This is a genomic window from Qipengyuania sp. SM2512 (genome assembly GCF_054954005.1).
This window is the reverse complement of the sequence record NZ_CM143134.1, coordinates 169,283-395,712: the sequence shown is the minus strand read 5'-3', so window position 1 is coordinate 395,712 and position 226,430 is coordinate 169,283. Positions and strand designations below refer to the sequence as shown.

General features: G+C 65.9%; 213 protein-coding genes, 3 tRNA genes and 1 pseudogene (1 of these 217 cut by a window edge). 123 read left to right on the top strand and 94 right to left on the bottom strand.

Features of this window, described 5'->3' with window-relative positions; all coding sequences use genetic code 11:
• From hisB to pal, 13 genes are all read left to right on the top strand, one after another.
• A protein-coding gene (gene hisB / locus ACQ5J0_RS01965; protein WP_462568851.1) for an imidazoleglycerol-phosphate dehydratase HisB crosses the window boundary here: on the top strand, positions 1–226 show its end. Its footprint begins 368 nt before the window's first position; the window shows 226 of its 594 coding nt (coding positions 369–594); its start codon lies beyond the left edge, outside the window; the stop codon is at positions 224–226.
• A complete protein-coding gene (gene hisH, locus ACQ5J0_RS01960) occupies positions 219–845 on the top strand; it encodes an imidazole glycerol phosphate synthase subunit HisH (RefSeq protein ID WP_462568850.1) in 627 nt (208 codons plus the stop codon). The genes hisB and hisH overlap by 8 nt, the downstream gene beginning before the upstream one ends.
• A 1-nt stretch (position 846) precedes the next feature.
• Positions 847–1,575, top strand: a complete 729-nt coding sequence (gene hisA / locus ACQ5J0_RS01955) for a 1-(5-phosphoribosyl)-5-[(5-phosphoribosylamino)methylideneamino]imidazole-4-carboxamide isomerase (protein ID WP_462568849.1) — start codon at positions 847–849, stop codon at positions 1,573–1,575.
• A 124-nt stretch (positions 1,576–1,699) separates the two neighbouring features.
• The gene (gene hisF, locus ACQ5J0_RS01950) at positions 1,700–2,461 is read left to right on the top strand and encodes an imidazole glycerol phosphate synthase subunit HisF (protein WP_462568848.1); all 762 of its coding nucleotides are present in this window, start codon (positions 1,700–1,702) and stop codon (positions 2,459–2,461) included.
• A 94-nt stretch (positions 2,462–2,555) separates the two neighbouring features.
• A complete protein-coding gene (locus tag ACQ5J0_RS01945) occupies positions 2,556–2,723 on the top strand; it encodes a hypothetical protein (RefSeq protein ID WP_305928864.1) in 168 nt (55 codons plus the stop codon).
• 32 nt (positions 2,724–2,755) lie between these two features.
• Entirely contained in the window at positions 2,756–3,070 is a 315-nt protein-coding gene (locus ACQ5J0_RS01940) for a phosphoribosyl-ATP diphosphatase (protein ID WP_462570157.1), read from the top strand.
• On the top strand, positions 3,070–3,447 hold the full coding sequence (locus ACQ5J0_RS01935; protein WP_462568847.1) for an HIT domain-containing protein: 378 nt from the start codon (positions 3,070–3,072) through the stop codon (positions 3,445–3,447). The genes ACQ5J0_RS01940 and ACQ5J0_RS01935 overlap by 1 nt, the downstream gene beginning before the upstream one ends.
• Positions 3,448–3,545: 98 nt before the next feature.
• Positions 3,546–4,001 carry a YbgC/FadM family acyl-CoA thioesterase gene (locus ACQ5J0_RS01930; protein WP_462568846.1) on the top strand — a complete coding sequence of 152 codons (456 nt, stop codon included), beginning with the start codon at positions 3,546–3,548 and terminating at the stop codon, positions 3,999–4,001.
• The gene (gene tolQ, locus ACQ5J0_RS01925) at positions 3,998–4,693 is read left to right on the top strand and encodes a protein TolQ (protein WP_462568845.1); all 696 of its coding nucleotides are present in this window, start codon (positions 3,998–4,000) and stop codon (positions 4,691–4,693) included. Before ACQ5J0_RS01930 ends, tolQ begins: the two co-directional genes overlap by 4 nt.
• A 1-nt stretch (position 4,694) precedes the next feature.
• A complete protein-coding gene (locus ACQ5J0_RS01920; RefSeq protein WP_462568844.1) occupies positions 4,695–5,138 on the top strand; it encodes an ExbD/TolR family protein in 444 nt (147 codons plus the stop codon).
• Between the two features lie 55 nt (positions 5,139–5,193).
• Positions 5,194–6,045 (top strand): TonB C-terminal domain-containing protein, encoded by an 852-nt coding sequence (locus ACQ5J0_RS01915; protein ID WP_462568843.1) that lies wholly within the window; start codon positions 5,194–5,196, stop codon positions 6,043–6,045.
• On the top strand, positions 6,042–7,430 hold the full coding sequence (tolB, locus tag ACQ5J0_RS01910) for a Tol-Pal system beta propeller repeat protein TolB (protein ID WP_462568841.1): 1,389 nt from the start codon (positions 6,042–6,044) through the stop codon (positions 7,428–7,430). Before ACQ5J0_RS01915 ends, tolB begins: the two co-directional genes overlap by 4 nt.
• Positions 7,431–7,491: 61 nt before the next feature.
• Positions 7,492–8,013, top strand: coding sequence for a peptidoglycan-associated lipoprotein Pal (pal, locus tag ACQ5J0_RS01905; protein ID WP_462568840.1), 522 nt, complete (start codon positions 7,492–7,494; stop codon positions 8,011–8,013).
• A 76-nt stretch (positions 8,014–8,089) separates the two neighbouring features.
• Here pal and ACQ5J0_RS01900 read toward each other — a convergent pair whose 3' ends face one another.
• Positions 8,090–8,233, bottom strand: coding sequence for a hypothetical protein (locus tag ACQ5J0_RS01900; RefSeq protein ID WP_462568839.1), 144 nt, complete (start codon positions 8,231–8,233; stop codon positions 8,090–8,092).
• 160 nt (positions 8,234–8,393) lie between these two features.
• Between ACQ5J0_RS01900 and ACQ5J0_RS01895 the strand changes: the two genes are divergently transcribed.
• Positions 8,394–8,927 (top strand): J domain-containing protein, encoded by a 534-nt coding sequence (locus ACQ5J0_RS01895; RefSeq protein WP_462568838.1) that lies wholly within the window; start codon positions 8,394–8,396, stop codon positions 8,925–8,927.
• A gap of 9 nt (positions 8,928–8,936) precedes the next feature.
• On the opposite strand, the gene ACQ5J0_RS01890 is transcribed toward ACQ5J0_RS01895, so the two are convergent.
• The 5 genes from ACQ5J0_RS01890 to pdeM form a co-directional block, all read right to left on the bottom strand.
• Positions 8,937–9,839, bottom strand: a complete 903-nt coding sequence (locus ACQ5J0_RS01890) for an ATP-grasp domain-containing protein (protein WP_462568837.1) — start codon at positions 9,837–9,839, stop codon at positions 8,937–8,939.
• Positions 9,840–9,853: 14 nt separating this feature from the next.
• Positions 9,854–11,164, bottom strand: coding sequence for a cystathionine gamma-synthase family protein (locus ACQ5J0_RS01885; RefSeq protein ID WP_462568836.1), 1,311 nt, complete (start codon positions 11,162–11,164; stop codon positions 9,854–9,856).
• 171 nt (positions 11,165–11,335) lie between these two features.
• Positions 11,336–12,481 carry a DUF547 domain-containing protein gene (locus tag ACQ5J0_RS01880; protein WP_462568835.1) on the bottom strand — a complete coding sequence of 382 codons (1,146 nt, stop codon included), beginning with the start codon at positions 12,479–12,481 and terminating at the stop codon, positions 11,336–11,338.
• 201 nt (positions 12,482–12,682) lie between these two features.
• Entirely contained in the window at positions 12,683–13,201 is a 519-nt protein-coding gene (gene infC, locus ACQ5J0_RS01875) for a translation initiation factor IF-3 (RefSeq protein WP_067613984.1), read from the bottom strand.
• Positions 13,202–13,337: 136 nt separating this feature from the next.
• Positions 13,338–14,042 (bottom strand): ligase-associated DNA damage response endonuclease PdeM, encoded by a 705-nt coding sequence (gene pdeM / locus ACQ5J0_RS01870; RefSeq protein ID WP_462568834.1) that lies wholly within the window; start codon positions 14,040–14,042, stop codon positions 13,338–13,340.
• A 45-nt stretch (positions 14,043–14,087) separates the two neighbouring features.
• On the opposite strand from pdeM, the gene hemF reads away from it, so the two are divergent.
• Together hemF and ACQ5J0_RS01860 are read left to right on the top strand one after the other, a co-directional pair.
• Positions 14,088–14,945 (top strand): oxygen-dependent coproporphyrinogen oxidase, encoded by an 858-nt coding sequence (gene hemF / locus ACQ5J0_RS01865; RefSeq protein WP_462568833.1) that lies wholly within the window; start codon positions 14,088–14,090, stop codon positions 14,943–14,945.
• 327 nt (positions 14,946–15,272) lie between these two features.
• Entirely contained in the window at positions 15,273–17,357 is a 2,085-nt protein-coding gene (locus tag ACQ5J0_RS01860) for a RelA/SpoT family protein (protein WP_462568832.1), read from the top strand.
• 114 nt (positions 17,358–17,471) lie between these two features.
• Here the strand turns inward: ACQ5J0_RS01860 and ACQ5J0_RS01855 are convergent, their stop codons facing one another.
• Entirely contained in the window at positions 17,472–18,521 is a 1,050-nt protein-coding gene (locus ACQ5J0_RS01855; protein ID WP_462568831.1) for a peptidylprolyl isomerase, read from the bottom strand.
• Positions 18,522–18,669: 148 nt separating this feature from the next.
• On the opposite strand from ACQ5J0_RS01855, the gene ACQ5J0_RS01850 reads away from it, so the two are divergent.
• Positions 18,670–18,760, top strand: a tRNA-Ser gene (locus ACQ5J0_RS01850).
• A 396-nt stretch (positions 18,761–19,156) separates the two neighbouring features.
• Here the strand turns inward: ACQ5J0_RS01850 and ACQ5J0_RS01845 are convergent.
• The 5 genes and pseudogenes from ACQ5J0_RS01845 to ACQ5J0_RS01825 form a co-directional block, all read right to left on the bottom strand.
• Positions 19,157–20,731 (bottom strand): recombinase family protein, encoded by a 1,575-nt coding sequence (locus ACQ5J0_RS01845; RefSeq protein WP_462568830.1) that lies wholly within the window; start codon positions 20,729–20,731, stop codon positions 19,157–19,159.
• Positions 20,728–21,120 carry a DUF2924 domain-containing protein gene (locus ACQ5J0_RS01840; protein ID WP_462568829.1) on the bottom strand — a complete coding sequence of 131 codons (393 nt, stop codon included), beginning with the start codon at positions 21,118–21,120 and terminating at the stop codon, positions 20,728–20,730. The genes ACQ5J0_RS01845 and ACQ5J0_RS01840 overlap by 4 nt, the downstream gene beginning before the upstream one ends.
• The gene (locus tag ACQ5J0_RS01835; RefSeq protein WP_462570156.1) at positions 21,120–21,428 is read right to left on the bottom strand and encodes a DUF3489 domain-containing protein; all 309 of its coding nucleotides are present in this window, start codon (positions 21,426–21,428) and stop codon (positions 21,120–21,122) included. The genes ACQ5J0_RS01840 and ACQ5J0_RS01835 overlap by 1 nt, the downstream gene beginning before the upstream one ends.
• Before the next feature lie 409 nt (positions 21,429–21,837).
• Positions 21,838–22,953, bottom strand: a pseudogene (locus ACQ5J0_RS01830) (ORC-CDC6 family AAA ATPase); the annotation flags it as partial.
• Complete coding sequence (locus ACQ5J0_RS01825; protein ID WP_462568828.1) at positions 22,917–23,606, bottom strand: phosphoribosyltransferase-like protein; 690 nt, start codon at positions 23,604–23,606, stop codon at positions 22,917–22,919. The pseudogene ACQ5J0_RS01830 and the gene ACQ5J0_RS01825, both read right to left, overlap by 37 nt.
• On the opposite strand from ACQ5J0_RS01825, the gene ACQ5J0_RS01820 reads away from it, so the two are divergent.
• On the top strand, positions 23,558–24,082 hold the full coding sequence (locus ACQ5J0_RS01820; RefSeq protein ID WP_462568827.1) for a type II restriction endonuclease: 525 nt from the start codon (positions 23,558–23,560) through the stop codon (positions 24,080–24,082). The two genes, ACQ5J0_RS01825 and ACQ5J0_RS01820, sit on opposite strands and share 49 nt — an antisense overlap.
• Positions 24,083–24,110: 28 nt before the next feature.
• On the opposite strand, the gene ACQ5J0_RS01815 is transcribed toward ACQ5J0_RS01820, so the two are convergent.
• Positions 24,111–24,290 carry a helix-turn-helix domain-containing protein gene (locus tag ACQ5J0_RS01815; RefSeq protein WP_462568826.1) on the bottom strand — a complete coding sequence of 60 codons (180 nt, stop codon included), beginning with the start codon at positions 24,288–24,290 and terminating at the stop codon, positions 24,111–24,113.
• A gap of 169 nt (positions 24,291–24,459) precedes the next feature.
• Between ACQ5J0_RS01815 and ACQ5J0_RS01810 the strand changes: the two genes are divergently transcribed.
• Complete coding sequence (locus ACQ5J0_RS01810; protein ID WP_462568825.1) at positions 24,460–24,699, top strand: hypothetical protein; 240 nt, start codon at positions 24,460–24,462, stop codon at positions 24,697–24,699.
• A gap of 23 nt (positions 24,700–24,722) precedes the next feature.
• Here ACQ5J0_RS01810 and ACQ5J0_RS01805 read toward each other — a convergent pair whose 3' ends face one another.
• Together ACQ5J0_RS01805 and ACQ5J0_RS01800 are read right to left on the bottom strand one after the other, a co-directional pair.
• Entirely contained in the window at positions 24,723–24,965 is a 243-nt protein-coding gene (locus tag ACQ5J0_RS01805) for a hypothetical protein (protein WP_462568824.1), read from the bottom strand.
• A 257-nt stretch (positions 24,966–25,222) separates the two neighbouring features.
• Positions 25,223–26,035, bottom strand: a complete 813-nt coding sequence (locus tag ACQ5J0_RS01800) for a helix-turn-helix domain-containing protein (RefSeq protein WP_462568823.1) — start codon at positions 26,033–26,035, stop codon at positions 25,223–25,225.
• Positions 26,036–26,334: 299 nt separating this feature from the next.
• Here ACQ5J0_RS01800 and ACQ5J0_RS01795 point away from each other — a divergent pair, with 299 nt between their 5' ends.
• The 4 genes from ACQ5J0_RS01795 (at position 26,335) to ACQ5J0_RS01780 (ending at position 31,209) form a co-directional block, all read left to right on the top strand.
• Positions 26,335–26,901 (top strand): Csu type fimbrial protein, encoded by a 567-nt coding sequence (locus ACQ5J0_RS01795; protein WP_462568822.1) that lies wholly within the window; start codon positions 26,335–26,337, stop codon positions 26,899–26,901.
• A gap of 128 nt (positions 26,902–27,029) precedes the next feature.
• Positions 27,030–27,827 (top strand): fimbrial biogenesis chaperone, encoded by a 798-nt coding sequence (locus tag ACQ5J0_RS01790; protein WP_462568821.1) that lies wholly within the window; start codon positions 27,030–27,032, stop codon positions 27,825–27,827.
• A gap of 20 nt (positions 27,828–27,847) precedes the next feature.
• Positions 27,848–30,322 (top strand): fimbria/pilus outer membrane usher protein, encoded by a 2,475-nt coding sequence (locus ACQ5J0_RS01785; protein ID WP_462568820.1) that lies wholly within the window; start codon positions 27,848–27,850, stop codon positions 30,320–30,322.
• A gap of 2 nt (positions 30,323–30,324) precedes the next feature.
• Complete coding sequence (locus ACQ5J0_RS01780) at positions 30,325–31,209, top strand: Csu type fimbrial protein (protein WP_462568819.1); 885 nt, start codon at positions 30,325–30,327, stop codon at positions 31,207–31,209.
• 9 nt (positions 31,210–31,218) lie between these two features.
• Here the strand turns inward: ACQ5J0_RS01780 and ACQ5J0_RS01775 are convergent, their stop codons facing one another.
• From ACQ5J0_RS01775 to dcm, 3 genes are all read right to left on the bottom strand, one after another.
• On the bottom strand, positions 31,219–31,629 hold the full coding sequence (locus tag ACQ5J0_RS01775) for a hypothetical protein (RefSeq protein WP_462568818.1): 411 nt from the start codon (positions 31,627–31,629) through the stop codon (positions 31,219–31,221).
• A 543-nt stretch (positions 31,630–32,172) separates the two neighbouring features.
• Positions 32,173–32,679: a very short patch repair endonuclease gene (locus tag ACQ5J0_RS01770; protein ID WP_462568817.1), complete on the bottom strand. Its 507-nt coding sequence runs from the start codon at positions 32,677–32,679 to the stop codon at positions 32,173–32,175.
• Positions 32,642–33,988, bottom strand: coding sequence for a DNA (cytosine-5-)-methyltransferase (gene dcm / locus ACQ5J0_RS01765; protein WP_462568816.1), 1,347 nt, complete (start codon positions 33,986–33,988; stop codon positions 32,642–32,644). The genes ACQ5J0_RS01770 and dcm overlap by 38 nt, the downstream gene beginning before the upstream one ends.
• Before the next feature lie 108 nt (positions 33,989–34,096).
• Between dcm and ACQ5J0_RS01760 the strand changes: the two genes are divergently transcribed.
• The 5 genes from ACQ5J0_RS01760 to ACQ5J0_RS01740 all read left to right on the top strand — a co-directional run bounded on the left by ACQ5J0_RS01760 (position 34,097) and on the right by ACQ5J0_RS01740 (position 37,714).
• Positions 34,097–34,534: a hypothetical protein gene (locus ACQ5J0_RS01760; protein WP_462568815.1), complete on the top strand. Its 438-nt coding sequence runs from the start codon at positions 34,097–34,099 to the stop codon at positions 34,532–34,534.
• Positions 34,535–34,564: 30 nt separating this feature from the next.
• A complete protein-coding gene (locus tag ACQ5J0_RS01755; protein ID WP_462568814.1) occupies positions 34,565–34,735 on the top strand; it encodes a hypothetical protein in 171 nt (56 codons plus the stop codon).
• Positions 34,736–35,288: 553 nt separating this feature from the next.
• Positions 35,289–36,560 (top strand): hypothetical protein, encoded by a 1,272-nt coding sequence (locus tag ACQ5J0_RS01750; RefSeq protein WP_462568813.1) that lies wholly within the window; start codon positions 35,289–35,291, stop codon positions 36,558–36,560.
• A complete protein-coding gene (locus ACQ5J0_RS01745; protein ID WP_462568812.1) occupies positions 36,560–37,108 on the top strand; it encodes a DUF4142 domain-containing protein in 549 nt (182 codons plus the stop codon). The genes ACQ5J0_RS01750 and ACQ5J0_RS01745 overlap by 1 nt, the downstream gene beginning before the upstream one ends.
• A 15-nt stretch (positions 37,109–37,123) precedes the next feature.
• Positions 37,124–37,714 (top strand): hemerythrin domain-containing protein, encoded by a 591-nt coding sequence (locus ACQ5J0_RS01740; protein ID WP_462568811.1) that lies wholly within the window; start codon positions 37,124–37,126, stop codon positions 37,712–37,714.
• 107 nt (positions 37,715–37,821) lie between these two features.
• Here ACQ5J0_RS01740 and ACQ5J0_RS01735 read toward each other — a convergent pair whose 3' ends face one another.
• Entirely contained in the window at positions 37,822–38,430 is a 609-nt protein-coding gene (locus ACQ5J0_RS01735) for a TetR/AcrR family transcriptional regulator (protein WP_462568810.1), read from the bottom strand.
• A gap of 173 nt (positions 38,431–38,603) precedes the next feature.
• Between ACQ5J0_RS01735 and ACQ5J0_RS01730 the strand changes: the two genes are divergently transcribed.
• Positions 38,604–39,620: an aldo/keto reductase gene (locus tag ACQ5J0_RS01730; RefSeq protein WP_462568809.1), complete on the top strand. Its 1,017-nt coding sequence runs from the start codon at positions 38,604–38,606 to the stop codon at positions 39,618–39,620.
• A gap of 105 nt (positions 39,621–39,725) precedes the next feature.
• Here the strand turns inward: ACQ5J0_RS01730 and ACQ5J0_RS01725 are convergent, their stop codons facing one another.
• The 4 genes from ACQ5J0_RS01725 to ACQ5J0_RS01710 all read right to left on the bottom strand — a co-directional run bounded on the left by ACQ5J0_RS01725 (position 39,726) and on the right by ACQ5J0_RS01710 (position 42,805).
• Positions 39,726–40,049, bottom strand: a complete 324-nt coding sequence (locus ACQ5J0_RS01725; protein WP_462568808.1) for a DUF6481 family protein — start codon at positions 40,047–40,049, stop codon at positions 39,726–39,728.
• A gap of 149 nt (positions 40,050–40,198) precedes the next feature.
• Positions 40,199–40,861, bottom strand: a complete 663-nt coding sequence (locus ACQ5J0_RS01720; protein WP_462568807.1) for a glutathione S-transferase — start codon at positions 40,859–40,861, stop codon at positions 40,199–40,201.
• On the bottom strand, positions 40,858–41,817 hold the full coding sequence (gene trhO, locus ACQ5J0_RS01715) for an oxygen-dependent tRNA uridine(34) hydroxylase TrhO (protein ID WP_462568806.1): 960 nt from the start codon (positions 41,815–41,817) through the stop codon (positions 40,858–40,860). The genes ACQ5J0_RS01720 and trhO overlap by 4 nt, the downstream gene beginning before the upstream one ends.
• A 79-nt stretch (positions 41,818–41,896) precedes the next feature.
• Positions 41,897–42,805: a GGDEF domain-containing protein gene (locus ACQ5J0_RS01710; RefSeq protein WP_462568805.1), complete on the bottom strand. Its 909-nt coding sequence runs from the start codon at positions 42,803–42,805 to the stop codon at positions 41,897–41,899.
• A gap of 327 nt (positions 42,806–43,132) precedes the next feature.
• On the opposite strand from ACQ5J0_RS01710, the gene ACQ5J0_RS01705 reads away from it, so the two are divergent.
• The 8 genes from ACQ5J0_RS01705 to ACQ5J0_RS01670 all read left to right on the top strand — a co-directional run bounded on the left by ACQ5J0_RS01705 (position 43,133) and on the right by ACQ5J0_RS01670 (position 53,789).
• Positions 43,133–45,016 carry an ABC-F family ATP-binding cassette domain-containing protein gene (locus ACQ5J0_RS01705; protein WP_462568804.1) on the top strand — a complete coding sequence of 628 codons (1,884 nt, stop codon included), beginning with the start codon at positions 43,133–43,135 and terminating at the stop codon, positions 45,014–45,016.
• A gap of 298 nt (positions 45,017–45,314) precedes the next feature.
• Positions 45,315–46,301 carry a calcium/sodium antiporter gene (locus ACQ5J0_RS01700; RefSeq protein WP_462568803.1) on the top strand — a complete coding sequence of 329 codons (987 nt, stop codon included), beginning with the start codon at positions 45,315–45,317 and terminating at the stop codon, positions 46,299–46,301.
• Between the two features lie 48 nt (positions 46,302–46,349).
• The gene (locus ACQ5J0_RS01695) at positions 46,350–47,084 is read left to right on the top strand and encodes a carbonic anhydrase (RefSeq protein WP_462568802.1); all 735 of its coding nucleotides are present in this window, start codon (positions 46,350–46,352) and stop codon (positions 47,082–47,084) included.
• A gap of 105 nt (positions 47,085–47,189) precedes the next feature.
• Positions 47,190–47,846, top strand: a complete 657-nt coding sequence (locus tag ACQ5J0_RS01690) for a DUF2490 domain-containing protein (RefSeq protein ID WP_462568801.1) — start codon at positions 47,190–47,192, stop codon at positions 47,844–47,846.
• Between the two features lie 113 nt (positions 47,847–47,959).
• Positions 47,960–48,997 (top strand): efflux RND transporter periplasmic adaptor subunit, encoded by a 1,038-nt coding sequence (locus tag ACQ5J0_RS01685; protein WP_462568800.1) that lies wholly within the window; start codon positions 47,960–47,962, stop codon positions 48,995–48,997.
• Positions 48,987–52,088, top strand: a complete 3,102-nt coding sequence (locus ACQ5J0_RS01680; protein ID WP_462568799.1) for an efflux RND transporter permease subunit — start codon at positions 48,987–48,989, stop codon at positions 52,086–52,088. Before ACQ5J0_RS01685 ends, ACQ5J0_RS01680 begins: the two co-directional genes overlap by 11 nt.
• Positions 52,088–53,467 carry an efflux transporter outer membrane subunit gene (locus ACQ5J0_RS01675; RefSeq protein WP_462568798.1) on the top strand — a complete coding sequence of 460 codons (1,380 nt, stop codon included), beginning with the start codon at positions 52,088–52,090 and terminating at the stop codon, positions 53,465–53,467. The genes ACQ5J0_RS01680 and ACQ5J0_RS01675 overlap by 1 nt, the downstream gene beginning before the upstream one ends.
• 112 nt (positions 53,468–53,579) lie before the next feature.
• Positions 53,580–53,789 carry a hypothetical protein gene (locus ACQ5J0_RS01670; RefSeq protein ID WP_462568797.1) on the top strand — a complete coding sequence of 70 codons (210 nt, stop codon included), beginning with the start codon at positions 53,580–53,582 and terminating at the stop codon, positions 53,787–53,789.
• 14 nt (positions 53,790–53,803) lie between these two features.
• On the opposite strand, the gene ACQ5J0_RS01665 is transcribed toward ACQ5J0_RS01670, so the two are convergent.
• From ACQ5J0_RS01665 to crtY, 8 genes are all read right to left on the bottom strand, one after another.
• On the bottom strand, positions 53,804–54,250 hold the full coding sequence (locus ACQ5J0_RS01665) for a YaiI/YqxD family protein (protein WP_462570155.1): 447 nt from the start codon (positions 54,248–54,250) through the stop codon (positions 53,804–53,806).
• Positions 54,251–54,261: 11 nt separating this feature from the next.
• Positions 54,262–56,100, bottom strand: a complete 1,839-nt coding sequence (locus ACQ5J0_RS01660; RefSeq protein WP_462570154.1) for a DEAD/DEAH box helicase — start codon at positions 56,098–56,100, stop codon at positions 54,262–54,264.
• 280 nt (positions 56,101–56,380) lie between these two features.
• A complete protein-coding gene (locus ACQ5J0_RS01655; RefSeq protein WP_462568796.1) occupies positions 56,381–57,016 on the bottom strand; it encodes a glutathione S-transferase family protein in 636 nt (211 codons plus the stop codon).
• A gap of 83 nt (positions 57,017–57,099) precedes the next feature.
• Positions 57,100–58,965, bottom strand: a complete 1,866-nt coding sequence (locus ACQ5J0_RS01650) for an acetyl/propionyl/methylcrotonyl-CoA carboxylase subunit alpha (RefSeq protein ID WP_462568795.1) — start codon at positions 58,963–58,965, stop codon at positions 57,100–57,102.
• Positions 58,966–59,001: 36 nt separating this feature from the next.
• Positions 59,002–59,988, bottom strand: a complete 987-nt coding sequence (locus ACQ5J0_RS01645) for a phytoene/squalene synthase family protein (RefSeq protein WP_462568794.1) — start codon at positions 59,986–59,988, stop codon at positions 59,002–59,004.
• 49 nt (positions 59,989–60,037) lie between these two features.
• A complete protein-coding gene (locus tag ACQ5J0_RS01640) occupies positions 60,038–60,619 on the bottom strand; it encodes an LOG family protein (protein ID WP_462568793.1) in 582 nt (193 codons plus the stop codon).
• The gene (locus ACQ5J0_RS01635; protein WP_462568792.1) at positions 60,616–62,181 is read right to left on the bottom strand and encodes a phytoene desaturase; all 1,566 of its coding nucleotides are present in this window, start codon (positions 62,179–62,181) and stop codon (positions 60,616–60,618) included. The genes ACQ5J0_RS01640 and ACQ5J0_RS01635 overlap by 4 nt, the downstream gene beginning before the upstream one ends.
• 5 nt (positions 62,182–62,186) lie before the next feature.
• Positions 62,187–63,365, bottom strand: a complete 1,179-nt coding sequence (gene crtY, locus ACQ5J0_RS01630; protein ID WP_462568791.1) for a lycopene beta-cyclase CrtY — start codon at positions 63,363–63,365, stop codon at positions 62,187–62,189.
• Between the two features lie 109 nt (positions 63,366–63,474).
• Between crtY and ACQ5J0_RS01625 the strand changes: the two genes are divergently transcribed.
• Complete coding sequence (locus ACQ5J0_RS01625; protein ID WP_462568790.1) at positions 63,475–64,365, top strand: MipA/OmpV family protein; 891 nt, start codon at positions 63,475–63,477, stop codon at positions 64,363–64,365.
• A gap of 57 nt (positions 64,366–64,422) precedes the next feature.
• Here the strand turns inward: ACQ5J0_RS01625 and ACQ5J0_RS01620 are convergent, their stop codons facing one another.
• A complete protein-coding gene (locus tag ACQ5J0_RS01620) occupies positions 64,423–66,480 on the bottom strand; it encodes a S9 family peptidase (protein WP_462568789.1) in 2,058 nt (685 codons plus the stop codon).
• A gap of 134 nt (positions 66,481–66,614) precedes the next feature.
• On the opposite strand from ACQ5J0_RS01620, the gene ACQ5J0_RS01615 reads away from it, so the two are divergent.
• The gene (locus ACQ5J0_RS01615) at positions 66,615–67,895 is read left to right on the top strand and encodes a metal-dependent hydrolase family protein (protein ID WP_462568788.1); all 1,281 of its coding nucleotides are present in this window, start codon (positions 66,615–66,617) and stop codon (positions 67,893–67,895) included.
• Positions 67,896–68,058: 163 nt separating this feature from the next.
• The gene (locus ACQ5J0_RS01610) at positions 68,059–69,882 is read left to right on the top strand and encodes a DUF885 domain-containing protein (protein WP_462568787.1); all 1,824 of its coding nucleotides are present in this window, start codon (positions 68,059–68,061) and stop codon (positions 69,880–69,882) included.
• A 57-nt stretch (positions 69,883–69,939) separates the two neighbouring features.
• On the opposite strand, the gene ACQ5J0_RS01605 is transcribed toward ACQ5J0_RS01610, so the two are convergent.
• Together ACQ5J0_RS01605 and ACQ5J0_RS01600 are read right to left on the bottom strand one after the other, a co-directional pair.
• Positions 69,940–71,271, bottom strand: coding sequence for a UDP-glucose dehydrogenase family protein (locus ACQ5J0_RS01605; protein ID WP_462568786.1), 1,332 nt, complete (start codon positions 71,269–71,271; stop codon positions 69,940–69,942).
• Positions 71,268–72,074, bottom strand: coding sequence for a metallophosphoesterase family protein (locus ACQ5J0_RS01600; RefSeq protein WP_462568785.1), 807 nt, complete (start codon positions 72,072–72,074; stop codon positions 71,268–71,270). The genes ACQ5J0_RS01605 and ACQ5J0_RS01600 overlap by 4 nt, the downstream gene beginning before the upstream one ends.
• 278 nt (positions 72,075–72,352) lie before the next feature.
• Here ACQ5J0_RS01600 and ACQ5J0_RS01595 point away from each other — a divergent pair, with 278 nt between their 5' ends.
• From ACQ5J0_RS01595 to ACQ5J0_RS01570, 6 genes are all read left to right on the top strand, one after another.
• A complete protein-coding gene (locus ACQ5J0_RS01595; protein ID WP_462568784.1) occupies positions 72,353–73,120 on the top strand; it encodes a TorF family putative porin in 768 nt (255 codons plus the stop codon).
• 268 nt (positions 73,121–73,388) lie between these two features.
• Positions 73,389–74,795 carry a glycosyl transferase family protein gene (locus ACQ5J0_RS01590; RefSeq protein WP_462568783.1) on the top strand — a complete coding sequence of 469 codons (1,407 nt, stop codon included), beginning with the start codon at positions 73,389–73,391 and terminating at the stop codon, positions 74,793–74,795.
• A gap of 260 nt (positions 74,796–75,055) precedes the next feature.
• Positions 75,056–75,931, top strand: coding sequence for a hypothetical protein (locus ACQ5J0_RS01585; protein ID WP_462568782.1), 876 nt, complete (start codon positions 75,056–75,058; stop codon positions 75,929–75,931).
• Between the two features lie 45 nt (positions 75,932–75,976).
• Positions 75,977–76,885: a sulfite exporter TauE/SafE family protein gene (locus ACQ5J0_RS01580; protein WP_462568781.1), complete on the top strand. Its 909-nt coding sequence runs from the start codon at positions 75,977–75,979 to the stop codon at positions 76,883–76,885.
• A complete protein-coding gene (locus ACQ5J0_RS01575) occupies positions 76,882–77,634 on the top strand; it encodes a TIGR02186 family protein (protein WP_462568780.1) in 753 nt (250 codons plus the stop codon). The genes ACQ5J0_RS01580 and ACQ5J0_RS01575 overlap by 4 nt, the downstream gene beginning before the upstream one ends.
• A gap of 105 nt (positions 77,635–77,739) precedes the next feature.
• Entirely contained in the window at positions 77,740–79,794 is a 2,055-nt protein-coding gene (locus ACQ5J0_RS01570) for an ATP-binding protein (protein WP_462568779.1), read from the top strand.
• 31 nt (positions 79,795–79,825) lie between these two features.
• Here the strand turns inward: ACQ5J0_RS01570 and ACQ5J0_RS01565 are convergent, their stop codons facing one another.
• Together ACQ5J0_RS01565 and ACQ5J0_RS01560 are read right to left on the bottom strand one after the other, a co-directional pair.
• Positions 79,826–80,560: a 7-carboxy-7-deazaguanine synthase QueE gene (locus ACQ5J0_RS01565; RefSeq protein ID WP_462568778.1), complete on the bottom strand. Its 735-nt coding sequence runs from the start codon at positions 80,558–80,560 to the stop codon at positions 79,826–79,828.
• Between the two features lie 184 nt (positions 80,561–80,744).
• Complete coding sequence (locus ACQ5J0_RS01560; protein ID WP_462568777.1) at positions 80,745–83,744, bottom strand: valine--tRNA ligase; 3,000 nt, start codon at positions 83,742–83,744, stop codon at positions 80,745–80,747.
• 140 nt (positions 83,745–83,884) lie between these two features.
• Between ACQ5J0_RS01560 and ACQ5J0_RS01555 the strand changes: the two genes are divergently transcribed.
• Genes ACQ5J0_RS01555 through ACQ5J0_RS01540 form a run of 4 tightly spaced genes read left to right on the top strand, consistent with a single transcriptional unit; the run spans position 83,885 to position 87,454 of the window.
• Positions 83,885–84,997: an ABC transporter permease gene (locus ACQ5J0_RS01555; protein ID WP_462568776.1), complete on the top strand. Its 1,113-nt coding sequence runs from the start codon at positions 83,885–83,887 to the stop codon at positions 84,995–84,997.
• Positions 84,997–85,893, top strand: a complete 897-nt coding sequence (locus ACQ5J0_RS01550) for an ABC transporter ATP-binding protein (protein WP_462568775.1) — start codon at positions 84,997–84,999, stop codon at positions 85,891–85,893. The genes ACQ5J0_RS01555 and ACQ5J0_RS01550 overlap by 1 nt, the downstream gene beginning before the upstream one ends.
• A gap of 8 nt (positions 85,894–85,901) precedes the next feature.
• Entirely contained in the window at positions 85,902–86,849 is a 948-nt protein-coding gene (locus tag ACQ5J0_RS01545; protein ID WP_462568774.1) for an MlaD family protein, read from the top strand.
• 8 nt (positions 86,850–86,857) lie between these two features.
• The gene (locus ACQ5J0_RS01540) at positions 86,858–87,454 is read left to right on the top strand and encodes an ABC-type transport auxiliary lipoprotein family protein (RefSeq protein ID WP_462568773.1); all 597 of its coding nucleotides are present in this window, start codon (positions 86,858–86,860) and stop codon (positions 87,452–87,454) included.
• Between the two features lie 147 nt (positions 87,455–87,601).
• On the opposite strand, the gene ACQ5J0_RS01535 is transcribed toward ACQ5J0_RS01540, so the two are convergent.
• The 6 genes from ACQ5J0_RS01535 to crcB are packed head-to-tail and all read right to left on the bottom strand — an operon-like array spanning position 87,602 to position 91,426.
• Positions 87,602–88,297 carry an ATP12 family chaperone protein gene (locus tag ACQ5J0_RS01535; protein WP_462568772.1) on the bottom strand — a complete coding sequence of 232 codons (696 nt, stop codon included), beginning with the start codon at positions 88,295–88,297 and terminating at the stop codon, positions 87,602–87,604.
• On the bottom strand, positions 88,294–88,548 hold the full coding sequence (locus ACQ5J0_RS01530) for a hypothetical protein (RefSeq protein ID WP_462568771.1): 255 nt from the start codon (positions 88,546–88,548) through the stop codon (positions 88,294–88,296). The genes ACQ5J0_RS01535 and ACQ5J0_RS01530 overlap by 4 nt, the downstream gene beginning before the upstream one ends.
• Positions 88,541–89,209 carry an HAD-IA family hydrolase gene (locus tag ACQ5J0_RS01525; RefSeq protein WP_462568769.1) on the bottom strand — a complete coding sequence of 223 codons (669 nt, stop codon included), beginning with the start codon at positions 89,207–89,209 and terminating at the stop codon, positions 88,541–88,543. The genes ACQ5J0_RS01530 and ACQ5J0_RS01525 overlap by 8 nt, the downstream gene beginning before the upstream one ends.
• Entirely contained in the window at positions 89,206–89,805 is a 600-nt protein-coding gene (locus ACQ5J0_RS01520; RefSeq protein ID WP_462568768.1) for an FMN-binding negative transcriptional regulator, read from the bottom strand. The genes ACQ5J0_RS01525 and ACQ5J0_RS01520 overlap by 4 nt, the downstream gene beginning before the upstream one ends.
• The gene (locus ACQ5J0_RS01515) at positions 89,805–91,022 is read right to left on the bottom strand and encodes an RluA family pseudouridine synthase (protein ID WP_462568767.1); all 1,218 of its coding nucleotides are present in this window, start codon (positions 91,020–91,022) and stop codon (positions 89,805–89,807) included. Before ACQ5J0_RS01515 ends, ACQ5J0_RS01520 begins: the two co-directional genes overlap by 1 nt.
• A complete protein-coding gene (gene crcB, locus ACQ5J0_RS01510; protein ID WP_462568766.1) occupies positions 91,019–91,426 on the bottom strand; it encodes a fluoride efflux transporter CrcB in 408 nt (135 codons plus the stop codon). The genes ACQ5J0_RS01515 and crcB overlap by 4 nt, the downstream gene beginning before the upstream one ends.
• 264 nt (positions 91,427–91,690) lie before the next feature.
• Here crcB and rpsU point away from each other — a divergent pair, with 264 nt between their 5' ends.
• From rpsU to ACQ5J0_RS01470, 8 genes are all read left to right on the top strand, one after another.
• The gene (gene rpsU, locus ACQ5J0_RS01505) at positions 91,691–91,891 is read left to right on the top strand and encodes a 30S ribosomal protein S21 (protein ID WP_067611817.1); all 201 of its coding nucleotides are present in this window, start codon (positions 91,691–91,693) and stop codon (positions 91,889–91,891) included.
• Between the two features lie 143 nt (positions 91,892–92,034).
• Positions 92,035–92,676, top strand: coding sequence for an FKBP-type peptidyl-prolyl cis-trans isomerase (locus tag ACQ5J0_RS01500; protein ID WP_462568765.1), 642 nt, complete (start codon positions 92,035–92,037; stop codon positions 92,674–92,676).
• Positions 92,677–92,688: 12 nt separating this feature from the next.
• On the top strand, positions 92,689–92,991 hold the full coding sequence (gene gatC, locus ACQ5J0_RS01495) for an Asp-tRNA(Asn)/Glu-tRNA(Gln) amidotransferase subunit GatC (protein WP_462568764.1): 303 nt from the start codon (positions 92,689–92,691) through the stop codon (positions 92,989–92,991).
• Between the two features lie 106 nt (positions 92,992–93,097).
• The gene (gene gatA / locus ACQ5J0_RS01490) at positions 93,098–94,582 is read left to right on the top strand and encodes an Asp-tRNA(Asn)/Glu-tRNA(Gln) amidotransferase subunit GatA (RefSeq protein ID WP_462568763.1); all 1,485 of its coding nucleotides are present in this window, start codon (positions 93,098–93,100) and stop codon (positions 94,580–94,582) included.
• On the top strand, positions 94,576–94,719 hold the full coding sequence (locus ACQ5J0_RS01485) for a hypothetical protein (RefSeq protein WP_462568762.1): 144 nt from the start codon (positions 94,576–94,578) through the stop codon (positions 94,717–94,719). Before gatA ends, ACQ5J0_RS01485 begins: the two co-directional genes overlap by 7 nt.
• Before the next feature lie 209 nt (positions 94,720–94,928).
• Positions 94,929–96,428 (top strand): Asp-tRNA(Asn)/Glu-tRNA(Gln) amidotransferase subunit GatB, encoded by a 1,500-nt coding sequence (gatB, locus tag ACQ5J0_RS01480; protein ID WP_462568761.1) that lies wholly within the window; start codon positions 94,929–94,931, stop codon positions 96,426–96,428.
• Positions 96,425–97,588: a hypothetical protein gene (locus tag ACQ5J0_RS01475; RefSeq protein WP_462568760.1), complete on the top strand. Its 1,164-nt coding sequence runs from the start codon at positions 96,425–96,427 to the stop codon at positions 97,586–97,588. The genes gatB and ACQ5J0_RS01475 overlap by 4 nt, the downstream gene beginning before the upstream one ends.
• A 129-nt stretch (positions 97,589–97,717) precedes the next feature.
• On the top strand, positions 97,718–99,898 hold the full coding sequence (locus ACQ5J0_RS01470) for a S46 family peptidase (protein ID WP_462568759.1): 2,181 nt from the start codon (positions 97,718–97,720) through the stop codon (positions 99,896–99,898).
• A gap of 80 nt (positions 99,899–99,978) precedes the next feature.
• Here the strand turns inward: ACQ5J0_RS01470 and ACQ5J0_RS01465 are convergent, their stop codons facing one another.
• The 3 genes from ACQ5J0_RS01465 to ACQ5J0_RS01455 form a co-directional block, all read right to left on the bottom strand.
• A complete protein-coding gene (locus ACQ5J0_RS01465) occupies positions 99,979–100,284 on the bottom strand; it encodes a hypothetical protein (protein WP_462568758.1) in 306 nt (101 codons plus the stop codon).
• A 95-nt stretch (positions 100,285–100,379) separates the two neighbouring features.
• The gene (locus tag ACQ5J0_RS01460; protein WP_462568757.1) at positions 100,380–103,319 is read right to left on the bottom strand and encodes a M16 family metallopeptidase; all 2,940 of its coding nucleotides are present in this window, start codon (positions 103,317–103,319) and stop codon (positions 100,380–100,382) included.
• Positions 103,320–103,357: 38 nt separating this feature from the next.
• On the bottom strand, positions 103,358–105,583 hold the full coding sequence (locus ACQ5J0_RS01455) for a penicillin acylase family protein (RefSeq protein ID WP_462568756.1): 2,226 nt from the start codon (positions 105,581–105,583) through the stop codon (positions 103,358–103,360).
• A gap of 214 nt (positions 105,584–105,797) precedes the next feature.
• On the opposite strand from ACQ5J0_RS01455, the gene clpB reads away from it, so the two are divergent.
• From clpB to ACQ5J0_RS01440, 3 genes are all read left to right on the top strand, one after another.
• Positions 105,798–108,377, top strand: a complete 2,580-nt coding sequence (gene clpB / locus ACQ5J0_RS01450; RefSeq protein ID WP_462568755.1) for an ATP-dependent chaperone ClpB — start codon at positions 105,798–105,800, stop codon at positions 108,375–108,377.
• Positions 108,378–108,644: 267 nt separating this feature from the next.
• Complete coding sequence (locus ACQ5J0_RS01445) at positions 108,645–112,202, top strand: TonB-dependent receptor domain-containing protein (RefSeq protein WP_462568754.1); 3,558 nt, start codon at positions 108,645–108,647, stop codon at positions 112,200–112,202.
• Between the two features lie 181 nt (positions 112,203–112,383).
• Positions 112,384–114,309, top strand: coding sequence for an alpha/beta hydrolase family protein (locus ACQ5J0_RS01440; protein WP_462568753.1), 1,926 nt, complete (start codon positions 112,384–112,386; stop codon positions 114,307–114,309).
• A 95-nt stretch (positions 114,310–114,404) separates the two neighbouring features.
• On the opposite strand, the gene ACQ5J0_RS01435 is transcribed toward ACQ5J0_RS01440, so the two are convergent.
• Positions 114,405–114,911 (bottom strand): hypothetical protein, encoded by a 507-nt coding sequence (locus tag ACQ5J0_RS01435; protein WP_462568752.1) that lies wholly within the window; start codon positions 114,909–114,911, stop codon positions 114,405–114,407.
• 319 nt (positions 114,912–115,230) lie between these two features.
• Here ACQ5J0_RS01435 and ACQ5J0_RS01430 point away from each other — a divergent pair, with 319 nt between their 5' ends.
• Positions 115,231–118,185, top strand: a complete 2,955-nt coding sequence (locus ACQ5J0_RS01430; protein ID WP_462568751.1) for a TonB-dependent receptor domain-containing protein — start codon at positions 115,231–115,233, stop codon at positions 118,183–118,185.
• A 162-nt stretch (positions 118,186–118,347) separates the two neighbouring features.
• On the opposite strand, the gene ACQ5J0_RS01425 is transcribed toward ACQ5J0_RS01430, so the two are convergent.
• The 4 genes from ACQ5J0_RS01425 to ACQ5J0_RS01410 are packed head-to-tail and all read right to left on the bottom strand — an operon-like array spanning position 118,348 to position 121,693.
• The gene (locus ACQ5J0_RS01425; RefSeq protein ID WP_462568750.1) at positions 118,348–118,734 is read right to left on the bottom strand and encodes a hypothetical protein; all 387 of its coding nucleotides are present in this window, start codon (positions 118,732–118,734) and stop codon (positions 118,348–118,350) included.
• An 18-nt stretch (positions 118,735–118,752) separates the two neighbouring features.
• A complete protein-coding gene (locus ACQ5J0_RS01420) occupies positions 118,753–119,265 on the bottom strand; it encodes a class I SAM-dependent methyltransferase (RefSeq protein WP_462568749.1) in 513 nt (170 codons plus the stop codon).
• A gap of 2 nt (positions 119,266–119,267) precedes the next feature.
• Complete coding sequence (locus tag ACQ5J0_RS01415) at positions 119,268–120,956, bottom strand: tetratricopeptide repeat protein (protein ID WP_462568748.1); 1,689 nt, start codon at positions 120,954–120,956, stop codon at positions 119,268–119,270.
• Positions 120,953–121,693, bottom strand: a complete 741-nt coding sequence (locus ACQ5J0_RS01410; protein ID WP_462568747.1) for a 2OG-Fe(II) oxygenase — start codon at positions 121,691–121,693, stop codon at positions 120,953–120,955. The genes ACQ5J0_RS01415 and ACQ5J0_RS01410 overlap by 4 nt, the downstream gene beginning before the upstream one ends.
• 141 nt (positions 121,694–121,834) lie before the next feature.
• On the opposite strand from ACQ5J0_RS01410, the gene ACQ5J0_RS01405 reads away from it, so the two are divergent.
• From ACQ5J0_RS01405 to ACQ5J0_RS01390, 4 genes are all read left to right on the top strand, one after another.
• On the top strand, positions 121,835–123,007 hold the full coding sequence (locus tag ACQ5J0_RS01405) for an acetyl-CoA C-acetyltransferase (protein WP_462568746.1): 1,173 nt from the start codon (positions 121,835–121,837) through the stop codon (positions 123,005–123,007).
• A gap of 109 nt (positions 123,008–123,116) precedes the next feature.
• Positions 123,117–123,902 carry an SDR family NAD(P)-dependent oxidoreductase gene (locus ACQ5J0_RS01400; RefSeq protein ID WP_462568745.1) on the top strand — a complete coding sequence of 262 codons (786 nt, stop codon included), beginning with the start codon at positions 123,117–123,119 and terminating at the stop codon, positions 123,900–123,902.
• A 71-nt stretch (positions 123,903–123,973) separates the two neighbouring features.
• On the top strand, positions 123,974–124,846 hold the full coding sequence (locus tag ACQ5J0_RS01395) for a crotonase/enoyl-CoA hydratase family protein (protein ID WP_462568744.1): 873 nt from the start codon (positions 123,974–123,976) through the stop codon (positions 124,844–124,846).
• Positions 124,847–124,898: 52 nt separating this feature from the next.
• Positions 124,899–125,381, top strand: coding sequence for a MarR family winged helix-turn-helix transcriptional regulator (locus tag ACQ5J0_RS01390; protein WP_462568743.1), 483 nt, complete (start codon positions 124,899–124,901; stop codon positions 125,379–125,381).
• 37 nt (positions 125,382–125,418) lie between these two features.
• Here the strand turns inward: ACQ5J0_RS01390 and ACQ5J0_RS01385 are convergent, their stop codons facing one another.
• The 7 genes from ACQ5J0_RS01385 to ACQ5J0_RS01355 all read right to left on the bottom strand — a co-directional run bounded on the left by ACQ5J0_RS01385 (position 125,419) and on the right by ACQ5J0_RS01355 (position 132,876).
• Positions 125,419–126,420 carry a type II secretion system F family protein gene (locus tag ACQ5J0_RS01385; protein ID WP_462568742.1) on the bottom strand — a complete coding sequence of 334 codons (1,002 nt, stop codon included), beginning with the start codon at positions 126,418–126,420 and terminating at the stop codon, positions 125,419–125,421.
• Positions 126,421–126,437: 17 nt separating this feature from the next.
• Positions 126,438–127,409 carry a type II secretion system F family protein gene (locus ACQ5J0_RS01380; RefSeq protein WP_462568741.1) on the bottom strand — a complete coding sequence of 324 codons (972 nt, stop codon included), beginning with the start codon at positions 127,407–127,409 and terminating at the stop codon, positions 126,438–126,440.
• Between the two features lie 53 nt (positions 127,410–127,462).
• Positions 127,463–128,758 carry an AAA family ATPase gene (locus ACQ5J0_RS01375; protein WP_462568740.1) on the bottom strand — a complete coding sequence of 432 codons (1,296 nt, stop codon included), beginning with the start codon at positions 128,756–128,758 and terminating at the stop codon, positions 127,463–127,465.
• A gap of 3 nt (positions 128,759–128,761) precedes the next feature.
• Positions 128,762–129,406, bottom strand: coding sequence for a CpaD family pilus assembly protein (locus ACQ5J0_RS01370; RefSeq protein ID WP_462568739.1), 645 nt, complete (start codon positions 129,404–129,406; stop codon positions 128,762–128,764).
• A 14-nt stretch (positions 129,407–129,420) separates the two neighbouring features.
• The gene (locus ACQ5J0_RS01365) at positions 129,421–130,947 is read right to left on the bottom strand and encodes a type II and III secretion system protein family protein (protein WP_462568738.1); all 1,527 of its coding nucleotides are present in this window, start codon (positions 130,945–130,947) and stop codon (positions 129,421–129,423) included.
• An 89-nt stretch (positions 130,948–131,036) separates the two neighbouring features.
• On the bottom strand, positions 131,037–132,071 hold the full coding sequence (gene cpaB, locus ACQ5J0_RS01360; RefSeq protein WP_462568737.1) for a Flp pilus assembly protein CpaB: 1,035 nt from the start codon (positions 132,069–132,071) through the stop codon (positions 131,037–131,039).
• Between the two features lie 91 nt (positions 132,072–132,162).
• Entirely contained in the window at positions 132,163–132,876 is a 714-nt protein-coding gene (locus ACQ5J0_RS01355; protein WP_462568736.1) for an A24 family peptidase, read from the bottom strand.
• Positions 132,877–132,952: 76 nt separating this feature from the next.
• On the opposite strand from ACQ5J0_RS01355, the gene ACQ5J0_RS01350 reads away from it, so the two are divergent.
• Together ACQ5J0_RS01350 and ACQ5J0_RS01345 are read left to right on the top strand one after the other, a co-directional pair.
• The gene (locus tag ACQ5J0_RS01350; RefSeq protein WP_462570153.1) at positions 132,953–133,951 is read left to right on the top strand and encodes an alpha/beta fold hydrolase; all 999 of its coding nucleotides are present in this window, start codon (positions 132,953–132,955) and stop codon (positions 133,949–133,951) included.
• On the top strand, positions 133,948–135,042 hold the full coding sequence (locus ACQ5J0_RS01345) for an NAD(P)/FAD-dependent oxidoreductase (RefSeq protein WP_462568735.1): 1,095 nt from the start codon (positions 133,948–133,950) through the stop codon (positions 135,040–135,042). The genes ACQ5J0_RS01350 and ACQ5J0_RS01345 overlap by 4 nt, the downstream gene beginning before the upstream one ends.
• A gap of 6 nt (positions 135,043–135,048) precedes the next feature.
• Here the strand turns inward: ACQ5J0_RS01345 and rnhA are convergent, their stop codons facing one another.
• Genes rnhA through ispH form a run of 3 tightly spaced genes read right to left on the bottom strand, consistent with a single transcriptional unit; the run spans position 135,049 to position 137,487 of the window.
• The gene (gene rnhA / locus ACQ5J0_RS01340) at positions 135,049–135,492 is read right to left on the bottom strand and encodes a ribonuclease HI (RefSeq protein ID WP_462568734.1); all 444 of its coding nucleotides are present in this window, start codon (positions 135,490–135,492) and stop codon (positions 135,049–135,051) included.
• Between the two features lie 27 nt (positions 135,493–135,519).
• Complete coding sequence (gene thrB, locus ACQ5J0_RS01335; protein WP_462568733.1) at positions 135,520–136,506, bottom strand: homoserine kinase; 987 nt, start codon at positions 136,504–136,506, stop codon at positions 135,520–135,522.
• Between the two features lie 9 nt (positions 136,507–136,515).
• A complete protein-coding gene (gene ispH, locus ACQ5J0_RS01330; protein WP_462568732.1) occupies positions 136,516–137,487 on the bottom strand; it encodes a 4-hydroxy-3-methylbut-2-enyl diphosphate reductase in 972 nt (323 codons plus the stop codon).
• A gap of 74 nt (positions 137,488–137,561) precedes the next feature.
• On the opposite strand from ispH, the gene ACQ5J0_RS01325 reads away from it, so the two are divergent.
• From ACQ5J0_RS01325 to tatC, 9 genes are all read left to right on the top strand, one after another.
• Positions 137,562–138,212, top strand: coding sequence for a hypothetical protein (locus tag ACQ5J0_RS01325; RefSeq protein ID WP_462568731.1), 651 nt, complete (start codon positions 137,562–137,564; stop codon positions 138,210–138,212).
• Between the two features lie 89 nt (positions 138,213–138,301).
• Positions 138,302–140,050, top strand: a complete 1,749-nt coding sequence (argS, locus tag ACQ5J0_RS01320; RefSeq protein ID WP_462568730.1) for an arginine--tRNA ligase — start codon at positions 138,302–138,304, stop codon at positions 140,048–140,050.
• Positions 140,051–140,061: 11 nt separating this feature from the next.
• On the top strand, positions 140,062–140,754 hold the full coding sequence (locus ACQ5J0_RS01315) for an SPOR domain-containing protein (protein WP_462568729.1): 693 nt from the start codon (positions 140,062–140,064) through the stop codon (positions 140,752–140,754).
• Positions 140,755–140,853: 99 nt separating this feature from the next.
• Positions 140,854–141,873 (top strand): beta-N-acetylhexosaminidase, encoded by a 1,020-nt coding sequence (nagZ, locus tag ACQ5J0_RS01310; RefSeq protein ID WP_462568728.1) that lies wholly within the window; start codon positions 140,854–140,856, stop codon positions 141,871–141,873.
• Positions 141,870–142,697, top strand: coding sequence for a segregation and condensation protein A (locus ACQ5J0_RS01305; RefSeq protein WP_462568727.1), 828 nt, complete (start codon positions 141,870–141,872; stop codon positions 142,695–142,697). Before nagZ ends, ACQ5J0_RS01305 begins: the two co-directional genes overlap by 4 nt.
• Positions 142,698–142,699: 2 nt before the next feature.
• Complete coding sequence (scpB, locus tag ACQ5J0_RS01300) at positions 142,700–143,302, top strand: SMC-Scp complex subunit ScpB (RefSeq protein WP_462568726.1); 603 nt, start codon at positions 142,700–142,702, stop codon at positions 143,300–143,302.
• Between the two features lie 59 nt (positions 143,303–143,361).
• On the top strand, positions 143,362–143,613 hold the full coding sequence (gene tatA / locus ACQ5J0_RS01295) for a twin-arginine translocase TatA/TatE family subunit (RefSeq protein ID WP_462568725.1): 252 nt from the start codon (positions 143,362–143,364) through the stop codon (positions 143,611–143,613).
• Positions 143,614–143,637: 24 nt separating this feature from the next.
• Positions 143,638–144,102, top strand: a complete 465-nt coding sequence (gene tatB / locus ACQ5J0_RS01290; RefSeq protein WP_462568724.1) for a Sec-independent protein translocase protein TatB — start codon at positions 143,638–143,640, stop codon at positions 144,100–144,102.
• Between the two features lie 9 nt (positions 144,103–144,111).
• Positions 144,112–144,879, top strand: a complete 768-nt coding sequence (gene tatC, locus ACQ5J0_RS01285) for a twin-arginine translocase subunit TatC (RefSeq protein ID WP_462570152.1) — start codon at positions 144,112–144,114, stop codon at positions 144,877–144,879.
• A gap of 164 nt (positions 144,880–145,043) precedes the next feature.
• Here tatC and ACQ5J0_RS01280 read toward each other — a convergent pair whose 3' ends face one another.
• The 3 genes from ACQ5J0_RS01280 to ACQ5J0_RS01270 form a co-directional block, all read right to left on the bottom strand.
• Positions 145,044–145,256: a hypothetical protein gene (locus tag ACQ5J0_RS01280; protein ID WP_462568723.1), complete on the bottom strand. Its 213-nt coding sequence runs from the start codon at positions 145,254–145,256 to the stop codon at positions 145,044–145,046.
• A 160-nt stretch (positions 145,257–145,416) separates the two neighbouring features.
• Positions 145,417–145,719 carry a hypothetical protein gene (locus ACQ5J0_RS01275; RefSeq protein ID WP_462568722.1) on the bottom strand — a complete coding sequence of 101 codons (303 nt, stop codon included), beginning with the start codon at positions 145,717–145,719 and terminating at the stop codon, positions 145,417–145,419.
• A 112-nt stretch (positions 145,720–145,831) separates the two neighbouring features.
• Positions 145,832–147,484: an amidohydrolase gene (locus ACQ5J0_RS01270; protein ID WP_462568721.1), complete on the bottom strand. Its 1,653-nt coding sequence runs from the start codon at positions 147,482–147,484 to the stop codon at positions 145,832–145,834.
• Positions 147,485–147,608: 124 nt separating this feature from the next.
• Here ACQ5J0_RS01270 and ACQ5J0_RS01265 point away from each other — a divergent pair, with 124 nt between their 5' ends.
• From ACQ5J0_RS01265 to ACQ5J0_RS01250, 4 genes are all read left to right on the top strand, one after another.
• Positions 147,609–148,850, top strand: a complete 1,242-nt coding sequence (locus ACQ5J0_RS01265) for a threonine ammonia-lyase (RefSeq protein WP_462568720.1) — start codon at positions 147,609–147,611, stop codon at positions 148,848–148,850.
• 177 nt (positions 148,851–149,027) lie between these two features.
• Positions 149,028–149,888: an arginyltransferase gene (locus tag ACQ5J0_RS01260; RefSeq protein ID WP_462568719.1), complete on the top strand. Its 861-nt coding sequence runs from the start codon at positions 149,028–149,030 to the stop codon at positions 149,886–149,888.
• Complete coding sequence (locus ACQ5J0_RS01255; protein WP_462568718.1) at positions 149,836–152,019, top strand: autotransporter assembly complex protein TamA; 2,184 nt, start codon at positions 149,836–149,838, stop codon at positions 152,017–152,019. Before ACQ5J0_RS01260 ends, ACQ5J0_RS01255 begins: the two co-directional genes overlap by 53 nt.
• Entirely contained in the window at positions 152,019–156,257 is a 4,239-nt protein-coding gene (locus tag ACQ5J0_RS01250; protein WP_462568717.1) for a translocation/assembly module TamB domain-containing protein, read from the top strand. Before ACQ5J0_RS01255 ends, ACQ5J0_RS01250 begins: the two co-directional genes overlap by 1 nt.
• Here ACQ5J0_RS01250 and ACQ5J0_RS01245 read toward each other — a convergent pair.
• The 3 genes from ACQ5J0_RS01245 to ACQ5J0_RS01235 form a co-directional block, all read right to left on the bottom strand.
• Positions 156,251–156,862 (bottom strand): fasciclin domain-containing protein, encoded by a 612-nt coding sequence (locus ACQ5J0_RS01245; protein ID WP_462568716.1) that lies wholly within the window; start codon positions 156,860–156,862, stop codon positions 156,251–156,253. The two genes, ACQ5J0_RS01250 and ACQ5J0_RS01245, sit on opposite strands and share 7 nt — an antisense overlap.
• Entirely contained in the window at positions 156,859–157,923 is a 1,065-nt protein-coding gene (locus ACQ5J0_RS01240; protein ID WP_462568715.1) for a hypothetical protein, read from the bottom strand. Before ACQ5J0_RS01240 ends, ACQ5J0_RS01245 begins: the two co-directional genes overlap by 4 nt.
• Positions 157,924–158,020: 97 nt before the next feature.
• On the bottom strand, positions 158,021–158,617 hold the full coding sequence (locus tag ACQ5J0_RS01235; protein WP_462568714.1) for a lysozyme: 597 nt from the start codon (positions 158,615–158,617) through the stop codon (positions 158,021–158,023).
• Positions 158,618–158,971: 354 nt separating this feature from the next.
• On the opposite strand from ACQ5J0_RS01235, the gene ACQ5J0_RS01230 reads away from it, so the two are divergent.
• From ACQ5J0_RS01230 to ACQ5J0_RS01220, 3 genes are read left to right on the top strand one after another with little or no spacing between them, the layout of a single operon-like run.
• Entirely contained in the window at positions 158,972–159,178 is a 207-nt protein-coding gene (locus tag ACQ5J0_RS01230; RefSeq protein ID WP_454598709.1) for a helix-turn-helix transcriptional regulator, read from the top strand.
• A complete protein-coding gene (locus tag ACQ5J0_RS01225) occupies positions 159,175–159,567 on the top strand; it encodes a hypothetical protein (RefSeq protein ID WP_462568713.1) in 393 nt (130 codons plus the stop codon). Before ACQ5J0_RS01230 ends, ACQ5J0_RS01225 begins: the two co-directional genes overlap by 4 nt.
• A 20-nt stretch (positions 159,568–159,587) precedes the next feature.
• Entirely contained in the window at positions 159,588–159,848 is a 261-nt protein-coding gene (locus tag ACQ5J0_RS01220) for a hypothetical protein (protein WP_462568712.1), read from the top strand.
• 81 nt (positions 159,849–159,929) lie between these two features.
• Here the strand turns inward: ACQ5J0_RS01220 and glnA are convergent, their stop codons facing one another.
• From glnA to ACQ5J0_RS01195, 5 genes are all read right to left on the bottom strand, one after another.
• Positions 159,930–161,339 carry a type I glutamate--ammonia ligase gene (gene glnA / locus ACQ5J0_RS01215; RefSeq protein ID WP_462568711.1) on the bottom strand — a complete coding sequence of 470 codons (1,410 nt, stop codon included), beginning with the start codon at positions 161,337–161,339 and terminating at the stop codon, positions 159,930–159,932.
• Between the two features lie 60 nt (positions 161,340–161,399).
• A complete protein-coding gene (locus ACQ5J0_RS01210) occupies positions 161,400–161,738 on the bottom strand; it encodes a P-II family nitrogen regulator (RefSeq protein WP_462568710.1) in 339 nt (112 codons plus the stop codon).
• A 211-nt stretch (positions 161,739–161,949) separates the two neighbouring features.
• Positions 161,950–162,888, bottom strand: a complete 939-nt coding sequence (gene argC / locus ACQ5J0_RS01205; protein WP_462568709.1) for an N-acetyl-gamma-glutamyl-phosphate reductase — start codon at positions 162,886–162,888, stop codon at positions 161,950–161,952.
• Entirely contained in the window at positions 162,878–163,237 is a 360-nt protein-coding gene (locus ACQ5J0_RS01200; protein WP_462568708.1) for a hypothetical protein, read from the bottom strand. The genes argC and ACQ5J0_RS01200 overlap by 11 nt, the downstream gene beginning before the upstream one ends.
• A gap of 111 nt (positions 163,238–163,348) precedes the next feature.
• Positions 163,349–164,737, bottom strand: a complete 1,389-nt coding sequence (locus ACQ5J0_RS01195; protein ID WP_462568707.1) for a leucyl aminopeptidase family protein — start codon at positions 164,735–164,737, stop codon at positions 163,349–163,351.
• A 48-nt stretch (positions 164,738–164,785) separates the two neighbouring features.
• On the opposite strand from ACQ5J0_RS01195, the gene ACQ5J0_RS01190 reads away from it, so the two are divergent.
• Together ACQ5J0_RS01190 and map are read left to right on the top strand one after the other, a co-directional pair.
• Complete coding sequence (locus ACQ5J0_RS01190; protein WP_462568706.1) at positions 164,786–165,607, top strand: DUF4163 domain-containing protein; 822 nt, start codon at positions 164,786–164,788, stop codon at positions 165,605–165,607.
• 66 nt (positions 165,608–165,673) lie between these two features.
• The gene (gene map / locus ACQ5J0_RS01185) at positions 165,674–166,501 is read left to right on the top strand and encodes a type I methionyl aminopeptidase (protein ID WP_462568705.1); all 828 of its coding nucleotides are present in this window, start codon (positions 165,674–165,676) and stop codon (positions 166,499–166,501) included.
• Positions 166,502–166,585: 84 nt separating this feature from the next.
• On the opposite strand, the gene ACQ5J0_RS01180 is transcribed toward map, so the two are convergent.
• Positions 166,586–166,846, bottom strand: a complete 261-nt coding sequence (locus ACQ5J0_RS01180; RefSeq protein ID WP_462568704.1) for a hypothetical protein — start codon at positions 166,844–166,846, stop codon at positions 166,586–166,588.
• Positions 166,847–167,318: 472 nt separating this feature from the next.
• Positions 167,319–168,506 (bottom strand): HD-GYP domain-containing protein, encoded by a 1,188-nt coding sequence (locus tag ACQ5J0_RS01175; protein WP_462568703.1) that lies wholly within the window; start codon positions 168,504–168,506, stop codon positions 167,319–167,321.
• Positions 168,507–168,733: 227 nt separating this feature from the next.
• Between ACQ5J0_RS01175 and ACQ5J0_RS01170 the strand changes: the two genes are divergently transcribed.
• The 3 genes from ACQ5J0_RS01170 (at position 168,734) to ACQ5J0_RS01160 (ending at position 171,391) form a co-directional block, all read left to right on the top strand.
• The gene (locus ACQ5J0_RS01170) at positions 168,734–169,330 is read left to right on the top strand and encodes an SDR family oxidoreductase (protein ID WP_462568702.1); all 597 of its coding nucleotides are present in this window, start codon (positions 168,734–168,736) and stop codon (positions 169,328–169,330) included.
• 325 nt (positions 169,331–169,655) lie between these two features.
• Positions 169,656–170,012 carry a PilZ domain-containing protein gene (locus ACQ5J0_RS01165; RefSeq protein ID WP_462568701.1) on the top strand — a complete coding sequence of 119 codons (357 nt, stop codon included), beginning with the start codon at positions 169,656–169,658 and terminating at the stop codon, positions 170,010–170,012.
• Between the two features lie 125 nt (positions 170,013–170,137).
• The gene (locus ACQ5J0_RS01160; protein WP_462568700.1) at positions 170,138–171,391 is read left to right on the top strand and encodes a potassium/proton antiporter; all 1,254 of its coding nucleotides are present in this window, start codon (positions 170,138–170,140) and stop codon (positions 171,389–171,391) included.
• 24 nt (positions 171,392–171,415) lie between these two features.
• On the opposite strand, the gene ACQ5J0_RS01155 is transcribed toward ACQ5J0_RS01160, so the two are convergent.
• Genes ACQ5J0_RS01155 through ccmA form a run of 4 tightly spaced genes read right to left on the bottom strand, consistent with a single transcriptional unit; the run spans position 171,416 to position 174,631 of the window.
• Positions 171,416–172,075, bottom strand: coding sequence for a potassium channel family protein (locus ACQ5J0_RS01155; RefSeq protein ID WP_462568699.1), 660 nt, complete (start codon positions 172,073–172,075; stop codon positions 171,416–171,418).
• Positions 172,065–173,393 (bottom strand): TrkH family potassium uptake protein, encoded by a 1,329-nt coding sequence (locus tag ACQ5J0_RS01150; RefSeq protein ID WP_462568698.1) that lies wholly within the window; start codon positions 173,391–173,393, stop codon positions 172,065–172,067. The genes ACQ5J0_RS01155 and ACQ5J0_RS01150 overlap by 11 nt, the downstream gene beginning before the upstream one ends.
• A gap of 3 nt (positions 173,394–173,396) precedes the next feature.
• Positions 173,397–174,050 (bottom strand): heme exporter protein CcmB, encoded by a 654-nt coding sequence (locus ACQ5J0_RS01145; RefSeq protein ID WP_462568697.1) that lies wholly within the window; start codon positions 174,048–174,050, stop codon positions 173,397–173,399.
• Positions 174,047–174,631, bottom strand: coding sequence for a heme ABC exporter ATP-binding protein CcmA (ccmA, locus tag ACQ5J0_RS01140; protein ID WP_462568696.1), 585 nt, complete (start codon positions 174,629–174,631; stop codon positions 174,047–174,049). Before ccmA ends, ACQ5J0_RS01145 begins: the two co-directional genes overlap by 4 nt.
• Before the next feature lie 53 nt (positions 174,632–174,684).
• Here ccmA and ACQ5J0_RS01135 point away from each other — a divergent pair, with 53 nt between their 5' ends.
• Positions 174,685–174,975, top strand: coding sequence for a 4a-hydroxytetrahydrobiopterin dehydratase (locus ACQ5J0_RS01135; protein ID WP_462568695.1), 291 nt, complete (start codon positions 174,685–174,687; stop codon positions 174,973–174,975).
• A gap of 21 nt (positions 174,976–174,996) precedes the next feature.
• Here ACQ5J0_RS01135 and ACQ5J0_RS01130 read toward each other — a convergent pair whose 3' ends face one another.
• From ACQ5J0_RS01130 to ACQ5J0_RS01120, 3 genes are all read right to left on the bottom strand, one after another.
• Positions 174,997–175,803 (bottom strand): SDR family oxidoreductase, encoded by an 807-nt coding sequence (locus ACQ5J0_RS01130; protein ID WP_462568694.1) that lies wholly within the window; start codon positions 175,801–175,803, stop codon positions 174,997–174,999.
• 76 nt (positions 175,804–175,879) lie between these two features.
• Positions 175,880–177,925, bottom strand: coding sequence for a S9 family peptidase (locus tag ACQ5J0_RS01125; protein ID WP_462568693.1), 2,046 nt, complete (start codon positions 177,923–177,925; stop codon positions 175,880–175,882).
• Positions 177,926–178,038: 113 nt separating this feature from the next.
• Positions 178,039–178,656 carry a DNA-3-methyladenine glycosylase family protein gene (locus ACQ5J0_RS01120; protein WP_462568692.1) on the bottom strand — a complete coding sequence of 206 codons (618 nt, stop codon included), beginning with the start codon at positions 178,654–178,656 and terminating at the stop codon, positions 178,039–178,041.
• Positions 178,657–178,748: 92 nt separating this feature from the next.
• Between ACQ5J0_RS01120 and ACQ5J0_RS01115 the strand changes: the two genes are divergently transcribed.
• The 28 genes from ACQ5J0_RS01115 to ACQ5J0_RS00980 all read left to right on the top strand — a co-directional run bounded on the left by ACQ5J0_RS01115 (position 178,749) and on the right by ACQ5J0_RS00980 (position 208,843).
• Entirely contained in the window at positions 178,749–179,066 is a 318-nt protein-coding gene (locus tag ACQ5J0_RS01115; RefSeq protein ID WP_462568691.1) for a 2Fe-2S iron-sulfur cluster-binding protein, read from the top strand.
• Between the two features lie 41 nt (positions 179,067–179,107).
• A complete protein-coding gene (locus ACQ5J0_RS01110) occupies positions 179,108–180,133 on the top strand; it encodes a cysteine synthase A (RefSeq protein WP_462568690.1) in 1,026 nt (341 codons plus the stop codon).
• Positions 180,134–180,164: 31 nt separating this feature from the next.
• Positions 180,165–180,533: a hypothetical protein gene (locus tag ACQ5J0_RS01105; RefSeq protein WP_462568689.1), complete on the top strand. Its 369-nt coding sequence runs from the start codon at positions 180,165–180,167 to the stop codon at positions 180,531–180,533.
• 1 nt (position 180,534) lies between these two features.
• On the top strand, positions 180,535–181,272 hold the full coding sequence (locus tag ACQ5J0_RS01100; RefSeq protein WP_462568688.1) for a Gldg family protein: 738 nt from the start codon (positions 180,535–180,537) through the stop codon (positions 181,270–181,272).
• Positions 181,273–181,592: 320 nt separating this feature from the next.
• Entirely contained in the window at positions 181,593–182,120 is a 528-nt protein-coding gene (locus tag ACQ5J0_RS01095; RefSeq protein ID WP_462568687.1) for a division/cell wall cluster transcriptional repressor MraZ, read from the top strand.
• A complete protein-coding gene (gene rsmH, locus ACQ5J0_RS01090; protein WP_462568686.1) occupies positions 182,117–183,049 on the top strand; it encodes a 16S rRNA (cytosine(1402)-N(4))-methyltransferase RsmH in 933 nt (310 codons plus the stop codon). Before ACQ5J0_RS01095 ends, rsmH begins: the two co-directional genes overlap by 4 nt.
• The gene (locus ACQ5J0_RS01085) at positions 183,049–183,612 is read left to right on the top strand and encodes a hypothetical protein (protein ID WP_462568685.1); all 564 of its coding nucleotides are present in this window, start codon (positions 183,049–183,051) and stop codon (positions 183,610–183,612) included. The genes rsmH and ACQ5J0_RS01085 overlap by 1 nt, the downstream gene beginning before the upstream one ends.
• On the top strand, positions 183,609–185,342 hold the full coding sequence (locus ACQ5J0_RS01080; RefSeq protein WP_462568684.1) for a peptidoglycan D,D-transpeptidase FtsI family protein: 1,734 nt from the start codon (positions 183,609–183,611) through the stop codon (positions 185,340–185,342). The genes ACQ5J0_RS01085 and ACQ5J0_RS01080 overlap by 4 nt, the downstream gene beginning before the upstream one ends.
• On the top strand, positions 185,339–186,856 hold the full coding sequence (locus tag ACQ5J0_RS01075) for a UDP-N-acetylmuramoyl-L-alanyl-D-glutamate--2,6-diaminopimelate ligase (protein ID WP_462568683.1): 1,518 nt from the start codon (positions 185,339–185,341) through the stop codon (positions 186,854–186,856). Before ACQ5J0_RS01080 ends, ACQ5J0_RS01075 begins: the two co-directional genes overlap by 4 nt.
• Entirely contained in the window at positions 186,853–188,322 is a 1,470-nt protein-coding gene (locus ACQ5J0_RS01070; protein WP_462568682.1) for a UDP-N-acetylmuramoyl-tripeptide--D-alanyl-D-alanine ligase, read from the top strand. Before ACQ5J0_RS01075 ends, ACQ5J0_RS01070 begins: the two co-directional genes overlap by 4 nt.
• The gene (gene mraY, locus ACQ5J0_RS01065) at positions 188,323–189,393 is read left to right on the top strand and encodes a phospho-N-acetylmuramoyl-pentapeptide-transferase (protein ID WP_462568681.1); all 1,071 of its coding nucleotides are present in this window, start codon (positions 188,323–188,325) and stop codon (positions 189,391–189,393) included.
• Between the two features lie 112 nt (positions 189,394–189,505).
• The gene (gene murD / locus ACQ5J0_RS01060; protein ID WP_462568680.1) at positions 189,506–190,837 is read left to right on the top strand and encodes a UDP-N-acetylmuramoyl-L-alanine--D-glutamate ligase; all 1,332 of its coding nucleotides are present in this window, start codon (positions 189,506–189,508) and stop codon (positions 190,835–190,837) included.
• Positions 190,834–192,099, top strand: a complete 1,266-nt coding sequence (locus ACQ5J0_RS01055; RefSeq protein WP_462568678.1) for an FtsW/RodA/SpoVE family cell cycle protein — start codon at positions 190,834–190,836, stop codon at positions 192,097–192,099. The genes murD and ACQ5J0_RS01055 overlap by 4 nt, the downstream gene beginning before the upstream one ends.
• A complete protein-coding gene (gene murG, locus ACQ5J0_RS01050; RefSeq protein WP_462568677.1) occupies positions 192,096–193,292 on the top strand; it encodes an undecaprenyldiphospho-muramoylpentapeptide beta-N-acetylglucosaminyltransferase in 1,197 nt (398 codons plus the stop codon). Before ACQ5J0_RS01055 ends, murG begins: the two co-directional genes overlap by 4 nt.
• Positions 193,289–194,701 (top strand): UDP-N-acetylmuramate--L-alanine ligase, encoded by a 1,413-nt coding sequence (gene murC, locus ACQ5J0_RS01045; RefSeq protein ID WP_462568676.1) that lies wholly within the window; start codon positions 193,289–193,291, stop codon positions 194,699–194,701. Before murG ends, murC begins: the two co-directional genes overlap by 4 nt.
• An 86-nt stretch (positions 194,702–194,787) precedes the next feature.
• Positions 194,788–195,666: a UDP-N-acetylmuramate dehydrogenase gene (murB, locus tag ACQ5J0_RS01040; RefSeq protein ID WP_462570151.1), complete on the top strand. Its 879-nt coding sequence runs from the start codon at positions 194,788–194,790 to the stop codon at positions 195,664–195,666.
• Positions 195,667–195,793: 127 nt separating this feature from the next.
• The gene (locus ACQ5J0_RS01035; RefSeq protein WP_462568675.1) at positions 195,794–196,786 is read left to right on the top strand and encodes a D-alanine--D-alanine ligase; all 993 of its coding nucleotides are present in this window, start codon (positions 195,794–195,796) and stop codon (positions 196,784–196,786) included.
• Positions 196,779–197,681: a cell division protein FtsQ/DivIB gene (locus ACQ5J0_RS01030; protein WP_462568674.1), complete on the top strand. Its 903-nt coding sequence runs from the start codon at positions 196,779–196,781 to the stop codon at positions 197,679–197,681. Before ACQ5J0_RS01035 ends, ACQ5J0_RS01030 begins: the two co-directional genes overlap by 8 nt.
• Positions 197,681–198,964, top strand: a complete 1,284-nt coding sequence (gene ftsA, locus ACQ5J0_RS01025) for a cell division protein FtsA (protein ID WP_462568673.1) — start codon at positions 197,681–197,683, stop codon at positions 198,962–198,964. The genes ACQ5J0_RS01030 and ftsA overlap by 1 nt, the downstream gene beginning before the upstream one ends.
• Positions 198,965–199,097: 133 nt before the next feature.
• Positions 199,098–200,906 (top strand): cell division protein FtsZ, encoded by a 1,809-nt coding sequence (gene ftsZ, locus ACQ5J0_RS01020; RefSeq protein WP_462568672.1) that lies wholly within the window; start codon positions 199,098–199,100, stop codon positions 200,904–200,906.
• A 137-nt stretch (positions 200,907–201,043) separates the two neighbouring features.
• Positions 201,044–202,741, top strand: a complete 1,698-nt coding sequence (locus ACQ5J0_RS01015) for an SPOR domain-containing protein (RefSeq protein ID WP_462568671.1) — start codon at positions 201,044–201,046, stop codon at positions 202,739–202,741.
• Positions 202,742–202,920: 179 nt separating this feature from the next.
• Entirely contained in the window at positions 202,921–203,370 is a 450-nt protein-coding gene (locus ACQ5J0_RS01010; protein WP_462570150.1) for a type III secretion system chaperone family protein, read from the top strand.
• Positions 203,371–203,507: 137 nt separating this feature from the next.
• Positions 203,508–204,257: a Bax inhibitor-1/YccA family protein gene (locus ACQ5J0_RS01005; protein WP_462568670.1), complete on the top strand. Its 750-nt coding sequence runs from the start codon at positions 203,508–203,510 to the stop codon at positions 204,255–204,257.
• Positions 204,258–204,448: 191 nt separating this feature from the next.
• Positions 204,449–205,414 carry a hypothetical protein gene (locus ACQ5J0_RS01000; protein ID WP_462568669.1) on the top strand — a complete coding sequence of 322 codons (966 nt, stop codon included), beginning with the start codon at positions 204,449–204,451 and terminating at the stop codon, positions 205,412–205,414.
• Positions 205,415–205,516: 102 nt separating this feature from the next.
• Positions 205,517–205,592: transfer RNA gene (locus ACQ5J0_RS00995), tRNA-Ala, on the top strand.
• A gap of 141 nt (positions 205,593–205,733) precedes the next feature.
• Positions 205,734–206,795: a GTPase ObgE gene (obgE, locus tag ACQ5J0_RS00990; RefSeq protein ID WP_462568668.1), complete on the top strand. Its 1,062-nt coding sequence runs from the start codon at positions 205,734–205,736 to the stop codon at positions 206,793–206,795.
• Between the two features lie 24 nt (positions 206,796–206,819).
• Complete coding sequence (gene proB, locus ACQ5J0_RS00985) at positions 206,820–207,938, top strand: glutamate 5-kinase (protein ID WP_462568667.1); 1,119 nt, start codon at positions 206,820–206,822, stop codon at positions 207,936–207,938.
• The gene (locus ACQ5J0_RS00980) at positions 207,935–208,843 is read left to right on the top strand and encodes an NAD-dependent epimerase/dehydratase family protein (RefSeq protein ID WP_462568666.1); all 909 of its coding nucleotides are present in this window, start codon (positions 207,935–207,937) and stop codon (positions 208,841–208,843) included. Before proB ends, ACQ5J0_RS00980 begins: the two co-directional genes overlap by 4 nt.
• Positions 208,844–208,846: 3 nt before the next feature.
• On the opposite strand, the gene ACQ5J0_RS00975 is transcribed toward ACQ5J0_RS00980, so the two are convergent.
• From ACQ5J0_RS00975 to ACQ5J0_RS00930, 10 genes are all read right to left on the bottom strand, one after another.
• Positions 208,847–209,425 (bottom strand): hypothetical protein, encoded by a 579-nt coding sequence (locus tag ACQ5J0_RS00975; RefSeq protein ID WP_462568665.1) that lies wholly within the window; start codon positions 209,423–209,425, stop codon positions 208,847–208,849.
• Positions 209,426–209,469: 44 nt separating this feature from the next.
• A complete protein-coding gene (locus ACQ5J0_RS00970) occupies positions 209,470–210,228 on the bottom strand; it encodes a phosphoadenylyl-sulfate reductase (RefSeq protein ID WP_462568664.1) in 759 nt (252 codons plus the stop codon).
• Positions 210,225–210,704, bottom strand: coding sequence for a DUF934 domain-containing protein (locus ACQ5J0_RS00965; protein WP_462568663.1), 480 nt, complete (start codon positions 210,702–210,704; stop codon positions 210,225–210,227). Before ACQ5J0_RS00965 ends, ACQ5J0_RS00970 begins: the two co-directional genes overlap by 4 nt.
• Entirely contained in the window at positions 210,697–212,346 is a 1,650-nt protein-coding gene (locus tag ACQ5J0_RS00960) for a nitrite/sulfite reductase (RefSeq protein WP_462568662.1), read from the bottom strand. Before ACQ5J0_RS00960 ends, ACQ5J0_RS00965 begins: the two co-directional genes overlap by 8 nt.
• Complete coding sequence (locus tag ACQ5J0_RS00955; protein ID WP_462568661.1) at positions 212,346–212,642, bottom strand: DUF2849 domain-containing protein; 297 nt, start codon at positions 212,640–212,642, stop codon at positions 212,346–212,348. The genes ACQ5J0_RS00960 and ACQ5J0_RS00955 overlap by 1 nt, the downstream gene beginning before the upstream one ends.
• Positions 212,639–213,397, bottom strand: a complete 759-nt coding sequence (gene cobA, locus ACQ5J0_RS00950; RefSeq protein ID WP_462568660.1) for a uroporphyrinogen-III C-methyltransferase — start codon at positions 213,395–213,397, stop codon at positions 212,639–212,641. The genes ACQ5J0_RS00955 and cobA overlap by 4 nt, the downstream gene beginning before the upstream one ends.
• 97 nt (positions 213,398–213,494) lie before the next feature.
• Positions 213,495–214,607, bottom strand: coding sequence for a mechanosensitive ion channel family protein (locus ACQ5J0_RS00945; protein ID WP_462568659.1), 1,113 nt, complete (start codon positions 214,605–214,607; stop codon positions 213,495–213,497).
• Positions 214,604–215,809 carry a cystathionine beta-lyase gene (metC, locus tag ACQ5J0_RS00940; protein ID WP_462568658.1) on the bottom strand — a complete coding sequence of 402 codons (1,206 nt, stop codon included), beginning with the start codon at positions 215,807–215,809 and terminating at the stop codon, positions 214,604–214,606. Before metC ends, ACQ5J0_RS00945 begins: the two co-directional genes overlap by 4 nt.
• Positions 215,806–216,657, bottom strand: coding sequence for a sulfurtransferase (locus tag ACQ5J0_RS00935; RefSeq protein ID WP_462568657.1), 852 nt, complete (start codon positions 216,655–216,657; stop codon positions 215,806–215,808). The genes metC and ACQ5J0_RS00935 overlap by 4 nt, the downstream gene beginning before the upstream one ends.
• A 40-nt stretch (positions 216,658–216,697) precedes the next feature.
• Positions 216,698–217,840 (bottom strand): hypothetical protein, encoded by a 1,143-nt coding sequence (locus tag ACQ5J0_RS00930; RefSeq protein WP_462568656.1) that lies wholly within the window; start codon positions 217,838–217,840, stop codon positions 216,698–216,700.
• A 118-nt stretch (positions 217,841–217,958) separates the two neighbouring features.
• On the opposite strand from ACQ5J0_RS00930, the gene queF reads away from it, so the two are divergent.
• Both queF and ACQ5J0_RS00920 read left to right on the top strand, forming a co-directional pair.
• The gene (gene queF / locus ACQ5J0_RS00925) at positions 217,959–218,417 is read left to right on the top strand and encodes a preQ(1) synthase (RefSeq protein WP_462568655.1); all 459 of its coding nucleotides are present in this window, start codon (positions 217,959–217,961) and stop codon (positions 218,415–218,417) included.
• A complete protein-coding gene (locus ACQ5J0_RS00920; RefSeq protein WP_462568654.1) occupies positions 218,417–219,220 on the top strand; it encodes a DUF1499 domain-containing protein in 804 nt (267 codons plus the stop codon). Before queF ends, ACQ5J0_RS00920 begins: the two co-directional genes overlap by 1 nt.
• Before the next feature lie 24 nt (positions 219,221–219,244).
• On the opposite strand, the gene ACQ5J0_RS00915 is transcribed toward ACQ5J0_RS00920, so the two are convergent.
• From ACQ5J0_RS00915 to ACQ5J0_RS00905, 3 genes are all read right to left on the bottom strand, one after another.
• Positions 219,245–219,320: transfer RNA gene (locus tag ACQ5J0_RS00915), tRNA-Thr, on the bottom strand.
• Between the two features lie 54 nt (positions 219,321–219,374).
• Positions 219,375–220,253: a hypothetical protein gene (locus tag ACQ5J0_RS00910; protein WP_462568653.1), complete on the bottom strand. Its 879-nt coding sequence runs from the start codon at positions 220,251–220,253 to the stop codon at positions 219,375–219,377.
• Positions 220,250–221,575 carry a replication-associated recombination protein A gene (locus tag ACQ5J0_RS00905; RefSeq protein ID WP_462568652.1) on the bottom strand — a complete coding sequence of 442 codons (1,326 nt, stop codon included), beginning with the start codon at positions 221,573–221,575 and terminating at the stop codon, positions 220,250–220,252. Before ACQ5J0_RS00905 ends, ACQ5J0_RS00910 begins: the two co-directional genes overlap by 4 nt.
• A gap of 123 nt (positions 221,576–221,698) precedes the next feature.
• On the opposite strand from ACQ5J0_RS00905, the gene ACQ5J0_RS00900 reads away from it, so the two are divergent.
• Positions 221,699–222,154 (top strand): hypothetical protein, encoded by a 456-nt coding sequence (locus ACQ5J0_RS00900; protein WP_462568651.1) that lies wholly within the window; start codon positions 221,699–221,701, stop codon positions 222,152–222,154.
• 7 nt (positions 222,155–222,161) lie between these two features.
• Here the strand turns inward: ACQ5J0_RS00900 and ACQ5J0_RS00895 are convergent, their stop codons facing one another.
• The gene (locus ACQ5J0_RS00895) at positions 222,162–223,313 is read right to left on the bottom strand and encodes a glycosyltransferase family 4 protein (RefSeq protein ID WP_462568650.1); all 1,152 of its coding nucleotides are present in this window, start codon (positions 223,311–223,313) and stop codon (positions 222,162–222,164) included.
• 203 nt (positions 223,314–223,516) lie between these two features.
• Between ACQ5J0_RS00895 and ACQ5J0_RS00890 the strand changes: the two genes are divergently transcribed.
• Positions 223,517–224,677, top strand: a complete 1,161-nt coding sequence (locus tag ACQ5J0_RS00890; protein WP_462568649.1) for a phosphoserine transaminase — start codon at positions 223,517–223,519, stop codon at positions 224,675–224,677.
• A 98-nt stretch (positions 224,678–224,775) separates the two neighbouring features.
• A complete protein-coding gene (gene serA / locus ACQ5J0_RS00885) occupies positions 224,776–226,359 on the top strand; it encodes a phosphoglycerate dehydrogenase (protein WP_462568648.1) in 1,584 nt (527 codons plus the stop codon).
• Positions 226,360–226,430: the final 71 nt, after the last annotated feature.

Genomic DNA, 226,430 nt, shown 5'->3' with positions numbered 1-226,430 from the left:
GGAAAAGCTGGGCGAGTGGGACACCGAGCTGATCGAGCACTGGTTCCATTCGGTGGCGCAGGCTGCTGGAATCACGCTGCATTGCGAATTGCTCTACGGCCAGAACAACCATCATATCTGCGAAGCGCTGTACAAGGGCTTCGCGCGCGCCATGCGCCAGGCGGTCGAGATCGATCCGCGCAAGCGCGGCGCGGTGCCCAGCACCAAGGGGCAGCTGGGTGGCTGAGATCGTTGCGCTGGTCGATTATGGCGCGGGCAATCTGCATTCGGTCGAAAACGCACTGAAATCCGTTGGGGCGCAGGTGCGGGTGACCGCCGATCCGGACGTGCTGCGCGCCGCGGACCGGATCGTTCTGCCGGGTGTCGGATCGTTCCGATCCTGCGCCGAGGGACTGCGCGCCATCGAAGGTGCGGTCGAGGCGATGACCGAACGGGTGCAGGTTGGCGGGGCGCCCTTCCTGGGCATCTGCGTCGGTATGCAATTGCTCGCGAGCCGCGGTCTCGAACACGGCACAACCGAGGGGCTGGACTGGATTCCCGGCGAAGTCCGGGCGATCGAGCGCAGCGACGACAGCATCAAGATCCCGCATATGGGCTGGAACGATGTCGCTCTGACACCCCACGCCCGCGACCATGATCTGGTCGAGCCGGGCGAAGCCTATTTCCTCCACTCCTACCATTTTCATGCCGACAGCGGCGCCGATGTGGTGGCGATGACCGATCACGGCGGCGGGCTGGTCGCGGCGGTCGGCCGTGAGAACATCCTCGGGGTCCAGTTCCATCCCGAAAAGAGCCAAGCTTATGGCCTGGCACTGCTCGAACGCTTTCTCGAATGGAGACCGTAACGTGATCGTCTTTCCCGCAATCGATCTCAAGGGCGGCGACGTCGTGCGGCTGGCCGAGGGCGATATGGCGCGCGCCACCGTCTATGGCGACGATCCTGCGGCGCAGGCGCTGCTCTTCGCCGAGGCGGGGGCGGAGTATCTCCATGTGGTCGATCTCGACGGCAGTTTCGCGGGGCGCGCGGAAAACCGCGAGGCGGTGGAGCGAATCGTCGAGGCCTTCCCCGGCCATGTCCAGCTTGGCGGCGGCATCCGCGATGCGGCGGCGGTCGCGGGCTGGTTCGAGCTCGGCGTCGCGCGGGTGGTGATGGGCTCGGCGGCGCTCAAGGATCCCGAATTCGTCAAGGCGATGGCGAAGGAGTGGGAGAACGGCATCGTCGTCGCGGTCGACGCGAAGGACGGCATGGTTGCGACCGAGGGCTGGGCAGAGGTCTCCGACGTCCCGGTGCGCGATCTGGCGCGGCGGTTCGAAGATGCGGGTGTCGCCAGTCTGCTGTTCACCGATATCGGTCGCGACGGAATGCTGAAAGGCTGCAACATCGATGCCACCGTCGAACTGGCGCGCAGCGTGGCGATCCCGGTGATCGCCAGCGGCGGGGTCAAGGGGCTCGACGATATTCGGATGCTGGCGATCCACGCCGATGAAGGCATCGAAGGCGTGATCACCGGGCGCGCGCTGTACGAGGGGCGGCTCGATCTCGCGGCGGCGATTCAGATGGCCGAGCGCGCGTGATGCGTCTCCGGTTTCGTCATTGCGAGGAGCCGCAGGCGACGCGGCAATCCAAAGGCGGATCGCTCGACCTACTGGATTGCTTCGCTCCGCTCGCAATGACCAGCCTTGCGCTAAGTTCTCCACGATGACTGTCCGCATCCGCGTCATTCCCTGTCTCGACGTCGCCGATGGCCGCGTGGTCAAGGGCGTCAATTTCGTTAATCTTCGCGATGCCGGCGATCCGGTCGAGCAGGCGCAGGCCTATGACGCTGCCGGTGCCGATGAGCTGTGCTTTCTCGACATCTCCGCCACCCACGAAGGGCGCGGAACTTTGATCGACATCGTCCGCCGAACCGCTGCGGTGTGTTTCATGCCGCTGACCGTGGGCGGCGGGGTGCGCAGCGTCGAGGATGCGCGCGCGTTGCTGCTGGCGGGGGCGGACAAGGTGGCGGTCAATTCCGCCGCGGTCGAACGGCCCGAGCTGGTCGGCGAGATCGCGGCGCGCTTCGGCAGCCAATGCGTCGTCGGCTCGGTCGATGCGCGGCGGACTGGGCCCGGCCGCTGGGAAATCTTCACCCATGGCGGGCGCAAGCCGACCGGGATCGATGCACTCGAACACGCCATGCGGCTGGCCAAGCTGGGGGCGGGCGAATTGCTGGTCACATCGATGGACAGCGACGGCACCAAGCGCGGCTACGATCTCGAGTTGACCCGCACCATCGCCGATGCGGTCGGCGTTCCGGTGGTCGCCAGCGGCGGGGTGGGCACGCTCGATCATCTGGTCGAAGGGGTGCGCGAGGGCCATGCCAGCGCGGTGCTGGCGGCCTCGATCTTCCACTTCGGCGAACATACGATCGCAGAAGCGCACGACGCCTTGCGCGCAGCCGGATTGCCGGCCCGGGGATGATGCAACGCGGCTGAATAGCCACAAACCGGTATCAAAGCGGGACGCTTTGCAAGATTGATCCCCCGGTGCCGCGCCCCGCGACTATGGCTGCGCCATGTCGAGCCAGGCCATCGCGATCGTATCCCAACTGTCGACCCTTCCCGGGGTGCGCGAAACCGCTGCCGCGCTGAGCGAACCGAGCGCTCTGCTGTTGATCGGTATTTCTCTCGGCGGGATCGCGCTGGGCCGGCTGCTCACCCTGGGCCAACCCGCGCAGGATTGACCCGCGACGCGCAGCCTTCCATGACCCGCGCCATGGACACGCTGACCCGCCTCGAAACCACCATCGCGCAGCGCCGTGGTGCCGATCCTTCCTCCAGCTATGTCGCACAATTGCAGACCCGCGGAATGCCGGTGATCGCGCGCAAGCTGGGCGAGGAAGCGGTCGAGACGGTGGTCGCCGCGCTTGTCGGGAATGGGGAGGAACTGGTCGGCGAAGCGGCGGATCTTCTGTTTCACCTGCTGGTGCTGCTGGGCGAAAAGGATATCGCGCTGGCGCAGGTCCTGGCCGAGCTCGACCGCCGCGAAGGCCTGTCGGGACTGGAAGAGAAAGCAAGCAGGAGCGAGTGATGCCGATCGACGCAACCAAACCCTATGACGAGTCCAACATTTTCGCGAAGATCCTCGCCGGCGATATCCCCTCGACCAAGGTCTATGAGGACGAATGGGCCTATGCCTTCGAGGATATCAACCCTCAGGCCGAGATCCACACGCTGGTGATACCCAAAGGCAAATACGTCAGCTGGGACGATTTTTCCGAGCATGCAGGCGCCGAGGAGATCGCCGGCTTCATCCGCGCAGTGGGCAAGGTGGCGCGCGCCAAGGGGCTGGTCGAGCCCGGCTATCGGCTGATGGCCAATGTCGGCGCGCATGGCGGGCAGGAAGTGGCGCATTTCCACGTCCATATCTTCGGCGGCCAGCCGTTGGGGCCGATGATCGCGCGGTGATCGCTCGAAGGACACCGATGGCTTTCATCGGTTACACTGCCCGCTTGGTCGTTTGCGATTGCTAGGCGAATCCCCCCTGCGCTAGAGCGCACGGGACTATGAACCGACCCAACCTTCCCGATGGCACGCTCGATGGCGACCGGCATTTCTATGCCGTGCGCGTCTATTACGAGGACACCGACCTCTCGGGGATCACCTATCACGCCAATTACCTGCGCTGGTTCGAACGCGCGCGCTCGGACCTGCTGCGCCGCCTCGAGATCGACCAGCGCGCGGCGATCGAGGCGGGCGAGGGGGCCTATGCCGTCTCCGAGGTGCTGCTGAAATATCTGCGCCCGGCGAAGCTCGACGACGACGTGCTGATCGAGACCCGCTGCACCCAGATGCGCGCCGCCAGCTGCCGGATGCACCAGCGCGCGTTCCGCGGCGACGAACTGCTCGCCGAGGCCGAACTGCGCGTCGGCTTCGTCGCTCCCGATGGCCGCCCGACGCGCCAGCCCGCCGCCTGGCGCGAGGCCTTCACCCGTTTCATGGAATCACAGGACACCGCATGACCTCGCTATCGATCCTTACCGCCGCGCCGACCGGGCTCGATCCGCTCGAACTGTTCCTTCAGGCCGATATCGTCGTCAAGGCGGTGATGGCGGGGCTGCTGCTCGCCAGCGTCTGGACATGGATGATCATCGTCTCCTTCGCGCTGCGGATGGGCAAACTGAACCGCCAGACCCGCGTCTATGACGAGGAATTCTGGCAGGCCGACAGCTTCGACCGCTTCATGGCCGAGCGCGGCCGCAAGGATCTGCCGCCCGCCCGCGTCGCCAACGCCGGGGTCACCGAATGGCGCCGCTCGACCAAGGACGGGGTCAAGGATCGCGACGGGCTGCGCCAGCGGCTGGCGGGCGCGATGGACAGCCAGGTCGCGGGCGAGGCCGATCTGCTCGCCGAGCGGCTCAACTTCCTCGCCACCGTCGGCTCGGTGGCGCCCTTCGTCGGGCTGTTCGGCACCGTCTGGGGCATCATGAACAGCTTCTTCCAGATCGGCGCGGAAGGTTCCTCCTCGCTGGCGGTGGTCGCACCGGGTATCTCCGAAGCGCTGTTCGCCACCGCAATCGGTCTGTTCGCCGCCATCCCCGCGGTGATCGCCTACAACCGCTACAGCCATGCGGTGAACCGCTACGAGACCAAGCTGCAGCGTTTCGCCGACCGGCTGCACGCCAGCTTCAGCCGCCAGCTGGAAAGCCGCTAGCATGGCGATGTCGCTGGGCTCCGGACGAGGCACTCGCGGGCGCGGTTCGCGCCGCACCCCGATGGCGGAAATCAACGTCACGCCCTTCGTCGATGTGATGCTGGTGCTGTTGATCATCTTCATGGTCACCGCGCCGATGCTCACCGCAGGGGTGCCGGTCGATCTGCCCGAAAGCCGCGCCAACGCGCTCGACAACGAGCCGCAGGCGATCACCATCAGCATCGACGAAGCGGGTAATGTCTTCATCGACGACACGGCCGTGGAAATCGGCGGCTTCGCGCAGGCGCTGGAGGGCATCCCTCGCAGCGACGACGGACCCGACATCACGCTGCGCGCCGATCGCGGGCTCGACTACGGACGCGTCATGGCGGTGATGGGCGAACTCAACCGCGCCGGGCTCAATCGGATATCGCTGGTCACCCAGAGTTCATCGGTGGAGCCATAGCCGGGTGACGATGCAAGCGAGCACATTTCGGCGCGAGGAACGGATCGGCCTCTTGGTGGCCTTTGCCCTGCATGTGCTGCTGGTAGTCGTGCTGCTGGTGCAACCCGACCACACGCCGGTCGTTCGCCCTGCCGAGCGGATGACGGTCAATCTCGCGACCGATGTCGGCATGGAAGCGACCGCGCCCGATCCGGTGTCGGAAAGCCGCGCCGCCGAAGCGCCGACGCTGTCGGATACTCCTGCTCCGCCCGCCGAGGCCGACGCACCGCCAACTCCGGCCGAACCGGTCGCTCGTCCGGTCGAGCGCGTCCAGGCCCCGGCCCCCGCACCCGCAGCGCGTCCGGTTGCGAGGCCGCGTCCGGTGCCTGCCCCCACTCCTGCCCGCGCCCAACCGCGACCGCAGCCGCGCGCGCAACCCGCGCCCGCTCCTGCCCCGGCACGCGCTCAGCCCCGACCTGCCGCGCGCCCGGCGGCGCCCGCGCGGCCGGCAGAGCGCGCTGGCGGTTCGCGGCTCGGCGACAACTTCCTCGAAGGTGCGGGCAGCAGCACAAGCACTACCGAGACCCGCGTCCCTGCCTCGCAGATCGGCGCGAGCACCCAGGCCTCGCTGATCCAGGCGATCATCCGGCAGATTCGGCCGCACTGGAGCGCGCCGCAGGGCGTCGATGCCGAATTGCTGGTGACGCAGCTGTCGTTCCGGCTCAATCCCGATGGTAGCCTCAACGGGCAACCGCGGGTCGTCTCGCAGAGCGGGGAAACTGCTTCGAACCGGCCGCAGAAGGACCTGCACGCCGAGCGCGCTATCCGCGCGGTCCAGCTCGCCGCTCCGTTCGATCTTCCCGACGAATATTACAACGCGTGGCGAACCATTGACGGCGCCCGCTTCGACAGGAATCTGGCACGATGAAATATCTTGGCTTCGCACTCGCTTTCGTCCTCGCAGCCCCGGCGGCCGCGCAACAAACCGATCTGGGTCAACCGATCCCCGAGGGCGGTGAGGTGGAGACGATCGAGCAGGCCGAAAGCGGCCTCAGCTTCACCGTCACCGACGAGAGCGCTTGGGAGGATCTCGGCATTGCGATTCCCGCCTTCGCCACCGATCGCAACGTGCCCACGCCCGCCAACCAGTCGGGCACCGCCGCGCTTGGGCTCGAACTGGCGCGTGTGGTCACCGCGAACCTGCGCAACAACGGCTTGTTCGAACCGACCGGCCCCGATTCGCTGCCGCGTCCGGAATTCGCGCAGATCACCTCCCCGAGCTGGTCCACCTGGTCCAACCGAGGCGCCGAAATGCTCGTCCATGGCTATGTCCGCGGGCGCAGCGACGGGCGGCTGACGGTCGGCTGCTATCTCTACGACATGGCGCTTCAGAGCGAGCTGGTGCGCGAGGGCTGGGTGGTCCCGGCCGCCGACTGGCGCCGCGCCGCGCACAAATGCTCCGACCTGATCTATTCGCGGCTGACGGGCGAGAGCCCATTCTTCGACAGCCGGATCGCCTATATCGCCGAGACCGGCCCCAAGGACAATCGCACCAAGCGTCTGGCGATCATGGACAGCGACGGCGCCAACCATCGGTTCATCACTACCGGCCGCTCGACCGCGCTTACCCCGCGCTATTCGCCCGATTACCGCCAGCTGGTCTATCTCAGCTATGTCGACGGCAACCCGCGGATCTATGTCTACGATATCGGCAGCGGGCAGCAGACGCTGGTGACGCAGAGCGAGAACCCGACCTTCGCTCCGCGCTGGACCCCCGACGGGCGCTCGATCCTCTATTCGATGGCGGTCAACGGCAACACGGACATCTACCGCGTCAGCGCGCAGGGCGGGCAGAGCACGCGGCTGACCGACGCGCCCGGCATCGACATCGGCGGCTCCTACTCGCCCGACGGAACCAAGATCGTGTTCGAGAGCGACCGCTCGGGAAGCCAGCAGATCTACGTGATGAACGCCGACGGGTCGGACCAGCAGCGACTGTCGTTCTTCGGCGGACGTGCCGCCACGCCCGAATGGAGCCCGCGCGGCGACCAGATCGCCTTCACCCACATCACCGGCGATTTCCGCGTCGCGGTGATGAACACCAGTGGCCGCAACCTGCGCTACCTGACCAACAGCTGGCAGGACGAAGCCCCGACCTGGGCACCCAACGGCCGCATCGTTCAGTTCTTCCGCACCGAGCGCAATACGGGCAAGACCGGGTTGTGGCAGGTCGATCTGACCGGCGAGAACGAGCGCCGCCTGCCGACCCCGGTGGACGCCTCGGACCCCGCCTGGGGACCGATCCTGCCTTAGGATCATTGAATTATCGGGTCCACCGAACGGATTTTTACCACTGCTGAAAGGATCGGCTCTTATGAACACCCGTTTCGCCGCCACCGTTCTCGCAGTCAGCACACTCGCCGTGGCTGCCTGTCAGAAGAAACCCCCCGAAGAACTGCCGCCGCCGCCGCAGCAGCAGACGACGGCGCCCACGCCGACCCCTCCGAGCGGCCCCGCCGCGGGTGCGCTGGGTACGCAGTCGCACTTCGCCAACGCAGTGGGTGCGGAAAACACTGTCGTCTACTTCGACACCGATCGGTACAATGTCGACCCCGAGGATACTGCCAAGCTGCAGAACCAGGCGCGCTATTTCAGCCAGTATCCCAATCTGACCTTCACCATCGAGGGCCATACCGACGAACGCGGGACGCGCGACTACAACCTCGCGCTGGGCGAACGGCGCGCGAATGCGGCAAAGAACTATCTGGTGTCGCTGGGCATCCCTGCGAGCCGCATCCGCACCGTTAGCTACGGCAAGGAACGACCGGTGGCGCTCGGCTCGAACCCCGCAGCCTGGGCGCAGAATCGCCGTGCCGCGAGCGTTGTGATCAACTGACCGCAATCGACAATTGGGGCGGGCGCTCTCTTCCGGACGGAAGGGGGCGCCTCGCCTCTCTTGCGGAAACCGAGCGTTAGCGGCTGATGGTTGCGCCGATGGCGAAGGGCGCAGGGCCGCGCGCCTTCACTCCGCTCGGCGGAGATTTGTCGCCGGCGAGCGCGAACAGCGCCATTGCGAAAACGCACAGGGTCGCGGAGAGGGTCAGTTGCTTGCTCATCGGGGTCCTTTTGCAGCCACAATAGCGTGGGTTGATGAACGCTTGGTTGCACTGCAGCATTTCCACCTTCCGCCTTCGCAAGCCTATGCATCCGGCGCCACCGCGACTAGACTGACACCAATGATTGCTCGACCGATGACTTTTACCCAGCTGTCTGACCATGGCTAAAGCGCGCCGTTCCAACGATTGGGGCTTCCCGCGCTGGCGTGGCTATGAGGCCGGCCGCGAGGCCGCGACCATCCGGCTGTGCGATCGCCACGGCTGCGAGGAAGCGGGCGATTGCCCTGCGCCCAAGGCCCCGAACAATCCCGAGCGCTGGTATTTCTGTCAGACCCACGCTGCCGAATACAACCGCAAGTGGGATTATTTCGAGGGCCTCGACAAGGAAGAGAAAGCCGCGCGGACCAAGGCGGAGCAGAGCGAGACCGCGGGCTATGCCGAGGCGCAGCATTACGGCTGGGCGAGCAGCGGCGACGGATCGCGCAGCCCCGACGAGCTGCGCGCGCTAGAAATCCTCGGGCTCGAGGCCGATGCCGATTTCGCGGCGGTCAAGAAGGGCTGGCGCGACAAGGCCAAGCAGGTCCATCCCGACGTCAAGCCGGGCGATGCCGAGGCGGCCGCCGAATTCCAGAAGCTGCAGGTCGCCTATGAGGTGCTCAAAGCGGCCGAGGAACGCCGCGAGTGGCGCGGCTAGAGCGCTTGTCTAGTTCCTGAGCCTGCGGGCGATCGCTGCCGCCAGCCGCTCTCCCAGTTCCAGACCCTGCTCGGGGTAGAGATAGGGTTCGATCAGCTCCGCCTCCATCACCGCCAGCCTGCCGTCGGGCAACCGGACCATGTCGATCCGCGCATAGAGCAAATCGGCAAAGGGCAGCGCATCGACCACCGCCTGCGCGGTCGCGAGATCGCCTGGGGACGGAACGAACACCGCTTCGCTTCCGCCGTAGAGCGACTGGATCCGATAGTCGTCGCCAGCGGGTGTCTTGCGCACGCCATGGCTGAATGCGCCGTCGATAAAGACGAAGGTGAACTCGCCTTCCTCGCGGATCGCGGGGAGGAAAGGCTGGATCATGCAGGGCCGGCCCATCCGCCAGTCGCCCCCTGGCAGCGTCCCGCGTGTAAAGCTGTGCTGGCCCAATCCGCCCGCGCCCACCTGACGCTTGATCACCACCCGGTCGCTGGCGAAATGGTCCATCGCCGCGGCGATTTCTGCGCGGTCCGCGTCATCGAGCCACAAAGTCGGGACGGTCACTGCGCCGCCTGCCTCCAGCTCGCGCAGATAGCGCTTGTCGAGGTTCCAGCGCACCGCCTCGGGCGGGTTGCACACATCGATCCCCTCGGCCGCGAGCGCATCAAGCCTAGCTACGAACTCTTGCGGGTGATCCTGATAATCCCAGGCGGTGCCAAGCAGGACCAGTTCAAGACCGGCGAAAGCCTCCCGCGGCGCCTGCCAGTCGATCTCGACCAGTTCCAGCCCGGCAGCAGCAAAACCGGATCGCAGCGCGGCGACCTCGAGATCATGCTCGAAAGCATCGCCGCGCCGCTCCGCCGACCCGCCAGCGCTGGCGGGCAGCGTCGCGGCGCAGCCGAAAAAGCCGATTCGTGCCATCAGCTCAGTTCAAGTCAAACGTGCTCGAGTGCCTGCTCAAAATCGGCGATCAGGTCGTCGGCATCCTCGATACCGACCGAGATCCGGACGAGGTTGTCCGATATCCCGAGCTCGGCGCGTCGTCCTTCGGCGACCGAGAGATGCGTCATCGAGGCCGGGTGGCTGGCGAGCGTCTCGGTCCCGCCCAGGCTCACCGCGAGCTTGGCGATGGTGAGATTGTCGAGGAAGCGGAAGCATTCCGCTTCGCCGCCCTTGATAAAGACCGAGAAGGTCGATCCTGCGCCCAGGCAGTGACGATCGTAGATGTCCTGCTGGCGGGCATCGTCGATCATGCCGAGATAGCCAAGCCGTTCGACCTTGGGGTGCTTGGACAGATACTCGCAGACCTTGGCGGCGTTCTCGCCGGCGCGCTGCATCCGCAGCTCGACGGTCTCGAGCGAACGCAGCAGCATCCAGGCGGTGTTGGGATCGCAGATCCCGCCCATGGTATTGCGCAGGGACCGCACCGGATCCATCCACTTGCGCGCGCCGGCGATCGAGCCCGCGACGAGATCCGAATGGCCGCCGACATATTTGGTCAGCGAATAGACCACGATATCCGCGCCCTGATCGAGCGGGCGCTGCCACAGCGGGCCGAGGAAGGTGTTGTCGATCGCGATCGGGCAATCGGGGCCGAGCGCGGCGTCGCGCGCATCGCGCACCGCCTCGATATCGACCAGCGCATTGGTCGGATTGCCCGGGCTCTCGAGATAGACCATGCAGACCTTGCCGCCGCTCTCGGCGGCCATCGCCTTGGCCTTGCCCAGCACCGCATCGATCTGCTCTCGGGTCGCGCCGGCAGGGAAATCGACGTACTGCACGCCGAACTTGGCCAGCACCTTGGCGACAAAGCCTTCGCTCGCCGCGTAGAGCGGGCCCGAATGGACGATGACGTCGTTCTGGCTGGCATAGGCGAGCATCAGCACGGTGATCGCGGTCATGCCGCTGGAGAAGCTCAGCGCGTCCTCCGCACCGTCCCAGATGCCCAGCCGGTCCTCGAGGATTTCCTGGTTGGGGCCGTTGAAGCGCGAATAGACCAGCCCGTCGGCGCCGCCGGGGCGCTTGCCGGTGATGCCCTCGAAATGGCGCTTGCCCGCCGCCGCGCTTTCGAAGGCGAAGGTGCTGGTGAGGAAGATCGGCGGCTTGAGGCTGCCCTCGGACAGAACCGGGTCGTAGCCGTGACCCATCATCAGGGTGGAGGGCTTCAAGGGCCGCCCCTGGATCTTGGTGACTTCGGGCTTGGGCGCCTTGCGCGGGGTGGTGGGGTCGATGATGCTGTCGCTCATTGCGGCAGTCCTTCCTGTCGAGTTGCTCCCAGGGAGGCGGGAGCCAGGAGGCGGCCGGGGGCACCCGTTCCTAACCTCCGCAGGAACGCCTCTCCGCCGACGCCGAATCTGGGGCGGAACTATGCCCTTGCGGGGCAGAATTCAACTGGGGAGGCGTGCGGTGCCGATGCGCTATTCGACTTCGCTGCTCGCCGCTTCGGAGGGGGTTTGGCCGGTGGGCAGCAGGATGATCTGGAAATTGCGGCCCTCCTTGCGGAGTTCTTCCATCTTCTGCTCGCGCTCCTGCAGCAGGCGACGGATCGAGCTCGACAGCGCAAGGCCGGTCGGATTGCCAGTCTGCTCGACGTAATTGTAGCTGGGCTCGCGCTCGCCCTTGGCAAGATCGGCGACGTCCGAATTGTACTGGTTGAGTTCGATCGTGTCGTATTTGGCAAGCAATTCCGCCACTTCGTCGTCGGCATAGACCGCGAGATGCGCGTGCAGATCACGGTTCCAGTTCGGGAAGTAGAAGGGAGCGAGCTCTTCGTAGAGAGCCGATACGCGCAGCGAACCGCCGTAGGCTTCGACACCGCGCAGCGAATTCACGAATTCATCGGCGGAATCGTTGAGTTCCTGCGCGACATTCTGTCCGGTGAAAGCCTCGCGGCGGATCGACGGCCCGCCGATATCGCCGCGGAAGAAGCCGTAGAACACCCTGGGGTCCGACCAGTTGGGATAGACGATCCTGGTGCGGATATCGCGCAGGCTCATCGGTACGCCGCGGATGGTGATGAAGGGCGTGGTATCGAGCGGGGTCTTGGCATCGCCGAGCACGATTTCGCCGGGCGAGGAAACCGGATAATTGGCGGCGATCTGCTCGACCATGGCGACATTGTGCAGGTTGAGCCAGAAGGCGAGCTGCTCGTTGCGCGGCAATTGCGCGATATCGATCTCGGTCGCGATCCGCTCGAGATCCGCCCGGTATTCGGTCAGCGGAGTGAAGGCCTCGTCATCGACGAGATCGAACAGGACACGGTTGCCTTCCAGCCGGTAACGCGAATCATGGCCGTAGACCCGCCGGGTTCCGATCGTGGGATCAGGACGGCTGGCACCCTGGCGCGTCGAGCGTCCCATACGCAGGACAAAGAACGACAGCGCATCGTCCCAGAAGCCGTAGTCGAGCTTGGTCGTGCTGGTCGTCTCGCGCGGGACGAACTGGTCGAACCGCTGATCGACGGGTGCCGCGCGGACGGGGGCGGTATCCTGCGCATAGGCGAGGGTCGGGGCAGCAGCAGCCAGAATCGCTGCGAAGCCGGCGGCCTTGATCATGATACGCATCGTGCACCCTTTCATTGGACCGCGCATCGCCCCTCGGGCTGTATTCTTGCGGGTCGCGGCGCTCCCCGCGCCCTTGCTTGCAATGCTACGTCTGCCCTTTAGGCACTGCAATGTTGCCCGCCGATGAAACCGCGGGGTTGGTCGAAGATAGCAGACTATTGGTCCGAATCGGCCGGAGCACGACGCCTCCGGCCGGAGGGATCAGCGCGGCGAGAGGACCATCAGCATCTGGCGGCCTTCGAGACGCGGGAAGGCTTCGACCTTGCCGATTTCCTCGACATCGTCGCGCACGCGGTTGAGCAGATCCATGCCCAATTGCTGGTGCGCCATTTCGCGGCCGCGGAAGCGCAGGGTGATCTTCACCTTGTCGCCGTTCTCGATGAACTTGGTGACGTTGCGCATCTTCACCTCGTAATCATGGGTGTCGATGTTGGGACGCATCTTCACTTCCTTGATGTCCTGGGTCTTCTGCGTCTTGCGCGCGAGGTTCGCCTTTTTCTGCGCCTCGTAGCGATGCTTGCCGACATCGAGGAACTTGCACACCGGCGGGTCCGCATTGGGACTCACTTCGACGAGGTTGAGGCCGATCTCGTTGGCCTGCTCCATCGCTTCGCGGGTGTACATCACGCCAAGGTTCTCGCCTTCGTGATCGATCACGCGGACCTTGGGAACTTGAATGAATGTGTCGTATCGCGGGCCGCTCTTGACCGGCGGCTGCATGGAACGACGTGGTGGACGGGCTATGGGGCTGTCTCCTTGGTGGTTTCGATAATCAAGCCGCGCAAATAAGCATTGTTCCCGCGCGAGGGAAGGGGATTCCGCGCGCCGGCTTCAGATTCGTCAGCCTATGTGGCGACTAGGCAGCCCTGCGCCACAGCGGGAAGGTCGCCAGCCGGTCGGTGGCATGGACCATCGCGTCGATCCGTTCGGCGGGCTGCAGCGCCTCGAGAATGGCGGGATCGGCGGCGTTCATCCCGCCGGTATAGGCGCCGAAGGCGGGCAGGATCATGCGGCCCGATGCGCTTCCGTCGGGCGCCTCGCTGCTGCTGACCACCGCGCAGGGGCGGCGGATGCTGCGCCGCCGGACCGTCAGCTGCAGCCGCGGATGGAAATGGCCCGAGAGCTCGGGGCGGGTCTCTCCCGGCTTCGCACGGTGTCGCAGCACCACGCCGCCGGTCTCGAGCTCCTCGGTCAACGTGCCGCCGCAGCGGGCTTCCATGTGCGGATCGTGATTGCCCGTGATCCAGACCCAGTCGACCGCGCTGGTGAGCGCGTCGAGCATCCCGCAGGCGTGGGGTTCGAGCCGCGTCGAACCGTCCGAGTCGTGGAAATTGTCCCCCAGCGTGATCACCCGGCGCGCGCCCGTCTCGCGGATCGCCAGCGCCACGCGCTCGAGCGTCTCGCGGCTGTCGTAGGGCGGAACCATCTGGCCGTGGCGCGCGAAGAAACTGCCCTTTTCGAGATGCAGGTCGGCGACCAGCAGCGCGCGCTCGCGCGGCCAGTAGAGCGCGCGGCCCTTGGTCAGGAGCCATTCCTGGCCGGCGAACGAAAGGGGAACCATGCCAGGCTATTGCCGCAGCCCCGGGTCGATGGCAAGGCTTTGCGCATGACCGATCACACCGACCAGACCGAGCAGGCCCGCCAGTGGTTCGAGCAATTGCGCGACGCGATCTGCGCCGAATTCGAGGCGATCGAGCGCGAGGCGGGTTCCGACGCCGAATTCGACTACGCTTCGTGGCAGCGCGAGGAGGAGGGCAACGACGATCCCGGCGGCGGTACCCGTGGGTTGATGAAGGGCAAGGTGTTCGAGAAGGTCGGAGTCAACGTCTCGACCGTGCGCGGCAATTTCGCCCCCGAATTCGCCGCGACGATCAACGGCGCGACCGCCGAGGATCCGGGCTTCTGCGCCACCGGGATCAGCCTGGTCGCGCATATGGCCAACCCGCATGTGCCCGCAGTGCATATGAACACCCGGTTCCTGGTCACCGGCAAGTCCTGGTTCGGGGGCGGGGCGGATCTCAACCCGCCGATCCCTTATGCAGAGGACACCGAGGATTTCCACGCCCGCTTCCGCGCCGCCTGCGCCGCGCACAATCCGACCTATTACGAACGCTTCTCCAAATGGGCGGACGATTATTTCTACATCCCGCACCGCCGGGTCCACCGCGGGGTGGGCGGGATCTTCTACGACCATCTCGAATGCCCCGACGGCGCGGCTTTCGAACGCAATTTCGGTTTCACCCGCGATGTCGGCGAGGCCTTTCTCGACATCTTCCCCCGGCTGGTCCGGCGGCGGATGGAGAGCGAGTTTACGCAGGCCGACAAGCTGACCCAGCTCGAATGGCGCGGGCGCTACGCCGAGTTCAATCTGGTCTACGACCGGGGCACGCTGTTCGGGCTCAAGACCGGCGGCAATATCGACGCGATCCTGATGAGCCTGCCGCCCGAGGCGGTCTGGACCTGAGGCAATGCCGGCGAAGGTGGTCCAGCAGCAATCACCACTCAGAGCAAGAATGGGCGCCATGTTTTGCGCAGCGATGCTGCTCGCAATTTAGTAACAATTGATATCAATTGCGGAGCCGGCAATTCTCGTCAATGCCGTGTTGCCCTAAACTTTATTAAACTTTGGCCTGGTTCCCGAGGTGGCGAAGGACGGTTCTGGGTTCTCCAAATGGCTCAATCCCAACCTGAGGTTTCGGATGCGGGGGTTGGGGTGGTTCGGGTCGCCACAAGCGCATAACCAACCTTTGCCATTGCATCCCGGCAGGTTTTAGCCTCATCCCTTGTCACTATGCTGCGCCAATATGAACTAGTCGAACGGGTCAAGGAATACGATCCCGACGCCGACGAGGCGATGCTCAACCGCGCCTATGTCTACACCGTGCAAAAGCACGGCACCCAGATCCGCGCCTCGGGCGATCCCTATTTCAGCCACCCGGTCGAGGTCGCGGGGCTGATGACCGATCTCAAGCTCGATCAGGAAACCATCGCCACCGCGCTGCTCCACGACACGGTCGAGGACACGCTGGCCACCATCGAGGATATCGAGGCCAATTTCGGCCCCGAGGTCGCGCGGCTGGTCGACGGTGTGACCAAGCTCTCGAAGATCGAGCAGATGCCCGAGAACGAGCGCGCCGCGGAGAACCTGCGCAAGTTCCTGCTCGCGATGAGCGAGGATATCCGCGTGCTGCTGGTCAAGCTGGGCGACCGGCTGCACAACATGCGCACGCTGCACTTCATCAAGAAGCCCGAGAAGCGCCAGCGCATCGCGCGCGAAACGATGGATATCTACGCCCCGCTCGCCGAGCGGGTCGGGATGTACGAATATATGCGCGAGATGCAGCTGCTCGCCTTCGAGCAGCTCGAGCCCGAGGCCTATCACACGATCACCAAGCGGCTCTCGCAATTGCGCGAGCAGGACGGCGGCCAGGTCGATGCGATCGCGCTGGCGATGAAGCAGGCGCTGGCCGAGGCCGGGCTGCAGGTCGAGGTCAGCGGGCGCGAGAAGCATCCCTATTCGATCTGGCGCAAGATGGCCGAGCGCCACGTCAGCTTCGAGCAGGTGACCGACATCATGGCGTTCCGCGTCCTCACCGACGACGAAAACGACTGCTACCGCGCGCTGGGCGTCCTGCACCGGACCTGGCAGTTCCTGCCGGGCAAGTTCAAGGACTACCTCTCGACCCCCAAGACCAATGGCTACCGCTCGCTGCACACCTCGCTGATGTACGAGAATTCGATGCGCGTGGAGGTGCAGATCCGCACCCGCGAGATGCATCGGCTCAACGAATTCGGCTTCGCCGCGCATTGGGCCTACAAGCAGGGCAACCGCCCCGACGGGCAGGTGGGCTGGCTGCGCGACCTGATCGAGATCGTCGACGCCAGCCACGATGCCGAGGAACTGCTCGAGCACACCAGGATGGCGATCTACCAGGATCGCATCTTCGCCTTCACCCCCAAGGGCGGGCTGTTCCAGTTGCCCAAGGGCGCGACTCCGGTGGATTTCGCCTTCGCGGTGCACACCGATCTGGGCGCGCAGACCGTCGGCGCCAAGATCAACGGGCGCCACATGCCGCTGCGCACCCCGCTGGCGAACGGCGATGTGGTCGAGATCGTCAAGGGCACCAGCTCCGAGCCGCAGCTGTCCTGGCTGGGCTATGTCGTCACCGGCAAGGCGCGCGCCGCGATCCGCCGCGCGGTGCGCCAGAAGGAGCGCGCCGAAGTCGCCGAGATCGGCCAGAAGCTGTTCGACGAGATCGCCAGCCGGGTGCCCGCGCGGGTCGGCAAGAAGGCTCTCAAGAAGGCGCTCGAGCGGCTCGACATGGAGGAGGACGACGACCTCTATTACGCGATCGGTGCCGTCGAGATCGAGGATCGCGACGTCATGGAGGCGCTGGTCCCGGGCTGTACGGAAGAACTCCCCGAGACGCCGGAATGGGGCAAGCGCCACATCTCGATCCGCGGGCTGACTCCCGGCGTCGCCTACACTTTCGCGGAATGCTGCCATCCGATCCCCGGCGACCGGATCGTCGGGACCCGCAGGTCCGGAGAGAAGGTCGAGGTCCACACCATCGAATGCCACGAACTGGCCAGCGGGATCGATTCCGACTGGCTCGACCTATCGTGGGGCAAGCGCGCGGCGGGCGCAGTGGGACGCCTGCGCGTGACGCTCTACGACCGTCCGGGCACGCTGGCCGAAGCGGCCGGCATCTTCGCGCAGAACCACGCCAATGTCCGCGCGCTCGATCAGGTCCAGAACGATCCGCCCTTCGCCGGTTACGACATCGATCTCGAGGTGCAGGATCTGGTCCACCTCAACCGCATCGTCAGCGCACTGCGCGCCAGCGACGCCGTGGCGCAGGCGGAACGGGTCTGAGCTTGCCACTCGCACAATCTCCCCTCCCCGGTGGGGAGGGGCCGGGGGTGTGGGTTCGGCATCTGCGGCAAGCGCCCCCGCCTCACCATTCAGCCTAACCCTCAAGGAGCAGCCTTACTCGGTCGAGACGCGGCGCACCGGAACGGGAACATTGCAGATATCCGCGCCGCCCGCGGGCACGATGAAGAACGGATCGCGCCGGTTGGCGCGCGCCTCGGCGTAGCGCGCGAAGCTCTCGCTTTCGGTCGAGAGATATTCGAAGCGCGGCTGCTCGGCGGCGGGCAGGTCGCTCGCGACGCGGATCGAGCGGATCGGGACCCGCTGCGCCGGATCCTCGTAAAACCCCAGCGCGCCCGTGCCGCGCGGCAGGCTGGAGAGATGCTCGATCCCCTCGACCACCCGCCCGACCAGCGCAATGTTGCGATCGAGGTGGCGGGGCGCATGGCCGATCACGGTGTAGAGCTCCGCGCCCGAACCGGTGTCTGGCGACATCCCGCGGCCGACCCCGACCATCCCGTAGCAGTGGACGGGCCACGCTTTACCTCCCTTGAGATCGTACCCAAAAGGCCAGCCTTCTACTAAGAGATTAGCTTCCGCATAGGGGTCCGGATTGAGGCTCTTCCGTATGCTCGAACCAAACTCGGCTGTTGATAGGTCACGGACTTCCGGAAACTTTTCCGCAAAATCAGGAAACCTTTCAAGAAAGCGCGGCAGGAGGTCGTCGAATTTCCCGGTCATTGGGAGAGTTGACGCAGTGTAATCGCGGGCACCGATCGCCCGCAGCTCCTCGGGCAGCGCCTTCGCTTCGCCCTCCGTCTCCGGATTGTCGTGGTTCGGATCGCCCCACTGGACGACGTAATTGTCCTGCACCCGGTTCACGCTGATCCCGTCGTACCAGCCCGCGCGCGCCAGAGTGCGGATGTTGGCGATCCAGCCTTGCGAGAACGGCGGCGGCATCAACTGGATCACCACTTCGCGTGCGCTCCCGTCGGCGGCGGGCGCGAGTGTCATCACCAGCAGATCCTCGGGCGCGATGCGGATCCAGTCCCGCGGCGCGGCGGCCGCGACGATCTCGCCCGGAGCGAGCGCGTCCGGCGCCTCCTGCGCGGCGAGCGGAAGGGTGAGCGCGAGGGCGACGAGCGCGGATGCGATGGTCCTGATCATGCCGCGAAGCTGGCACGGAACGCGCGCGCGCACAATCGCGAAGGGGCCGGCGGGGGAGGGCGATCCAGCGCCCCGCCAACCTCGTCGCCAACGCCTTGCGCAAGCCCGACAAGCGGGCTAGAGGCGCGCCTTCCCAAACCGGGTATGCGGAGCGGTGGCCGAGTGGTCGAAGGCGCACGCCTGGAAAGTGTGTATAGGTCAAAAGCCTATCGTGGGTTCGAATCCCACCCGCTCCGCCAACTAGTCCAATAGTTTTGCTCCCGACGCCGATGCGCCTCTCCAGATGGCGCAGAACTGCGGGGTTCGGGCTGCGTAAACCGTGCAGGTTTCCGCATCTTGTCGGAGAACAGGCGGGCCATTTCTCGCCATTTGCAGCCCTGTCTCTGCGAGCTCGAAGCCACACACCCTTTCAACTGGAAAGCCGGTTCACCTGCTAGCGTCTTTTTGGGAAGCCCCTTTCGCACATCCCGATAACGAAAAGCGCACCAAAAACCGCAGAAATCTGGTGTTTTCGATAGCTGCTTCCAAGCCATGACCCGTGAAAAGAGCAGGGATTGAACAGGAGCGCAGCAGGTAGTTAGCAGGTCGCTAGCAGGTGATCAGCAGGACCGTTGCAGGTGCATTGCAGGACCTGCTCATGCCATAGCGAGGAGCTTCCGCTGATCGTCCCATGCAAGCGGCAGCTCGAACGAAAGCAGATCGGAAAGCTTTATACCTGCCGGCTGGCGGCCCTCCAGGATCGCCCGCTGGATATCGGGCGCCAGAAACGCAAGGCCGGACAGCTTTCGGAGATACGGATCCTTGATGCCTCGAGCATGCTCAATCGAAGTCTTGCTATCGGTGACGTCGATGCCGCATTTCTTCAGTTCGGCATGGGCGCGGCGCAGTCCCGCGATCAGGGTCTTGTCGGGTCGTGATCGGAGAGGAGATGCGGACCCTTCGATGCGTGATGTGCGCCCGCCGCGGGTCTGGATCCTCACCGGCGAGGTGATCCGGAGAGTACCATCCGCATTCGCAGAGGACTGCTCCGGCGCATCAACCGACCATTTTTCGTGGGACGGGAGCGACAGAGCAACGACCAGAGTATCGCAGTGCAGTTCTACGCGGACGACGAAAGGAAGCAGATCAGACCAGCCCGCGTTTGGCCGGCTGCTCCAGCATCGCAGCCGCCCCATCAGTATATCCTCGATCCCGGGCGCCGGCACCCGCCGCAACACCCGGACCGCATCGGGATGGGATGCCGGAACCGGGGAGATGTAGTAGAGATAGCGTTTGCCGCCGCGGCCGTGCGCGTGCGTGGCAGCCATCCTGTTGCCGAGTGCATCGTAAAGCAGTCCGGCAAGGGGAGCGGGCGAGGGGACGCGTTCGCGCTTGCCCCGCTCATTGCGTGCCAGAATTTCCTGCACCGCGTCGAACATCTCCTGATCGATGATTGGCGGATGCAGTCCGGGATGGCTGGTGCCCTTGTGCACGATCTGCCCCAGGTAAACGCGGTTCCGCAGCAGGTGTGCAAGATTGCCACGACCGAACGAGGCCCCGCCACGCACCGCGCCGCTGCGGCATTTGATGATTTTCGTGTGGATGCCTTCGCGTTCAAGTTCTGCATGGAGAGCATAAACCGAGCCCAGCTCGAGGTGGCGCTGGAAGATGTGCCGAACGGTAGCTGCCTCCGCCTCGTTGATGATCAGGGTCCGCTCCTTGGGATCGTAGCCCAGCGGCGGATTGCCACCCATCCACATACCCTTTGCCTTCGAGGCGGCGATCTTGTCGCGGATCCGTTCGCCTGTGACCTCACGTTCGAACTGCGCGAATGACAGCAGCACGTTGAGGGTCAGCCTTCCCATCGAGGTGGTGGTATTGAACGCCTGTGTTACCGAGACGAACGAGACACTGTGCCGATCGAACAGCTCGACCATTTGCGCGAAGTCGGAAAGGCTGCGGCTGAGCCGATCGACCTTGTAGACGACCACAATGTCTATCTTCCCGGCTTCCACGTCCGCCAGCAGTGCTTTCAGGCTCGGCCGCTCGATATTGCCTCCCGACCAGCCACCATCGTCATAGCGGGTGCGCACTAGGGTCCATCCCTCGCTCTTCTGCGAGGTGATGTATGCCTCTGAGGCCTCGCGCTGGGCGTCGAGACTGTTGAACTCCTGATCAAGCCCTTCCTCGGAGCTCTTGCGGGTATAGATCGCCGCGCGCAGCCGGGTCATGCTGCTTCTCTCAGACCAAAAAACCTCGGGCCGTTCCAGCGCGTGCCGGTGATAGTCCGTGCCACCTCGGAGAGGCTCTTCCAGCGTTCTCCACGGTATATGAACCCGCCATCCGCAACCTCCACGTCATGACGCACGCCCTTCCACTCGCGGGTGATGACAGTGCCTTCTGAAAGGAGTGTCTCGGGCCCGGCAGCGCCGCCGGTGAGCAGCCTCCGCGTCACCCGGTCGAGGCCCCCTTGCTCAGCGACCTGGATGCGCCAGACCAGAAGCCTGCGCAGCAGGTCTGGGGAGCGGAGCGGGGGAGCAGCGCCGTAGCGCTGCTCCCACTCGCTGCGCAATTCGCGAAGATCCGCTGCTTGAAGCCGTTGAAGCAACTGCGCGTTCATCAGCCTTCCTCCGCTAGGATGCGGTAGACGCGGCCCTTACTGGTCGTCTCCGAGGTTACCAAGCGGCCCAGCCTCTTCTTCACGGTTCCGGCAATGAAGCCGCGCACCGAGTGTGCCTGCCAGCCAGTCGCGGACATCATTTCGTCGATGGTGGCGCCGCGTGAGCGCGTGAGCAGGGCAACCACCGCATCGGACTTCGTTTTCGCTCTGGTCTTCGTTCCCGTGCGCCCGGCAACAGCTGCAGCGGGCTTCGCGTCCGCCTCGGTCACGGGAGGCTTCGTGGGGGTGGTATCCACTTCTTCGGACATGGTCTGTCTCCGTCAGCGCGGCGGATCGCCGCACTGAGACAGGCCCCGCAAGGGCACGTGGCGGCGGGGCGTGCGCGCAGGTCAATCCAGCCCCTGGCGCGAATTCACTCACGCTCCGTTCTGAACTGAAGTCCAGTCCGTTAGGAGTAAAAAACACCTTGCTCGGCGACGGGGCGACGCCGCGGAGCGTGAATAAGGCTAGCAGGACAGCCCCGGCACAACGGACCGCTCTGCGCCCCAACTGTCGCCGTTCGGTGCGCTGAAGCGCGCGAGCCTCCACGAGCCGTGCTTCGAGCGGATCGACCGCAGCCAGAACCGTCAACTGGTTGGAGAAGTCCTCCGGCCATTCGGCGTCGGTCCTCACCGCCCTCGTGGGATTCCGGCCACCGTAGCGCCGGGCCTTGGCGACGGGCTCGATGCCGTCTCCGAACATGGTTTCGAGCAACGCGGTGCCCTGAGCAGCCGGAGGCGCGATGCCAGCGTGCCGGAGGCGGCGCGCAAACACGTCAGCTACGAAGCGTGGGAAAATCCAAGTCTTCCGGTTCTCGCCGCGCTTGAGGAGGAGGTCCAAGTCGACGAACTTGTAGTCACGCTCCTCTTCCAGCTTCGCCTTGGTACCTTGGATGCGGCCGTGGGTCCGCCAAGCGTGCCCACGCGTGCCGATGCGATAGGAGACGGAGGGATCCCGTCGGGCAAGGGCACGGTTTACGACCGCGCGATAGTCAGGCGTCGGGACACCCGCGCTCGCAATGTTGGCGAGTTCCTCGTATTGGTCGATGTGGACGAACACGGGAAGGTCGCGGGCCAGTGCGCCGACTTCTTTCATGAGCGTCACGAGCCGCGAGACGGGTGTGCCCATGTCCGTCTTAGTGTCGCGGATGCCTCCGGCTAGGTCGGCGTCGTTGCGGTGAAGGAAGCGGACGTACGAGTTCAGCCGGAGGCGAATCCTCTGTTCGACATCTGTGAGGGTCACGCATCCCGCGAGAGCCCCTTGGAAGACCTCATCGTCCGCGAGGCGCGCAACCAGCTGGTGTTGGATGTCAGGATGGAGATTTATCGAAGCGCCACCTGGAATTACGTCTCGCCGCGGCTCGAGTTCGCGCACAGACCGCAGCAGGTCAAGGATGATTTGGTAGTTCACGAAGTCGGCGAAGAAAAGCGCGGTCTCCTCTGGATCGCTGGAGATGGCGCGATAGCCGAAATCCATCGCGTTCAAGTGAGCGAGGTTGATCCCGGCGGCGATGAAGCGCCCCCCAGCTCCCGGAACGGGGAACGGTGCGCTGATGTTAGCGTATTCGAGACGCACATCCGACTTCAGCAGCGTCAAAAGCATGCTTTTGCCGCTTCCCTGTACACCTTTCACGACGACGTTCCCGGGAAGAAATAGCGGTTGGGCGTAATCGACGAGGAACGGGCTGAATATGGTAACGAACTCGCTGCTGGTTAGGCGGTCGCCGACGTAGACCTCGAAAAAGGGATTGGTCACGATTAGGCTCTCCTCAGCCTCGGGAACAGCGGATCCCATTGCGGTGTCTGGTCCCAAATGATCGGCAGCGTGTTATTCGGGCAGTTTGAATACAGTGCGATAACAGCGCCGGTACCCTTGTATCCGTGGTGCCTCCGCGACTCCCTGTCTGGCTCCGTCGGACCTAGTCTGTCCGCGACTCTTCGCGTTAGGTCGCGCACCTCGGCGTTCAAATCGCGCTCTCCCACTGCGGGATCAGCCTTGATGAGCATGCCGGGCGAGATCCGCATCGCAGCGTCATACGAGACGTTGGCGTAACTCTGGGCGAGCGCCTCACCGACTTCTTCGCCAGCGGGACAAGCGACCAGCGGGCAGGCGAGGACGCGAAGATCGGGTGAAATCTCTGCGGCGAAGCGGATGACGCTCCGCATCTGCGTGCCGCTCCCAACGAAGTCCTCTAGCAGAACAAGGCGATCAAGACCCTCATTTTCCATGTATTGTCTTACGAGATCCTGCGATCCAAACTTCTTTAGCGAGCGCCAGTCGGGGCGATGAGATTTCCCGATCATCCCATTCACTTTAAGAAACGCGTTGATCCGCATAGAATCGGTTACTGGGCAGAACCAAGTGCGCTGCACGCCCGCGTTGAGCTGCTCCCCGGCGAGTGGATCGGCAATGTCGACCTCGAGCTCGTCTACGAGCCAGCGCAGCACGGGGGGTACAGAACCGCCGCAAGTCACGCGCTGGCTATGCGCTGGGTCACCACGTCGAGGCGCTGCTGGAAACGCACGGCATCACCCACAAGCGCGAGGCTACCACCGAGAAGCGCAATGGCCCTGATTTCCTGTTCCCGGGAGAGGCGCAGTATCACGATCCGGCCTGGTCCGCGGCCGACCTGCTGATGCTGGGGGTAAAGACCAGTTGTAAGGATCGCTGGCGTCAGGTGCTGGCCGAGGCTGACCGGATCCGGTGCAAGCATTTGCTGACGCTGGAGCCCGGGATCTCGCCGACCCAGACGGACGAGATGAGAAAGGAGAACCTCCAGCTGGTCATCCCGCGCCCCCTGCATGGCTCGTACCGTGCCGTACAGCAGGACGGTCTCGTGGACGTGGCCTCGTTTCTGGATCTTGCCGGAAGGCTTGGTGCTGGCAGCGGAAGCGTCCGGCTGGGGCAGGAGAACTTGCTGTAGCTCGGTTCCGGGCTCGCAGCCCGGTCCTTCACTCGTCCGCGAACAGCTCGCGAGGGTGGACTCCGAGCGAGGCGGCGATCCGGCCAACCACGCTGACGGAGGGGTTGCGGCGGCAGCGCTCGATCCCGCCCAGATAGGTCAGATCGATCTCCGCCTCATGCGCGAGCTGCTCCTGGGTGAGCTTTCGCTCGACCCGGAGCTGGCGCAAGCTTTTGGCGAGAAGCTGGCTATGCTGGGCTGGCCGCGTCGCAAGTCGCAATAGTTCAGGGCACTGCGAACTTGCGAACGTGTGCTGCCCTTTGCGTGGAGAGGGCTAGTTGTCCGCGCTAGTCAGTAAGGACGACACGGATCGGAGGACACCGTTGGGAAAGCTGTTCATGTTCGCAGGCACCGGGGGTGCGATGGCCTATTCTGTTGAAGAATCCGGCGCGAACCTGCCGGTCGAGTATCGACCGTGGCGTTTTTGCAGACAGGTGTCGACAGACGGGCCAACATTCAGGACTGGAAGCGACAAGCGAGCCTTGGGAGACGTCGAAGCAAAAGGATTTTCCGTTGTGGTTTTAGTTGTCAGCCTCGAAAAGCGCAGTGAGCGTATGCGAATGGCAGGGCTCGACTGACTGGCGGCTCGACCGGTCGTGCTTCACTCCATCGATGAGCGGTTGAAGACCCAGTCCAGATAAGCAGACAGCCTAACGCCACCCTGCTGCATGCGCGTCTCGGCCGTTGCGAGATGCTCATATTGGTAGGCGTAGCCAAGGTTCGGCATCTCCTCGTCGGCGGTGGGATAGATCGTGACCGAGATGAGGGCGCGTAGTTGATCAGCAGAAAATGGGCCGGAAGCGGACTGTCCGTTCTCATAACGGGGGCGCTGAAAAGCCGACATCTTCGCCGAGCTAAACTTTGCAGTGCAACATAGTTTAGCGGGAAGGCCACTGCCGGATTTGATGTTCCGCAAGCTGCTTGGAATGAGCCCAGCCAATTACAAGTTTCGAGGTTAGCCCTGTGCAAGCCGGAGAGTTGCCAACAACGTGCAGGCGAGGGCCGCCGTTCTTTCACTCTGCTTCAGCAGGGCGCGCACTTCGGGATCGGAGCGAGAGGTGTCGGCGGTGAGCCTGTCTGCTAGAGACGCTGCGTTCCAACCTAACCGATCTCTATCTTGATTTTGACAGCGGCAGGTTCGAGTTCAAGGCGGTCTGCCCATGCAAATTGCAAGATCAAAATCAAATCCGGAGTGGGAAGTTCTTTCAACCTTTCTGCAAGGTCAGTAAAGCGCAACGCCGCAGGCTGGCTGTCAAGGGCTTGCTTCTGAGTAAGTGGCTCGTCACACGATTTACGATTCGAGTTCCCGATTGAAACTCGGCACCCGAAAGCCCCCGATAATCGCCGCAGCGCATCTTGCCGAGGTTTGGTTTTGCCTGTCTCCCACCCCCATACACTGGGACGACTGACACCAGCTTTCTCAGCCAGCTCCGCTCTCGTCCACCCCCGGGCGGTGCGAAGCCGTTCGATCTCGGTTCCGATTTTGACCGTCTGCTGCGCCCCGCTCGCGCCGGGCTCACTCTTTAGACGAGCTCGGCTCACCAGAGAGGTCTCAATGGGGTTGAGGAACTCGCAACCGTAGAGCGGGGCGTTGGCCCACGCGATCCGTGCCGCCAGTCCTTTTGCACCCGGCAACTCCAGTTCGAAATTCTCACCAAAGACGAGGTTCGCTCCCGTTTCGAGGAGAAAGCCACCTGCCGAGAGGTTGAGAAGCACACCTTCGAAGGGGCTGGCGCCTCCGTCTTTGCCAATGGCGTGCAATTTGACGGGATGCCGTAGCCGATCTCGTCTCTGGGCGGCGAAGGTGCTCGGTCTTCGCGCTGAGTGCGGAGGCATTGAAATCCTTCCTTGCTGCTGGTCAGTATTTATCAGAACGCGCTTCGCAGAGTTGTTGCGCTTCGTTAATTTTTCCATCCGCGGCCACCCTCTCTAGACTACCAAGCCTTAACACCGGCTAACCTGCCTTAGCGGCCAAGGCGGGTTCACCCGCGCGAAAACGCCGTTTTGCGTAGTTTGATAGGGCGGTTCCAGTTTTGGCACAGCTTTAAATCGGAAGTTTGCAAGGTCCGTCTAGAAGGGTTAAGAAGCTGTTAAACCGGCCATCAACGAGTCGGGAAGTGCTTAGGGTCGTCAATTCTCTAACGCGCCGGAACGTTCAGAGCCGGGTGTGAGGGGCCTCCTATTAGAAATCTGAACGTAAAAGGATCAAAATCATGAATAAGCTCTTTCTCGCTGCTGCAGCGTCGACTGCCGTACTTTCTTCCGGTGCCTATGCGCAGAGCAGCACCGCGACCGACACGTTCGTCGTCAGCGCCAGCGTTGCACCGACCTGCACGATGGAAAACGTTCAGGACATCAGCATCGGCGCACTGAAGATCAACACCACCGCGGGTACGAACGCGCTGCTGTTCGGCAATGGGTCGGCCAGCCAGACCAGCAATCCGGTTTACCTGAGCTGCAACGAGACCAACTCGATGGCGCTGAGCGCTTCAGGACCGCTGGTGAACCCGCGCGCTCCGACCTCCGAAGAAGCCGCTGACGGTTTCGGTAACGAAGTCGACTTCCGCGTCTATGTGAACAACTATGGTGCGGGCACCGGCAATTCGCGTCGCCGCTTCCACACTGTCAACAACGGCCAGTACAACACTGCTGCTCGTCATGCGATGCACCGCCAGATCAGCTTCGTCGGTTCGGTCGATTACGATGACAACCGTGGCTTCCGTCCGCTCGCCGGCACCTACTCGAGCACCGTCACCGTTGCGGTTTCGATCGCTGCCTAATTTTGGCTAGAAATCGGGCCGACGCGTGATTTGCGCGTCGGCCCTTTTTTATGGAAAATTCAAGGCCGGGTCGGTAATCGATTCCTTCGAGTTTCTGCCGGATCATCGGCATCCCTGGGGAGGGCAAGATGTTTAGCCGTCGCTTTACCACGCTCACGGCACTGGCCGTGTCCACAGCGCTCCTCTCGTTAGCAGTTCCGCAAAACGCCGACGCCGCGCGGGTAAGTCCGATGGTGGCGGAGATTGCGCCATCGGGCACCGGTTCGATGCTGCGCATCGAGGTGACGAACGACGAGGACCGCCAGATACCTTTCGAGCTCAGCATGCATCGCGGCGTCATCTCGGAAACAGGGGAGGTCGCGCTCGAGCCGGCTGACGACCGCTTCGTGGTGTTTCCTCCGCAGATCGTGATCGGCCCCCGCAGCCAGCAGGTCTTCCGAATTCAGTTCCTGCCCGACCCAGATCTCGATTCATCGGAAGTGTATTACGCCTCGGTAAGCCAGCTTCCGGTTGATCTGGAGCCCGGCGACTCGCGCATCCAGATGCTGATGCAATTCAACGTCCTTATAAATGTGGTCCCGCCAGAAACGCGTGCGAATCCGGCGGTCGACTGGGTTCGAGCCGCGGAGCGTGAACAGCCTGTTCCTGAAGGACAGGAGCGACCGGAAGGGGCGGAAGTGATCACGCAAGCCGGCATAGAGGTCCGCATTTCGAATAGCGGAAACCGCTATTTTGGTGCCGGTGAAACCAGCTGGACGATCTCCGGCACCGATCTGGACGGCACGCCGTTCACCGAAACCTTGAGCGACAAGCAAGTTCGTGAAACTACCGGTCTCGGTATCGTTGCTCCCGACAAGGCGCGGATATTCTTCATTCCGCTCGATCGACAGCTCAATGAGGACAGCTTGAAGATCAAGTTCGAGTGATCGCTGCAGGGGGGCGTGCGATGAAGTACGTGAATTACCTGCCGGGGGTGGTTTTGTTGTTGCCCACCGCCGTTGCGGCGGCGCCCGTCGTGCAACAACCAGGAACGCCCGGAGCGGTCGGGCCGATGGTCGAGGAAAGTGTCCCTGCGGGTTCTCCGACGCGGCTTCTCGTTCCCGTCATCCGTAGCGGAAGAGTCTACGGCGACGTACTTGCCGATCTCTATGCGGACGGCCAGATTCGCTATGAGCGTGTCACCCTTCTCGCACGATTGTCGAACCTGTTGTCCGCAGACGGCCAGCGGCAGTTCTCCGCTGCGCTGCCGAACGACGCAATGTTGTCCGGGAGCGATATTGAGCGGGCGGGTGTAACTCTGCGTTACGATCCGTCGCTTCTCGAAATCTACATCGAGGCGATAGATCCGCAAATCGCTGCGCTGCAGACGTTGGGCAGCGCGGTGAGCGAAGAAGCGCTCCCAATAACTCTGGAGCCTAGCCGCACAAGTGCGTATCTGAACGTTATCGGCGACTTCCGGGTCGATGAGGTCAACGAACTCCAGACACCGGGGCTGTTGCTTACCGGAGCGGTGCGTCACCGCGGGGTGGTGCTGGAGTTTGATGGCGGCATCGACTCCGAGATTGCGCCGGGAGGCGGATTCTACCGGCGCTACGCCCGCGTCGTTTACGACGAACCACAACTGAAGCGTCGCTGGACCGCCGGGGACGTGCAGGTCTCGACACTGGGCCTGCTCGGCGGCGTGTTCGTGGGGGGCGTCGGCGTCGAGAAAGGGCGGCGCGTATTTAACGAGTTTGGGCCTCTCACGCAGATTGGCAGTCAGGAGATCCTCCTAGATCGCGATGCGACGGTCGAAGTGCTTGTGGCGGGGCGGCAGGTCGAGACCTTGCAGCTCAGAGCCGGCTCCTACGATCTCACGCAGCTCCGCGCCGAGTATGGCGGTCGCGATGCCCAGTTGTTCATTACGGATGTTACCGGCCGTCGGCAGATAGCCGACTTCGACACTTTTCTTGATCCAGGTTCGCTCGCTCCGGGAGAGACCGAGTACAGTGCCGCTCTGGGTTTCGTTCCGGACGGGTTCGGCAATCAGCCCACCTATACGAGCAGCCCGGCATTCAGTGGGTTTTACCGCCGCGGCATCAGCACTCGATTGACGCTTGGCGGGGCCGTGCAAATCTCGGAAATAGCGCAGGTGGCGGGCGCAGAATTGATCGCTTCGCCGCGCGCGATTCCGGGAAGATTCGATCTCGGGCTGGCGCTGAGTACAGGCCAGGGCTTCGGAATAGCCGGCCGGGCTGGCTATTCGCTACGGTGGGGCGACCCGGACATCGGTCGGCAATTCTCGGTGAACGCCGAATATCGGAACGCCGGCTTCGCGACGCTGATCGACCAGATCAACCTCGGCCGAGCCGAGACATTCACGCTCACGGCGAACTATTCGCAGCGTTTGAGCGAGCGCACCGCGCTGGTGGTCGGTGGAAGCTGGTTCGAACGCGAGGATTTTCGCGCCAATCGGACGGTCTTTGCCGACGTGGTTCACTACACGCGCAACTACCGGCTGACTGCGGGCGTGGAGTATGGACAGGACTTCGTGGGCGAGGGATTTGGCATTCGCGTCGCGATTTCAATTCCGCTTGGAAGATCCACCCGCGCCGACGCTAGCTACAACAGCCGCCGGGACGAATTCCGCGCCCTCGCGTCGCGGAGCTTCGACGACCAGGTGGGATCGTGGGGATACGATGTCGGTATCCGCCAATCCCAAGGCAACTCGAGCGTCGATGCGAGTGGAACCTATGTCGGCAATCGTTTCTTCGCTCGCGGCTTTGCCACTTCGAGCGGACGCGGACTGGACAACATCAGCGATAATCCGAATGCTCGCGTCCAGGTCGGGACCGCGCTGGGGTATGCGGATGGACTGCTTGGCATCGGCAGGCCGATCGTCGACAGTTTCGTAGTCGCGGCGCCGCACGAGGAACTCGAAGGCCGTGAAGCCGTGCTGGGAAGTTCCGTTCAGATCGGGCGACCGGACGCGTTGAGCGGCGATCTCGGTGCTGCTCTGAGCGGAAGGCTGAGTTCGTACAATCGTCAGACGATCATCTACGATCTGGGAGGCGACGGCGCCGGTATCGACATCGGGAGCGGAATCGAGACCGTTCTACCGCCATATCGCAGCGGCTATCGGTTGACGGTCGGCTCCGGTCTAACCGTCACGGCTTTCGGGTTTCTCAACCTGCCATCCGGGCGTGCAGAGCTGGTTGCGGGCACCGTGACGTCGTCCGACGATCCAGAGTTCGAGACCCAGCCCTTCTTTACCAATTCCGCTGGACGCTTCGCAATTATTGGCCTTAAGCCCGGCTACACCTACGAGGTTCGCCTCTTGGACCCCGTTGGGGTATACAGGATCGAAGTGCCGGAGGATTCCGAGGCACTATTTCAGCTTGATGAGATAATGATCGTACCTTCAGGCGGTGAACAGGAGTAAAGATGATGCGCGCATATCGATGCCTGCCCGTGGTTCTCGCTGTCCTTCTTCCCACGACTGCGAACGCTGCCTGCGATCCTAGCTTCGTCGAGGGGTCGAATGTCGTCAATCTGAGGCCTTCGGGATCCTTCGATAACCAGCAACTCATCGAGCCCTTCGGCGTTCGCGTCCGCAACGACGGCGACGAGGTCTGCACGCTGCGCCTGGGCGTCGGTCGGACCCTGACCGCTACCAGCAGCCTCTTCCCGGCCTATTCGCTTACCGGCCCGAATGGCAAGCAGACCGTTAGCGGGATCACCATCCCGTCGGACACGGCCGGTTTCGGACATGAGTTCATCGTACCCGCAAACGGGGAAGTTTCCATTCCCTACGAGGTACGCATGGCCGTGGGATGGGGGGCCGAGGCAGGCATCTATGTCGATGAACTGGTCTACCAGCTATTCGACGCTCAATCCGGAAGCGCGATCGAGAACCAGAAAATCCAACTTGAGCTGGATATTCCGCAGACCGCTCGCATCCGCTTTGCGGGTGCGAGCGGAGCCGACGGGCCTGCGAGAATCGAGATGGGCCCCATTTCGACGACTGCCCCGACGCGTTCGCCTCCGTTCGCGCTACGGGTGCTGAGCACATCGGCTTACAGGATCGATCTCGTCTCGCTGAACAAGGGCGCGCTGCGCCGAACCGGAAGCAGAGATCTGATCCCGTATCGAATGACCATGGGTGGTCAGATGATGAACTTGAGCGGAGCCGCGGACTCTGTCCGCGTGGGCAGTCACACGAGCTCGGTGGGCGATGTTCATCCCGTCACGATAGTGATCAATCCGAATCCGAATTACCATGCAGGAGATTACAGCGATCGCGTGACAGTTACTGTCACAACGATTTAAACGTATTCTTCAAAAGGTCGTGACGGTCAGCACGATCGTGACTGGGCTGGCGAGCGAAGTATGGCGAACGGTAATCGGCCGCATGCCGTATCTGGCTCCCGCGCGGGTCGCGACTTCGGTCCAACCGTGGGGCTGGAGCTGGTTTTGGATTCCGGCGTAACTGAGCGCAATCCGCTCACCGTCTCCCAGCGTGCGATGCGAAGCGACGATGGAATAGCCCTGCTCGGTGTTGCAGGTCTCCAGAACCGTACCGGTAAAGATCCCGTCGCCCTCTGAAGCGAGGAGCGGAGGTGCCGAGATTTCGCAGAATTCCGGGACATAAGCCCTCATCTGGAACGACCCTCGGGCAGCCTCGGCCTGAGCCGACGTGGCGAAGGCAAAGCAAGCCGCCGAAACAGCGAAGGTGGCACAGCGCCTCATCGATCGATCCTTCCGCATTGCCTTTGGTTAGCGGCTAAAGGTTAAAGAAGCCTTGGCATGACCTGGAAGACGAGAGGGCAGGAGGACTGGACAAAGGCTGATGAAGGTAAATGCGTGAAAATTAGCGGCCGCTGCCCTAAAAAAGGAAGAGACTTGCAGTTTTTCCTGGGAACGTGACGTTCCTGCGCTCTAGCGACAATTGTTTTCCCACCGCTTGATTCGGTATATCCGTAATGAATACGAGATTCTCTCAAAAGGGTGGGCATAGGATGGCTCTCGCCTCAACGAGTGCACGGTATGGTCGACTGCCGCCTCGTCGGAAATACGAAAAAAGTTTCCATCGTATTGCCCTTTGTTCATTTTTCCGCATATGATTGGTGGCGGCTTTGGGGCAAAATGAGCATAGAATTCCTCTGGACGGATCCGAGCGCATAGCTGCCGATCTTCCAAAGCCGAACGAACGACCGCTTTCGGGTGATCGCCGCGATGGCCCAAATGGCCGTAGTGGGGCGCAAAGCGGATGTAGCCCTTGCACACTGCGGTCTATTCCATCGACAACTCAACCCGCTGGTCTGCCCCGAAGCTAGAGAACCCGTCCTCACTCCGCAGAAAGCTGTCACAGTTCGCCAGCACCTCATCTAGCGGCAGCCGTTCGCGCCCCTTGAGCGCGCATTCCCAGACCTCGGCGATCCGCCACCCGTCGGTGAGCAGCTGTTCGCGAACCCGAATGTCACGCGCGATATTTCCGGCGATTTTTTCGCGCCAGAACTCCGGCCGCGTCTTTGGCCATTTGAAGAGATGACAATCATGCCCGTGCCAGAAGCAGCCGTTGGCAAAGATCAGCGCGCGGCGACCGGAGAACACCAGATCCGGCTTTCCGGGGATCCCTCGGCCGTGCAGCCGGTAGCGCCAGCCCAGTGCATGGAGGCCCTTGCGCAGGAGCATCTCAGGCCGGGTGTTTGTGCCTCTGATCCCCGCCATCATGCGGCTGCGGACCTCGGGTGATACGACGTCAGGCAAACTTGCGCTGCTCCGCGGGGTTGCGGTCACGCGCCAGCATCTCGGTGAGGCTCGGCTCCATGTATCTGGCTACCGCCTCGACCACCGGCACCGCAACCGAGTTGCCGAACTGGCGATAGGCCTGAGTATCGGAGACCGGAATCTCCCAAGTCCTCTCGCGATACTCGAACCCCATCAGCCGGGCGCACTCGGTCGGGGTGAGACGGCGAGGGCGGGTACCGTTCTGCGCAATAAGGATCTCCGAGCCGTCCTTGTGATACCGCGCGGAAAGGGTGCGGGCGACATCGTCAGGGCCAAACATGCTGTAGCCAAAGCCGTTGCCGGCCTTCTCGTGCTTAGCGCGGTAGTCCTGCAGATACTGCCACAGGCGGGGGGTGAGGGTGTATTTGGCGTCGATCTCGTTGTGCGACTGGAAGATCGAGCCAAGTGTCGGCCACTCCGACTGTTGCGGAACCATCCGGTCGAAGTCATCGAAGCTGAACCCGACATCCTCACGGAAGCCGGCGATGAAGATGCGCTCGCGCTTCTGCGGCACCCAGGGCGCCGAGCTGATGACCCGGAAGTCGATCGTGTATCCAAGGTCCTTCTCCAGCGTGCGTTTGATAACCTGGAAGGTCCGGCCATTGTCGTGGCGCTGCAGGTGCTTCACGTTCTCGAGCAGGAATGCAGCCGGCCGGTGGTGACGAAGGATACTCTCGATCTCGAAAAACAGATTGCCCTGGTGCTCGTCATCGAACCCGTGCTTGCGGCCGAGCGAATTCTTCTTCGAGACTCCGGCGAGCGAGAAGGGTTGGCAGGGGAACCCTGCCAGCAGCACATCGAAGTCAGGGATCTTCGAGGGATCGGCGCCATAGGGGCGGATGTCGCCGGCCATCACGTGATCCTCGCCATCGGCGAAGTTGCGGCGATAGCTCTCCTGCGAGAAGCGATCCCACTCGCTGGTGAAGACGCAGCGACCGCCGATGGCCTCGAACCCGAGCCTCAGACCTCCAATACCGGCAAAGAGATCGATGAATCGAAAGGCCGGTGGATTAGACCGTACCGGCATCCTCGTCGCAGCAATCTGCTCGACACGCTCGCGCACCAGCTTGGGTACCCGGCAATCCGCAGCCAGATAGCGGCGGATCTGCCGCTCGGTTTTCCCGAGCTCGCGTTCGGCTTCCTCGATGCTCAGGCCCGACCGGTGAAACTGGGCTGCGAAGTCACCGGCTACTGCATGCATCGAGAATAATCCTCCTGAGCCGACCACATCCGGGTCGATTTCGGACGGAATGGCGAAAGCCGACCCGCGAGGCAAGTTTGTTCTGCAAATGTTTCCACAGCCGAAGTCGCTCAGCAAGCTGCGCAGCGCACCACAATGGAGGGTTGGCGGTACACAGCTAATAAACAGCTTGCATGGGTTACTTGCTGGTGCCTATAGGATCGGCCGACGGCAACGGAGACAAGCATGACACGCGATGAAATGGAGCGGCTTACCGCCCACACCGAGGTGAAGTCGGAGAAGATCCGCATCCTGTTCAAGGCAGGGGTGGAGCGGGCGGATATCGCGCGCTTCATCGATATCAGCTACCAGCATGTGCAGAACGTTCTGAAGCGCAGCAAGCTGATCGGAAAGGCTGCTGCCAAGCCGTCAGGTTCTGCTGGCAATCAGGTCTACACAGTGTCTGTTGAAGCAGGTGGCAGGATCACCCTGCCGGCGGAGTACGCAGAAAAGCACGGCATCGCCCAAGACGAGGTCTTGATCTGCCGCGAGGAGGTGGGCGGCCTCACCATCATGAGCCGAGAGGCTGCGGCCGAAGTCCTTCGGGAGGTGACAAGACAGCGCATGCCCGGGGAGGCGGCGCTTCTGGAAGCCCTGCTGGCCGATCGGCCAGGACCCACCTGAGGAGAAGAACAATGACGAGTAAGAACACGGGTGGCAGATGAAGCGGAGCCGCGCTCTGGCGTTCTCGATGTGCCGATCGATGTGCCGATTGATCAATGGCCTCCGGAGGGCCTGATCGACGATGATCGGCGGGTCAACATGGCGATGGTGAAGAAGCTCAGGGCAAAGAAAGGCAAGCGGGATTCCGGCGCCGAGGACTGAGGTGCTGCAGCCATCCAGCATGAATGTCGACTGCCGCAAAGTCGCGCATGGGCGCTCGGGCAGGCCGACCCGCTCAATCCGGTGCTCTCGGGTCAGATATTGTCACACCTAGTGGTGCCGTAACTCGACAGTTGAAGCGGACGCCGGGGCTCGGACGGGCTTAACATAACGCCGATTCTCGCATTATGACCATTCTTTCCCCCAGCATCCCCGTTCTCCAGTCGATCTATTGTCAAACGATACGGCCACGGACCTCGTTTCGCGATTTTTGCTAAGCGTTTTGAAACCTCCCTTCCGCTTCTCGCAAATCCTGTAGCAACTCGGGCAGATGGCGTTTCCCGTACCGACCGAGTGCCGGAAAAACCAAACGCCATACTGAGCAGCCGACCGCGATCCCGAGTAGCCGTACCTTCGTCTCGGAAGGTAATAATAACAAATGCTAATCTATTACATTTGTTGCTAGGCTATATTCTCGCAGCTCGGAACAGTTGGGCGCAGTGAGAATTACTTGGGCATCTACACGATGCTGAACCGATCCCCGCAGGAGACACCGATGGCTTTTAATCCGCTCACCGAGAAAGGCATTCCGATCGAGCGCCAGTTTCGAAGCTGGTCGGAGCTGGCGTGCCAGCCCTACGACACCCGCGAGGTCCATCCTTACACAAGATGTCGGGTGATCCTGATGAACGGGATCGAGGTCGAGGCCATTATCAATTCGCACAACGCAGCGCGCCGCATTGCCGATACGGGCGTAAAGCAGATGCTGGCCCTCGTCCGCAAGGCGGAGCAGCAGCAGCAAAAGGCGGTGAATTGGTTGATCCCGGGGAGCGAGAGCACGATCGCAAATACGATCGGTTACGAGCAAGTCGCCGTGGATCTGACTAGCTGGATCGCGCGGCACGAACCCGATCCCTATCTTAACCAGGTCTACGAGTTTGGCGTGCTCGAGGATTACGATCACCTCTATCGCTATGCCAATCTGATGGATCTGATGGGCGAGCGCCGGAAGGCCGAAGAGATCACCGGCGATCTTACCGAAATTCTCCCGGGACGGCCGACCATTTTCCATCATCGCCATCCGCATGACGAACTGCGACGCCCGATGACGGTGGAGGCCAGTTCCTTCCAGTCGATCCTCAACGCGTTGACGGTCGTGTCTGCCGAACAGCAGACGATGAATTTCTACATGAATGCCGGGAACCGCCCGGAGGACCCGATGGCGCGTTCGCTCTATCTCGAGATCGCTATGGTCGAGGAGCAGCACGTCTCGCATTACGAATCGATCCTCGATCCGACGACGCCCGAGCTGCTCAATCTGGCGCTGCACGAGTACAACGAATGCTGGCTCTACTGGTCGTGCATGGTGACCGAGACCGACCCGCGCATCAAGCAGGTCTGGGAGACCCATCTCGCGATGGAGCTGGAGCATCTCCGTCTCGCCTGCGAGATGATGAAGGAGGTCGACGGTATCGATCCGGCGACTGTCTTCCCCGCGCAGGGAATCGAAGCGCCGATGACCTTCGAGCCGAACAAGCAATATGTCCGCGATGTGCTGGCCCGCACGGTCTACAATTCTGCCAGCGACTCGCAGTTCGTGCCCGTCGACCAGCTTCCGGCGGGTCACCGCTTCTTCGACTATCAGGCCACCGTCAACGCGGGCGATGTTCCCAGCGAATCCGTCATCCGGCGGCATCGCGAGGAGTTCGGGGGCGAATACCGTTTCGCAACTGAAGGGACCCATCCGATCGCCTCGCTGCAGGAGAGCGGCACCGCTGAGGGAACCACCTACGCCCAAGTAGTCGAACGCCACACGGAGAACGCATGATGACCAACCGCAAAGAGAAGCATGACGGCCTTCACCGGGCGGTCGACAAGGCCTCCGACGCGCTTGGCGGGATGGTGGGGCGCGCCTCGGCCAATACCGCCGGGTCCACCTCTGCCGGGGCCTTCGTCGAGAATGCCGCCATCGGAGACATGTACGAGATCGCGGCGGGCAAACTGGCGCTTCGTCACGCGCGGTCCGATCTCGTTAAAGCTGCCGCGATGAAGATGATCGACGACCATACGACCAGCACCCATCAGTTGCGTTCGGCCATGCTGATGAACGAGACGAAGGGCGTCCCGCCGTTGCCGGACTCGATCGACGCACGGCGCAAGACGATGCTGGATCACCTGGAGGCCGCGCCCGCCGACAAGTTCGACGTGACCTATCTCGATCAGCAAATCCTGGCGCACAAGGAAACCGTCGATCTGATGACGGGCTTCCGGGATACCGGCGACAACGCCCAACTGCGCTCTTTTGCGGCGGGCACTGCGCCGGTGGTGCAGCGCCATCTGAATCACATGGAGCATCTGAGGTCGGAGCTCGGATAATCCGCTTCGCTTCTCTTGGTTCACATCCAATGGACGGTCGAGAGACCGCCGGAAAGCAGAACAATCATGTCATTTCTCGATCGCATCGCAGCCGCAGTAACCCCCGCCGCCTCCGACGAAGCCCGCGCCAACGCGCGGCGGGACATAGAAGTGCTCGCAATCAAAGAGCCCTGGATCAAAGCCATCGTCGACCAGCACAAGGAAATCGAGGCCGGCTTCGAGGCGGCGCATGCCGCGCCATCGGTCGATGCTGTCGAGCGGCTCTCCACCATTCTCACGGGACACGCGAACGCAGAGGAAGCCGTCCTGTATCCCGACATTGCCGACCAGAGCAGCAAGACCCATGCAGGGATGGCGTATGAAGAACATGCCATGACCAAGATCCAGCTCGCCAAACTAAAGGACCTCCCGCCGGGCACGAAGGAATGGGGCGAGAAGCTAGAGCACATCCGAAGCGCAGTGGCGCAGCACATCTACCAGGAAGAAGGCAGCTGGCTTCCGGACCTCGCAGAGGAAATGTCGGCAGAGCGAAAGGCCCGGCTACTCGAGCGCTACAACGAGGAATACGACCGCTATTGCGGAAACACCGTAAGCATTGCGGGCTGAAGCCGGAGGACAGGGCGTGGTTGGGATGGAACCGCGATTCCGACGGCCATGCTGGTGCCCGGCGAAGCGTTCAGGGGTGGCCTAAACAATTACGGCGACCCTTGGTTTCACTGCGGCCATGCGGCCATGAAACTGTCGACGATGCGCAGCAGCTTGCCGCGACCGGCACCATCCTTGGCCAGAGTCGACATCCCCTGAAGGACTGCAAATGCATGGCCCGCGAGCATCTCGGAATCGGTGTTCGCGGGCATTGTCCCATCCTCAACGTCGCGCTCGATCCGCCTACGCAGGGCGAGCTCTACGTCCCTGCGTATAGTGGCCAGATCCTCGCGGACACCGGCTGCGGCCACCGAGCTGCATACGATTGAACTGGCCAGTAAGCAGCCCGGCGGGGTGGTTTCCCCTGTGTTGCCGATTGCGCCCGCAATCAGCAGCTGGTGCGCGGCCGCCCGCGCCGACGGCGCATCCGAGATCGCCTGAAGAATCGAGCCGGCGCCTCCCAGATACCGATCGACGGCTTCTAGAAACAGGCGGCGCTTGTCGCCGAAAGCGGCATACAGGCTTGGCGGTGTGATCCCCATTGCGCGGGTCAGTTGAGAGATGGACGTGCCCTCGAAACCGTGCCTCCAGAACTGATGCATGGCGGCCTCGAGGGCCGCGTCGCGATCAAAGGAAAGCGGCCGACCGGTTTTGCGAAGGACTGGGGTTGGTTTCATAGCGAACGATATATAATGCTTGACCGCGATCGGCAAGCAGGCCCAATAGGCTTTCATACCGATCACTACGGAACATCACCTTATGTCGCTTACCGATTATCGCTCGCTTGGCCGTTCCGGCCTCGTCGTCAGCCCGCTCGCTTTGGGAACGATGACCTTCGGGGTGGCGCGCGATGGGGATGGAGCGGTCCGCCGCCGAAGCGGTCTTCGATGCCTATGTCGAAGCCGGTGGAAATCTGGTCGACACGGCCGATGTCTATGCGGGCGGCCAAGGCGAGGAGATGCTGGGCGCGATCATCGCCGATCGCGGCATCAGGGATAGCCTGGTCGTCGCCACCAAGTCCGGCTTTTCGGCAGGCAGGGGTCCGCAAGCGGGCGGCAACGGCGCCAAACAGGTAAGGGCCGCGCTGGAAGGCTCGTTGCGCCGCCTCGGTACGGATTATATCGATCTGTACTGGGTTCATGTGTGGGATTCGATCACCCCACCTGAAGAACTGCTGGAAACGATGGGCTCGCTCGTGCGGGCTGGCAAGATCCGCTACTGGGGCGTGTCCAACGCGCCCGCCTGGTATGTTGCCAGGCTCGCCACGCTCGCCGCGGTGCATGGACTGCCCGGACCGGTTGCCCTGCAGTATTTCTATTCGCTGGTCAGCCGCGAGGTCGAGGCCGAACATCTGCCGCTCGCCCGCGACATGGGCATGGGGATGATGCCGTGGAGTCCGCTGGCCTATGGCCTTCTCACCGGCAAATATGACCGCGCGGCCGTGGAGGCTGGCGCCCCCAGATCCGGCGGGCTGCCCAGCGATGCGGGAACCGGCGAAACGCGCGCCGCCGACGACAATCGGCTCGATGGTGCCAATCCTTTTGGGGATAGTCTCTTCACGGACCGCAACTGGCGCATTGTCGATGCGCTTCGCGGCGTGGCCGAGGCGATCGGCGAGACGCCCGCGCGGATCGCGCTGGCCTGGGTGTTGTCGCGCCCAGGGGTCGATACTGCACTCATGGGCGTGAGCCGCGTATCGCAATTGCACGACAACATCGCCGCCACGGACCTTGTCCTGCCGGCGCAGCACCTCGCGGCGCTCGATGCTGCCAGTACTCCCGAGACGGCGATGATTTACGGGTTGTTCACGCCTGAAGGGCGTCAGAACCTCGTCTTCGGCGGAAGTTCGGTCTTGGCCCGGTACTGAAGCCGCATTTCAGCGGATGCTAAGTGGCGCACGCTCCGTTGACCGTGTGATGCCGGGGCTGGCGGGGGTAGGAGCCGACGCGGCCGAGAGCCCGGAGGCCCAGCCTCAGCCCTTGCGCTTCTTGCGCGCGGCGTATTTCGCGTCGCGGGCGGCTTTGCGCTCGGCTTCGGTGGGCTCGGGCTTTTCGCGCTCGGCGCGGGCCGCGTCGCGCTTTTCCTGCTCGATCCGCTGCGCTTCCTCGCGTTCCGCCTTGATCGCTTCGCGCTTGGCTGCAGCCTTGGCGTCGCGCGCCTTCTGGCGCTCTGCACCAGCGGCGAGTTCGGCTTCGTCGGGCTTGGGCGCGGCCTTCAGCTTTTCCAGCGCGCTTTTCTTCGCGCGGGCCGAGGCGGCTGCCCGGTCCTGAAACCCCGGATCCTTGAAACCCTTCATCGAAATTCGCTCCTGAATGCAGATCGTGTGAGTGCAGTTGGTGAAATCGGTCCGCTTGCAGCGCGCATTTTCATGCGCGAAAGTCACCCGCCGGACCGGCCCGCGAGGCCGTTAGGGCATTTCGCGCCGCTTCGCCACTCTTGTGAACATCATGAAGGAGCGGGCGGTTCCCGCAGCCCCGCCTCAAACCACACCGGCGGTTCGCCCGGGACCCATGGCTCGACCCGCAGCATGATCGCGCCGAACAGTTCGGATGCGAGGTGCTCGTCGAGCCAGCGGCGCAAGGCCGCCAGCGGCTGGGTGTCGAACCAGGCACGGTCGACCGCGACGAATTGCCGCACGAAGGGCAGGATCGCGGCATCTACGAACCCGCGCGTGGGGCCCGCCAGCTGGTCTTGCCCGGACAGTCGCGCGTCGAGACGCTCCAGAAACGCCATTCCTTCCGCGCGATGCCCCAGCGCATCGGTCCCGTCGCGCTCGGCGTATTTGTATTGGTCGAGCGAGCGCTTGAAGGATCCGTCGCAAACCGCGATCAGCTCGGCATCCCCGCGCGCCAGCCAGCCCTCGGGGTCGTTTTGCCCCAATGCCCAGCGCATGATGTCGAGGCTTTCCTCGAGCACCGATCCGTCCGGGAGGACCATCACGGGCACCGTCCCCTTGGGCGAGGCTTCGAGCAGGCTCGGGGGCTTGTCGCGCAGCAGCACCTCGCGCAATTCGCAGCGCGTGCCGCTCACCGCCAGCGCCAGCCGGGCGCGCATCGCATAGGGGCAGCGCCGGAAGCTGTAGAGCACGGGGGCGTCCGCGCTTGTCATCGCGGCTTGCTGCCTGTCCCGCGCATACGGGGGCGAGCGGCTGCCGCGAGTGCAGCCTGGCGGCGCCGTTCGCGCAATGCAAGGCGCTGCTCCTCGGTCCGCTCGGCATGGCACGCGGTGCAACTCACCTCCGCCTCGTAGAACGGGGAGGCCTCATCCTTCGCGCTGACCGGGCGGCCGCAGGCGAGGCAGGCGCCGTGGCTGCCGGCCGTCAGCCCGTGGCCGATCGCCACCCGCTGGTCGAACACATAGCATTCGCCCTGCCACAGGCTGTCCCGCTCGGGCACCGCCTCGAGATAGGCAAGGATCCCGCCCTTGAGGTGATAGACCTCGTCGACGCCTTCTTCCTTGAGAAAGGCGGTCGATTTTTCGCACCGGATCCCGCCGGTGCAGAACATCGCCACTCTGGGCTGGCGACCCGAACCGAGCAACTCCTCGCGCTTGCTGCGGAACCAGGCTGGGAACTCGCGAAAGCTTCTGGTTTTTGCATTGATAGCGCCCTCGAAGCTGCCGATCGCCACTTCGTAATCATTGCGCGTGTCGATCACGATGGTGTCGGGGGCGGCGATCAGCGCGTTCCAGTCCTGCGGCGCGACATAGGTGCCCGCCGCGGCGCGGGGATCGATCCCCGGCTGGCCCATGGTGACGATCTCGGGCTTCACCCGCACCTTCATCCGCTCGAAGGGCATGGCGGCGGCGGTAGACAGTTTGACGTCGAGCGCGGCGCAATCGGGCAGGGTCCGGATATGACCGAGCACCTGCGCGATGCTGGCGGGCGCCCCGGCGATGGTGCCGTTGATCCCCTCGCGCGCGAGGAGCAGCGTACCGCGGATCCCGTGCTGGTCGCACAGGCTCTGGAGTGTTGCACGCAGGTCTTCGCAGTTCTCGAACCGGGTGAAGCGGTAGAGCGCAGCCACACTGACAGGCGCGGGAATCTCGGGGGGAGGGCTTTGCATGAGCGGCCCCATAGCGGCAGGTCGACCGCGCGTCAGCAGCGATCCGGAACGGCAGGCGGTCGCGGTAGCGGGACGAAACCTACGACGCGGCCCTTGCAGGCTCGCGGATGCCCCTTTGCGCCTCAAGCGAACTCAGACTGCCGAACTGGACCCGTCCGCGGCCTGCGTGTTTCACCTCGTACATCAGCCGGTCGGCGGAGTGGATGATGGCGGCGGTATCGGGATAGTCGGCGGGGGGGAGGATCAGGCCGCCGGCGCTGGCGGTCAGCTGATAGGACAGCTCGTCGACGGCGCCGAGCATCTTGGCCTGGAAGCCATCGATCCGGTCGCAGCCATCGGCGTAGCGCAGGAAGACGAGGAATTCGTCGCCGCCGATCCGCGCGATGTGATCCTCGCTCAGCAACCGCGCCTTGAGATTGGCGACGAGTTGGCACAGCACCGCGTCGCCAGCGGCGTGACCGTGATCGTCGTTGACCGATTTGAAGTGGTCGAGATCGATGAAGATCAGTGCGGTTGTGCGGCCGTCCTGGCGCGCCTGAGGTAGCTCGCTGCGGAGCATACGGGCGAAGCCGCGCGGGGTGAGCGCCCCGGTCAGGCTGTCGACATTGGCCGCACGCTCGGCCGCGACCAGCCGGCGGCGAACGCCGATCATCCCCTCGCAGAACAGCAGCGCCATGGGTGCCAGCACCGCATCGGACAGCTCGGGCTGGGTCCGCAGCACCCCGATCACCAGACACAGCGCCACCGCGCTACCCAACAGGCGCGCGGTCCTGGGCTCGCCGAGCAGGCCGACGATACCGGCCAGCAGGACCACCGACACCGCAAGCGCGGGCGAGGGTCCGAACAGCGCAATCAAAGTGCAAAAGCCCACGAGCGCAACGAGGATCGCAGTCGTGGCGGCGCGCGACCAATCCCCGTGCGGTGCGCGGCGCGAGCGCCGCGGGGCAGGTGGTGCGCTTCCCCTCATCTCGATCTTCTCGTTGCGCATGAATCCCCCGTGAATTTCCAAGTCCTAGCATCCGCATCGAGTCGCGAATTGGCGATTTGCGACGTCTGGTCGAGGGCGGCGATTGCGCAGGGCGATCGGCAACAGGCGAATTGCGCGCGGCCGATCCTGCGCCTAACGCGCGGCCATGCTCGCCTTCTACAGACGCAACGCCCGATGGCTGGTGGGAGGCCACCGCGGTGGGGCCTGGCATCACCGGCGCGCTGGCTACCGCGGGCCTCGCCTGGGCTGCACGCCGCGTATGCGCGAGACAGGCCGAGCCGCAAGCGTCCGCATGACAAGAGCCCTGGGCATTGCTATCGGGCCGCCATGCTCAATCTGAACGGTATTACGGTCCGCCTCGGCGGCAATGCGATCCTCGACGGCGCCAGCGCGGCGCTGCCGACCGGTGCACGCGTCGGGCTGGTCGGGCGCAACGGCGCGGGCAAGTCCACGCTGATGCGGGTCCTGACCGGCGAGATCGATCCCGATGACGGCGAGATCGAAATGCCCAAGAAGGCGCGGCTGGGCTATCTGGCGCAGGAAGCGCCGGCCGGCGCCGAGACCCCGTTCGAGACCGTGCTCAGCGCCGATCTCGAGCGCACCCGGCTGCTGGCCGAGGCCGAAGGGCTGACCGATGCCGAGCGGCTGGCCGATATCCACGAGCGGCTCAACGCGATCGACGCCCATGCCGCGCCCGCGCGGGTTGCCAAGATCCTCGTCGGGCTGGGCTTCGACGAGGCAATGCAGGCGCGCCCGCTCGACAGTTTCTCGGGCGGCTGGCGGATGCGTGTGGCGCTCGCCGCGTTGCTGTTCTCCGATCCCGACCTGCTGCTGCTCGACGAGCCTTCGAACCATTTGGATCTCGAGGCGACGCTGTGGCTAGAAAGCTTCCTCAAGGCCTATCGCGGCACCATGCTGGTGGTCAGCCACGAGCGCGACCTGCTCAACAATGTCGTCGATCACGTGCTGCATCTCGATCATGGGCAGACCACGCTCTATCAGGGCGGCTACGATGCCTTCGAGCGCCAGCGCTCCGAACGCATGGCGCAGGCCGAGGCAACGCGCGAGAAGCAGATGGCGCAGCGCGCCAAGCTGCAGAGCTTCGTCGATCGCTGGGGTGCCAAGGCGCATACCGCGCGCCAGGCGCAGAGCCGGATGAAGGCGCTGGCGCGGATGGAACCGGTGGCGGCGGCGCTGGAGGATCCCAGCCTTTCGTTCGATTTCCCCAGCCCCAATGAGATGCGCCCGCCGCTGATGGTGCTCGAAGGCGCGGCGGTCGGCTATGTCGAGGGCGAACCGATCCTGCGCGGGCTCGACATGCGGATCGACCCCGACGACCGGATCGCGCTGCTGGGGCGCAATGGCAATGGCAAGACCACGCTGGCGCGGCTGCTCGCCGGGCAGCTCGAGCCGATGGCAGGCGAGGTCATGGCCGGGGGCAAGCTGCGTGTCGGCTATTTCACCCAGTATCAGGTCGAGGAACTCGACGGCAGCGACACGCCGCTGCAGCACATGGCGCGGCTGATGCCCGATGCGCCGCCCAAGATCGTGCGCGCGCAGCTCGGCCGCTTCGGCTTCTCGGGCGAGCGGGCGATGCGCGAGGTCGGCAAGATGTCGGGCGGCGAACGGGCGCGGCTGGCGCTGGCGCTGGTCACCCGCGACGCCCCGCATATGCTGATCCTCGACGAGCCGACCAACCACCTCGATGTCGATGCGCGCGAGGCGCTGGTTCAGGCGCTGGGCGCCTATGAGGGCGCGGTGGTGGTGGTCAGCCACGACCGCCACATGCTCGAACTCACCGCCGACCGGCTGATGCTGGTGGATGGCGGTACCGCGAGCGAGTTCGATGGCAGCCTGGCGGATTACACCGACATGATCCTCGGGCGCGACCCGAAAAAGGCCGGCAAACCCGCCTCCGCGCCGCAGGGAAATCGCAAGGATGCGCGCCGCGCGGCCGCCGAGGCGCGCGAACAGACGCAGGGCCTGCGCAAGACCATCAAGACCGCCGAAGCCGAGATCGCGAAGCTCGAGGCGCGCAAGACCGAGCTCGACCGCGCGATGTTCGACCCCGGCTCGGCCTCGAAACAGGACGCGAATCGCAGCATGACCGAACTGATGAAGCTGCGCGCCGATACCGTCGCCGGGATCGAGGCCGCCGAGGCGCGCTGGATCGCAGCGTCCGAAGCCATGGAAGGCGCCAAGGCCGCCTGACGGTTTGGCCCGTTTCCCTTGGCCGGGGCATCCCGCGGTCTGCGGCGCACCCTCGGCAACCCCACGAACTTGAAATCCGCGTCGCATCTGTGTATCTGGCGGGAGCGGACCGGGCCCCTCTGGCGTGTGCTTCAACAGCGCGCGTGATGTCGGACCGCATCGGACAACCGATGCACGCAAGACCCGGGCTCACATACCCAGACATACGCTGCACCGGCATCCGATCACCTAAGCCTCGACTAAGGAGACTTTCGATGACGGCCCGTGCACAAAGACGGCTCCCCCTTGAGACGCAGCCATGATGGTCACCTCCCTGATGGTGATCGGCGGGCTGGTGCTGCTGGTCGTCGGCGGCGAATTGCTGGTGCGCGGCGCGGTCGCGCTTGCCGAGCGCTTGGGGGTCACCCCGCTGGTAATCGGGCTGGTGATCGTCGGCTTCGGCACCTCGATGCCCGAGCTTGTGACCAGCGTCGAAGCCGCGATGGCGGGTTCGCCGGCGATCGCCTGGGGCAATATCGTCGGCTCAAACATTGCCAACACTCTTCTCATTCTCGGCGCTGCCGCGGTCCTTGCCCCGATTGCGATCCGGCAGGGCGCGGCGCTGCGCGACACCGGTGTGGCGCTGGTCGCGACGCTGGCGCTCGCCGGTATCGCCTGGGCCGGCCTGTCGGGATTTGGGTTGGGGCTGCTGCTGCTCGCGGCGCTGATCGCCTATGTCGCCTATTGCTACCGCGAGGAGCGCACCCAGGCGCCCTCAATCGTGCACAATGCGCCCTACGATCGTTCGCTCGCGCTCGAGATGACCGATCCCACGCTGCACCAGCCTGCCAGTCCCGGATGGCTGCGGCCGGTGCTGCTGACGCTGGCCGGGCTTGTAGTTCTCATCATCGGCGGCCGGCTGCTGGTGACCGGCGCGATCGACCTCGCGCAGATGGCGGGGCTCAGCGAAACCTTGATCGGTCTGACCATCGTGGCGATCGGCACCTCGCTTCCCGAACTCGTCACCTCTGTCATTGCCGCGCGCAAGGGTGAGCCCGAGGTCGCCTTCGGCAATGTGATCGGCTCCAACATCTACAATGTGCTCGGCATCGGCGGGGTGACCATGATGGTCGCACCCGACGCCATTCCCGCCGACCTGTTGCCGTTCGACATTGGCATCATGGCGCTCTCGGCGGTCGCAGTGATGGCGCTGGCGTGGTTCGTCTCGGGCGTGACCCGCATCGCCGGCGTCGCGCTGCTGCTGGGCTACGCCGGCTTCATGGCGATGCTGGTGACCAGCGGATAGCCCCCGTTCCTCGATCCTAGAAGTTTCAGCAAGCCCAAGGAGAACGACATGAATACCAGACGACAGATACTCGGCGGTACCGGTGCGCTTGGAGCGGCGGCGCTGGTCGGTGGCGGATCGAGCCTGGCCGCCGCACCGGCCGGAGGGACGGTGTTGCCACCCGCTCCTCCGGCGAGCGAATTGACCCCGGCGCAGGCGCTCCAGCTGCTGCGCGAAGGCAATGCCTCCTTCCTGCGCGGCGAGCAGCCCAGCGGGATCAGCAATGCCCAGCGGCGGCTCGAGCTGGCGCGTGGGCAGGCACCGTTCGCTGCCTATGTCACCTGTTCCGACAGTCGGGTGCCGCCCGAATTGCTGTTCGGGCGCGGGCTCGGCGAACTGTTCATCATCCGCAACGCTGGCAACACCGTCGATACGGTCGCGCTGGGATCGATCGAATATGCCGTCGCGGTGCTGGAGACGCCGCTGGTGGTGGTGATGGGCCACGAAAGCTGCGGCGCAGTTGCCGCGGCTGCCAAGGTGGTAACCGACAATGCGACCTTCCCGGGCTCGATCGGCCGGATGGTCGAACCGATCATTCCCGCAGTGCTCATGGCGCAGGACGAGCAAGGCGATCTGGTCGACAATTCGGTGCGCGCCAATGTGCGCCGCGTGGTGCGGCAATTGCGCGAGCAGACCGATCCCATCATGCTCGATCCCCAGCGCGACGGGCGGCTCTGGGTTGTCGGCGCTTATTACAAGTTGGACACCGGCGAAGTCGATTTCTTCGATCTGCCAACCACTTGAATGGCGCTTCCGAATCGATCCGGCAGACGCGATCTGCGTCTGCCGGATCGGGCCTGCCAGATCGGGCCATTTGACCGGCCGCGCTTCCGGCTTTAGGCGGATGTCATGAAAATGAAATATATCGGTGGCGCAGGCTTGACGGCTGCTGCGATGGTTGCGGCTGTTCCGGCCCATGCCGCGGACGAGGCGTTCGAATTCTGGCTCAACCCATCGGTTTCGGTCGATCTCGACGACGACACAGGCGTCGAACTGGAGACCGCGCAGCGTTTCCGCAGCGCTGCCGATGGCAGGGTCGATACCTATTTCGCCAGGCTGTGGCTCAACCAGGCACTGTCCGAAGACGTCACGCTGGGCGGCGCGGTCGAACGGCGGATCAACGACGTGGTCAGCGACGAAACCCGTCTGATGCAGCAATTGTCGACCAGGCACGGCCTATTGCGAACCCGGCTGCGGCTGGAGGAGCGTTTCGTCGACGGCACCGGGAGGATGGGCCTACGGCTTCAGCCGCGGCTCGGCGTGGCGATGCGGCTGGACGACCGCTGGGGCTTTTACACCAACGCTGAGCTGTTCTTCACCCTCAAAAGCACTTCAGCCGGGGGCGACGATGGGCTCACCGGGCTGCGGACCCAGATCGGCGTGAGTTATGCTGCCAGCGACAATCTCGCGCTCAGCCTGACCTATCTGCGCCAGCACGATTTCGAGGATGCCGGACCCGACGAGGTCGGGCATGCCCCGCTTGTGGGGATCGAGTATTCCTTCTGACACCTGCCCCAAAGGGCAGGTAATATCCCTTTGTCCTTCGGGTCTTGTTCGATAGACGACCTGTCATGGCGCTACCCCTTGCTCGCATCGCGGCGGTCCTCTCCTGTTTTGCAATGATTGCGTGCTCGGATTCCGAGCCGGAAGCCGAGCGCGAGGCGATTCCCGTCGTCGCGCAGCAGATCCGCATGCTTCCCGAGGTGCTCGAAATCGAGGCGATCGGTTCCGCGCGCGCTGCGACTTCGGCCGAGATCTTCCCCGAAACCGCGGGCCGTGTCACCGCGGTGCTGTTCTCTGCGGGCGACTACATCCGCGAAGGCGCGCCGCTGCTGCGGCTCGATGCGCGAGAGGAACAGCTAGCGGTCGATGCGGCACGGGTACAGGTGCGCGAAGCCGACCAGTTGCTGGGCCGCTACCGCCGGATCGAGGATACCGGAGCGATTTCCGAAAGCCAGATCGAGGCGGGCGAGACCGCGCTCGCTTCGGCCCGGATCGCGCTCGAACAGGCGCAGACCGCGCTGGCCGACCGCGTCGTGCGCGCGCCGTTCTCGGGCCACGTGGGCCTAACCGAGATCGATCGCGGCGACCGGGTGAACGATTCCACTCCTATCACCCAGATCGATCAGCGCGGCACGCTCTATGTCGACTTCCCCGCGCCCGAGGCAGTGTTCAACGCGCTGCGCCCGGGGCAGGTGGTGCAGGTCACTCCCTTTTCCGATCCCACGCGCACCATCGACGCGCGGGTGGTGACCACCGACAATCACATCTCGCAGGACAGCCGCGATTTCATCGTTCGCACCGCGATCCCCAATTCCGACGACCAGTTGCGGCCGGGAATGAGCTTTCGCGTCCTCTTTAGCCGCAATGGCGAAACCCGCGCCGCTGTGCCCGAACAGGCGATCGTCTGGGGCGGTGAGGGTTCGCATCTCTTCGTCGTGCGCGACGGCAAGGCAAGCCGCGTCCCCGTTACCATCACCGCGCGCCGCGAAGGGCTGGTGTTCGTCGATGGACGGGTGAGCGGCAGCGACCGCGTGATCGTTGAAGGGGTTCAGAAAGTCCGCGAGGGGCAGGATATCCGGCTGGTCCAGCCCCGCGGCGCTGCGCCGCAGGAGGTCAGCATTCGTCAGGCCGGGCCGGCAGCGGATGGAGAATAGAACCGATCTTCCGATGCTGGCGGTCAAGCGGCCGCTGCTGATCGGCGTGCTCAACCTGCTGATCGTGATCGCGGGGATCGCCGCGCTCATGGGCGTGGAGGTCCGCGAACTTCCCAATGTCGATCGCCCGATCGTCTCGGTCACCGCGAGCCTGCCCGGCGCAGCGCCGGAAACCATGGATTCCGAAGTGACCAGCCTGCTCGAAGATGCGGTCGCGCGGGTATCGGGCGTGCGCCAGATCAGCGCCTCCAGCGAGGAGAACAACTCGCGGATCCGGGTCGAGTTCAATCCCGGCATCGATCTCGACACCGCTGCATCGGACGTGCGCGAGGCGGTCAGCCGGGTGACCCGCGAACTGCCCGAACGGGTCGAGCAGGTGAATGTGGTCAAGGCCGACCAGGACGCGCAGCCGATCATGACGCTGGCGGTGCTCTCGACCCGCTACGACCAGGCCGAGCTCACCCGCATCGTCGAGAACGACCTGATCCCCGAATTGCTGACCGCCGAGGGTGTCGCGAGCATCGAGGAATTCGGCACGCGGGTTCGCCAGATGCGGGTCTCGGTCGATCCGGCACGGCTCAACCGCTTCGGGCTGACCATTACCGATGTCGCCGATGCGCTCCAGGGCGCGCCTTATGATGTTCCGGTCGGGTCGTTCCGCTCGGACGCGCAGGAGTTGGTGGTCCGCGCCGAGGCGAGCGCGATCAGCCCCGAGCTCATCGAGAACGTAATTGTTTCGGGTAACACCCGCGTGGGCGATGTCGCCCGCGCCGGGTTCGCTCCCGCCAATGCGACCAATTTCGTCCGCCTCGACGGGCAACCGATCATCGGGCTCGGCGTGGTGCGGCAGGCGAGTTCGAACACGATCGAGATTTCGAATTCGATCCGCGACGGGGTCGATCGCATCAACGAGCGCTTCGACGACCTTCGCATTGAAGTCGTCTCCGACGATGCCGAATTCATCCGCATCTCGGTGCGCGAGGTGTTGATCACGCTGGGCTTCACCATCGCAGTGGTGATCGGCACCATGTTGGTGTTCTTCCGCGCGCTGCGTCCGACGATCGTGCCGAGCGCCACAATCCCGGTGGCGCTGGTGGGGGTAGTCGCAGCGATCTGGGCGATGGGTTTTTCGGTCAATCTGCTCACGCTGCTGGCGCTGGTGCTCGCCACCGGGCTGATCGTCGACGATGCTATCGTGGTGCTGGAGAATGCGCAGCGATTGCAGAACAAGGGGCTGGGCCGCCGCGCCGCTGCGGTGGTCGGCACCAGGCAGGTGTTCTTCGCCGTCGTCGCGACCACCGCGGTACTGGTCTCGGTGTTCGTGCCGATCGGCTTCCTGCCATCCGAGGTGGGGAGGCTGTTCCGCGAATTCGGGCTGGTGCTGGCGATCGCGGTAATCATCTCCTCCTTCGTCGCGCTGTCGCTGGTGCCCGCGCTGGCGGCGCGCTTCGATCTGACCAGCGAAAAGCAGGATTCGGGCCGCCTCGCGCAATGGGGCGGCAAGGCGAGCGGCTGGTATTCCGAGCAATTGCGCCGCTGTCTCGATCGCCCGCGTCTGGTCGGGATCGTCTCGGTGGTGCTCGCCGGACTGGCTGGGACACTCTACTTCCAGCTCGACAACGAACTCGTCCCCGACGAGGATCGCGGCGTGATCACCGTCGATGCCACCGGCCCCGACGGTGTGGGGATCGCCTTCATGGATGGCGAACTGGACGAGGTCGAACGGGTCCTGCAACCCTATCTCGACAGCGGCGAGATCGAGAGCACGTTCTCGATCGTCGGACGCTACGATCCCAACCGCGTCCGCGTCACCGCGCAGCTCGCCGGCTGGGACGAACGTGACCGCAGCCAGACGGCGCTGGTCGAGGAGCTGAACCCCCCGCTGCAGGAAATTCCCGGTTCGCGAACTAGTGCCCGCGGACGCGGTACGCTCAGCTTCGGCGGCGGCGGCGAGGGGATCGAGGTCGCGCTGACCGGGGCCGAATATGACGCGATCTTCGAATCGGCGCAGGCGCTCGCCTCGGCGATCGATACGCAGTCGGACATCCTTTCCAACGCCGAGATTTCCTACCAGCCGACTCAGCCGCAGCTCTCGGTGCGGGTCGATCGCCAGCGGGCGTCCGACTTGGGGGTCGCTCTCGACGATATCGCCCAGACCTTGCGCGCGATGGTGGGCGGCGACGATTTGATCGACCTCAACGTCGGCGATCAGGCGGTACCGATCTTCCTCACCGCCCAGGCGGTCGCCGTCACCAACCCCAACGATCTGCGCAATCTCTACGTCCGCGGTTCGGGCAATGCGCTGATCCCCCTCTCGAGCGTGACCGCAATCGAGGAACAGGGAATAGCCGCCGAACTCGACCGAACCGAACAGCGCCGGGCGATCGAAGTCAGCGCCAGTATCGAGGCCGGAACCCCGCTGCGCGACGCGGTGGACGAGATCGAGCGGCTGGCCGCCGACAGCGTCGCGGAGGACATCGATATGCTGCTGCAGGGCGATGCCGAGAGTCTCGAGGAAACCTCCAACGACCTGTTGCTGACTTATCTCTTCGCGCTGGTGATCGTCTTCCTCGTGCTGGTCGCGCAATTCGAGAGCCTGACCAGCGCGCTGGTGGTGCTGATGACCGTGCCCTTCGCGCTGGCGGCGGCGGTGTTCGCGCTGTTCCTCTCGGGCATCTCGCTCAACATCTATTCGCAGATCGGACTGGTGATGCTGATCGGGCTGATGGCCAAGAATGGTATCCTGATGGTCGAGTTCGCCGATCAGCTGCGCCACCAGGGCCGCAGCGTGCGCGAGGCGGCCGAGGAAGCCGCGGCGATTCGCCTGCGCCCGATCGCGATGACGCTGATCTCGACCGTGCTCGGCGCGGTGCCTTTGATCCTGGCGAGCGGGGCGGGCTCCGAAGCGCGCCAGTCGATCGGCTGGGTGATCTTCGGCGGGCTCGGGCTGGCGGGCGTGTTCACGCTGTTCCTGACCCCGGTGATCTATCTGGCGGTGGCGAAATTCGGCAAGCCTCGGACGGTCGACCTGGAGCGGCTGCGCGAAGAGATCGAGGGCGTCGACGAAGACATGACGATGGCGCCCGCGTGATGCGGCTCGCTCCGCTCATAACCTGTGCGGCGCTGCTTGGCGGCTGCGCGACCGTCGCGCCGGATCCGGCCGTGCCGCCGGTGTTCGCGCCCGCGAGCTACGCCACCGACCTGCCGCCTTCCGGGCTGGAGCAGGACTGGTGGCGGGGCTTCAACGACCCATTGCTCGACCGGCTAATCGAGCGCGGTCTCGCCGCCAATCTCGATGTTGAGGCGGCTGCCGGCCGCTTGCGCGCTGCGGAGGCCTTGCTGCGCGCGGAACGTTCGGACCGGCTGCCCTCGCTCGACGGTGCGGGGGATGCCGGAGTGGTGCTGGGCACCGACAATGACGCGCTGATTTCGGGCGGGCTGTTCGGCGTGCTCGATCTCGATCTCAACGGCCGGCTGGCAGCGGAAATCCGCGCCGCGGCGGCGGATTACGCCGAGGCCGACTATCTGGTGGCCGATCAGCGCCGGCTGGTCGCGGCGGCAATCGCCAGCCAGTATCTCGAATACCGCCGCACCGGGGCGCAGCTCGAGCTTGTCGACGAATCCACCGACCTGCAGGAGCAGACGCTGCGGATCGTCACGTTGCGCTTCGAAGCGGGTCTCTCAGCCAATCTCGATGTCCGGCGGGCCGCCGCCGATCTGGCGCAGACGCGGGCGCGGCGCGGTCTGGTGGCGATCGCGCGCGCCAATGCCGCCAACGCGCTGGCGGTGTTGGTGGCCGAGCCGCCGGGCACGTTCGCGCCGCCACCGCCGCGCGGCGAGACGCGGATCCCCGACTACGCCATGGGCCCCGGCGCGGGCACTCCGGCCGATCTGCTGCGCCGCCGGACCGACATCCTCGCCGCCGAGGCGCGTCTGGTCCGCGCCGCCGCCGAGATCGGGATCGAGCGCGCCGATCTGCTGCCTTCGCTGACCATTCCGGGCAGTCTGGCGGTCGGCGACGGCTCGCTGGGCGGGCTGTTCTCGGACTTCCTGCTGACGCTGGGCGCGGCGATCGACCTGCCGCTGTTCGATGGCGGTCGCCGCCGCGCGGAGATCGAGGCGGCGGAAGCGCTCGCCGATGCGCGGATGGCCGAATACCGCGCCGTCTTTCTCGATGCGCTGGGCGAGGTCGAGAATGCGCTGGTCGCGGTCGAGGCCTACCGCCAGCGCAACGAAGCGCTGGTCGAGGCGATCGAGCAGAGCGAAACTGCGCTGTCGCAATCCAACGCGCTCTACCGCGAAGGGCTGGCCTCGCTGTTCGACGTGCTCGATGCCCAGCGCCAGCTGATCGCCAGCCGCCAGTCGCTGATCGACAGCGAGGCGGCGCTGTCGAGCTCCTTCGTGGCGTTCCATGCCGCGGTGGGGTCGGAGGGTTACGGCCGGGATCCGGAGTCGCCCGAAGCGGATTGATTCGACCGACACTCCGCAGTCGTAAACTGTCGAACCCCGACTTCGACCTACACTGTTGAAGATGTCGAACCGGCGATGGACAGGCCGCGCTGGCGCTTGCACAGGCTCCCGCATGGCCATCACCGCAACCATCATGAACAGCGCCACCGGGCGCCCGATCCAGACCATGACCTTCGGGCGGATGCCCAAGCCCTGGGCGAGCTTCAACCTGACCAGCGGCGAGCTGGTCACCGCCGAGCGGATCGATGTCGGCAAGCCCGCGCCGGGCAAGTTCGCGGCGCCGATCGATATCTGGGTGACGCCGAAGAAAACCGACGAATGATCGGCTCCGCTTGATCAGCGCCGGCTCAGCCGGACGAGGACCTGATCCAGCGCCTGAAGGAAGTTCGAGCGGTCGGTCTTGCCGAACGGCGGAGGGCCACCGAGCTGCTCGCCCCCGGCGCGCAGATCCGCCATCAGCGCCCGGGTCGCGATCGCGCCGCCTATCGAATTGGCGGTGAAGGGCTTGCCATTGGGCGCGAGCACCGCCGCCCCCGCTTCGAGACAGCGACCGGCGAGCAGGATGTCCGAGGTCACGACCACGCTGTCGGTGCTCGCGTGCTCGGCGATCCAGTCGTCGGCGGCGTCGAAGCCGTCGCTGACCACGACGCGCTCGACCGAGGGATCCTCGGGGATGCGCAGCCAGGCATTGCTGACCACCGTCACCCCCGCACCATGCCGCTTCGCGACCCGGTAGATCTCGTCCTTCACCGGGCAGGCGTCGGCATCGATCAGGACGCGCAGGCTCACCGAGGTCAGTCCTTATTGCCCTTCGGCTTGATGGTGGCGCCGCCGCTCGTCTTCACCGGACCGCTGGGGCGTGGACCCTTGTTGCCCTTGTAGCCGCCGCCGCCGGGCTTCTTGCCCTTGTAGCCGCCACCGCCGCCGAAGCCACCACCGCCGCCGAAGCCGCCCGCATTGGGCTTCTTGCCGCGGTGATGCGGCTTGGCGGGCTTGGCACCCGCGGTCCGGTGGACGCGCGCGGATTCGCGCGGTGCCTCGGAAGGCTCGATGTTGACGCCGTCCTCCTCGCTGTCGCCATTGGCGGTGCGCAGGATCGATTCGGCGAAGCGCTCGGAAATGGCGCGCGGGACCTGGAAATGGGTCTCGTTGCCGCCGATGCGGATCGCGCCGACTTCGTTGCGGGTGATGTGCCCGCGGCGGCACAGCAGCGGCAGGATCCAGCGCGGATCGGCGTTCTGGCTGCGCCCGATATCCATCTTGAACCACACCGTGTCCGCGAAACCGGGACGATGGCGTTCCTTCTGCGCGGCCGAGCGCGCTTCGGGGGTGTTCTCGATCATTTCCTCGGGCTGCGGCATGGCGGCACGGTGCGCGCGGACCAGCGCGGCGGCGATGTCCTCGGGGGAACGCTCGCTCATCAGCCGCTTCGCCAGCGCGCGATCCTCGTCGTCGAATTCGGTGGGCTCGAGCAGCGCCCCGATCAGCCGTTCGCGGTCCTGCGCGCGGATGCTCTCGGGCGTCGGGGCGTCGATCCACTGCGCGTCGATCTTGGCGCCGCGGAGCATGGATTCGATGCGCTTGCGGCGCGGGTAGGGGACGATAAGCACCGCGGTGCCCTTCTTGCCCGCGCGCCCGGTGCGGCCCGAACGGTGCTGGAGCGTCTCGGCATCGCGCGGGATCTCGACATGGATCACCAGGCTGACGCTGGGCAGATCGATCCCGCGCGAGGCGACATCGGTGGCGACGCAGACCCGTGCGCGGCGGTCGCGCAATGCCTGCATGGCCTGGTTGCGCTCGGATTGCGAATGTTCGCCCGACAGCGCGACCACCCCGAAGCCGCGTTCCTGCAGCGTGGCGTGCAGGCGGCGGACGCTGTCGCGCGTGGCGCAGAACAGGATCGCGGTTTCGGCTTCGTGGTAGCGGAGCAGGTTGATCGTCGCGGCCTCGATTTCGGCGGGCGACACGGTCACCGCCTGGAAGGCGATGTCGCCATGCCCGCGCTTGTCGCCGGCGGTGGCGATGCGCAGCGCGTCCTGCTGGTAGCGCTTGGCCAGCGTGACGATCTGCTGGGGCATGGTCGCCGAGAACAGCAGCGTGCGGCGACCGGCAGGGGTCGCGTCGAGGATTTCCTCGAGGTCCTCGCGGAATCCCATGTCGAGCATCTCGTCGGCCTCGTCGAGCACCGCGGTGTGGAGCTGCGAGAGGTCGAGCGGGCCGCGCTCAAGGTGGTCGCGCAAGCGACCGGGGGTGCCGACGACGATATGCGCGCCGTTGCGCAGCGCGCGGCGTTCCTTGGAGGCGTCCATCCCGCCGACGCAGGTCGCGATCCGCGCCCCGGTCCCGGCGTAGAGCCAGCCGAGTTCGCGGCTGACCTGCAGCGCGAGTTCGCGGGTCGGGGCGATCACCAGCACCAGCGGCAGCTCGGTCGCCTGGTTGAAGCGCTCGAGCAGCTGCGCGGCGAGCGAAATGCCGAAGGCGACGGTCTTGCCCGAACCGGTCTGCGCGGAAACCACCAGATCGCGGCCCGCGGCCTCGGGCGCCAGTACGGCGGCCTGGACTTCGGTGGGTTTTTCATAGCCGCGCTCGGCGAGCGCGGTGGCCAGGATTGGCGGAAGTTCGGAAAAGGTCATGATGCTCACGGGGATGGGCCAGGCCGCGCTGGGCGACAGGCAAGATTGAGGGGTTTTGCGGCGAAGCGCAGAGGCTTCGGCCAGCGCAGCCACTGCCGCACGGTCCATCGCCTTGTTCTGGGGGCGGGCCTATACAGCAAAGGCGCCGCTTTGGCTTCAACTGTTTTTGTCGCCCGGTTGGGGGCAGCCGAGGAAGGGCCGGATCGCACCGATCGGCCGGGAAGGGACACCCAGTCCGACGAGCGGGGCAGGGGTCCGATCCGCGCTTGCCGGGCGGCGCTCAGGCGTCCGCTTTTGCCGCCTGCGCCGCGGCGATCAACTCGTTGTCGATGGCCTTGGCGCGGCTGTAGGCCGGGCGCTCGCGCAGCCGGCCCGCATAGGCTTCGAAGGCGGGGTTGCTCGGCAGCGAGCCGAAGGCCAGTCCCCAGTCGACCTGCGCACCGACATAGACATCTGCCGCGGTGAAGCGCTCGCCGCAGACGTAATCGCGATCCGCCAGCCAGCCCGCCAGCACCTCGACCACCAGCTCGAACTGACCGTAGCCGACCATCGCCTGCTTGTCCGCGGGGGCTTCCCAGCCCATCGAGCGGTTGATGACGGCCTGTTCGAGCGGTCCCGCGGCGAAGAACAGCCAGCGATAATAATCCGCGCGTTCGTCTGCAGTGGGAGCAAGACCGGCCTCGGGGTAGGCCTCGGCCAGATAGGCGCAGATCGCGGCGCATTCGGTGACGCTCCGGCCACCGTGGACGATGGCGGGGACCTTGCCCATTGGGTTGACCGCGAGATATTCGGGGCCCTTCATAGCGTCGCCATAGCCGACCAGGCGCTGCTCATAGGGTGCGCCGGTCTCCTCGAGCATCCAGCGAGCGATCTGCCCGCGCGACATCGGGTTGGTGTAGAAAATCAGTTCGGCCATGCCATCCTCCCGGCGACTCGCAAGGTATGGAACATAGCATGAACTGCGGAGCGGTCCAGCCGCTTCGGATCGCCGGGCGCGGCTTACTCCGCGGGTTCGACCACCACCAGCACGGCATCCACCTGCACCTGTCCGCCCTGGCTGGCGGACAGGGTGGCAACCGTGCCATCGAAGGGCGCGGTCAGCGCGTGCTCCATCTTCATTGCCTCGAGCACCAGCAGCCGGTCGCCCTTCTTCACCGCATCGCCCTCGGCGACATCGACCGCGATAACCTTGCCCGGCATCGGCGCGACGATGGCGCCGTCACCTGCGGCGGCCGCGCCTGAGCCGCGCGTCGCCAGCCCGAATTCATGCGCCTGGCCTTCGTGGAACACCACCACCCGGTCGGCATCGGCGAAACCCGTCAGCGGTTCGAACGGCGCCTGCCCGGCGGGATCGACCACCCGGCTCTCGCCGTCGCGGGTCAGCGCCACCGATAGCCGCGGCGCGCGGTTGAGGCGGAAACCGGCGAGCGGATCGCGATAGGCGCCGGCGGAGAGCAGCACGAGCTCGGCGGCGGCGGCGCGGACCGAGGGGTCGGGCTCGCCATCCGCGATCAGCGCTTCGCCCTTGCGCTCGATGAAACCGGTGTCGAGCCGCGCGGCGGCGAAATCGTCGTCGCCCAGCGCATTGGCGAGGAAGGCGGCGTTGGTGCGGACCGGCCAGATCTCGACCCCGTCGGCCATCGCCAGCAGCGTGTCGATGGCATCGTCGCGGGTCTCGCCCCAGGCGACCAGCTTGGCGACCATCGGGTCGTAGAAGGGCGAGATCGTGTCGCCCTGCTCGACCCCGGTCTCGATCCGGCCCGCGCGGCCCAGATCGAGATGGTCGAGCCGCCCGGTGCTCGGCAGGAAGCCACGGGCAGGGTCCTCGGCATAGAGCCGCGCTTCGATCGCATGGCCCTCGATGGCGAGCTCATCCTGCGCCAGCGGGATCGGTTCGCCGCTCGCCACCAGCAGCTGCCATTCGACGAGATCGACCCCGGTGATCTCTTCGGTGACTGGATGCTCGACCTGCAGCCGCGTGTTCATCTCCATGAAGAAGATGCGGTCGGCGCGCAGGCCTTCGCTGGCATCGGCGATGAATTCGATCGTGCCCGCGCCCTCGTAGTCGACCGCCTTGGCAGCGCGGACCGCGGCGGCGCAGATCGCTTCGCGGGTGTCCTCGTCCATGCCGGGGGCGGGGGCTTCCTCGATCACCTTCTGGTGGCGCCGCTGGAGCGAGCAGTCGCGCTCGAACAGATGGACCACATTTCCGTGGCTGTCGCCGAACACCTGCACCTCGATATGGCGCGGGCTGGTGATCCATTTCTCGAGCAGGACTTCGTCGTTGGAGAAGCTGGCCTTGGCCTCGCGGCGGCAGCTGTCGAGCAGTTCGGCGAAGGCGGCGGGATCGTCGACCTTGCGCATTCCCTTGCCGCCGCCGCCCGCGACCGCCTTGATCAGCACCGGATAGCCGATCGCCTGCGCCTCTTTTGCGAGCCGCTCGACCGACTGGTCCTCGCCCTCGTAGCCGGGCGTCACCGGGACGCCCGCTGCGCGCATCAGCTTTTTGGCGGCATCCTTGAGGCCCATCGCGCTGATGCTGGCGGGCTTGGGGCCGACCCAGATTAGCCCGGCGTCGATCACCGCCTGCGCAAATGCGGCGTTCTCCGACAGGAAGCCGTAGCCCGGGTGGATCGCCTCGGCACCGCTGGCCTTGGCCGCGGCGATGATCGTCTCGCCGCGCAGATAGCTCTCCGCGGCGGGGGAGGGGCCGATATGCACCGCCTCGTCGGCCTGGCGGACATGCAGTGCGTTGGCATCGGCGTCGGAATGGACCGCGACGGTGGCGATCCCCATCTCGCGCGCGGTGCGGATGATGCGGCAGGCGATTTCGCCGCGATTGGCGATGAGGAGCTTGGTGATCATGCCAGCGCGCTAGCCGCCCCATGACCGCGCATCAAGCTACCAGCCCGCGACCGGGCGAAAGTCGTGCCGCGTCCAGGTGATGGGGACACCGGGTCCGGCTGGGCGATTGACCAGCGCCTGGCCGAAGGCGCGGGCGACATGCCACAGCTTCTCGTAGCCCGGCACCACCACCCGGCGGTCCCAGGCCAATTGTCCGCGGTTCAGGACCTTGCGCCCGATCGCGCCGTAGATATTGGCCGCCGCGAGCACCGCCCAGCGCTGGCGGAAGCCGAGCCTCGCCGCGCCCAGCCGCGCCGCCGCCTCGTGGACCTCCATCATCCCGATCAGCCGCGGCATCAGGCTGGCGAGTACGAAGCGGTTGTGCGGCTTGGCGTGCTCGCCGGGGGCGAAATCCTTCTCCGCCAGCCATTCGGCAGGGAGGTAGCAGCGACCCGCTGCGTCATCCTCGACGATATCGCGCGCGATATTGGCGATCTGGAAGGCGAGCCCGAGATCGCAGGCGCGGTCGAGCGTCTCGCCGTCGTCCTCGGGCACGCCCATCAGCCGCGCCATCATGATCCCGACCGCGCCCGCGACATGATAGCAATAGCGCAGCATGTCGCGCTCGTTCTTGGGGGTGAAGCCGCCCGCGTCGAGCGCGAAGCCCGAGATCACGTCGTTCGCCATTTCGGGCGAAAGATTGCACTCGTCCGCCACCAGCCCGAAGCCGTCGAAGGCCGGGTCGGCGGTGGGCTGTTCCTCGAAGGCGCGGCGGGTCAGCACGCGGATCGCCTGGACGCGGTCCTCGGCGCTCTTGGCGTCGCCCTGATCGCCCAGCGGGCCGCCCATGTCCTGATTGTCGGCGATATCGTCGCAGCGGCGGCACCAGGCGTAGAGCAGCCAGGCGCGCTCGCGGGTGCGGCGGTCGAACAGCTTGGAGGCGGCGGCGAAGCTGTGCGAGCCTTCCTCGATCGCGCGGCGCGCCTGCCGCACCAGCGAGGCGCGATTGCGCCCGCCGCCGGCCACTGCGGGGGTGCTGCGCATATAGCTCGATGGAGCGAGAGGGCGTTGTTTGCTCAAAACCTGGCTCTGTCTAAAGATCGGCGGCGGTCATCTGGAAGATCGGCGTGTGCGGCTGATAGCGCTCCATCCTGTCGAGCAGACCGTCCAACGTCTCGTCGGCGATCATGATCCCCTGATGCGCGGGGCGGATGAAACCGACCTCGGCCATGTGGCGGTTGAAGGCGAGCAGGTGGTCGAAGAAGCCGAAGGCGTTGAGCAGCCCGACCGGGTTGTCGTGATAGCCCAGCTGCGCCCAGCTGATCGCTTCCCACAATTCGTCCATTGTCCCCACGCCGCCGGGGATGGTGACGAAGCCGTCCGACAGATCGGTGAAACGCTGCTTGCGCTCGTGCATTCCCGACACCGTGTACAACTCGGTGCAGTCGTGATTGGCGACCTCGGAGCTGGCGAGCGCCTCGGGGATGATCCCGATCACCTCGCCCCCGGCATCGAGCGCGCCCTTGGCGACTGCGCCCATCAGCCCGAGCCGACCGCCGCCATAGACGACGCCGATCCCGCGCAGCGCGAGCCCTTCGCCGACGGCGCGGGCGAGTTCCATATAGCGCGGGTCCTTCGGCGTCGCCGATCCGCAGTAAACGGCAAGTCTCTTCACGCGTGCGTCGCTCCGACCAGATCTTCGATCATCAGCCCGGCGGTCGCCTTGGCGCTGCCGACCACCCCGGGGATGCCCGCGCCCGGATGGGTCCCGGCGCCGACGAGGTAGAAATTGCCGATCACGTCGTCGCGGTTGTGACCGCGGAACCAGGCGCTCTGCGTCAGCAGCGGCTCCAGGCTGAAGGCGCTGCCCAGATGCGCATTGAGATCCTGCGAGAAATCGCGTGGGCTATAATGGAACTTGGTCACGATCCGCTCGTGGATATCGGGAATATCCAGCCGCCGTCCGACCTCGTCGAGCACGCGCTTTTCCAGCAGCGGACCGGTTTCTTCCCAGTCGACCGCCAGCTTGCCGGCATGCGCGACCGGGACCAGCGCGTAGAAGGTGCTTTTACCTTCGGGCGCGACGCTGGGGTCGGTCACGCTGGGGTGGTGGAGATAGACCGAGAAATCGGCGGGCAGCACACCATGCTTGTAGATGTCGTCGACCAGCCCTTTGTAGCGCGGGCCGAACAGGATCATGTGGTGCGGGATGTGGGGGAAGGTCCCCTCGAGCCCGAAATGGACCACGAACAGGCTGGGCGAGAATTTCTTGCGCGCCAGCGTCTTGGCAGAGCTCGCGCCGCGTCCCGAACCGCTCAGCAAATCCTTGTAGCTGTGCATGATGTCGGCGTTGCTGGCGACCGCGTCGAAACGCTGGCGGAAGCCCGATTTGGTTTCGACCTCGGTCGCCACGGTGCCGAGCGTGTGGACCTGGATCACCGGGTCGTCCAGCCGGACGGTTCCTCCGATCCGTTCGAAATGGCGCACCATTCCTGCGATCAGCTGGTTGGTCCCGCCGCGCGCCCACCAGACGCCGCCGTCTTTCTCCAACTTGTGGATCAGCGCGTAGATCGCGCTGGTCTTCATCGGGCTGCCGCCGACCAGCAGCGTGTGGAAGCTGAAGGCCTCGCGCAGCTTCTCGTCCTCGATGAAATGGCTGACCATCGAATAGACGCTGCGCCAGGCCTGCTTGCGCGCCAGCGCGGGCGCGGCCTTGAGCATGGATTTGAAGTCGAGGAAGGGCACATGCCCCAGCTTGACGTAGCCCTCCTCGTAGACCTCGGCGGAATATTTGAGGAAGCGCTGGTAGCCCGCGACATCGGCGGGGTTGATCCGCGCGATCTCGTCGAACAGCTGGTCCTCGTCGTTGGAATAGTCGAACTGCGTCCCGTCGGGCCAGGTCAGCCGGTAGAAGGGCATGACCTTCATCAGATCGACATCCGCGGCCATGTCGTGCCCCGACAGCGCCCACAATTCGCGCAGGCAGTCGGGATCGGTGATCACGGTCGGGCCGGCGTCGAAGGTGAAGCCCTCGCGCTCGAAGACATAGGCGCGGCCGCCGGGCTTGTCGCGCGATTCGATCACCGTGGTGGCGACCCCGGCGGATTGCAGGCGGATGGCCAGCGCCAGCCCCCCGAAGCCCGAGCCGATCACGCAGGCGGTCTTGCCGGTCGCCGAAGTCTCAACCGTAGCGGTATCGGTGGGCGCGGCGGTGATATGGGGAGGTGTCGCGTTCATCGCTGCTATCCTTGGACGAGAGGCCTGCCTTTGCCAAGCAGGGCGGCAATGGCGCGGGGGATGGGGACGGGCGGCTTGCCCGTGAGCGTGCGCAATTGGTCGAGCCGGGTCGAACGCGCGGCGTAGAACCGCTCGATCAGCGGTTCGGGGAGGCGGTAGAAGCGTTCGAAGATCTTGTAGCGAAGCTCGGGCCTGGCGGCGTCGAACAGCATCTTGCCGAGCATGCGGTAGAAGCCGGTCGCGCGCCAGTGATCGCGCGCGCGGCGATCGACGAAGCGCGCGAGTTCGTCGCCCGCAAGATGCGTCTGGCGGGCGATCGCGAGCGCGTTGGCGACCGCGATCGGGGTGGTGTAGCTGGTCAGCGGATGGGTGAAACCGCCGCGCGCTCCGGCCAGCACCACCCCGGGCACAGCCAGACTGTCGCGATAGGCGGCGAAATCGCCCCCCGTGATTACCGGGAGCACGCCGGTTTCCTCTCCCACCGTCTCGCCGGTCCAGCCATGGCTGGCGCAATAGGCCGCGATCCGTTCGGAAAGCACCGCCCGGTCGAGCCGAGGTTCGTCGGCATAATAGGTGTCCTCGACGAAGATGTCCTGCGGCCCCAGCGGCAGGACATAGACGAAGCGATAGGCGCCGTGCTGCTCTACGGTGGCATCCATGATGATCGGGCGCACGACCCCGTGCGGGCTGTCGCAGCGCAGGTGGCGGCCCATGAAGACCTGCCAGCCCCCGGTCAGATGCTCCGAGGGGCCGGCATCGCGGCAGTCGATCACCGTGGCCGCCGCGAGCCGCTCGCCGGTCTCGAGCTCGACGCCATGCTCTGACACGCTCTCGACCCGCGTCCCCGCCATGATGGCCTGCTGCGGCAGCAGACGGCGCAGCGTGCGGTCGAAGTCTGCGCTGGCGAGGGAGCGGTATTCGCCGGCGAGCTGGCGCTGATGCGCGGGAAAGCGGACCATGTTACCCTCGGGCCAGACGGTCTGGGGAAAGGGCTCCATCAGCGCCTCTCCCTCGGGGTTGAGATCGCCGGTGAACCAGCTCCAGCGGTGATTGCCGCCATAGCTTCCGCCTGCCTCGATCAGCGCGATCCGGCGCTCCGGCTGCGCGCGATGGATGGCGAGGGCGATCAGTCCGCCGGCCAGTCCGCCGCCAACCACGGCAATATCGAGGGTTCGCCCGTTCATTGCCGCTTTGCCCTAGGCAGCAACGTGGACTAGGGCAATGCAAAGGAATGCAAGGGAACGTGCGCGCAGCCGGCCCGTTATTGCGTCGAAACGTCATCCGAGGAAAAACATGAAAATATTCGCCGCTGGTCTGATGGCCGCTGGAACCATGCTCGTCGCCGCCCCGCTCGCCGCGCAGGATGCTGCTGCGCCCGGCGTGCGGGCCGCGGCGCCGGACCTACCCGAGGACACCGTGTTCGACGGCGATTACCTGACTGTCGGCATCGGCGTCGGCTATGGCGCGAGCTATTCGGGTTCGGACGATTACCGCACCTTCGTCCTGCCGATCGTGCAGGGTTCGCTGGCCGGGGTCGATATCAGTCCGCGCGCCGCGGGGGTCGCGCTCGATTTCATTCCCGATCCGGACGAGGGCATGTCCTTCTCCTTCGGCCCGGTGATCAAGCTCAACCGCGACCGCGCCGATCTCGATGGCATCAAGGATCCGGTGGTCGAGGCCTACGGCGAACTCGATACCGCGATCGAGGTCGGCCCCAGCGTCGGGGTCAGCTTCCCGCAGGTGCTCAACCCCTTCGACAGCCTCAGCTTCTCGGTGGATGCGGCCTGGGATGTGGCGGGCGCTCACGAGGGCATGTCGGTGAGCCCCTCGATCACCTATTTCACCCCGCTGAGCCGCGGGATCGCGGCAATGCTGTCGCTGAGCACCAAATATATCGACGACGATTACGCCGATTATTATTATTCTGTCCCCGCCGCCAACGCAGCGCTGCCCGCCGCCGATGTCCTGCCCGGCTTCCAGGCCGATAGCGGGTTCGAAAGCGCGGGCGTCAACGTGCTGCTGGCCTACGATCTCAATGGCGATGTCACCGATGGCGGGCTCGCGCTGATCGGGCTGGGCGGCTATTCGCGCATGCTCGGCGACGCCAAGGATTCGCCCTTCACCAGCCTTCGCGGCGAGGCCGACCAGTTCCTCGGAGCGATCGGGATTGGCTACACCTTCTGACCCTGTCGAGCAGCGTCGAACGAAGAAAGGGCGGCTCATCGAGCCGCCCTTTCCGTATCAGTCGCTGGTGGCGGATTCCGTGCCGACCGTTCCCGGTGCCAGGATCGGCCGCGGGGCGGGCAGCTGAGCATCGCGGTCGCCGGTCTTGAGATAGGTCTCGAACCACCGCATCATCCGCAAATTGTAATCGTAGCGCGCCGCCGCCCGGTTGTTGCCATGGCCTTCGCCGGGGTAGAGCACCAGCCGTACCGGGGTCTCGGGTTTGCGCACCTTGATCGACCGGTAAAGCTCGTAGCTCTGCGACGGCGAGACCCGCGTATCCTCGGCCCCGTGCATGATCAGTAGCGGGGTTTCGGCCTTGTCGGTGTGATAGATCGGGCTGACCTCGAGCATCTTCTGCCAATCGTCCCAGGGCCAGGCGAGGCTGTGGACATTGTACATCTCGTAGGGGATGTCGGTGGTGCCGAACTTGCTGATCTGATTGGAGATCCCGACGAACATCACACCCGCAGCGAACTCGTCGCTGAAATAGGTCGAGGCCCAGCCGGTGGCGTAGCCGCCATAGGATCCGCCGGTCACCCCAACCCGGTCGGCATCGGCCACGCCCATCTCGACCAGCGCGCGCTTGGCATCGACCAGATCGGTGAATTCGGGGTCGGTGTAATTGCCTTGATGCTGCTTGGAGAAGACGGTGCCGTAAGCGGTCGAGCCGCGGTAATTGGGCAGGAACACCGCATAGCCCTGGCCCGCCGCGACCTGGCCCGGGCCGCTGTAATTGGTGACCCAGCCATTGGAATCATGCGCTTCGGGGCCGCCATGAACATCGAGGATCAGGGGCGCCCCGCCGGTCGGAGCGCCGCCGACCGGTTCGACCAGAACGCCTTCTACCTGTTGCCCGTCGCGGGCGGTGTAGGTGACGGTGCGCTGCTGGCCCATGTCGATCTGCGAAAGCCACGGGTTATGCGAGGTCCAGCGCTCGAAGGCGCCCTCGTCCCAGACGAACAACTCGCTGGGATGGCTGGGAGAATTGGCCGTCACCGCGATGCGGTTTCCGGCCGCCTCGACCGCGGTCAGGATCAATTCGTCATTATCGTGTTCGACATCGATACTTCCGTCGGCATTGTAGATCCGTAGCGCCGACTGCGCGCCCTTGTGGATCACCGCCGCAAGCCGCCCGTCCGCGAGCCATTCGGCGTCCACCGCCGCCTCGGGCGCGCCCTGGTTGAGCGCGCGATACTCTCCTGTCTCGACATCGACGAAATGCAGCGTCGTCGCGGCGGGATCGTTGATGTCGATCCCGGCGATCAGCGACAGCCGCGAACCGTCGGGCGAGATCTCGACATCGCCGATCTTGCCCGGCGTCTCGACCACCGCGCTGATGCGGCCGGTAGCGAGATCGAGTACGTGGAGGCGCTTGGATGTGTAGCTGTCGTCGACCTGCGGGGTCGGCGCGCTTTCGATGATCCCATAGCGCGCGTCCGGCGCGATCTTGAAATCGCTGACATAACCGGGGATCGCGATCGCTTGCGGCTTGGCATCCGGCGTCGCGCCGATGGCGGCGCGGAACAGGCGATTGAGCCGCGCTTCTTCCTCATAGACGATCGCGTCGAACCCCGCCTCGCTCTGGCTGGTCCGCGCCTTGTCCTCGGCTGCTCCGGCGAGCAGGTGCATATGGCTGCCGTCGGGGCTCCAGGCGTAGCTGCGCACCGCGGCGCCTTCCACTTCGGCGAGCTTGCGCTGCGCGCCGCCATCCACCGGAATGCCCCAGACCGCGCGTTTCTCGTCCTCCCTGGTCCACAGGAAGCTCACCCAGCGGCCATCGGGCGAGAAGGCGATCGAGCCGACGTTCATGTCTTCGGGCAGGAAGTCGCGGACATTGCCCGGCCCGTAGGCCAGCCGGAGCTGCTGGCGGGGTCCGCCGTTTTCCTCGCCTGCGGTGACATCGGGCAGGCTGACCGTGGTGTAGGCGATCCGGCTGCCGTCGGGCCCGACCGCGATCGCGCCAACGCTTTCGAGCCTGGCAACGTCTTCCGGCGTCATCGGGCGCGCCGAGGCAGCGGTGGCGGCGAGCGCGCTGGAGGCGAGCAACAGGGTGGTGAGTGTCCGGCGGGTCATGGCGGGGCGATCCTCTCTCTCGATCGTGGGAATTTGCGGATGCCGCTTTCATAACGAGGCAGGCGCGCTTGGCAAACCGGCGCTTGTGCGCGCGCGCCGGGCAAGGCATCAGTTCGCGCAAAGGGAGAGTTTTCATGCGTTTCACCTATCCGCTGGCGCTGGCCGCCGCACTGCCTGTCGCCTTGGCCGCCACGCCCGCTCTGGCCGACACCACCGTGGTTCACGCCGGCAACGTCATCGCCGACGCCGACAGCCAGCCGATGGGCCCGGCGACGATCACGGTCACCGATGGACGGATCGTGAGCATCGAGTCGGGCTGGAACCCTGCGCCTGCGGGCGCCGAGACGGTGCGGCTCGAGGGCATGACCGTGGTGCCGGGCCTGATCGATCTGCATGTCCATCTGACCGGCGATCCCGGGGGCGATTTCTGGAAGGATTCGGTCGAGCCCGAGGAATGGGGCGTGGTCGTTGGCGCAAAGAACGCCGCGAAGACGCTGCGCGCCGGCTTCACCACGGTGCGCGAGGCGGGGAGCGCACAGCAGAGCGGCTTCTCGCTGCGGCGCGGGACCGAGGAAGGCCTGATCGAGGGACCGCGGATTGTCGCCGCCGGACCGGCGCTGGCCATCGTCGGCGGGCATGGCGACGTCTCGGGCTTTCGGCCCGAGGTCAACGCGGTGCTCACCTCGGGCTACACCTGCACCGGCGCGGTCGAATGCGCCGAGAAGGTCCGCCGCGCGAGCCAGAACGGCGCGGATGTGATCAAGATCACCGCCACGGGCGGGGTGCTGAGCCAGCAGGGCCGCGGGCTCGAGGCGCATTTCTCCGATGCCGAAATGACCAGCATCGCGGATACCGCGCATTCGCTCGGGCTGCAGGTAATGGCGCATGCGCATGGCGCGCGCGGGATCGAGGCGGCGGCGCGTGCCGGCATCGACAGCATCGAGCACGCGACCTATCTCGACGAGGCTGCAGCCGAGGCGATGAAAGCCAATGGCACCGTTCTGGTCCCGACGCTGATGGCGTTCCAGGGCGTGACCGAGCGGCTGGGGCAGGGGATCTATACTCCGGTGGTCGAGGACAAGATCCGCGCGGTCGCCGAAACCGCCAAGGTGTTCATGGGGCGGGCCTATCGCTGGGGCGTCCCGATCGCGTTCGGGACCGATGCCGGCGTGTTCGACCATGGCCGCAACGCCGAGGAATTCGCGCTGATGGTGGCCCAGGGCATGCCGCACCGCGAGGCCTTCGCCAGCGCCACCACCGTCGCGGCGCAGGTGCTGCAGATGGAAGACGAGATCGGACGGCTCGCGCCCGGCTATTCCGCCGACATGATCGCGGTCGCGGGCAATCCGCTCGAGGATGTCACCGTGCTCGAGGATGTCGAGTGGGTGATGGTCCGCGGGCGGATCGCCGAGTAGCCTTCGCAGAATGTGCACCGACGCTGGTCGATTGAAATCGCGTTAGCGGTTTCGTCATTGCGAATTTTGCGCCAGCAAGGCGCGGCAATCCATGGATCGCCGCGTCGCCCAAGTGGGCTCCTCGCAATGACGATTTGAGGACGAATTGAGAGGGGAATCACCAATGCAGACAATCCGCATCGCGCTGCTCGCGAGTGCCGCGCTTTCGCTCGCCGCTTGCGCCACCACCGCGCGCGAGGCCGGTCCGCCCGCCATGGAAGCTGCTTCGGCAACGCAATCGGAACACGACCGGCTGTTCGCGCTGTTCGCCGATGCCGACGAACGCGAATTGAAGCTCAATCCGATCAGCGCGCTGTTTCGCGGCGACATGCGCTACGCCGACCGGATCGGCGACTTCCTTACCGACGAATACAATGACGCGAGCCGCGTCGATGCGCAGAGCAATCTGGAGCAGCTGCGCGCCATCGACCGGTCCGCGCTCGATGAGACCGATCGGCTTGCCTATGATGTGTTCGCCTACAACCAGCAGCAGGCGCTCAAGGGACTGACCGACGAAATCATCGCGGTCACCGAGGTGCGCCCGGTGAACCATTTCTCGGGCTTCCATACCTTCTACCCGACCTTTGCCAGCGGCCAGAGCGCCGCCCCGTTCAAGACGGTCGAGGATTACGAGAACAATCTCAGCCGCCATAAGAACTACATCGAGCTCAACGACCGCGCGATCGCGCTGTTTCGCGACGGGCTCGAGAGCGGCGTGCTCGAAACCAGGCTCACGATCGGCAATGTGATAGAACAGCTCGACACGCAGATCGCGATGCCGCTGGAGGAATCGCCCTTCTGGATGCCGGTGAAGAACTTCCCCGACAGCTTTACGGCTGCCGAGAAAGCCCGGCTGACCGAGGACTATCGCGCCGCGACGCAGGACATCTATGCGGCGCACGAGCGGATGCGCGATTTCCTGCGCGACGAATATCTGCCGCGGGCGCGGACGAGCGTGGGGCTGTCGCAGATGAAGGGCGGCGAGGCGCTCTATCGCCAGCTGATCGAGAGCACGACCACGCTGCCGCTCGAACCCGATTACCTGCACGAGCTGGGGCTGAGCGAAGTCGCGCGGATCAAGACCGGGCTGGAAGAAATCAAGGCCGAGGTCGGCTTCGAGGGCACACTCGACGAATTCTTCGACTACGTCCGCACCGATCCGCAGTTCAAGCCGGAAAGCCGCGAGGCGCTGACGCAGAGCTATTACGACATCGGCAAGCAGGTCGATGCCAAGATCGACGAACTGTTTTCGCTGACCCCTGCGGCGCCGCTCGAAATCCGGCCCTACGAAACCTTCCGCGAAGAATTCTCGGCAGGCGGGTCCTATGAATCGGGTGCGCCCGACGGGTCGCGCCCCGGGGTGTTCTATTTCAACGCCTATGACCTGCCCAGCCGGCTGACGACGGGCAATGTCACGCTCTATCTCCACGAGGGCGCGCCGGGGCATCACTTCCAGATCAGCCTCGCGCAGGAGAACGAGGCGCTGCCCGCCTTCATGCGCTTCGGCGGCACCACCGCCTTCGTCGAGGGCTGGGCGCTCTATGCGGAGACGCTGGGCGAGGAGATGGGCTTCTTCGAGGATCCCTGGAACCGCTACGGCACGCTGCAGGACGAGCAATTGCGCGCGATGCGGCTGGTGGTCGACACCGGGCTGCATTCCAAGGGCTGGACCCGCGAGCAGGCGATCGACTTCATGCTGGCGAACTCGGGCATGACGCGCACCGAAGTGGTGGCCGAGGTCGAGCGCTATATCGCCATCCCGAGCCAGGCGCTGGCCTACAAGGTCGGCGCGCTCAAGATCCAGGAACTGCGCCAGCGCGCCGAGCAGCGGCTGGGCGACGATTTCGACATCAAGGCCTTTCATGCGCAGGTGCTGAACACCGGCGGGCTGCCGCTGCCGGTGCTGGAGGCGAAGATCGACCGCTGGATCGCCGCGGGCGGCGCCTGAGAGGCGCTATTCCGCGGGCGGCCCGCTGGCGGACCAAGCCCCTAGCGGGCCAAACCTCTACTTGGCCGCGGCGGGCGGTTCACCGCGTCCGACGCTGACATAGTCGAAGCCGCGCGCGCGCAAATCGTCGGCGCGATAGATGTTGCGCAGGTCGACCAGCACCGGGGCCCGCGCGATCTCCTTGACCCGGTCGAGATCGAGCGCGCGGAAGGCGTCCCATTCGGTCACGATGGCGATGGCGTCGGCGCCCTCGATCGTGGTGTAGGGATCCTCGCACATGGTCACCTGCGGCATCAGCGGGGCCGCCGCCTCCATGCCTTCGGGATCGTAGGCGAAGACCTCGACCCCGGCGTCGGTGAGCGTCTGCGCCACCGCGATCGCGGGCGAATCGCGCATATCGTCGGTGTTGGGCTTGAATGTCAGCCCGAGCAGCGCGACCTTCTTGCCGCGCGCGGTCTCCTTGCCTCCCAGCGCATCGAGAACCTTGCGCCCCATCGCCCGCTTGCGGCTGTCGTTGGCCTCGACCACGGCGCCGACGATCCGCATCGGACTGTCGTAATCCTCGGCGGTCTTGAGCAGCGCCAGCGTGTCCTTGGGGAAGCACGAGCCGCCATAGCCGGGGCCGGCGTGGAGGAATTTCGAGCCGATGCGGTTGTCCATCCCGATCCCGCGGCTGACATCCTGAACGTCTGCGCCGACCCGTTCGCACAAATCGGCGATCTCGTTGATGAAGGTGATCTTGGTCGCGAGGAAGGCGTTGGCGGCGTATTTGATCAGCTCGCTGGTGCGGCGCCCGGTGAACAGGATCGGCGATTCGTTCAGGAACAGCGGGCGATAGACCTCGCGCATGACCGCGCGGCCGAAATCGTCCTGCGCACCGATTACGATCCGGTCGGGGCGCTTGAAGTCTCCGATCGCCGCGCCCTCGCGCAGGAATTCGGGGTTGGAGACCACGGCGAAACGGTGGGTGGTGCCGCTTTCGGCGAGAATGCGCTCGACCTCGTCGCCGGTGCCGACGGGTACGGTGGATTTGGTCACCACCACCGCGTCGTTCGCCAGGCTGGCGCCGATTTCCTCGGCGACGGCATAGACGAAGGAGAGATCGGCGTGCCCGTCGCCGCGGCGGCTGGGGGTGCCCACCGCGATGAAGATCGCCTCGGCCCCGGCGATGCCTCCGGCCAGATCGGTGGTAAAGCTCAGCCGGCCGGCCTTGACGTTGGCGTCGACCAGTTTCTCCAGGCCGGGTTCGTAGATCGGCATGAGGCCGTCGCAGAGCCGCGCGATCTTCGCTTCGTCCTTGTCGATGCAGACCACCTCGTGGCCGAAATCGGCGAAGCAGGCGCCCGATACCAGCCCGACATAGCCCGAGCCTACCATTGCGATCTTCATGAAATGCCTCCGGTGTGACGAATGGTGATCGTGCCGTCGGTGTCGACAGCCTGGATGTAACGCTGCTGCGTGCCATCGAGCACCAGCGCGGTCAGCACGCCGGTGCGGAAGGCGCCGGTGTCGATCCCGATCCGGTGGCCGCGATGTTCGATATCCTCGAAGATGGTGTGGCCGTGGACGATGACATGGCTGAGCGGATCGGGATGGCGCAGGAAGCGCTCGCGGATCCACAACAGGTCGCCGCGGCTCTGATCGTCGATCGCGCGGGTTGGATCGACGCCTGCGTGGACGAAGACGTAGTCTCCGGCCACGATCATCTCGTCGAGCGACTGGAGGAAAGCGCGGTCGCCTTCCGGAATCAGCCGCGTGAGTTCGCGCTGCAATTCGCCCAGCGTCAGCGCGTCGAGATCCTTGCGCGAGATGCCGTAGCTCATGATGGTCTCGCGGCCGCCATGCTTGAGGAAGTGGCGCAGCACGTCCTTGTCCTCGAAGCTGTCGAGGAACATTTCTTCGTGATTGCCGGCCAGACAGCGCAGCGGGCGCAGGCCCTGCCATTCGCGCGCGGCGGCGATGACGCCCGCGCTGTGGGGGCCGCGGTCGACCAGATCGCCCAGCAGGACCACGGTCGAGCTCGCCTGCGGGGAAGCGCCGTCGTCCTCCTCGATCGCCCGGCGCAGCGCGTCGAACAGATCGAACCGGCCGTGGACATCGCCGACGACGTAATAGCGTTCGCCTTCGGGCACCGCCGAAAGCTTGACCGGCGCCTTGGGCCTGCGGAAGATCTGGCGGAGGGAATTGAGCATGGGCGTTAAGATGGCGCCGAAACCAAGCGCTGCAAGGCGCATAGTCGCGAGCGGGCCGGCGGGCAACCGCGCGATGGCGGGATTGCATCCAGCCTCGGCTTTCGCAGTTGCACAAAAACCACGCTCTCGGTCGTCAATTGGTAATATTCGCTGCGAAACTTGCTTTCATGGCTTCGTTTGTGAAATATGGTTGCGAACACGTAAGAGGAACCCGAACCAAAACACGGGCCCGACGTCGTTTGCAGGTGGGACGAAGCGACAACCATCAGGAGTCTGTCATGCTAACGTCCTCGCGCGGCCTCGCCGCATCGCTCGTCTTGGCGAGTTTTACCCTATCCGCCCCTGCCTTCGCGCAGGTCGTCAACCCCGCCGACGAAGTCGAGGAAGACACCCAGGGGCCGATCACGATCTCGGCCAATGTCGCGATCGCGAGCGAATATCGGTTCCGCGGTGTCGATCTGTCCGGGGGCGAGATCGCCGTCCAGGGCGGGTTCGATCTGGCGACCAATTCGGGCTTCTATGTCGGCGCCTGGGCGTCGTCGCTCGACGAGACCACGGTGGGCTACGGCTCGACCGAGCTGGATATTTACGGCGGCTGGAGCGGCGAGTTCGCCAGCGGCCTTTCCGCCGATGTCGGGGTCATCGGTTACCTCTACCCCGATGCCGGCCCGGGCGATTTCGATTACGTCGAAGTCTATGGCTCGGTAGGCTTCGCCATGGGACCCGCCGAAGCCACCGTCGGCGTCGCTTACGCTCCCGAGCAGGATTCGCTCGGCGGGACGGACAATTTCTACGTCTATACCGATGTGGGAGTGGGCATCCCCGGCACTCCGGTAAGCCTGACCGGGCATGTCGGTTACACCGATGGCTTCCTGACCTACACCACCGACAGCAAGGCTTTCGACTGGTCGATCGGCGCGGAGACGGCGCTCTATGGGCCGCTGTCGATCAGCGCCGCCTATGTCGGCGCCGAAGGCGACATTCCGGCTGGAGCCTATGATTTCGTCGACGACGCAATTGTGGTCACGCTCAGCGCGAGCTTCTGAACCCAGGCACGGTTTCGAGCGGGGGCGGGCTCAAATCCGCCCCCTCATCGTTTCCAGCCCGAATATGGTCCTGGGGCTGCGGCTCTGGGACCCGGCCAATCGGGCAGCCCAAACGGTATCCGGCTTTCCTTCGCGCTTTTGGCTCCGAACCGGAGCAATTTTCTTCGCCGGCAATAGGATTTGCTCCTAGCTCGCCCGCCTTCAATCGTATCCGAAATCGTTGCAAGTAAAGGCTCCTGCCTATACATGAGTCGCGGGGGGATTCGCGATGGGGATACTGCCTCAGCTTGACGCTGCCGAATGGCTTGCGCTGGTCCAGCACGAGCTGTTCCTTTTCGCGACCTTTTTCTTCATCCTCGGTGCGCTGGACGAACTGGTCGTGGATCTCGCCTATGGGTGGCTGCGGCTGCGCGGCAAGGTCGCGACCCCGCTCGTCGATGAAGGGCAATTGCGCGCGCGCCCGCTGTCGGGGATCGCGGCAATCTTCGTCCCGGCGTGGGACGAGGCACGGGTCATCCGCGCGATGCTGACCCACGCCCGCCTGGCCTGGCCGCAGGCCGAGGCGCGCTTCTACATCGGCTGCTATCGCAACGATGCCGCCACCTTGGCCGAAGCCTCGATCGTCGCTCGCGAGGATTCGCGGGTCCGCGTGGTCGTGCACGATCGCGACGGCCCGACCTGCAAGGCAGACTGCCTCAACGCGCTCTATGCGGCGCTGCAGGCGGACGAGTCGCGCAGCGGCGAGCGGGCGCGGATGGTGGTGCTGCACGATGCCGAGGACATGGTCGACCCGGCCGCGCTCGCCGCGCTCGACGCGGCGCTCGACCACGCCGAATTCGTCCAGCTGCCGGTGCTCGCCCTGCCGCAACCCGGATCGCGCTTCGTGGCTGGCCATTACAGCGACGAATTCGCCGAAGCTCACGGCAAGGTGATGGTGGTCCGCAGCGCGCTGGGTGCGGGGATCCCCGGCGCCGGGGTGGGCAGCGCGGTGGAACGCGAGACGCTCGAACGCCTCGCCCAGCTCTCGGGCGGCAACGGCCCCTTCGCGGTGAAGTCGTTGACCGAGGATTACGAATTCGGGCTCAATGTCGGCTCGATCGGCGGGCGCGATCGCTTCCTGCGGCTGCGCACCCGCGAAGGCCGGCTGATCGCGACGCGCGCCTATTTCCCCTCGCGGATCGACACCGCAGTCCGGCAGAAGACGCGCTGGATCCACGGGATCGCGCTGCAGGGCTGGGACCGGCTGGGGTGGAACGGCGGGATCGTGCGGTTGTGGATGAAGCTGCGCGACCGCCGGGGCCCGTTCGCGGCGCTGCTGCTCGCCATGGCCTATCTGCTGCTGCTGTCGACGGGCCTGCTCGGCATCGCGGCGCTGTTCGGGGTGTTGCTGCCGGTCAAGGCCTCGCCGCTGCTGACCGCGATGCTGGTGATCTGCAGCTTCGCCTTCGTCTGGCGGGCGCTGGTCCGCGCCGTCTTCACGACGCGCGAATTCGGCTGGCGCGAGGGGCTGCTGGCGATACTGCGGATCCCGGTGTCGAACGTTATCGCGATTATGGCGGGGCGGCGCGCCATCGCCGCCTATGTCGCGACGCTGCGCGGCGCGGAGGCGCGCTGGGACAAGACCGACCACGACGATCATCCCGCCTCCCTCGCCATGGCCCCCCACACGGCATGATCGTCCGGCCGACCCTCGGGTCCCTGCCGAACTCCCGATCCTTCCGCGGCCAGCCGCTGGCGATCATGCTGGCGGTGGTCGCAATCTGGTTCGGGTTGAGAGCCAGCCTGCTGGCGCCGGTGTCGGAGCCCGGGAAATCGGAGCTTCTCGCGCGGCCCGCGCGGGGGGCGGAAGCGATTGCCAGAGCGGACACGGCCCTGCGGGATGGATCGCCCGCGCCTTGGCGGACCGGGCCAACCGACCTCACGTCGCCGCCGTTTATGCGCCTCGGGGCTGCCGCCGCCGCAGTCCCGCTTCGCGCCTGGTTTGCGGCACCGGCGCCGGGGCCGCCGATCCGCGAGCAGTTGGACAGCGGCTCGGGAATGCCTCCCGTCTTCGGGGCGGCTGAGCCTGAGTTGCCCCGGCAGAGCCACGGACCTGCGCCCGGGCCCGCTACGCTGCAGCGGGTCGGCTTCTCGCTCGCCCCGCCGGCAGCCGAGGCGAGCGGTCGCAAGCGGCTTTCGATCGACGGCTGGCTGTTCCTGCGCGAGGGCAGCGCCGGCGAGGCCGGTGCGGCGCCGCTGGCGCCGACTTATGGCGCAAGCCAGTTCGGCGCCGTTCTGCGCTATGATCTGGGCTCGCGCGCGCACCCCCCGCAGGCCTATCTGCGCGCCACCGGGGCGATCGATTCGCGCGAGGCGGATCTGGCAGCGGGGATCAGCATCCGGCCCGTGGCGGCGCTCCCGCTCCGCGCGCATGGCGAGGTGCGTGCGTCGCGGCTGGGCGACCGGGTCGAACTGCGCCCCTCGGCCTTCGTTACATTCGGCGTGGAACGGGCGCTTCCGCTCGACGCGCGGGTCCGCGGCTATGCGCAGGCGGGCTATGTCGGCGGCAAATTCGCGACCGGTTTCGCCGATGGCAGCCTGGTGGTCGAGCGCGATGCGAAGCGCTTCGAGCGCGGCGCGCTCGCGGTGGGAGGCGGTGCCTGGGGCGGGGCGCAGAAGGGGACCGAGCGGCTCGATGTCGGACCGACCGCAAGCATGGCGCTGCGGGTCGGACAGGGCAGCGTCCGGCTGGCGGCTGACTACCGCTTCCGGGTCGCGGGGGATGCGGAACCGTCCTCGGGAGCGGCGCTGACGCTTTCGACCTCTTTCTGACCCCGGCGGCTATGATCGGCGGGCAGGCTGGGATAGGGCGCGGACATGGACGTCTACCTGCCCATCGCGAACCTGTCCGTGAACGGGCTCTGGATCGTCGCGCTCGGGCTGGTGACCGGCCTGCTCTCGGGTCTGTTCGGCGTCGGCGGCGGGTTCCTGACCACGCCATTGCTGATCTTCTACGGCGTGCCCCCGACGGTGGCCGCCGCCTCAGCCTCGACCCAGGTCACCGGCGCCAGCGTCTCGGGTGTGCTGGCGCATTCCAAGCGCGCCGGGGTGGACTACCGCATGGGCGGGGTGATGGTCGTCGGGGGGATGATCGGCGCAGGAATCGGTTCGTTGCTGTTCCGCTGGCTGCGGGCGATGGGGCAGATCGACGTGGTGATCAGCGCGCTCTACGTTATCCTGCTCGGCTCGATCGGGATGATGATGGCGCGCGAGGCGATCCGGGCGCTGCGCGGCAAGTCCTCCGGTTCGGTCGCGAAACGGCGCCGCCACCATCCGCTGGTCGCCTCGCTGCCGATGCGCTGGCGCTTCTATCGCTCGGGCCTGTACATATCGCCGCTGGCACCGCTGATCCTGGGCATTCTGGTCGGCATCCTGACGATGCTGATGGGTGTGGGCGGCGGCTTCATCCTCGTCCCTGCCATGCTCTATATCCTCGGCATGAGCGCCAATGTCGTGGTCGGCACCAGTCTGTTCAACATTCTCTTCGTCACCATCGCCACCACCATGATGCATTCGCTGACAACCAGAGCGGTCGATATCGTGCTGGTCGGGCTGCTGCTGATCGGTTCGGTCACCGGGGCGCAGATGGGCACGCAGGTTGCCTCCAAGGTAAAGCCGGAAATCCTCCGGCTTATTCTCGCCTCGATCGTGCTCGCGATCGCGCTGCGGATGTTCTTCGGCCTGTTCGTGCAGCCCGACGAAATCTACACGGTCGCGCCGCTGTGAGGGCGCTGCTCCTGCTGCTTTTTGCGCTGATGCTGTCGGGCCAGCGCGATCCGATCCTGGTGCCCGAAGTGTCGCAGCACGAAGTTCAGGTCCGTCAGGGCTTCACCGGCACCGAACTGCTATTGTTCGGGGCGATCATCGATCCTGCGGGGCGAGGGGTAGGCGGCGAATACGACATCGTCGTCGTGCTCAAGGGCCCGCCCGAACCGATCCGGCTGCGCGAGAAGGCGCGTTTCGGGGGCGTCTGGGTCAACGCCGAGAACACCGATTTCCGTTCTGTCCCTTCCTTCTTCGCGGTGGCTTCCTCGCGGCCGATCGACGAAATCGTCGACCAGAAGACCGCCGCAATCTACGAATTCGGGACCGACTATATCCAGCTCTCGCCGACCGGAATCATCGACCCGGCGGAGCAGGCGCGCTTTACCGCCGGGCTGGTCGATCTCAAGACGCGGCAGAACCTCTATCAGGAACTGGTCGGCGGCGTCGAATTGCGCGAGCAGGTGCTCTATCAGGCCCGCATCTCGCTGCCCTCCAACGTCAGCACCGGGATCTACACCGCCGAGACCTTCGCAGTCACCGACGGGCGCGTGATCGCATCGGCCATGGCCGAGGTCGCGGTGCGCAAGGTCGGGTTCGAACGCTTCATCGAGAATTCCGCCAATGAGTGGGGGCTCTATTACGGCCTCGCCGCAGTGCTGCTCTCGATCGGGATGGGCTGGGCCGCAGGGCGTTTCTACGCCATGATCTAGCAGATGTTTCCGGAGCTTGTGCCGGCTGTGCAGCGCGGTCGTTACGACATTTTAACCGTCAGCGCTTAGGCCAATTTATACAACAGCCGAGCCAGCGGAAGCTTCATGACCGATATGTCTCATCACAATTTCCGCACTCCCGACTCCTCCGGCGAGGGCGAGGCGGAACCGCCGCAGCGCAACGCGCTGCGCGACCGGATCCGTCGCGGCGGCGCGGCTCCGGCCGCGCAGGATGCTCGCCCTGTGGCTGCTGCACCGACCGCCTCGGCCGCAGTGCCAGAGCGTGCGCGGTATCAGCCAGAGGCGCCGCGCCCGGCGGCGATCCGGCAGACGGCTCCCCCGCCGGCCACCGCGCAGGACCGGATGCGCGCTCCCGAGCACGAGCTGCGTCGTCCAGCACCGGTGCGTCCGGCCTCCGAGCACGTTCGCGAGACCCCCGCGCATGGCGAGGCCCCCCGGCCGCGGCCCGCGGCGGCGCAGCCCCGGCAAGCAGATCCGAAGGAAGTCGGCCAGGCCGAGCGCCGCGGCGGTGGCAGTGGCGGCGAGGGCGACGGCGTGGACAACGCTGTGCTTCCGATCGGCGAGGTGCTGGAGATCGCCGGGTCGGGATCGCGTATCGTGATCGACCTGAAGCGTCTCAACGAATGCATGCTCGACCAGGACCCGTCGATCGCCATGGCGGGTCAGGTCGGCAGCCAGATCAAGATCCGCGTCGGCGATGGCTGGCTGCTGGCCAATGTCCGCAATCAGAAGCAGGATCGCCACATCAGCGGCTCGGTCGTCGCCAATATCGATTTCCTCGGCGAGGGCGCGGAGGAACGGCTCACCGGCAAGCTGCACGGCTTCAAGCGCGGGGTCACCCGCTATCCGGTGCCCGGGGCGAAGATATTTCCGGCCACCACCCAGGATCTCAGGCAGGTCTACGCCAGCGATGGCCGCAGTTCGGTGTCCATCGGCAGGGTCTACCCGACCAAGGATATTCGCGCCGGGCTCTATATCGATGCGATGCTGGGCAAGCATTTCGCGCTGCTCGGATCGACCGGCACCGGCAAGTCGACCAGCGCCGCGCTGATCCTCCACCGCATCTGCGAGGCGGCGCCCGAGGGTCATATCGTGATGATCGATCCGCATGGCGAATATGCGGCGGCCTTCCGCCACACCGGCGTGATCCTCGACGTGTCGAACCTCCAGATGCCCTATTGGCTGATGAATTTCGAAGAGCATTGCGAAGTGCTTCTGACCAGCGCCGGCAACGAGCGGCAGGTCGATGCCGACATCCTCGCCCGCTGCCTGCTGCATGCCCGCGGCAAGAGCCGGCTCGCCGAGCAGATGGGCAAGATCACGGTGGATTCGCCGATCCCCTACCTGCTGTCCGATCTCTCGACCGCATTGCAGGATGCGATGGGCAGGCTCGACAAGGCGACCAATTCGGCGCCCTATATGCGGATCAAGAACAAGCTGGACGAGATCAAATCCGATCCGCGCTACCAGTTCATGTTCTCGGGCATGCTGGTCGCCGACACCATGGCCGACTTCATCTGCAAGATCTTCCGCATGCCCGGCGGCGGCAAGCCGATCTCGATCATCGACGTCTCGGGTGTGCCCTCCGACATCACCGCTACGGTGGTCGCGGTGCTCAGCCGGCTGGTGTTCGACTTCGCGATCTGGGGCCGCGAGGAGAAGACCCGCCCGGTGCTGCTGGTGTGCGAGGAAGCGCATCGCTACGTTCCCAATGAGAAGAACGCCGACGGATCGAGCGTGGGCCGGGTGCTCAGCCGGATCGCCAAGGAGGGCCGCAAATACGGCATTAGCCTGGGCCTCATCACCCAGCGCCCGTCCGACCTTGCCGAGGGCGTGCTGTCGCAATGCGGCACGATCATCGCGATGCGGCTCAACAACGACCGCGATCAGGCCTTCGTCAAGGCCGCCATGCCCGAGGGCGCGCGCGGCTTTCTCGATGCGATCCCGGCGCTGCGCAACCGCGAATGCATCATTTGCGGCGAGGGCGTCACGATCCCGATCCGGGTGCGCTTCGATACGCTCGAGGAATCCAAGCGTCCCGCCTCGGACGATCCCAGCTTCGTCGAATTGTGGAACAGCAGCGGCGGCGAGGAAGAAGCGGTCCAGCGGGTGGTCCAGCGCTGGCGCTCGCAGGGGTAGGTTCAGGGCAAAGTTTAGGGAAAGTTTAGGCCTAAGTCCCGCGGGTATCGCCGAACAGGTGGATATGCAGACGGTCGCTCATCCGGAAGCCGTGCTCGAGGCATAGCGGTACCAGCCAGCGCTCTCGCTCACGCAGCGTGGCGCTGTCGGTGCCCTCGGGCATCAGGAAGACCCGGGCGGGCGGGATCGCATGGCTGCGGACCAGCGCCGCCGCCTCGGCCACGTCCTCGGGCTCCGCCACCACGAATTTGAACCAGGCGCGCGGGTCGCCGGCATAGGCGTGGAGCCGTTCGGCGATCAACGCGAGTTCGGGCGGATTGCCGCTGTGCGCCAGCTTGGGGCTGACATTGTACTGGTCGATGCGGATATCGAGCCGCGGCGGCGCCGCGGTGGTGCCGTTGGTCTCGATCTCCACCGCCACGTCGGGCAGCAGTTCGAGCAGTTCGGCAAGCGCGCCGGCCTGGAGCAGCGGTTCGCCGCCGGTCACCACCAGCCGCTTCTGCCCGTGCTCCGCAACAAGGCTGGCCACTTTGGCGACGGGCAGGGTGACCTGGTTGGCGCGGCGGTCGTGGGTCTCCCCCGAGCGGTGCGGACGCTCATCTCCCGTGAAATGCCAGGTGTAGGCGGTGTCGCACCAGACGCAGGCGAGGTTGCAGCGCGACAGCCTCAGGAAGGCGACCGGCATGCCCGCGGACGGGCCTTCGCCCTGCAGCGAGGAGAAGATCTCCGGCCCCCCGGTGTCGTCGGTCGCGAGCGTTAGTTTCACACGGCTTTCCAGAAATGTCCCGGGAGGGTGACACAGGGTGACAGGGGTGACACCCTGCGAAAATCACTAACCCATTGTTTCCAAGAGGATAAATTCAGTCAGAGTGACGCATGGCGGGGGGAGCCCGCCTCGCAACCGCCCTATGGCAGGAAAAAGCGCTGTAGGAAAACGCGAAGCGCGGGGGTCAGCCCAGCCGCGCCAGCGCCGCCTCCAGCCGCTCGACCTCGGCGCTGTGATGCGCCAGATCGGCGCGCGCCTTCTCGACCGCCTCGGGCTTGGCGCGTTCGACGAAGCTGGCGTTGCCGAGCCGGCCCGAGAGCGAGCCCGCTTCCTTGCGGCTGACTACCAGCGCCTTCTCCAGCCGCGCCTTCTCGGCCGCGATGTCGATCACGCCTTCGAGCGGGATGACGAAGGCGTCCTCGCCCGCGGCGATCTGCATCGCGGGGCCCGCGGGCGCCTCGGCGAAATGCACCGGGGTCAGCCGCGCGAGCCGCTCGATCGCCGCCGCATTGCCCTCGACCACGGTCTTCGCCAGTGCGCTGGGGGCCGGGCAATAGGCGGCCAGCTTGGCGCCGGGCGGGATGCCGAGCTCGTTCTTGGCCGCGCGCACTGCGCCGGTGAGCGCGATCAGCCAGTCGATCTCGGCTTTGGCCGCGGCATCGACCTCGGCCGCAGGCTCGGGCCAGCGCGCGGTGATTAGCGGGTGATCGGGGCGGTCGCCCTGCTTGCTCCATAGCTCCTCGGTGATGAAGGGCATGAAGGGGTGGAGCATGACGAGGATCTGGTCGAGCGCCCAGCCGGCGACGGCGCGGGTCTCGAGCGCCGCCAAATTCCCCTCCCGCTCGCGGGAGGGGCTAGGGGTGGGCGAGGCCTGTTCGTCTGCATCGGGCCCACCCCCGACCCCTCCCGCAGGCGGGAGGGGGGAAAGGACGGGCTTGATCAGTTCCAGATACCAGTCGCAAAACCGGTCCCAGACGAAGTGGTAGATCGTATTCGCCGCCGCATCGAAGCGCAGCTCGGAGAGCGCGCGGTCGAGCGCGGCCTGCGTCTCCACCACTTCGCCGATGATCCATTTGTTGACCGCCAGCGTGGCCTCGGGCGCGGCGATCTGCGTGCTCGCGCCGATGCCGTTGGCCTGGCAGAAGCGCGTGGCGTTCCACAGCTTGGTCGCGAAATTGCGGTAGCCCTCGACGCGCTTGTCATCCATCTTGATGTCGCGGCCCTGGCTTTCCATCGCCGCCATGAAGAAGCGCAAGGCGTCGGCGCCGTAGCGCTCGATCAGCCCCAGCGGATCGACGACATTGCCCTTGGACTTCGACATCTTCTGTCCGTCGGCGGCGCGCACCAGCCCGTGCAGATAGAGCCGGGGCCAGGGGTTCTGCCCGGTCAGATGCCGCCCCATCATCATCATCCGCGCATCCCAGAAGAACAGGATGTCGAAGCCCGAGATGAGCAGGTCGTTGGGGTAGTGCTTTTTGACCAGCTCGGTCTTGTCCGGCCAGCCGAGCGTCGCGAAGGGCCACAGCGCGCTGGAGAACCAGGTGTCGAGGACGTCGGGGTCCCGGAAGAGATTTATTCGGTGCGGTTCGTCAGGAGATTGAACTTCGTTGAAAACAATGTCTGCCTGCTCTTGCTCCCAAATAACAATCTGACTGGACGCAACGTTCTTGTTGAAAGCTTCACTGTAGAACGCGCTTGCTTGCTCACGTATCTCCTGATCCGATGAGCCGATGAACGGAGTACCGCTTGCTTGCGGTCCACGTGCAGCATCCTTGCCCGTGTACATTGTCATGCCAAGAGGCCCGCCGCCTTCGGGCCGCGGGGTCGGACCATAACACGCCGGAATCCGGTGCCCCCACCACAGCTGGCGGCTGACGCACCAGGGCTGGATGTTCTCCATCCAGTTGAAGAAGGTCTTCTCCCACGACTTGGGGACGATCTCGACCTCGCCGCTCCTGACGGCCGCGATCGGTGCCCTGGCGAGCTCGGCGGCGTCGACATACCATTGGTCGGTCAGCCAGGGCTCGATCACCACGCCGCCGCGGTCGCCGAAGGGGGTGGCGATGGTGCGGGGTTCGGAATCGAGTTCCTCCTCCTCGCCATCCTTGGTCTTGACCACATGCGGGATGAGGAAGCCCTGCTCCTTCATCCGTTCGACCACCAGCTCACGCGCGCCGTTCACGCCGTCGCGCCGGAAGCGGTGCAGGCCGAGGAACTCCTGCGGCACCAGGCCATCCGCGGTCTGGCAGACATCGGCCTCGCCATCGAGCATGTTGAGCATGTCGCCCGCGGCGATCCCGGCGCGCTTGCCGACTTCGAAATCGTTGAAATCGTGGCCCGGGGTGATCTTCACCGCGCCGCTGCCCAGTTCGGGGTCGGCATGTTCGTCGGCGACGATCGGAACGCGGCGGCCGGTGATCGGCAGGACGACATATTTGCCGACCACGCTGGCATAGCGGGTGTCGTCGGGATGCACCGCGACCGCCATATCGGCGAGCATGGTTTCGGGCCGGGTGGTGGCGACGACGATATGATCCGCACCGCTATCGAGCGTGACCCCGTCGGCGAGCGGATAACGGAAGTGCCAGAACTGGCCCTTCACATCCTGCGTCTCGACCTCGAGATCGGAAATCGCGGTCTTGAGCTTGGGGTCCCAATTGACCAGCCGCTTGTCGCGGTAGATCAGCCCGTCCTTGTGCAGATCGACGAAGGTCTTGAGCACGGCTTTCGAGAAATGCTCGTCCATGGTGAACTGCTCTCTGGACCAGTCCATCGAACAGCCCAGCCGGCGCAGCTGGCGGGTGATCTGGCCGCCGCTCTCGTGCTTCCACTCCCACACCTTGGCGATGAAGTCCTCGCGGCTGTAATTGCTGCGCTTGTCCTGCGCCGCCTCGAGCTGGCGCTCGACCACCATCTGGGTGGCGATCCCGGCGTGGTCGGTGCCGACCACCCACAGCGCATCCTTGCCGCGCAGCCGCTCGTAGCGGATCATGATATCCTGCAGCGTATTGTCGAGCGCGTGGCCGATATGCAGACTGCCGGTGACGTTGGGCGGCGGATTGACGATGGTGTAGGCTTGCGCGCCGGGGCGGGCCGGGCGGAACAGCCCGTTCTCCTCCCAGTGGGAATACCAGCGCGCCTCGATATCGGCGGGGTCGAAAGTCGTCGGAAGATCGGTGCTCATCTTCGCGCCTTTGCCAGCGGGCCTGCCCCTAGGCAACAACGGCGGCACCGACTGCCCGCAACAAACCATCCCCGCGAGCAACCTATGCAAGCAGAGTGCGCCTTGTGGCGGGCGCGATTTCAACGCATAGGCACCCGCCTATGAGCAGCGAAGCCGGATTCACGATCTCCGATGAAGGAGAAGGGCGCGGCACGCTGGCGCTGTCGGGTCCCTGGCTGGTGTCTTCGATCGGGGCGATGGAACGCGATCTCGCCCGCATCGAGGGGCCGGTGGCGCGGATCGATCTGAGCGAGGTCAGCGAGATCGACACTGTGGGCGCCTGGGTCGCCTGCGACCTCGCCGAACGGCTCGAGGCCGAAGTGGTCGGCGCCAGCGACCGCGCCACCCGCTTGATGGAAGCGGTCTGCGATCTGGGCGGCGGGACGAAGCTGGCCGCGCCGCGCGATGCGGTGTGGACGCGCATCGCCGCGAGCACCGGCGACAAGGTCTATGGCGCGCGCGCGGGCATCTACGGGGTGCTCGGATTTCTCGGCGCAATCATGTCCGCTTCGGCGACGCTGATCCGTCACCCCAGGCAATTCCGCGGCAAGGCGCTGGTGCGGCAGATGGAACTGGTCGGCGTCGCTGCGCTGCCCATCGTCGGGCTGATGAGCTTCCTGATCGGCATCGTCATCGCCCAGCAGGGCGCGGTGCAGCTGTCGCAATTCGGCGCCGAGACGCTGACGGTCAATCTGGTCGGCCGGATCACCTTACGCGAACTGGGCGTGCTGATGACCGCGATCATGGTGGCGGGCCGCTCGGGCTCGGCCTTCGCCGCGCAGATCGGCACCATGAAGCTGACCGAGGAAGTCGACGCCATGCGCACCATCGGCATCGCGCCGATGGAGGCGCTGGTGATCCCGCGCATTCTGGCGGCCATTCTGATGATGCCGCTGCTGGGCTTCTACGCTTCGGTCATGGCGATCGTCGGCGGCGCGACCATCTCCAATTTCGCGCTCGGCATTCCCTTCTTCAACTTCCTCGAGCGGATCCAGGACGTGGTGCCGATCTACGATCTGTGGGTCGGGCTGATCAAGGCGCCGGTGTTCGGGCTGATCGTCGGGCTGGCGGGCTGCTATCACGGCATGCAGGTCAAGGGCGATTCCGAACAGGTCGGCCTGCGCACCACGCTCGCGGTGGTCTCGGCGATCTTCGCGGTGATCGTGCTCGACGCCTTCTTCGCGGTGTTCTTCACCAAGCTGGGCTGGGCGTGATGGACGAGGACAGCAAGCCGCTCGGGCGCCACGAGCGCTACCGCGGCGAATATCCCGTGGTGGTCAAGGGACTGGTCAACCGCTTCGGCGACAATGTCGTCCACGAGAACCTCGATCTCGAGGTGCGGCGCGGCGAGATTCTCGGCGTGGTCGGCGGCTCGGGGTCGGGCAAATCGGTGCTGATGCGCTCGATCATCGGGTTGCAACCGCCCAGCGAGGGCGAGGTCGAGGTGTTCGGCCGCTCGCTCACCAATGCCGAGCCCGACGAGGTGCTGGGGGTGCGCGACCGCTGGGGCGTGCTGTTCCAGGGCGGGGCGCTGTTCTCGACGCTGACCGTGGGCGAGAATGTCGAGGTGCCGCTCAAGCAGTTCTATCCCGAGCTGTCGGACAAATTGCGCAAGGAAATCGCCAGCTTCAAGGTGCTGCTCTCGGGGCTGCCCGAGGAGGCGGTCAACCAGTACCCGTCGGAGCTGTCGGGGGGCATGCGCAAGCGCGCCGGCCTGGCGCGGGCGCTGGCGCTCGATCCCGAGCTGCTGTTCCTCGACGAGCCGACCGCCGGGCTCGACCCGATCGGCGCCGCGGCCTTCGACCGGCTGACGCTGGAACTGAAGGAGACGCTGGGGCTGACCGTGTTCCTGATCACCCACGATCTCGACACGCTCCACGCGATCTGCGACCGGGTGGCGGTGCTGGCGGACAAGCGGGTGATCGCGGTCGATACCGTGCCCAATCTGATGGCGCTCGATCACGAATGGATTCAGGAATATTTCAACGGCCCGCGCGGACGCGCGGCGCTCAGCGCGCAGGCGCTCGAGGAATTGCGCAAGCACATGGACATGCCCATCGCCGCGCAAACCCTCAAAGCGTTGGACAATGCGCCGGATAGGAAGGCATAGGCAAGGCAATGGAAACGCGGGCCAATCATGTATGGGTAGGGGCGGTGACGCTGCTGCTGCTGGCTGCGCTGGCGCTGGCCATCGTCTGGATCGCGCGGCTGGGCGAGGGCGACCAGGACGAATACGACATCTTCTTCAAGACCTCGGTGGCGGGTCTCGCCACGGGCTCGCAGGTCTCCTTCGCGGGCGTTCCGGTGGGCCAGGTCAGCCAGATCGTGCTGTGGGAAAAGGACCCCGAATTCGTCCGCGTGCGGATCAAGGTCAAGGACGAGGTGCCGATCCTGGTGGGGACCACCGCGACCATCCAGTCCAGCTTCACCGGGGTCTCGACCATCATGCTCGACGGTGCGCGCAGCGGTCAGCCGCCGATCACCTGCGAGACTACCGCCTGCACCGAAGGCGTGCCGATCATTCCCCCCAAGGCGGGCGGCTTCGGCGAGATCCTCGCCAACGCCCCGCTGCTGCTCGAACGGCTGGCGACGCTGACCGAGCGGCTGACCGGGCTGCTTTCGGACGAGAACCAGGGCGAGATCTCGGGCATTCTCGCGAACACCAATGCGATCTCCGCGGATTTCGCCCGTGCGACCCCGCAGATCGAGCGGACGCTGATGGAGCTGCAGGTGACCTTGCGCGAATCCTCCGAGGCGCTCGACCAGTTCGAGCAGGTGACCGCCACCACCGACCGGCTGATCAACCAGGAAGGCGTCGCGATCTCGGAGCAATTGCGCGAGACGCTCGCCTCCGCCAGCGGCGCGGCGGCGGCGCTCGAGCAGACGCTCGGCGAAGCGCGCCCCGTCACCCGCCAACTGACCGAGAGCACGCTGCCCGCCGCCGAAGCCACGCTTCGCGACCTGCGCGCCACCAGCCAGTCGCTGCGCGATATCACCGAGACGATCCAGGATGAGGGCGCCGGCGCCCTGGTGGGTGGGCCGCCCCTGCCCGATTACGAACCGTGAGACACACCATGATCCGTATCCCCAACCGCGCCAAAATCCTTGCTAGCCTGGCGCCGGCGCTCGCGCTGGCGGGATGCGTCAGCTTCGGGCCCGACGCACCGCCCAGCCTGCTCACGCTGACCTCGACCGCCTCGGCCGCCGCCGGCGTGGGCGCGAGCGGCAACGCGGAAACTGCGCTGGTGCTGAGCGAATTCGAAGCGCCCGCGCGGCTCGACGTCACCCGCGTTCCGGTACAGGTCACCGCGAGCGAGATCGCCTATCTCAAGGAAGCGGTATGGGTCGAGCGGCCGGCGCGGCTGTTCCGCCGCCTGCTGGCCGAGACCATCCGTACGCGCAGCGGGCGGGTGGTGATCGACGGCGACGATCCCGGCGTGCTCGCGAATTCGCGGCTGAGCGGCACCTTGCGCGAATTCGGCTACGACGCGGCGACGGGCTCGGTGGTGATCAGCTTCGACGCGGTCCGCAACGGCGAGGGCACTGCGGTGACCACGCGGCGTTTCGAGGCGGTGGTCCCGGGGGTTCCCGCCGAGGCCGGCCCGGTGGGGGTCGCGCTCAACCAGGCGGCGAATGATGTCGCCGGCCAGGTCGCGGAATGGATCGGCTGAGCCGGAGCGTTACGGTTCTGGGTTGACCCTACTTGCCCCTCCCCCTTGAGGGGGAGGCCGGGTGGGGGTGTACCACGGTCGCTATCCGGCACCGCCGTACCCCCACCCCCGGCCCCTCCCCAAGGGGAGGGGAGATATCATCCGACTCTAGCTTTTCGCGGCGCGGGCGAAGTCCAGCGCCGCGAGAAATTGCTTCGTGCGCAGATCGCGCCTCTCCTGCGCCTCCTCGTCCGCGCCCCATTGTTCGATCTGCCAGTCCTCTTCGAGGTTGGCGGCATTCCACAGCGCCTGCGCATCGGCTTCGGGGTCGAGCACCGACAGGCCGACGCAGAGCGAGGCGGCGAGCGAGGTCAGCGTCTCGAGCGCGGCGAACTCGAAGGGCGTGAATGTGCCGAGCCTGTCGCTCAGTGCGGCCAGCGTCTCGGGCCGCTGCGGGCGGTGGATTACCCCGCTCACGCGTTCGAGCACCACGCCTTCGCGCGCCTCGAATCCAGCGACCAGCGGCTCCCACAATTGCTGCTGGCGGCGCCAGAACGGCTCGTCGGGATCGGCGCGGTAGCACAGCGTATCGGTCTCGGCATAGGCGAGCAGATTGGCGCGCACCGGCGCGGGATCTCGCGCCACCATGTCGATCGCGTAATCCGCCAGATCGCGGTGGACGAAGCGCTTCGGATCGAGCGTCTCGCCCTGATCGCGCCACTCGGCGGCCAGCAGTTCGGCGAGCGCTTGCGTCGGCAGCAGCTGCGGCTGACGGCCCTGCGTTTTGATAGCTCGGCCATCGAGCCGGACGGTCCAGCCCCCGGTCTCCTCGGCGATGCCGACTTCGGAATAGAACCGCTTCATTGGTCGCGGCTCTTCCACCGCTTGGCGAGCGTGTGCGGCAGGAAGAAGAAGCCCGCCGCACCGCCGACCAGCAGCGCGAAGCCCAGCAGCGCCGGTCCCTCGATGCGGTTCTCCTGGATCAGCAGGCCGAACATCACCGCGAAGATGCAGGCTAGCCGCACGAGGTGCAGCGCCATGTAGCGCCCCATTGCCGGATCGCGTGCTGGGCCAGAGTCGGGCGCTGGATCGGGGCCGGGTTCGCGTTCATCCATGCGCTGGCTCCCGCAGCAGCGCCTCGAGCGCCTGCATGTCGCTCGCCACCCCGCTTGCGCCGGTGGCGAGCAGTTCGTCGGGCGCGTGATAGCCCCAGTCGACCCCGATCGCGCGCACCCCGGCAGCGCGCGCCATTTCCATGTCGAAGCTGGTGTCGCCTATCATCACCGCCGACCCCGCGGTTACACCGGCTTCGAACAGCGCCGCCTCGAGCATCGCGGGATGCGGCTTTGAAGGGTGGCGGTCGGCAGTCTGGAGCGTGACGAAGAGTTCGGAAATCTCGTGCCCAGCGAGGCAGGAGGTGAGCCCGCGGTCGCTCTTGCCGGTGGCGACGCCCAGCAGCCAACCGGCCGCGTGCAGCCGGTGGAGCAATTCGCGCATGCCCTCGAACAGCGGCTCGCTCAATCGCCCCTCGGTGCGCGCGTCGAAAAAAGCGCTCTTGTAGCCGCTGACGATCGCGGTGCGCTGGGTTTCGCTGGCTTCGGGGGCGAGCCGGACCAGCGCCTGCGGCAGGCTCAGCCCGACGATCCGGCGCACCTGCGCGCGCGGCGGGCAGGGCAGGTCGGCCCCGGCGAAGGCGGTTTCCATCGCCTCGCAGATCGAGGCCTGGCCATCGACCAGCGTCCCGTCGCAATCGAACACCGCGAGCCGCACGCTCATGCGCCGATGGCCTGCATCTGCGCGGCGATCGCGGGCCTTCCGGCTGCGGCCTGGCCCGCGGCGATCCGCGCGCGTTCGGCCAAGCTCTTCTTCTGCGAGAGCTTGAGGGTGGGACGCCACGCCTGCACACCCAGTTCGAAGCCCACGATGGCGCCGAACAGGCCGCGCCAGGTCCCTTCGCTCGATTCGCCGGCCCGCCACGGTTCGCCTTCGATCCGCGCTTCGTGCCGGACGATGGCGGCGTGGAGAAACTCCTCCAGTTCCTCGTCCGTCAGCCGGCGAATGCGCCCTTCCATCTCGAGCGCGACGTAGTCCCAAGTCGGCACCGTATCGCGGTTGTCGTACCAGCGCGGCGAGACATAGGCGTCCGGCCCATTGACCGTGACCAGCGCGGTCGCTCCCTCGAGGTGCCCGCTCAGCGCATTGCCGCGCGCCAGATGGAACCGCACCTGGCCCGTGCCCGTCGAGAGCAGCGGAGTATGCGCCACGCGCGGTCCGTCGGGCGTGGTCAGGAAGACCATGCCGAAGCCGATCTGCTCGATCAGCGTCTCGAGCAGCTGGCGGTCCTCGGAACGGAACAGCGGGTTGGGGTGCATCAGGGCCTGCCCTTCGGCTTGCTCCGCGCCTTGCCCGGTCCTTTTCCCGCGCCTTTGACGGGGCCCTTCGCCGGACCCTTGCTTCCGGGCCCCTTGCTTCCTGGACCCTTGGCCTCGGTGGTGTCGCGGCGTCCGCGGCGTTCGCCGCGGCGGTCCTTGCGGATCGACTTGGCGTGCTGGCGTGCGGCCTGCTTCTTCTCTTCGCGCGATTTGGGCGGGGGTTCGTCGCGCAGCGGCTCGGCATTAGTGAGCGTGAGGTCGAAGCCCATCTGCTCCATCGTCGCGGCGAAATGCTCGGGCAGCTCGGCCACCGCGTCGATCTTGCCGCCGCCGGGCGAGCCGATCACCAGCCGCCGCGCATGGAGGTGCATCTTGCGGCTGATGCTGCCGGTGAGGAAGGCGTCCTGCCCGCCGTATTTGCCGTCGCCGACGATCGGATTGCCCATCGCCGCGCAATGGACGCGCAGCTGGTGGGTGCGCCCGGTGAGCGGTTCGAGTTCGAGCCATGACGCCCGGCGCCCGGCGGTCTCGACGACGCGGTAGCGGGTCTTGGCGATCTGGCCGTTTTCCTCGTCGACATGCATCTTCTCGCCGCCGGTGCCCGGCTGCTTGGCGAGCGGCGCCTCGATCGTGCCCTCGCGGACATCGGGGACGCCGACCACCAGCGCCCAATAGACTTTCCGCGCGCTGCGCCCGGAGAAACGGCGCGAGAAATGCGCCGCGCTGCCCGGGGTGCGCGCGATCAGCAGCACGCCGCTGGTGTCCTTGTCGAGCCGGTGGACCAGCCGCGGGCGCGGGCCGTCGCCTTCGACGAAAGCATCGAGCAGCCCGTCGACATGGCGGGTGGTTTTGGTTCCGCCCTGGGTGGCGAGGCCGGGCGGCTTGTTGAGCACGATCGCGGATTCGTCCTGCATGATGACCATGCTTTCGGCCTGCTCGATGTCCTCGACGCTCAGTTCGGGCTTCTCGCGCGGCTTGCGGGTCTCGCTTTCGCCGCCCGGCGGAACGCGCAATTGCTGTCCGGTTTCGAGCCGGTCGTCGGGCTTGGCCCGCTTGCCGTCGACGCGGATCTGGCCGGTGCGCGCCCAGCGGCTGACGGTGGCGAAGCCGATCTGCGGGAGGTGGCGCTTGAACCAGCGGTCGAGCCGGATCCCGGCATCGTCGGGGCCGACGGTGAACTGGCGGACTTCGAGCTGGGGGGCATCGGGAGTGGTCATGCGACGAGCCTCGTCAAGGTGAGGCCGAAGAACAGGCCGGTGACCCCCAGCGCGATGGAGAGAAAGGCGTAGAGTGCGGCGATGGTGAACTGGCCGCGTTCGACCAGCATCACCAGTTCGAGGCTGAAGGCGCTGAAGGTTGTGAAGCCGCCGAGCAGGCCGACGCCGAGCAGCAGCCGCAATTGATCGCCGCCTTCCCCCGACCGCGCCAGCCAGCCGAACAGCAGCCCGATCAACAGGCTGCCCGCTGCGTTGACCGCCAGCGTCGCCCAGGGGAAGACCGACATGGCGGGCGCGCCGAGCCAGCCGGTCATCGCACGGCCCGCCTGATAGCGGAGCGCGGCACCGAAGGCGCCGCCGATGGCGACGTTGACAGTGGCAGCGAAGGGGGAGAGGGTGGACATGGCTGCTGCCTTAGCCGCGCATGGTGCATGTGAAAAGCCGCAGCGGCGCGTTGGGCGGCGGCTGCCAGGACGGGTCGCAACCGCCGATGCACGGGTGCTTGCATTCCGAGAGGCGCGGGTTTATGTGGCCAGCGTTATTGCCGGTCCGGAACGGATTCGGCGCAGTCGCCGTTGATTCGGCGAGACGGTCTTCCCGACCCGGTTTTCAAGGAGGCATACCCCGCCGCGGCGGGCTCTGGCCCGCTTAGCAAGGTGTTTGAATTTATGCAGATCATGGTTCGCGATAACAATGTCGATCAAGCCTTGCGCGCGCTCAAGAAGAAGCTGCAGCGCGAAGGCGTCTATCGCGAAATGAAGCTGCGTCGCCATTACGAGAAGCCCAGCGAGAAGCGCGCCCGCGAAAAGGCTGCCGCCGTGCGCCGCGCGCGCAAGATGGATCGCAAGCGGATGGAACGCGACGGCTGAAAATGATCCGGTGCGCCAGGCGCCGGACTTGAAGCATTTGCCAAGCTAAGCCATGAGGGCGCGGATCGCTATCCGCGCCCTTTGGCATTCTTGGGGCATTCTTGGCGCATTCCTGTTTTCCTCTCGTTTTTCCGGGACACATCATGACCGAAGTCACCCGCGTACCGTTGCAGCCCATCGCCGAGGGTTCGCTCACCAAGCTGTGGATCGGCATCGTTCTTGCGGTGCTGGCGGCGGCCGCGCTGGCCTGGTACGCCGCGCCCAGGGGTGTCGATGTCGAGACCATGACTGCGGGCAGCGGGCCGACCCCTGCCGCCACCGACGTCGTGTTCGTGCGCTACACGGGCACGCTGGAAGACGGCTCGGTGTTCGACCAGTCGCAGGATATCCCGCTGCCGATCGAGGGCATCTTCCCCGAAGGCAATCCGCTCCCGCTCGACCGCATGGTCCCCGGCTTCGCCGAAGGCGCGCAGCAGATGCAGAAGGGCGGCACCTACCGCATCACGATCCCCGCCAGCCAGGGCTACGGCGCCGAAGGGCGGACCGATCCGCAGGGCAATGTCGTGATCCCGCCCAACGAGGATCTGACCTTCGAGGTCGAACTGGTCGATTTCATGAGCATGGAGGATTTTGAGCGCCGGCTGGCGACGCTGCAGCAGGCGCTGCAGATGGGCGGGCAGATGGGCGGGCCCGGCGGCATGGGGGGCGACCCTTCGGCTCCTCAGGGTCAGGTGGTCCCGCAGGACGGCGCGCAGCCCGCGCCCGCGCCCGCGCCGATCCAGTAAGAGGGCGCACCGATGTCCGTCGATAAAGCTACCGTCACAAAGATCGCCTCGCTCGCGCGCATCCGCATGAGCGATGGCGAACTCGAGCGCATGGCTCCCGAGCTGAGCCAGATCCTCGACTGGGTCGAGCAGCTCGGCGAGGTCGATACCTCCGGGGTCGAGCCGATGACCGCGGTCATCCCCAACAGCCTGCGGCTGCGCGACGATGTCGTCGACGCCGATCCGCTCACCGGCGGCGGGCGGCGCGAGGACATCCTCGCCAATGCCCCGGCGGCCGAACACGGCTTCTTCGGCGTACCCAAGGTGATCGAATGACGATCGCCCGATCGTCATTCGATCGTCCCCGTGCAGGCGGGGATCTCCATCAATCTGGCGGAGCGCCGGTGGCCCGAGGTCCCCGCCTTCGCGGGGACGCACAATCATGACCGACCTGACCCAGCTTGGCATCAAGCCGCTTCGTGACGGAGTGGCCTCCGGCGAATTCACCGCGCGCGAGGTCGCCGAGGCGTTCAATGCCGCGGTCGCCGGCGCCGAGGCGCTCAACGCCTTCATCGTCACTACCCCTGAGCACGCGCTGGGCGCGGCGGACCGGGTCGATTCCGACCGCGCCGCGGGCAAGCCGCTTGGGCCGATGGCGGGCGTGCCGATCGGGATGAAGGACCTGTTCTGCACCCACGGCGTCCAGACCACCGCCGCCAGCCACATCCTCGAAGGCTTCGTGCCGCGCTACGAGAGCACCGTCAGCCAGAAGCTGTGGGATGCGGGCGCGGGCATGCTGGGCAAGCTCAACCTCGACCAGTTCGCGATGGGTTCGTCCAACGAGACCAGCCATTTCGGCAATGTTTCCTCGCCCTGGCGCCGCGAGGGCACCAATGCACCGATGAGCCCGGGCGGCTCCTCGGGCGGCTCCTCCGCCGCGGTCGCGGCGCGGATCGCACCCGCCGCCACCGGGACCGACACCGGCGGTTCGATCCGCCAGCCCGCCGCCTTCACCGGCATCTGCGGCATCAAGCCGACCTATGGCCGCTGCTCGCGCTGGGGTGTGGTCGCCTTCGCCAGCAGCCTCGACCAGGCCGGGCCGATGGCGCGCTCGGTCGAGGATTGCGCGATCATGCTGGGCGCGATGGCGGGGTTCGATCCCAAGGACGCCACCAGCCTCAAGATGGACGTGCCCGACTGGGCCGCCGGGCTCGACGCGGATCTAGCGGGCAAGACCATAGGCATTCCCAAGGAATACCGGATGGAAGGCACCGACGCGGCAATCCTCGAGAGCTGGGAGCGCGGCAAGCAATGGCTGCGCGATGCCGGCGCCAAGATCGTCGACGTCTCGCTGCCGCACACGAAATACGCGCTGCCGGCCTATTACATCATCGCGCCCGCCGAAGCCTCGTCCAACCTCGCGCGCTACGACGGGGTGCGCTACGGCTTGCGCGACCTTCCCGAGGGCGCGGGCCTGCAGGACATGTATGCCGAGACCCGCGAGGCGGGCTTCGGCGACGAGGTCAAGCGGCGCATTCTGATCGGCACCTATGTGCTCAGCGCGGGCTTCTACGACGCCTATTACACGCAGGCGCAGAAGGTCCGCACGCTGGTGGCGCGCGATTTCGAGCAGGCCTTCGCGCAATGCGACCTGATCCTCGCGCCGACCACGCCGACCGCCAGCTTCCCGCTCGGTGACAAGAGCGACGATCCGCTGGCGATGTATCTCAACGACGTCTTCGCGGTCCCCGCCAGCCTCGCCGGCCTGCCTGCGATGAGCGTCCCCGCGATGCAGAATTCCGACGGGTTGCCGCTCGGGCTGCAGCTGGTCGGCAAGCCCTTCGACGAGCAGGGCGTGCTCAATGCCGGTCTCGCGATCGAGCAGCGCGCGGGATTCACCGCGCAGCCGGAGAAGTGGTGGTGCTGAGCTTCGGCCCCATCGAATGGATCGCCTCGATCGCGGTAGCGATCACGATGTTCGTCGTCCCGGTATGGGTCGCGAGCCGCGGCAAGACCGGCGAAGCGCGCTTCGACAAGGACGGCCAGGTAATCGACGATGAGTAACTACCGGATCCAGGGCAGCGGCTTTTCAGCCAAGCCGGAGAAGCGGTGGTGAGTGGCGCATGGGCCAGTGTTCTTGTGCTTGATGCCACAGCATCGCTGAGAATATTTGGCCCTGAACGTCATCCCAGCGAAAGCTGGGATCTCGGGCCATCTGGGCCGACGATATTGAGAGCGATCCCAGCTTTCGCTGGGATGACGGGATTGAGACTATGACCAACTACCGCATCCACGGCGCCACGGGCGAATGGGAGGTCGTGATCGGCCTCGAGGTCCATGCGCAGATCACCTCCAACGCCAAGCTGTTCTCGGGCGCCAGCACCGCTTTCGGGGCCGAGCCCAATACGCAGGTCAGCCTCGTCGATGCAGCGATGCCAGGGATGCTGCCGGTGCCCAATGCCGAATGCGTCCGCCAGGCGGTGCGCACCGGCATGGCGATCGAGGCGCAGATCAACAAATGGAGCCGGTTCGACCGCAAGAACTACTTCTACGCCGATCTGCCGCAGGGCTATCAGATCAGCCAGCTCTACCACCCGATCGTGGGCGAGGGTTCGCTGACGATCGATGCCGACGAGAAGGCGGGTATTCCGCAAGACAAGGTCATCGGCATCGAGCGGATCCATATCGAGCAGGATGCGGGCAAGTTGATGCACGACCAGCATCCCACCATGTCCTATGTCGATCTCAACCGCGTGGGCGTGGCGCTGATGGAGATCGTCAGCCGCCCCGACATGACCTCGCCCGCCGAGGCCGGCGCCTATGTCCGCAAGCTGCGCGCCATCCTGCGCTATGTCGGTTCCTGCGACGGGAACATGGAAGAAGGCTCGATGCGCGCCGACGTCAACGTCTCGGTGCGCAAGGTCGGCGATCCCGAGCTGGGCACAAGAACCGAGACCAAGAACGTCAATTCGGTGCGCTTCGTCATGGCGGTGATCGAGCAGGAAGCGCGCCGCCAGGTTGATCTGATCGAGGATGGCGGCACGGTGGTTCAGGAAACCCGGCTCTACGATCCCGACCGCAACGAGACCCGCTCGATGCGCAGCAAGGAAGACGCGCACGACTATCGCTACTTCCCCGATCCCGACCTGCTGCCGCTGGAGCTGGAGGAGGATTTCCTCGCCGAGTGCCGCGCCAGCCTGCCCGAACTGCCCGACGCCAAGCGCCGCCGCTACACCGAGGTGCTGGGGCTCACCCCCTATAATGCGCGCGAACTGACCGCCGACGTCGAGACCTTCGCGCGCTACGAGACGCTGCTCGCCGAGACCGCGCGGCGCGCCGGCAAGAGCGAGCCCGAGGTCGCCACCCAGGTCGCCAACTGGGCGCTCTCGGTCGCGCCGGGCGTCCTCAAGTCGCTGGGCGAGGAAGCCGATCCCGCGTTTGCCACCGCGCAGGCGCAGGCCGCGATCCTCGAATTGCAGGCCGCAGGGGAAATCAGCGGCGGGCAGGCCAAGGAGATCTACGAGATCGTGCTTCGGACCGGCCGCGAACCCGGCGAGATTGCCGAAACCGAGGGTCTCAAGCAGGTCAGCGATACCGGAGCGATCGAGGCGGCGATCGACGAGATCATTGCGGCGAATGGCGACAAGGTCGAACAATACCGCGGCGGCAAGGACAAGCTGTTCGGCTTCTTCGTCGGCCAGACAATGAAGGCGATGCAGGGCAGGGCCAATCCGGCGGTGGTCAACGACCTGCTCAAGGCCAAGTTGGGGTGAACTGGCGGCAGGCGGTTGCGGGAATTGCCGTTCTCGCGTCCGCCTGCACATCCGTTCCGCCGCCGGGCCCTGCGGTCACGCTCGAAATCGCAGGCGCGCCGCTGAGCGCCGAGGAAACAGGGCAGGCGTTCTTGTACCGGGTGCCCGGACCCGACGATCCCGCGGGCATCGCGGCGCAGACATGGTCGATGCTGGGCCGCGAGGATCGCGCGGCGATGACCGGCGATTCCGAATATCTGCCGCAACCCTGCACTCCCGCACCCGACACGCCCAAAGGCCGTCAAAGCGTCATCGCGGAAATCGCGGCGCAGGCGGCGACGAGCAGGATCGTGATCGTCAACGAAAGCCACACGGTCACCCGTCACCGGGACACCGTGCGGCAGTTGCTCGGCGCGCTGAGGCCGCTTGGCTTTTCGGTCTATGCCGCAGAGACCTTCTCGAACGCCGAGGACGAAGCGGACCCCGTTGCGCAGCATTCCGTTCTTGCCTGGCCGCATCTGCTCGACGGTTACTACAGCCGCGAACCGGTGTTCGGCAGCACCGTCCGCGAGGCCAAGCGGCTTGGCTACCGGCTGGTTGCCTACGAGCAAACGCCGTCGCAGTCCGCACCCGAGGGCGCCGACCGGGCGACGAGTATCGCAGCGCGCGAAACTGCGCAGGCGGCAAATCTCGCTGCGATCCTCGCCGGCATGGCGCCAGAGGAGAAGCTGCTGGTCCATGTCGGCTATTCGCACGCCGCGGAAACCCCTCTCGGGCAGCACGGCGATCTGTGGATGGCCGCGCGGCTCAAGACGGCGACCGGCGTCGATCCGCTTACGGTATCGCAGACCCTGTGTTCGAGCGAAGGCGGGGAGCCGTTCCTGGCCCTCCTTCCGGAGGACCGGCCCGCCGGAATGGTCGATATCGTTCTGTCGCAGCCGGTGACAAGGTTCCGGGACGGTCGTCCCCTATGGCGCCGCGAGGCGGGTGCCATTGCCGTTCCGATCCCGGACGAATTGCGGCGCACTAACCAGCCGCTGATCGTCGAAGCCTTCGTGGCGGGCGAGCCGTTCGACGCCGTGCCGATGGACCGCGTCTATCTCGAGCCCGGCGAAGATATTCCGCTCATGCTTCCCCCCGGAAGCTACCGGTTGCGAGCCGTAGTGCCGGCGACCGGCTGAGATGCGGCGGGAGGGCGGAGCGCTCCCGTCAGTAGGGCTTTTCACAAGTGCTTGAACGCGCTTGCCAAGCGTCCTAGCGCAAGCGCGAGGCGCGCCGGGGAGCGTGCCGGGGAAAGGATCCTTCGTATCATGCTGAAATCCGCTCTGACCGCCACGCTGCTAGCCGGGGTCGCCGCAACCGCCCTGTCGCCGACCGCGCCGCTTGCCGCCAAGGAGGGCATGTTCACGCCCGACCAGTTGCCCGAGATCGCTGCAGATCTGCGCGATACGGGTCTGGAAATCTCGCCCGAGGCGCTGTCCGATCTGACCGGTTTCCCGATGGGCGCGATCGTTTCGCTGGGTGGGTGTTCGGCCAGCTTCGTCTCGCCCGCGGGGCTGGTGGTCACCAACCATCACTGCGCGCGCGGATCGGTGCAGTACAATTCCACCGCCGAGAACAACTATCTCGAGAACGGCTTTCTCGCCAAGGCCAAGCGCGACGAGCTTCAGGCGGCCCCGGGTTCGCGCATCTACGTGACCGTGGCCGAGAGCGACGTCACCGAGCGGATGCGCGCCGGGACCGAGCGGCTCGCGCCCAACGCCCGCTACGACACGATCGAGCAGCGCATGAAGGACATCGTCGCCGAGTGCGAGCAGGATGCCGGCCATCGCTGCCTCGTGGCCAGCTTCTACGGCGGCGACCAGTACAAGCTGATCAAGCGGCTCGAGGTGCGCGACGTCCGGCTGGTCTATGCGCCCGCGGATTCGATCGGCAAATACGGCGGCGACGTCGACAATTGGATGTGGCCGCGCCACACCGGCGATTTCGCCTTCTACCGCGCCTATGTCGCCCCCGACGGTTCGGCGGCGGATTATTCCACCGCCAACGTGCCCTTCGAGCCCGAGCATCACCTCAAGGTCAGCCGCGCGGGTCTCGAGGATGGCGATTTCGTGATGGCGGCGGGTTACCCCGGCTCGACCTCGCGCTACGCCACCCTCACCGAAGTGGAGAACACCTTCGGCTGGCAGTACCCGACCTTCGTGGGCCTGCTCAACGAATGGATCGACACGATCGAGGAGACCGCCCCCGCCGGATCCGATGCGCGGGTGAAATACGAAGCGCGGCTGGCGGGGCTCAACAATTACGAGAAGAACCTGCGCGGCCAGATCGAGGGCGCGCGGCGGGTGGGTCTGGTCGACCGCCGCCGGGCTCGCGAAACCTCGCTGGCGGACTGGATCGGCGCCGACCGCTCGCGCGCCGAATACGCCAGCGCGACGCGCGATCTGCAAGCGCTGAGCGCAGAGGAAGCCGCGGCGACGCGGCAGAACTTCTGGTACAATTACGCCACCAATTCGCAGATGCTGTCGACCGCCGAGCGGCTCTACCGGCTCGCGAAGGAACGCCAGAAGCCCGATGCCGAGCGTGACCCGGGCTTTCAGCAACGCGACATGACCTTCTTCCGCCAGGGCCTCGAGGCGCTCGACCGGCGCTACGACGCCTCGGTGGACAAGGCCGAATGGCTGCTGTTCCTGGACAAATATCTCGATCAGCCCGCCGCCTCGCGGGTGCCGGCGCTCGACCGGGCGCTGGGACTGTCCGGCACCGTCGATCATGCGGCGCTCGAGCGGCGGCTGGACGGCTATTACGCGCAGACCGATCTCGACGAGGCACAGCAGCGGCTGGCGCTGATGGAGGCCACGCCGGCGCAGCTCGAGGCGAGCGGCGATCCCTTCATGCAGCTCGCGGTGGCGCTGTACGATTACGAGCGGCAGCTCGAGACGCAGGGCGAGGAGCGGGCGGGCCGCATGCTGGCGGTGCGACCGACCTATATGGAAGCGATCACCGACTGGCAGCGCTCGCAGGGCGTGACCACCTATCCCGATGCCAACAGCACGCTGCGGGTCACCTATGGCAAGGTGCTGGGCGGGGTGCCGCGCGACGGCATGGCCTATCTGCCCTTCACCACGCTCGAGGGGATCACCGAGAAGGACACCGGCGTGGAGCCGTTCAACGCGCCCGCAAAGCAGCTCGAAGCGATCCGCAAGCGCGATTACGGACCCTATGCGCTCGACGCGATCGGTTCGGTGCCGGTGAACTTCCTCTCCGATCTCGATTCCACCGGCGGCAATTCGGGTTCGGCCACGCTCAATTCGCGCGCCGAGCTGGTCGGGCTGCTGTTCGACGGGACCTTCGAGAGCGTCAATTCGGACTGGGATTTCGACCCGCGCACCACGCGCACGATCCATGTCGACACGCGCTACATGCTGTGGGTGATGGACAAGGTCGATGGCGCCGATGCGCTGATCCGCGAGATGGACATCGTCGAATAGGCGCCTAAAATCAGCGGACATGAAAAAGGGGCGCCGGAGTGATCCTCCGGCGCCCCTTCTATTTTACCGAACTGGCGGGCTTAGCCCTGGCGTTCGCCGGTCAGCGCCATGTCGCCGAAGGCGCCGGCGTTGACCTTGCCGGTCAGCTGGTCGCCGTTGACGTCGGCGGTGCAGTCGAGCGTCATCGGCATGGGAACGGTCATGTCCATCTTCCACTTGAGCGTGTCGCCCTCGATGGTGCCGTCCTTGACGTCCATCGAGCCCATGCCGCCGGCCATCGAGCCGGTGAAGGTCTTGCCATCATCGCCCGGGACCACGGTGAAGGTGCCCTTCTGGTCGCCCATCGGGCTCTTGACTACGGTGTCGTACGTACCGGCTACGGACATATATGCTCTCCTGTCGGGCGGTCCGGCGCTGCGGGCCGCGGTTTGAAACTCAGTGCGACATCGACGTCGCTTACATCGATGTCAATACGAGGACGCTACTCTTCGAGGCTGATGAGTTCGACTTCGAGATCGAGCGCCTCGAGCTGCGGACGAACCACGCTGGCATCGCCGACCACGACATAGACGATGTCGTCCTCGACGAAATTGGCCCGCGCGATCTCGTCGAGCTCGGCGGCGGTGAGATTGCGATAGGTCTCGGCGAGATCCTCGTAGTAATCGTCGTCGCGATTGTAGCGCACGATCGTCACCAGCCCGCTCAGCACGTCGCCGGCGGTTTCGAACTGGCCGGGAAGCTCGCGCATGTTGCTGTTGATGATCCGCTCGAGCTCGTTGGGTTGGACCCCGCGGGTGGCGACGAATTCGTCGATCTCGTGCTGGACCTCGGCGATGGAATCTGCGGTCCGGTCGGCCTGGACCGGCGCGCGCACCCCGTAGAACACGCGGTCGAGCACGGTGCCGACGCCGCCGCCCGCGCCATAGGACCAGCCCTTGGTCTCGCGCAGGTTCATGTTGATCCGCGAGAGGAAGCCGCCGCTCAGCGCTTCGTTGGAGGCGCTGAGCCGGGTGAGGTCGTCGGTCCCGCCGCGCGCGTCGAGCACCAGTCCGCCATAGATCACCGACTGCGGAGAATTGGGCCGGTCGAGCAGGACGATCCGCTGGCGCGGTTCGGGGATCGGGGCATCGTAGCGGCGCTCGGGAGCGGCGCCCGCCGGAGCCCGCCAGTCGCCGAAGCTGGCTTCGAGCAGCCTTGTGGCCTCGGCCAGCGTCGTGTCGCCGACGACATAGATGCGCGCGTTGTCGGGGCGCAGCCAGCGGTCGTGGAAGCCCTGCAGATCGGCCTCGGTGATCGCCTGCAGCCGCTCGGGGGTGCCGAGGCCCGACGAGGGCAGACCGTAGGGATGATCGCCATAGAGCGTGCGCCGCAGCGCCCGGTCGGCGAGCTGGTTGGGCTCCTTGAGCTCGGCGGTGAGCGCGTTGAGCAGTTGCGCGCGGCTGCGCTCGATATCGCCGGTGCGGAAGCCGGGCTGGCGAATGAACTCGGCCAGCAGCTCGAGCGAGGGTGCGAGATTGGGCGAGAGGCCGTCTAGCGAGAAGCTCGTCCAGTCGGCGTCGAAGCCGGCCGAGATATTGGCAGCCAGACGTTCCTGCGCGATGGCGAATTCGGTCGAGTTGAGCCGCTCGGTGCCTTCGTCCATCGCCCGCAGCATCAGCCGCTGGGTGCCCAAATCGGCGCGGGTTTCCGCAGCGCGGCCCGCGTCGAATTCGACCATGACCGACACGGTCGGGACCGCATCGCGGCGGGCGAAATAGACTTCCATCCCGTTGGACAGCGTGGCCCGCTCGATCTCGGGGAAGTCGAGATCGGAGAGCGTGCCGATCTCGGGCAGCGTGGCACGATCGGCCTGCGCGAAGACGGCGAGCGCTTCGAGGTCGCAGAACTCGGACTGGCAGTAATTGGCCTGGGTGAGATCGGCGAGGCTGGCGGGGCCCTCGGGATTGGTCACCGCGCCGCCGCGGTTCTCGCCGCCCTCGGTGCGCTCGCCGGGGTTGAACACGAGGTTGAACACCGGGCGCGAGAGCCAGGTGCGGGCGAGCGCGTGGACCTGCTCGGGGGTGGCTGCGGCCATGGCCGCGAGCTCCTTCTCGACCTGGCCGGGATCGCCCATGTACAATTCGCCCGCGGCCAGCTGCGGCGCCTTGCCGCCGAAGCCGCCGACCGATTCCAGCCCGCGGATCACGCCCGCCATGGTGCTGACCTTGGCGCGTTCGAGCTCGTCGGCGGTGGGGCCGGTAGCGAGAAACTCAGCGATCTGCGCATCGAGCTTGGTGGCGACTTCCGCCGGATCGACGCCGAGCTTCACATCGGCCTGGACGATGAAGACGCCGGCATCCTCGAGCGAATAGTTGAAGCTCGAGACCGAGACCGCCACCGGATCGTCGCGCACCAACGCGTTGTCGAGCCGCGAGCTCGACAGGCCGCCGAGCACCGCCGAGGCGAGATTGAGCGGCACCGCCTCGGGCGCGTTCGAGCCGGGCACGGTCCACATCCGGAAAAGCCGGGTGGTCGAGATGTTGTCGGTGGTGACCTTGGTCTTCTCCGCCGGGAGAGTGGGCACGGTCACTTCGGGGTGTTCAACCTCGGGCCCGGGGGGGATGTCGCCGAACCACTGCTGGACTTTGGCGCGAGCAGTGGCGGTGTCGATGTCGCCCGCCAGCACCAGCACCGCATTGTTGGGTCCGTAGTGGTCGCGGAACCAGTTCTGCACATCCGCCATCGAGGCGGCGTTGAGATCGCCCATCGAGCCGATGGTCGAGTGATGATAGCGATGACCCTTGGGGAAGAGGTTCTCGAAGATCTCGTAACGCAGCAGGCCGAAGGGGCTGTTGTCGCCCTGGCGCTTCTCGTTCTGGACGACGCCGCGCTGGTTATCGAGCTTCTCCTGCGTCACGGCGTCGAGCAGATGCCCCATGCGGTCGCTCTCGAGCATCAGGACGCGGTCGAGCGCGCCGGTGGGCACGGTCTGGAAGTAATTGGTGCGATCGGGGCTGGTGGTGCCGTTGACGTCGGTGCCGCCCATCTGCTGGATATATTCGAACCAGTCCGCCGGTGCGTTCTCGGTGCCGTTGAACATCAGATGCTCGAACAGATGCGCGAAGCCGGTCTTGCCTGCGGGTTCGTGCTTGGAGCCGACATCGTACCACACCGATACGCCGACCAGCGGCGCCTTGCGGTCCTCGTGGACGATCACGGTCAGACCGTTGTCGAGCGTGAATTTGTCGAAGGGGAGGTCCACTTCCGCCACCAGTTCGGACAGCGGCGCGGGCTCGAATTGCTCTGCTGCAGGCGTTGCAGCGGCAGTTGCGGGGCGATCCGCAGCAGTGTTGGCAGAAGCGCTGGCAATCGGTTCGTCATAGGCGGTCGAACAGGCGGCGACGCTCAGCGCGATCAGGCTGGTCGAAAGAATGCGTATCATTGCGAATCCCCTTGGAAGTGCTGCACTGGCGTAAATGCTTATTGGCGGTTGGTCACGGTTTTACGGCTGGCGGCATTGGCGAGCACGTCCTCGCGCCAGAAATGGACCGGTTTCAAGCGGTGCTGGACGAACAGCGGGGCCTGATCGGCGTAGTGCTTGCTTCGGGGCCGCGTGGTCGCCGCGCCGAAGGGCTGGATCGAACGCGAGGAGACGCGCTCACCCTGCGCCCATTCGACCCATTGGATGAAGCTGTCGCCATGGCGGACCGACAGCCGTCCGTCGTCGGCGACATCCCAGCTCGTCGAGGCGCGCAGAGTGTCGGACCCGCCGTCGAGCGGAAGATCGACATCGCCCTGCCGCAGTCTCAGCAGGTCGCCCATCGGCGGATCGATCCGCCCGAAATGCTCCTCGAGATGATCGACCGCTTCGCGCAGTTCCTCGCGCAGATCGGGCTCCGGCTTGTTCTGATACTCGGACGACATGAAGTCGCGGATCACCAGCAGCGCCAGCGAATCCGCCGGTCCGATATTGTCGGCGTTGAAGTCCCAGCCGAGTAGCAGGTTTCGCGCGCGGTCGAGTTCGGCATCGTCCGACAGGTCGATGGCCTCGAGCGCATCCCACAGCCGCGCGACGTAGCCCGAGCGCGCGTAGACGGTATCGTATTTGATCGCCGCGAGCCGGTCGCGGTCGATGCGGTCGCTGGCGCTCATCAGCTCCCAAGCACGGCGCGAGCGATTGGTCTGCTTCATCTCGACACCAAGTTCCGGCGCGAAATCCTCCGGCGAAAGATCGCTACCCGCGCCCGCTGCGGTGAAGGGCGTGTTGTTGGCGTTGTAGAGCCAGCCGCTGGCCGGGTTCACATAGCGCGGCAGGCGTTCGTAGGCGACCGGCCCGGTCCAGATCAGCGAGGGATCGTCGCCGGGGAGGATGCCGCGCCAGTTCACGCCCGGCTTCCGATCGGGCAGCGCGGCGTTGTAGACATAGGCGATGTTGCCTTCCTGATCGCCATAGATGAAATTGGTGCTGGGAATGTCCATCCGCGCCAGAATACTCTCGAACTGCTCCAGATTTTCGGCCTTGTTGAGCCGGTAATAGGCGTCGAGCTGGCCAAGATCGTCGATCCCGCCGTAGCGGATCGCGAAGGCGCCGCTGTCGTTGACGATCACCGGACCGTGGACACTGCGATGGACCGTGCGCCGGATCGGCAGTGTGACCGGGCCGATGCGGACGGGCAGGGTGACGGTTTCTTCTTCCAGCTCGAGCCAGCGGTCGCCCAATTTGTAACGCGTGCCGCTGTCGTCGAGGACGAGCTTGTAGACATCGACCATGTCCGGACGGTTGACCGTGTTGGTCCAGCCCAGATTCTCGTTGTGGCCGAGGAAGGGGAAGGGGCTGCCGGGGAAATTGGCCCCGGCATAGTGCCAGCCCTCGCCGCTTTCGACCACCAGTTCGTACCAGGCCACTCCGCCGCGCCAGGGCTGATGGGCGTTGGAGATCAGCATGGTCGGGCCGCCGGACTTCTCTGGCGCGACGGCAAAGGCGTTGGAGCCCGACAGCGCACCGTCGTCGCCCATCGGAAGGGGGTAGGCGCGGGCGGTCGTTTCGGGTTCGTCGTCTGCGCGGATGACGCGCGCGGGTGGGATCCCGTCGTCGGACGCTTCGGCGTCGGGCGTGATCGCCGGGCCGAATTCGGGCCGCAAAGGCTCGTTCGCCACCAGGGGCTCGATGACGTTGTTGAGCCCGAAGAAGAACGGTTGACGCAGCGCGAACCCTGCCGCGATATCCGTTCCGTCGAGTGGAAACAGGTTCGCCAGCTTGATCTCGCCGGGGTGCTCGCGGGCATATTGGTTGAGCCCGCTGGCGTAGGCTTCGAACAGCGCCCGGGTGTCGGCGGGCAGAGCGGGGTAGTGGCGCTCGGCGGTGTCGCGCGCGCCGAGCAGATGGTAGACGTAATCGACCGCCGCGCCGTCCTGTCCGGCGATCGCGCCATAGCGGCCGACGCTCATCGCGGCGACATCCTGCAGGGTGAAGAAATCATCCTCGGCGTGAGCGATGGCGACGCCATAGGCGACATCGGCATCGGTCTCGCCATAGATATGCGGCACGCCGAACTCGTCGCGGACGATCTCGGCGGTGTATTCGCGCATAGGCGGCGACACGCCGTCGCGCTTGGCCCAGAACGGCTCCCACGTCGCCAGCGCGACAAAGGCGAGCAGCACGACAAGAAGCAGGGCGAAGCCCATGCGCGACAGCCATTTGGTCATGAAATTCCTCTCTTGGCGCAAGGGAGTAGCCGCCTCGCGTCCCGGGACAAGCCCGCAAGCGAAGAAAATTTGCGCAGAGCCCCTGTCTCCGCCGGCGAGTACCCCTATGTTCGGGTAGGACACTGCGAGCAGGTGAAGATATTTGGGAAGCGCGACCTTGTGTTGCGAAATGGCAACACTATATACGCTGGGTCATCCATAGAGGGGCTGTTCTATGAATCTGGAAAAATTCACCGACCGCGCAAAGGGTTTCCTGCAGGCCGCGCAGACCGTCGCGATACGCATGAACCACCAGCGGATTTCGCCCGCTCACCTGCTCAAGGCGATGATCGAGGATTCCGAAGGAATGGCCTCGGGGCTCATCGCGCGCGCCGGCGGCAATCCGCGGATGGTGGAGGACGAGGTCGATGCGGCGCTCGCCAAAATTCCCGCGGTATCGGGCAGCGGCGCGCAGGCGACCCCCGGGCTCGACAATGATGCCGTGCGGGTGCTCGACCAAGCCGAACAGGTCGCCGAGAAATCGGGCGATGCTTATGTCACCGTCGAACGGCTGCTGGTGGCGCTGTCGCTCGCCAGCACCACCTCGGCCGGGCAGGCGCTCAAGGCGGCTAACCTCGATCCCGCCAAGCTCGAGGCGGCGATAACCGAACTGCGCGGCGGGCGCCGGGCCACTTCGGCGAGCGCCGAGGAATCCTACGACGCGATGGAGAAGTACGCCCGCGATCTCACCCAGGCGGCGCGCGACGGCAAGCTCGACCCGGTGATCGGCCGCGACGAGGAAATCCGCCGCACCGTCCAGATCCTCGCTCGGCGGACCAAAAACAACCCCGCGCTGATCGGCGAACCCGGCACCGGCAAGACCGCGATCGCGGAGGGGCTCGCGCTGCGGATCGCCAATGGCGATGTGCCCGACAGCCTCAAGGGGCGCACGCTGATGAGCCTCGACATGGGTTCGCTGATCGCGGGCGCGAAATACCGCGGCGAGTTCGAGGAGCGGCTGAAAGCGGTGCTCGACGAGGTCAAGAACGCCGACGGGCAGATCATCCTCTTCATCGACGAGATGCACACGCTGATCGGAGCGGGCGCGAGCGAGGGCTCGATGGATGCCTCCAACCTGCTCAAGCCCGCGCTCAGCCGCGGCGAGCTGCATTGCATCGGCGCGACCACGCTCGACGAATACCAGAAATACGTCGAGAAGGACCCGGCGCTGCAACGCCGCTTCCAGTCGGTTTATATCGACGAGCCCAGCGTCGAGGACACGATCTCGATTCTGCGCGGCATCAAGGACAAATACGAACTGCACCACGGGGTGCGGATCACCGATGGCGCGATCGTCGCGGCGGCGCAGCTCTCCAACCGCTACATCCAGAACCGCTTCCTGCCCGACAAGGCGATCGACCTGATGGACGAGGCCGCGAGCCGGATCCGCATGGAGGTCGAGAGCAAGCCCGAGGAGATTGAAGGGCTCGACCGGCGGATCATCCAGCTCAAGATCGAGGAGCAGGCGCTTCAGAAGGAAAGCGACCGCGCCTCGAAGGACCGGCTCGAAGCCTTACGCAAGGAGCTCTCGGAGCTCGAGCAGCAATCGAGCGAGCTGACCACCCGCTGGCAGAACGAGCGCGACAAGATCCACGCCGAAAGCCGGCTCAAGGAAGACCTCGACGCCGCGCGGCTGGAGCTGGAACAGGCGCAGCGTGCGGGCGATCTCGCCAAGGCTGGTGAATTGTCCTACGGGCGCATCCCCGCGCTGGAAAAGCAGCTCGAGGAAGCCTCGGGCCACACCGAGAACGCGCTGCTGCGCGAGGAAGTGACCGAGGAAGACATCGCCGGCGTGGTGAGCCGCTGGACCGGGATTCCGGTCGACCGGATGCTCGAGGGCGAGCGCGAGAAGCTGCTCCAGATGGAGGAAATCCTCGGCAAGCGGGTGATCGGCCAGCGCCAGGCGATCGATGCGGTGTCCAAGGCCGTGCGGCGCGCGCGTGCGGGCCTGCAGGATCCCAACCGGCCGCTGGGCAGCTTCCTGTTCCTGGGCCCCACGGGCGTGGGCAAGACCGAGCTGACCAAGGCGCTCGCCACCTTCCTGTTCGACGACGACGACGCGATGGTCCGCATCGACATGAGCGAGTTCATGGAGAAACACGCGGTCGCCAGGTTGATCGGCGCGCCTCCGGGCTATGTCGGCTACGAGGAGGGCGGGGTGCTCACCGAGGCGGTGCGGCGCCGCCCCTATCAGGTGGTGCTGTTCGACGAGGTCGAGAAGGCGCATCCCGACGTCTTCAACGTGCTGCTGCAGGTGCTCGACGACGGGCGGCTCACCGACGGGCAGGGCCGGCGGGTCGATTTTTCCAACACGCTCATTATCCTCACCTCGAATCTGGGCAGCCAATATCTCGCCAATATGACCGACGACCAGCAGGTCGCGGATGTCGAGCCGCAGGTGATGGATGTGGTGCGCGGGCATTTCCGCCCCGAATTCCTCAACCGGCTCGACGAGATCATCCTGTTCCACCGGTTGGGGATGGAGGACATGGCGCCGATCGTCGCGATCCAGATCGGCCGGGTGCAGAAGCTGCTCGCCGACCGCAAGATCGTGCTCGAGCTGACCGACGCCGCGCTGCGCTGGCTGGGGCGGGTGGGCTACGATCCGGTCTATGGCGCAAGGCCGCTGAAACGCGCTGTCCAGCGCTATGTTCAGGACCCGCTGGCGGACCGGATTCTCAAGGGCGAGGTGCCCGACGGCGCGACGGTCCGGATCGACGAGGGAGACGGGGAACTGCGGATGGAGATCGTCTGACGCAACGAACGGATGCTCCCGCAACAAAAAACCAGCTTTTTGTTGCAATGTTACAATCGTGTGATTCCAGTCACAGCTGCGTCAAAACTCGCTTTGGCGCTTTGACAAGGCGTTCAGCTTGGCGCAATTAATGCCCCATCGAAGGGGCTGGAATTCTACACCATCAACATCTCGGAACCTGCCGTTGGGGAAACGGCAGGCTCCAAATGATGGAGTGTTGAGGGATGTGGGGGTCGCCAGACCCAGTTGTCGCGACTGGAGTTCTCAATGACAAAATTGCACCAGAATTCACTCAAGGGCCTGGCGGTATCCGCTTCGGTCCTCGCTCTCGTTTCCGCCGCACCCGCTTGGGCGCAGGCCGCGGATGAAATCGAATGTCCCATCGGCCAGGAAGAGGTGAATGGCGAGTGCGTCATTCAGTCCGACACGCCGGACGGTGTTTCGAGCAACGCACCGGGCGCGGATGATGCTGTCGATGTGACGGATACTGGTGCTACCGGCGCGCAGGCGCCAGGCGCGATCGTCGTGACCGGCTCACGCATCAAGCGCGATACCTACTCCAGCATTTCGCCGCTGCAAGTTATCACCACTGAAGCTTCCAACGAGGCGGGGCTGTTCGACCCCTCCCAGATTCTCCAGCGGTCCGAATCCGCTTCCGGTCAGCAGATCGACGCAACCTTCCAGGGTTTCGTGCTCGACAATGGTCCCGGTTCGCAGACCCTGAACCTGCGCGGGCTGGGTGCGAACCGAACGCTGCTTCTCCTCAATGGCCGTCGCCTCGCGCCGGCTGGTGTTGAAGGCGCTCCGACCAATCCCTCAATCAACCTGTTTCCCGGCTCGCTGGTCGATCGCTACGACCTCCTGCTCGACGGTGCATCCTCTGTCTACGGCTCGGACGCTGTGGCCGGCGTCGGCAACATCATCCTGCGCAAGGACTTCGATGGGCTTGAGCTCTATGCTCGTGGCGAGGTCAATCCGCAGGGCGCTGGTGAAGACTACACGGTCAGCGCAGCTTACGGCGTGAATTTCGACCGCGGCTTTATCGGTATCGGCGCGGAATACGATTATCGCGATACCGTTCGCCTGAATGATCGCGGCTTCTTCCGCGGTTGCGACAAGCACTACGAAGTCGACCAAGACGGCAATATTTACACGGTTGGCAAGTACGACAACGCCCTGGTTCTGGACGCATCTGGCGGGGCGATTTCGGTCTCGGAGAATGAGTGCAAGGTCGATGGGATCTCGGGGCGTATCTTCAACCCGTACAACTTCTCGGGCTCGATCTATTTCCAGCCCGATGGCAACGGCAACTTCCCCGGCTATCCAAACTTCCCTTATGCGGATTCGACCAATGCCTTCGGGGATCCGATCGACAGCAATGGGGACGGTATCCGCGATGTCGACTTCCAGGACGTCAACACCAACGGTGCCAATCGCGATCAGGTGTTCCTGAGCGAGCAAAAGCTCTACAACGTGATGGCATACGGCGAATACACTTTCCCGGGCGCCGGCAACATCACGCCGTTCTTCGAGGCCAATTACAGCCGCGCGGAAATCTTCGCCGACAATACCGGCGTTGCGCAGGTCTTCCCCTATGTGCCGTCCGACAATCAGTTCAATCCGTGCAACATCGATACCAACGCCGATGGCAGCCGGATCAATCCGAACGGGGTCGATTGCCGCCAGATCGATAACGCGATCAACAATTTCCCGGTCTACAACCCTCCCGGTGTTCCGGGTAACCCCCGCGGCAACTATGGCTTCAGTCTGCCCGTCAGCCCGATCATCGCGGTACGCGGAGATCGCAACAACACCGACGTCACGCAGGAACTCTATCGCGGTGTCGTTGGTGTTCGCGGCGACCTTCCCTTCCTTGCTCCCAGTTGGACTTTCGAAGTCTCGGGCGTCTATTCGCGTTCGGAAGGTGTCTCGATCCGTTCCGGTATTCGTGAAGACAAGCTTGCCTTCGCGCTGGGTATCGATCCGACCGCTGACTTCAGCGGAAATGGCATCGCCGATAGCGACACCGATGCCGACGGTGATGGAATCCCGGACAATGCCGGCGATGGTATTGCAGACAACTACGATTCCAATCTCGATCTTTTCGCGGGAGATCCGCAGAATATCGGTGCATGTAACGCTGCCGGTCTTGCCAACCCCGACCTGGCCATGCCGGATCTTCTCCAGGGTTGCGTACCGGTGAACCTTTTTGCGCCGAGCCTTCTGACCGGCGCAATCGGGGATTTTGCCACTCAGGCGGAGCGTGACTACGTCTTCGGCGTCCGTCGTTTCGACACGACCTATGAGCAAATCATCGGCAACGCCTTCATCACCGGCGATCTCTTCACGCTTCCGGCCGGTCCTGTCGGGGCGGTGCTCGGCGTCGAGTTCCGCAAAGACAGCATCGACTCCAAGCCGAATGACGTGGCGGCGAACGGCCTGTTCTTCGGCTTCTTCCGCGACCGCGGTGCGGTCGGCAGCAAGGTCACGAAGGAGGCATTCGCCGAAATCGACATTCCCCTCGAGGCCAACAAGCCTTGGGTTCGCGAACTCAGCCTCAACCTTTCCGGTCGCCTCACCGATGACGAGTTCTACGGCACCAATTACACCTATTCGATTAAGGGTGGCTGGCGGCCGATCGATTCGTTGCTGCTGAAGATGAGCTATGGCACCTCGTTCCGCGCGCCGAACCTGCGTGAGAACTTCCTGCTTGGGCAGTCCGGTTTCCTGACTTTGGCCGATCCCTGTGCGGTCCCGGGCGCCGCATATGAACCGCTGAACGGGGGCTATCAGGCAGATCAGGACACCCGCGACCCCAATGTTATCGCGGCCTGTCAGCGTGAAGGACGCGATCCCTTCACGGTAGGCACGAATGGTGCGAGCACGGTGAATACCACCAGTATCGAGGTCGAGACGGCTGGCAGCTTTGATATCGATCCCGAAACCTCGCGGTCAATAACAGCTGGCTTCGCTTTCGAAGAAACCTTCGGCGAAGGTTTCGACGTGTCACTCGGCGCAAGCTACTTCGACATCAAGGTCAAGGATGCCATCATCGAACTGGGATCCCAGTTCATCATCAATGATTGCTTCACCCGAGATGATGGCCAACGCAGTTCGTTCTGCGATCTCCTGTCTTATGGTGTGACACCGACAAGCCGGGGTCTGATTACGGATGTCCAGCCGACCTTCGTCAACCAGGACCAGGAAAGTGTCCGCGGCATCGACTTCAACGCCTTCCTGGGGAAAGAGCTCAATGTCTTTGGCAAATTCGTCGATTTCGGCCTGACGCTCCGTGCGAACCATCTCGTCGAACGCAGTTCTCTGTTTATCTCTGCTCAGGGCGATCGTGTATTCGAAGACGATACGGGTGAGTTCGGTTTTCCGAAGTGGACCGGTAGCGCCCAGTTCACTGCGGACATCGACAAGTTCCGGTTTACCTGGGCAACCCGGTATACTGGTTCCGTCCAGCAAGACGAAGCAGGTCTCGACGAATTCTCGGACGCGTTCGGCTTTGGTCCCGATGGCGAAGAGACCGGCTTCTTCAGCGATACTTGCCTCGGCAATGGTTCGCCGAGTGGCGTAGTGGCAGGTGACGGTCGCTTCTGCCGCGATATCGGCTTTGCCGACGAACAGTTCCTGCACACCGTTTCGCTGCGTTTCCGCGATGATCGCATGACGATCATCGCGGGCGTGGACAACGTGTTCAACACGGCGCCGCCGCTAGTCGATGGCAATGAAGTGCTTTCCATCGCCAACACCGCGATCGGCAACGGCTATGATTACGACGGCCGCGAGTTCTTTGCTTCGGTTCGTTACGACTTCTGAGGCCGTTCATCCGGCATCGACCATGAAAGGGGCGACTTCATGCTTGCATGGGGTCGCCTTTTTCGCTTCAATTCCCCGAGTTCGGAAATCTTGTGAGAGTCGCATTATGAAACTTTTGAAATCAGCCCTTTTGGCGGCTGCTGCAGGCACTCTTGGCCTTGCATTGCCTTCGGCGCCAATTTTGGCGCAATCCGCCGGTCAACCCTCGATCCCCGTCGAGGTCTGGGCGCTTCGTGACGTCATCAACGCGGTTCAGGTGTCGCCCGATGGCAAGCATGTCCTCGTGCACAAGGTCGAAAGCAAGGAAGGCGACTACCTGCTCGAGATCTACAACACCGATGACATGAGCAAGCCGATCAAGCGGCTGAACGCGGATCCGATGGAAATCATCGGGGTCCAGTGGGTCAGCGACAAGTATCTGTTCGGTACCGCATGGCAACAGAACCGCAGTTCGGTCAAAGGTCCCGAAGAGGGGACCTATGATTACAAGGCCTTTTCCTACAATCTGGAAACCAACAAGTTCAAGGATTTGCCAGGCAATTTCGCGCTGGTGAACCTGCTTCCCAAGGAGCCGGACACGATCCTGATCGGATCTGGCAATGCGGTTGCCGATGGCACCGGTGTCGATCCTTTTGCGGCGTTCCGTCCGCGGTCCTACTATCGTTTCAATCTCAATACCGGTGCTCGCTCGCTTGTGTTGAAGGGGAACGAGAAGTTCCCGACGGCGATTTTCGACAATGACGGCAACCCGCGGTTCACCAGCTCGGTCGAGCCGGGTTCAAACGAGCTCGTCACGTATTATCGCGCGCCCGGCGACGGCTCTTGGAAGGAGTTCGGCGAGCGCTACAGCCAGAACGAGCATGAGAACCTCTATCGCGTGCTGGGCGGTTTCATGGGTCCGGTCGGCTTCAAGGCGGACGATCCCAACATTGCCTACATCATCGACAATCGCGGCGAAGACAAAGCGGCACTGTGGGAGTTCAACGTCTCGACCGGCCAGTTCGGCGAGAAGCTCGCCGGCACCAACGCCGCCGACATCATGGGCATCCAGACCCACTCCATTCCAGGCAAGGATACGCTCGTCGCGGCCCGCTACCCATGGGCGAAGATGGAGAGGGTGTGGTTCGACGACGAGGAAAAGGCGCTCTACGAGGCCCTCGAACAGCAGATTCCCAATGCCCATCAGGTGAGCATTTCCAGCCGCTCGCGCGATGGCAATACGATGATCGTGACCAACCGCGGCCCACGCGATCCAGGCTCCTACTGGCTGGTGAAAGACGGCCGCATGGCCAAGCTCGGTAGCCGCAATCCGCTGCTCAAGCCCGAGCAACTCGCGGACGTCGAGTTCATTCGCTACCCCGCGCGCGACGGCAAGATGATCCCCGCTTACGTGACGAAGCCAAATGGCGAAGGGCCGTTTCCGCTGGTTGTTCTGCCTCACGGCGGTCCTCACGTGAACGAGGTCATCACCTATGACGAATGGGGCCAGCTGCTCGCCAACGCCGGCTACATGGTGCTTCAGCCGCAATACCGCATGTCGGTGGGCTGGGGTCAGGATCACTTCGATTCCGCCTATGGACAGCACGGCCTGGCCATGCAGGACGACAAGGACGACGGGGCGCAATATCTCGTCGACCAGGGTCTCGTCGATCCCGACCGGATGGCGATGTTCGGCTGGTCCTACGGCGGCTATGCCGCCCTGGTTGCCGCTTCGCGCGAGCCGAACCTGTACCAGTGCGTCATTGCCGGCGCGGCGGTGGCCGACCCCGAAAAGGTCTACAAGATGCGCAGCAACGCCTATACGCCCAAGGCGATCGACGAGTGGGCCAAGCGCCGCGGCATGATCGGCATCAATCCGATCAACGAGGTATCCAAGGTCAATGTCCCGGTGCTGATGGTCCATGGCGACGTCGATGCGCGGGTGATGTATTTCAATTTCACGGACTACAAGAAGGCGATGGAGCGGGCGGGCAAGACCGATGCCCAGTACCTAACGCTCGAAGGCGCGGACCACTTCTACAACACGCTCATGTACGAGCATCAGGAGGCGTTCTTCACCAAGATGCTCGACTTCCTCGCCAATGATTGCGGGCCCGGCGGGCTCTAGGGTTCAGAGCTTCTGACAAAGAACCCCCGCAGCCCTTGAGGGTTGCGGGGGTTTTCTTTTTTGGAAGGTTCATTGCGGCAGCACACGGAAGACGCTTATTCGATGCGTCGCCCCTTGACCCCGTTCTGCCCCGCGATGCGGATAAAATACGAACCCAGCGCCGCCTTCTTGAACACCACCGCGTCGCCTTCGCGCGGGTCCCGGAGGCGCATGGGTACATTGCTCATCTGCCACTTGCTCCCCTCGGCGATGGTGATCACATAGGTGTCGCCCTGCAATCGCCGGACATCGGTGATAGTGGATTCAAGCATCGAGCTGTCGTCCTCGTCATCGCTGCTTCCGAAAATGCCTGATTTGGGCATCGTAAAGCCGAACAGGCTTCGGCGGGTCTCGCGCACCTGTTCGCGGTCGACGATGCTCACCTCTCCGCTCTCGGTCGCCGCGACGATCTCTCCCGCAGCCTTGTCAAAGCAGGCGAGGCGTTCGGCTCCCTCGGCGATGCTGCGGCAGGATTTGAGCTGGGCGACATAATCGGCCGAAGGTGTTGAGTCTGCGTCTTGAGCCTGCGCCCCCGCCGGCGACACAGCGACCGCCAGCGCCAACCCCAGTGATGCACCGGGGACCCGTTTCCAGGCTCGGGCACTGCTGCGCCCAGGATTCGCATGGCGGATCGGAATTGAATCTTCGAACATCGGTGGTATCCCTTGCCCTGGCAATTTCCCCGCTATGCGCCGTTTCCCGGGGCTGGTGTCAACTGTAACCGCAATGTCACACCGGTGAAGTTCCGGCGCATGTTGGCACGACTTCCATTGCTGCGGGCGTCCTGATTGCCTTAGACGATTGCCATTCGGACTAGGTTCCGGACTCAAATCTTTTACAAATGGGGGGCGGTGGTCGCTTCCCGTTACAAAGGGGATAGCAATGTCTTATCGCTTCACTAAGGCTTCGCTGCTTACGGGCACGATCATGGCTGGCGCCATGTTCGCGGCTCCGCTGCACGCGCAGACCGCCACCGGCAACACTGACGACGCGACCGATCAGGAGCCTGCGCTGCAGGCTGCACCAGACAACCCCGAAACAGTCGGATTTAGCGAGCCGATCGTCGTTACCGGTTCGCGCATCGCGCGCCGCAACGTTGAGACCGCTGCTCCCGTTGCCGTCGTCGGCGACGAAGAATTCCAGCTTTCGGGTACGGTGAACGTCGAGAACGTCATCAACACCCTTCCGCAGGTTATTCCCGGCACCACGTCTTTCTCGAACAACCCCGGCAACGGCACCGCAACGCTCAACCTGCGCGGTCTCGGTACCAACCGTAACCTCGTGCTGGTTAACGGCCGTCGCTGGATGTTCTTCGATACCGCCCAGGTCGTCGATCTCAACACCATCCCCTCGTTCCTGATCGACTCGGTTGATGTCGTAACCGGCGGTGCTTCGGCCGTTTACGGTTCCGACGCTCTTGCGGGGGTCGTCAACTTCCGGCTTCGCGATGTCGAAGGTGTCGAAATGGGCGGCCAGTACGGCCTGACCGAAGAAGGCGACGGCGAGACCTACGAAATCCACGGCGCGATCGGCACTGCATTCGCCGATGGCCGCGGTAGCGCCACCGTTTTTGCCGAATACTACAATCGCTCATCGGTCTTCCAGGGCGATCGCGGTTTCTCGCGGTTCGCGTTGAGCGATACCGTGTTCGGTCCCCCGCTGACGCAGGGCGGTTCGTCGATCCTTCCTGAAGGTCGCCTCACCTACTTGGGTGACGGCGATACGACTGGCACCGAATTCGATGCCAATGGCCTCGTCGTGTTCGACAGCCCCGGCGACTTCCGTCCGTTCGCCAACGATGCGTACAACTACGCTCCGGTTAACTACCTCCAAGTCCCGCAGGAGCGGTACCTGATGGGTGGCTATGCCGATTACGACATCGGCGGTGGCCACACGTTTTACACCGAAGTCACTTTCGTGAACAACCGCGTGGCGACCGAGCTGGCCGCTACACCGATTGGTCTGAACATTGGCGTTGATCTCGCATCTGTTCAGCAGTTCCTGACACCCACCGATTTCGCCCAGCTACAGCAGCTAGATGCGACCGAAACCGGTGCTGACGCCAACGATGGGATCGTCGATCTCCAGGTTCGTCGCCGTACCATCGAGACCGGTCCGCGTAACTCGCTCGACGAGCGCAATGCATTCCGCGTTCTTGGCGGCGTGCGTGGCCCGATCGGCGACTACCTGCAGTACGATGCGAACTACTTCTACGCTCGCACTCGCAATGCGAACATCCAAGGTGGCAATATCTCGGCTTCCGCCTTTATCGCCGGCCTCGATGGCACCGCAACCCCGATCAATGTGTTCGGTCTGAACACGCTGACGCCCGAAATGGTCGAGCAGATTTCGATCCAGGCGCAGAACGGCGATGTCTCGACGTTGGAAGTGGTGAATGCCACGATCTCCGGCACTCTGGGCGATTTCGCCATCGGCACCGCCGAGCCGATCGGCTTTGCGGTCGGTACCGAATACCGCAAGGTGGCATCGGAATTCCTTCCCGACACCGCGCTGTCCTCGGGCGACGTGATCGGCTTCAACGCCGGTGACGCAACCGAAGGCAGCTACGATGTGAAGGAAGCTTTCGGCGAATTGAACGTTCCGCTCGAATTCGGCTCAGCCCGCCTCGAGCTGAACGGCGCCGCGCGCTATTCGCAGTACTCGCTCGAAACTGTCGGTGACGCCTTCACCTATGCCGGCGGCATTCAGTTCTCGCCGGTACGGGACATCACCTTCCGTGCCCAATATCAGCGTGCTATCCGTGCGCCCAACGTCGCCGAACTCTTCCAGGGTACGGCGATCGGGTTCCCTGCCGCTACCGATCCTTGCGGTACAGCAGCGGCGACTTCGGGGGCTCTGCGAGATCTCTGCGTCGCCAACGGCGTTCCGGTAGGCAACCTCGGCAACTCGACGACGATCCAGCCGGACGCGCAGATCGCAGCGCTCTTTGGCGGCAACCCTAATCTGAGCGAGGAAGTTTCCGACAGCTTCACCGCAGGTGTGGTGCTGCAGCCGGCGTTCGTCCCGGGTCTGACCATCACCGCCGACTATTTCGACATCCAGATCGACAATGCAATCACTACGATCGGTCTTCAGACTGCATTGGATCTGTGTTTCGGCGGCAATGGCCGTGCTCCGTCGGCAAGCATCAACTCTGCCAACTGCGCCAACTTTGTTGGCAAGCGTGATGTGACCGGTGCTTACGATCGTCAGAATGCTCCGGTGCTTGGCGGTGCAAACATCGCCGAACTCGGCGTCTCGGGTGTCGATCTCGAAGTGAACTACACCTCTTCGATCCCCTTTTCGCTCTTCACCGACACCGGCGAACAGCGGGTCAACTTGTCGTTCCTCGGAACCTGGACCGAAAGCTCGTTCTTCGTGCCCGACGTTGCCAATCCCGAGGCCGTTATCGAATGTGCTGGTCAGTTCGGCCTCACCTGCGGAGAACCGACGCCGGAATTCAAGTGGACGAGCCGTGCTTCGTTCATCGACGGTCCGGTGACCACTTCGATCGCCTGGCGCCACATCAGCGCCGTGGGTGACGACGATGATGATACGAACTATGCTGCGGCAAACGGTATCGAGACGATCGAAGCCTACGATCTAATCGATCTCTCGTTCGGTTTCGACATCTACGAGAACTTCAGCATGAACCTCGGTGTGAACAACCTGTTCAACACGCTTCCGGACACTCCGGTGTTCGATGCGAACGGCAACGTGGTCGGTCGTCCGAACTCGCTGCTGCTGGGCGACAACCAGGAGCAGGCCAATACCTATCCGAGCACCTACGACGTGCTTGGTCGCCGTTACTTCGTGTCGGGCACGTTCAAGTTCTAAGAACGCGTCTGCCGCAAGGCGAAAGATTGAAGGGCGGTGGACCTCGGTCCGCCGCCCTTTTTCTATGCTCTTTGTTCATGGGCCGGACGCGCGGTCGGAGTTTGAAGAACGTCCGGTTGGTCGCATGACGGGAAGGCCACCCGCCCGGGCGTTGGCTTCGTCCTAGGAGAAGGTGAGGAAGTTCGCGAAGGCTCTGCCGGAGGGCTCGCACACCTCTTGGGCGGATCGCAGCCGTAGTCCGGATCCGGCGAAGGCGAGGACGAAGCGCTCCTGGTCGTCCGCCGTGGTGCAAGCCCGATCGAGGGCATCGATCCGTGCGAGCTCGTTGCGCGCCATGCGTGCGATGCTTCGCAGGGTCGCCAGCATCGGCTGTATATCCTTCGGTGTGCCCATGAGTAGCGTCCGGCGAACGGCCTCGGAGATTTCCCAGCCTGGCGAGGTCTGGCCGAGGAGCTGCGCCCCCTCCCGGGCTGCATCCGTTGCGATGCCGAGCGCGTCCCGCAGCCCGTTCGGCCCCAGGGTGAGAGCGGTTTCCGCGCGGGCGATCACCCGCGCGTCGTCGAGCGCTCACTGGATCGCCATGGCACGGCGCCGATTGTGCTCGAGGATTGGTCCATCGCAACGATGGACCAGAAGCGCTACCCGGCCGCCGCCCCGCAGCACTCTGGCGGTCTCGGCGGCAGACCTCTCCAGCTCGCTGTATTCCATCCCGAATTGGCTCGTTACCGCGTGAAACCGGTCGTCGGGAAAGGGCAGCGCCTCCATGGCTATTCCCCCGCGCAGCTTGGTGCCGCGCGGCGCGTCGGGAAGCCGCGGCGCCAGATCGACGCCCGTCAGCTTGAGGTCGCGACGCCGCGCGAGCATCCATTTGAGCACCCGGCCGTCGCCCGTGGCGAGGTCGAGCAGCCTCGCGGACCGAGGCATGGTCTGTGCGAACCGGTGCCATGCGGTCTTTTGCGCAGCTTCGAGCGCGGCCGAATGATGCGGCAGGCAGCCCCCCTCCATTGTTGATTTGCCCCCGCGCGCCGCATCCGACCAGAACTCCGCCCAAGGACCGACGTCGGGGCGGTCCGGGCTCATCTCTAGCGCCCCACCCCCGGAACGACATCGAAGGCCAGCGTCATTCGCTCGGCATCGCCGAACGGCGTGGTGCCGTGATAGAGCGTGCTGGGAAACAGCGCGAGGTGGCCCGGTTCGGGCGTGATGGTCGCCAGGGGGGCAAGACCGCATCGCAGATCGGGCGGCGGGCGACCGAGCTCGAGCCAGCCACTCTGTTCCTCGCCCCGTGCATCCTCAGGGACAATCAAATACAGCGCGGAAGAAAGGATGCCTTGCGGGTGGATGTGGGCGGTGTGATAGTCGCCGCCGCCGGTCAGCCGCACCGACCAGGACCCCGCAAGCTGGAGGTTGGCATCGGCATGGCGAAGCAGGGGGTGCTTCCCGTCCAAGGCTGGAAGACCGGCCCGGTAATCCCCGATCGTTGCTAGGATCGCCGCATGCAGTTCCGCCAGAACCGGCTCGGTCCGCTCGAAGAGGATACCCCGCGTCTGCGTCCCTCCGCGCAACGACTGTCCGAGCGGAAGCGGCGAATTCGCGTGCAACTGGCGCAGTTGCGCGACGATGCCGCCGAGCAGGTCCTCGCTTCCCTGCAGCGGCAGGCACTGAACCAGGCCTTCTTGATCATGCAGCCACTCGGCGCGCGGATCGCCGGTCAGCCGCCAGACGACGCCGCGCAGGGCCCAGGCGGCGATGTTCCAAGGGTCGCCTTCCAAGGCCCGTTCCAGCAGCCGCTCCGCTCGTTCGAATTCGCCCCTCCGAATTCGATGACGGGCTTCCTGGATCCAGCGCGGCGGGGTTTGAAGAGCGAGCTTCGCGAAAACCGCTTCGGCACGCTCATCGTCGCCGGCACACCCCGCGTGGGCGGCTTCGAGGAGCGCGAAACCGGGCTGTTGCGGGAAGCGGGCGCGCGCCTTGGCAGCGACCTCCGCAGCCTCGATGGCAAAATCGAGTCCTGCCAGGATCTCGGCATGGGCATAGAGGATCCCGGGGTCTGCTGGTTGGCGGCGGGCCGCCTCGCGGTAGTGGCCGGCGAAATCGCTTTCCCCCGCGGCCAGTTTGAGCTGAGCGAGGAACTTGAGGCCTTCGAGCCAGCCGGGGGCCTGCGCGGTCACTTGCTCCATGATCTGTCTTGCCGCCTGGCTATGCCCGGCGACATCGAGCGCCTGCGCCTTGCCCAGCCAGAGATCGGGTTCGCGCGAATTGAGCGCGAGCGCGGTATCGAAGCGCGCTTCGGCCTCCGCCTCGCCCCGCTCGATCGCCACACGCGCACGGCCATGGAGCCCGCGCGGGTGTCGCGGGTCGAGCGCCAGACAATGGTCGTAGGAGCGCGCGGCATCCGCCATCCGCCGCGCCGCGCGCGCCGCATTGCCGCGTGCGGACCAGTAGCGCGGCAGGGCCTGGGCCGCGTCTTCTATACCCGCGAGCAACTCGCAGGCCTGCTCGTGGCGATCGAGCCTGCCGAGCGCGATGGCGCGGTTGATGGCGAAATCCGGATTGCCGGGATCGAGCGAGCAGGCGCGGGCGAACAGCGTCTCGGCCTGCGCGGCCTCGCCGGCTCGCAGCGCCAGCGAACCGGCTTCGTTGTACAGGTCCGCATGATCCGGCCATTGCGCCAGGCCCTGGCCCAGGATCGCGCGGGCCTGCGCCGGATCGCCGGCGCGTTCGGCCGCGATGGCAAGATCGTGCCATTGCCGCGGCGCCTGCCGGGTCACCGGTCCCGCAACCACCCGGTGATCGCATAGCGCCCGACCGGCGCGAAGGGGGGCACATAGGTCACCGCATGGCTTTGCGGCACGGCGAACAGGTTGAGCGCGTTGAAGCGCGGACGGAACCCCTCGATTATGTCGCCTTCCTCGTCGAGAAAGGCGAGGTAGCCGCCCCAGTCGGGATGCCAGTCCTCGCGTGCGAGATTGAGCACATAGGCCACGCGCCAGCCCTCGGCGACATGGCTGTCGATATGGCGGCCCAGATAATGCTGCGCGGTGTAGAGCGTCGCCTGCCCGTCGGCGCGGACGAGTTCGGGAATGCCGGTCACCTCGCGCGCGAGGTCGAGAAAGTCGGGAGCGTTGAGATATTCGAGCAGCAATTCATAAGGTCCGCCCGGATCCCACCTCTGGTTGAGCGCCTCGATGATCGGGTAATGCGCGTAGCGGAAGCCGTAATCGCCGCGCGCGGTCGCTTCGTGCGCCTGGCGAGCGAGACGGTTGGCCTTCTCGACCCCCGCCGGTGTCGCCAGTTCGGCATTGGCGATCGATTGCGGCGGGGTGTCCGCGGAATCGTCGCCGCGCATCGCCAGGCTCCAGCGGGTCGCCTGGAGGATCGAACGGATTTCGCGCGCGGTTTCCGGGGTCAGCACATCGCGGATCTGCACCCGCGTGCGCTCGGCAAAGCGGCGGGCAAGGGCGGGGCGGTCGAGCCGCGGGTTTATTTCGAAGAGCGCTTTTTCCATGGTGCGCCGCCACTTCTGCCGCGCGAGGCGTCCCTTGGCAAGCTGCGGGACGAGCGCCGCGGTTCAGCGGCTTGACCGCTCCGGCGCGGCACCTTACGCAATCGAAAAACGAGTAGCAAAACAAAACCGGAGAGAGCCGCAATGCCCGAAGCCTATATCGTCGAAGCCGTCCGCACCGCCGGGGGCAAACGGGGAGGCCGGCTTGCGGGCATCCACCCGGTCGATCTCGCCGCGCGATCGCTCGATGCGATCATCGAGCGCAGCGGGATCGATCCCAAGGCCGTCGACGATGTGATCATGGGCTGCGTCAGCCAGGGCGGCGAGCAGGCGATGCAGGTCGGACGTAACGCGGTGCTGGCGACCAAGCATCTGGGCGAGGGCACGCCCGCGGTCACCATCGACCGCCAGTGCGGATCGAGCCAGCAGGCGATCCAGTTCGCCGCGCAGGCGGTGATGAGCGGGACCCAGGATTGCGTGATCGCCGCCGGGGTCGAGAGCATGAGCCGGGTGCCGATGGGCTCGACCGCGATGCTGCACATGAAGGAAGGGCTGGGGCACTACAAATCGGCCGGTCTGGAAGAGAAATACCCCGGCATCCAGTGGTCGCAATTCGCCGGCGCGGAAATGATCGCGCAGAAGCACGGCTTCTCGAAGGACGATCTCGATGAATTCGCGCTGCAGAGCCACCTCAAGGCGAAGCGGGCCACCGAGGCGGGCGCCTTCGAGAACGAGATCGTGCCCATCGCGATCGAGACCGCCGAGGGCGAGGCCTGGCACACTGTCGACGAGGGCATCCGCTTCGATGCGACGCTCGAGGGCATCCAGTCGGTCAAGAAGCTGTCCGAGGACGGCAAGATCACCGCGGCTTCCAGCAGCCAGATCTGCGACGGGTCGAGCGCGGTGCTGGTGGTCTCCGAGCGGATGCTCAAGGAGCACGGGCTCACCCCGCTGGCGCGGATCCGCAACCTCACCGTCACCGCGGGCGATCCGGTGATCATGCTCGAGGAGCCGCTGTTCGCCACCGACCGCGCGCTCGAGCGCGCCGGGATGAAGATCGAGGATATCGATCTCTACGAGGTCAACGAGGCCTTCGCCCCGGTGCCGCTGGCCTGGCTCAAGCACACCGGTGCCGATCCCGAACGGCTCAATATCCATGGCGGCGCGATCGCGCTGGGCCATCCGCTGGGGGCGAGCGGCACCAAGCTGATGGCCACGCTGATCCACGCGCTGCGCCGCAACGGCAAGAAGTTCGGCCTGCAGACGATGTGCGAGGGCGGCGGCGTCGCCAATGTCACCATCGTCGAAATCGTCTAGCTGACATCGCCATCTCGGCGGGAGGCGGGGCCACTGCCGCTCGCAGACAAATCATTGCATTGCGTCCCGGCATGGGCTGGGACGAATTCGAAATATCAGGAGAGATCACATGGAAGTTTCTGCCAATACCCCCGCAGTCGTCACCGGCGGCGCCTCGGGCCTCGGGGCCGCCACCGCCCGCGCCATTGCGGCGAAGGGCGGCAAGGTCGCAATCTTCGACATGAACGAGGAGAAGGGCACCGCGCTCGCCCAGGAACTGGGCGGCGTGTTCTGCAAGGTCAACGTCACCAGCGACGAGGAGGTCGACGCCGGCTTCGCCAAGGCGCGCGAAGCGCATGGCCAGGAGCGGATCCTCGTCAATTGCGCGGGCATCGGCAATGCGATCAAGACCGTCAGCCGCGACAAGCAGTCGGGCGAGATCAAGATCTTCCCGATTTCGGCCTTCGACTTCGTGATCCAGGTCAATCTGATCGGCACGTTCCGCTGCATCGCCAAATCGGCCGCCGGGATGATGACGCTCGAACCGCTGAGCGAAGACGGCGACCGCGGCGCGATCGTCAACACCGCCTCGGTGGCGGCGGAAGACGGCCAGATGGGCCAGGCCGCCTATTCGGCGTCGAAGGGCGGCGTGGTGGGCATGACCCTGCCGATCGCGCGCGATCTGATGCGCGAGGGCATCCGCGTGAACACCATCCTGCCGGGTATCTTCAACACCCCGCTGATGAATGCCGCGCCGCCGCAGGTGAAGGAAGCGCTCGCCGCCAGCGTTCCTTTCCCCAAGCGGCTCGGCAACCCCGAGGAATACGCCAAGCTGGCGATGTGCATGATCGAGACCGGCTATTTCAACGGCGAGGATGTCCGCCTCGACGGCGCGATCCGGATGGCACCGCGTTAGGAACCAGCACAGGGGAAGGGCGGCTCGCGGGCCGCCCTTTTCATTTGGGCCGACGGAACGAGGAGAGAGACATGGCCGACTACACGCAGATCAAGCTCGATATCGCCGATGGCATCGCCACGCTGACGCTGCATCGCCCGGAGAAGATGAACGCCTTCACCCGGGTGATGATGGCCGAGATCATCGCGGCGATCGACGTCACCGATGCCGACGACAGCGTGCGCGCGGTGATCTTTACCGGCGAGGGCGATCGCGCCTTCTGCGCCGGGGCCGATCTGACGCCCGAGGGCGGCGGCCATGTCTTCTCCGACCCCAATCCGGTCGAGGACCTCTCGGACGAGCGCGTGCGCGACGGGGGCGGGCGGTTGGTGCTGCGGCTGTTCAATTCGAAGAAGCCGCTGATCTCGGCCTGCAACGGGGTCGCGGTCGGGGTCGGCGCGACCATGCAGCTGCCGATGGATATTCGCCTCGCTGCAGACGACGCGCGCTTCGGCTTCGTCTTCGCGCGCCGGGGGATCACCCCCGAGGCGGCGTCGAGCTGGTTCCTGCCGCGGCTGGTGGGAATGCAGACCGCGCTCGAATGGTGCATGACCGGGCGGATCTTTTCCGCGCAGGAGGCGCTGGATCGCGGGCTGGTGCGCTCGCTCCACCCGCGCGGCGAATTGCTGGATGCGGCGCGCACGATCGCGCGCGAGATCGCCGACAACACCTCCGCGGTCTCGGTGGCGATGACGCGCGCGATGCTGTGGCGGCTCTCGGCGACCGAGCACCCGATGATGGCGCATAGGATCGACAGCCGCGCGATCTATCGCCTCAGCCGCAGCGAGGATGCCAAGGAAGGCATCGCCAGCTTCCTCGAGAAGCGCCCGCCCGCCTATCCCGATAGGGTCAGCGGCGAGATGCCCGATTTCTACCCCTGGTGGGACGAGCCCGGCTACAAGTAGTTGCGGTTGAAACGGTCTTGCCAAGGCGGGCAGGAGGGTTAGGGTTGCGGCCATGTCGAAATCCCAGCCTGCCCGCCAGCCTTCCCAGCGCCTTGCGGACTTCCTGCCCTATCAGCTCTCGATCGCGTCCAACGCGGTCTCGACCCGCATCGCCGAGCAGTATCGCCGGCGCTTCGCGCTGCGCACCACCGAATGGCGGATCATGGCGGTGCTGGGCGACAGCGGGCCGCTGACCCAGCGCCAGCTGACCCAGCTCACGCTGATGGACAAAGTGCCGGTCAGCCGTGCCTGCAAGGAGCTGGAACAGCGCGGCCTGGCGGAACGCACCCCCAACGAGGCCGACGGCCGCTCGCATCTGCTGCAGCTGACCACCGAAGGGCGCGGGGTCCATGCCGGCATCATGCCGCTGGCCAAGAAGATCGAGGCCGAGCTGTTTTCCGTTCTCGAGGCGAGCGAGCGCGACCAGTTGCGGGACATGTTGGTGCGATTGCGCGAAGCCGCGGGCGACTTCGACGCCGAGAGCCTCGTGGGCTAGAGCCGACAGACTTTCCCCGCGATCATTCGCAGAATGCTCATCCTATCCCGCCCGAGAACGCATCGGAAATCGAACACGCAGCCGGGCCGAGAATGACGATGAACAGCACCGGCAGGATGAACAGGATCAGCGGGATCGTCATGATCGCGGGCAGGCGCGCGGCCTTTTCCTCGGCGCGCATCATGCGCGAGTTGCGGAATTCGGCCGAGAGCACGCGCAGCGCCGAGGCCAGCGGGGTGCCGTATTTCTCGGTCTGCACCATGGTCGTGACCACGCCCTTGATGTCTTCGAGATCGACACGATAGGCGAGATTGTTGAAGGCCTTGCGGCGCTCGTTGAGGAAGGACAGTTCGATCGCGGTGAGCGCGAATTCGTCGCCCAGTTCGGGATAGGCGCGGCCCAGTTCCTTGGCGACGCGGTTGAAGGCGGCATCTACGGTGAGACCTGCTTCGGCGCAGATCACCAGCAGGTCGAGCGCGTCGGGCAGTCCCTTGCGGATCGCATCGGTGCGCTTCTTGGCCTTGTTCTTGAGGTAGATTTCCGGACCCTTGTAGCCCAGACCGACCGCCGCGGTCAGCGCGGCGAGCTTTTTCATGTCGCCCCATTCGGGGAAGCTGTTGAGCAGATAGACGTAGAGGAACACCAGTCCGCCCAGGATCAACGGCACCGCCAGGCGCAGGCCGATGATGAGAACCGCCAGTTCCTTGTTGCGATAGCCGGCGTGGGCGAGCTTTTGCTGGATATCCTCGATCTGGCTCTGCTGCAGCACTTTCATGCTGTCGAGCGTGTCCTTCACCCGGTCGGTGGTGTCGGAATTGCGCACCAGGCTCTGCCGCTTCTTCGCGTTGTTGGTGACGATCCCAGCCTTGAGCTCGTCGCGCCGCTCGTTGAGCGCCTTGACCCGGCGGGCCATCGGGTCCCTGATCGTGACCGCGGTGTAGATCGCGAAAATCACTGCAAAGGCGGCGATCCCGGCGAGGATCGAGCCGACCATGATGACGTCGAAGCCGAGAAGCGTGGGGCCGGCGGGCGAATCCATTGTGCTCTCTCCGTCCCTTAGATTTCGAAGCTGACCATCTGGGCCATGATGAAGACCCCGATACCCATCCAGACCATACCGCCGAGTCCGGCGACGATCAGGCGGTCTTCGGTGAAGAAGCCGCCGATATATTCGGGGTTGATCCACCAGATCATGCCGAACACGATGAAGGGCAGGGCGCCGACGATATAGGCCGAAGCCTTGGATTCCGAGCTCATCGCGCGGATCTTGAGCTTCATCTGCCCGCGTTTGCGCAGCACGTCGGAGAGGTTGGAGAGCGTCTCAGCCAGATTGCCGCCGGTTTCGCGCTGAATGGCGAGCGTAATGCAGAAGAAGTTGAACTCCGGTATTCCAAGCCGATCGGCGGTGACCTGAAGCGCTTCTTCCATGGTGCGGCCGATCTTGATGCGCTCGACGATGGACTTGAACTCCTCGCCAACCGGTCCGGAAACCTCTTGCGCCACGACCGCCAGCGTTTCGGTGACGGGAAGGCCGGAGCGCAGACCGCGCACCAGCAGTTCGATGGCGTCGGGGAATTTGGCGTTGAATTGGTTGGTCCGTTTCTTGACCAGATGGCCCACCACCATATGCGGCAGACCCGCGCCTGCGAACACTCCGACGCAGAGCGCCAGCGGAAGCGCGCCGGTTCGCAAGAACAACAGCACCGTCAACACCAGCGCCAGACCGAGCGAAGTGTAGGCGTATTGCGACAGGCTCCAGCGTTTGCCGGTTCGGTCGAGCCGGATAGCCAGAGCTTCGAGCCGCGAAGTCGAGCCGGCGACGCGCTGAGGCTTGGGCTTGCGCGCGGCGATCGCCTTCTTGAACTGCGATTCGACCTTGGTGTCGGTGCTTTCGGAATGGCGGAAACGGACCTGCTGCAGCCGGCGCTGTCCCGCCTTGGCAGGTGACGGCCCGGAGAGCATGGCATAGCCGAGCACCAGCACCCCGAGGGTGCCGGCGATAACGAGCAGGAACTGGATCGTGCTCATGTTGTCTCTCCGACCATATTCATTCCATCATGTCCGCTTCCGCCCGCCGGGAGTCAGTCTGCGCCTGCTGCCGCCGGGGAATTGGCCCTGGGCTTCTTGGCCAGCAGCGATTTGAGATCGAAGCTGCCGAGCAAGGACTTCTTGCCGAGATCGCTAGCGTCTTCGCCCTGTTCCGCGATCCCGCTGATGATGCGCTCGCCGAGCGATTTGATCGCCGAAGCAGCCTTGCTCTGGACATTCGCTTCGATGAAGGGCTGACCCAGCTTGGCCGCTGTGGCGGCGCCCTTTTGATCGAAGGGGACGGTGAAATCGATCTTGCGCTCGATCGAGGCCTCGAAATCGGATCTGCTGATTTCGGCGGTGCCGGCTTGCACCTTGTTGGCAACCACGATCGGCACTGCGTGGCTGGCATTGGTCTTGAGCCACGAGAGCAACCGGATCGAATCGCGCGCCGAGGCGAGCGTCATCTCGGTCGCCAGCACCACGATGTTCACGTCGTTGAGCAGATGCGGGAAATTGATCAGCATGTTGCGCGGCAGATCGATGACCGTCATCTCGAACGCCTGGCGGAACTCTTCCTCGAGCTGGAGGAAGGCCGCGCCGTCGGTCATCAGCGGCGAATTGATCGGCGCCTCCGCCGACAGGATGGCAAGATTGTCGTGCGCCCGGATCATGGCGCGTTCGATGAACAGACCGTCGATTCGGCTGGGATTGTCGATCGCATCGGTCAGGCCGCGGCCCGGCTCGAGATCCAGCGCCAGCGCCCCCGTCCCGAAATGGATGTCGAGATCGAGCAGGGCGGTGGAGAGGTGCTTGTTCGAGGCGAAATACCAGCTGAGCGAGGTCGCCAGCGTAGAGGCGCCGACACCGCCGCGGGTGCCCACGATCGCGGTGGACACGTGGCTCTTGACCGCTTCGACTTCCCCGGTGCGCGGTGCGCTGAAAACCGTCTGCGCCTGGTTGAGCGAATCGCGCAGCGCGGTCGCCGACAGCGGCTTGAGCAGGTAATCGTGGATTCCGCTTGCGAGCAGATCGCGGTAGAGCCGCACGTCGTTGACCTGGCCGATGGCAATCACGACGGTGCCCGGCTCGCAAACCTCGGCGAGCGAGTTGATGTCGTTGAGCGGATCTCCGCTTTCCGACAGATCGACCAGCAGGATATTGGGGCTGGCGCTGACCGAAAGCGACTGGATGGCGTTGCGCAATCCGCCCTTGTTGCACTTCTCCGGCGCCCAGCCGAGTTCGATGACCACCGGACGCAGCACATCGAGCGCATTCTCGTCGCAGATATAGGCCGCGAAGGGATCGCGATTGTTGCCGGACGTGCCGGATTTCCAAGGTGCATTCATGGCTTATTCCCCTCCGGAATCGACTTGGCCGAGCCCGCCCGCGCCGGTCGGCTCGGCCGCCCGATAGGCGTTGATCGCCTTGGTAGAAGTGGTCACGACGGTTTCGCCGGTGCCAGCCTGACCCGCGATCAGATCTTCCGGATTGGCGATCATGGCCGCGAGGTTCGAATTCACGCCGCAACCAAAGCCCGGAGAGGTGGCGTTGTTGTAATTCGCTTCGGTCTTCACCGACCAGTCCGGGCAGCTCGGAACCGACGCGGTGGAACGGGTGATGACGACACGCGCCTGGCCCGGAGCGACATAGCCCTCGGTAACCGGCGAGCCGTCCGTCACCATCAGGCCGTAGCGCCCGGCGAGCGCGGCAACCGCTTCGCGCGTGGCGAGGGAATTGACCGGGTCGTCGATCGAGATGCGGTCGCCATAGCGCAGGTCCATCGCCTCGAACCAGCCGGCCAGCCGCTGCTGTTCGCTGATCGGCAGCCCCCCCTGCGGGGCAGCGATGTCGAGCGTGTAATTGGCGCGCTCGACGACGGGCTGTTTGACGCTGTAAAGCGAGCGATTATCCGCCATGGTCCCGCAGCCGGCGAGTGCTACGCCAAGCGAAAGGGCGACGGCCCCGGCGAGCTTGCGATTGAAATTGATACGCATGGGTCTTCGTCCCCTCACTTGAAGCTGAAGCCGGGAGCGGCGGCGACGTCGCCGCGTTCCTGGCGGCGCGGAGCCGCGGGCTGGGTGGCGGCCTGCGCATCGGGAGCGCGCAAAACCTGCGGTGCGACCTGAATTGCGTCGGAAACCGTCGGTCCGGGACGGCTCGCACCCGATATGCCGTCGTTCTCGTAATAGCCGAACAGGGTCTGCGCCGTGTTGGGCGACTGATACCCGTCGGTCGGCAATGCGATGCGGCTGCCGTCGATCGGCTTGACCAGATAGGGCGTGACCACGATAACCAGCTCGGTTTCGCCGCGGCGGAAACTGGTGGAGCGGAACAGATTGCCCAGGATCGGCACGTCGCCCAGACCAGGCGCCTTCTCGATCGAATTCTGCGCATTGGTCGAAAGCAGCCCCGCGATCATGAAGCTCTGCCCCGACCCCAGCTCCACCGTCGTTTCCGCGCGCCGGGTGATAAGCGCGGGGACCTGAAAGCCATTGAGATTGACAGCACCTTGCGTAGACAATTCGGAGACTTCCGGGCGGACTCGGATTGAGATTCGTCCATTGGCCAGAACCGTGGGCGTATAGGCTAGGCTGACGCCGTAATTCTTGTATTCGATCGTCGTGGTGCCGAGCCCCTGGGCAAGCGGTATAGGAAACTCGCCGCCAGCAAGGAACTGAGCCGTTTCGCCGGACAGGGCCGTCAGATTGGGCTGCGACAGTGTCGTCACCAGACCTTGCGTTTCCGCTAGGTCGAGCGCGGCCCCGATGTCGAGCCCGAGTAGCTGGCCAGCGAATCCGAGTGTCGATCCGATACCGGCACCGGGAATCGATGACGCTCCAGGTCGCGTTACGCCGACACCTAGCGGGGCTCCCGGAACCAGCACGCTCGGCTGGCTTCCATTTGTAACACCGAACTGGAAGCCTCCGGTGCTGTCGACGGTGGCGAGATTGGCGCCAAGCGTACGAACGAGAGAACGGCTGACCTCGGCAAAGCGCACCTGAAGGTTCACCTGCAGCGGCGTTGCCATCCGCAGCCGGCTAATGACGTTCGATTCTTCGCCCACGAAGGCTTCGACTAGCGTCTGCGCTTCCGCGGCGTCCTCGGGCGCAGCCACGGTGCCGGTCAGCAGGACAGTGTTGGTGCCCATGGTGGCAACCGAGATCTTGGCTTCGGGCATCGCCAGCGCGAGCATCTGGTCGATGCTGCCGATGTTGGAGCCGACGCGGACGTTGGCCGACCAGATGATGTCGCCCGCTGCGTTGCTGGCGTAGATCGTTGTCTCGCCGCCCGCACGCCCGAAGACGTAGAGCTGGCGCTGCGATTTCACCTGGACGTCGGCGATCGTATCGTCGGCGACGAAGATGTCGGTCATGCTGCCGGGGACGTTGATGAGCTCGCCCTTGCCGATCGAGATGACGATGCTTTGCGACGGCTGGGTGGAGCTCTGCGCCGTGGCGACGCTCGCCGGAATGCCGGCCAGCGGCGCGAGCGCCAGGCTGGCGAGCAGCATTTTGGCAGTGAGACGACGTTTCATTGGTTTAAGCCCCCTGATGGCTTCGATTGGGTCGACCGCAGTCCTGTCCAGCTTCACCGGGTTATCCCGTCCTGCGTCTAGCTTGCTGATCATCGCGCTTTTCCGACGGCCACTTCGGACGTTTCCTGCCCGCGGGTCACGCGAACGATCGGCCCCCGCGGAACGGTGCGGGTCTCAGCCGCAGGCCCCGGAGAGCCCGGTCCGGACTGCGAGATATCCATTGTACGATCCGCGGTTTGCGGCGCAGTCTGCGGCGGAACCGAGGAGCGCTGGAAGCGCGATACATCCCCGCCGGTTGCGAACGAGCCACGCGCGTCGTTCGGCCGTGCCATGGCTGCACGCAGCAGCTTCTCTTCTTCTTCGGGCGTGGCATCGTCGGGAATGACGATATCTCCGCGCGCGAGGACCTGCTCGAGTTCGCTCTGGCTGTCCGCCAGCGAGCGCAGAGAAAGGCTGAGCTGGCCGATGGTTTCTGCCACCGCGATCTTTTCGGCGATCTTGGGCGTCACTTCGAGCGTAACGGTGCGCGTTTCTTTGACGACCGTCTTGCCTTCGACAACTTCCTGGGTGGTCGACTGGTCGGTCGCCAGTACGCGAAGGTTACGCAGAATGGTTTCCGAGGCGTTCAGCGGCTGTCCCTGAGTACCACTAACGGTCTGGGTCAGCACGATGTCCACACGGTCGCCCGGGAAGACGAAGCCGGCGACGCCGGTCTTGGCGGATACGGGTACCGTCACGGCGCGCATGCCCGGCCCGAGAGCTGCGGCGAGGAAGCCGCTGTCGCCGGGACTCACGAGCGAGCCTTGCGTCACCGGCTGGCCGGCGGTGATCGGATGGCGCACCACCGTCCCCAGCAACTGGGTCATGTCGGATTCGCCTTCGACAAAATAAGCGTCGGCCACCATTTCGCCCGGCCACAGCTGAAAGCCGATGGCGTCGGCGGTAATGATCGTGCCCACCGGCAATGCACGTTGCGCGACCAGAACCTTGGGACCCTGCGCAACGACCTGAGCCGCTTCGACCTGCGGCGCGGCGGCGCCTGCGAACATGCTCCGGGCGATCAGTGCCGTACCGATCGCAATGATCAGCGCGCCAACCAGCAGAACCAGCTTCTTCCTATCCATGGCTTACAAGGCCCCTTGTTTGTCCGCCTGCAAGACGCGGCGGACGACTATGGTTTCAGGGCATAGAGCCCGATTGGTTAAGATCGCGTTTTCAACCGAAAGCGGCCGTGGGCACGGCGGAGACAAGATCGCGGGTGGCAAGGATCCAGATTCCCCCGGTCGCAATGGCGAGCCCGTAGGGTACCCGGATTTGCTCCTCCTGGCGGCGCAGGACGCGCAGCGAGGCCAATGTCACGGCGACCAGAAGCAGAACCGGCAGCAGCGCGAGCACGAGCGTCGCGACCAGACCTCCGGAGGCGACCTCGGCGAGCGCGGAGGGCAGGCGGAGGCTCGGTCCGCCCAAAACGGCGCTGGCGAAAGCCGCCGCAATCAGCGTGCAACCGATCAGCACTCCGAGATCCCGCCGCGGGGCGGCACCGGCGCTCCCGGAGCGGGCAACCTGCCAAGTCCCCATGACAAGCGTCAGTACCCAGCCGACCAGGACCATGATGACGAGCAGGTCGAGAAAGGCCGCCGGGGGTATCCACAGCGCCAGCGCGGTCAGCAGCTTGACGTCGCCGCCGCCCATCTGTCGCAGCGCGAAGAACAGGCAACATAGAACGAAGGTCAAAGCGGCAATGCCGAGCTGGATCGCGACACCGGGCCACAGTGCCAGTTCGCTCGCCCACCAGAACAGCGGCGCCGCGAGCGCGATGCCTGCATTGAGCCAATTGCCGATGGTCCGGCTGCGCAGATCGGTGACGACCACTACCAGCAGTGCGATTGCCAACCCGGCGAGCAATACGTAGGTGAAAATTGCGTGCATTTCGTCCCTGAGGATCGTCCTTTGGGAGCGTGCTACAGGAACGTGCTTACCAAACGGTAACCATCGGGAGGCGACCATCGCGGCGGACAAACAGCAAGAGGCCGGGGGTTGCGGAGACCTTCGAAACGCGATCAATCGCCGAGAAATCCCGGCTTCAGCGCGCGAATCGCACTGGACGGCCGCAGACGGCCATCCGCTGCGGCGGATCGACTGGCCCGGCGACGCGGCCAGTCCGCGCGGGTCGATCCTGTTCCTGCCGGGCCGCGGCGATGCCTATGAGAAATATCTCGAGACGCTCGAGCAATGGCACCGCGCCGGCTGGCGGGTGACCGCGGCCGACTGGCGCGGTCAGGCCGGGTCCGGCCGGCTCGGGACCGATGAGGTAACCGGCCATATCGCCGATTTCGGCATCTGGGTGGACGATCTGGCGGGGTTCTGGGCCGCATGGAAGGCCGAGACCCCGGGGCCGCACGTCCTTGCGGGGCACTCCATGGGCGGGCATCTCGTGCTTCGTGCGCTGGTTGAGCGGCGGGTCGATCCGGATGCGGCGGTGCTGACCGCGCCGATGCTCGGCATGGCGGGGCCGCCGCTACCGCTGCCGGTGCAGCACTGGGTTGCGAAGCTGATGACCAGGATTGGCGTGCCGACGCGGGCAGCGTGGAAATGGAGCGAGAAGCCCGGCGAGATGCCCGCCTCGCGCCAGTCGCTGCTGACGCATGACGACGAGCGCTATGGCGATGAATTGTGGTGGCGCGAGGCGCGGCCCGAGCTGGTGATGGGGCCGGGCAGCTGGGGCTGGGTCGAGCGCGCCTATGCCTCGCGCCGCGTGCTCGACGCGGCCGGCGCGATGGAGGCGGTGCAGGTCCCGGTGCTGCTCGTCTCGGCCGCGAACGACAGGCTGGTCAGCCACGATGCGGTGGTCCGCGCGGCGGAGCGCCTGCCGCGGGGCGAACTGCTCGCCTTCGGCAAGGCGGCGCGCCACGAGATCCTGCGCGAGGTCGATCCGGTGCGGGATCGCGCGATGGCGGCGATTGCCGATTTCCTCGATCGGGCCGCGCCGCCGCAAACCGCATGAGCACGTTCGATTTCGCCATCGTCGGGGCCGGGATGGCCGGAGCGAGCCTCGCCGCCGAGCTTGCGCCGCACGCCTGGGTTCTGCTGCTCGAGGCGGAGGAGCGGCCGGGCTATCACGCGACCGGCCGGTCCGCCGCGTTCTGGGAGGAATGCTATGGCGGGCCGGAGATCGTGCCGCTGACTCTGGCATCGGGTCCGTATCTGCGCGAGCGCGGGTTCCTGACGCAGCGCGGGGCGCTCTACATCGGGCGCGAGCAGGACAGCGCGCTGCTCCGCGGGTTTCTCGATCGCTTCTCCGGGACGGGGGCGACCATCGAGCTGCTTGATCGCGAGGCCGTGGTGGCAAAGGCGCCCGACCTGCTGGCGGAATGGCAGGCGGCGATATGGGAGCCGGCGTGCTCCGATATCGATGTCGCCGGGCTGCACGCGCATTATCTGGCACTCGGGCGCGAACGCGGAGTGCGGTTGGAAACCCGCGCTCGCCTGACGGCCGCGGCGCAGCACGATGGCGGCTGGGCGCTGCGGACCGAACGCGGCGAGACTTTCGTCGCCGGGACGCTGGTCAACGCGGCCGGAGCCTGGGCGGACGAACTGGCGCGGCTGGCCGGAGCCCGCCCGCTGGGAATTTCCCCGCTGCGGCGCACGGTGATCCAGCTGCGCACCGATCCGGCACCGCCGGCCGATTTGCCGCTGGTGCTGGACATCGCCGGCGGCTTCTATTTCAAGCCCGAGGCGGGAAAGCTCTGGCTCAGCCCCAACGACGAGGTGCCCAGCGCCCCATGCGACGCCGCGCCCGAGGAACTGGACGTGGCCGAAGCGATCGAGCGCCTGTCGCAGGTGGTCGACTGGCGGGTCGAGGCGGTCGAGCACCGCTGGGCTGGCCTGCGCAGCTTCGCGCCCGACCGTTTGCCGGTCTATGGCTTTGATCCGCAGGTCGAAGGGTTTGCATGGTTCGCGGGGCAGGGCGGCTACGGCATCCAGACCGCGCCCGCCGCGGCGCGGCTGACCGCGCAATTGCTGCTCGGCCAGGAGCGCGACGCCATGACCGAAGGTCTCGATGCCGCACTCTATGCGCCCGGCCGGTTCGGTTAGCGCCGCCTAGCGCGCGGCCGCGATGCGGTCCGCCTCGTCGCTGGCGAGCTGATCGACGCGGTCGTTCTCGGGGTGTCCCGAGTGCCCCTTGACCCAGTGCCAGGTCACGGTGTGACGCGCGGTCTGGGCGATCAGCTCGTGCCACAGATCCTCGTTGCGCACCGGCTTCTTGCTGGCGTTGATCCAGCCGCGCTTCTGCCAGCCCGCGACCCATTTGGTGATGCCGTCGATCAGATATTTGCTGTCGGAGTAGATATCGACCTCGCAGGGCTCGATCAGCGCGCTCAGGCCCTTGATCGCCGCCATCATCTCCATACGGTTGTTGGTGGTGGCGGGGTCCGCGCCCGACAATTCCTTCTCGTGCGGCCCGAGCCGCAGGAGCGCGCCCCAGCCGCCGGGGCCGGGATTGCCCTTGCAGGCTCCATCGGTGAACAATTCGACGCGTTTCATGGGCAAATCCCTAGCGCGGGCGCGGGCTCACGCGAAGACCCGATTCCCGTGCTCGGCGTAATATTTCCAGCGCCGTGTGAAATCCATCGGGTCCTTGCGGGTCACCAGCGCGTCGGGCGGGGTGTCGAGCCAGTCCTGCGTCCGGCTGGCGGTGAAGCGCAGGCACGCCCCTTGCGCCAGCAGCGGCAGCGCTTCGCGTTCGCTGCGCTCCAGCGGGCGCACCGATTCGTAGCCTGCGACCAGTGCCTGCCCGACATCGGCTGCGAATTTCGTGCCGCTGCGATCGAAGCACCAGGCAGCGTGGGTGACGGCGAGATCGTAGGCCATCATGTCATCGCAGGCGAAATAGAAGTCGATCAGCCCGGTCACCCGCTTGCCTAGCATTAGCACGTTGTCGGGAAACAGATCGGAATGGATGATCGAACACGGAAGGTCCTGCGGCCAGCGCGCGGCCAGTTCGCGCGCCGCGGGGAGCCATTGCGGCAGCTCGGGATCGATGCCAGCCAGACGGGTCTCGCCGCAGCGATCGAGGATCGCCGCGCAGGCACCGACGTCGAGATCGTTGGCGCGGGTGCGGTCGAAATCGGCAGCCGCCATATGAACCTGCGCCAGCGCCGCGCCGACCTCATTGGCTTGCGCGGGGGTGGGCGTGTCGGGCGAAATACCGGGGAGATACTCGATCAGCGCCAGCGCCTTGCCATCGAGGCTGCGAAACGCCGCCCCGTCGCGATCGTGGATCGTCGCGGGAACCGCACAGCCTCGCGCCGCAAGATGGTCGAGCAGGCCGAGGAAGAACGGAAGTTCGCCCGCATCGGTGCGCTTCTCGTACATCGTCAGGATGAAGCGCACGCCCCCGCTGCCGGTGCCAGCGCCATCCTTGCCATTGGTTTCGATCAGCCAATTGCTGTTGGAGACGCCCTCGGCGATGCCCTTGGCCGAGACCAGTTCGCCGACGTCATAGGCCGCGATCAGCGCGGCCAGGTCTTCCGATGCGAGATGGGTGTAGACCGCCAAGAGGGCAGGTCAGTCCGGGTCGGTGAGTTGTCGCGGGAGCTTGAAGACCATCTTCTCTTCCGCCGCCTTGATGGTCTGTTCGTGAACGTCGCGCCATTGCGAGATGCGTTCCACGACTTCGCGTACTAGGATTTCGGGTGCCGAAGCGCCCGCGGTCAGCCCGAGTGTGCCCACTCCGTCGAGCCATTCGGGCTCGATTTCGTCGGCGCGCTGGATCAGCCGCGAATTGGCGCCCAGCCGCTCGGCGACCTCGACCAGCCGGAGCGAGTTCGAGGAATTGGGCGAGCCGATCACCAGCACCAGATCGCTGGCCGGGGCGATCCGCTTGACCGCCGCCTGGCGGTTGCTGGTGGCGTAGCAGATGTCCTCCGCCTTTGGTCCCTGGATATGCGGGAAGCGCGCCTTCAGCGCGGCGATGATCTCGGCGGTGTCGTCTACCGAAAGCGTGGTCTGCGTCAGGTAGGACAGCTCGTCCTGTGCTCCGAAGGGCAGCGTGGCGACGTCTTCGAGCGACTCGACCAGCGTCATTTCACCATCGGCGACCTGGCCCATCGTCCCGATCACCTCGGGATGACCCGAATGGCCGATAAACAGGATGTGGCGCTGCTTCTCGATCAGGCGTTCGGCCTGGCGATGGACCTTGCTGACCAGCGGACAGGTCGCATCGACATAGAGCAGCTTGCGCCGTTCGGCCTCAGCCGGAACCGCCTTGGGGACGCCATGGGCGCTGAACACCACGGGCATGTCGTCGGGGACCTCGTCGAGTTCCTCGACGAATATCGCACCCTTGGCCTTGAGCGCCTCGACCACATAGCGGTTGTGGACGATTTCGTGCCGGACATAGACCGGAGCGCCGTATTTCTCGAGCGCCCGCTCGACGATCTCGATGGCGCGATCGACGCCGGCGCAGAAGCCGCGCGGCGCCGCGATCAGCAGTGTGAGCGCGGGTTTGAGGTCGGCGGGTTGCAAGGGAGCATTCATAAGCCTCCCCCTAGCGCTTTGCACGCGCCCTCGCTAGGGGATGCGGCCATAGGAATTCGAGGGATACGACACGCATGACTTTCCGCTTCCGCCAGCTTCCCGCGATTGTCCTCGGTCTGGGCCTCGCCGCCTGCGCCAGCGAAGGCGATCTCGTGGTCGATCAGGGTGTCGGCATCACTGCGGTGCGAAGCGTCTGCCCTGCGGTCGGCGTGCCCGACTATACCGGGGACGTGACCGTGTTCCGCGATCCGCGGTCGCGGCTGGCGAGCGAAATCGATGTGACGGCGACGATCACCAATGTCCTCGCCACCTGCAACGAAACCGGCGACCGGATCTATTCGGAGGCCAGTTTCGACGTGCTCGCTCGCCGCAGCGACACCCGGGGCGCGCGCCAGGTAACCTTGCCCTATTTCTCTACCGTCCTGCGCGGCGGCAGTGCCGTGGTCACAAAACGGGTCGGCGAGGTAACCTTCGCCTTCGCGGACGGCGAAGCCCGGGCGAGCGCCCGCGCTACCGCAGGCGCCTATGTCGATCGCGCCGAAGCGACGCTGCCCGCCGAGATCCGCGAGCAGATCACCCGCCGACGCGAACCGGGCGACCCCGATGCCGCACTCGACCCGCTGGCCGATCCCACCGTCCGCGCCGCCATCGAGCGCGCAACCTTCGAACTGCTGGTCGGCTTCCAGCTGACCGAAGAGCAACTCGCCTACAACGCGACACGCTAAACCGCATGGCGCCGCTGCCTCGGCGGCGCCTTCGCATTCCACGGTTCGATCCGTACGCGTTCCCCGCGGGCGCGCAGCCTGGCCGAGACATGACCGACACTCAAACCCTCCACGCCCATTACGCCGCCAAGATCGATGCGGTGCTCAACGCGCTCGAGATGGAAGGCGATCTGCCGCCGGGCAGCGACCGCTCCAACGTCGCGGTCGAGCCGCCGCGCGATCCCGCGCATGGCGATCTGGCGACCAACGCGGCGATGGTGCTGGCCAAGCAGGCGAAGAGCAATCCGCGCGCGCTGGCGGACAAGATCGTCGCGCATCTGACGCGCGATCCGGATATCACTGCGGCCGATATCGCCGGCCCAGGTTTCATCAACATCCGCCTCGACCAGTCGGTCTGGCTGCGCGAACTCGCGACCATCGCCGCGCTGGGCGACGATTACGGCCGCTCCGCCAGGGGCAATGGCACGCGCGTCAATGTCGAATTCGTCTCGGCCAATCCGACAGGGCCGATGCATATGGGCCATTGCCGCGGCGCGGTGGTGGGCGATGCACTCTGCGACCTGCTCGCCTTCGCGGGCCATGACGTAATCCGCGAATATTATGTCAACGACGCGGGCGGCCAGGTCGATGTCCTCGCCCGCTCGGCGCATCTTCGCTACCGCGAGGCGCTGGGGCAGGAGATCGGGACGATCCCCGAGGGGCTCTATCCGGGCGACTACCTCAAGCCGGTGGGCGAGCGGCTGGCCGGCGAATATGGCGATCGCCACCTCGACGCGCCTGAGGCGGAGTGGCTGGCAGCGTTCCGCGCCGCCTCGATCGAGGCGATGATGGAAATGATCCGCGCCGATCTCGCCAAGCTGGGCATCGAGCACGACGTGTTTTCCTCCGAAGCCGCGCTGCAGGCGGCGGGCAAGCCCGAGGAGGCCGAGGCCTGGCTGCGCGCGCAGGACCTGGTCTATGACGGCGAGCTCGAGGCGCCCAAGGGCAAGGCCCCGCCCGAGGACTGGGAACCGGTCGAGCTGCCGCTGTTCCGCTCGACGAAATTCGGCGACGACCAGGATCGCCCGATCCGCAAGTCCGACGGCAAATGGACCTATTTCGGCGCCGATCTCGCCTATCACTTCCAGAAGGCCGAGACCGCCGATGCGCTGATCGACATCTGGGGCGCGGACCATGCCGGCACCGTCAAGCGGATCACCGCCGCGGTCGCCGCGCTGACTCAAGGCGCAGGGCGCGATGTGCCCTTCGACGTCAAGCTGGTCCAGATGGTCAAGCTGATGCGCGGCGGCGAGCCGGTGAAGATGTCCAAGCGCAGCGGCAATTTCATCACCATTGCCGATGTGGTCGAGGAGGTGGGCAAGGACGTGGTGCGCTTCACCATGCTGACCCGCAAGCCCGACGCGCAGATGGAATTCGACTTCGCGAAGGTGGTCGAGGCCTCGAAGGACAATCCGGTGTTCTACGTGCAATACGCGCATGCGCGGATCCACTCGACGCTTCGTAAGGCGGCCGAGCAGGGGCTGTCACCGGCTGCAGGCTCGCTCGAACTGCTGGGCGAGGCGGATCTGGCGCTCATCCGCGAGGCGGCGCAGTTCCCGCGGATGGTCGAGGCCGCCGCGCAGGCGCGCGAACCGCACCGGATCGCTTTCTACCTCAACGACCTCGCCAGCGCCTTCCACAGCTTCTGGAACGCGGGTAACGACGATTCTTCGCTGCGGATGATCCAGTCCGACAATGAGACACTCACCTCCGCGCGGCTGTTCCTGGCCACGCAGGTGGGGCAGGTGATACGTAACGGCCTTGCCATTCTGGGCGTCGAGGCCGTCGAGGAAATGTAAGGGGCTTCGGGGTGATTGCGGGCGAAGACGGACACAGCCAGACCTATCCGGGGGAAGAGCTCGATCTGGGCCGGGACGGCGAGAGCCTGCCGTGGCTGGAATCGGTCGACGACGACGAGGGCGGCGATCAGGGTTTCGACACCGCCAGGCTGATCGGCATCGGCCTGCTTATGCTTGCGGCGCTGGGGCTGATCGTCGGCGCGATCTGGTGGTTCACCAACCGTGCTGCGGGCGGCAGCCCGGATCCGGACGGCTCGCTGATCGAAGCGCCCGCCGAGCCCTATCGCGTGCGACCCGAGGACGAAGGCGGCAAAACCTTCGCCGGGACCGGCGACACCAGCTTCGCGGTGGGCGAAGGCCAGACCCGCGAGGGGCGCTTGGCGCCGACACCGGTGGCCACCGAGCCTGCAGCGGAGCCCGAGGACGATGCCCCCAGCCAGCCGGCGCCGGCGCGGTCGGGCGCGCTTCCCGCGGGCACCGCAGTGCAGGTCGGCGCCTATTCCAGCCGCGCGGATGCCGAGACCGGCTGGAGTACACTGATCCGGCAGACAGAAGTCCTTTCGGGCGTCGACTACCGCATCGTCGAGGGCCGCGCCGATATCGGCACCGTATTCCGGCTCCAGGCCGAGGCGGGCGATGCCGCGAACGCGCGACGGATGTGTCAGGCGCTCAACGGCGACGGGCTGCCCTGCACGGTAAAATAGGCGAGGGCGGGGGAGCGCGCGCGACCTGGCCCTCGCGATTTCCACATGCGGCTCGAGGGCTTGCTTGCGAAAGCAGCGCGAAGCTGCGATTCCCGTGCGATGACACCAGCGATCTTCGGCATTGCCGGCCCAAGCCTGACCGCAGATGAGCGCGCCTTCTTCACCGAGGCAGACCCGGTGGGCTACATCCTGTTCGGACGCAATTGCCAGAGCCGCGCTCAATTGCGCGCGCTGACCGACGAGCTGCGCGCCATCCATGGCCGCGACCGGCTCTTTATCGGGATCGATCAGGAAGGCGGCCGGGTCGCGCGGATGAAGCCCCCCGAATGGAGCGCCTTTCCCCCCGGAGCGGTGTTCGACCGGCTCTACCAGATCGCGCCGGCCAGCGCGATCGAGGCGGCGCGGCTCAATGCCCATGCACTCGCGCTCGAACTGGGCGAAGTCGGGATCACGGTCGATTTCCATCCGCCGCTGGACCTTCCGCAGCCCGGCGCCCACGATATCATCGGCGACCGCGCGCTCGGCCACGAACCGATGCAGGCTGCGGCGCTGGGGCGGGCGATCCTCGACGGCTTTGCCAGAGCGGGCGTGCTGGGATGCATCAAGCACATGCCCGGGCACGGGCGCTCGGTGGTCGACACCCACAAGGAAATGCCCACCGTCACCGCCAGCGAGGAGGAGCTAGCGCACGATCTCGCTCCCTTCATCCGGCTCAACCACGCGGTGCTGGGGATGACCGGGCACCTGCTCTTCACCGCCTGGGATGCCGAGCGGCCATCCACCCTGTCGCCGATCGTAATCGAGCAGATCATCCGCGGCCGGATCGGCTTCGACGGCCTGCTGCTGACCGACGATATCGACATGGAAGCGCTCAAGGGCACGATCCCCGAGCGCGCTGAGCGGGCGATCGCCGCCGGCTGCGACGTGGTGCTCAATTGCTGGGCCAGGATAGACGACATGATCGGCATCGCGCAGCGCTGCGGCACAATGACCGCGCCCGGAACGGCACGGCTCGACCGCGCGCTCGCCGCCATGGGCGATGTGCCCGAGAGTTTCGATCACGGCGAGCTGATCGCCAAGCGAGACGCGCTGCTGGCGATCGCCGGACAGGCCGCGTGAGCCAGGACGGCCTGCTGCTCGATCTGCCGCATGAGGACGGATCGCGGACGGCCGAAGACGAAGACTGGACGGAGCGCGCGGCGGATCGGCGCGAGGCGGACGAGGACGCGCTCTATCTCGATCTCGACGTCTGGGCCGGGCCGCTCCACCTGCTGCTCGACCTCGCGCGGCGCCAAAAGGTCGATCTGCGCCAGATCTCGATCCTCGCGCTGGTCGATCAATATCTCGACTATATCGACCAGGCCGAGGCGCTGAGGCTCGAGCTCGCGGCCGATTACCTCGTGATGGCGGCCTGGCTCGCCTATCTCAAATCCTCGCTGCTGCTCCCCAGGGACGAGCAGGAGGAGCCGTCGCCCGAGGAACTGGCGCTCAAGCTGCAATTGCGGCTGCAGCGGCTGGGCGCGATGCGCGAGGCGGCGGCGCGGCTCATGGGCCGCGACCGGATCGACCGCGACGTCTTCCTGCGCGGCGCGCCCGAGGGGCTGCGGATCGAGAAGCTGACGCGCTGGAAATGCGACCAATACGCGCTGATCGAGGCCTATGGCCAGGTCAAGGCTCGCACCGCGCCGGCGGTCCACATGGTTCGCGACCGTCCGGTGATGTCGCTCGAGAGCGCGCTCGGCCGGGTCTCGGCGATGCTCGGGGTGACGCTCGACTGGATGGAACTGCGCGAATTCCTGCCGCCGCATGCCGAGCCGCGGCTGCGCCGCTCGGCGCTGGCCTCCAGCTTCGTCGCCGCGCTCGAACTGGCCAAGACGGGCAAGGCCGAACTGGCGCAGGACGAGGTGTTCGGTCCGCTGCGGCTGCGCCGCGTCAGGGCATGAGCATGGACGATCTCCCGCGGGGCGTGGAGGCAGCGCTGTTCGCCGCCGAAGAGCCGATGAGCGCGGAGGCGCTGGCGGGATTCTTGGGCGACGCGCCGCTGGGCGAGATCCGCTCCAGCCTGCGCGAACTGGCGGAGCATTACGCCGAGCGGGGCATCCGGCTGGTCGAGCGGGGCAGGCGCTGGCATTTCGAGACCGCGCCCGACCTCGCGCATCTGCTCCGGCGCGAGCGCGAACAGAGCCGCAAACTCAGCCGCGCCGCCACCGAAGTGCTGGCGATCATCGCCTATCACGAGCCGGTCAGCCGCGCCGAGATCGAATCGATCCGCGGGGTGCAGACCTCGGGCGGGACTCTCGACGTGCTGATGGAGACGGGCTGGGTGGCGATCGCGGGCCGGCGCGAGGTGCCCGGGCGACCGACGATCTACGCCACCACGCCGGAATTTCTCGATCATTTCGGGTTGGCCAGCCGCCGCGACCTGCCCGGGATCGAGGAATTGCGCGCCACCGGCCTGCTCGACCCGGTCGAAGATGCCTATGACGCACTGACGGGGGATGACGGGGACAAATCCGACGAGGAAGACGACGACCTCGATCAGGCCTGACTGGCGCGAACGTGCCAGGATGTCTATATGGGGCGCAACGCTACGAAAAAGGTAATCCCATGTCGCTCGGTCCCTGGCAGCTCATCATTATCGCCCTGGTTATCCTGGTCCTGTTCGGACGCGGGCGGATCTCCGAAATGATGGGAGATTTCGGTAAGGGCATCAAGAGCTTCAAGAAGGGGATGACCGAGGAAGAGCAGGCTTCGGACGGCCCTTCGCCGCGGATCGAGGGCCCCGCGCACGAAGCAAAGCCGGCCGGCGAGACCGTCACCGAGACCAAGCCCGCCGACCCGACCGAAACCCGGCGTTGAAACCCGGTCTAGAGGACTAGCGCCATGTTCGACATCGGCGCCAGCGAACTGCTGGTGATCGTGATCGTTGCGATCCTCGTCATCGGCCCCAAGGAAATGCCCCGCGCCTTGCGGACCGCCGGGCGCTGGATCGGCAAGATGCGGCGTATGTCCGCGCATTTCCGCAGCGGGATCGACACGATGATCCGCGAAGCCGAACTCGAAGATGCCGAGAAGGAATGGCGCGAGCGCAACGCCCGCATCATGGCCGAGACCTCCGGCAACGACACGCCGCCTGCGATGGAACCGCTGCCGGAGTCGCAAGCGCCGCTCAAGGATCCGGCGAAAAGCGACGATTACGATGCCCGCGCGGAAGCCGCCATTGAGCGGGCCAAGCCCAAGAATCCCGCCGCAGACGGCAGCCCGGGCAACCTGGCGGACGACGACCAGCCGTCGCTGCCGCTCGACCCTGCAGGCCCGAAACCCGCAGCTCCGAAGAAGGACGGCTGACCAATCGTGATGAAGGATATCGACGAGAGTCAGGCACCGCTGCTCGACCATCTGGTCGAACTGCGCGCGCGGCTGGTTCGCAGCGTTCTGGCGCTGGCAGTTGCATTCGGCGTATGTCTCTATTTCGCCGATGATATTCTGGGCTTCCTGATTCAGCCGCTGAAGGGCGCGTTCCAGGGCGATCAGGGCCAGTTGATCTTCACCAAGCTGTACGAAGTGTTTTTCGTCGAGTTGAAGGTTTCGCTCTTTGCGGCCTTCTGCTTGAGCTTTCCCGTCATCGCCAACCAGCTGTGGGCCTTCATCGCACCGGGGCTCTACGCCAAGGAAAAGCGCGCTTTTCTGCCTTTCCTGCTGGCCACCCCGATCCTGTTCACCGCGGGCGCTTCGCTGGCCTATTTCGTGGTCATGCCAACCGCGTTCCGCTGGTTTCTGGCCTTCGAAGGAGAGGCGGGAGGGCTGACCATCCAGGCGCTGCCCAGCGCTAACGATTATCTCAGCCTGGTGATGCAGTTCATTCTCGCTTTCGGGATCAGCTTCCTGCTCCCGGTTCTGCTGCTCCTGCTCCACCGCGCCGGGATCGTCACCCGCGCGCAATTGGTCGGCGCACGGCGCTACATCATCGTGCTCGTCCTGGCGGTCTCGGCGATCATCACGCCGCCCGACCCGGGCTCGCAGCTACTGCTCGCCGTTCCGCTGCTGCTGCTGTTCGAGGGGTCGCTGCTGCTGATGCGGATATTCGATCGCAAGCTCGCAGCCGAGGGCGCGGCGGCGGAATAGGCCGGTTCGATTAACGTGATTCTCTACTGAGTTCGGCATGAGAGGGGGCTCGAAGGCGATCCTCGATTGCCGCTGCCGACCATTGCCGCACTTGTCCCAAACGCCAGACACAACAAAAACGGGGCCCGAAGGCCCCGTTTCGTTATTCGAAATGTCGCAGCAGCTTACGGGCTGACGGCGTCGTCGTCGCCATTGTCGACGGCGATGAAGATGCCACCGATAACCGCAGCAGCGGCGAGCAGAGCAACGATGACCGAAACGCCACCACCGATTTCGGATTCACCTTCGACGGGAGCCGAAAAGCGGTCGGCGGCGATCGCCGGAGTTGCGGCCATGGTAACGGCAGCAGCGGCTGCAGCGAGAAAACGGAACTTCATTCTTAAATCTCCTTGCGAGAACTATACCTGTCTCGATTACAGGGGGCTTTAGGCGAACCTTCGGCCCAGTGCAACATCAAATCGGACCGGCAAGTAGCGCCCCAGAGGCAAACTCGCGGACCGGGCGAAACGAACACCCCGGATAGGCCGGGTTGCCGAATCAGGGGCTTACCGGATCGTCGTCTTCCGAAAGAAAGACGATCGAAGCGGCCACAACGGCAATGCCGAGGAGGTAGATTAGGGCAGAATCGCCACCAAGCGCGCTTTCGCCCGAAGCGGGGGCGCTTTGGCGTGCATTGACCGCTGCTTCCTGAGCGGCAATTGGCGCGGCAGTCAAAGAAGCCGCGGCTCCGGCCATCAGTAGCTTACGAACCATGCAACGAACCTTTGCCATTACGAGTTTTTCGGGAGCGGTTCGGCGCCGCGTTCCGAGGATTTTGCGAAACGAAGCATCACCGGACATGATCCTTGCGTCCTTAGCGAGCGGCTAGAGGAGTTGGGTTGCCAAAACCTTAATCGCGCGCAGACCGTTCTTTATCGGAGGGAATCCGGACGGGCTAGAGGTAATGGCGCGATTAGTCCGCCTTATAGACCTGCCTGCCGCCGATCCATGTCTGCAGAACGCGCGTGGCCCGCAATTGCTCGGGGGTCGCCAGCAGCGGGTCGCGGTCCACCAGCACGAAGTCCGCGCGTTCGCCGACGACCAGTTGGCCGAAGCGCCCCTCGGCAAAGCCCGCAAACGCAGCATCCCTGGTGAAGGCTGCCAGCGCGTCCTCGCGACTGACGCTTTCCTCGGCGCGCCAGCCGCCGAACGGCTGACCCGCGGCATCGGTACGGGTGAAGGCCGCGGCCAGACCGGAGAAGGGATCGGGCGATTCGACCGGCGCGTCCGAGCCGAAAGCGAGCGGTGCGCCGGTCGCGGCGATGCTGCGCCAGGCGTAGGCGCCGCCCAGACGGTCCGGACCCAGCCGCGCTTCGGCCATTGTCCGGTCGCTGGTCTGGTGCACCGGTTGCATCGAGGCGATGATACCATGTTCGCCGAACAACGGGATATCCGCCGGATCGACGATCTGCGCGTGTTCGATCCGCCAGCGCCTGTCGCCCGGAAAGCTGTCGGCGATTTCATGCACGGCGCTGAGCGCGTCGGCATTGGCGGCGGTGCCGATGGCGTGAATTGCAACCTGGAATTCGCCGTTGGAAGCACGGACGAGGATGTTGCGCAATTGCGCCGAGCTCATCAGCGGCAGGCCGGTGTTGCCCGGATCGTCGGCGTAGGGCCGCTTCAGCCATGCGCCGCGCGAGCCGAGCGCCCCATCCAGATAGAGCTTCACCCCGTTGAGCTTCAACTTGTCGTCGTAGAGCCAAGGGGTCGGCCGCGCACCGGCGATCAGTTCCATCGTGTCCGCGCTGCTGGCATAGGACATGATCCGCAAGCTCAGCCGGCCGTTGTCGCCGGCGCGGCGGAAGGTCTGCCAGTCCTCGATCGTCGTACCCATGTCGGCTGCGGCGGTAACGCCCATCGAATGCAGCACCTCCTGCGCGCGCTGGAAGGCAAGGTCGCGTTCCGCCGGGCGCGGTGCGGGAACGACGCGTTGCACCAGCGCTTCCGCCGCATCGACGAAGACACCCGATGGGGTGCGCGAGCCTGGGAGCCGCTCGACCCGCCCGCCTTCGGGATCCTGCGTCGCCGCGGTGATCTGCGCCGCCTCGAGCGCGCGGGTGTTGCCCCAGGCGGCGTGGCCGTCGACCCGCTGCAGCCAGACCGGGCGGTCGGACACTGCAGTGTCGAGTTCGGCAGCGGTGGGAAACCGGCCCAGACCCCATTTTTCCTGATTCCAGCCGCGGCCCAAAATCCACGGACGGCCGGGATTGTCCTCGGCGAACCGGCGGATTTTGGCCAGCGCTTCGTCGAGCGAATTGGTGTCCGACAGATCGAGCGTCAGCTGCGCGAGCCCGAGCCCCATGACGTGAAGATGCGCGTCGATCATGCCCGGGAGCATCACCCGGCCTTCGCCGTCGAGCAGGTAGTCGATGTCGCGCGGACGCTCGTCGTCGCGGTCGTAAAGGGCCTTCACCCGCCCGCCATCATCGATCAGCAGCGCGGCGAAGCGATCAATCCTGCCGTCCTCGTCGATCCGCACGCCATCGACGTTCTCGATGAGCTGGTCGGCGGCTGCGGGAGTGGCGAGAAGAGCGGCGGCACAGGCGAGTAGGGTTCTGCGGATCATGCTTTGGGCACCAAAATCTTGTATAGCTGGCGAATGGCGAAGCGCCGGAGTGGCGGCATAGCGGGAATGCCGCAAGACCTTTCCACGATTGCGCGGCGGGGGCACCCGCACTAGGGCGGCGGGCATGAGCCGGTCCGATGACACCCCCGCCACCCAGCAACTGACGCTGGCAGACGTGCGCGCTGCCGCGGCGCGAATCGCGGGGCAGGTGGTCGAAACGCCGATGCTCCATTCGCGCACGCTGTCGCAGATCGCGGGCGCCGATATCTGGCTCAAGTTCGAGAATCTGCAGTTCACTGCCGCCTATAAAGAGCGCGGTGCGCTCAACGCGCTGCTGCTGCTCGACGAGACCCGCCGCTCGCGCGGGGTGATCGCCGCCTCGGCGGGCAATCACAGCCAAGGCCTGTCCTATCACGGCACCCGGCTTGGCGTGCCCGTCACTATCGTGATGCCCAAGACCACGCCGACGGTGAAGGTGATGCAGACCGAGAGCGTCGGCGGGCAGGTGGAATTGTTCGGCGAGACCTTCGATGAGGCCTATGCCCATGCGCGCGAACTCGAGAAGGAGCGCGGGCTGACGTTCGTCCATCCCTTCGATCATCCCGATGTCGCGGCGGGGCAGGGGACGGTGGCGCTCGAGATGCTCGAGGCGCAGCCCGACCTCGATTGCCTGGTGGTGCCGATCGGCGGCGGCGGGCTGATGAGTGGGATGGCTACGGTCGCCAAGGCGATCAACCCCGCGATCGAGATGGTCGGCGTCCAGGCGCAGCTTTATCCGTCCATGTTCGCCAAGCTGCGCGGCGAGGAAGCAATCTGCGGGGGTGACACGCTGGCCGAGGGGATCGCGGTCAAGGCGCCTGGAGAATTCACTTCGCAGATCATCTCCGCGCTCGTGGACGAGATACTGCTGGTCAGCGAGCCGGCTCTCGAGCACGCGGTAGCGCTGCTGCTGCAGATCGAAAAAACCGTGGTCGAAGGCGCGGGCGCGGCGGGTCTTGCCGCGGTGCTGGCCAATCCCGAGCGGTTCAGGGGCAAGAAAATCGGACTGGTGCTGTGCGGGGGCAATATCGACACGCGGCTGCTCGCCAATGTGTTGCTGCGCGACCTCGCGCGCGCCGGGCGGATCGCGCGGCTCAAGATTCAGCTGCAGGACCGCCCCGGCGCGCTCTATGCGGTGATGGGCGTTTTCGACGCGCACAACGTCAATATCCTCGAGATTCACCACCAGCGGATATTTACCTCGCTCCCGGCGAAAGGTCTGTTCACCGAAATCGAGTGCGAGGCGCGCGACGCGGCGCAGCTCGACGGGCTGGTCGAGGCGCTGCGGGCCAAGGGCTATTCGGTCGGAGCGGTCGAGCTCGACTGAGGCATCGCTCGGCGACCGGCGCTCGCCCCGAGCCTTCCCAAAGGCCGAGCACCGAAGCGCATGCGGTGCGGAAATCTCACTTTCGTGGTTAAGAAGCTTTTAACGGCGCGCCGAAAGATGCATAAATTGGCTCAAGCAGGCTAACCAGCCCGATCCCCCGAGAGGAAAGAGCCGACAGTGACCGCCCCGATCCGCTTCCCCCGCTTCTTCGTGACCTCGCCCGCGCCGTGCCCCTATCTGCCGGGTCGCAGCGAACGCAAGGTTTTCACCGAGCTGCGCACCGAGAACGCGGACGAACTCAACGAGGCGCTCGGCCGGATCGGGTTCCGCCGCAGCCAGACCGTCGCCTACCGCCCCAGTTGCCTCGACTGTCAGGCCTGCGTCTCGGTCCGCGTGGCGGCGCAGGAGTTCACCCCCTCGAGTTCGCAGAAGCGGCTGATGAAGCGCAACAGCGACATCGTGACCACCGAATGCCGCCCCTGGGCGACCCCCGAACAATACGAACTCCTGCAAAAATATCTCGCCGTCCGGCATCCCGGTGGCGGCATGACGCAGATGGAAGAATCCGATTTTGCGGATATGGTGGAACACACCCCGGTTTCGAGCTATGTGATCGAATACAGGGAGCCGGGTGTAGGGTCGCAACCGGGTCGCCTGATCGGCGCGTGCCTCACCGACGAGCAGGGTGACGGGCTGTCGATGATCTACAGTTTCTACGACCCGGAGCATGAGGACCGTTCTGGGCTTGGCACTTTCATCATCCTCGACCATATGCGGCGCGCAGCCGCGCGCGGCCTGCCCTATGTCTATCTGGGCTATTGGGTCGAGGGCGCCGAGCGCATGCAGTATAAGGTCCGGTTCCGGCCGCTGGAGCGACTGACCCGTGGCGGATGGGAGCGCATTTCCGATGAGGAGCACGGACGGCTTATCGCCGCGGCTACCGCGCCCCGTTCGCGCGATGCCGATGGTGGACGCAAGCCAACCGATGGACGACCGCAGAAGGATGCGCTTCCTGCCGCTTACGACCTGGTCGGCTAACGGCCCTTCGGTCGGAGGACGCTTGCTGGCGGCGGTCTGCGCGATGGCGCTGGCCGCACCGCTTGCTGCGCAGGATCAAGACGTCCCGCCGACGCTCGAGGAACTGATTCCCGACAGCGCGGTCGAAAAGCCGGAGGCCTGGGCCGATCGCGGCGCCGAAGGCGAAGACCTGCCCGACGAGGCAGTGGTCGATCCCGATACGCCGATGGCCGATCCGCCCGGGTTGGACCTTGCCTGGCCCGAGGACATCGAACTGCCTCCGCTCGATGATCCCGAGGAGACGGAAGAGGTCGAATTCGCCGACCTCGAGATCGCCGGGCCGCAGGTCGCCTTCACCGACGCGGAGGTCGTCGAGATTTCGGAGGATCTGGTGCTCGGCTTCCCGCAGCGCGAGCCGCCATTCGGCGGGCAGATCGATTTTATCGACCGGTTCGAGGCGCTCTCGACGATCGAAGAACTCGACAGCGACGAGGAGAATATCGCACTGTTGTCGGCGCGTGCGCGCGAGGACGAGGAACTGCTCGAAAATCTGCTGCGCGTTTACGGCTATTACGATGGACGTATCATCCGCTCGATCGGTTCGCGCGCCGCGGGCGAGGAGCAAGCGAGCGAGCGCCCGATCGTGCGATTCGATATCATTCCGGGCGAACGCTATCGCTTCGGGGCGGTCGACCTCGGTGCGCTTTCGACAGCTCCCGACGCCGCGGAATTGCGTGCCGCTTTCGAAATCCAGAGCGGAGACTTTCTCCAGAGCGACAAGATCATCGAGGAACAGCTCGATCTCGATATTGCGCTGGGCGAGACCGGCTATCCCTTTGCCGAGATCGATGCGCCCGAATTGCTGATCGATCACGCCCGCGAGGAGGGCGATCTCACTCTGCCGGTGAGGCCCAATGGTAAATATGTCTTCGGCGATGTCGTCAGCAGCGATCCGGATTTCCTTTCCAGCCGCCACTTGGACACCATCGCCCGGTTCGAGCCGGGCGATGTCTATCAGCGCAGCCTGGAACTCGATCTGCGCCGCGCAGTCACCGCCACCGGCCTGGTGTCATCGGTTGCGATCACGCCGCGCGAAGTGACCCCGCCGAGCGGTGGCCAGCCCGGTGTGGTCGATATCGACGTCGCGCTCGAGCAGGCTGAGCTGCGCACGATCGCGGGTGCGATCGGTTACGGTTCTGAAGAAGGTTTCCGCATCCAGGCGAGCTGGGAACACCGCAATTTCTTCCCGCCCGAGGGCATGCTGCGGGTGCGCGGGATCGCGGGCACACAGGAACAGCTGGCGGGCATCACCGTGCGCAAGAACAATTTCGGCGGGCGCGACCGGATCCTCAATATCGATGCCTATGCCAGCACGATCGACAGCCCGGCCTTCGAGGCGCGCACCGCCGCGCTGGTCGCGACCTACGAGCGGATCTCGACGCTGCTGTTCCAGAAGCCGCTGAGCTGGTCGATCGGCGGCGAGCTGGTGGCGACGCAGGAACGGCCCCCGGCCACCGGTGACGTGGTCCAGCCCCGAGAGACCTATTTCATCGCCGCCGTCCCCGCCTATGCGCAGATCGACACCACCGACGACCTGCTCGATCCGAGCGAGGGGTTCCGGCTTTCGGGTCGGCTCTCGCCCGAAGTTTCGCGCAATCGCGGGGTGCAGAGCTTCTACCTGCGCGGCCGCGCCGATGCGAGCTACTATCAGGAACTGCGTGAAGGCTTCGTCATCGCCGGGCGCGGGGCTTACGGCTCGATCGTGGGAACCGATCTTCAGAACATCGCGCCCTCGCGCCGCTATTATGCCGGCGGCGGCGGCTCGGTGCGCGGATACGGTTTCCGCGAAATCGGCCCACGCGACGAGCTTGGCGAACCCAGCGGCGGGCGCAGCGTGGTGGAGCTCGGGCTCGAGGCGCGCATCCGCACCGGCTTCATGGACGGCGCGGTCGCGGTCGTGCCTTTCATCGATGCCGGTTCGGTCAGCACTTCGACCGTTCCCGACTTCTCCGAGATCAAGATCGGTGCGGGCATCGGGGTGCGCTACTACACCGGCTTCGGTCCGATCCGCGTCGATGTCGGCGTGCCGCTCAACCCCGAGGAGGGCGATGCGCCGGTCGCGCTCTATGTCTCGCTCGGACAGGCTTTCTGATGGCCGATGAGAATGAAGTGACTGCCGAGCCGGCAACAGAACCGGAAGCGGTACACGAGCCCTCCGCGCGCCGGCCGTGGACGCGGCGCAAGCGGGTGAGCAAATGGGTGCTGGGCATTCTCGGCGCGCTGGTACTGGCAATCGTCGGCGCCGTGCTGCTGCTCAACACCCCGATCGGCGAGCGTTTCCTGGCCGACCGGATCGCGCAGCGGACGCTGCCCAACGGGCTCAATATCCGGATCGGGAGGATCGACGGCAATCTTTACGGTGCGGCGGTCCTGCACGATGTGGTGCTGTCGGATCCGCAGGGCATCTTCATGACCATTCCGCGCGCCGAGGTCGACTGGAACCCCGGCGGCTGGCTCAGGAATACGCTCGACATCGACTCTTTCGCGGCGCGCCGTGCCACGCTCATGCGAATTCCCGAGTTTCTCCCGAGCGAAGAGGAAGGGCCGATCCTGCCGGACTTCGATATCGCCGTCGACCGGTTCGAGATCGACCGCCTGACGTTGGCCGGGGGTATTGTCGGCGATCGCGCCGAGACGCTCAGCCTGCTCGCCGAAGTGCAGGTCCGCGACCGGCGGCTGAAGGTGGCGGCCAAGGGCGGTCTGGGCACCGATCGCTTTGCCGCTCTGGTCGATGCGGCACCCGACAACGGTGTTTTCGATCTCGGGCTCGACTACCGCGCGCCGCAGGGCGGGACGATCTCGCGCCTCCTCGGGACGAATGAGGCCTATCGCGCTCGGATTGCGGGCGAGGGCAGCTGGGATCGCTGGAACGGCGCGCTCGTGGTGCGCCGCGAGGAAGAGAGCCTCGGCGCGTTCAAGCTGACCAACCGCGGCGGGCGCTTCACGCTGGTGGGACAGGCGCGGCCCGAAGGCCTGCTCGAGGGCCTGCCCGCTCGGCTGGCGGGGGGCACCGTGTCGCTCAAGGCAGTTGCGACCATCGAGGACCGCCGGATCGCGGGTAGCTACGCCATTCGCAGCGATGCGCTGGCGGGGAGCGCGCGCGGCGTGGTCGATCTGGCGGAAAACCGCATCTCGGATTTCTCGCTCGACGCGCGGCTTCTCGAGCCGACCGTGTTCAGCGAAGACCTACGGCTCGACGATACGCGCGTGATCGCCACCCTCGATGGTGCCTTCAACGACCTTGCCATCGAACACACACTCGATGTCGGACGATTGACGGCAGGCGAGATTCGCATCGACGGCCTGATTCAGCGCGGCCTTGCAACCTATGACGGCACCCGCTGGACCGTGCCGCTCGATGCCGCGGTCGAGCGGATCGCGACCGGCAACGAACTGCTCGATCCGCGGCTGGTGCGCGGGCGCGCGGACGGCACGCTGGTGCTGCAGGGCGACCGGCTGCTCTCCGACAATCTCGAACTCTCCTTCCCCACCGCCGATGCGCGGCTCGCGCTGCAGGGCGATCTGGGGGCGGGCACCTACAATCTGATGGGCGACCTGCGCGCGCGGCAGTTGACCTTCGACGATATCGGCGGGGTCAATGGCGGCGCACGGTTTACGGCGGCGATTGGCCCGGGCACCTGGAATGTCGCGGCGAATATCGACGCGCGGATCGCGCCGGTTGCCAATGCAACCCTGGCCAATCTCGCGGGCGACCCGATCCGGGTGCGCGGCGGGGTGCGCATCGGCGCCAATGCCCCCTTCGTATTTCAGGACATGCGGATCGACGCGGCCAAGCTCACCGCGCGGCTCGACGGGCGCGTGGCCGAGAACGGGACGACTGTCGCGGGCACCGGACGCCATGTCGATTACGGCCCCTTCACCGTCGAAGCGCGGCTGACCGACGCCGGGCCCGAAGCGGTGCTGGTGTTCGCCAACCCGCTGCCCGCGGCGGGGCTGACCGAAGTCAGAGTCGCCATCGCGCCGATCGAAGACGGTTTCCGGATCGAGACCGAAGGCGGTTCGACGCTCGGGCCGTTCGATGGCGTGCTCAACCTCTTTGCTCCCGCAGGCGGGCCGACCCGCATTTCGATCGAACGGCTGACCGTCTCGGATTCGCAGGTGACGGGCGATCTCACCCTGCTCGACGCCGGGATAGCCGGCGATCTTGCGCTGAGCGGCGGGGGCCTCGACGGGACGATCGCGCTGGCTCCGCGCGGGGGCGGGCAAGGCTTCGATATCGATCTGAGGGCGCGCCGCGCCAGTTTCGGTGGCGCCACTCCGATCCGCATCGCCCGCGCCGACATTCAGGCGCAGGGGCTCATCGCCGAGGGCAGTTCGACCTTCTCGGGCAGCGCCCGCGGCGCGGGGCTGACCTATGGCACTCTGTTTCTCGGTCGCTTCGCCGCGCAGGGTGAGGTGACCGATGGCACCGGACGCATCGACGCCTCGGTGGCCGGACGCCGCGGGGGGAGCCTCAGGCTCGATCTTCAGGCGGGCATCACGCCTGAGCGGGTGACGCTGGCCGCACGCGGAGAGTTCGCCGGCAAGCCGATCGCCATGCCGGGCCGTGCGGTGCTGACCCGGCTGGACGACGGCGGTTGGCAGCTGCAGCAGACCCGCCTCGATTACGGCGATGGCGCAGTGGTGGCTGCGGGCCGCTTCGGCGGCGACGAGCTCAGCTTCGAACTCAAGCTGGCGGGCATGCCGCTGTCGCTGGCCGATATCGTGGTAACCGATCTTGGGCTCGGCGGGACGATCTCGGGGGCGGTCGACTATTCGCTCGGACCGGACGGTCTGCCGCGCGCGCAGGCGCGGGTGAAGGTCGACGACCTGACCCGCTCCGGGCTGGTGCTCTCGAGCCGCCCGGTCGATCTCTCGTTGGTGGCGGCGCTGACCGCCGACAAATTGCAGGCTCGCGCAGTGCTCCGCAAAGAGGAGATCCGCCGGGGTCGGCTGCAGGCGCTGATCACGCAGCTGCCGCAGACGGGCATGCTGCTGGAGCGGATCCGCGCGGGGCAGCTTTTCGCGCAATTGCGCTACGAGGGCGCGGCCGAGAGCCTGTGGCGACTCGCTGCGATCGATGCCTTCGACCTGACTGGTCCGGTCGCGATCGCCGCCGATGCCAGCGGCACGCTGGCCGATCCGCAGGTCCGCGGCTCGCTCAGCAGCGACGATCTGCGGGTGCGCAGTTCGCTGTCGGGGACCGATATCCGCGACGTCAGCGCCCGCGGCCGGTTCACGGGATCACGGCTGCGGCTTATCAGCTTCTCGGGCCGGGCCGGCGACGGTACCGTCAGTGGCAGCGGGATCGTCGATCTTGCGGGGCTGGGCGAGCGGGTCGAGGGTCGCTTCCTCGAGGTTCGCGGACCGACGCTGGACCTAAGGGCTGCCGCCACCAACGCGCGGCTGCTCAACGCCAATGGCATCGATGCCACCATCACCGGACCGCTGCGGATCGTATCGGACGGGCTGGGCGGCACTATCGCCGGGCGCGTGACCATCGACCGCGCGAGCTGGGGCCTCGGCACCGCCGCCTCCGAGGATGTGGCTCTCCCGCGGATCAGCACCCGCGAGATCAACCTGCCCTCGGACACCGGGCCGCGGGTCGCTGCGGGCCGTCCGTGGCGCTATCTCATCAATGCGCGCGGTCCAAGCCGGATCGATGTCGACGGCATGGGCCTCGACAGCGAATGGGGCGCGGACATCATTCTGCGCGGAACCACCGACGAGCCTCGGATCGGCGGCGAGGCCCGGGTCGTGCGCGGCAGCTACAGCTTCGCGGGCACCCGCTTCGAGCTCGAGCGCGGCGTGATCGAATTCGACGTCAACGGACCGATCGATCCGCGGATCGACATCGCAGCCGTGTCGGAGGCCAATGGCATCGATGTCGAGGTGCAGGTGGCGGGCAACGCCATGCAGCCCGAAATCACCTTCTCGTCCAACCCTTCGCTGCCCGAGGAGGAAATCCTCGCGCGGTTGCTGTTCGGGGGCTCGATCACCACGCTCTCAGCGACCGATGCGCTTCAGCTCGGCGCGGCGCTGGCGAGCCTGCGCGGCGGAGGCGGGCTCGACCCGATCAACCAGCTGCGCAGCGCGATCGGGCTCGACCGGCTACGCATCGTCGGCGCCGATCCCGCGCTCAATCGCGGCACTGCAGTAGCGCTGGGCAAGAACTTTGGCCGGCGGTTCTATGTCGAGATCATCACCGACGGGCAGGGCTATTCGGCAACCGAGGTGGAATTCCGGGTGACCAGCTGGCTCTCGCTGCTGGCCTCGATTTCGACGATCGGGCGCGAAAGCGTGCTGGCCGAAGTCAGTCGCGACTACTGATCTGCGGGGCCCGCGTCGGTGCCCTGAACGGTATCCGGCGCCGTCAGCACCGCGTTGATCGGGATCGCTACGCCGTTGCCCGATTCGACCGCCTCGCCTGCAAAACGCGCGGCCGCACCATTGCTGTGGGTGGCAACAATGGTCTCCCCATCGAGTGCGAAGCGGACCGTGCCGGTGCCCAGGGTGGTCATGGCCGCGTTGCCGCCGCCCGTCTCGATTGCCGTAAGGATCGCCTCGGGTGTGACATGGCCGGGTAACACATGTTCGCGCAGCAGGCCGATCAGGAGCGGGCGTTCCTCTACCGTCAGCAGTTGCGCTCCGGTCGTGCCCAGCGCGTCGAAGGCGGCGTCGTTCGGGGCAAGCACGGTGTAGCTGCCCGCGCCGTCGAACACTTCGTTGAGCTGGGCTATCGAGAGCGCCTCGGAAACGACGCCCAGATCCCGATGCCGGGCGATCGCCTGATAGAGCGTCTCGCCATCGGTGGCCAGCAGAGCGGGCTCGGCGTCTTCTCCCGAGCCGCAGGCGGCGGTGGCGAGCGCCAGCGGCACCAGCGCCGCGCCAAGCCAAGCCCGGAGTGCGGGGCGTATCGTGCGCTCCCGGTTCATGTCAGGAGATCGATCGCGGCGGTGACCAGCCGGGTCTCGGGATCGAATCGGTACACATAGCCGTCGGCGTAGCGATAGGCTGCCCGGGCCGTATCGGCGTAGCGTTCGCGATAGGGTTGGGGGATGTTGTAGACCTCGTATCCGGCAGGCATCGGCTCGCCGACCGCGATCGCATCATCGGTGAGTAGCGCGGCGACCGACTGGATTGCGGCGCTTTGCGGATCGACGCGGTAGAGCGTGTTGTCGGCGTAGCGATAGCTGCCGGGTTCGCCGAGATTGTAGAAATCGACGAGATAGGCGGGCACGTTCCGGCTGCCGTAGGAACCAGGCCAGATGTTGCCGCTCGCCAGCGCGCCGCCAAGGAGCGGGATATAGCCCGCGATCCTGCCGCCGTTCGTAGAGGTACCGGCGAGCCGGAGCAGATAGCCGTCGCGGTAGAGATAGCGCCCCGCGTCGAAACCGGTGAGCCCGAACAGTCGCGGCGAATAGGCAAAGCCGAGTGTGCTTTTGCCCTGGGTGGCGCGGGATTGCGTGGGGCCGGGGGAGGCACAGCCGCCCGACTTGGCAAGACCGCGCGGGCAGTCGGCGAGCAGCCGGAAGCTGCGGTCGAGCGGGCCCGTGAACATCCGTTTGCGAACCCGTTCGTCGCCGCCGCGCGAAGGGAGGCCGCGAAGGCCCGCTTCGCTCCGCTCGGCGGGCTCGACGCGGTCGGAAGGGTTTTCGGGCCGGCGATTGGCGGGCTGGACGGTTGGGGTCTGCGGCAGGCTTCTCGTCTCCCCGCGGTCCCGGCTCGTCAGATTATCGTTGTCAACCTGCTGCGCATCGGCCTTGGTGTCGCGTAGCGGACGCCGATCTGCGGTGGGTGGCGCGGCGTCGCCCGAGCGTGCCGCTTGCCCGCGCTGGTTGCGACCATTGCCCGGTCGGTCCGCGCCGGGGGACACGCCGCGCTGTTCGGCATTTTTCGGCGCGGTCTGGTCCGCTGCGGGCTGATCGCTATTCTGGGCGAGTGCACCCGACGCGGCCAGCGCAAGCGCGGCCACGCCCATACTGAATCTACACATCGGTTAACTCCTGGTTGGATTTTCAACGGCGCGCAGGCCAGCGGGTTCCAAGCAGCGGCCATGCATTCGATCGCGCAAACCCGCAAGAATCCGCGGTTCATCTGCCCGCAAGGTAGAGCCGCGCTTCCGCTGCCCGGCGGCGGACCAGCCCCGCCATGACCCGCCCGCCGGCATGCTTCCAGCGCGCGAACTCGCTCGCCGCTCCTGTGAAATCGCCTGTGAGGTGGCGACGGAGCAATGTCGAGCGGGGCAGCGCGCCGGTGTTGTAGTGGAAGCTGGCAAGCGCATCGAACTGGTTCTGGCTAGTAGGCGCGTCGCCGATGGCACGCGCCACATCGCTGGCATAGCGCTCCAGATCGCGGGCAAGCCTGGCGTCGCATTCCGCCTGCGACCAGACCGTGCCCGGGCCGATCCCCGCTCCGGTCGCGCCCCAACCGATGGTCCAGGGGTGGCTGCCGGTGCCGGGATCGGGATAGGCCTCGATCAGCCCGTCGCTGCGTCGGCGGGCGCAGCCTTCGAAACGCTTGATCAGCGCGGTCCCTTCGGGGCTTATGGTGTGCGGCTTGGGGAGAGTATCCCCACCTCCATCGCCAAGCGCAGAATCGATGGCGCGGTCAAGCGCCGCCACCTCCGCCCGTTGGAAGCCGCGCCCGAGCATCCGCCTGACCGCGTCGAAAACCGTCTTGCGCTGCATGCTGTCACCTCATTCCAAGCCGAATCGAGGCGCGACAAGTAGGCAGGATGAGGGCGTGTAGGAAAATGGTTTGTGTACAATCGGTGCGTTTCGCACGGAGCCGAGAGGGGGTTGGCGGCGTGTCTCGACTGCGCTCGACACGAACGGGGCATGGCATCCGCGAACATCTCGTCATTGCGAGGAGCCGCAGAAATCCAGCGCGTCGGTCCATGGATTGCCGCGCTCCGCTCACAATGACGGAAAATAGACCCACCGCCCGCTCCGCTCAATCCGTCGAAGGCTGAGATGACAAGAGCTCTTGACTGACAAGATATCTTTACAGTAAAGAACTCTTGTCAGGCAGGAGGTGTGTCGTTGGAAAACCGTTTGAAGGGTTATCGCGAGGAGCAGGGCTGGAGCCAGGGCGAACTGGCCCGCCGGCTCGGCGTTTCGCGCCAGACCATCAACGCGGTCGAGACCGACAAATACGATCCCTCGCTGCCGCTGGCGCTGCGCATGGCCAGGCTGTTCGGCGTGGCGGTGCCCGACCTGTTCATCGATCATTGGGAGCCTGAAGAATGACTGCTCAACCTCAAACAGCCCCGCCGATTCCCCGGAAGAAATCCCTGCTCCGCCGACTGGCCCTGCCCTTGTCGGCGGGCGGGCTCAGCGGGTTTCTCGCCGCGATGGCGTTTCTCGAGTTCGCCGAATTCTCGACCGGCGAAGGGCTGGGCGTCTCGCGCGAGATCGCCGGACTGGTGGGGGTGATTTACATCCTCACCGGGCTGGTGGTGGCGCTGGGCGCGGCGAGGCCGGGGGTCGGGGCGAAGCTGCTCAACGTCGAGGATGCCGACGAGTTGCGCGAAGGCAAGCGGATGCTTGTGCCGAGCTCGGTCGCCATGGTGCTGCTGGGCGGCGCGCTGATCCTGCTGGCGCTAGCCGGTCCCCTGGGCCGCTGGCGCCGGGTCTGAGCGTGGGCGGGGCGGTTCTTATGCTCGCCATTGCGACATGGCTCGGCACCATCGCGCAGCGGCTGACCGACGAGATGCAGCGCGACCTCAACCGCGATGCCACGGCGAGCGCGTTCAGCCTGCTGCTGCTGATCGGCGGCGGCTGGGCCATGCTGGCGCACACCGGCTTTGTGACCGGGCCCGCGCCGCTCGATTGGCTGACGATGTTCTCGGTGGTCCTGCTGCTTGCCACCTTCTGGCAGGCGGGACGTCGCGGATTGATGACCCGCGGTCCCAATTGAAACCGCGGCTGCAACCCTCCCCAAAACCGAAGGGGCGCCCGGATTGCTCCGGACGCCCCCCTCGGTGAAGTCTCGCGTCTATCAGGCGCTGTAATACATGTCGAACTCTACCGCACAGGGCGTGGTCTCCATACGAATGACCTCTTCCCATTTCAGCTCGGCATAGGCGTCGATCTGGTCCTTGGTGAAGACATCGCCCTTGAGCAGGAATTCGTGATCCGCCTCGAGCGCCTCGAGCGCTTCGCGCAAGGAGCCGCAGACGGTCGGCACGTCGGCCAGTTCGGCGGGCGGCAGATCGTAGAGGTTCTTGTCCATCGCCTCGCCCGGGTGGAGCTTGTTCTGGATCCCGTCGAGACCCGCCATCAGCAGCGCGGCATAGGCGAGATAGGGATTGGCCATCGCGTCGGGGAAGCGGAACTCGACCCTTTTGGCCTTCTCGCCCGCGCCATAGGGAATGCGGCAGGAGGCCGAGCGGTTGCGCGCCGAATAGGCAAGCAGCACCGGCGCCTCGAAGCCCGGGACCAGCCGCTTGTAGCTGTTGGTGGTCGGGTTGGTGAAGGCGTTCAGTGCCTTGGCGTGCTTGATGACCCCGGCGATGAAGAACAGGCAGTTCTCCGACAGGCCGGCATATTCATTGCCCGCGAAGGTCGGCTTGCCGCCCGACCAGATCGACATATGCGTGTGCATGCCCGAACCGTTGTCGTCCTTGATCGGCTTGGGCATGAAGGTCGCGGTCTTGCCATAGGCATGGGCGACCTGGTGGACCACATATTTATAGATCTGCATGTTGTCGGCGGTTTCGACCAGCGTCGAATAGGTCAGGCCCAGCTCGTGCTGCGCGGCGGCGACCTCGTGGTGGTGCTTGTCGCAAGGCAGCCCCATCTCGAGCATGGTGGCGACCATCTCGCCGCGAATGTCCGTGGCGGAATCGACCGGGGCGACGGGGAAATAGCCGCCCTTGGCGCGCGGGCGGTGGCCCATGTTGCCGCTCTCGTATTCCTTGCCCGAGTTCGTCGGCAGTTCGATGTCGTCGAGCGAGAATCCCGAACCGGCGTAGCCATCCTCGAAGCGGACGTCGTCGAACATGAAGAACTCGGCCTCGGGTCCGACATAAATCGTGTCGCCGATGCCCGAATTGCCGAGATAGGCCTCAGCCCGCTTGGCGGTGGTGCGCGGATCGCGCGAATACCAGTCGCCGGTCGAGGGTTCGACGATGTCGCAGAACACGATCATGGTCGCCTCGGCGGCGAAGGGATCGAGATAGACCCGCTCGAGATCGGGCTTGAGGATCATGTCGCTCTCGTTGATCACCTTCCAGCCGGCGATCGAGGAACCGTCGAACATCAGCCCGTCCTCGAGCATGTCTTCGTCGAGCGCGCGCGCGACCATGGTTAGATGGTGCCATTTGCCCTTGGGGTCGGTGAAGCGCAGGTCGAGCCAGTCGATGTCTTCGTCGGTCAGCCGTTTGAGGATCTCGCTTGCACTTGCCATCGTCGTGTTCTCCGTATCGATTGAATTGCGTGTCGGGCGCGGGGCCCGGAATGGTTCGGTTCAGATCGCGTCGTCGTCGCGCTCGCCGGTGCGGATGCGCAGCGCGGACTCGATCGGCGAGACGAAGATCTTGCCATCGCCGATCCGCCCGGTCTGCGCGGCATTGGCGATCGCCTCGACGGTGCGCTCGGCAATGGCGTCGGCAACGACCACCTCGAGCTTCACCTTGGGAAGGAAATCGACCACATATTCGGCGCCGCGATAAAGCTCGGTGTGGCCCTTCTGGCGACCGAAACCCTTCGCCTCGGTCACGGTGATGCCCGAGACGCCGACTTCGTGCAGCGCCTCCTTCACCTCGTCCAGCTTGAACGGCTTGATGATCGCCTCGATCTTTTTCACGTGTTGGTCGTCCCCGTCTGTGACCTGGCTACGATCACCCTCGGATATATGTTCCAAGAATCGTGCCAGCCACAAAAGCGAGCCTAGAGCATCGAAGCGGGCGCGCAAGGCCGGTTTGGGGCAAGTTTCGAAAAGCGGAGCGGTGCCAATTGCAAGGGCATTGCGGCGGGCGAGGGGGCTGCCCAAGATCTGGGCAGCGCCTGCCTGCAATTCAGGCAGCAGGCAGTCTCAGCCCGGTGGTCTCGGGCAGGCCGCACATCAGGTTGAGCGACTGGATCGCGGCGCCGCTGGCCCCCTTGCCGAGGTTGTCGAGCCGCGCGACCAGCCGCGCGTGCCAGCCGCCGGGATTGGAAAAGACGAAAAGCTCGAGCTCGTCGGACGGCGGCGCGTTCTGTTCCAGGATCAGCTCGCTCGGCACGTCCCCGCCGCGCACCGTGACGACCGGCGCATCCGCGTAGAATTCGCCAAGCGCGGCGCGCAGCGCGTCGGCGGTCGGCTCGCCCGCCATCGCTCCGAGATGGAGCGGGACCTCGACGATCATGCCACGATAGGCAGGTACGACCGAGGGCGCGAAGATCACGCCGTGCTCCAGCCTGGCATGCGCTTTCATTTCGGGCCCGTGCTTATGCGCCATATCATAGCCATAGGCGCGGAAGGCCGGCGCGCCCTGCGTTTCGAAGCGCTCGATCAGGCTCTTTCCGCCGCCCGAATAGCCGCTGACGGCGTTGACCGTGTAGGGCCAGTCGGCAGGCAGCAGCCCCGCGCGCACCAGCGGCGCCACCAGCGCGAGAAAACCGGTAGGATAGCAGCCCGGATTGCTGACCCTGCGCGCTTCGGCGACACGCTCGCGTCCGACCAGCTCGGGAAAGCCGTAGCACCAGCCCTCGGTAACACGGTGCGCGGAAGACGCGTCGATGACGCGCGTTCCCGCGGCGGGATGGAGCAGTTCCATCGCTTGGCGCGCAGCCTCGTCGGGGAGACAGAGGATGGCGAAATCGGCCTCGTTGAGCGCGTCGCGGCGCGCGGCCTCGTCCTTGCGGCGGCTCTCGTCGAGCTCGATCAGCGTGACGCCGCCGCGCCCCGCCAGCCGCTCGAGGATCTCGAGCCCGGTGGTGCCCGCCGCGCCGTCGACGAAGACGCTATGCGGCATGGTCGTCGTCGGGGATCAGGCTCTCGGCGGGGATATAGCCGCTCGGCCCCTCGGGGCCGCGGCACACCCAGCACCAGCCCCCCGCACAGTCGAGCGCTTCGATCGCGCTGCCGGCGGGAAGGGTCACCAATTCTGCGGAGTCAGCGCGCGGCGCCAGCATCAGCGGCGTGTCCGCATCGCCGATCGTACGGAGTTGCGGGATCACGTAATGAACCGCGAGAAAGCGCTGCGCGAGCGCGATATGCGCCAGATCGGCGCGCAGCGGCAGCGTCCCGGGTTCGGGACGTTCGACAGCACCGGTCAGGCCGACGATCCCGTCGGGCAGGTAATAGGGTGCAGCCTGGCTCACAGCGCGTTCGGGATCCTCGTCGAGGGCATGGCGGGCCGCTTAGCCGCGCGGAGGCCCTGCGGCAAGCATGACGCCTTTGTTACGCACGACGCGAGCCTCGGCGCGTCCGCGCTAGGCGCTCCCATAGCGCTCCTGCAGCATGTGCCAGGCGGCGCGCAAGCCGTAGGCCTCGCCGCCCTTGGGCCGCCCCGGCTTGGGCGCCGGGCGCCAGGCGAAAGTGTCGAAATGCGCCCATTCGAGCCCCTCGCCGACGAATTTGTCGAGGAACAGCCCTGCGACGCTGGCGCCGGCAAAACCGTTGACATGCGCGTTGTTCGTGTCGGCGATGTCCGAATTGAGCCATTCGCCATAGGCTTCGGGCAGCGGCAGCCGCCAGGGTTCGTCGTCATGCGCGCGGCCCGCCGCGATCAGCGCTTCCGCGGTGGCGTCGCGGCGTGTCATCAACGCAGGGTATTCCGGTCCCAGCGCGACGCGCGCCGCGCCGGTCAGCGTGGCGAAATCGATGATCAGATCGGGGTTCTCTTCGCTGACGCGGGTGAGCGCATCGCCTAGCACCAGTCGCCCTTCGGCATCGGTGTTGCCGATCTCGACGGTCAGCCCCTTGCGCGAGGCGAGCACATCGCCCGGGCGGAAGGAATCGCTCGAGATCGCGTTCTCGACCGCTGGGACGAGGCAGTGCAGCCGCACCTTGAGCCCGCCGCCCATGATCAGCCCGGCCAGCGCCAGCGCGTGCGCCGCGCCGCCCATGTCCTTCTTCATCAGCTTCATGCCGCTCGCCGATTTGACATCGAGCCCGCCCGAATCGAAGCACACGCCCTTGCCGACGATGGCGAGAACCGGGTCGCTTTCGCTGCCCCATGTCAGGTGCAGGAGCCGCGGTGCATGCTTGCGCGCCGCCGCGCGGCCCACCGCATGGATCATCGGATAGTCCTGCTCCAGCGCATCGCCGCGCACCACGGTCAGGTCCCCCTTGTGCGTCTTCGCGAGGTGCTCTGCATGCTCCTCGAGCGCGGCGGGACCCATGTCCTCGGCTGGCGTGTTGACGAGGTCGCGCACCAAGCCCACGGCGCGCGCTTCGTCGATTGCGGGGTCGATCTTGCCCGCCTCCTTGGTCAGCAACACCCGCGGACCGGTGGGGCGCTCTGGCTGCTTGTAGCGCTCGAAGGTGTATTGCGCGGTCTGCCAGCCGTGAAGCGCAGGTCCGGGTTCGCCCTCGGCGCGGCGATAGGTGCCCGCGGGCAGATCCTCGGCGAGCTTGGCCATGCACCAGCTCGACAGTTCGGCGGGATTCGCCACCCCGCCCACCGCGAACCAGCCATCGCCATCGGGGACGATCGCGGTCTGGTAGCCGCCGCCTTCGAATTTCTGCGCTTCGAGCGCGCTGCGCTGGCCGTTGGAGAGCTGCTTCGCCCAGGCTTCGAACCCGTCGCGGGCGACGAGATGGATGGAAATCGCGTCCTGTCCGCGATCCGGCTGGATCAAGTCGATGGTTTCGGCCATTGTGCGGCTGTCCCTGTTTTGTGTTTTGCCCATGGCAAAGGAATGCGAATGAACCCGCGCCTGTTCCTGATTGCGGCCCTGCTGTCGAGTGCCGCGTGTTCCGACGCGGCTGAGATGGAGGAGCGGGTCGGCGCTTCCGCCCAGGCCGGTGCTGCCGCAACGCCGCCGGCTCCGCCGGGGACCGAGCCGGGCGAAGGCCGCGCCATCGCCGAAAGCACCGAGGATTACGAATTCGAATATTCCTGGCCCGTCGAGGCCAATTCGATCCCCGCGCTGGCGACGCTGTTGCAAGGCCGGGCGGACAAGGCGCGCACCGAACTGGTGGGCGCGGTGCGCGAGGACCGCGCGGCGGCGGCGGAGGCCGACTATCCGTTTCGCCCGCATAGCTTCTCGGGCGAATGGCAGGTGGTGGCGGATATTCCCGGCTGGCTCAGCCTGTCGGGCACCATCTCGACCTATGCCGGCGGCGCGCATCCCAACACCGGCTTCGACAGCTTGTTGTGGGACAAGCGGGCGGGGGTAGCCCGCGATCCGCTCGACCTGTTCCGCAGCCCGCAGAATTTCCAGAATGCGATCGCGCGGCGGTTCTGCGAGCAGCTCGATGCCGAACGGGCCGAGCGGCGCGGCGAACCCGTCGATCCCGACGCCGACGACTATTTCAGCGACTGCCCCGGGGTGGAGGAGATCACGGTACTGCTGGGATCCTCCAACGATCGCACCTTCGATCGCATCGGCGTTCTGGTGATGCCCTATGTCGCGGGACCCTATGCAGAGGGTTCGTACGAATTCGACCTCCCGGTCGACACCGCGCTGCTCGACGCGGTGAAGCCGGATTACGCGAAGGCCTTCTCGCTGGGGCCGCAGAATTAGCCGCCTTCAAGAGGACCGCCGCAGCAAAACCTCGCAATCGGGCGCATCGGTCGCTACATCGCGGCCATGACCGAATATCAGACCATCGACGGCACCGAGACCGTCCTTCGCGACGGCACGATCAAGCTCCATGGCGAGGAGGGCTTCGCCGGCATGCGCCGCGCGGGTCAGCTTGCGGCATCCATTCTCGACGAGATCGCCCCCATGGTGCAGCCGGGTGTTTCCACCGCGGCGATCGACGACAAGGTGCGCGAGCTCACGCTCGACGGCGGCGCGGTGCCCGCGACCATGGGCTATCGCGGCTATGCACACAGCTGCTGCATCTCGATCAACCACGTCATCTGCCACGGCATTCCGAGCGAGAAGTTGCTGAAGGAGGGCGACATCGTCAATATCGACGTCACCCCGCTGCTCGACGGCTGGCACGGCGACACCAGCCGGATGTTCTTCGCCGGCGAACCGCCGCTGAAAGCGCGGCGGCTGGTCGAGGTGACCTATGAATGCCTGATGCTGGGGATCGCGGCGGCGCAGCCCGGCGCCCGGCTGGGCGATATCGGCGCGGCGATCGAGGCGCATGCCAGCCAGTACCGCTACGGCGTGGTGCGCGAATTCTGCGGCCACGGGCTCGGCCGCTTGTTCCACGACGCGCCCGAGGTGATCCATGCCGCGAAGGCGGGCACCGGGCCGGTGCTCAAGCCGGGGATGTTCTTCACCATCGAACCGATGATCAACCTCGGCCGTCCACACGCCAAGCTGCTCAACGACGGCTGGACCGCGGTGACCCGCGACAAGAGCCTTTCGGCGCAGTTCGAGCACTCGCTGGGCATCACCGAGACCGGCAACGAGATCTTCACCCAGAGCGCCAGGGGCCTGCACCAGCCGCCTTACGCGTGAGGGCTTGGTTGGATGGTGTAGCGGCGGGTTTTATCGCTGCGCTGGTGGCGGGGTAGTGACCGCTATTGGGTGGGAAACGGACGTTTATAGGACCGGATTCGTCTGAACCCAGATTTGCGGAACACCTCGCTCTCGCGCCCACTCTGTCGCTGCGGCGAGTGCCGCCTCCAACGTAATATCGCTTTCTGCTAAGGAGGCATAAAACACGCCCTCGCCCGAGGCCTTGAAACCGTAGCCAGTGCCGAAGAAGCGACCATCATCGCTCGCCTCGACGATAAGCCACGCATCCTCGTCAGCTACTTCTGGCATTTGCTCATTGGGCTGGAGATAAATGTATTCGACCATCGTGAAGCTTCTCTCACGTTTTCGCAGATGACCGCAACGGGTCGGTACCTGCCAGGCGGCTAATGGCGTAGGACCGCGGCAAGCAGCCGTTCTTGGCCGGCGGCTGCCCGTGGTGACATGATCCTCAGAAATCGAAGCGCCGCCCTCACCTCTCGTCGCCCCGGGCTTGACCCGGGGTCCCGCTTCCCTCGTTGCGAGGAACGCAGGGGCGACGCAATCGAGGGCGTAACGTCGCGGCTGAGCGACTGTGTTGGTGCCGGGCGGCAAGCTTCGGCCATGGATTGCCGCGCCGCCTGCGGCGGCTCGCAATGACGAGGGGATGGGTTTGTCCACGGAGGCAGCGGGACCCCGGGTCGGCCCCGGGGCGACGAAATGGGGGAGTGCCGCAGCTGGGTCGTCAGCCGGCAATCCGGTTTTAGGAAGCTGGCTGGATTTCCGGCCCCGCGTTTCACCCGCAACACTCCCTCTCGACCTAAACCCAAGGCACTCCCAGCCGCACGAGCCGGTCGATTTTCTCGCGGGTGATGCCCCAGGCGGCGGGATCGACTTCCGCGACGATGGCACTGCCCGAGCGTTCGTCGCCCGCGACGACCAGCTCGTTGCGGGTGAACCTGCGCTGGCGGGTCGAGTAGAAGGCCAGCACCTTCGGCCGGGTCGAATTGCGGCCGCCTTCGATCACGACCCCGAGCCGGTCGTCGCATAATTGCACCACGGCGCCGAGCGGGAACACGCCGATGCTCACCATGAAGGCCGAGAGGATCTGCGGGTCGAAATGCCCCGCCCATTGCCGCATCCGCGTGATCGCATCCAGCGGCGTCCAGGCGTCCTTGTAGGGGCGGTTGGAGGTCACCGCGTCGTAGACATCGCAGATCGCGCCCATTCTGGCCGCGCGGCTGACCTGCGCGCCGCGAAGCCCGTGCGGGTAGCCCGTTCCGTCGATCTTCTCGTGGTGATGCTGGCAGACATCCAACGCGGTTGCCGGAAGATTGTCGACCTCGCCGAGCAGGCGATAGCCCTCCAGCGCATGCGTCTTGGCCAGGACGTATTCTTCCTCGGTCAGCTTGCCCGGCTTGTTGAGCACTTCTGCCGGGACCATCACCTTGCCGATGTCGTGGAGCAGGCCCGCAGTCCCCAGATCGGCGGCAGACTGCTCGTCGATCCCGAGCTGGCGGGCCAGATTGACCATCAGCGCGCAGACCGCGACCGAGTGCAGATAGGTGTATTCGTCCTTCTTCTTGAGCCGCAGGACCTTGAGCAAAGCGTGGCGATTGTTCTCGATCGAGGTGACGACCTCCTCGACGACGCTCGTGACGGCGCGCGATTCGATCGCCTTGCCCAGCCGGGCCGAATCGAACACGCCGCGGACGACGTCGCGGGCGCGGTTGACGACCTGCGTCGCGGCGGCTGTCTTCTCGTTCGGGGTGCGGGTGTCTTCGGCCGGGCTCTCGGCCCAGGCCTGCGCCGGGAGCGGCAGATCGGCACCTTTCGAGGTATCGATCAGGAGCGTCGAGATGTCGCTGCGCAGCACTGTCGCCAGGTCGCTTTCGCGCTGGAGCAGGAAATTGCGGCTCCAGAACGGGTGATCGAACCACGATCCGTCGAAGGCATGGATATACATGCCCACCCGCAGCTGTTCGCTTGGTATGCGTCTCAGCGTCATGCCGCTTCCTCCGCCCGCCCGATGCTACGCGAATCCAAGACCCTTCGCTCCAATAGAACTTCGATATCGGCATTATAGAGCGCTCGGCGGCACGCGCGGGCGATCCGGTTGAAAGAGACGCATGGCGGATTATCTATTGCGCGAGCATCGCTTGGCGGGTGCGACCCGCACGCCGCCAATCCGCCTTCGAACCGAGAAGGTGATTTCTGGATCTACTGGAGTTTGCTATGAAAGTTCTCGTGGCCGGAGCTACCGGCAAAACCGGGTTGCGGCTCGTCGGCGAACTCGCCTCGCGCGGGCACGAACCGGTGGCGCTGGTCCGCGAAAGCTCGGACACCGCCGCTCTGCCCGAGGGCACCCAGCAGCGAAACGGCGATCTCACCGATCTGCAGGACGATGTCTGCGCCGGCTGCGATGCGGTCGTGTTTGCGGCGGGCTCGGGCGGGGATACCGGCGCCGACATGACCGACAAGGTCGACCGCAACGGAGCCAAGCGCCTGATCGACATCGCGGCGAAGTCCGGGGTGAAGCGCTTCGTGATGCTGAGCAGCATCGGCACCGACGATCCGCCGGAAGACGGCGAGCTGGCGCATTATTTCCAGGCCAAGCATGAAGCGGACGAGCACCTCAAGGCCTCGGGACTGGACTATGCGATCGTCAGGCCGGTCGCCCTGACCGAGGCGGATGGCAACCGCGACATCCGCTTCGGCGAGGACGTCGACCCGCAAGGCAAGGCCGCACGAGGCGATGTCGCCTTCGTGCTCGCCAATGCGGTCGAGAGCGGAGAATGGCTGGGCAGAACCGCCACGATGGAGAGCGTTTAGAGCTCCAACGACCCCGATTGGGTCGCCGACCACTGTTCCCGGTGACCTACGCGCCAGAATGATTGCGCCAGAATGACCGCGGACGATCCGGTTGAAGGAAATTCATGGTGAAGATTAGCCCCGTGAAAAGGGCTGAGGCCGGCTTGGGGGCAGGAGGTGCCAAACGCCGTGCGGCAGTCTTTTCATTGATCTTGGTCAGTCGACAATAACCCTATTCGAATTTGGAAGACGCGCTCTGTCCGGAGGATATCTGCCTCAGGAACACCTTCTTAATCAATTCGCGCGATGTCTGCGCTGAATTGGTTGCAGAGGGGCGAACTTGACGATGATACTCACGATCCGTGCGCACAAGCGGTATTCGGTTCGACATGTCGTCGAGCTGCTCGGCGCGCTCGACGGCAATCGTCGCAGCGGGTTGATGATCGAATTGTCGAGCGAGGGATGCCGGATCAGCGGGCTCGGGGGCTGCGGCCTTGCGCCCGGCGACGCGGTGGCCGTCGTCTGCGAGGGGATGGAACTAGCCGGTCGCATTTGTTGGGTGCATTCGGGCATCGCCGGGGTGCGCCTCGACCGGCCGCTGACCGCACGCGAATTGAGCGCGCAGCTAGCCAGCCTGCGCGGCGAAGCATCGCGACCGGATACAACGGCTTGGGGAGAGCCGGTCGCGCGTCGACGCGCCTGACGACTGTTCGCGGCCTGTCGCGGCGACGCAATCAAGGCGCTGTGACCAAACGCACCCGCTGAACCCATCTGCGCTTCGCCGCTTTCCGCCTTGCCATCGCTCGCTCGCGCGGCTTTCAGGGCGGCATGCTGTCCGTCACTCCCGATGTTGCGCTTCTGATCCTCGGCATCCTGCTGCTCACCACGGTTTTCGCCGGGTCGCTGTCGAGCCGGTTCGGCCTGCCGGCGCTGATCGGCTTTCTCGCGCTGGGGATGTTGGCCGGAGTGGACGGTCCTGGCGGCATCGCCTTCGGCGATTACGCGCTGACGCAGGGCATCGGCGTTGCCTGTTTGATCTTCATCCTGTTTTCGGGCGGACTCGACACCGACTGGCGCGACGTCAAGCGTGTGCTATCGCCAGCATTGGTGCTGGCGACGCTGGGGGTGCTGCTCAGCGCGGGCATCACAGCTGGAGCGGCGGTCTATCTGCTCGGGCTCGAGCCGCTGCAGGGCTTTCTGCTCGGCGCGGTGGTAGCCTCGACCGATGCCGCCGCGGTCTTCGCGATCCTGCGCTCGAGCGGGCTCGACCTGCATGGCGAGGTGCCCGCGCTGATCGAGGTGGAATCGGGTTCCAACGACCCGATGGCGATCTTCCTCGTCGGCGCCGCGATCCTGTTCATCGCCACCCCGGGGGCGTCGCCGCTGTCGCTGGTGCCCGATTTCGCGGTGCAGATGGCGATGGGTGCGGTCATCGGGCTCGGAGTGGGCTATCTGCTTCCCGAAGTGCTCAAGCGCTCCAATTTCTACCACGGCGGGCTGGCCTTCGTGATCTCGATCGCCGGCGCGCTGATCGCCTATGGCCTGGCGCAGCTGCTCGGCGGCAACGGCTTTCTCGCCGCCTATCTGGCGGGGCTGGTCGCGGGCAACCGCACCTACAAGGCCCGGCTGATCGTCTCGACCTTCCAGGACGGGATGGCCTGGCTGGCGCAGGTGGTGATGTTCCTCACGCTCGGCCTGCTGGTGGCGCCGACCAACCTGCTCGACGTCGCGCTGCCGGGGCTGGCGATCGCGTTCATCCTGATGTTCGTCGCCCGGCCGCTGAGCGTGTTCATCTGTCTCGCACCCTTCCGCCGTTTCGGCTGGCGCGCCAAGCTGTTCGTGTCCTGGGCGGGCCTGCGCGGCGCGGTGCCGATCGTGCTCGCGACCTTCCCGATGGTGGCCGGGATCCCCGGCGCCTTCACCATCTTCAACGTGGTGTTCTTCGTGGTGCTGGTGTCGAGCGTGATCCAGGGACCGAGCATCAACTGGATGGCTGCACGGCTGGGGATCGGCGGGCGCGCGGTGCGCAAGGGGATGGAGGGGGTCGGCGAACCGCTCGCCGAGCCGGCGCCCAAGAGCTGACGCCCGCGGACGGCGGGTGCGCCGTCAGATCGCGGAGAAGCGCTCGATATCCTTGATCCGGCCCGAGACGACCAGCTCGTCGTGCGGGAAGATGATCGTGTCGGGGACCGCGTGGATGAAATCCTCGCCTTCGCGCTTCACGCCGACCACGGTGACGCCGTATTTCCTGCGGCAGGCGCTGGTGACCAGCGGCAGCCCAACGATCGGTTCGGGCGCCGCCAGCCGGGCGATGGCGAATTCGTCGCCGAAGGAGATGAAGTCGAGCAGCCGTTCGTTGAGCAGATGCGCGACCCGCTCGCCCATCCGCTGTTCGGGGAACACGACGTGATGCGCGCCGGTGCGCTCGAGGATGCGCGCATGTTTCTCGTTGGTGGCCTTGGCCCAGATATTCTTCAGGCCGAGATCGGAAAGCGCGAGCACTGTTAGCACGCTGGCTTCGATATCGGTGCCGATGGCGACCACCGCCGCCTCGAAATCCGCGATCCCGAGCCGCTCCAGCGTCGCCATCTCGGTGCAATCGGCCTCGACCACCTTGGTCAGATCGGGCGCGAATTCCTGCACCGGGCGCGGATCGGTGTCCGCCCCCAGCACCTCGTGCCCCATCCGCTCGAGTGTCCGCGCGACCGCGCCGCCGAAGCGGCCCAGACCGATGACCATCACGGGTTTGCGTTTGTCAGCCGACAATGAGGTTCTCCTCGGGATAGCGATAGGGTCGTTCGCGTCCGCCCAGCGCAAGCGCGGTCGCCACGGTGATGGTTCCCACCCGGCCGACGAACATCAGCGCGGCGATGACGAGCTGGCCGGTGGGCGGGAGGTCGGCGGTGATACCGGTCGAGAGCCCGACGGTCGAGAAGGCCGAGATGGCCTCGAACAGGATGTCGCCCAGCGGCAGGGTGGAGATCGAGGCGATGTAGGTGGTGGCGACGAAAATCAGCGAGGCGGCCAACATGGTCACCGACAGCGCCTGGCGCTCGACCGCGCGGCCGAAGCGGCGCTGGAACAGCCCGGCGTCGCGGCGGCCGAGAATTTCGGACAGCACGATGGCGAAAAGGACGAAGAAGGTGGTCACCTTGATCCCTCCCGCAGTGCCCGCGCTGCCCCCGCCGATGAACATCAGGATGAAGTTCACCATCAGCGTCTCGTCATGGAAGGCGCCAACATCGAGGCTGTTGAACCCTGCGGTGCGGGGCATCACCGAGTGAAAGGCGGCGTTGAGCAGCTTGGCGCCGATCCCCATCGGACCGAGCGTGGCGGGATTGCTCCATTCCATCGCCAGGATCGCCGCGAACCCCGCCAGCAGCAGACCGATCGTCCCGCCCACGGTCACTTTGGTGTGAAGCGACCAGCGCCGCCAGCGCAGCCGGTTGGCGCGGATGTCCTGCATCACGGGGAAACCGAGCGCGGTCAGCACCACCGCCAGCATGATCGGCATCAGGATCACCGGGTCGGTCTGGTAGCCAATCACGCTGTCGGAATGGGGCGAGAAACCGGCGTTGTTGAAGGCGCTGACCGAATGGAACACGCCGTGCCACAGCGCTTCGCCCAAGGGCATCGAATAAAAGGTCATCATCCGCACCGCGAGCACCAGCGCGACGAGCGCCTCGACCACGAGTGTGATCGCCAAGACCAGCCTGAGCACCGCGGCCGCATCGCCGGTTTCCAGCCGGTTGCGCTCGACCTGCGTCGCCATGCGCTGGCGCAACCCGAAGCCGCGCCCCGCCATCAGCCCGAACAGCGTCGCCGCGGTCATGATCCCGAAGCCGCCGATCTGGAACATCAGCAGGATCGTCACCTGACCGAAGAACGACCAGTAGGTGGGGGTGTCGACCACGATCAGCCCGGTCACCGAGACAGCCGAGGTCGCGGTGAACAGCGCGGTGAGCAAGGGCGCGCGGACGCCTTCCTGCGTGGCGAAGGGCAGGCTGAGCAGCAGCGTACCGATCGCGATCGCAGCGGCAAACAGCAGCGGGATCAGCCGGATCGGGTCGCGCAGGCCCTTCATCGCCTAGCCCTCGCGCGCGGCGCGGATCGCGGCGCCGGCGGCGAAGGGGGCGAGCGCGCAGAGGCCGAGGCTGATCGCGGCGGTCAGCGCCAGCGCCGCTCCATCGGGACGCGCCAGCGAGCCCGCGCCGAAGATCAGGATCGGCACCGCCAGGGGGATCACCATCAGCCCGGACAGCGCCGCACCGCCGCGCAGCGAGGCGGTGAGCGCGGCGATCGCAAGCCCGATCGCGGCGAGTCCCGGCGTGCCCGCGAGCAGCCCGAGCAGCAGGGTGCGCAGCGTTTCGGAGGTGAGGTTGAGCAGGGCCGCGGCGGGCAGGGCGGCGAGCAGCAGCAGCGGGGCGAAGGCCAGCCAATGCGCGAGCAGCCGGCTCGCCATTGCCAGTTCCTCCGACACACCGCGCAGATGAAGCTGGTCGAACACGCCGGCTTCCAGATCGGCACTCACCAGCCGTTCGAGCGGGAGGATTGCCGCCAGCAGCGCGGCGACCCAGATCACCCCGCCACCGGTGCGCGCGAGCAATTCGGGCTCGGGCCCGACCGCGAAGGGATAGAGCATCGCCACCGCGAGAAAGAACAGCAGCGGCAGCAGCGAGCCGCCGCGCCGTCCGCCCGGCAGCAGCACCGCCAGATCGCGCCGCAGCAGTGTGCCGATCACGCGGCGAACTCCGCCAGGGTCAGCGTGGCGACCGAGACTGCGAAGCGCTGGTGCGAGGCGATCACCGCGATCCCGCCGCTGGCGAGATGCCGCGCGACCAGCTGCTCGACCAGCGCCACGCCCTTGGTGTCGAGCCCGTTGAGCGGCTCGTCGAGCAGCCAGATCGGTACCGCCTGGCCCAGCAATCGTGCCAGCGCCGCGCGCTTGGTCTGGCCGGTAGAGAGATAGCGGACCGGGACGTCGAAAAGATCATAGAGCCCCAGCGCATCGGCATGGTCGGTGAGTGCCATCGGTTTGCTCCCGTCGAGCGCGGCCCAGAAGCCCAGCGCCGCCTGCAGGCTCGCCTGCGGGTCGAGCGCAGGGCGTTCGTCGAGCAAGCCGATCCTGCCCTCGCGGGTCACCTCCCCGGCAAAGGGGCGCAGCAACCCGGCAAGGATGCGGATCAGGCTCGACTTGCCGATTCCATTGGCGCCCGCGACATGCAGCGCCTCGCCGGGGCCGAGCGCGCAGGACACACCGCGGAACAGCAGCCGGTCGCCGCGGCGGCAAGCGATATCCTTCGCGGCGAGACGGGCTTGCATGACTAGGGCCGATAGGCAAAAGCGCGCGAACCGACAAGCGAAGGAGATGGCTCATGCCGGTTCGAGAGTTGAACGAGGACGAACGCGCGAGCTGGCTTGGGGCGCTGCGCCGCTGGACGCTGGCGCGGGAGGGCAAGGCCATCCAGCGCAGTTTCGAGTTCAAGGATTTCAGCGAGGCCTTCGCTTTCATGGCCCGCGTCGCGTTGATTGCCGAGAAGCGCGACCATCATCCCGAGTGGTCCAACGTCTACAACAAGGTGGAGATTACGCTGACCACGCATGACGCCGGCGGGCTGAGCCTGCGCGACGTCAACATGGCCAAGGATATCGACGCGCTGGTTTAGCAGGGGTCTGGGCCGGCGGGGCTAGCGACCAAGCGCACGCGAGCTGCTGCGCGACATCTTGCGCAGCCGGCCGGGCATCCAGCGCACCGCGAAGGCGAGCTTGCGCGCGGTTTTGCCGACCAGAGTGTGGACCCTGTCGCCATGGACCGCCTCCCAGGCCGCGAGCGCGACATCCTCGACCGGGGTGATTTCCAGGCCCGCCGCGTTGACGCGGTCGCGGATCGCCTCGTTGGCGCCGTGGTTGGGGGTCTTGTCGAGCAGCGGGGTTTCGATGAAGCCGGGACACAGCGAGCGGACCTTGATCCCGTCCTCGTGCCATTCGCCGTCGAGGCTCTCGGTGAGCCCGCGCACGGCGAATTTGGTCGCGCTGTAGACGCTGGCGCCGGGCGAACCGAAGATGCCGGCGGCGCTCGCGGTGTTGAGCAGGCAGGAGCCCGGTGCCGTCTTCTTGAGATGCGGGTGGGCGGCCTGCGCACCGAACAGCACACCCTTGAGGTTGATATCGAGGCAGCGCTCGATTTCCTCTGCGCTGTTCTCGATCAGCGAGCCGCCCAGCGGGATCCCCGCATTGTTGACCACCACGTCGATCCGCCCGCCCGATGCCATCGAGAAGGCGTTGAGCGCGACATCCCATTCCGCGCGGTCGCGGACGTCAAGCCTGTGGAGGTAATGGTGCCCGCCGGGCAGGCCGTCGGCGGTGACTTCCATGCCGTGTTCGTCGATATCGCCAAGGCCGACGAACCAGCCCTGCCTGCCGAAATGCTGGGCAATGGCGCGCCCGATTCCGGAACCGCCCCCGGTGACGAAAATCGCCCTTCTCGCGCCCAACCCAATTCTCCCAAAAGACAAGCCGCGCGGAGGGTGTCTCCGCGCGGCCCGCTTGTCGATCCGATTTATCCGGGCGTCAACCGCCCAGAGCTTCGGCCAAGCCCTGAACGTATTCCTCGCCCTCGACGATCTGCGCGGTCGATCCCTTGACCGTGTCGCCGATCGGCTCGGCGCGGCCGCCGAGACAGGAGGCGAGGAAGTTCTCGGTCACCGCGTTGAAGGCGATGTTGTTGGTCGGCTTGGCGAAACCATGGCCCTCGTCGGGGAACAGCACATAGGTGACCGGGATGTCCTTTGCCTGCATCGCGGCGACGATCTGGTCGCTCTCGGCCTGCTTGACGCGCGGATCGTTGGCACCCTGGCCGATCAGGAGCGGCTTGACGATCATGTCGGCGGAATGGAGTGGACTGCGCTCCTTCAGCATGGCCAGGCCCTCGGGCGTATTGGGGTTGCCCATCCGCTCGTGGAACTGCGCGATCAGCGGCTCCCAATAGGGGGGGATCGTCTCGAGCAGGGTTTCGAGGTTGGACGGCCCAACGATGTCGATCCCGCAGGCGAATGTCTCGGGGGTGAAGGCGAGCCCGGCAAGCGTTGCGTAGCCGCCATAGGATCCGCCCATGATCGCCACCTTGTCGGCATCGGTGATACCCTCGGCCACCGCCCACTCGACCGCGTCGATCAGGTCGTCGTGCATCTTGCGGCCCCATTCGAGATCGCCGGCGGAGATGAATTCCTTGCCGAACCCGGTCGAGCCGCGGAAGTTGACGCTGAGCACCGCATAGCCGCGGTTGGCGAGCCATTGGTGATAGGAATTGTAGCCGTAGCCGTCGCGCGCCCAGGGCCCGCCATGAACCATCAGCACCATCGGTACCGAGGCTTCGGGCGTGCCGTCGCCATCGGCGTCGCTGCCGGGCGGCAGGGTGAGATAGGAGGGCAGGGTCAGCCCGTCGCGCGAGGTCAGCTCGAGCGGGTGCATGGTCTGCAGCGGGGCGCCTTCCAGCTCGGGCCGGGCGGTGTAGAATTCGGTCAGCGTCTTCGCGCCGCGGTCGTAGATATAGGCCTTGGTCGGAGCAGCCAGCGGGTCGTTCCAGACGACCCATTTGCTGTCGTCCTCGGTCCGGGACTGAACGCCGTAATTGCCTTCGAGACGGTCATCGAGCCAGTCGAGCGAGGCCTTGATCTCGGGATCGGTGGCGGTCCATTCGGTGGTCAGATAGGTGAAGCTGTAGGCCTCGATCTCGCCGGTGCGCGGATCGGTCATGGCCCCGCCGATATCGGCCTTGTCGTTCTGGGCGATCACCGTTTTCTCGCCGGTGGCGACATTCTGTGCAACCAGCGCAGCGGTGTTGCGGCCGCGACTGTCGATCCAGTACATCGTCTTGCCGTCGGTGGTGAAGCCGGCGGGCTGCGTGGTCAGCGAATCTTCCAGCTCGGTGCTGTCGCTCGGCTCGGTGGAGATCTCACCGTTGGCGACGGGAAAGAAGTCCATTCCGCCCGATGCATTGGGTCGTACCGCCATGCGCAGGTCGAGATTGTCGTCGGCGAGGAAGCCGGCATAGGCGTCGTTCTGCTGCACCAGCGTTAGCTCGCCGCTGTTGAGATCGAGCATGTGGACATCGTGGAAGCGCGGATCGCGGTTGTTGACCCCGACCAGCACCTTGTCCTTGATCCGGTTCGACGTGCCGATGAGCTCGACGCGGGTGTTTTCGAACGGAGTGAGCGTGCGCTCGGCGCCGGATGCGACGTCGACGCCGTAGAGCAGGTAGTTCTCGTCGCCGCCCTTGTCCTGGACATAGAGCACGCTGCGGCTGTCGGGGGCCCAGAAATACTGCGGGATCGGTCGATCGGTAGAGGAGGTGATCGCTCGCGCCGCAGCGGGATCGCTGACCGGAGCGACCCAGACGTTCATCACCCCGTCCTTGGGCGCACGCCAGCTGAGCCACTTGCCGTCGGGGCTGATCTGCCCCGACGCCCGGGTCGGGTTACCGAACAGATCCTCGCGCGGGATCAGCGGAGCCGCTTCGCCGGTCGCACTGGCCTGCTGGCGATGATTGTCTGCCGCGGCTGCCGACGGCAGCGCAAGCGAAGTCGCTGCAAGCAGCGCAGTGGTCAATTTGATCATGATCCTGTCCCCTGTTGTGGCTTAAGCCGACTCGACCATAGGACCGGCGGGCCGGAGAATGATCTCAATTCGACGAACGTATTACAACGCGAGACTGGTGCAAGGCGACACCATTAAAGCGCCGGATTGTCGTAAACATGCCAGGTGAAGATCGCCATCGCGCCGCGATGCGGACGCCAGGGCTCGGCCAGCTCGCGCACTGCCTTCTCGCTCGGACGCTCGCTCAGCCCGAGCAACCCGGCGACCCCGACCTGCACCGCGAGATCGCCCGCGGGCCAGATATCGGGGCGCCCCTCGGCGAACAGCAGGTAGATTTCGGCCGACCAGCGACCGATCCCCTTGATCCGCACGAGTTCGGCGATTGCCTCCTCGTCGTCCTCCGGAAGATCGTCGAGATCGAGTTCGCCCGCCGCGACCAGTTCGCACAGGCTGCGCGCATAGCCCTGCTTCTGGCGCGAAAGGCCGCAGGCGCGCAGCGTGTCGAAATCGCGCGCCAGCAAGTCGTCGGGGGCAAAACCTTCGCCCAGTTCGGACTCCAGCTTGCGCCACACCGCCGCGGCTGACGCGACCGAGACCTGCTGGCCGACGATGGTGCGCAGCAGGGTCATGTAGCCGGTCGGGCGGATGCGCGGTTCGGGATGGCCGCAGCGCTCGAGCGCGCCCGCGACCGCGGGTTCGCGCCGCGCCAGTTCGCCGAGCGCGTCGTGCAATTGTTCCGCCGTGAGACCCATACATCCTCCCGCGGCCCTGCCTTGCCAAACCGCGCCGCCAGCCCTAGCAGCGCCCCCGAACCGAAGCCACAGCGCCAGGAGCGAAGAGACCCATGCCCAAGCTGATCGTCACCACCCGCGAAGGCGAAACCTCCGAGATCGAGGTCGAGGACGGCCTCACCGTGATGGAAGCAATCCGCGACAACGGCTTCGACGAATTGCTCGCGCTGTGCGGCGGCTGCTGCTCCTGCGCGACCTGCCACGTCCATATCGATCCCGCCTTCGCCGAGCATCTGCCCGCGATGAGCGAGGACGAGGACGATCTGCTCGAATCCACCGAGCACCGCAACGAGACCTCGCGACTGGGCTGCCAGATCCCCTTCACGGCGGAACTCGACGGGCTGAAGGTAACTATCGCGCCTGAAGATTGATCTTGGTTGCGGCTGGGCGGACGCGCGCCTAGCTCGCGAGAATGACCGCCATTCCCACCCGCGCCAGTCCGCTCGATCTTATCGGCAACACCCCTCTGGTCCGGCTCGCCGGGCCCAGCGAGGCGGCGGGCTGCGACATCTACGGCAAATGCGAATTCGCCAATCCGGGCGCCAGCGTGAAGGATCGCGCGGCGCTGTACATTGTCCGCGATGCCGAGGCGCGCGGGGAGCTCAAGCCCGGCGGCTGCGTGGTCGAGGGTACCGCGGGCAACACCGGGATCGGGATGGCGCTGGTGTGCAATGCGCTGGGCTATCGCACGATCATCGTCATGCCCGACAACCAGTCGCGCGAGAAGATGGACACGCTGCGCGCGCTCGGCGCCGAGCTGGTCACCGTGCCGCCGACGAAATATTCCGACTGCAACCACTTCGTCCACACCAGCCGCCGGCTGGCCGAAGAGACCGAGAACGCGGTCTGGGCCAACCAGTTCGACAACACCGCCAACCGCAAGGCGCATATCGAAGGCACCGCGAAGGAAATCTGGGAGCAGCTGGAAGGCCGGGTGGACGGATTCACCTGCGCCGCGGGGACCGGCGGGACGATCGCCGGGGTCGGCATGGGTCTCAAGGAATTCGACGAAGACGTCGTTATCGCACTGACCGATCCGCATGGCGCAGCGCTGTACAATTACTATGCAAACGGCGAGCTCAAGAGCGAGGGTTCCTCGGTCGCTGAGGGGGTCGGGCAGGGGCGCATCACCGGCAATCTGGAAGGCGCGCCGATCGACACCCAGTTCCGCATTTCGGACGAGGAAGGGCTCGAATGGGTCGCCCGGCTGCTGCGCGAGGAAGGGCTGTGCCTCGGCCTGTCGAGCGGGATCAACGTCGCCGGAGCGGTCGCGCTCGGCAAGCAATTGCGCGCGCAGGGGCGCGCTGCGCCGCGGGTAGTCACGATCCTGTGCGACACCGGTTTCCGCTATCTGTCTTCGCTCTACGACCCCGAATGGCTGAAGGCGAAGGGCCTGCCGGTATTCCCCTGGCTGACCGCCGGAACTGCGCAGGATTGACCCGGTGGCCCTGCCCGTCCTACCTAAGGGCATGGCCCGCTTCTTCGACAGCAAGGCGAGGGCGCCTTCGGACGATCTTCCCCCCATCCCACTTGGAGGAACGCGCCAGCAGGCGATGAACCGGCTTCAGGTGGGTATCGGCGGCGTGCTCGGCGTGCTGATGCTGGTCGGGCTGGCGAGCGTGATCCAGAACCAGGCCGACGAGGTCGAGCGCAATGCGGTCCCCGAGGCCGCCTCGACCAACATCCCCGAACCCCGGACCAAGAGCGCCGACCCGCTGGTCGAAGCGGGCGTCGTCCCCGATCTTCCCGCGACGCCCACTCCGGCACCCACGGGCTCGGCGGCGACCGCGCCGGTCATGCCCGAGCAGGGCACCCCCGCTCCGGCGAACGGGCGCTAGCATGCGGCTGCTACTGGCGGGCGCGCTGCTGGCCTGCAGCGCCTGCGGCGCTTCTCCCGATCCGGGCGGCGGGGCGGCCGAGGTGCAAAGGATCCCGCTCGGGCTCTCGAGCACGCTGCCGATCTACTGGCAGGAAAGCCCCGATTTCGCGACCATACTGAAGGCCGAGGGCAAGCCCGGCTGGGTGCGGCAGGCTCTCGAGACCCGCTTCGACCTGGTCCCGCTCGATGTGCTGAGCGCCGAGGCGCTTGCGCCGCTCGACCATCTGCTGCTGGCGCAGCCGCGGGCGCTGTCGCCTGCCGAGAACGTCGCGCTCGACGACTGGGTGCGAGCCGGCGGCCAGTTGCTGCTGTTCGCCGACCCGATGCTGACGAGCCATTCGCAATTCGCGATCGGCGATCCGCGGCGCCCGCAGGATGTCGTGCTGCTCTCGCCGATCCTGGCGCGCTGGGGGCTGGAGCTGACCTTCGACACCGCGCAACCGCAAGGCGAGCGGATCGAAGAGGCCTTCGGGATGGCAATACCCGTCGATCTGGCGGGGGCTTTCGTGCCCGGGACAAGCGAGGCTCCGGGCGAGTGCGCGATCTCCGCAATCGGTATCGCGGCGCGCTGCCGGATCGGGGAGGGGCAGGTCGTGCTGCTCGCCGATGCCGCGCTGCTGAATGGGGAAGAGGATTCCGACCTGCCGCGCCGTCAGGCCATGCTCGATGGCCTGTTGGACCAATCGCTCCTTCGCTGAGCCTCACTGGGACAAAATGGGGATTATCGGGGACGCGGCGGGTGCTGCGCCCTTCGCCGACGTGCGAGTCGAGCCAAAACAGCCGCTTCTTTCAATTTCTGTTAAGGATTTCCGCGTGCCTGGGTGTGACATAACCACGATAAAACAGTGCCTTACCGCTTCATCCCCAGTAATCCCGTAATTTTCCCTTTCATCCCGCTCACTCCCGCTGTAAACCGCAAACCCATCGGACAGATCATGCCGTGCTGCGTATCGCGCCTGCGATGCAAGCCGCCTGCCATTGCGCGGGGCGGAGCGGAGAAGGTCTGTCCGGGGAGGAGATGCTCGCGCAGGCAGGCCAATTGGGGACGGAACAGGTGCTTTTCGGGGGTTACAGCGGACAGGCGTTTACGCCGGCTGGCGACAAGGGTCGCTACGTCCTGCCGCCGCTGTTCCGCAAAGCCGTCAAGGAAAGCAGCGAGGCCCGCGTCCTCTGTCTCGCCAAGCACGATCGCTGGAACTGCCTCGTCGGCTTCGGCCTCTCGCGCAAGCTCGAGCTCGAACAGCAGCTCGACCGCGAGGAAGAGATGGCGCTCAGGCTCAACCGCGAATTCGACCGCGAAGTGCGCTCGAGCCAGCTCAACGGTTTCGTCGAGCTGCCCTTCGACGACAGCGGCCGCTTCGTGATGCCCGAATATCTCCGCGATCTCGGCAATGTCGGGGAAGGCCTGTTCTTCCAGGGCGGCGGACGCTTCTTCACGCTGTGGAACCCCGAGGAGCTGCTGCGGATGGACGACGCCTGGGCCGCGGCCAAGGCGGCGTGCAAGGCGCTGGTCGACGAAGCCCAGGCCAAGGGGCGCACCAAGTGAGCGCTGCCCCGCACATTCCCGTTCTGCTCGACGAGGTGATCGAAGCACTGAACCCGGGCGAGGGTGATGTCATCGTCGACGCCACTTTCGGCGCGGGCGGCTATACGCGTGCGATCCTCGATCGCGGGGCGCAGGTCCACGCCTTCGACCGCGATCCCGACGCCATCGCTGCCGGCGCGGCGATGGAAGCCCAATTCGCCGGGCGGCTGACGCTCCACCCGCGGCGCTTTTCCGAAATGGTCGATGCGCTCAGCGCGGCGGGCGTTGCCCGGGTCGATGGCGTGGTGATGGATATCGGCGTGTCGTCGATGCAGCTCGACCAGCCCGGGCGCGGTTTCGCCTTTTCGACCGACGGTCCGCTCGACATGCGGATGAGCCAGGCGGGCGACAGCGCCGCCGATTTCGTCAACAATGCCGAAGAAGCCGCGATTGCCGATGTGCTCTACCACTATGGCGAGGAGCGCCAGTCGCGCCGCGTCGCCCGCGCGATCGTCGCTGCCCGCCCGCTCGAAACCACCGGTGAGCTCGCCCGCGTCGTCCGCAAGGCGCTGGGTCATCGCCCCGGTGCACCCAAGGATCCCGCCACCCGCAGCTTCCAGGCGATCCGCATCCATGTGAACGGCGAGCTCGACGAACTGACCGACGGCCTAGCGGCTGCCGAACGGCTGCTTGGCGAGGGCGGCAGGCTCGCGGTGGTGTGCTTCCACAGCCTCGAGGACCGCATCGTCAAACGCTTCCTGCGCGATGCCTCGCAGGCCGAAGCCGGGTCGCGCCATCTGCCCCAGCTCGATGCGCCCGAGCCGGTCTTCACCCGCGTGAGCAAGGCGATCCGCCCCTCCGAGGCCGAGATCGCGCGCAATCCTCGTTCGCGCTCCTCGGTGCTGCGCTCTGCGGTCCGCACCGCCACTCCCGCGAGGGAAGCAGCCTGATGGCCACCCGCCCCACCCAGGTCCGCCCCGGCAGCCGCATCCGCCAGATCGGCTGGGCGCTGGTGCTCGGCCTGTGCGTCGCGATTTTCCTCGCGCTGACTTTCAAGGTCAACGCGGTCAAAAGCGAAGTGCGGCTCACCGAGCGGCAGATCATCGCCATGGAGCGCGAGGCGCTCATGCTCGAAACCGAGTTCCAGACCCGATCCAGCCAGCGCCAGCTCGCCGCCTGGAACGCGGTCGAATTCGGCTATGTCGCGCCGAGCGCGCGCCACTTCCTCGAAAGCGAACGCCAGCTTGCCGGTCTCGGCCTGCCGCGCGGCCTCAACGCTCCCGACCCGATCCGCGTCGCGCGCAGCGAACCGGTGGTCGAGGACGAGGGGCTGTTCGCCGACTGGGTCTCGCCCGTCGCGGCAGCCGAGCTTGATAGCCAACCCGCCGACGATAGGGCCGGCGAGGGGGGAACCGCGCTTGCGGCGGACCTGTCCGACACGAGCGCGACCCTCGGGCAGCGGCTCGCTCGATCCTCCACCGTGCGCTCCGGCCTGCCGGACGACGGCCAATGAACGCGATGACCGGTTTCCCGCCGATCGGTACCGCCGTTCCCTCCGCCCGTATCCAGCTGGTTTCCATCCGCCAGCATTCGCTCGCGGTAGCCAAGCTGCGGGTGCTGTGGATCGTCTTGGCCTTCGCCTTCGTCGCATTGCTGGCGGTGATGCGGATCGGCTTTCTCGGGATGTCGGACCGCGCAGTGGCCGCGACCTCTCTCGAGGACGCGCTGCTCCCCGATCGCGGCGAAATCGTCGACCGCAACGGCGTGCCGCTGGCGCGCGCCTTCCCCGCCTACGCGCTGTGGTTCAACCCCGATGCGCTGGGCGAGGACGGCTCGCCGCTGGTCCGCCCGGCGACAGAAGTGGCGCAGGATCTCAAGGCGATCTTTCCCGAGCTCGATCTGGCGCGGGTGACCCGGGCGCTCGCCTCGGGCAAGCCGGGCTATCTGCGCCGCCGGGTGCTCCCCGAAGAGGCCAACCGGGTGCAGGAATTGGGCGAACTGGCGCTCGAAATGCCGCAGGAAACCGATCGCCACTATCCGCAAGGCTCGATGGCGGCGCATATCCTCGGCTATGTCGCCGCCGACGGCCATGGCCGCGTGGGGATGGAGCAGGTGCTCGACGAACGCCTCCTCGACCCGTCGCGCCGCGGCGCGCCGATGGCGCTGAGCATCGATGTGCGCGTCCAGGGCGCCCTCGAGGACGAATTGCGCCGCGGCATGAAGCTGGTCGATGCCAAAGGCGCGGCCGGCATCGTGCTCGACGTGGACAGCGGCGAGGTGATGGCGCTGGCCAGCCTGCCCGAATTCGATCCCAACAAGATCGACGCGGTTGGTCAGGATCGCATGTTCAACCGGGTGACCAACCAGGTCTACGAGCTGGGCTCGACCTTCAAGCCGCTGACCGTGGCGGCCGCCATCGACGCAGGCGTCGTCCGCGATTTTGCCGCGCGGTGGGATGCTTCGCCCGTGAAGATGGGCCGCTACACGATCCGGGACAGCCATTTCCTCGGGTCGACGCTCAACGTCCCCGAAACGCTGATCCATTCGTCGAACACCGTCAGCGCGCGGATCGCCGACGAGCTCGGGCCGAAGCGGATGCGTCAGGCCATGATCGATCTCGGGATGAACGCGCGGCCCCCTATCGAACTTCCTGCCAAGGGTTTTCCGATCTGGCCGGGCGACAACTGGCCGCGCCTGCGCAATATGAACGTCGGTTTCGGGCACGGCATAGCGGTGACCCCGCTGCATCTCGCTTCCGCCTATGCGGCGATGGTCAACGGCGGAATCATGCGCCCGGCCACGCTGCACAAGCTGGGCGCGGGCGACGTGCCGCAGGGGCGCCGGGTGTTCAAGGCCAGCACCAGCGCCCGGATGCGCCAGCTGATGCGGATGATCTCGATCTTCGGGACGGGGCGCAACGCCGATGCGCCGGGCTTTCGCGTCGGGGGCAAGACGGGCTCGGCCGAGAAGCCCGGCGCGGGCGGCTATCAGCGCACCTCGCTGATCTCGACCTTCGCGGCGGCCTTTCCGATGGACAAGCCACGCTTCGTGGTGGTCACCATGCTCGACGAACCGCGCGGCACCGTGGCGAGCAGCTTCCAGCGCACCGCCGCTTGGAACGCCGCGCCGATCGTCGGCCGGCTGGTGCCGCGCATCGGCCCGATGCTTGGCGTGCTCCCCGATGAAACGCGCGATGTCGATATTTCCGATCTCCGCCCGCTGATCCCGACGTCTGACCGGTGAAGCTGGGCAGACTCTGCGCAGCCGCCGGGCTCGATTGCGGTCATGACGCCACCCGCGACGTCGTGGCGGCAGAAGACGCGACCGTCACCGGCTTCGCGATCGATCACCGCAGGGTTGCGCCGGGCACCGTCTTCGGCGCCTTCGAGGGCGCGCGGGTCAATGGCGAGGATTTCATCGCCGACGCGGTCAAGGCAGGTGCGGTGGCGGTGGTTGCGCGGCCCGAGGCGATGGTGGCGGGGGCGCAGCATATCGCCAGCGCCGAGCCCCGGCGGGCCTTCGCGCAGCTGGCGGCGCGCTTCTTCACCCCGGTGCCGCCGCATATCGTCGCGGTCACCGGGACCAACGGCAAGACCTCCACAGTCGAGATGACGCGGCAGATCTGGCGGATGGCTGGCGAGCGCGGCGCCAGCATCGGCACGCTGGGCGTCACCACGCCCGACGAGAGCGTCTCGACCGGGCTGACCACCCCCGACATCGTCACCTTCCTGAGCAATATGAGCGGGCTGGCGCGCGAGGGCGTGACCCATGTCGCCTACGAAGCCTCGAGCCACGGGCTCTCGCAGTTCCGCAACGAGGGCGTGCCAGTCGAGGCGGTGGCGTTCACCAATTTCAGCCGCGACCATCTCGATTACCATGCCGACATGGACGATTATTTCGCCGCCAAGATGCGCTTGTTCGACGAAGTCGCCAGCGACGATGCGCGTGCCGTGGTCTGGGTCGGTTCGGGCGAGAGCGAATGGACGCAGCGCGCGATCGGCCATGCGCAGCGGCGCGGGCTCGCGCTCATGACCGTAGGCGAGGCGGGCGCCGATATCCGGCTTCTCGACCGCAGCGCCAGCCAGCTCGGCCAGTCGCTCACCATCGAGCACGGCGGAACCACCCGCAGCATCACCCTGCCGCTGATCGGGGCCTATCAGGTCGCCAACGCTCTCACCGCCGCGGGGCTGGCGTTGGCGAGCGGGATCGACCCGGCGCTGGTCTGGGACGCGGTGGCGCGGCTCCAGCCGGTGCGCGGTCGGCTCGAGCGCGCGGTCATCACGCCGCAGGGCGCGCCGGTCTATGTCGATTATGCGCACACCCCCGACGCCATCGAAGCGGCGATCGTGGCGCTGCGCCCGCATGTGAAGGGGCGTCTGATTACCGTGTTCGGCGCGGGCGGGGATCGCGACTATGGCAAGCGCGGGCCGATGGGCGAAGTCGCTTCGCGGGCTTCGGATGTGGTGATCGTGACCGACGACAATCCGCGCGGCGAGGAAGCCGGGGAAATCCGCCGGCAGGTCATGGCGGGAACCGGCGCCAACGCGCACGAGGTCGCCGGACGCCGCGCCGCCATCGCCGAGGCATTGGCCATGGCGCGGCGCGACGACATCGTCCTGATCGCGGGCAAGGGACACGAACGCGGCCAGATCGTCGGATCAGGCGAGAACGAGAGAGTGCTGCCCTTCGACGATGTCGAAGTGGCCCGCGAATGCGCGGCGGCGGCGAACGACGGCAATTGGGGTAACGATACATGAGCGCAGCGCTGATCCGCCATCCGGCCATGAAGGCCTGGCCGATTTTTCCCTCCGACCAGCTGCCGCTGGCGCTGTGGGACGCCGCCGCGATCGCCGAGGCGACCGGCGGCGCGGCGAGCGGCGAGTTCCAGGTCTCCGGCGTCGAGACCGATTCGCGCGATGTCCGCAACGGCGATCTCTTCGTCGCGCTCAAGGGCGAGGCCATGGACGGCCACCGCTTTCTCGACGCGGCCTTCGCAAATGGCGCGAGCGCAGCACTGGTCGACCGCCCGGTGGCCTATCCGCATATTCTGGTGGAGGACACGACCGCCGCCCTCCACGCTCTGGCCGCCGCTGCGCGCAATCGCGGCGAGACGACAATCGTCGGGGTAACCGGCTCGGTCGGCAAGACCGGAGTCAAAGAAGCGATCTTCGCCGCGCTCGAACGTTCGAGCCGCGGGCAGGCGCATCGTTCTATCCGCAGCTACAACAACCATGTCGGCGTGCCGCTCAGCCTCGCACGCATGCCCGCGCGCAGCCGGTTCGGCGTGTTCGAGATGGGGATGAACCACGCCGGTGAAATCGCCACTCTTACGGACCACGTCCGCCCGCATGTCGCTGTGATCACCACGATCGCGCCCGCGCATATCGAGAACCTCGGCAGCGAGGAGGCGATCGCCGACGCCAAGGCGGAGATCTTCGCCGGGCTCGAGCCGGGTGGCGTCGCGGTCATCCCCGCCGACAGCGTGCATTTCGACCGGTTGCGCTCACATGCCGAGAACGCCGGGGCGCGGATCGTTTCGTTCGGCCGCGCGCGGCATGCAACCATGCGGTTGCTCGATGCGATCCCCAGCGCCAACGGCGGCTCGCTGGTCACCTGCGAATATCCCGAAGGGCGGATGTGCTTCACCGTCGCGGAGCCCGGCGAACACTGGATAGCCAACGCGCTCGCGGTGATGGCCGCGGTGCTCGCCTGCGGGGCCGACATGGCCGCCGCCGGACTGGCGCTCGCCGAGATGGGCGGACTAAAGGGTCGCGGTGCACGCCACCAGGTCGCGGCGCCAGGCGGCAAGGCGCTGCTGATCGACGAAAGCTACAACGCCAACCCCGCGAGCATGCGCGCGACGCTGGCGCAATTGGGTGCCACCCCCGCCGGCCGCCGGATCGCCGTGCTGGGAGCGATGAAGGAATTGGGGGATTTCGGACCCGCCTTCCACGCCCAGCTCGCCGAACCGCTGATCGCCGCCGGGGTCGATCATGCCATCCTGGTGGGTGACGAGATGAGCCCGCTGGCGCGCGAATTGGGGAAAGGTGCCGCGCTTCCGCTTGGCTTTGCAGGCAGTTTCACCCATTGCGACAGCGCTGCAGACGCGATCGGGGCGCTGGAGGACTTCGCAATCGTCGCCGGCGATGCGATCCTCGTCAAAGGGTCCAACTCGATCGGACTCGGCAAACTCGTGGAACACCTCACGCGCCGGGAAGGCTGAATGCTCTATCTGCTGGCCCAATGGTTTGAATTCGAAGGAATTTTCAACCTCGTACGCTACCAGACGGCGCGTGCGGGCGCGACCCTGCTGACCGCGCTGCTGATCGGTCTGGTGATCGGTCCGCGCTTCATCGCCATGCTCCGCGTGCGCCAGGGCAAGGGGCAGCCGATCCGCGAGGACGGTCCGCAGACCCATCTCGCCAAGCGCGGCACGCCGACCATGGGCGGGCTGATGATTCTCGTCTCGCTGTTCCTCTCGCTGATGCTGTGGATGGACCTTTCCAACCCCTTCATTTGGGCCTGCCTCGCGGTCACCGCGGGTTTCGGACTGATCGGTTTTCTCGACGATTACGACAAGGTCTCCAAATCGAGCCACAAGGGCGTCTCCGGCAAGACGCGGCTGCTGCTGGAATTCCTGGTCGCCGGGATCGCCAGCTGGATCGTGGTCGGCCAGATCAACACCTTCCTCTACATCCCCTTCTTCAACAATCTCGGCGTCGAGCTGGGCTATTTCTACTACGTCTTCGCCGCTTTCGTGATCGTCGGGGCGGGGAATGCGGTGAACCTCACCGACGGGCTCGACGGGCTGGCGACCATGCCGGTGATCATCGCCGCCGGCACTTTTGCGCTGATCGCCTATCTGGTCGGCCGGGTGGACTATTCCGAATATCTCGGCATTCCGCACGTCGCTGGCGCGGGCGAGCTGGCGATCTTCTGCGCTGCCATCATCGGGGCGGGGCTCGCCTTTCTGTGGTTCAACGCTCCCCCCGCGGCGGTCTTCATGGGTGATACCGGCAGCTTGGCACTGGGCGGTGCGCTCGGCGCGATCGCGGTCGCGACGCATCACGAGATCGTCCTCGGCGTGGTCGGCGGGCTGTTCGTGTTCGAGGCGCTGTCGGTCATCATCCAGGTGGTGTGGTTCAAGCGCACCGGGAAGCGGGTGTTCCGGATGGCACCGATCCACCACCATTTCGAACAATTGGGCTGGAGCGAGAGCAAGGTCGTGATCCGCTTCTGGATCGTGGCGATCGTGCTCGCCATCCTGGGGCTGGCCACGCTGAAGCTGCGATGAGTAGAATGATTGGCCATCATTCTACCCTCCGCATCCCCGCGCAGGCGGGAATCCCGGTCGGCACGCGCTGGTCCCGGCTGCCTGAGACCTGCGCCTGCGCGGGGGATCGATCGTGATCGTCAGTCCCGATTGGTCAGCCAGGAAATATGCCGTCCTCGGCCTCGCCCGCTCGGGCAAGGCTACGGTAGAGGCGCTGCTGGCGGGCGGCGCCGATGTACTCGCCTGGGACACCCGCCCCGAAGCGCGCGAACCCTTTGCGGGGCGCGCCGTGCTGGCCGATCCGCTTGAGGCGGATTTGACCGGCTATGCAGGCGTGGTCGTCAGCCCCGGCGTGCCGCTCAACACGCATCCCATCGCGGGCTATGCGGCGAAATTCGGGGTCCAGGTGATCGGGGACATCGAACTCTTCGCGCAGGCGCGCGCGCATCTGCCGCCGCACAAGGTGGTCGGGATCACCGGCACCAATGGCAAGAGCACCACCACCGCGCTGGTTCACCATATCCTCAAAACCGCCGGCGTGCCGACCAGCATGGGCGGCAATATCGGCCTGCCGATCCTCGAGCAGGCTCCGCTTGCCCCCAATGACAATGGCGTCGGGGTCTATGTGCTGGAGCTGTCGAGTTACCAGATCGACCTGACCTTCAGCCTCGACTGCGACGTGGCGGTGCTGCTCAACGTGACGCCGGACCATCTCGACCGTTATGAGAGCTTCGACGCCTATGCGGCGAGCAAGGCGCGGCTGTTCGAGATGCAATCCGAACAAGGTTGCGCAGTCTGTCGGGCGCAAGACTGGTGGCATGGCCAGAGAGTCGGCGAGAGAGCGGGCGGAAAGCTCCTCGAAGTGTTCGATGACGTTTTTCATCAATGGCAAGGTGTACCGAACGCCATTGGCATTTCCGAGCAGGCCCGATGGAAGGCGCTTCAAGGCCCGCATAATTTGGCAAACGCCGAAGCTGCGATCTCAGTAGGTTTTGTCCTCGATTTGAGCGCAGACCAAATTCGCAAAGGTCTGGAAACCTACCCCGGGCTCCCACACCGCATGGAGCGTATCGCGGAAGTCTCCGGCGTCGCTTATGTCAACGACAGCAAGGGCACCAACACCGCCGCCACCGCGCCCGCGCTCGCCGCTTTCGACAACATCCACTGGATCGTCGGCGGGCTCGCCAAGGAGGCCGGCCTCGGCGAATGCGAGGCGCGGCTCGGTCATGTGAAGGCCGCCTACACCATCGGCAGCGCCGGGCCGCAATTCGCCGCTCTGCTCGAGCCCCGCGTGCCCGTCATCTGCAGCGAGACGCTCGGGCGCGCGGTCTGCGATGCCGCTGCCGCCGCCCAGCCAGGCGACACCGTCCTGCTCAGCCCGGCCTGCGCCAGCTTCGACCAGTTCGCCGATTTCGAGGCGCGCGGCGAAGCCTTCCGCGCCGCGGTTCGGGAGCTTGCGGCATGAACCACCAGCAGCCCTTCGTTCCCGGCGCTGGCCGGCGTGCGCCGCGGCTGGCGCAGCAGAAGCTCTCGCGCTGGTCGGAACTCAAGATCTGGTGGCGCGAGATCGACCGGGTGCTGCTCGGCCTCGTGCTGGCGCTGATGGCCTTCGGCGCGGTGGCGGTGGCTGCCGCTTCGCCAGCGACCGCCGACCGGCTTTCGACCACCGCCGCAACGCTCGATCCGCTCTATTTCTTCTATCGCCATCTGATCTGGCAATTGCTCGGGATCGCGGTGCTGCTGGGCGTATCGATGTTCGATCGCGGCAGCGCCCGCCGCTTCGGTCTGGTGCTCGCAGCTTTCATGCTCGGCGCGCTGTTCCTCGTTCCGCTGATCGGCGCCGAGGTGAATGGGGCGCGCCGCTGGCTGGAGTTCGGGATGCGCTTCCAGCCCAGCGAATTCCTCAAGCCCGGCTTCGTCATCGCCACGGCCTGGGTCCTGTCGTGGCGAATGCGCGATCCCAACCTCCCGGTGATGGCGCTGACGTTCATCGGCTTGGGCGTCATTGCCTTGCTGATGATGCTGCAGCCCAATCTGGGCGACACCATGCTGTTCGTCGGCGTCTGGTTTGTGATGGTCCTGCTCGCGGGGGTTCCGGTGCAGCGGATGGGCGCGCTGGCGGGGATCGGGATCGCGGCGCTCACCGCGACCTATTTCCTCTATGACAATGCGCGTCACCGGATCGACTCCTTCTTCGGGGGCGGCACCGCCTACGACCAGGTCGATCTGGCCGAACGCACGCTGCTGGCAGGCGGCTGGACGGGCAGCGGTTATGGCCTCGGTATCCGCAAGATGAACCTGCCCGAGGCGCATACCGACTACATCTTCTCCGTGATCGGGGAAGAATTCGGACTGATCGTTTGCGGGCTGGTCGCAATCACCTATCTCGCCATCGTGGCCCGTGTTCTGATGAAGCTTGTCGACGAAGACGATCTGTTCGCCCTGCTGGCGGGCTCGGGCCTCGTCACGCTGCTCGGCGGCCAGGCCTTCATCAACATGCTGGTCAATCTCCAGCTGTTCCCGTCCAAGGGGATGACGCTGCCGCTGGTGAGCTATGGCGGCTCCTCCACGATCGCCATTTGCCTGACCGTCGGGCTGCTGCTCGCCATCACCCGGCGCAATCCCTTCCTCAAGCGCAAGACGCGGGGGCTGGCCGATGTGCTGGGCCTGGCCGAACGGCGCGAACCCAAACCCGTCGACAGCATCCGACGCGAGATTCATCCATGACCGGCTCCAACCGCCATTTCGTCCTCGCCGCGGGCGGGACCGGGGGGCATCTGCTCCCCGCCTTCGCGCTCGCCAGTGAACTCGAACGCCGCGGCCATCATGTCGCGCTGATCACCGATGCGCGCGGCGAACAGATCCCCGGGCGGCCCGATTTCCTCACCAGCCATGTCCTGCCCGCCGGGCGCTTCGGCAAGAACCCCTTGAAATGGTTCGCCGGCCTGCGCGCGGTGCTCCAGGGTCGCAAGATGGCGCTGCGGCTCTACGACAGCTTCGCGCCCAGCGCGGTGGTCGGCTTCGGCGGCTATCCCTCGCTGCCGGCGCTGCTCGCCTCGTCTTCTGCGGGCATTCCCAGCGTGCTGCACGAGCAGAACGCGGTGCTCGGGCGAGTCAACCGGCTGCTCGCTGGCCGGGTCCAGGCGATCGCGACCGCCTATCCCGAGATCGAGCGGTTGAAGCCCAAGCATCGCGCCAAGGTCGCGCTGGTCGGCAATCCGGTGCGCGCGCAGGTGCTCAGCCTGCGCGACGAGGAATTCCCGCCGCTGGGCGAGGAGGGCCTGCTGCGCGTGCTGGTCACCGGCGGCAGCCAGGGCGCGCGGGTCCTGTCCGAAGTCGTGCCCGATGGTCTTGCCATGCTTCCCCCTGCGGTCCGCCAGCGGCTGCAGGTCACCCAGCAATGCCGCGCCGAGGATCTCGACACGGTGCGCGAGCGCTATCGCACGCATGACATACCAGCCGAGCTGGGCACCTATTTCGAGGATATGGCGAGTCGGCTGGGCGACGCACATCTGTTCATCGGCCGCGCCGGAGCTTCGACCATCGCCGAACTCACCGCGGTCGGGCGTCCCGCGATCCTGGTGCCGCTGCCGATCGCGACCGACGACCACCAGGCCGCCAACACCCGCGAGATGACCAAGGCCGGCGGCGCGCGGATGATCCGGCAGGAGCGTTTCGCCGCCAAGGAACTGGCCAAGCAGATCATGGCGCTGGCCGACAATCCCGAGGGTCTCGCCAAGGCTGCGCATGCCGCCTGGAATTGCGGGCGGCCCGATGCGGTCAAGGATCTCGCCGATCTGGTCGAGGGTTTCGGCGGGGCCGACATGATGGATGTCATCCGCGTGGGCGCCAACAACGCCCGCGGCGCTTCGCAGGGCGTTCCCGCCGGGCAGGGTGCGGCGCGGGAGCATGGCGAATGAAGGGCGTCCCCACCGAGATCGGCACGATCCATTTCATCGGCATCGGCGGCATCGGCATGTCGGGCATCGCCGAGGTGATGGATAACCTCGGCTACAAGGTGCAGGGCTCCGATCTCAAGGAAAGCCCCACCATCGAACGGCTGCGCCGCCGCGGGATGACCGTGGCGATCGGTCATGCGCCAGAGAACGTCGAGGGGGTCTCGGTCGTCGTTACCTCCACCGCGGTCAAGCGGACCAATCCGGAGGTCGAATACGCGCTTGAGAACCGCATCCCGGTGGTCCGCCGCGCGGAGATGCTCGCCGAGCTGATGCGGCTCAAATCCACCATCGCGGTGGCGGGCACCCACGGCAAGACCACCACCACCAGCATGATCGCCGCGCTGCTCGACAGCGGCGGGGTCGATCCCACGGTGATCAACGGCGGGATCATCGAGCAATACGGCTCCAACGCGCGGCTAGGCGACAGCGACTGGATGGTGGTCGAGGCCGACGAGAGCGACGGCAGCTTCCTGCGGCTCGACGGGACCATCGCGGTGGTCACCAATATCGACCCCGAACATCTCGATCATTATGGCGACTTCGACGGGGTCAAGGACGCCTTCGTCGAATTCATCCACAATGTGCCCTTCTACGGCGCCGCGATCCTGTGCATCGACCATCCCGAGGTGCAGGCGGTGATCGGCAAGGTGCGCGACCGCCGCGTGATCACCTACGGCTTCTCGCTCCAGGCCGACATCTGCGGCGTCAACGTGCGTCCCGACGCGGGCGGCAATTGCTTCGACGTGATCGTCCGCCAGCGCGGTGAGGAGGATCGCCGGATCGAGGGGGTGCGCCTTCCGATGCCCGGGCGACACAACGTCCAGAACGCGCTCGCCGCGATCGCGGTGGCGATCGAGATGGGCTGTTCGGACGCGGTGATCTGCGCCGGCTTCGCCAATTTCGGCGGCGTCCGGCGGCGCTTCACCAAGGTTGGCGAGGTTGCCGGAGCGGTGATCATCGACGATTACGCGCACCACCCGGTCGAGATCCGCGCGGTGCTCAGCGCGGCGCGCGAGGCCGCGACGGGGCGCGTGATCGCGGTGATGCAGCCGCATCGCTACACCCGCCTCAACGATCTGATGGACGATTTCCAGAGCTGCTTCAACGAGGCCGACGAGGTGCTGGTCGCCCCAGTCTACGAGGCGGGCGAGGAGCCGATCGAAGGCGTTTCCGCGGAATCTCTGGTCGCAGGCCTCAAATCGCGCGGCCATCGTTCGGCGGCAACGATCGCCGACGAGGACGCGCTGGCGCAATTGCTGGCGGGCCATGTCGGTGCCGGCGATATCGTGGTATGCCTCGGCGCGGGCGACATCACCCGCTGGGCGGCCGGGCTCGCCGACGCCATCGCCGCCGCGCGAGACGCGCGATGAGCGACCAGGCCGACGATGTGTGGAATTCCGACAGCGGCTCGGCGCCGGGCGGCGAGACCGAGAGCGGCGTCGATGCACCGATCTCGATGCAGGGATTGCGCGGAAAGCTGACGCCCGATGCGCCGCTGGGGAAGCTGGTCTGGTTCAAGGCCGGCGGGAAGGCGGACTGGCTGTTCGAGCCCGAGGACGCCGACGAGCTGCGCATCTTCCTCGAACGGCTCGAGGGCAGCCTGCCGGTGATGGCGCTGGGGCTGGGCTCCAACCTGATCATCCGCGATGGCGGCGTCCCCGGCGTGGTGGTCAAGCTGGGCAAGCCGTTCGCGAAGGTCGAGGTGAAGGACGATTACGTGCTCGCCTGCGGCGCGGGCGCGCATGGCATCCTCGTCGCCAGCACCGCGCGCGACGCAGGCGTGGCGGGGCTCGAATTCTTGCGCGGCATTCCCGGCACCGTCGGCGGCTTCGTGCGGATGAACGGCGGCGCCTATGGCCGCGAGGTCGCCGATGTGCTGATCGATTGCGATGTGGTGATGCCCGATGGCCGCAGCCACACTCTGCCGGTAGCGGACCTGCAATATTCCTACCGCCATTCGGTGCTGCCACTGGGCACGGTGGTGACCGGCGCGCGCTTCCAGGGCGAAGCGGGCGATCCCGAGGCGATCGGCGCCGAGATGGACCGGATCGCGCAGGCGCGCGAGCAATCGCAGCCGATCCGCTCCAAGACCGGCGGCTCGACCTTCAAAAATCCTCCGGGTCACAAGGCCTGGGAGCTGGTCGATGCCGCGGGCTGCCGCGGGCTGACGATGGGCGGCGCGCAGGTGAGCGAAAAGCACACCAATTTCCTGATCAACACCGGCACCGCGACCAGCGCCGATATCGAAGGGCTGGGCGAGGAAGTGAAGCGCCGCGTTTACGAGCACAGCGGAGTCGAACTCGAATGGGAAATCCAGCGGGTAGGCCGGCCATGACTATCACCATTAGCCAATCCCCGTTCGCCTCGAGCGAAGTCGAAAGGCGGCGCACGGGTGTCTCGACTTCGCTCGACACGAACGGGTCAGGCAAGAACAGCCTAAATTTCAACGCGAGCGCAGCACCATGACTCTTCGCAAACTCCACGTCGCCGTGCTGATGGGCGGCTGGGCCAACGAACGCGAAGTCTCGCTGATGTCGGGCGAGGGCGTCGCCAAATCGCTCGAACAGGGCGGCCACCGCGTCACCCGCATCGACATGGACCGCGATGTCGCCGCACGCATTAGCGCGGCCGCGCCCGATGTCGTCTTCAATGCGCTTCACGGTGTGCCCGGCGAGGATGGCACGGTGCAGGGCATGCTCGACCTGATGGGGGTGCCCTACACCCATTCCGGGCTCGCCACCTCGGTAGTCGCGATCGACAAGCAGCTGACCAAGCTGGTGCTCGGCAGCCAGGGAATACCCTTCCCCGGCGGGCGGATCGTCAGCACCGAGGAAATCCACCGCCAGGACCCGCTGCCGCGCCCCTATGTGCTCAAGCCGGTCAACGAGGGCTCTTCGGTCGGCGTGGCGATCGTCACCGACGAGGCCAATTACGGCAATCCGATCGATCCATCGGCTGCGGGGCCGTGGCAGCAGTTCGACCGTCTGCTCGCCGAACCCTTCATCCGGGGGCGCGAGCTGACGACCGCGGTGATCGACACGCCCGAAGGTCCGCGCGCGCTGATGGTCACCGAACTGGTGCCCAAGTCGGGTTTCTACGATTTCGCCGCCAAATACACCGACGGCATGACCGAGCACGTCTGCCCGGCGCAGATCCCCGAGCGGGTCGCCGAACTGTGCCGCGAATACGCCTCGAAGGCGCATCTCCTGCTGGGCTGCGAAGGCACCAGCCGGACCGATTTTCGCTGGGACGATGATCTGGGCGAGGACGGGCTGTTCGTGCTCGAAACCAACACCCAGCCCGGCATGACCCCGCTCAGCCTGGTGCCCGAACAGGCGCGCCATGCGGGAATCGAATATGGCGAGCTGGTCGAGATGATCATCGGTGCGGCGCTGCGTAAGCATTCGGACAAACAGGCCCGGGACCAGGCGAGCAAGGCGGCCCGCGATGGCTAAGGTCACCCGCTCGGCCACCGGGGTGCGGCGTTCGGCCGCCACCCGCAACCGCCAGCAGAAGACCCGCGCGGCGCGCAAACACACCGTCACGCTGTTCGACCGCGTGATGGCGCTGCTGCCCTTCACCGACGAGCAACTGCATAAGATATTCCTGTTCCTGATCATCTCCGCGGCGCTGGCAGCGGCATGGCTGGTCGCGAGCCTCGCCGGCGTCCCGCAGATGGCGCAGGCGCGGATGGCGGTCGCCGCCTCGGATGCCGGGTTCGAGGTGCGCAAGGTCAAGGTCACCGGCGTCGAGCGGATGAACGAACTCAAGGTCTACGAACGCGCGCTCGCCGAACGTGACCGGCCGATGCCGCTGGTCGATCTGCAGGCGGTCCGCGCCCGGCTGCTCGACCTGTCCTGGGTGCAGGACGCACGCGTCTCGCGCCAGCTGCCCGACACGCTGATCGTCGACATCGTCGAGCGCGAGGAACATGCGGTGCTCAAGAAGCCGGGCCGGCTGATGCTGGTCGATGCGCAGGGGCACGAGCTCGAACCGATCTCGGAGGCGAACGCGAAGGACAAGCTGTTGATCGGCGGGCCGGGGGCGCAGATGCAGGTCGCGGCGCTCGACGATCTGCTCGACGCCGCACCGGCGCTCAAATCGAAGGTGGCGGAGGCCGAATGGGTCGGCAACCGCCGCTGGAACCTGACCTTCAAGACCGGGCAGGTGCTGGCGCTGCCCGAGGAGAAGGCCCCTGCGGCGCTGGTGCGCTTCGCCACGCTCGATGGCCGCCATCGCCTGCTCGGCGGGAGAGCGACCGCAATCGACATGCGCGTGGCCGACCAGGCCTATTTCCGCTGCAGCGACGGCCCGTGCAATCTCGGGCAGCTGGTCAAGGTCGAGGAGTGATGGCGGGTCCGCGCATCATCCGTGCCTTTGCCGCGGTCAACATCGGTTCCTTCCGCGTCTCCGCCATGATCATGGGGGAAGACGAGAACGGCGCGATGGTGGTGCTGGGCTCCAGCCACCGCAAGAGCGAAGGCGTGAAGCGCGGCTACGTCACCGAAATGCGCGCCGCCAGCCACTCGATACGCCAGGCGGTCGAGAAGGCCGAGCAGAACGCGGGCACCAATGTCTCCAGCGTCTGGATCGGCTGCGCCGGGGCGGGGCTCTACAGCCGCATCGCCAGCGTCGAGATCGCCATCGGCGGACGGCGGATCGAAGACGACGATATCGAGCACCTGCTCTACGCCGCGCGCGATCACATCCAGCCCGATGGCCGGATGGTCCTCCACGCCCAGCCGGCGCATTACACGCTCGACGGCGCGCATGGCATCGCCAACCCGCAGGGCCTCCACGCCGAGGCGCTCGGGGTCGATATCCACGTCACGCTGGCCGAGGGTGCGCCGGTCAAAAATCTTATCGAGGCGGTGCAGATGGCGCATCTCGAGGTCGAGGCGGTGGTGGCGAGCCCGCTCGCCAGCGCCTATGCCTGCCTCAGCCCCGAAGAACGCGATCTGGGGGTGGCGCTGATCGAGATCGGCGCCGAGGTCACCAATGTCTCGGTCCACGCCGCCGGGATGTTGCTGGGGCTGTGCTCGATCCCGCTCGGCTCGAACGACATCACCGATGCGCTCGCGTCCAGCTTCGGGATCCGGCGCGGTCAGGCCGAGCGGCTCAAATGCGTCTCGGGTTCGGCGATGAGCAGCCCGACCGACCACCGCGAGATGGTCCCGGTCAATGCGCCCGGCGACGATGGACCCGACGGACGCCTCGCGCGTGGCGCCGACGAGCACAACCGCATCCCGCGCGCCGAACTGGTCGCGGTGGTGACCGAGCGGCTCTCCAGCCTCACCGGCGAGATCCACAAGGCGCTCAAATCAATGGGCTTTACCGGCGCGCGCAGCGGGCAGGTGGTGTTGACCGGCGGCGGCGCCGAACTGCACGGCATCGCCGAGTTCATGCAGGCGGCGCTGGGCCGGCCGGTGCGGATCGGCAAGCCGCCGCGGCTGCAGGGCCTCCCAGAAGCGCATGCCACCCCCGGTTTCGCGACGCTGGCGGGGCTGTGCCTCTACGCCGCCGACGACCCGGTCGACATTCGGTCGGTGGGCCCGAGCTATCAGCCGACCAAGCGCTATCGCGGGATGGGTCTGGTCAATCGCGTGTTTCAGGCGGTCCGCGAGTATTTCTGAGCCTGCCGTTACGGCCATCCACACCGCACGTGCCTTGTGGAAAAGCCGATTAAAGCTTTGCATGGTCGAATCAAACTGTGCCAAACTGTAACGAACCATTATCAAATATCTGATTTCCCCGGAGCCAACCTCGATGAGCATCAATATCGGACCCGCATCTTCCGACGATCTGCGGCCGCGGATCACCGTGGTCGGAGTCGGCGGGGCGGGCGGCAATGCGATCGCCAACATGATGCAGGCCCAGATCGAGGGCGTCGACTTCATCGTCGCCAACACCGATGCGCAGGCGCTCAGCACCGCTTCGGCGGAAAAGCGCATCCAGCTCGGCCCGGACATCACCGGCGGTCTCGGTGCCGGCGCGCGCCCCGAAGTGGGCAAGGCCGCGGCCGAGGAAACCGTCGAGGAAATCGAGCACGCGCTCGAAGGCGTGAACATGTGCTTCATCGCCGCGGGCATGGGCGGAGGCACCGGGACCGGCGCCGCGCCGGTCATCGCCGAAGCGGCGCGCAAGAAGGGCGTGCTCACCATCGGCGTGGTGACCAAGCCGTTCCTGTTCGAAGGCACGCGCCGGATGCGCGCCGCCGAAGCGGGGATCGAGGAGCTGCAGAAGCACGTCGATACGCTGATCGTCATTCCCAACCAGAACCTGTTCCTGGTCGCCAAGGCCGATACCACCTTCAAGCAGGCCTTCGAACTCGCAGACGAGGTGCTCCAGCAGGGCGTCCGCTCGATCACCGATCTCATGGTCATGCCGGGCCTGATCAATCTCGACTTCGCCGACGTGCGTTCGGTGATGAGCGAGATGGGCAAGGCGATGATGGGCACCGGCGAGGGCGAGGGCGAGAACCGCGCGCTCGAAGCCGCCGAACGCGCCATCGCCAACCCGCTGCTCGACGGCGTCTCGATGGCCGGGGCCAAGGGCGTCATCATCTCGATCATCGGCGGCGAGGACATGAAGCTGCTCGAAGTCGACGAGGCGGCGAACCACATCCGCGAGCTGGTCGACGAGGATGCCAACATCATCTGGGGCTCGGCTTTCAATCCCGATCTCGATGGCAAGATCCGCGTCTCGGTGGTCGCCACCGGGATCGATCAGCACGCGCAGACTTCGGCGCCCTCGCGTTCGGAAAACCGTCCCTTCTCGATGGGCGAATCGCGCGCTCCGCAGCGCCCCGCGCTCGACCTGCCGCGCCGCGCCGAGGAGAGCGAACCCTTCGAACTCAGCGAAGGACTCTCGACCGAGGCCGGCTCCTACGACGACAGCGCCGCCAGAGCCTCCAGCGAACCCGATTACGGCGACGACGAGCCGATGGAGCTGACCGAAGCCGAATATGCCGGCCCTGGAAATACCAGCGACGGTGGCACTGCAGGCGCCAAGAACGCTGGCGGCGGCATGAGCTTCGGCGTCTCCTATCCCGATGCGGACGAGGATGATGTCGAGGATGTCGACGACATCGTCGATCCGCTGGCCGGTCTGCGCAACGATCGCGACGATGAATTCGACGATTTCGACGATGTCGAATTCGACAATTCCATCCCGCAGCAGTCGGTCGAAAACAGAGCGCAAGCCTCCTCTGCGCCGACCAGCCGCGACGACCGCCGCCCCGCGGGCGAACGCTCGGGTGGCTTCGCGAGCGGCGGCTCGCAGGACGAACTCGAACTCGATGCCGATCAGATGGAACCGGCCGACAGTCCGCTGGCTTCCAAGCCCACGCGGCGGCGCATGCCCGGCTCGGGCGATGCCGATGCGGCTCCAACGCCGGCGCCCCGCAGCGGCGCTCCTGCCGCCGGTGGCGCCGCCTCCGGCAGCACCCTGTTCGAGCGTATGGCCAACCTCTCACGAGGCTCCAGCCCGCGCGTTCAGGAAGAGGACGACGAGGACGACGACGGCGGTTCGGCACTCAACATTCCGCGGTTCCTCGGTCGCCAGAACAACCAGTAAGGCTCGCTGGGGGGGCGTCAGTCAGTCTCGATCCGGATCGGTCGGGGCTCAACAGGGCATCATGGCACCGCGCCGGACGCGGCAGTGACGGAGCGCATTTCTTGCAATCGCTTGCTCGACTTTCCCTGAGCCTCTCCTTGAGCGGGCTCGTGCTCGCCGGACTGCCGCAGGCGGTTGCAGCGCAGAACGCGATCGTCCAGCCGTTGCCTCCGCCCGAGGCTGAGGATCTCAACGAAGCGCTGCGGCGCCTATCTCGGAGCCCATCCGACCTCGATGCCCTGCTCGAAGCGGGGGAAGCCTCGGTCGCGCTCGGCGACAGCGATGCGGCGATGGGATTTTTCGTAAGGGCGCAGGATATCTCGCCCGGAAATGCGCGCATGAAGGGGGGCCTGGGCAGGGTCTTCCTTGCCGAGGGCCGTGCCATCGAGGCGTTGCGCTTCTTCGCCGAAGCGGAGGCCGCGGGCTATCCCCTGGTGGAGATGGCCGCGGATCGGGGGCTTGCTTTCGATCTCGTCGGCGACAATTTGAGGGCGCAGGAACTCTATCGGCTGGCCCTGGCGCGCAACGACGATCCCGCCACCAGCAGGCGGCTGGCGCTGAGCCTCGCGATCGCGGGGAAGAGGGCGGAGTTCGAGCGAGTTTTGTTGCCGCAATTGCAGGATGAGGATCGCGCCGGGTTTCGCACCCGCGCCTTCGGTCTCGCGATCCTGGGCGACGAGCGCGAGGCGATCTCGATCGCCGAGGCGCTGATGCCGGCCGATCTGGCGCTGCGGATGACGCCCTATCTTCGGTACATGGCGCGCCTGACCAAGGCACAGCAGGCCGCTGCTGCCAATCTCGGCACCTTCCCCCGCGCCAGCGACATCGGGCGCGATATGCCCGCCATCGCTGGCTATGCTGACCAGGGAAGCGCGATTTCGCGGCAGGCCGACGCCTCGCTGACGCCCAGCGGCCCGGCGATGGGCTCGAGCCGTCCAGCGCAGGCAGCCGTTACTCCGGCGGTTTCGCCCAGCCAGTCGGACCGCACGGAACGTCGCGAGGCCGAACGCAGCGAGCGTCAGGCGCTGGCGGGACTCGATCCGATATCGCGCGCACGGGCCAGATCGCAGCAGACCCGCGCGGCTCCGCCGGCCACAGCTGCTCCCGCGCCGACACCCGCTCCAGCGCCCGCGCCGGAGCCGGTCGAAGGCGCAGGACCCGTTCGGAACCCCACGCCGGTGCCGGCTCCGGCGCAGCTGGCGATCGCCTTACCGACCGAGGCGGCACCGATGACCGCAGCGGCTACGCCTCTCCAGGGGCCAGCCATCGAGCCCGAGGAGCGCATCGAAGCTTTCGACCTGGCCCAGTCCACTGCCGGGACGGCAGAGCCAGCACCCGTTCTCGCAGCCGATGCCGGTCCGCTACCGAGCGGGAGTCTCGAGGATGTCTTTGCGGAGTTCGAGGCGATCCCGGCGGCGCCCCCCAGAGCCGTCCTCGGAGCGGTCGATGTCACCGCCATCCAGCCGCCGCGGGAACGGGCGGCTCCGCCATCCGCGCCCGAGCGCGCCGCTCCGCCCGTCGTCGAGCATCCCTCGCGCCACTGGGTGCAGGTTGCGACCGGTCGCGACCGCGATGCGCTCAAATTCGACTGGCGGCGCATCTCGCGCAACGCCCAGACTCTACTCGATGGCAAGGGGCCTTTCGTCACCCCCTGGGTCGAGGCCAATCGGCTGCTCGCCGGGCCTTACCCCAGCGCCGCAGAGGCACGCTCGGTGGTGGCCAAGCTCAAGGAACTGGAGATCGATTCCTTCACCTTTCAGAGCCCCCGCGGGCAGGAGATCGAGACGCTCGACTGAAGGGGGCGGCTTGTGCACAGCGTTTGCACAAGCCAGAGCGGTTCTCCCCAGCACCGATGTCTCGCCCGATTGCCAAGCATCGTAGCCTTCCGGCAGTTACCATCCATGATCTGGATGGGACGCAAATTGTGAGAGCGGTCGAAAGCTATGAGGGCGACGAAGATTCTGCGCCGATCGAGATGCTTACCGCGCTGTTCGAGGCACGCGGCTGGCCATGTGAGGCGACTCGCGACGAGCTGAGCGGTGAAATCCAGGGCAGCTGGGCGACCTATCAGGTGAAGGGGATCTGGCGCGCGGAAGACAATGTCCTGCAGGTGCTGTGCCTGCCCGATGTCCGCGTCGCGAAGGAGCATCGTGCGGCGGCCAACGAACTGGCCACGCTGGTCAACGAGCAGCTCTGGCTCGGCCATTTCGACATCTGGTCCAACGGCGGGGTGCTGCTCTATCGCAACGGGACGCTGCTGGCCGATAACGGCATGCTCAGTCTCGCGCAGGCGCAGGCGCTGATCGAGATCGCGGTCGACGAATGCGATCGCTTCTATCCGGCGTTCCAGTTCGTGCTGTGGGGCGGCAAGAGCCCCCGCGACGCGCTGGAAGCTGCGATGGTGGATGCTGCCGGAGAAGCCTGACCGGCTTTGGAAAGTTATTCTTCTCCGGCGCGTTGCACCACCGGTTTTCCTTGAAAATCACCACCACAAAGCCGATATTGTCACCATGGAGCGGGGCGCGTCGTGCGCAGATGTCCGCACAGAGGAGTTGGATTGAAATGGCCGATTGGAACGACACTGAGCAGCGACGGACGGGCTTCAGCTCGGTCCCGCGCGCTGGCGACGCCGTTGCCCGGCGCGAAACCTTCGACGCGGGCCTGCGCTCGCATATGCTCTCGATTTACAATTACATGGCGTCGGGCGTGCTACTCACCGGCATCGTCGCGATGCTGACCGCGCGTTCGGGCTTTGCCTACACGCTGGCGCAGGGCGGCCTGCTGTTCTGGGTGGTCGCTTTGGCACCGCTCGGCTTCGTCCTCGCGATGAGCTTCGGCGCGAACAAGTTCTCGCGCGGGACGCTCCAGGCGATGTTCTGGGGCTTCGCGATCACGATGGGCCTGTCGCTCAGTTCGCTCCTGCTGGTCTACACCGGCGAGAGCATCGCGGCGACCTTCTTTGCCACCGCCGGCGCCTTCGCTGGTCTGAGCCTGTTCGGCTACACCACCAAGAAGGATCTGTCTGGCTTCGGCACCTTCCTGATCATGGGCGTCATCGGTCTGATCATCGCGTCGGTGATCAATATCTTCATGCAGTCGAGCATGCTCGAGCTGGCAATAAGCTTCCTCGGCGTGCTGATCTTCGCTGGCCTGACTGCCTATGACACGCAGCGGCTGAAGCGCGAGTACCAGCATCTGCGCGGGACCGAGTTTGCCGGCAAGGCGATCATCCTGGGCGCGCTGAGCCTGTACCTCGACTTCATCAACATGTTCCTGTTCCTGCTGCGCTTCATGGGCGTCAACCGCGAGTAAGCCCGCTCGCTCCGTCGCAGGATGGACTCAACTGATCGTGCCCGGGGCGCAATTCGCGGCCCGGGCATTTTCATATCTGGCGGGGACGGTTAAGACCCGCCGCTTAAGCCTGTATCAATCCGAGTGATCGTAGATTGCAGGCACCGAGAGTATTAAGCATGCCCGAATTGCATCAGGGAGGGTCGCAGCCCATGCGCCGCGCACGTATAGTTCACATTCGACTGGCCGCCGTGGCCGCCGCACTGGCCACTCTCGCCGCCTGCGCCACGCCTCCCCCTCCGCCTCCTCCGCCGCCTCCGCCGCCGCCGCCGCCGGTCGAAGTGATCCCGCCGCGGCCGTTGCCGCCCGGCGGTGCCACTCCGGTAATGACCATTCCGATGGTCGGCGTCGATGGCGTCCGCCAGACGGTTAACACTGGTCTGTCGGCTGCGCAGGTCACCTGGAACCTGCGTTCGGCGCTCAACGTGGCGGCGCTCAATTGCATGACCACGGAGCATGGCGGGCTGCTGGCGAATTACACGTCGTTCCTCGATCGCTATGCCAGCAAGCTGTCGGCGACCAACCGCGCCCTCGCCAGTGAGTTTCGCGCCGAATATGGCCCGGCATTTCGCGATGTGCAGGATTCCTACATGACGCGGGTCTATAATTACTTCGCGCTGCCGCCGGCGCAGGATCGGTTCTGCGACACCGCGCTGGTGATCAGCGCCGAGGCACTGTCGCCGGATGTGACCGATCTCGATGTCTTCGCCGCACAGGCGCTGCCGCGTATCGAGCGCGAGTTCGAAACCTTCTTCCGCGCCTATGAGCAATATCGCACCGATCTGGCGGCATGGGATGCCCGCTACGGTCCGCCCGCACCCGAAGTACGGACGACCTTCTACGGCAATGCCGATACCGCTACGGCCGGCGCGACATCGATGGGCCAGTCACTGGGAGAAGACACTCCGCCCCAGGGCCAAGGAGTAATCTTCGTGCCGGGAGCTGCCGCCGAGGAGCCGACCGAAATCGAGACCACCGCGGTTCCCGCGTCCGATGCCGTTCCGGCGCCCGCGCCGCTGCCGACGCAGGGTCCGATCATCCTTCCCGAAGAGACCTTGCAGTCGCCGGGATCCGATTATGGCCCGGCGCAGGATGGCGAGACCACGGGCAGCGAGTAGTGCTTCCGGTTTAAGGCTTTGCACGCGCGCGCGCATTCCGCTAAGGCGCGCGCTCGCTCCCTTCCGGACCATCGTCCGGATGCGGGAGGATCGACCTGGAACGGGGCCGTAGCTCAGTTGGGAGAGCGCGTCGTTCGCAATGACGAGGTCAGCGGTTCGATCCCGCTCGGCTCCACCAGGTCCTTGATTTCATCCGGAAACACAGTCGTTTTCGTCCCGCACACGCTGCGACGCCTGCATTGTCTTCGGTTTGCCGGCGTTGGCGCGCCCTTGCCGACCCTCAAGGTCCGTTCTAGCTCTGCCACAGAGGCAAACGACGATGCATTTTCTCGACCAGGCCAAAATCTATCTCAAATCCGGCGGCGGCGGCCCCGGCGGCGTCAGCTTCCGGCGTGAGAAATACGTCGAATACGGCGGCCCCGACGGCGGCAATGGCGGCAAGGGCGGCGATATCATCTTCGAGGCGGTCCAAGGCCTCAACACGCTGATCGACTTTCGTTATTCGCAGCATTTCAAAGCCGCGCGCGGCACGCATGGAATGGGCAAGGATCGCACCGGCGCGGGCGCCGACGATCTGGTGATCCCGGTCCCGGTCGGCACGCAGATCCTGTCCGAGGACAAGGAGGAGGTGCTCGCCGATTTTACCGAGGTCGGCCAGCGGATCGTCTTCCTCGAAGGCGGGATCGGCGGCCGCGGCAACGCCAGCTACAAGACCTCGACCAACCGCGCGCCGCGCCAGCACCAGCCCGGCATTCCCGGTCAGGAGTTGTGGGTCTGGCTGCGGCTCAAGCTGCTCGCCGACGTCGGCATGCTGGGCCTGCCCAATGCGGGCAAATCGACCTTCATCAACCAGGTCTCCAACGCCAAGGCCAAGGTCGGGCATTACGCCTTCACTACGCTGGTGCCCAAGCTGGGCGTCGTGCGCCACCGCGCGCGCGAATTCGTGGTCGCCGATATACCCGGTCTGATCGAGGGTGCGGCGGATGGCGCGGGTATCGGGGATCGCTTTCTGGGGCATATCGAGCGTTGCCGGGTGCTGATCCATCTGGTCGATATCTCGGGCGACGATCCCGCCGCGGCGATGCAGACCGTCCAGGCCGAGCTAGAGGCCTATGGCGCCGGGCTCGCCGACAAGCCGCAGCTGATCGCGCTCAACAAGATCGATCTTGCCGACGACGAACTCGCCGATGGCTTCGCCGCCGAGCTGCGCGAAGCGGGCGCCGAACGGGTGTTCAGCATCTCGGGCGCGACCGGCGCTGGCATGGAAGCGCTGCTCGACGCGGTGCTCACCTATCTGCCCGACCGGACCTCGACCGAGACCAAGGCTGCCGAAGTCGAGGATACCGAAGCGGCGGATCAGATCGTCTGGTCGCCGATCTGACGGTTTTGCTCTAGTCCAGCACCGATGGAAATCGCCCACCTTTCGGACCTGCGCCGCGCGCGGCGGCTGGTCGTCAAGATCGGCTCGGCGCTGCTGATCGAGAACGGCAGACCGCGCGCCGAATGGCTGGGTTCGCTGGTTGGCGAACTGGCGAAGCTGCGCGAACACACCGAGATCCTCGTCGTCAGCTCGGGCGCGATCGCGCTGGGTGCGGCGCGGCTCCGGTTGGCGAAGGGAGGGCGCGGCAGCCTTGCCGATGCGCAGGCGGCAGCCGCGGTGGGGCAGGTCGAACTCGCCCGGTTGTGGTCCGAAGCGCTCGACCGGCATGGCATCATCGCCGCGCAATTGCTGGTGACGCTGGGCGATCTGGAAGACCGCCGCCGCTATCTCAACGCCTCGGCGACGCTGGCGCGGTTGATCGAGGCAGGCGCGGTCCCGGTGATCAACGAGAACGATAGCGTCGCCACCGAGGAAATCCGTTTCGGCGACAACGACCGGCTGGCGGCGCGAGTGGCGCAGGCCGCGGGCGCCGACGCGGTGGTGCTGCTGTCCGACGTCGACGGGCTCTACGACCGCCATCCGGGCGAATCCGGTGCCGCGCTGATCGAGCGGGTCGATGGCGTGACTCCCGAAATCGTCGCCATGGCATCCGAGGTTTCGGGCTCGGGTCTCGGGCGCGGTGGCATGCTCGCCAAGATCGAGGCGGCGCGGATCGCCGAACGCGCAGGCATCGCGCTGGCGATCGTCAACGGGACGCACCACGCGCCGCTCGGCAAGGCGCTGGAGGCGGGTCGCGGAACGCTGTTCCTGCCGCAGCGCGACGAGGGTGCGCGCAAGGCCTGGCTTGGCGGGCGTCTGGCAATTGCCGGGGTGCTCAGCGTCGACGAGGGCTGCGTCGCGGCGCTGGGCCAGGGAGCGAGCCTGCTCGCGGCCGGACTGGCCGATGTCGCGGGCGAGTTTGTCCGCGGCGATCTGGTGGCGATCCATGGGCCCAGGGGCGAGCGACTGGGACAAGGGCTGGTCGAATATTCCAGCCACGAATGCCGCGCGATCCTGGGGCTGCGCGAGGCCGAGCAAGCGGAGCGGCTGGGCTATGCGCCGCGCGCGGCGGTGGTCCACCGCGACCACATGGTGCGGGCATGACGATCGCGGTCACCGGCGCGACGGGCTTCGTCGGACAGGCGCTGCTCGATGCCGCGGCGCGGGCGGGAATGCCACTGCGCGCGCTGACCCGGAGGCCGCAGGACAAGCGCGAAGGCGTCGCGTGGGTCGCAGGCGGGCTTTCCGATCGCGGTGCACTGACCGAGCTGGTCCAGGGTGCAAGCGCGGTGATCCATGTCGCGGGCCTCACCAACACTCCCGATCCGGGGCAGTTCGAACAAGCCAATGTCGCGGGCACCCTGGCGCTGCTCGATGCCGCGCGCGAGGCGGGGGCGGGGCGGTTCGTCTTCGTCTCCTCGCTCTCGGCGCGCGAACCTTCCCTTTCGGCCTATGGCGCCTCGAAGGCGCGCGCGGAGGAGCTCGTGACCGCCAGCGGACTCGACTGGAGCATCGTGCGTCCGCCAGCGGTCTATGGCCCGCGCGACCGCGACATGTTCGAACTGTTCCGCTCGGCCAAGCTCGGCGTGGTACCGCTGCCTCCTCGCGGCAGGACCTCGCTGATCCACGTCGACGATCTCGCCGAATGCCTGTTGGCGCTGGTGCCCGGAGGTGCCAGCGTGAGCAGCGCCTGTTTCGAACCCGACGACGGCCGCGGCGGGGGCTATGAGCACGACGAGATGGCGCGGATGATCGGCGCGGCGGTCGGGCGCCGGGTGTGGACGCCGCATCTGCCCAAGCCGCTGCTCAAACTGGCGGCGCGGGGCGATCGCCTGCTACGCGGAGACGGAGCCAAGCTAACCGAAGACCGGGTCGGCTATATGACGCATCCCGACTGGATTTGCCGGCTGACACACGCAGTCCCGTCCGAGCTCTGGCGACCGCGCATCGCGGGGGCCGAGGGCTTCGCCAGCACCGCGCAATGGTACCGCGACGCCGGCTGGCTCTAGGCACTATTGCACCAGCGGAACGGCGCATTGAGCGCCGTATGCCTCGCGGTAAGGCCTGTTCCAGCAGCGCTCGAATCCCAAGAGAACGTTGAGATTGGGCGGCCAAATCATTTTGACGGTGATCCCGTCGGGCCGGGTGAAACTGTTCACTTCCGGCTCGGGGATCGTTTCCAACTGCTCGATGGAGCGCCGCAACCCCTCGCGGTCCCGCGTCAGGAACGCGATCGTGCCGGAAACATAGTGGTTCCATCCGAAATCGTTGTCGGCTTCCGGCGCCTTATAGGTCAATTCGAACAGGGCGATGGCCGCTTCGGTCTGCCCGGCGGTCGCGCGCATCTGCCCTTCGTGCCAATAGAGGATCGAGTTGTGATTGCGTTTCCGGTGTCGCCATTCGCGGATCAGCTCGGCCGCAGCCGTTTCGCACCCGTCCCTTTCGGCGAGCACCCGCCATCCGCCGTCCAGGTCCTGATCGAAGGCGTTCCGATCGAGCGCCAGCATCGCCTCTACGTCGTAGGCACAATCGGGCGCAGGCGGAGCCGGTTCGGCAGGCTGTGCAGCCGCCAGCAAGAGGGCAATGAACATTTCGGCAGGCTAACGCCGCATTGCCTGAACTCAAGCCAAACCGATCAGAGGAAGGGTTCTTCGCCCGGCTTGTGGATGCCGCATTCGGTCTTGTCCCAGCCGGCCCAGCGGCCCGCGCGCGGATCGTCTCCTTCGGCGACCGGGCGGGTGCAGGGCGAGCAGCCGATCGACGGATAGCCGCGTTCCACCAGCGGATGGCGCGGCAGATCGTGTTCTTCGAACCAGGCGGTGATACGCTCGGCATCCCAGTCGATCAGCGGGTTGATCTTGAGCCGCCCCTGAACGTCGGAGGTGTCGATCTCGAAGCGCGGCAATTGCGCGCGGGTCGATGACTGGAACGCCTTGCGCCCGGTGAAGGTGGCGTCGTAACCGAGCAGCGCCTTGGCCAGCGGGCGCACCTTGCGGATCTCGCAGCAGCCATCGGGATCGAACGACCAGCGCAGCCCGTTCGCGTCTTTGGTCCCCAGTTCGTCCAGTTCGGGGTAGAGATTGATCAGATTGGTCAGCCCGAGTCGCTCGACCAGCGCATCGCGATAGGCGAGCGTTTCGGGGAAATGCTTGCCGGTCTCGAGGAACAGCACCGGGATGCCCGGATCGATCTGCGACAGCAGATGCAGCAGAACCGCGCTTTCCGCGCCGAAGCTGGAGACCGTCGCTATGTCACCGACCAGATCGTCCGCCATCACCGCGCGCAGCATCTCCTGCGTGTCGCTGCCGCGGAACATGCGGTTGAGACGGATCGCGTCGTGCTCCGAGAAGCGCGGCCGCGTGTCGAGCCGGTCGATGGCGCGCAGCTCGTTCATGCGTGCCGCTTGCTCCAGATCGGGGTCCGGTCGTCGGCGGCGGACTGGTAGACCTCGGGCCAGCGCGCCAGCGCCGCCTCCACATCGCCCGCATCAAGCGGCGCGTCGGGATCGAAGGAATCGAAGCCGCAGCGGCGCATATAGGCGAGCTGGTCGACCAGCACATCGCCCACGGCGCGCAATTCGCCCTCGTAGCCGGCCTCGCGCAGGATCCGTGCGGAGGAATAGCCGCGCCCGTCGCCGAAGGCGGGGAAATTGACCTCGACCAGCTTCACCCGGTCCAGATGCGGGATCAGTTCGCGCGCCTCGTCGCCCGGTTCGATCCGGACCGCGAGCGCATCGTCCTGTTCGACGAAGGCATCGACCGTCACCGCCGCATGGTCGGCGATGTCGTCGCTGCGGTAGCGCAGCAGGCCGCTGTTGTGACCCTGCCCATCGCCCTGAAGGCCATCAGTGTTGGTTACCGGATCAGCCATAGAGTGCCTCCTTGAACGGGGTCATGCCGATACGGCGATAGGTGTCGAGGAAGCGCTCGCCCTCGGTGCGTTCGCGTAAGTAGACATCGGCGGCGGTCTCGACCGCATCGACGATGCCGTCCTCCGAGAAACCGGGGCCGGTGATCTTGGCGAGCGCGGTGTCTTCCGCCTCGCTCCCGCCGAGCGAGAGCTGGTAGTTCTCGACGCCTTTGCGATCGACCCCGAGGATGCCGATATGGCCCGCGTGGTGATGACCGCAGGCGTTGATGCAGCCCGAGATCTTGAGCTTGAGTTCGCCCAAAGCCTCGCCCTTGCCGCTGGCCTCGAAGCGTTCGGAAATCTTTTGCGCGACCGGGATCGAGCGGGCGTTGGCGAGGCTGCAATAGTCGAGCCCGGGACAGGCGATGATGTCGCCGATCTGGTCGAGATTGGGGGTCGAGAGCCCGGCGCCGTCGAGCGCGCGCCAGACCGCGGGCAGATCGGCCTCGTGGACATGCGGCAGGACGATGTTCTGGGTGTGCATCACCCGCAATTCGTCGAAGCCGTAGCGCTCGGCGAGGTCGGCCATCAGCCGCATCTGCTCGGCGGTGGCGTCGCCCGGAATCCCGCCGACGGGCTTGAGGCTGATCACCGCGGAGACGTAGCCGGGTGCCTTGTGCGGGTTTGTGTTGCGCTGCACCCAGCGCCGGAACGCCGGGTCGGAAGCGGTTTCTTCAGGCTCGCTGGAAGCCGTAGCCGCGTCGGCCGCGCGGAACGCGGGGTCGGCAAAGAAAGTGCGGATCCGCTCGAGCTCGGCGAAGGGCGGCTCCACGCCCTGCTCGAGCATCAGCGCGTATTCGGCCTCGACCTGGCGGGTGTATTCCTCCGCGCCCAGCTCGTGGACGAGGATCTTGATCCGCGCCTTGTACTTGTTGTCGCGGCGGCCGTGGCGGTTGTAGACCCGCAGGCAGGCCTCGGCATAGGTGATCAGCCGGTCGAGCGGCACGAACTCGTTGATGCAGGGCGCGATCATCGGGGTGCGGCCCATGCCGCCACCCACGTAGAAAGCCGCGCCCACCTCGCCGTCCTGCTCGACGATCCGGATGCCGATATCGTGCAGTTTCATCGCCGCGCGGTCGGTCTTCGAGGCGATCACCGCGATCTTGAACTTGCGCGGTAGATAGGCGAATTCGGGGTGGAAGCTCGACCATTGCCGCAGCAGTTCGGCATAGGGGCGCGGATCGACCACTTCATCGGCAGCGGCGCCGGCGAAATGGTCCGAGCTGATGTTGCGGATGCAATTGCCGCTCGTCTGGATGGCGTGCATCTCGACGCTGGCGAGATCGGCGAGGATATCGCCCGCATCCTCCAGCTTGATCCAATTGTACTGGATGTTCTGGCGGGTGGTGAAATGGCCGTAGCCGCGGTCGTATTTCTCCGCGATGTCGGCGAGCGCGCGCATCTGGTCGCCGCCGAGCGTGCCATAGGGCACCGCGACGCGCAGCATATAGGCGTGGAGCTGGAGATAGAGCCCGTTCATCAGCCGCAGCGGCTTGAACTGGTCCTCGGTCAGCTTGCCCTCGAGACGGCGGCGGCACTGGTCGCGGAATTCCTCGACCCGGGCGTCGACCATCGCCTGGTCGTATGTGTCGTAGCGGTACATCAGATCACCCACTTGCCGATATCGGGATCGGCGGGTTTGAGGGTCAGGTCGGGGCGCACGGTGGGACCGAGCGCGCGCACCCGGTCCTTGATATGCGCGGGGCGGGGGCTGCCATCGGCGAGTTCGGCATCGATGACATAGGGGACATTGACCCGGCGCGCGGATTCTTCGCGGCGGGCGATTTCGTCTTCCTTGCCGGTGACGTCGACCGCATCCTCGACATGGAGCGACCAGTCGCTCCCGGTCCACCAGGTGACCGCTCCGGTCTTGAGATCATTGCCGGTGAGAATTCTCATTGTGCGGTTTCCTGTGCAAGCTGGGCGAGCGTCGCATCCTCGCGCGCGGTCACTTCGCCGATCACGATCAGCGCCGGGCTGACCACGCGCTCGCGCTCGACCAGATCGGGTAGCGCGGCGAGCGGGCCGCGCAGCACGCGCATCGCGGAGCGGGTGGCGTTTTCGATCACGGCGATCGGCATGTCGGGGGCGAGTCCGTCGGCCATCAGCTTCTCGGCGATCTGCGGCGCGGTCTTGACGCCCATGTAGATGACCAGCGTCCGGCCCTTGCCCGCGAGCCCGGCCCAGTCCTGCTCGGCGAGCCCCTTGCACTGGCCCGCGACGAAGCTGACCGCGCTCGAGGCGTCGCGGTGCGTGAGCGCAATCTGCGCGGCGGCGGCAGCGCCGTTGGCGGCGCTTATCCCGGGGACGATCTCCACCGCGACACCGGCGGCACGCGCGGCTTCGGCTTCCTCGCCGCCGCGCCCGAAGACCAGCGGATCGCCGCCCTTCAACCGCACCACCATCCGCCCGGCGCGCGCTTCGCGCACCAGCAGGGCGTTGATATCCTCCTGCGCCATGCTGTGATGCGCGCGGCGCTTGGCGACCGAGATGAGCGTCGCATCCCGGTGGGCGAAATCGAGAATGTCGTCGGAGACCAACCCGTCGTGAACGATCACGTCGGCGGCCGCGATCAGCCGCGCGGCGCGCAGCGTCAGCAGGTCGGGATCGCCGGGTCCGGCGCCCACGAGATGGATGATGCCTGTGTTTCGCATGAGGGGAAAATGCCCCCGCGCTCGCTTCGGCGCCAATCAGAATGCTTGCGCGCCGGCACAGTTCAGCTTTTGAAATGTGGGCTAGCCGCCCGCGAAGCTAGTCTTTGCCGCCGTCCGCGTCCGCAGCCTGGCGCTGAGCCAGCGCCTCGATCAACCGTTCGAACTGATCGCTGTCTCGGAGATTGATGTCGCGCTGCGGGAAGGGAATTTCGATGTCGTGCTCCTTGAACAGCCACCACAACCGCTTGAGCACGGCAGAGCGGACATTGCCGACGCCTTCCTCGGGGTCCTGAATCCAGGTGTGGATCACGAAATTGACCGACGAATCTCCATACTCGCTCATCCACACGGTGGGCGGCGGGGTCTTGAGCACACGGGGCGCGTCCTTCGCCGCTTCGAGCATCAGCTCCTCGGCCTTCTTCATGTCCGCGCCGTAGCTGACCCCGACCGGGATCTGCATGCGTACGTTCTTGGAGGAATAGGACCAGTTCTCGACCTGATTGATCATCAGGTTCTCGTTGGGAATGAGATATTCGCGCTGATCGCGGGTGGTGACCGAAACCGCGCGCACACCGATCTTGCGGATCTGGCCGAAGGTCTCCTTGCCGGTGGTGTCGGCAACGGCGATCACGTCGCCCGGCTTGATCGACTTGTCCATCAGCAGGATGATGCCGGCGATCAGATTGCCGAAAGTCTTCTGCAGGCCGAAACCGATCGCGAGACCGAAGGCGCCCGAGAACACCGCCAGCGCGGTGAGATCGATCCCGAGCAGATCGATGCCGATGAAGAAGGCCATCCCCCACACGGCAATGGTAAGGATTTTGCGACCGAGCAGCTGCTGGGTGTCGTCGAAACCGGTGAACCGGCGCAGGATCCAGTTCAGCGATCGGGTCGTAAGCCAGGCGAGGGTGAGGACGAAGGCAAGGATCGCCAGCACCACCAGCACATCCCACAGCGAAAGACGGAAATCGCCGACGCTGACTGCCAGCGCATCGAGCGTGTTGAGGAAATCTCCCGCAACCTCGCTTTGCGCCGAGACCCGCTCGCGGATATCTTCCGAAGCTGCGACGCTGTCGGCGAGCGGGGCCGGTTCGGCGAGGCTCCAGGCCTGTTCGACCGGGGCCTCATCGACGGGCACCTCGTCGAGCGACGTGGCTTCGCCGTTGGCGTCGGAGGCATCGGCAGGAGTCGGCATCGTCGTGACGGTCATCTTCTGTCCATGGCGGCGAAGGCCTGTGCGAGATCGGCGATGAGGTCCTGGGCATCCTCGAGCCCGATCGACAGCCGGATGGCGTATCGATCGCCTTCGTGCCAGCCCGGCCGGGGCCAGTCCATCGCTGCGCGGACAGGTTCCACATCGAAGGGCAGGGCGAGGCTCTCGAACCCGCCCCAACTGTAGCCGATGCCGAACAGTTCGAGCGCGTCGATCAGGCGGCAACGTGCCGCGTCGTCGCGGTCCGAGAGCACGAAGCTGAAGAGACCGCAGCCGCCGCTGAAGTCGCGCTGCCAAAGTGTGTGTCCGGGGTCGCCCGGCAGCATGGGGCACAGCACATGCGCGACCTCGGGACGCGCCGAGAGCCATTCGGCCAGAGCGAGCGCGGTGGCGCTTGTGCGCTCGAGCCGCAGCTTCATGGTGCGAAGGCCCCGCAGCGCCAGCGCCGCATCGTCGGGGGATACCACATGGCCCAGATCCTGCGCGGTCCGCCGCAGCGCGCGATACCAGCGCTCGCCCGCGCTCGCGGCGCCCATCATCAAATCCGAATGCCCTCCGACATGCTTGGTCAACGCCTGCACCGTAATATCGCAGCCGTGCTCCAGCGCCGGGAAGCCCAGCGCGGTGGCCCAGGTGTTGTCGATCAGGCTTACCGCGCCGCGCTCGCGCGCTTCGGCGGCGAGCGCGGGAATATCGCAGACCTCCATGGTCAGGCTGCCGGGGTTCTCCAGCCACACCGCGCGGGTCCGCTCGCAGAAAGCCGCGCGATAGGCGCCGAGATCGAGCGGGTCGAAGAATCGCGCTTCGACGCCGAGCCGCTCGAGTAGCCCCTTGGCCATGGTGCGGCTGGGGTCGTAGGCGTTGTCGGCGACCAGTAGGACCTCGCCGGGCTTCACCACCGCGAGCAGCGCACCCGCGATGGCAGCGACACCGCTGGGGTAGAGCACGGTACCATACGCCCCCGGTTCGATTGCGGTGAGCGCCTCGGCCAGCGCCCATTGCGTCGGCGATCCGCGGCGACCGTAGAAGAAACTGCCGTCGGTATTGCTCTTCACGCCCGCGCGCAGCGCGGCGCAATCGGCGTAGAGATGCGTGCTGGCGCGATAGACGGGCGGGTTGACCACATTGGGATCGGGGCTGCGGCCGCCGGTGACCAGACGGGTTGCTGGCGAGAGTTCCTTGCCGTTAGTCTTGCTCATGCTGCGGTCGGCGCTCCGGTTTCCTTGGGGGTGGCCGGATCGGCGCCCCATTCCGCCCAGCTGCCGTCGTAGAGCGCGGTGTCCTCGACCCCGGCCAGATGCAGCGCGAACAGCAACACCGAAGCGGTCATCCCGCTGCCGCAACTGGCGGTGATCGGGTGCTCGAGATCGAGCCCGGCATCGCGGAAGGCGCGGCGCAATTCGCCGGGCGATTTGTAGGTGCCGTCGGGGGCGAACAGGTCGCGGAAGAAGAGGTTGCGCGCACCGGGGATATGGCCGCCCTCGAGCCCGTGGACCGTATCGGCGCTGGTGCCGAGAAAGCGCGCCGCATCGCGGGCATCGACGACCTGCTCGGCGCGGGTTTCGAGATTGGCGAGCATGTCGGATTTGGTGCGGACCCGCCGGGCGGGCTCGGAGGCGGCGAAATCCGAGGGCGGAGTTTCGACGGTTCCGGCTTCGGTCGCGCGGCCCTCGGCTCGCCACTTGGCCAAACCGCCATCGAGGACGGCCACATCGGTCAGTCCGAAGAGGCGGAAGATGAACCAGCCGCGCGCCGCGCTGGCGATCGCGCTGTCGTCGTAGAGGACGATCCGGCTCGTCGGCGCTATCCCCAGCGCGGCGGCGCGTTTCGCGAACTGAGCACGGGTGGGCAGCGTGTTGCCGACCGGGGCCTCCGGATCGTGCAGGCTCGGCAGGTCGAGAAAACGCGCCCCGGGAATATGCGCGGCGAGGAACTCGGCATGCGCATCGCGGGCTGCATCGGGCAGGTGCTTGCTGGCATCGAGCACGACGAGATCGGGCTCGCCCAGATGCGCAGCCAGCCATTGCGTCGAAACCAGTGAGTCCATCGCCTTCGACTAGCGGTCCGGCCCGGCCTAGTCGAGCGCGCTAGTCGAGCAGTCTTTGCGCGAGCGGTTCGTAGCCGCGCGGTCCCTCGTCGAGCCGGAACGGCTGGAGCCGGCTGCTGCCGCTCGTGCCCTGCTGGCCGATCGCCAGCGTTTGGGCTTGCGGCTCGATCCCCTCGGCGGTGGTGCGCAGCCGCAGCAACGGCACCAGCAGCGGTGTGGCGCCCTGCCGCAGGATCCCGGCCTGGCTGAGCTGCAATTGCACCTTGCCTTCGAACCGAGCGGACTGGCCGGGGGCGAGCCGGGGCATGGTGTGGCGCGGCTCGAGCGCGGTCGTGGCCATGGCGACCTGTTCCTCGACCGGGCGGTCGCCGCTGGCGGACCCCAGATCGGCCTCGATCACCACATCGGTCAGCGCCTCGGTCCCGCGGTTGAGCACGGTGAGGCGATAGGTGAGCGTCGCCGCCATCACGCTGCGGCTCAAGCGGATCGCTTCGGGTCTCAGCGTCAGCGCGGCGCGCGGCGCGGCGAGGGCTAGACCACCGTCCTTGCGCACCACCGGCGGCTCGATCCGCAGCGGCGCGGGCGAGCGGCGCCGCCACCAGACCGCCGCAGCCGCCAGGGCTGCAAGCGCGGCCAGACCTGCGAGCCACCACCATGCGGGTGTGCCTTCACCCTCGGTCGTTGCGTTCTCGGATGCAGTCTCGGGCGCCGGAACCGTGGCGGCGGACCGGGTGTCGAAGGAAGGGGAGGCGGCCTCGCCGGGCAGGATCTGGCTCCCGGTCGGCGGGGGTGCGGGCGAAGCGGTCGCGGCGCTTTCGGGGGTCGGCAGGCTCGGCGGAGCTGCAGGGGCTTCGCGGTTGGCGGGCAACGTGAGCGTGGGGGTCGCCTGCGGGCGCGGGGTGGGGGCCGGGCTGGGTACCGGGCTCCGGACCGGGCTCGGCGTCGGCGTTGCCGTCGGCCTCGCGGCGGGGGTCGGCACCGGCGTCACGATCGGGCGCGGAACCGCGGGCACGCCGTTTTCGACATCGATCGGGCCCTGCACCGTCGGGGTCGGGGTGGGCGAAGGGTTGGGCGGCAGCTGGAAATCCTGCACCGATTGCGCGGATACCGTGGCGGGCACGGCCACGGGTCCGGCGGCGAAGGCCAGGGCGAGCAGTGAAGTTGTGGATGGGAAGCGGGTCATTGCCAAGCTTGCATAGGGAGGAACCGAGCGTGTCGGGAAGCCGCGCTGAATAGGCGGTGAAGCCCCGGCTTCCAAGCGATCGCTTGCGCATAAGTGTCGGAAGCGGCAGGAGCGCGGCATGGGCACCACACCAAACCCCAAATTCCTCGGTCAGGACAGTTCGCTTCCCGCCTCGCCGGAAGCCGCCGAACTCGACTACGTCCCCAATCCGCGCCGCGGCGAGCTCTATCTGGTGCGCTTCGCCGCCCCCGAATTCACCTCGCTGTGCCCGGTCACCGGTCAGCCCGATTTCGCGCATCTCGTGATCGACTACGCTCCGGGCGAAACCATCGTCGAATCCAAGAGCCTCAAGCTCTTCCTCGGCAGTTTCCGCAACCATTGCGGCTTTCACGAGGATGTGACGGTCGGAATCGGCAAACGGCTGTTCGACGAGATGCGTCCCAGATGGCTGCGGATCGGCGGCTATTGGTATCCGCGCGGCGGCATACCGATCGATGTCTTCTGGCAGAGCGCCGCTCCGCCGGAGGCGCTCTGGCTGCCCGATCAGGGCGTCGCATCCTATCGAGGGAGGGGTTGATGAAAAACCACCTGCACAGACTGCCCGAATACGCTCTCTGGCTTTCGCTGGCGGTTTTGGCCTGGTTCGCCTTCGCGGTGTTCGCGCCCAAGATCGGGTTGATCGGCTGGCAGACCGGCTTCGGCTTCATGACCGTGACCGCGGGACCGATCCTGCTCGCGATCGCCGCCCTGGTGGCGGTGGTGGCGCTGGCGCTGGCCTATTTCCGCAAGCCGCGCGGGGTATGGTGGAAAGCGGGGCTCGCGCTCGCGATCCCGGCAGTGCTGTTCGCCGGGCTGCTGTCGGTGCGCGCGCAGGGCGAAGCCGCCCCGCCGATCCACGACGTTTCGACCGACGTCTACGACCCGCCGCAGTTCTCCGCGCAAACGCTGGCGATGCGCGAGGAATGGGGCGCCAATCCGCTCAACGACTATGCGACCCCGCTCGGCCAGCTCGAAATGTGGCAGGACCGCGTCGATCCGGACATGGCGATCAAGACGCATGCCGATGTCATCGCCGAGAATTACGGCGATCTGCAGCCGATCGCCACGCAGCAGGTCAGCCAGCAGCGCGCGCTCGACGCCGCGGTCGCCGCGATGGCCGATATCGGCCTGCAGGACATCCGCCGCGACCCCGCCACGGGGACGGTCGAGGGCGTGGCCGAAACCTTCGCCTACGGTTTTCGCGACGATGTGATCGTGCGGATCCGCGACGGCCGGATCGACATGCGCTCGGCCAGCCGGGTGGGCGTCTCGGATCTGGGCTACAACGCCGAACGGCTGCGCGAGCTATCGAAGGCGATCCGGCAGCGGCTGGGGAACTGAGTCGGGTTGTGAAGGCGGGAATGATGGTGCCGGCTAGAGGATTCGAACCCCTGGCCCCCTGATTACAAATCAGGTGCTCTACCAACTGAGCTAAGCCGGCGTCGTCGCCCACATGCAGCGGAGCGGCAGGGCGAACTCACCACGCGCCTTTCGATCAGATCGCGCCGAAAGTCCAGCCTTCGGTGCGCGCGATCTCCCGGGTCAGCCCGGCGGGTTTCCAGCGGTGCGGATCGCCGGCGACCTGGCGCAGCCAGGCGGCGGCGAGCAGCGCATCGGTGGCGTGATCGTCGATCGGCCCGCTGCCCTCGACCTGCGGCGAGCCGAGCGCCGCCAGCGCCTCGTTCAAGGCCTCGTAGCTGCGCATCTTGGCCCGCCCGGCGCTGCGCCCCGCCTCGCGCGCGGCGAGCGAGGTGTAGATTTCGACGATCACCGAGCCGGTGTCCTTGGTCGAATCGACCGGCCAGACCGGCAGATGGCCGCGCAGCCGATGCAGCATTCGCATGCCGGTGAGCGAGGATTTGCCCACCTGCGCCGCGCCGACGAGGTTGAAATTGGAATAGGGCTTGCAGCCCATCGCCGCCTGCGCGTGTTCGGTCACCCGGAAGCGCCCGCGGCCATGCGAGGCGTCGTCGCACCCGAAGCGCGCGCCGGTCTCGCTGCCATCGCGGAAAAAGGGGCGGATCGCGGGATGCGCGACCACGCTGTTGGCCGTTAGGTGCGGTTCGTCGCCGGCGATCTCGTCCACCAGCGCCCATAGCGCGGGTGCATCCGCCGGCGTGTACGCCCAACCCGGAAAATAGGCGCCGCAGTCCGCGCTGGGCAGCGCGATACCAAGATCGAGGCCCACCAAAGTGTCCGGCGGCAGATCGTCGCGCAGGATGGCGAGCACTTCGGCGCGGCTCCACCCCCGTCTGGCCTCGACCAGCACCGGCGGCCCACCGCGCGCATCCGCCAGCGCCAGCGCGATGCCCTTGTGCCGCTCGCCCTTGGCGCCGGACCAGTCGATGGCGAGAAAATGTGAGAAACGGCTCACCCGCGCTCGCGCCGCAGCTTGTCCCAATAGTCCATCCGCCTGGCGATCTCGCGCTCGAAGCCGCGCTCGACCGGCGCGTAATAGCTCTGCGGCTCCATCTCTTCGGGCCAGTAATCGTCGCCCGAAAAGCCGTCCTCGGCATTGTGGTCGTAGCTGTAGCCCGCGCCGTAGCCGATGTCCTTCATCAGCTTGGTGGGGGCGTTGAGGATGTTGGCTGGCGGCATCAGGCTGCCGGTTTCCTTGGCGCTCTTCCACGCGGCCTTCTGCGCCTTGTAGACCGCGTTGGATTTGGGCGCGGTGGCGAGATAGAGACAGGCCTGCGCCAGCGCCAGCTCGCCCTCGGGGCTGCCGAGGAACTCATAGGCGTCGCGCGCCGCCATGCACTGGGTCAGCGCCTGCGGGTCGGCGAGACCAATGTCCTCGACTGCCATCCGCACCAGACGCCGCGCGAGGAAGCGCGGCTCCTCGCCCGCGGTGAGCATTCGCGCGAGGTAATAGAGCGCAGCCTGCGGATCGGAGCCGCGCACCGCCTTGTGGAGCGCGGAGATGAGATTGTAATGCCCGTCGCGGTCCTTGTCGTAGACCGCCACCCGGCGCTGGAGGAACTGGCCGAGCTCGGCGGGGCCGAGCGGCTGTTCGAGCTGCGCGTGGTAGAGCGTTTCGGCCTGGTTGAGCAGGAACCGCCCGTCGCCATCGGCGCTGGCGACCAGCGCATCGCGCGCGGGATCGGTGAGCGGGAGCGGCCCTTCGAGCGCGACCGCGCGGTCGAGCAGCTGGCCCAGTGCGTCGGCACCCAGACGGTGGAGGATGAGCACCTGCGCGCGGCTGAGCAGCGCGGCGTTGAGGGCGAAGCTGGGGTTCTCGGTGGTGGCGCCCACCAGCGTCACCGTGCCGCGTTCGACGAAGGGCAGGAAGCCGTCCTGCTGCGCGCGGTTGAAGCGGTGGATCTCGTCCACGAACAGCAGCGTTCGCTGACCCGCCTCGGCGGCGCGGTCGGCGGCGGCGAAGGCCTTCTTGAGATCGGCGACCCCGGAGAAGACCGCGCTGACGCTCTCGAAGCGCATGCCCACGCTGTCGGCGAGCAGCCGGGCGATGGTGGTCTTGCCGGTGCCGGGCGGGCCCCAGAGGATCATCGAGGAGAGGCGCCCCGCGGCGACCATCCGGCCGATCGGACCTTCGGGGCCGGTGAGATGGTCCTGCCCGATGACCTCGCCGAGCGCGGCGGGGCGGAGCCGGTCGGCGAGCGGGGCATCCTCGCGGGCTTGGGCGCGGGCGGGGGGTGTCGACACTTGTGACACGGTGTCGGGGAAGAGATCGGCCATCGCGGCTATGTAGGGAATGCCGAGGGAGAATCCATCATTGCGGGTCCCTTGGGGGATTTGCCAAGCCGCTTTTCAGTCGGAGCGGGTCGGAGTAAGTTGACGCTTCGGAGCAAGGGGGGTATCATGACGACACTTGCGGTAAGAACGCCGTGGCATCTGTGGGCGGTGGGCTTTATCTCGCTGGCGTGGAATGCCTTCGGGGCGAACGACTACCTGCAGACCCAGTTGGGCAATCTCGATTACCTGGAGACCATGATGGCGGGGATGGGGGTGAGCGCCGAGGATGCGCTGGCCTATTTCAACGTATTTCCGGGCTGGGTCCATGCGTTCTGGGCAATGGGCGTCTGGGGCAGCGTGCTCGGTTCGGTCCTGCTGCTGTTGCGGCTGCGCTACGCGGTGTGGGCCTTTGCGCTGTCGCTGCTCGGTCTCGCGGGCACGGCTTTTTACCAGCTCACCAGCGAACAGCCCGAGTGGGCGAGCGGCGGGACGAGTATGATCATGTCGCTCGTGATCTGGGCGCTCGCCAGCTTTCTGCTGATCTATGCGGTCAGCATGAAGAACAAGGGCGTATTGCGCTGAACCTGGCTCAGCCGCGCTGCGCCATCAGGCGCAGATAAGTGTCGACCACCGCCTGGTTGATCGTATCCCAGGAATAGGCGCGGGCGCGCTGTTCGCCGGCGGCGCCATGCGCGTGCAGCAGATCGGTGTCGGTGCAATAGGGCGCCAGCGCGCGCGCGAAGGCGGCGGCGTCGCCCGGCGGCACCAGCGCGCCGGTCTCTCCGTCCACCACTAGGCTCGCCGCTCCGGTCGCGCCCGCCGCAACCACCGGCAGCCCGCTGGCCATGGCTTCGAGCGTGACATTGCCGAAGGTCTCGGTGACCGAGGGGTTGAAGAAGACATCCGCGCTCGCCAGCGCCCGGCCCAGATCGCCGCCGGTCTGGAAGCCGACGAAGCTCGCGCCCGGCAGCGCCTCCTCGAACCAGCCACGCGCCGGTCCGTCGCCGATCACCAGCACCCGGTGCGCCACTTCTATGCGGCGCAATTCGGCGATCGCTTCGGCGAAAGTGTCGAGTCCCTTCTCCATCACCAGCCGCCCGAGGAAGGCGATCGCGACCTCGTCATCTGCGATGCCCTCCGCGCGGCGCCATTCGAGGTCGCGCCGCGAGGGATCGAAGATCGTCCGGTCCACCCCGCGCGACCAGATCGTGATGTCGTGATGCATCCGCTGCGCCTTCAATTCGGCGATCTGGCTTTCCGAGGGCGCGACCAGCGCGTCGCAGCGGGTGTAGAAGCGGCGCAGATAGGCCTCGATCACGGGCTCCAGAAACCCGAGCCCGTAATAGCGCGGATAGGTCTCGAAGCGGGTGTGGACCGAGGAGAGCACCGGAATCCCCTGCCGCCGCGCCCATTTGAGCGCCGCGCGGCCGCCCGGATCGGGCGAGGCGATATGCATCATATTGGGCGCGAATGCCGCCAGATCCGCCTTTACGGCCGCATCGATCCCGGTCGCCATGCGGTATTCGCCGCGACCCTTCACCGGCATGCGGATATTGGGCAGGCCGACGAGATCGCCGGTGGGTTCGAAATCGGGTTCGGGCACGGTGGGGGCATAGACGCGCACCGCCGCGCCCTGCGCGAGCAGATAGCCCACCAGCCGGTTCAGGGCCTGGTTCGCCCCGTCGCGGGTGTAATTGTAATTGCCGCTGAACAGGGCGATGCGAAGATCGGTAACATCCATGCTGCGCGCGCCCATAGGCGAGCCGCGAAGCTTTGGCGAGACAGGACGTTGCGCCGAAAACCGGTCCGCTGCGCTCACCGCGTCTCGCAACCGCCCTGTCGCTGCAATCTCGTTTCGTGTTGACTTGCTGCGGCGCAACATTAGGTCCGGCTCCGGGCCACGCGGTCCCAACGCCGCGCGAGCTCTCTGCGAGGAGAGAATACATGACTGCCACTACCGAACCGGCCCTCAAGCCGGAGCGTCCCTATTTTTCATCGGGACCCACCGCCAAGTTTCCAGGCTGGGCCTTTTCCAAATTCCAGACCGAATCGCTGGGGCGCTCGCACCGGTCGAGCGTGGGCAAGGCGCGGCTGAAACACGCCATCGACCTGTCCAAGGAATTGCTAGGCATTCCCGAGGACTATCTGGTCGGCATCATGCCCGGCTCCGACACCGGCGCGCTCGAATGCGCGATGTGGACGATGCTGCACCCCGATCGCCCGGCGACCGTCGCGGCCTGGGAGAGCTTCGGCAATGTCTGGATCCAAGACGCGGTCAAGCAATTGAAGTTGCCGAAGCTGACGACGCTCGACGCCGATTACGGCCAGATCCCCGATCTCGACTCGATCCCCCAAGGCGACGACGTCGTCTTCACCTGGAACGGCACCACCTCGGGCGCCAAGATCCCGAACACCGACTGGCTTGCGCCGGGCCGCGAGGGCGTGACGATCAACGATGCCACCAGCGCGGTCTTCGCGATGGAGATGGACTGGCCCAAGCTCGATGCCACCACCTACAGCTGGCAGAAGGTGATGGGATCGGAGGCGCAGCACGGGATGCTGATCCTCAGCCCCAAGGCGGTCGAGCGGATCGAGCAGACCGATCCGCAATGGCCGCTGCCCAAGCTGTTCCGGCTCAAGAAGGGCGACAAGCTCAACCGCGCGATCTTCGAGGGCGCGACGATCAACACCCCCAGCATGCTGGCGACCGAGGATTACATTCTCGCGCTCGAATGGGCCAAGTCGATCGGCGGGCGCAAGGCGATGTTCGAACGCGCCGATGCCAATGCCAAGATCGTCACCGACTGGATCGAGGCGACGCCGTGGCTGCGCAACATGGTCCCCGACCCGGCGCAGCGCACCAACACCGGCGTGTGCTTCGTCTTCCAGGGTGATTACTACGAAAGCCTCACCGAGGAGGAGCAGGCCAAGGTCCCCTCGCGCATCGCCAAGATGCTCGAGGAGCGCGATGTCGGCTATGATTTCAACGGCTATCGCGACGCCCCGCCGAGCCTGCGGATCTGGTGCGGCGGCACGGTCGAGCAGGAGGATCTCAAGCGCCTCCTGCCCTGGATCGAATGGGCCTACGCGCGGCTGCAGGCCTAGCGCCGCGTCCCCGCGAAGGCGGGGACCTCAGGCCATTTCTTTGTCAGTAATTGCACGAGGTCCCCGCCTGCGCGGGGACTCACACGGGATATCAGACCATGACCAAGCCCAAAGTCCTCATTTCCGACAAGATGGACCCCAACGCCGCGCGGATCTTTGCCGAGCGCGGCTGCGAGGTCGACGTGATCACCGGCGAGACGCCCGACGAGCTCAAGGCGCGGATCGACGATTACGACGGGCTCGCGATCCGCAGCGCCACCAAGGTGACGCAGGAGATCCTCGACGCCGCCACCAATCTCAAGGTCATCGGCCGCGCAGGGATAGGGGTCGACAATGTCGATATCCCCTATGCCAGCGGCAAGGGCGTGGTGGTGATGAACACGCCGTTCGGCAATTCGATCACCACCGCCGAACACGCCATCGCGATGATCATGGCGCTTGCCCGTCAGATTCCCGCCGCCAACGCGCGCACCCAGGCGGGCGAATGGCCCAAGAACGACTTCATGGGGGTCGAGGTCACCGGCAAGACGCTCGGGCTGATCGGCGCGGGCAATATCGGCTCGATCGTCGCCAGCCGCGCGCTGGGCCTGCGGATGAAGGTGGTCGCCTACGATCCCTTCCTCACCCCCGACCGCGCGGTGGAAATCGGGGTCGAGAAGGTCGATCTCGAGACGCTGCTGGCGCGCGCCGATTTCATCACGCTGCACACGCCGCTGACCGACGAGACGCGCAACATCCTTTCGGCCGAGAACCTCGCGAAGACCAAGCCGGGTGTCCGCATCGTCAACTGCGCGCGCGGCGGGCTGATCGACGAGGCGGCGCTCGCCGAGAAGCTCGCCAGCGGCCATGTCGCGGGCGCGGCGCTCGACGTCTTCGCCACCGAACCGGCGAAGGAAAGCCCGCTGTTTGGCCAGTCCAATTTCATCTGCACCCCGCATCTGGGTGCCTCGACCACCGAGGCGCAGGTCAATGTCGCGCTCCAGGTGGCCGAGCAGATGGCCGATTTCCTCGTCGATGGCGGGGTGACCAATGCGCTCAACATGCCCAGCCTCAGCGCCGAGGAAGCGCCCAAGCTGCGTCCCTATATGGCGCTCGCCGAGAAGCTGGGCAGCCTCGTCGGGCAGCTGGCGCATGGCAATCTGACCAAGATCAGCATCGAGCGCGAGGGCGCGGCCGCCGGGCTCAACGGCAAGCCGATCGCCGGCGCGGTGCTCGCGGGCTTCATGCGGCGCTATTCGGAAAGCGTGAACATGGTCAACGCGCCCTATCTCGCCAAGGAGCGCGGGCTCGAGGTCAGCGATGTCCGTCACGAGCGCGAGGGCATCTACCAGACGCTGCTGCGCGTGACGGTGGCGACCGAACAGGGCGATCGTTCGGTGGCGGGCACGCTGTTCGGCACCGATTCGCCGCGGCTGGTGGAGATCTTCGGCGTCGGCATCGAAGCCGCACTCGAGGGCCACATGCTCTATATCGTCAACGAGGACGCTCCGGGGTTCATCGGTCGAATTGGGACCTTGTTGGGGGAACATGAAATCAACATCGGCACCTTCCATCTCGGCCGCCGCGAGGCGGGCAAGGAAGCGACGCTGCTGCTCAGCGTCGATGCGCCGATCCCGCCCGAGGTGATCGCGGAGGCCTGCGCGCTCCAGGGCGTCAAGCTGGCCATTCCGCTGGCGTTCTGAGGCCCGGCACAAGCAAACCGCCCGTCCCGAGCTTGTCGAAGCACCGCTTTATCTTCTAGCGCGGCTGCGCA

Coding starts and splice junctions, on each gene's coding strand:
- ACQ5J0_RS01590 (WP_462568783.1), top strand. CDS start 73,389: ATGGGGATACTGCCTCAGCTTGACGCTGCCGAATGGCTTGCGCTGGTC.
- tatB (WP_462568724.1), top strand. CDS start 143,638: ATGTTCGACATCGGCGCCAGCGAACTGCTGGTGATCGTGATCGTTGCG.
- ACQ5J0_RS00895 (WP_462568650.1), bottom strand. CDS start 223,313: ATGGATGTTACCGATCTTCGCATCGCCCTGTTCAGCGGCAATTACAAT.
- ACQ5J0_RS01500 (WP_462568765.1), top strand. CDS start 92,035: ATGACCGAAGTCACCCGCGTACCGTTGCAGCCCATCGCCGAGGGTTCG.
- ccmA (WP_462568696.1), bottom strand. CDS start 174,631: ATGCAAGCCCGTCTCGCCGCGAAGGATATCGCTTGCCGCCGCGGCGAC.
- ACQ5J0_RS01370 (WP_462568739.1), bottom strand. CDS start 129,406: ATGCGTATCAATTTCAATCGCAAGCTCGCCGGGGCCGTCGCCCTTTCG.
- ACQ5J0_RS01375 (WP_462568740.1), bottom strand. CDS start 128,758: ATGAATGCACCTTGGAAATCCGGCACGTCCGGCAACAATCGCGATCCC.
- ACQ5J0_RS01900 (WP_462568839.1), bottom strand. CDS start 8,233: ATGAGCAAGCAACTGACCCTCTCCGCGACCCTGTGCGTTTTCGCAATG.
- ACQ5J0_RS01240 (WP_462568715.1), bottom strand. CDS start 157,923: ATGTGTAGATTCAGTATGGGCGTGGCCGCGCTTGCGCTGGCCGCGTCG.
- hisF (WP_462568848.1), top strand. CDS start 1,700: ATGACTGTCCGCATCCGCGTCATTCCCTGTCTCGACGTCGCCGATGGC.
- ACQ5J0_RS01165 (WP_462568701.1), top strand. CDS start 169,656: ATGATACTCACGATCCGTGCGCACAAGCGGTATTCGGTTCGACATGTC.
- clpB (WP_462568755.1), top strand. CDS start 105,798: ATGAATCTGGAAAAATTCACCGACCGCGCAAAGGGTTTCCTGCAGGCC.
- ACQ5J0_RS01110 (WP_462568690.1), top strand. CDS start 179,108: ATGACCGCCATTCCCACCCGCGCCAGTCCGCTCGATCTTATCGGCAAC.
- ACQ5J0_RS01700 (WP_462568803.1), top strand. CDS start 45,315: ATGATGGTCACCTCCCTGATGGTGATCGGCGGGCTGGTGCTGCTGGTC.
- ACQ5J0_RS01190 (WP_462568706.1), top strand. CDS start 164,786: ATGAACCCGCGCCTGTTCCTGATTGCGGCCCTGCTGTCGAGTGCCGCG.
- ACQ5J0_RS01105 (WP_462568689.1), top strand. CDS start 180,165: ATGGCCCGCTTCTTCGACAGCAAGGCGAGGGCGCCTTCGGACGATCTT.
- map (WP_462568705.1), top strand. CDS start 165,674: ATGACCGAATATCAGACCATCGACGGCACCGAGACCGTCCTTCGCGAC.
- ACQ5J0_RS01785 (WP_462568820.1), top strand. CDS start 27,848: ATGAAGTACGTGAATTACCTGCCGGGGGTGGTTTTGTTGTTGCCCACC.
- ACQ5J0_RS00945 (WP_462568659.1), bottom strand. CDS start 214,607: ATGACCGTCACGACGATGCCGACTCCTGCCGATGCCTCCGACGCCAAC.
- gatC (WP_462568764.1), top strand. CDS start 92,689: ATGTCCGTCGATAAAGCTACCGTCACAAAGATCGCCTCGCTCGCGCGC.
- ACQ5J0_RS01365 (WP_462568738.1), bottom strand. CDS start 130,947: ATGAAACGTCGTCTCACTGCCAAAATGCTGCTCGCCAGCCTGGCGCTC.
- ACQ5J0_RS01595 (WP_462568784.1), top strand. CDS start 72,353: ATGCTAACGTCCTCGCGCGGCCTCGCCGCATCGCTCGTCTTGGCGAGT.
- ACQ5J0_RS01400 (WP_462568745.1), top strand. CDS start 123,117: ATGGAAGTTTCTGCCAATACCCCCGCAGTCGTCACCGGCGGCGCCTCG.
- ACQ5J0_RS00955 (WP_462568661.1), bottom strand. CDS start 212,642: ATGAGAATTCTCACCGGCAATGATCTCAAGACCGGAGCGGTCACCTGG.
- rpsU (WP_067611817.1), top strand. CDS start 91,691: ATGCAGATCATGGTTCGCGATAACAATGTCGATCAAGCCTTGCGCGCG.
- ACQ5J0_RS01745 (WP_462568812.1), top strand. CDS start 36,560: ATGACCAACCGCAAAGAGAAGCATGACGGCCTTCACCGGGCGGTCGAC.
- ACQ5J0_RS01895 (WP_462568838.1), top strand. CDS start 8,394: ATGGCTAAAGCGCGCCGTTCCAACGATTGGGGCTTCCCGCGCTGGCGT.
- ACQ5J0_RS01470 (WP_462568759.1), top strand. CDS start 97,718: ATGCTGAAATCCGCTCTGACCGCCACGCTGCTAGCCGGGGTCGCCGCA.
- ACQ5J0_RS00900 (WP_462568651.1), top strand. CDS start 221,699: ATGACGACACTTGCGGTAAGAACGCCGTGGCATCTGTGGGCGGTGGGC.
- ACQ5J0_RS01080 (WP_462568684.1), top strand. CDS start 183,609: ATGAACGCGATGACCGGTTTCCCGCCGATCGGTACCGCCGTTCCCTCC.
- ftsA (WP_462568673.1), top strand. CDS start 197,681: ATGGCGGGTCCGCGCATCATCCGTGCCTTTGCCGCGGTCAACATCGGT.
- ACQ5J0_RS01345 (WP_462568735.1), top strand. CDS start 133,948: ATGAGCACGTTCGATTTCGCCATCGTCGGGGCCGGGATGGCCGGAGCG.
- ACQ5J0_RS01545 (WP_462568774.1), top strand. CDS start 85,902: ATGGAAACGCGGGCCAATCATGTATGGGTAGGGGCGGTGACGCTGCTG.
- ACQ5J0_RS01255 (WP_462568718.1), top strand. CDS start 149,836: ATGGACGACCGCAGAAGGATGCGCTTCCTGCCGCTTACGACCTGGTCG.
- ACQ5J0_RS01655 (WP_462568796.1), bottom strand. CDS start 57,016: ATGGCCGAACTGATTTTCTACACCAACCCGATGTCGCGCGGGCAGATC.
- cpaB (WP_462568737.1), bottom strand. CDS start 132,071: ATGGATAGGAAGAAGCTGGTTCTGCTGGTTGGCGCGCTGATCATTGCG.
- ACQ5J0_RS01560 (WP_462568777.1), bottom strand. CDS start 83,744: ATGAGCACCGATCTTCCGACGACTTTCGACCCCGCCGATATCGAGGCG.
- ACQ5J0_RS01660 (WP_462570154.1), bottom strand. CDS start 56,100: ATGACCTTTTCCGAACTTCCGCCAATCCTGGCCACCGCGCTCGCCGAG.
- ACQ5J0_RS01055 (WP_462568678.1), top strand. CDS start 190,834: ATGAACCACCAGCAGCCCTTCGTTCCCGGCGCTGGCCGGCGTGCGCCG.
- trhO (WP_462568806.1), bottom strand. CDS start 41,817: ATGCAAAGCCCTCCCCCCGAGATTCCCGCGCCTGTCAGTGTGGCTGCG.
- ACQ5J0_RS01650 (WP_462568795.1), bottom strand. CDS start 58,965: ATGATCACCAAGCTCCTCATCGCCAATCGCGGCGAAATCGCCTGCCGC.
- murC (WP_462568676.1), top strand. CDS start 193,289: ATGAAGGGCGTCCCCACCGAGATCGGCACGATCCATTTCATCGGCATC.
- ACQ5J0_RS01885 (WP_462568836.1), bottom strand. CDS start 11,164: ATGAGCGACAGCATCATCGACCCCACCACCCCGCGCAAGGCGCCCAAG.
- ACQ5J0_RS01095 (WP_462568687.1), top strand. CDS start 181,593: ATGCTCGCGCAGGCAGGCCAATTGGGGACGGAACAGGTGCTTTTCGGG.
- ACQ5J0_RS01570 (WP_462568779.1), top strand. CDS start 77,740: ATGACCGATATGTCTCATCACAATTTCCGCACTCCCGACTCCTCCGGC.
- ACQ5J0_RS01245 (WP_462568716.1), bottom strand. CDS start 156,862: ATGAACCGGGAGCGCACGATACGCCCCGCACTCCGGGCTTGGCTTGGC.
- ACQ5J0_RS01860 (WP_462568832.1), top strand. CDS start 15,273: ATGCTGCGCCAATATGAACTAGTCGAACGGGTCAAGGAATACGATCCC.
- ACQ5J0_RS01000 (WP_462568669.1), top strand. CDS start 204,449: ATGCGCCGCGCACGTATAGTTCACATTCGACTGGCCGCCGTGGCCGCC.
- ACQ5J0_RS01150 (WP_462568698.1), bottom strand. CDS start 173,393: ATGAAGGGCCTGCGCGACCCGATCCGGCTGATCCCGCTGCTGTTTGCC.
- ACQ5J0_RS00905 (WP_462568652.1), bottom strand. CDS start 221,575: ATGGCCGATCTCTTCCCCGACACCGTGTCACAAGTGTCGACACCCCCC.
- ACQ5J0_RS01670 (WP_462568797.1), top strand. CDS start 53,580: ATGGCCATCACCGCAACCATCATGAACAGCGCCACCGGGCGCCCGATC.
- ACQ5J0_RS01585 (WP_462568782.1), top strand. CDS start 75,056: ATGCGCCTCGGGGCTGCCGCCGCCGCAGTCCCGCTTCGCGCCTGGTTT.
- ACQ5J0_RS01735 (WP_462568810.1), bottom strand. CDS start 38,430: ATGAAACCAACCCCAGTCCTTCGCAAAACCGGTCGGCCGCTTTCCTTT.
- murG (WP_462568677.1), top strand. CDS start 192,096: ATGACCGGCTCCAACCGCCATTTCGTCCTCGCCGCGGGCGGGACCGGG.
- ACQ5J0_RS01270 (WP_462568721.1), bottom strand. CDS start 147,484: ATGATCCGCAGAACCCTACTCGCCTGTGCCGCCGCTCTTCTCGCCACT.
- serA (WP_462568648.1), top strand. CDS start 224,776: ATGACCAAGCCCAAAGTCCTCATTTCCGACAAGATGGACCCCAACGCC.
- ACQ5J0_RS01615 (WP_462568788.1), top strand. CDS start 66,615: ATGCGTTTCACCTATCCGCTGGCGCTGGCCGCCGCACTGCCTGTCGCC.
- ACQ5J0_RS01175 (WP_462568703.1), bottom strand. CDS start 168,506: ATGACGCTGAGACGCATACCAAGCGAACAGCTGCGGGTGGGCATGTAT.
- ACQ5J0_RS01125 (WP_462568693.1), bottom strand. CDS start 177,925: ATGATCAAATTGACCACTGCGCTGCTTGCAGCGACTTCGCTTGCGCTG.
- ACQ5J0_RS01530 (WP_462568771.1), bottom strand. CDS start 88,548: ATGGATGAACGCGAACCCGGCCCCGATCCAGCGCCCGACTCTGGCCCA.
- ACQ5J0_RS01010 (WP_462570150.1), top strand. CDS start 202,921: ATGCTTACCGCGCTGTTCGAGGCACGCGGCTGGCCATGTGAGGCGACT.
- ACQ5J0_RS01725 (WP_462568808.1), bottom strand. CDS start 40,049: ATGAAGGGTTTCAAGGATCCGGGGTTTCAGGACCGGGCAGCCGCCTCG.
- ACQ5J0_RS01225 (WP_462568713.1), top strand. CDS start 159,175: ATGACTGCTCAACCTCAAACAGCCCCGCCGATTCCCCGGAAGAAATCC.
- ACQ5J0_RS01420 (WP_462568749.1), bottom strand. CDS start 119,265: ATGAGCCCGGACCGCCCCGACGTCGGTCCTTGGGCGGAGTTCTGGTCG.
- ACQ5J0_RS01515 (WP_462568767.1), bottom strand. CDS start 91,022: ATGACCACTCCCGATGCCCCCCAGCTCGAAGTCCGCCAGTTCACCGTC.
- cobA (WP_462568660.1), bottom strand. CDS start 213,397: ATGCGAAACACAGGCATCATCCATCTCGTGGGCGCCGGACCCGGCGAT.
- ACQ5J0_RS01940 (WP_462570157.1), top strand. CDS start 2,756: ATGGACACGCTGACCCGCCTCGAAACCACCATCGCGCAGCGCCGTGGT.
- ACQ5J0_RS01395 (WP_462568744.1), top strand. CDS start 123,974: ATGGCCGACTACACGCAGATCAAGCTCGATATCGCCGATGGCATCGCC.
- ACQ5J0_RS01250 (WP_462568717.1), top strand. CDS start 152,019: ATGGCCGATGAGAATGAAGTGACTGCCGAGCCGGCAACAGAACCGGAA.
- ACQ5J0_RS01760 (WP_462568815.1), top strand. CDS start 34,097: ATGACACGCGATGAAATGGAGCGGCTTACCGCCCACACCGAGGTGAAG.
- ACQ5J0_RS01540 (WP_462568773.1), top strand. CDS start 86,858: ATGATCCGTATCCCCAACCGCGCCAAAATCCTTGCTAGCCTGGCGCCG.
- crcB (WP_462568766.1), bottom strand. CDS start 91,426: ATGTCCACCCTCTCCCCCTTCGCTGCCACTGTCAACGTCGCCATCGGC.
- ACQ5J0_RS01645 (WP_462568794.1), bottom strand. CDS start 59,988: ATGCGCAGCACCCCCGCAGTGGCCGGCGGCGGGCGCAATCGCGCCTCG.
- ACQ5J0_RS01790 (WP_462568821.1), top strand. CDS start 27,030: ATGTTTAGCCGTCGCTTTACCACGCTCACGGCACTGGCCGTGTCCACA.
- ACQ5J0_RS00960 (WP_462568662.1), bottom strand. CDS start 212,346: ATGTACCGCTACGACACATACGACCAGGCGATGGTCGACGCCCGGGTC.
- ACQ5J0_RS01605 (WP_462568786.1), bottom strand. CDS start 71,271: ATGAAGATCGCAATGGTAGGCTCGGGCTATGTCGGGCTGGTATCGGGC.
- ACQ5J0_RS01705 (WP_462568804.1), top strand. CDS start 43,133: ATGCTCAATCTGAACGGTATTACGGTCCGCCTCGGCGGCAATGCGATC.
- ACQ5J0_RS00980 (WP_462568666.1), top strand. CDS start 207,935: ATGACGATCGCGGTCACCGGCGCGACGGGCTTCGTCGGACAGGCGCTG.
- ACQ5J0_RS01465 (WP_462568758.1), bottom strand. CDS start 100,284: ATGTCCGTAGCCGGTACGTACGACACCGTAGTCAAGAGCCCGATGGGC.
- ACQ5J0_RS01800 (WP_462568823.1), bottom strand. CDS start 26,035: ATGGAAAAATTAACGAAGCGCAACAACTCTGCGAAGCGCGTTCTGATA.
- ACQ5J0_RS01945 (WP_305928864.1), top strand. CDS start 2,556: ATGTCGAGCCAGGCCATCGCGATCGTATCCCAACTGTCGACCCTTCCC.
- argS (WP_462568730.1), top strand. CDS start 138,302: ATGACCGACACTCAAACCCTCCACGCCCATTACGCCGCCAAGATCGAT.
- ACQ5J0_RS01720 (WP_462568807.1), bottom strand. CDS start 40,861: ATGACAAGCGCGGACGCCCCCGTGCTCTACAGCTTCCGGCGCTGCCCC.
- infC (WP_067613984.1), bottom strand. CDS start 13,201: ATGCAGCCGCCGGTCAAGAGCGGCCCGCGATACGACACATTCATTCAA.
- pal (WP_462568840.1), top strand. CDS start 7,492: ATGAACACCCGTTTCGCCGCCACCGTTCTCGCAGTCAGCACACTCGCC.
- ACQ5J0_RS00970 (WP_462568664.1), bottom strand. CDS start 210,228: ATGAACGAGCTGCGCGCCATCGACCGGCTCGACACGCGGCCGCGCTTC.
- argC (WP_462568709.1), bottom strand. CDS start 162,888: ATGCCGCATAGCGTCTTCGTCGACGGCGCGGCGGGCACCACCGGGCTC.
- glnA (WP_462568711.1), bottom strand. CDS start 161,339: ATGGCAAGTGCAAGCGAGATCCTCAAACGGCTGACCGACGAAGACATC.
- ACQ5J0_RS01935 (WP_462568847.1), top strand. CDS start 3,070: ATGCCGATCGACGCAACCAAACCCTATGACGAGTCCAACATTTTCGCG.
- ACQ5J0_RS01030 (WP_462568674.1), top strand. CDS start 196,779: ATGGCTAAGGTCACCCGCTCGGCCACCGGGGTGCGGCGTTCGGCCGCC.
- ACQ5J0_RS01460 (WP_462568757.1), bottom strand. CDS start 103,319: ATGATACGCATTCTTTCGACCAGCCTGATCGCGCTGAGCGTCGCCGCC.
- ACQ5J0_RS00975 (WP_462568665.1), bottom strand. CDS start 209,425: ATGTTCATTGCCCTCTTGCTGGCGGCTGCACAGCCTGCCGAACCGGCT.
- ACQ5J0_RS01430 (WP_462568751.1), top strand. CDS start 115,231: ATGTCTTATCGCTTCACTAAGGCTTCGCTGCTTACGGGCACGATCATG.
- ACQ5J0_RS01675 (WP_462568798.1), top strand. CDS start 52,088: ATGCGGCTCGCTCCGCTCATAACCTGTGCGGCGCTGCTTGGCGGCTGC.
- ACQ5J0_RS01120 (WP_462568692.1), bottom strand. CDS start 178,656: ATGGGTCTCACGGCGGAACAATTGCACGACGCGCTCGGCGAACTGGCG.
- ACQ5J0_RS01070 (WP_462568682.1), top strand. CDS start 186,853: ATGAGCGCAGCGCTGATCCGCCATCCGGCCATGAAGGCCTGGCCGATT.
- ACQ5J0_RS01775 (WP_462568818.1), bottom strand. CDS start 31,629: ATGAGGCGCTGTGCCACCTTCGCTGTTTCGGCGGCTTGCTTTGCCTTC.
- ACQ5J0_RS01625 (WP_462568790.1), top strand. CDS start 63,475: ATGAAAATATTCGCCGCTGGTCTGATGGCCGCTGGAACCATGCTCGTC.
- ACQ5J0_RS00920 (WP_462568654.1), top strand. CDS start 218,417: ATGAAAAACCACCTGCACAGACTGCCCGAATACGCTCTCTGGCTTTCG.
- ACQ5J0_RS01135 (WP_462568695.1), top strand. CDS start 174,685: ATGCCGGTTCGAGAGTTGAACGAGGACGAACGCGCGAGCTGGCTTGGG.
- proB (WP_462568667.1), top strand. CDS start 206,820: ATGGAAATCGCCCACCTTTCGGACCTGCGCCGCGCGCGGCGGCTGGTC.
- ACQ5J0_RS01160 (WP_462568700.1), top strand. CDS start 170,138: ATGCTGTCCGTCACTCCCGATGTTGCGCTTCTGATCCTCGGCATCCTG.
- ACQ5J0_RS01580 (WP_462568781.1), top strand. CDS start 75,977: ATGGACGTCTACCTGCCCATCGCGAACCTGTCCGTGAACGGGCTCTGG.
- ACQ5J0_RS01100 (WP_462568688.1), top strand. CDS start 180,535: ATGCGGCTGCTACTGGCGGGCGCGCTGCTGGCCTGCAGCGCCTGCGGC.
- ispH (WP_462568732.1), bottom strand. CDS start 137,487: ATGAATGCTCCCTTGCAACCCGCCGACCTCAAACCCGCGCTCACACTG.
- ACQ5J0_RS00965 (WP_462568663.1), bottom strand. CDS start 210,704: ATGGCTGATCCGGTAACCAACACTGATGGCCTTCAGGGCGATGGGCAG.
- ACQ5J0_RS01805 (WP_462568824.1), bottom strand. CDS start 24,965: ATGTCGGCTTTTCAGCGCCCCCGTTATGAGAACGGACAGTCCGCTTCC.
- scpB (WP_462568726.1), top strand. CDS start 142,700: ATGGACGATCTCCCGCGGGGCGTGGAGGCAGCGCTGTTCGCCGCCGAA.
- pdeM (WP_462568834.1), bottom strand. CDS start 14,042: ATGGTTCCCCTTTCGTTCGCCGGCCAGGAATGGCTCCTGACCAAGGGC.
- ACQ5J0_RS01180 (WP_462568704.1), bottom strand. CDS start 166,846: ATGGTCGAATACATTTATCTCCAGCCCAATGAGCAAATGCCAGAAGTA.
- ACQ5J0_RS01690 (WP_462568801.1), top strand. CDS start 47,190: ATGAAAATGAAATATATCGGTGGCGCAGGCTTGACGGCTGCTGCGATG.
- queF (WP_462568655.1), top strand. CDS start 217,959: ATGGGCACCACACCAAACCCCAAATTCCTCGGTCAGGACAGTTCGCTT.
- ACQ5J0_RS01685 (WP_462568800.1), top strand. CDS start 47,960: ATGATTGCGTGCTCGGATTCCGAGCCGGAAGCCGAGCGCGAGGCGATT.
- ACQ5J0_RS01405 (WP_462568746.1), top strand. CDS start 121,835: ATGCCCGAAGCCTATATCGTCGAAGCCGTCCGCACCGCCGGGGGCAAA.
- tolQ (WP_462568845.1), top strand. CDS start 3,998: ATGACCTCGCTATCGATCCTTACCGCCGCGCCGACCGGGCTCGATCCG.
- ftsZ (WP_462568672.1), top strand. CDS start 199,098: ATGAGCATCAATATCGGACCCGCATCTTCCGACGATCTGCGGCCGCGG.
- ACQ5J0_RS01445 (WP_462568754.1), top strand. CDS start 108,645: ATGACAAAATTGCACCAGAATTCACTCAAGGGCCTGGCGGTATCCGCT.
- ACQ5J0_RS01750 (WP_462568813.1), top strand. CDS start 35,289: ATGGCTTTTAATCCGCTCACCGAGAAAGGCATTCCGATCGAGCGCCAG.
- tatC (WP_462570152.1), top strand. CDS start 144,112: ATGAAGGATATCGACGAGAGTCAGGCACCGCTGCTCGACCATCTGGTC.
- ACQ5J0_RS01085 (WP_462568685.1), top strand. CDS start 183,049: ATGGCCACCCGCCCCACCCAGGTCCGCCCCGGCAGCCGCATCCGCCAG.
- ACQ5J0_RS01795 (WP_462568822.1), top strand. CDS start 26,335: ATGAATAAGCTCTTTCTCGCTGCTGCAGCGTCGACTGCCGTACTTTCT.
- ACQ5J0_RS01195 (WP_462568707.1), bottom strand. CDS start 164,737: ATGGCCGAAACCATCGACTTGATCCAGCCGGATCGCGGACAGGACGCG.
- ACQ5J0_RS01780 (WP_462568819.1), top strand. CDS start 30,325: ATGATGCGCGCATATCGATGCCTGCCCGTGGTTCTCGCTGTCCTTCTT.
- ACQ5J0_RS01385 (WP_462568742.1), bottom strand. CDS start 126,420: ATGGATTCGCCCGCCGGCCCCACGCTTCTCGGCTTCGACGTCATCATG.
- ACQ5J0_RS01355 (WP_462568736.1), bottom strand. CDS start 132,876: ATGCACGCAATTTTCACCTACGTATTGCTCGCCGGGTTGGCAATCGCA.
- ACQ5J0_RS01170 (WP_462568702.1), top strand. CDS start 168,734: ATGAAAGTTCTCGTGGCCGGAGCTACCGGCAAAACCGGGTTGCGGCTC.
- ACQ5J0_RS01635 (WP_462568792.1), bottom strand. CDS start 62,181: ATGAACGCGACACCTCCCCATATCACCGCCGCGCCCACCGATACCGCT.
- gatB (WP_462568761.1), top strand. CDS start 94,929: ATGACCAACTACCGCATCCACGGCGCCACGGGCGAATGGGAGGTCGTG.
- ACQ5J0_RS01600 (WP_462568785.1), bottom strand. CDS start 72,074: ATGCTCAATTCCCTCCGCCAGATCTTCCGCAGGCCCAAGGCGCCGGTC.
- ACQ5J0_RS00930 (WP_462568656.1), bottom strand. CDS start 217,840: ATGACCCGCTTCCCATCCACAACTTCACTGCTCGCCCTGGCCTTCGCC.
- ACQ5J0_RS01880 (WP_462568835.1), bottom strand. CDS start 12,481: ATGCGTATCATGATCAAGGCCGCCGGCTTCGCAGCGATTCTGGCTGCT.
- ACQ5J0_RS01620 (WP_462568789.1), bottom strand. CDS start 66,480: ATGACCCGCCGGACACTCACCACCCTGTTGCTCGCCTCCAGCGCGCTC.
- metC (WP_462568658.1), bottom strand. CDS start 215,809: ATGAGCAAGACTAACGGCAAGGAACTCTCGCCAGCAACCCGTCTGGTC.
- ACQ5J0_RS01410 (WP_462568747.1), bottom strand. CDS start 121,693: ATGGAAAAAGCGCTCTTCGAAATAAACCCGCGGCTCGACCGCCCCGCC.
- ACQ5J0_RS01695 (WP_462568802.1), top strand. CDS start 46,350: ATGAATACCAGACGACAGATACTCGGCGGTACCGGTGCGCTTGGAGCG.
- ACQ5J0_RS01325 (WP_462568731.1), top strand. CDS start 137,562: ATGACTTTCCGCTTCCGCCAGCTTCCCGCGATTGTCCTCGGTCTGGGC.
- ACQ5J0_RS01810 (WP_462568825.1), top strand. CDS start 24,460: ATGTTCGCAGGCACCGGGGGTGCGATGGCCTATTCTGTTGAAGAATCC.
- ACQ5J0_RS01710 (WP_462568805.1), bottom strand. CDS start 42,805: ATGCGCAACGAGAAGATCGAGATGAGGGGAAGCGCACCACCTGCCCCG.
- crtY (WP_462568791.1), bottom strand. CDS start 63,365: ATGAACGGGCGAACCCTCGATATTGCCGTGGTTGGCGGCGGACTGGCC.
- tatA (WP_462568725.1), top strand. CDS start 143,362: ATGTCGCTCGGTCCCTGGCAGCTCATCATTATCGCCCTGGTTATCCTG.
- ACQ5J0_RS01920 (WP_462568844.1), top strand. CDS start 4,695: ATGGCGATGTCGCTGGGCTCCGGACGAGGCACTCGCGGGCGCGGTTCG.
- nagZ (WP_462568728.1), top strand. CDS start 140,854: ATGACACCAGCGATCTTCGGCATTGCCGGCCCAAGCCTGACCGCAGAT.
- ACQ5J0_RS01035 (WP_462568675.1), top strand. CDS start 195,794: ATGACTCTTCGCAAACTCCACGTCGCCGTGCTGATGGGCGGCTGGGCC.
- ACQ5J0_RS01275 (WP_462568722.1), bottom strand. CDS start 145,719: ATGTCCGGTGATGCTTCGTTTCGCAAAATCCTCGGAACGCGGCGCCGA.
- ACQ5J0_RS00890 (WP_462568649.1), top strand. CDS start 223,517: ATGACTGCCACTACCGAACCGGCCCTCAAGCCGGAGCGTCCCTATTTT.
- ACQ5J0_RS01840 (WP_462568829.1), bottom strand. CDS start 21,120: ATGAACGCGCAGTTGCTTCAACGGCTTCAAGCAGCGGATCTTCGCGAA.
- ACQ5J0_RS01610 (WP_462568787.1), top strand. CDS start 68,059: ATGCAGACAATCCGCATCGCGCTGCTCGCGAGTGCCGCGCTTTCGCTC.
- ACQ5J0_RS01550 (WP_462568775.1), top strand. CDS start 84,997: ATGGACGAGGACAGCAAGCCGCTCGGGCGCCACGAGCGCTACCGCGGC.
- gatA (WP_462568763.1), top strand. CDS start 93,098: ATGACCGACCTGACCCAGCTTGGCATCAAGCCGCTTCGTGACGGAGTG.
- ACQ5J0_RS01235 (WP_462568714.1), bottom strand. CDS start 158,617: ATGCAGCGCAAGACGGTTTTCGACGCGGTCAGGCGGATGCTCGGGCGC.
- hemF (WP_462568833.1), top strand. CDS start 14,088: ATGACCGATCACACCGACCAGACCGAGCAGGCCCGCCAGTGGTTCGAG.
- ACQ5J0_RS01535 (WP_462568772.1), bottom strand. CDS start 88,297: ATGAAGCGGTTCTATTCCGAAGTCGGCATCGCCGAGGAGACCGGGGGC.
- ACQ5J0_RS01455 (WP_462568756.1), bottom strand. CDS start 105,583: ATGACCAAATGGCTGTCGCGCATGGGCTTCGCCCTGCTTCTTGTCGTG.
- murB (WP_462570151.1), top strand. CDS start 194,788: ATGCAGGGATTGCGCGGAAAGCTGACGCCCGATGCGCCGCTGGGGAAG.
- tolB (WP_462568841.1), top strand. CDS start 6,042: ATGAAATATCTTGGCTTCGCACTCGCTTTCGTCCTCGCAGCCCCGGCG.
- ACQ5J0_RS01730 (WP_462568809.1), top strand. CDS start 38,604: ATGGGGATGGAGCGGTCCGCCGCCGAAGCGGTCTTCGATGCCTATGTC.
- ACQ5J0_RS01525 (WP_462568769.1), bottom strand. CDS start 89,209: ATGAGCGTGCGGCTCGCGGTGTTCGATTGCGACGGGACGCTGGTCGAT.
- ACQ5J0_RS01280 (WP_462568723.1), bottom strand. CDS start 145,256: ATGAAGTTCCGTTTTCTCGCTGCAGCCGCTGCTGCCGTTACCATGGCC.
- ACQ5J0_RS01680 (WP_462568799.1), top strand. CDS start 48,987: ATGGAGAATAGAACCGATCTTCCGATGCTGGCGGTCAAGCGGCCGCTG.
- ACQ5J0_RS01890 (WP_462568837.1), bottom strand. CDS start 9,839: ATGGCACGAATCGGCTTTTTCGGCTGCGCCGCGACGCTGCCCGCCAGC.
- ACQ5J0_RS01220 (WP_462568712.1), top strand. CDS start 159,588: ATGCTCGCCATTGCGACATGGCTCGGCACCATCGCGCAGCGGCTGACC.
- obgE (WP_462568668.1), top strand. CDS start 205,734: ATGCATTTTCTCGACCAGGCCAAAATCTATCTCAAATCCGGCGGCGGC.
- ACQ5J0_RS01845 (WP_462568830.1), bottom strand. CDS start 20,731: ATGACCCGGCTGCGCGCGGCGATCTATACCCGCAAGAGCTCCGAGGAA.
- ACQ5J0_RS01115 (WP_462568691.1), top strand. CDS start 178,749: ATGCCCAAGCTGATCGTCACCACCCGCGAAGGCGAAACCTCCGAGATC.
- ACQ5J0_RS01005 (WP_462568670.1), top strand. CDS start 203,508: ATGGCCGATTGGAACGACACTGAGCAGCGACGGACGGGCTTCAGCTCG.
- ACQ5J0_RS01930 (WP_462568846.1), top strand. CDS start 3,546: ATGAACCGACCCAACCTTCCCGATGGCACGCTCGATGGCGACCGGCAT.
- ACQ5J0_RS01380 (WP_462568741.1), bottom strand. CDS start 127,409: ATGAGCACGATCCAGTTCCTGCTCGTTATCGCCGGCACCCTCGGGGTG.
- mraY (WP_462568681.1), top strand. CDS start 188,323: ATGCTCTATCTGCTGGCCCAATGGTTTGAATTCGAAGGAATTTTCAAC.
- ACQ5J0_RS01835 (WP_462570156.1), bottom strand. CDS start 21,428: ATGTCCGAAGAAGTGGATACCACCCCCACGAAGCCTCCCGTGACCGAG.
- rnhA (WP_462568734.1), bottom strand. CDS start 135,492: ATGAAACGCGTCGAATTGTTCACCGATGGAGCCTGCAAGGGCAATCCC.
- ACQ5J0_RS01555 (WP_462568776.1), top strand. CDS start 83,885: ATGAGCAGCGAAGCCGGATTCACGATCTCCGATGAAGGAGAAGGGCGC.
- ACQ5J0_RS00935 (WP_462568657.1), bottom strand. CDS start 216,657: ATGGACTCACTGGTTTCGACGCAATGGCTGGCTGCGCATCTGGGCGAG.
- ACQ5J0_RS01265 (WP_462568720.1), top strand. CDS start 147,609: ATGAGCCGGTCCGATGACACCCCCGCCACCCAGCAACTGACGCTGGCA.
- ACQ5J0_RS01390 (WP_462568743.1), top strand. CDS start 124,899: ATGTCGAAATCCCAGCCTGCCCGCCAGCCTTCCCAGCGCCTTGCGGAC.
- ACQ5J0_RS01520 (WP_462568768.1), bottom strand. CDS start 89,805: ATGCACCCCAACCCGCTGTTCCGTTCCGAGGACCGCCAGCTGCTCGAG.
- ACQ5J0_RS01855 (WP_462568831.1), bottom strand. CDS start 18,521: ATGATCAGGACCATCGCATCCGCGCTCGTCGCCCTCGCGCTCACCCTT.